We start from the raw sequence: 229,169 nt of genomic DNA on the forward strand, positions 1-229,169 counted from the left end.
GGGGCGGGGGGGGGGGGGGGGGGGGGGGGGGGGGGGGGGGGGGGGGGCCGGGGGGGGCCCCCGGGGGGGGGGGGGGGGCCCCCGGGCCCCCGGGGGGGGGGCCGCCGCGCCGGGGGCGGGGCTCCGGGCGCGGCGGGCTCGGCGCTACGGGATCTTGCGGTGGGCGTTCTCCTGGGTCGACGGCCCGGGCGTGGCGTCGGCGATCCAGGGGCCGTCGTCGCTCGGGTCCACGATCCCCGCCTCCAGCCACTCGTACCGGCCGGCCAGGACCCCGTCCACGACCCGGCGGTCGAGGTCGTCCGTGTTGGACCAGAGGCGGCCGAAGAGCTCCTCCACGCGCAGCCGCGCCTGGCGGCAGAACGCGTCCGCGAGCGCGTGGGCCTCGCGGCCGTGCGGGTCGCCCGAGGACCGCAGCCACTCCGCCCGTACGCAGGCCGCGCTCATCGCGAAGAGCTCCGCCCCGATGTCCACGATCCGGCCGAGGAACGCCTGCTTGAGCTCCATCCGGCCCTGCCACCGGGACATCGCGTAGAACGTCGAGCGGGCGAGCTTGCGCGAGGTCCGCTCCACGTACCGCAGGTGTGTCGCCAGGGCACCGAACTCCGCGTAGGAGGTCGGGAGTTGTCCGGGACCCGCGACCAGCTTGGGCAGCCAGCGGACGTAGAAGCCGCCCGCCCGCGCGCCCGCCTTCGCCTTGTCGCCCAGCGACTTGTCCGGGTCGATGATGTCGCCCGCCACGGCGAGGTGCGCGTCGACGGCCTCGCGGGCGATCAGCAGGTGCATGATCTCGGTCGAGCCCTCGAAGATGCGGTTGATCCGGAGGTCACGGAGCAGTTGCTCCGCCGGGACCGCCCGCTCGCCGCGGGCCGCGAGCGAGTCCGCCGTCTCGTAGCCGCGCCCGCCCCGGATCTGGACGAGTTCGTCGGCGATGAGGCAGCCCATCTCGGAGCCGTAGAGCTTCGCGAGCGCCGCCTCGATCCGGATGTCGTTGCGGTCCTCGTCGGCCATCTGGGAGGAGAGGTCCACGACGGCCTCCAGGGCGAAGGTGGTCGCCGCGATGAAGGAGATCTTCGTGCCGACCGCCTCGTGCCGGGCGACCGGCTTGCCCCACTGCTCCCGTACCGCCGACCACTCACGCGCGATCTTCAGCGCCCACTTCCCCGCGCCGACGCACATCGCGGGGAGCGAGAGCCGGCCGGTGTTCAGGGTGGTGAGGGCGATCTTGAGACCGGCGCCCTCGGGGCCGATGCGGTTCGCGGCCGGCACGCGGACGCCGTGGAAGCGGGTGACGCCGTTCTCCAGGCCGCGCAGCCCCATGAACGTGTTGCGGTGCTCGACGGTGACGCCGGGCGAGTCCGCCTCGACGACGAAGGCGGTGATGCCGCCCCGGTGGCCCTCGGACTTCGGCACCCGGGCCATGACGACGAGCAGGTCGGCGACGACCCCGTTGGTGGTCCAGAGCTTGACGCCGTCGATGACGTAGGCGTCGTCGCCGTCCGGTACGGCGGTGGTGGCGAGCCTGGCGGGGTCGGAGCCGACGTCCGGCTCGGTGAGGAGGAAGGCCGAGATGTCGGTGGTCGCGAGGCGCGGGAGGTAGGCGTCGCGCTGTTCCTGCGTACCGAAGATCTTCAGCGGCTGCGGTACGCCGATCGACTGATGCGCCGAGAGCAGGGCGCCGATCGCGGGGCTCGCGGAGCCCACGAGAGCGAGTGCCCGGTTGTAGTACACCTGGGTGAGGCCGAGGCCGCCGTACTTCGTGTCGATCTTCATCCCGAACGCGCCGATCTCCTTGAGACCGGTGACGACCTCGTCGGGGACGCGGGCCTCGCGTTCGATCAGCCGGCCGTCGATCCGCGTCTCGCAGAAGTCGCGCAGCTTGGCGAGAAAGGCCTCGCCACGCCGTACGTCCTCCTCGGTGGGGAGCGGGTGGGGATGGATGAGGTCCAGGCGGAAGCGGCCGAGGAACAGCTCCTTGGCGAAGCTGGGTTTGCGCCAGTCCTGCTCGCGCGCTGCCTCGGCGACCTGCCGGGCCTCGCGTTCCGTGACCTTGGGCCGCTGGGTGGGTGCGGACATGAGGAGCTCACCTCGCCGCTCGTCGGGTGCCTTTGTGGCTACTGTCCGTGGTACCCGATTCCGGGCGGTACGGAAAGACGAGCGGCGACCGGACGACAGGGCGCGGGGCGCTGCCGGCATGTTCCTGAGAGAATGCGGCGACCGTGTGGAGGGGAACATGATCTTTGCGGTGACTCTCGGCGCCCTCGTGCTCGCCGTCGGCGGGTGCGTGTGCGTGGTGTGGGCGGATCGCGGCGGGCCGCGCTGGGTGCGCGGCGTGGCGGCGGTGACCTTGGCGGCCGGGGAACTGGCGCGCCGTCCGGGCAAGGGCGGAGGCAGCCGGAACCAGGGAGACGCGGACTCCCCCGGCGACTGAGCGGGCCGGTGCGGGCGCGCCGGACGCGACGAGCCCGCCCATGACACACGAGGACGGCCGGAGCCCCCGCACAGTGGGCTCCGGCCGTCGGCTTGTGTGCCGTACGGGTTACAGCGCCAGGCCCGTGAGGACCAGGACGCGCTCGTACGTGTAGTCGTCCATCGCGTACTTGACGCCCTCGCGGCCGACGCCGGACTTCTTGGCGCCGCCGTACGGCATCTGGTCGGCGCGGTAGGACGGGACGTCGCCGATGATCACGCCGCCGACCTCGAGCGCGCGGTGGGCGCGGAACGCGGTCTGCAGGTCGTGGGTGAAGACGCCGGCCTGGAGGCCGAAGTCCGAGTCGTTGACGGCGGCGAAGGCCTCGGCCTCGCCGTCGACCCTGGCGACCGTGAGGACCGGGCCGAAGACCTCGGCGCGGGCCAGGGTGACGTCGGCCGGGAGGTCGGCGAGGACGGTCGGGGCGTAGGTCGCGCCCTCGCGGCCGCCGCCGGTGAGCAGCTTCGCGCCGCCCTTGACGGCCTCGTCCACCCAGGACTCGACGCGCTTGGCGGCGTCCTCGTTGACCAGCGGGCCGACGTCGGTGGCGTCGTCCGCCGGGTCGCCGGTGACCTGGGCCTCGACGGCCGCGACGATCTTCGGGAGGAGGCGGTCGTAGACGGCCGCGTCGGCGATCACGCGCTGCACGGAGATGCAGGACTGGCCGCCCTGGTAGTTGGAGAAGGTGGCGATACGGGTCGCCGCCCACTCCAGGTCCTGCTCGGACGCCCAGTCGCCGAGGACGACGGCGGCGGCGTTGCCGCCGAGCTCCAGGGTGCAGTGCTTGTGCGGCACGGACTCCTGGATGGCGTAGCCGACGGTGTCCGAACCGGTGAAGGAGATGACCGGGAGGCGCTCGTCCTTGACGAGGGCCGGCATGCGGTCGTTCGGCACGGTCAGGATGGACCAGGAACCGGCCGGGAGGTCGGTCTCGGCCAGCAGCTCGCCCAGGATCAGGGAGGAGATCGGGGTGGCCGGGGCCGGCTTGAGGATGATCGGGGCACCGACGGCGATGGCCGGGGCGACCTTGTGGGCGCTGAGGTTCAGCGGGAAGTTGAAGGGCGCGATGCCGAGGACGACACCCTTCGGGATACGGCGGGTGATCGCGAGACGACCGACGCCACCGGCCTCGGTGTCGAGGCGCTGGGCCTCGCCGCCGTTGAAGCGGCGGGCTTCCTCGGCCGCGAAGCGGAAGACGGAGACGGCACGGCCGACCTCGCCGCGGGCCCACTTGATGGGCTTGCCGTTCTCGGCGGAGATCAGCTGGGCGATCTCCTCGGTGCGCTCGGCGAGCCGCTTCGATACGTGGTCGAGGGCCGCGGCGCGGACGTGCGCCGGGGTGGCGGCGAACTCGTCGACGACGGCGTGCGCGGCGGCGACGGCCTCCTCGACCTGGGCCTCGGTGGGCACGCTGACCTTGCCGACCAGTCGTCCGTCATAGGAGTTCGTGACGTCGAAGGTGGCCTCGCCGGTGGCCTCGCGGCCGGCGAGCCAGAAGGCGTGGGTGGCAGTCATTGCGTCCCGGCCCTTTCGTATCGGGGGTGCGAGCGATTGCTCTCGTGCCACGTTAGGGCGAAGCGGGCGGGCGGTGGTTTGTGCGGTGTGGAGTGGTGGGGGCGGGCGACTCTTACGGATTGGCGCGCCGGGGGTGCGGGGTGGGCCCGACGCGCTCGACGAGGCCGCTGCCGCGGGGGCGGGGGTGGCAGCCGGCGCGGTGGCTCTCGGGCCTCGCGCCCTGCCGTGGTCAGCGGCGGCGTTCCGTCGACACGATCAGGCACACCCCCGCCACGACCACCGCGCCGCCCACGGCGATGGGCCAGCTCAGTGCCTCGCCCAGGACGAGGGCGCCGAGGAGGACGGCGACGACGGGGTTGACGTACGCGTAGGTGGCGACGAGCGAGAGCGGCGCGGTCTGGAGCAGCCAGGCGTACGCGGTGAAGGCGATCAGGGACCCGAAGACGACGAGGTACGCGAGGGCGACCCAGGAGCGGGTGGACACGTCGGCAGGGTCGAAGCCCTGGTGCTCGCCGCGGAGCAGGGCGACGGCAAGGCCGCCGAGACCGCCGGCGAGCATCTCGTACGCGCTGGCGGTGAAGGGGTTGGCGGGCATCGTGAGCCGCCCCGAGGCGAACGACCCGATCGACCACAGGAGCGCGGCGACCACGACGAGGGCGACGCCGCCGATCCTGACCTCGCCGCTGAGGCCGGGGAGGGTGAGGACCCCGAGGCCGACGAGACCGAGAGCCACTCCGGCGAAGGCACCACGGCCGGGGCGCTCGCCTGCGGCGGCGCGCAGGACGACGACCCAGGCGGGAACGCTCGCGACGAGCAGCGCGGCGAGACCGGAGGGGATCGAGGTCTCGGCGAGGACGACGAGCGCGTTCCCGCCGACGAGGAGCAGGACGCCGACGAGGGCGGCCGAGCCGAGCTGGCGCGGGGTCACCTTCAGCGCGGCAGGCCCCTGGCGCCAGGCGATGACGGCGGCGAGGAGCAGGCCCGCGACGACGTACCGGGCTCCGGCGGAGAGGAACGGCGGCATCGTCTCGACGACGACCCGGATCCCGAGGTACGTGGACCCCCAGACGACGTAGACGATCCCGAGGGCGGCCCACACGGCACCGGATATCCGCCGGGGGGTGGGAGCGGGAGCGGCCGGCGGGTGCGGGGTGTCGGATCGGACCTCGTGAGCCGGTTCGGCGGGGGTTGTCATGCGCAGGAGATTAGGGAATCCGGGAGCGAATCTCCAAGACAATTGCCCGAGTTCGGGCAGGGGGGCGGGGTTTTGGCGCGTAACTGGGGGGGGTGGGTGCGGGTGCGGGGCGCCTGCGGCGGGCCTCTTCCCCACCCCGCCCCTTCCCGAACCGGGGCTCCGCCCCGGACCCCGGCACGGCGCGGGCACGCGCCGCGGCCCAGCGTCCGGCCGCCCCGATGGCCCTGCGGGCCCGGGGACCGGGTTGTGGAGTGCGGACGCGCCGGACGTCCCCTTGGGGACCAGGCACGGGGCTCAGGGCTCGGCGCGCCAGGCTCCGGGGGTCTGGGAACCCACGCCCGGGCCTCAGGCCCTGCCGGTCAGTGGTCGTCCGGGGTTGCGTTCGTGGCCTTCAGGGCGAGCCAGAGTTCCATGCGGACGTCCGGGTCGTCGAGGGAGCGGCCGAGGATCTCCTCCACGCGGCGCATGCGGTAGCGCAGGGTGTGTCGGTGGACGCCGAGGTCGGCCGCGGCCGCGTCCCACTGGCCGTGCCGGGAGAGCCAGGCACGCAGGGAGGCGACCAGGTCGCCGCGGCCGGTCGCGTCGTGTTCGTACAGCGCGCGCAGCATGCCGTCCGCGAAGGCGCGTACCGCGTCGTCGGCAAGGAGCGGCAGGACCGAGCCCGCCGCCAGGTCCTCGTGCTCGACCAGGGCCTTGCCGCGCCGCCGCGCGACCGAGAGCGCCTGCTCGGCCTGCTTGTAGGCGGCGGCCGCGGCGATCGGGCCCGCGGGGGCGGAGAGCCCGACGACGACGCCGGCCTCCTCGGCGTCCCGTTCGGTGTACGCCTCGCAGGCCGAGACGACCGCCCCGCCGTCCCCGGCCAGGACCAGCAGGCGCTCCTCGCCCTCGGGGACCGTCAGGACCGTCTCGCCCGCGCGCGCCGCCGCCGACTCCAGAGCCTCGGCCAGCTCCGGAAGCGGCGGCTCGCCCTCCCGGTCCCCCGACGCCGGTTCGGCGATGAGGAGCCGGAAGGGGGCGTCGAGCAACCCGCCGTACAGATCGCCCGCCACCGCCCGCGCGTGGTCCGGCTGGCCGGACAGCATCATCCGCAGCACCGCGGCGCCGAGCCGCGCCTCCGCCGCCTGGAGCGAGCGCGAGCGCTCGGTGGTCAGCGTGAGCAGGGCGATGGCGGAGTGCACGGCGTACCGTTCCGCCGTCCCGAGCGGCGCGCCCGTGCCGACCGCGAGCGCTCCCCTGACGCGCCGCCCGGTACCCAGGGACTGGAGCTCGACCCGGTCCTCCGTGCCGCCGACGACCGCGCTCGCGGGCGCGGGCCGCTCCCGGAGCCGTTCGACGTCGGGGGTCAGCCGGGCGGCCCGGCGCGCCGCCCACTCGGGGGACACGGCGAGGACGCTTCCCGAGGTGTCGTACAGCGCCGCCCAGCCGTCCACGTGCGCCGCGAGCCGTGCGACGACGGCGTCCGGGCCTTCGGCGAGGGCAGCCCGGGTCATCTCCCGCTGGGCCTCGAAGCCCGCGGTGACCGCCCGGTACTGGTCGGCCGCGATGGCCGCCGACACCGCCTTGCTGATGGCCAGGAACGGGGTCCGGCGCGGTACTTCGAGCAGCGGCATCCCCTCCGCGCCCGCCGCCTCGACGAGCGCGGCCGGAATGTCGTCGTAGTTGACGCCGATGGCGAAGCCGAGCCCGACGACGCCCGCGCCGAGCAGTCGGCGGACGTAGCGGCGCATCGCCTCCGCGTCCTCGGCGTCCAGGGTGAGCCCGGTGGTGAGCAGCAGTTCGCCGCCCTCCATGTACGGGACGGGGTCGGCGAGCTCGCTGACGTGGGCCCAGCGCACGGGGGTGTCCAGGCGGTCCTCACCCGCGCGGACGGTGAGCTTGAGCGCCGAGTGCTGGGCGAGGGAGGCGAGGGTGGGCGGCATTGGGGACCGTCGGACCTTTGGGGAGGGGAGGTCGCCGCTCAGCCGAGCGGCGCCCTCGATTGTGCCAGGGCCCGCGCGCGACCGCTTCGGCTCGACTCGGCCACGCGGCGCGGCCCCGGGCGCCCCGTCAGCCCCGCAGATCCACCAGGAGCGGTGGCGTGTGCTCGCCACGCACATGGGTCAGGGAGAGCACGGCGTGGCCTGCGGGGACGGCGTGCGCGAGGTCCGAGGCCGACCAGCGCTCCCGCTCCACCTCGCGTACGGTCACGGCCTCCGCGGTCGCCGCCCGGCCGGTCACCAGGCGGCGCATGAAGTGCAGGGCCTTGGTCAGCGGCTCGTCGGAGATGATCTGGCGGTTGGTGACGTCCCGGGTCTGCACCCATTCGGTGCCCCAGGTCTCGGCGAACCGGCCGCCGTCCCAGGGCGCGATCCCGGCGAACGCCATCCGGCAGCCGACGGCCCCGAGCAGCGGACCGCGCAGCGACTCCGGCACGTCCTCCAGGCTGCGCAGCGCGAGCACCACGCCCGCGTTGGCCGAACGCAGCCGTTGCAGGGCCCGTACGGAGTCGCCGGTGACGGTGTACGTGGCGTCGTCGAGGACCAGGCAGGCGAAGAGGGAGCGGTCGCGGCGGGCGAGGGCGGCCTCCGCGAACTGGGCGAGGAGCAGCCGGGAGACGATCCGGGACGCCTCGGCGTGCCCGCGTTCGGGCAGGTCCACCCGGACCCGGAGCGGATGCTCGACGGCCCGGAGGGAGAACTGCGGCCGGTCGTCTTCCGTCGCCGGCTTCCCCTCCGTGCGGAAGAAGCCCGCGAAGGCAGGGCGGTCGAGGAAGGCGATGCGCTCGGCGAGCAGGACGCCGGCCTCGTCGCCGCGGTCCGCCTGGCGCTGCCGCGCGTCGAGTTCGCGCAGCTGGGCGGGGTCGTCGGCGACGGCGGCCCGGAGCGCGCCGAGGGACTCGGGCGTCCCGGCGAGCAGCTCGCGCAGCTCGGGCACACCCGGGAAGCGGCCGTACGCGGCCCGGAAGGGGCCGATCAGCTGGGCGAGCGCGGTGCCGGCCCGGCGGCTGTCGGTGGCGAGGTCCCCGACGAGCGCCTCGGCGAGGATCCGGGCGGCCTCGTCGGGGTCGTCGGAGCCGCCGTACAGGTCGAGGTCGTGGGTGGAGCCGGGCCGCCCGACGGAGACGACGACATCGAAGGAGTCGTCGGGGCCGATGCCGGCGCCCCGGTCGGTGACGGCGACGACGGCGGCCCGGTTGGCGAGGGCCTGCAGGCAGAGCGCCTCGACGACGGGCCGGACGAGCCGCACGGTCTTGCCGGTGCCCGCGGGCCCGACGGCGAGCAGCGAGGTCCCGAGCACGGCCGGCTCCAGGGCGACGCCCGTGGTGCGCCGGGCGTAGGGGTTGCGCGGGTGGTCGGCGGCGGTGCCGATGAGGACCTGGCCGGTGGCGAGGTCGTGGGTGGCGGTACGGACGGGCAGGTCGCGCAGGCCCGAGGGGTGGCCGCAGGCGGCGGCGCCCCGGGTGCGGACGGCCTCGGTGAACGCGGCGAGCCGCTCGGGCCGGGTCCGTACGCCCTGCCAGGCGCGCCGGATCCGGGCGTAGTCGACGTCCCCGAGCGTGCCCTGCCGGGTGGCCTCGGCGAGCCGGTCGGCGGCCTCGGGCAGCCCGGCCTCCCGCAGCTCGGGCCAGCCGGCGGGGTCGGCGGCCGGCGGGGGCGGCGCGGGGGCCTTCGTCCCGTCGGGGCCGCCGATCCTGCGGCGCACGGCGGGCCAGGCGCCGGCCCGGCCCACGGCGGCGACGAGGGCGGCGAAGAGGAGGACGTAGTAGAGGTTCGAGACCCAGGTCAGCCAGGTGACGGTGCGGGGCATGTCGCGCCAGACGCCCGGCAGGAGCACGAAGAGCGGCCAGATGGGCACGCCGAAGCGCTGCCAGATCTCGCGCCAGTTGCCGATGCGGCCGAAGCCGACGGCGAAGAGGGTCAGGAGGATCGCGTACCAGAGGTAGGTGGCGCCGACATAGACCTCGAAGTCGGGGCTGGCGGGGTTGCGCCACTCGTCGGGGACGAGCCAGAGCATGGGGAGCAGCCACCAGTCGTTCACGAAGATCCACCACCCCTCCAGATAGCCGTTCCAGAGGAGCGACCAGAGGAGCCAGCCGCAGAGGTACGCCACGAGCGCGCCGGTGATCAGCTGGCGGCCGGGGACGAGATCGGGCTCCGTCTCGGGCCGCTCGCGGTGGCCGAGCCGCCAGATGCCGGGGGCGGCGGCGGGGCGCGGGATCCGCAGCCACTCGGCGACCCCGAGCCGGCTGGGCGCGTGGGCGGGCGGCGGCGGTGCGGCGGCCCCGCGCGTGGGAGGCGCCTGGGGCGGGGGGCCGGCCGGTGCGGGCGGCCCGGACGGCCCCGCCGGGCGCGGAACCGCGCCTCCCCGGGGCTCGCGCGGCTCGCCGCTCCCCCGGGTGTCGCGTGACTCGTACGTGCCTTCGGTCTCCATGAAACCCCTGCCCCCTGACCAGCCAGGTCGCCGCATCTGTGCCACCGTCAATCTAGTGGGCGGGGCCGGGCGCGGAGCGGTTTCCCCGCCGCCATGTCCACACCGGACAACGACACACCCCGCAACACTCCCGATCGGCGCATGCCCGTGCCCCGCCGGCGCGCCTAGCCTGCGGAAGAAACCCACAAGAGCGTCCAGAACACCCCAGGAGCCCCGCATGAACGCTGTCCCGCAGGAGCGGCGCGTCGTCACCGCCATTCCCGGCCCGAAGTCGCAGGAGCTTCAGGCCCGCCGCCTCGACACCGTGGCCGGCGGCGTGGGCTCCGTGCTGCCCGTCTTCACCGCGAAGGCCGGCGGCGGCATCATCGAGGACGTCGACGGCAACCGCCTGATCGACTTCGGTTCCGGTATCGCCGTGACCTCCGTCGGCGCCTCCGCCGAGGCCGTCGTGCGCCGCGCCGCCGCGCAGCTCGCCGACTTCACGCACACCTGTTTCATGGTGACGCCGTACGAGGGTTACGTCGAGGTCTGCGAGGCCCTCGCCGAGCTGACCCCGGGCGACCACGCCAAGAAGTCCGCGCTCTTCAACTCGGGCGCCGAGGCCGTCGAGAACGCGGTCAAGATCGCCCGCTCGTACACCAAGCGCCAGGCCGTCGTCGTCTTCGACCACGGCTACCACGGCCGTACCAACCTCACGATGGCGCTGACGGCGAAGAACATGCCGTACAAGCAGGGCTTCGGTCCGTTCGCCCCCGAGGTCTACCGCGTGCCGGTCGCCTACGGCTACCGCTGGCCCACCGGCGCCGAGAACTGCGGCCCCGAGGCCGCCGCCCAGGCGATCGACAACATCACCAAGCAGATCGGCGCCGAGAACGTCGCCGCGATCATCATCGAGCCGGTGCTCGGCGAGGGCGGCTTCATCGAGCCGGCCAAGGGCTTCCTGCCGGCGATCGTGAAGTTCGCCAACGACAACGGCATCGTCTTCGTCGCCGACGAGATCCAGTCCGGCTTCTGCCGCACCGGCCAGTGGTTCGCGTGCGAGGACGAGGGCATCGTCCCGGACCTGATCACGACCGCCAAGGGCATCGCGGGCGGTCTGCCGCTCGCCGCCGTCACCGGCCGCGCCGAGATCATGGACTCCGTGCACGGCGGCGGCCTCGGCGGCACCTACGGCGGCAACCCGGTGGCCTGCGCCGGCGCGCTCGGCTCCATCGAGACCATGAAGGAGCTCGACCTCAACGCCAAGGCGAAGCACATCGAGTCCGTCATGAAGGCCCGTCTGTCGGCGATGGCGGAGAAGTTCGACGCCATCGGTGACATCCGCGGCCGCGGCGCGATGATCGCCATCGAGCTGGTCAAGGACCGCGCGACCAAGGAGCCGAACCCCGAGGCCGCGGGCGCGCTCGCGAAGGCCTGCCACGCCGAGGGTCTGCTGGTCCTGACCTGTGGCACCTACGGCAACGTGCTCCGCTTCCTGCCGCCGCTGGTCATCGGCGACGACCTCCTGAACGAGGGTCTCGACATCATCGAGAACGCGTTCGGCCAGATCTGATCCGATCAGACGCGGTGTGAAGAGAGTGTGGGGGGCCGATGGCGGGATGGAGATCCGGCTGTCGGTCCCCTGCCGTCTGCCGTACGGTTTCTGCAGATGAGAGAAACACCCCGCTCGCAGGAGACTGCGGGCGACAACAGGCCGGAGCCTCCCCAGCCCCGTCCTGCTCGCGCCCTGGCGCACACCACTGGAGCCTCGCGCTCCGGAACTCCTCACCGATCGGACGCCCGCCCGCCCCACACCCCCCGGGGCGCGCGGCAGTCCGGTCACCTCGGACGCCCCGGAACCACCCCCCCTGTTCCGGGGCGTCCGGCTGTCCTCCTCTCGGTCGTGGCGCTGGCGGTCCTCACCTGGCAGGTCCTGGTGGAGGGCCCGCTGGCGCGTCTGGACGAGCGCGTCTCGCGCTCCCTGGTCGACCTGGTCCCGCGCGGCCTCTCCGAACTCGGCGCGGACCTCGGCAACATGACGGTCGCCCTCCCGGTCCTGGCCTGCGCGATGGCGTACGCGGCCTGGCGCGGCCGGCGCGCCCAGGCCCTGTGCGCGGGCGCCACGATGGCCCTCGTCCCGCTCCTGGTGATCCCGCTGAAGGAGTGGACGGCCCGCCCCGGCCCGCTGGAGCCCTGGGCGGCCGGCTACTACCCCTCGGGCCACACGGCGACGGCGATGGTGGCGTACGTCGGCGCCGCCTTCCTCGTCTCGAACCGTCTGATCCCGCTCGCCGCCCTCCTGACGGCCCTGACGGGCGCGGGCCTGATCCTCCGCGGCTACCACTGGCCGCTGGACGTCCTGGCCTCGGTCGCCCTGTGCGTCCCCCTGCTGCGCTGGCCCGTCGTCGCCGCGCGATACGGTCGCCCCGCACGTTCGTGACCGACGTTCCGGAGCAGAGATGACGATTCAACGGCCCGGCCTCCCCGGAGACTTGCCCGACCCCGAGCTGCTGTGGGCGCGCTGGGCCCTGGTGGCCGTCCTGGAGGCGACCACCGAGGCGGAGGAGAGCACCCGCTACCGGACCGGGCACTGGATCGACGACGAGGGACTCCACCTCGACGACTGCGGCTGCACCTGGTGGACGTTCTCCCGGTTCGGCGAGGGCCGTTGGGTGCTCTTCGGCGAGGACGAGTCGAGCGGCTGCAAGTGGCACGAACCGCCTGTCGACATGTTGGCGGGCGGCCCCGAGTGGCTGCCGTACGAGGAGCTGCGCGACCGCCTCGCGGGGAACGAACTGGGCTGCGTCTACTGGTACGAGAACGGCGCCTGGGCCCGTGCGCCGTACCCGGAGGACCTGGACGACGACGGTCTCGACTGCGGCATGAGCCGGTTCGTGGAGCGCGGCAAGGCCCTGGGCCTGCTCGCCGACCACGTCCGGTACGACGAGGAGGCCGCCGAGACCCTGCTGGCGCACGCCGAGGCCCACCGCCTGACGCCGGAGCTGCTCGAAACCCACGCCGCCCCCGAGGACGGCAGCGCCCCGGACCTCCCGGCGATGGGCCGGGCCCTCGACCGTGCGGGCCTGGCCCCGCGCGCGGCGACCACGGGCTGAGGCACGGACGCGGCGGGGCCGGCCGCGCGAAGGGTCTCGCGCGGCCGGCCCGCCCTCCTGAGAGCCCGCGGGCTCAGCTCCAGTTATAGGCGTCGAAGTTACGGCTGAACTCGCCGCCGTTGAAGCGGTCCCAGTTGATCGACCAGGTCATCAGGCCGCGCAGGGCGGGCCAGGTGCCGTGGGTCTGGTAGGTGCCGCAGTTCGTCTTCTTGGTGAGGCAGTCGAGGGCCTTGTTGACCTCGGCCGGGGTGGTGTGGCCGTTGCCCGCGTTGGGGGAGGCCGGGAGGCCGATGGCGACCTGGTCGGGGCGGAGTGCCGGGAAGACCCGGTCGGTGTTGCCTGCGACCGGGAAGCCGGTGAGGAGCATGTCGGTCATGGCGATGTGGAAGTCCGCGCCGCCCATGGAGTGGTACTGGTTGTCGAGGCCCATGATCGGGCCCGAGTTGTAGTCCTGGACGTGGAGCAGGGTGAGGTCGTCGCGCAGGGCGTGGATGACCGGGAGGTACGCGCCGGCGCGCGGGTCCTGGCCGCCCCACTGGCCGGAGCCGTAGAACTGGTAGCCGAGCTGGACGAAGAAGGTCTCCGGGGCCATCGTCAGGACGAAGTCGGCGCCGTACTTGGCCTTCAGGGACTTGATCGCCGAGATCAGGTTGACGATCACCGGGCTGGTCGGGCTGCGGAAGTCGGTGTCGCCGGTCTGGAGCGACAGGGAGTGGCCCTCGAAGTCGATGTCCAGGCCGTCGAGGCCGTACTCGTCGATGATCTTCGAGACGGAGGTGACGAAGGCGTCGCGCGCGGCCGTGGTGGAGAGCTGGACCTGGCCGTTCTGGCCGCCGATGGAGATCAGGACCTTCTTGCCCGCGGCCTGCTTGGCCTTGATGGCCGCCTTGAAGTCGGCGACCGACTCGACGTTCGGGCACTCGGTGGCCGGGCAGAGGGAGAAGCGGATGTCGCCCGAGGTCACCGAGGTCGGCTCGCCGAAGGCGAGGTTGATGACGTCCCAGGAGTCGGGGACGTCGGCCATCCGGGTGTAGCCGGAGCCGTTGGCGAAGCTGGCGTGGAGGTAGCCGACGAGGGCGTGGGCGGGCAGGCCCGGGTTCCCGCCGCCGCCGGACGTCGTGGTCGCCGAGACCGCCGCGGACTTCGCCGACTCGCCCGCGCTGTTCACGGCCGAGACCTGGAAGCTGTACGAGGTCGAGGGCGTCAGGCCGGTCGCGGTGTAGGAGGTGCCGGAGGCGGTCCCGGCGAGGGCGCCGCCCCGGTAGACCTTGTAGGAGGTGGCTCCGGAGACCGCGGGCCAGGACAGCGGTACGGAGGTGGAGGTCGGGGAGCCCGCCGTGAGGCCGGTGGGGACGGCCGGTATCTGGACGGGGTCGCCGCCGGGGCCGAAGAGGGAGACGTCGTCGGCGTGGTAGGCGCCGGTGCCGTACCAGCCGTGCGTGTAGATCGTCACGGAGGTGGTCGAGGCGCCGGTGGTGAAGGTGGTGCTGAGCTTCTGCCAGTCGGGGGCGGACTGGGTCCAGGTGGAGACGTCGGTGGTGCCGGTGCCGGACGCGCCGAGGTAGACGTAGCTGCCGCGCACCCAACCGCTGAGCGTGTAGGCGGAGTTCGGCTTCACGGTGACGGTCTGGGAGCAGCGGGCCTGGTCGCTGCCCGCCGGGGTCGCCAGCAGGGCCTTCGTACCGCCGTGCACGGGAGAGGAGACGACGGCTCCGCTGCCCGCCGTGCAACTCCAGCCGTCCAGGCCGGATTCGAAGCCGCCGTTGCGGGCCAGCTCGGAGTCGGCGGCCTGGGCGACGGGGGTGAGGGCGACGAGCCCGCCGGCGGCGAGCACTCCGGCCAGGGCGAGGACGAGGGGCCTGGTGCGCCTGGTACGTCTGGCGCGCGGGGCGCCTCGGGATGTGGTGCGGTCCACAACTGCCTCCGGGGGTGGGGGAATCGAGGTGGAGCGAGCGCGCCACAGCATGGTCCAGACCAATCAAGTGGTCAAGACCTCTGCCCGTCCGCCCAGGACCTCTCTCCGTCCGGCCGGGGCCCCTCTCCGTCCACCCAGGACCTCTCTCCGTCCGGCCGAGGCCCCTCTCCGTCCGACCGGGGCCTCCGCCCCACCGGTCAGGGCCTCCGCCCGTCCTCCCCGCGCGCGAGCCCGCCCGCCGCCTCGTGCATCGCCAGCTCCAGGAGCGCCGCGTCGTTGAGGGTGCCACTGCCGTCCGGGGTCACCAGCCAGCGCACCCCGCCGGTCGTCCGGCCGGGGTACGGGACGACGATCCAGGTGCCGCGGCCCGCGCTGCGCACGCCCGTGCCGAGCCAGCGGGAGGCCGTGCCCGGGGGCACGAAGAAGCCCATCCGCGCCTCCCCGAAGTCGGCGAGGACCGGGCCGGGCCGGTCCACCAGCCGGGTCAGCACATCGAGCGTGGGATAGCCCAGCTCCCCCGGCAGGATCAGCACGTCCCACCGCCTGCCGGCCGGCAGCAGCGCGATCCCGAGCGGGTTGCGCTCCCACTCCCACCGGCAGGCGTCGGGATCCGGTGCCACCGACGCCAGCCACTCCACCGCGGTCTTGGCCGCCCCCGAACCCGTCATGGCCTACGGCCTCCCTTCCCTGTGCGGACACGGTGTCCACACGCAGAGAGCGGGGTCCGGGACGATCATTACGCGGGTTCACCCCGCGAGTGGGTAGTGATCTGGGTCACAGAGAGAGCGAGTGGAGTGCGCCAGGGGCGCGCACCGTCCCGGCCGCGCCCCCTCCCGTCCCTCAGCCGGACGCACCGCCACGCCCCGTCCAGCGTCACCCGGACACACCGTCACGCCTCCTCCGGCGCGCGCCCGTTCGGGTGGAGAGCGGTCGGCCGGGTCGGCGGCCTCCCGGTCCCGCCCGCCGACGCGTGTTCGTATGGCTCTCCCCCGTCCGTACGCGTGCCGCACTCGCCCCGGGAGTACCCATGTCGAATCCCACCTCGCCGGGCAAGGGACTGCTGCGGCGGATGGGCGAATGGTCCGCCCGGCACTTCGTCGTCGTCCTGGTCGCCTGGCTCGTGGCGCTCGGCGCCCTGATCGGGCTGAACAACGCGTTCGGCGGCGAGTACTCCGACAACTACTCGCTGCCCGGCACCCAGTCCCAGGAGGGGCTCGACGTGCTCCGGGAGCACGAGCCCGCCGCCGGCGGCTACAGCGCCCAGGTGGTGCTGTACGACGGCGCCAAGCCGCTCACCGAGGTGAGCGACCAGATCTCGTCCACCGTGGACGCCCTGAAGAAGCTCCCCGACGTCCTCAACGCCACGAGCCCGCTGCCGGCGCCCGGCAGCCAGCCGCCCACCCCGCCCCCGGGCACGCCCAACGTCGGGCCGCTGTCCACGGACGGGAAGACCGGGTACATCACCATCCGCTTCAGCGTGCAGCCCAGCACCCTCGGCGACTCCTACCTGACCGGTGTCGACAGCGCCGTGCAGCCCCTGCGCGATGCCGGGGTCGAGGTCGAGTACGGCGGTTCGCTGGGCGAGCTGGCCCGGCCGGAGGCGGACGACCGGGTGAGCGAGGCGATCGGCTTCGGCGTCGCGATCGTCGTCCTGATCATCGGCTTCGGCAGCCTGATCGCCGCCGTGCTCCCCCTGGTCACCGCCCTGGTGGCGGCCCTCTGCGGGCTCTCGGCGCTCGGCCTCCTCGCCTCCGTGTGGACCTTCGCGACCGTCTCCCCCACCCTGGCCACGATGATCGGCATCGGCGTCGGCATCGACTACGCCCTCTTCCTGATCACCCGGCACCGGCAGCTCCTGATGAACGGTCAGGATCCGGTCACCGCGGCCGGGCTCGCCACGGCGACCAGCGGCCGGGCCGTCCTCGTCTCGGGCTGCACCGTCATCATCGCCCTCTGCGGGCTGTGGGTCTCCGGGCTGAGCTTCATCGGACTGCTCGGCCTGGCCGCGACCTCCACCGTGGTCACCGCTGTCATCGGCGCCCTCACCCTCGTACCGGCCATGCTCGGACTCATCGGGCGCCGCATCGACCGCTACCACCTGGGAACCCCGGTGGCCGAGGCCGACGAGACCGCCGGTGAGGCGCACGGCACCTGGCACCGCTACGCCCTGCGCGTGGAGCGCCGCCCCTGGTGGTTCCTGACCTCCGGCGTCGTCATCCTCGCCGTGCTCGCCATCCCGCTGTTCTCCATCCAGCTCGGGCACATCGGCGACGGCGCGGACCCGAAGTCCTTCACCGACCGGCGCGCCTACGACCTGATGTCCGCGGCCTTCGGGCCCGGCTCCAACGGGCCGCTGACGCTGGTCATCGACCAGACCACGGTCCCCGACGCCGACCGTTCCTCGCTGGCGAGCCAGGCGCAGAAGGCGCTCACCGGCGTTCCCGACGCCCTCCTGATCACCCCGCTCACGCCGACCTCGGACGGCGACGTCCTGCTCGCCACGGCCTATTCGGTGGCCGCCCCGCAGGACGAGAAGACCACGTCCCTGACCAACCACCTCTCCGACGACGTGCTCCCGCAGGCGGTCAGCGGCACCACCGCGCAGACCTACGTCACCGGCACCACCGCCGCCCAGGTCGACTTCCTCGACATCGTCTCCAGCCGGCTGCCGCTCATCATCGCGGTGGTCGTGGCCCTGGCGTTCCTCGTCATCCTGGTCGTCTTCCGGGGCCCGCTCGTCGCCCTCAAGGCGGCGCTGCTCAACCTGCTCTCGATCGCCGCCTCGTACGGCGTGGTCGTCGCCGTCTTCCAGTGGGGCTGGGGCGGTCCGGCCCTCGGCGTCTCCGGCGACGTGCCGATCGAGAGCTATGTGCCGATGATGATGTTCGCCATCGTCTTCGGCCTCTCCATGGACTACGAGATCTTCCTGCTGTCCCGAGTCCACGAGGCGTGGCTGCGCACCGGAGACGCGAAGGCGAGCGTGGCCCACGCCCTGGAGATCACGGCCCGGGTCATCACCTGCGCGGCGCTCATCATGGTGAGCGTCTTCGCGGCCTTCATCCTCAACGACAACATCGTCATCAAGATGATGGGCCTCGGTCTCGCGGCGAGCGTGCTCATCGACGCGACGGTCGCGCGGCTACTGCTCGTGCCCGCCGTGATGACGCTGCTCGGCAAGTCGGCCTGGTGGACCCCGCGCTGGCTGGACCGGATCCTGCCGCACATCGACACCGAGGGCGAGGGCCAGCTGCCCCCGCCGTCGGGCGGGGGCAGCTCCAAGCCACGTGTCTAGCTGTCGAAGCCGAGGCCCACGCGGTCCATGGCCTTCAGCCACAGGTTGCGCCGGCCGCCGTTCTCGTCGGCGCGCGCCAGCGACCACTTGGTGATGCCGATGCCGGCCCAGGCGATGGGCTCCGGGGGGAACGGCAGCGGCTTGGAGCGGACCATCTCCAGTTCGGTGCGCTCGGTGCGCTCACCGGCGAGCAGGTCGAGCATCACGTCTCCGCCGAAGCGGGTGGCGCCCACACCGAGGCCCGTGAACCCCGCCGCGTACGCGACCTTGCCCTGGTACGCCGTACCGAAGAAGGCCGAGAAGCGCGAGCAGGTGTCGATCGCGCCGCCCCAGGCGTGGCTGAAGCGGAGCCCCTCCAGCTGCGGGAAGCAGCGGAAGAAGTGCTCGGCGAGCTTCAGGTACGTCTCGGGGCGGTGGTCCATCTCGGCGGTGACCTTGCCGCCGAAGCGGTAGATCGCGTCGTAGCCGCCCCACAGGATCCGGTTGTCGGCGGTGATCCGGAAGTAGTGGAACTGGTTGGCGCTGTCGCCGAGTCCCTGGCGGTTCTTCCAGCCGATGGCGGCGAGCTGCTCGGCCGAGAGCGGCTCGGTCATCAGGGCGTAGTCGTAGACCGGGACGGTGTAGTGCCGGACCCGCTTGACCAGCGACGGGAAGACGTTGGTGCCGAGGGCGACCCGGCGGGCGAGGATCCTGCCGTACGGGGTGCGCACGCCCATGCCCGCGCCGACGGAGGTCAGGTCGAGGCCCGGGGTGTTCTCGTAGATCCGCACGCCCAGGTCCTGGCAGGCCTGCTTGAGGCCCCAGGCCAGCTTCGCCGGGTTGAGCATGGCGACGCCGCGCCGGTCCCACAGGCCGCCGAGGAAGGTCGGGGAGTCGACCTCCGCGCGGACGGCGTCGCCGTCGAGGAGGTCGAGGCCGTCGGCGAGGCCGAGCCGCTCGATCTCCTCGTACACCTCGTGGAGTTCCTCCACCTGGTACGGCTCGGTGGCGACGTCGATCTCGCCGGTGCGCTCGAAGTCACAGTCCAGGCCGTAGCGGGCGACCGCCGCCTCGATGGCGTCGAGGTTGCGCTCGCCGAGCTCCTCCAGCTTCGGCAGCTCGCCCGGCCAGCGGGCGAGCCCGTTGCCGAAGCCGTGGGTGAGGGAGGCGGCGCAGAAGCCTCCGTTGCGGCCCGAGGCGGCCCAGCCCACCTCGCGGCCTTCGATCAGCACGACGTCCCGGGAGGGGTCGCGCTCCTTGGCGAGGAGCGCGGTCCACAGTCCGCTGTAGCCGCCGCCGACGACGAGGAGATCGCACTTCTCGGTGCCGGTGAGGGCGGGCAGGGCTCCGGGCTTGCCGGGGTCTTCCAGCCAGAAGGGGACGGGCTGGGCGTCGGAGAGAGATTGTGCAGCGAGACGCATGGCGGCTGGGGCCATGGTTTCCAACTCCTTCAGGTGTTGCTCGGGGTACTCAGCTTGTCGCTGTTTTCTTGCGCCGGTTGGTGATGGTCTGTCCGGCTACGACCACCAGTACAGCAAGGGCGAACATCGCCGTGCCGATGACGTTGATCTGGACGGGCGTACCGCGCTGTGCCGAGCCCCAGACGAACATGGGGAAGGTGACGGTCGAGCCCGCGTTGAAGTTGGTGATGATGAAGTCGTCGAAGGAGAGCGCGAAGGCGAGCAGCGCGCCGGCCGCGATGCCGGGGGCGGCGATCGGCAGCGTCACGCGGAGGAAGGTCTGCACCGGCCCCGCGTAGAGGTCGCGGGCGGCTTCTTCCAGGCGCGGGTCCATCGACATCACGCGCGCCTTGACCGCGGTCACCACGAACGACAGACAGAACATGATGTGGGCGATCAGGACCGTCCAGAAGCCCAGCTCGGCGCCCATGTTGAGGAAGAGCGTGAGCAGGGAGGCGGCCATGACGACCTCGGGCATGGCCATCGGCAGGAAGATCAGCGAGTTGATCGCGCCGCGCGCCCGGAAGCGGTAGCGGACCAGCGCGAAGGCGATCATCGTGCCGAGGATCGTGGCGCCGAGGGTGGCCCAGGCCGCGATCTGCAGGGACAGGGTCAGCGAGCCGCACAGGTCGGCGACGCCGCAGGGGTCCTTCCAGGCGTCCAGCGAGAAGCGCTGCCAGGCGTAGTTGAACCGCCCGTTCGGCTTGTTGAACGAGAACACCATCACGACGATGTTCGGCAGGATCATGTACGCGAGCGTCAGCAGGCCCGCGATGACGACAAGGTTCCGACGGATCCAACGCATCAGACCAGGTCCTCCGTTCCCGCGCGGCGGATGTAGACGGTGACCATGAGCAGCACGATCGCCATGAGGATGAAGGACAGCGCGGCGGCCGTCGGGTAGTCGAGCACGCGCAGGAACTGCGACTGGATGACGTTGCCGACCATCTTGGTGTCGGTCGAGCCCAGCAGCTCCGCGTTGACGTAGTCGCCGCTCGCCGGGATGAAGGTGAGCAGGGTGCCGGAGACGACGCCGGGCATCGACAGCGGGAACGTCACCTTGCGGAAGGTGGTGGCGGGCGAGGCGTAGAGGTCCTGCGCCGCCTCGTGCAGCCGGCCGTCGATCCGCTCCAGGGAGGTGTAGAGCGGCAGGATCATGAAGGGCAGGAAGTTGTACGTGAGACCGCAGACCACCGCCATCGGGGTGGCGAGCACGCGGTCGCCCTCGGTCCAGCCGAGCCAGCTGGTGACGTCCAGGACGTGCAGCGCGTTCAGCGCGTCGACCACCAGGCTGTCGTCCGCGAGGATCGTCTTCCAGGCCAGGGTCCGGATGAGGAAGCTGGTGAAGAACGGCGCGATGACGAGGACGAGCACCAGGTTGCGCCAGCGGCCGGCCTTGAAGGCGATCAGATACGCCAGCGGGTAGCCGAGCAGCAGGCACAGGAGCGTGGCGGTGCCCGCGTAGAGCAGGGACCGGACGAACTGCGGCCAGTACTCCTGGAAGGCGTCCCAGTACGTCTGGAAGTGCCAGGTGACCTCGAAGCCCTTCTCCAGGGAGCCGGTCTGCACCGAGGTCGAGGCCTGGTAGACCATCGGCAGCGCGAAGAAGACGAGCAGCCAGATGATGCCGGGCAGCAGCAGCCAGTACGGGACGAGCCGCTTACGGGTGGAGGGCTTGCGCAGCACCGGTTCCTCGACCGGCGCCGTGTCCTCCTTCGTCAGGGTGGGGGCGCTCACGCGGCGTCCTCCACCGTCTCCACGCCCGCGTCGATGTCCTGATCGGCGTCCAGGCCGAAGGTGTGCGCCGGGTTCCAGTGCAGGACGACCTGGGCCCCGGGGACCAGGCGGGAGTCGCGCTCGATGTTCTGCTCGTAGACCTGGAGCTCCGCGCCCGCCGGGCTGTTCACCACGTACTGCGTGGAGACGCCGATGAAGGACGAGTCGGCGATCCGGCCGGTCACCTTGTTGCGGCCGTCGGCGATCGAGGCCGCGTCGTCGGCGTGGGTGAGGGAGATCTTCTCGGGGCGTACGCCGACCAGGACCTTGCCGCCCGTGCGGACGTTCGCGGAACATCGGTCGGTCGGCAGCCGGAGCTTGCCGCCGCCGGCCGTCACGACCAGGTCGGCGCCGCCGGTCTCGGCGACCTCGGCCTCGATGAGGTTGGAGGTGCCGAGGAAGTTGGCGACGAAGGTGGTGCGCGGGTTCTCGTAGAGGTCGGCGGGGGCGCCGAGCTGCTCGACCCGGCCGCCGTTCATCACCGCGACCTGGTCGGCCATGGTCATGGCCTCCTCCTGGTCGTGGGTGACGTGCACGAAGGTGATGCCGACCTCGGTCTGTATCCGCTTGAGCTCCAGCTGCATCTGGCGGCGCAGCTTGAGGTCGAGCGCGCCGAGCGGCTCGTCGAGGAGCAGGACCTGCGGGTGGTTGATGAGGGCGCGGGCCACCGCGACGCGCTGCTGCTGGCCGCCGGAGAGCTGGTGCGGCTTGTGCCGCGCCTTGTCGCCGAGCTGGACCAGCTCCAGCATCTCGTCGACCTGCTTCTTCACCGACTTGATGCCCCGGCGGCGCAGGCCGAAGGCGATGTTCTCGGTGATGTCCATGTGCGGGAAGAGCGCGTAGGACTGGAAGACGGTGTTGACCGGCCGCTTGTACGGCGGGAGGTCGGTGACGTCCGTGTCGCCGAGGAAGACCGAGCCCGTGCTGGGGTCCTCAAGGCCCGCGATCATCCGCAGGGTGGTCGTCTTGCCGCAGCCCGAGGCGCCGAGGAGTGCGAAGAACGAGCCCTGCGGGACGGTCAGGTCGAGCGGGTGGACGGCGGTGAAGGAGCCGTACGTCTTGCTGATGCCGGTGAGACGGACGTCGCCGCCGGTGTTCTTGTCAGTCATGGGTAGCGATCCCAGCGTTCGTGAGTTCGGAAGTTCGTACGTTCGCGAGAGGGGCGGCGGAGGCTCAGGCGCCGATGAGCTTGGCGAACTTCTCCTCGTACGCCGTCTCCTCCTGGCTGCTCAGGGAGCGGAAGGCGTGCGACTTCGCGGCCATGGCCTTGTCCGGGAGGATCAGCGTGTTGGAGGCGAGCTCGGGGTCGATCTTGCCGAGTTCGTCCTTCACCCCGTCGACCGGGCAGACGTAGTTGATGTACGCGGCGAGCTGGGCGGCGACCGGGAGCTCGTAGTAGTAGTCGATGAGCTTCTCGGCGTTGGCCTTGTGCCGGGCCTTGGCGGGGACCAGCAGGTTGTCGCTGGAGGTGATGTAGCCGGCCGAGGGGATCGCGTACTGGATGTCCGGGTTGTCGGCCTGGAGCTGGATGACGTCACCGGCCCAGGCGAGACAGGCGGCGAGGTCGCCCTTGTCCAGGTCGGAGGTGTAGTCGTTGCCGGTGAAGCGCCGGATCTGCTTCTTGTCGACGCCCTTCTGGAGCCGGCCTATCGCCGCGTCGTAGTCGGCGTCGGTGAACGCACCGGGGTCCTTGCCCATGTCGAGCAGGGTCATGCCGACGGAGTCGCGCATCTCCGTGAGGAAGCCGACCCGGCCCTTGAGGGCGGGGTCGTCCAGGAGCTGGGTGACGGAGTCGATCCGCTTCCCGCCGGTCGCCTTGGTGTTGTAGGCGATGACGGTGGAGATGCCGGTCCACGGGTAGGAGTAGGCGCGGCCCGGGTCCCAGTCGGGGCGGCGGAACTGCGCGGAGAGGTTGGCGTACGCGTTCGGGAGGTTCGACGGGTCGAGCTTCTGCGCCCAGCCGAGCCGGATGAGGCGGGCGGCGAGCCAGTCGGTGACACAGATCAGGTCGCGGCCGGTGTCCTGGCCGGCCGCGAGCTGCGGCTTGATCTTGCCGAAGAACTCGACGTTGTCGTTGATGTCCTCGGTGTACTTGACCTTGATCCCGGTGCGCTTGGTGAACGCCTCCAGGGTCGGGCGGGACTTCTCGTCCTCGCTGACGTCCATGTACTCGGTCCAGTTGGAGAAGCTGAGCTGCTTCTCCTTGGCCGAGAAGTCGGTGGACGCGGGGCCCCCGCCCTCGCGCTTGGCCGGCGGGATGCCGCACGCGCTCAGGGACGCGAGGCCGCCGATCGTGAGCGCGCCGACGCCTCCGGCGCGCAGCATCGAACGGCGGGTGAGGGCACCCCGGCCGCTCGTCAGACTGCGTCGCATCGCCGCGCGTTGTGCGGCGGAGAGGCTGTCGGGCTCGTACTGGTCCATGCGCTGTGCCTTCCGGGGGTTGGGGAGGACTACCGGTCTCCGAAGATCGTGCGGTGCCAGTCCTTCCTGACCACCGCGGTGTTTTCGTACATCACATGCTTGACCTGCGTGTACTCCTCGAAGGAATACGCCGACATGTCCTTTCCGAACCCCGAGGCCTTGTAGCCGCCGTGGGGCATCTCGCTGATGATCGGAATGTGGTCGTTCACCCACACGCAGCCCGCCTTGATCTCGCGGGTGGCGCGATTGGCGCGGAAGACGTCGCGGGTCCAGGCGGAGGCGGCAAGCCCGTAGGGGGTGTCGTTGGCGAGCCGGAGGCCCTCGTCGTCGCTGTCGAAGGGCAGGGCGACGAGGACGGGCCCGAAGATCTCGGACTGGACGATCTCGCTGTCCTGGGCGGCCCCGGTGATCAGGGTGGGCCGGTAGTACGCGCCCTTGGCCAGCTCCCCGCCGGGCGCCTCGCCGCCGGTGACGACGGTGGCGTAGCCGCGGGCGCGGTCGATGAAGCCGGCGACGCGGTCGCGCTGGACGTGGCTGATGAGCGGGCCCAGGTCGGTGGAGGGGTCGAAGGGGTCGCCGAGGCGGACGGACTCCATCAGCTCGGCGACGCGGGCGACGAAGGCGTCGAAGAGCGGGCGCTGGACGTAGGCACGGGTGGCGGCGGTGCAGTCCTGGCCGGTGTTGATGAGGGAGGCGGCGACGGCGCCGTGCGCGGCGGCCTCCAGGTCGGCGTCGTCGAAGACGACGAAGGGGGCCTTGCCGCCGAGTTCGAGGTGGAGCCGCTTCACGGTGGAGGTGGCGATCTCGGCGACCCGCTTGCCGACCGGGGTGGAGCCGGTGAAGGAGGTCATGGCGACGCCGGGGTGGCCGACGAGGTGCTCGCCCGCGACGCGCCCCGCGCCGTTGACGACGTTGACGACGCCGTCGGGGATGCCGGCGTCGGTGGCGGCCTGGGCGAACAGGAGGGAGGTGAGCGGGGTGAGTTCGGCCGGCTTCAGGACGATCGTGTTGCCGGCGGCGATGGCCGGGAGGATCTTCCAGGCGGCCATCTGGAGCGGGTAGTTCCAGGGGGCGATGGAGCCGACGACGCCGATCGGTTCCCGGCGGACGTACGAGGTGTGGTCGCCGCTGTACTCGCCGGCGGACTGGCCCTGGAGGTGGCGGGCGGCGCCCGCGAAGAAGGCCGTGTTGTCGACGGTGCCCGGGACGTCGAACTCGGTGGACAGCTTGATGGGCTTGCCGCACTGCAGGGACTCGACGCGGGCGAAGTCCTCGGCGCGCTCGGCGAGGACCCCGGCGAAGCGGTGCAGCGCGTCGGAGCGCTCGCCGGGGGTCGCGCCCGCCCACCCGGGGAAGGCCTCGGTGGCGGCGGCGACGGCGTCGTCCACGTCGGCGGTGGACGCGAGCGTGTAGGTGTACACGCTCTCGCCCGTGGCCGGATCGACGACACTGTGCTCGTCACCCGAGGTACCGGGGCGCAGTCGCCCGCCGATGTACTGTGCGCCGTCCGCGAAGCGGTCCGTCACCTGGAAGCGGTTGCCCATGACGCTCTCCGTTGTTCCAGCTCGAATTGAGTGCCGATCCTGACAGAGGGATATCGGGCCAACAAGTGATTCCGTTGTTGCCTTTTGGTTACGCGACGGAATCGGTCGACCATGTGTCGAGGACCATGGAAAATCTCCATACGGAATGTCCGTGGCGGCTGCCAGACTGCCATGCATGGGGCAGATCGAGACATTGACGCAGCAGGTCAGACGGGGTGAGAAGGTCAAGTTCCTGCCCTTCTGGGGCCACCGGCCGAGGCCGGACGGGCAGCTCTCGGCGAGCTGTCTCAGCCAGTGGTGGCCCTCACCCTTCGAAGTCGACGGCGTGCGGTACGCGACGGCCGAGCACTGGATGATGGCGGCGAAGGCCCGGCTCTTCGGCGACCCGGAGGCGGAGCGGGCCGCGCTCTCGTCCCGTACGCCCGCGGGGGCGAAGAAGGCCGGACGCCTGGTGCGCGGCTTCGACGATTCGGTCTGGGAGCGGGAGCGCTTCGGGATCGTCGTGGAGGGCAGCGTCCACAAGTTCGGCTCGGACGAGGCGCTGCGCGCGTTCCTGCTCGGCACGGGTGGCCGGGTCCTGGTGGAGGCGAGCCCGCTGGACCGCGTGTGGGGCATCGGGCTCGCCGCCGAGGACCCGCGCGCGACGGACCCGTCCCGCTGGCGCGGGCTGAACCTGCTGGGCTTCGCGCTGATGGAGGCCAGGGAGCGGCTGCGCGGCGGCTGACGGGATCGACAGCCACCTGGAAGGGCCCCCGCACGTGCGCGTGCGGGGCCCTTCGGCGCAACGGCTAGGGCCTGTCCGGCGGATCAGGGCCGGATAGGACGCGGCGTCTGGTGCGGTGCATCGCAAGGCGCCGGAGCGTCTCGATAGCGGAGCTATCGGGGCGTTTCGGCAACGCGGCGGGGCGCCGTGCCAGGCGTCGCGGCCCCGGTCATGATCCGCCGGACAGGCCCTAGCGGTTCTCGATCACCAGGCTGGTCGCGAACGGGTCGTCGGACTCGTTGCCGTACTCCTCGCCCTGCGCGATGGCCCAGATGATGAAGCCCAGGAAGACCGAGCTGACCACGATGCCGATCGAGCCGAGCACGATGCCCGCCGTCGCCATGCCGCCGTTGGTGGCCTCGCCCCGGGTGACCTTCTTGCGGGCGATGACGCCGAAGATCAGCGCCAGGATGCCGAGGATCACGCCGAGCCCGTACAGACAGAAACCGGCCACCGCGATGATGCCGAGGACCATCGCCGCCGTGCCCATGCCGTTGGACGGCTGCTGCTGCCAGCCGCCGGGCTGGCCGTAGCCGCCGCCCGTCCCGTAGCCCGGGTAGCCGGGGTAGCCGTACGACGGCGCCGGCGCGACGGGGGTGACCGGCGGCGCGGTCGGATAGCCGTACGAGCCCATCGGCGCGGGCCCGCCGGGGGCCACCGGCGGCGGCGGTACCTCGCCGGTCGGCATCGCGGTCATCGTGGGCTGGTCGTGCACCGGCGGACGGTCCTGCGGCGTGGGCGCGGGCGTCGCCGGCTTGCTCAGTTCCACCCCGTCGCGGTTCGGCGGAGCCCACGGGTCCGCCGGGTCGTACCCGCCCCGCGGCTGGTCGCTGTTCTCAGACATGGGCCTCCCCCATCGTGGTCACGCCATGCTACGACCTACCCCTGGCCGGGGTCCCGCCCGGCCTACGATGATCGGATGACCGATCTGCACACCTTCATCGCGGGGCTGCCCAAGGCCGAGCTGCACGTCCACCACGTCGGCTCCGCCTCCCCCCGGATCGTCGCCGAACTCGCCGCCCGGCACCCGGACTCCAAGGTCCCCACCGACCCCGAGGCGCTCGCCGCCTACTTCACCTTCACCGACTTCGCCCACTTCATCGAGGTCTACCTCTCGGTCGTGGACCTCGTCCGCACCCCCGAGGACGTCCGGCTGCTGACCTTCGAGGTCGCCCGGGACATGGCCCGGCAGAACATCCGGTACGCCGAGCTGACGATCACCCCCTACAGCTCGACCCGCCGGGGCATCGACGAGCGCGCCTTCATGGACGCGATCGAGGACGCCCGCAAGGCCGCCGAGGACGAGCTCGGCGTCATCCTGCGCTGGTGCTTCGACATCCCCGGCGAGGCCGGTCTCGAGGCCGCGGAGGAGACCGCCCGGCTCGCGGTCGAGCTGCGCCCCGAGGGCCTGGTCTCGTTCGGGCTCGGCGGCCCGGAGATCGGTGTGCCGCGGCCCCAGTTCAAGCCGTACTTCGACCGGGCCATCGAGGCCGGTCTGCGCTCCGTCCCGCACGCGGGCGAGACGACAGGGCCGGAGACGGTCTGGGACGCCCTGAAGGACCTGCGCGCCGAGCGCATCGGCCACGGCACCAGCTCCGTCAAGGACCCGGAGCTGCTCGCCTACCTCGCGGAGCACCGGATCGCCCTTGAGGTCTGCCCGACGTCCAACATCGCCACCCGCGCGGTCGCCGACCTGGACCGGCACCCCATCAAGGAGATGGTGGCGGCCGGGGTCCTGGTGACCATCAACAGCGACGACCCGCCGATGTTCGGCACGGACCTCAACAACGAGTACGCGGTCGCCGCCCGCCTCCTGGAGCTCGACGAGCGCGGTGTCGCCGCCCTCGCCAAGAACGCCGTCGAGGCCTCCTTCCTCGACCCGGCCGGCAAGGCCCGTATCGCGGCCGAGATCGACACCTACACGGAGAAGTGGCTGGCGGGCCGGTAGCCGAGACAATGGCACCATGGACCACGTCACTGTCGTAGGCCACCGCGGGAACCCGTACCGCGTCCGGGAGAACACCGTCCCCTCGATCGTCTCGGCGATCGAGGGCCGCGCGGACGCCGTCGAGATCGATGTACGGCTCACCCGCGACGGCGTCCCCGTCCTCCTCCACGACGACACGCTGAAGCGGCTGTGGGGCCACGACCGGCCGCTCTCCGCGCTCACCCTCGCGCAGCTGCGGGAGCTGACGTACGACGGCGTCCCCACCCTGCGCGAGGCGCTGATCGCGGCCGGACCGCACCGGCTGATGCTCGATCTGCCCGGCGGGAACGCGGACTCGGTCCGCACGATCGTCGGTACGGTCCGTGAGTGCGGCGCCGCCGAGCGCGTCTACTACTGCGCGGGCGGTGTCGCGATGCTCCAGGTACGGGCCGCCGATCCGGCCGCCGAGATCGCGCTGACCTGGAACTCGCTCGCCCCGCCGCGGGCCGCGCTGCTCGACGCGGTCCGGCCCCGCTGGCTCAACTACCGCTTCGGGGTGCTGAGTCGGGCTCTCGTGGAGCGGGTGCACCGGGACGGCTACCTCGTCTCGGCCTGGACCGCGGACACCCGGCGCACCATGCGTAAGCTCCTGTCCCACGGGGTGGATTCGATCACCACCAACCGTGTGGAGGCGCTCGCCGCCGAACTGCGAAGGGGTACGCCGAGGTGACTGGGGACGACCGGATCAGGACCGACATCGCGCACAACGCCCGTGTCTGGAACTACTGGTTGGGCGGCAAGGACTACTACCCGGTGGACCGCGAGGTCGGCGACCAGGTCACCGGCTTCTACCCGAGCATCGGCGAAGTGGCGCGCGCGGACCGGGCGTTCCTCGGCCGGGTGGTGACGCATCTGGCGGCGGAGGCCGGGGTGCGGCAGTTCCTGGACATCGGGACGGGCCTGCCGACCGCCGACAACACGCACGAGGTCGCCCAGCGCGTCGCCCCCGAGGCGCGGATCGTCTACGTCGACAACGACCCGATCGTGCTGACCCACGCCCGCGCGCTGCTGACCAGCGCCCCGGAGGGCGTCACCGAGTACGTCGACGCGGACGCGCGGGACCCGCGGCGGATCCTGGAGGCGGCGACCCGCACGCTCGACCTGTCGCGGCCGGTCGCGGTGATGATGCTCGGCATCCTCAACTTCGTGCTCGACACGGCCGAGGCGCGGGAGATCGTCCGGACGCTGATGGCCGCCGTCCCCTCCGGTTCGTATCTGGTGCTGACGCATCCGACGCTCGAACCGGAGCTGGGCGGTGAGGGGAACGTGGCGGCGATGGCGTTCTGGAACGAGAACGCGACCCCGCCGATCACGGCCCGCACGCGCGCCGAGTTCTCCTCCCTCCTGGACGGTCTCGACGTCCTGGAGCCGGGGATCGTCTCGTGCGCGAGCTGGCGGTTCGCCCCGGCGAGCGTGGTGGCGCAGTTCGGCGCGGTGGGCCGGAAGCCGTAGTGGGCATATCAGGGGACGCGCGGGCCTGGGCGCGGGGCGCGGGCGAGCGGGCCCGGCGGTTCGGGGAGGCGCATCCGCTCGCCGTGGACATCGGGCTCGCCCTGCTCGTACAGGCCGCGATGACGATGCCGTTCGTGGTGCCGCGCGCCCCCGAGCTGCCGCCGGCGACATGGACGGCGTACGGGCTGACGACGCTCACCGTGCTCCCGCTGGTCTGGCGGCGGCGCGCGCCGCTCGCCGTCCTGTTCGCGATCCTGGCGACCAGCACGCTCTACGAACTGGCGGTCGAGGGTCCCGGGCAGCCGCTGCCCTACACCGGGCTCGTCATCGTCCACACGATCGCCGCGCTCGCGCCGCCCTGGCAACGGCGCGCGACCGTGCTGCTGCTCGCGGTCGCGGTCCCGGTGTCGGTGTGGCTCAACACCGGCTCGGCGCGCGAACTGACCTTCTCTCTCTTCGTGTTCGGGGCGGCGTACGTCTTCGGCCGGCTCACCGACGCCCGGCAGCGGGCCCATCGCGTCGAGGCGGAACAGGCGGCGGCGCGCGAACGGGCCCGGATCGCACGGGAGATGCACGACATCCTCTCCCACGCGGTGAGCCTGATGGTCGTGCAGGCGGAGGCGGGTCCGGTGGCGGTGCGGACGGCTCCGGAGCGGGCGGAGGCGGCCTTCGACGCGATCTCCGCGACGGGCCGGGACGCGATGGAGCAGCTGCGCCGGATGCTCGGGGTGCTGCGGGACGGCACGGACGGCGCCGCGCCGCCCCGGGAGCCGCAGCCGGACCTCGGCGGGCTGCCCGCGCTGGTGGAGCGGGTGCGGGCGAGCGGCCTGGACGTGACGTACCGGACGACCGGTGGGGTCCGGGCCCTTCCGGTGGCCGTGGGCGCGACGGTCCACCGGATCGTGCAGGAGGCGCTGACGAACGTGGTGAAGCACGCGGGGGCGCGGACGGCCGCCGTACGGCTGGTGTACGAGGACGGGGTGTTGGAGGTCGTGGTGACGGACGACGGTCGGGGCGGGCGCCCCGGGAGCACCGGCCACGGGCTCGTCGGGATCCGCGAGCGGGCCGCGGCCCACGGCGGTACGGCGGTGACGGGCCCGGGACCGGACGGCCGGGGCTTCGAGGTACGGGTGGAGCTGCCCGTCCAGGACTCCGTGACGGTGGCGCGGTGACGATCCGGGTGGTGGTGGCCGACGACCAGGAGCTGGTCAGGAGCGGTTTCTCGATGATCCTCGACGTGCAGCCGGACATCGAGGTGGTCGCGGAGGCGGGCGACGGCGCGGAGGCGGTGGAGGCGGTGCGCCGCCTCTCCCCCGACGTGGCGCTGCTCGACATCCGGATGCCGCGCCTGGACGGCATCGAGGCGTGCCGGGCGATCAGCGCGGAGAGCGGGTGCCGGTCCGTGATGCTGACGACCTTCGACTCGGACGCGTACGTCTACGAGGCGCTGCACGCGGGCGCGAGCGGGTTCCTCCTGAAGGACGTGCGCCGGGACGATCTGGTGCACGCGGTACGGGTGGTGGCGCGCGGCGACTCGCTGCTGGCCCCGTCCGTGGCGCGCCGCCTGGTGGAGGAGTACACCCGCCCGGCGCGGCGCGAGGCTCCCCGGCGGCCCGATCCGCGACTCGACGCGCTGACGGCCCGCGAGCGCGAGACGCTGCTGCTCCTCGCGCGGGGGCTTTCGAACGCGGAGATCGCGGCGGAGCTGGTCGTCAGCGACCACACGGTGAAGACCCATGTGGGCAACGTGCTGGCGAAGTTGGGACTGCGGGACCGGATCCAGGCCGTCATCTGCGCGTACGAGAGCGGTCTTGTCACGGCGGGCTCTCCCCCGCTCGGGGGATGAGCGGGGCGGGGGAAGATCCCCCGCTCCGGCGATCCGTGGATCGCCGCAGGTCGGCAGGGTGTGTGTCGTACCGGAACGACGGATCGCACCAACGGAGTTGACCATGAACGCACGTACCCGCGCCCTGCTCGCCACGGCCCTCGTCCTGGGTGTCGCGGCCGGCCCGGGGATCCTGTCCGCGACGGCCGCCCAGGCCCCGGTCGTCGCGCCCGCCTCGGACCCCGCCCTCGAAGCGGCGATCGCGGGCCTTCCCTCGAAGGACGCGACGGCGGCGCTGGTGCGGATCGGGGGCCGCGAGGGAATCTGGCGGGGCACCTCCGGCGTGCACGATCTGGAGTCGACGCGCCCGGCCGATCCGGACGCCCGCTTCCGCGCCGGTTCGGTGACCAAGGTGTTCACGGCGGCGGTCGCCCTCCAGTTGGCGGGCGAGGGGCGGCTCGACCTGGACCGTACGGCCCGCTCGTACCTGCCGGAGCTGATCCCGGCGCGGTACGGGACGGTGACCGTCCGCCAGCTGCTGAACCACACGCACGGGATCCCGGCACCGGACTTCGCCGGTTCGACGGTCGAGGAGTGGTACGCGAACCGCTTCGAGGTGCACGACCCGCGCGCGATGGTCCGCTCGGCGACGGCGAAGGAGCCGGAGTTCGCTCCCGGGACCCGGCAGCACTACCTCAACATCGGCTACACGATCGCGGGGCTGCTGATCGAGCGGGTGACGGGCGACTCGTACGAGCGCCAGGTCGGGGCGCGTGTCCTGGCCCCGCTCGGGCTGCGCGGCACGTACCTGCCCGGGAGCGACCCGCGGATCAGGGGCCCGCACAACCACGGCTACCAGTCGATGCGGCTCGCGGACGGCACGACCGGGCTGCGGGACGTGTCGGTGTGGGGTGCCTCGGACGGCTGGGCGGCGGGCGACCTGATCTCCACGACGGCCGATCTGGAGCGGTTCACCCGGGCGCTGTTCCAGGGCCGGGTGGTGCGCGGGCCGCTCCTGGAGGAGATGTTCACGCTGCCCCGGGTGCCGGACTTCAAGACCGGCAAGGACGCCGCGTTCTCCGCGGGGCTCTCGATGAAGAAGCTCGGCGGGCGGGAGGTGTGGGGGAAGACCGGTGGCCGCTGGGGCTACAACGCGGCGATCGCCTCGACCCGCGGCGGCGAGCGCACGCTGGTCTACAGCGTCAACTCCACCGACGCGAAGGGCCAGGACATGAACAGCGTCGCCCTGGCCCTGATGGTCGCGGCCTACGGGCCGCCGACGGCCTGAGGAGCTGGGGCGTCCACCGGCGCCTGAGCGTTCCCGAGCCCCTGCGCCGCCTCGAGGCGCTTGATCATCCGCCGTACGACGAGCAGCGGGACGATCCCGAAGACCCCGAACGACATGTCGATGACCGACCACCAGAAGGGGATGTCGCGGATCGGCCCGCAGATCAGGGCGAGCGGGACGATCCCGACGCAGGCGATCATCCCGAACTCGATCACCCAGATGTTGCGGACGGGGTCGCGGTAGGGCCCGTAGAAGGCGACGGCGATGACGAGGTGCGCGAAGGCGAGCCAGTCGGTGCCGTACAGCAGGAACGGGTACTGCGCGTCGGCGACGTCGAGGCCGGCGCGCACCCGCGCGATCCACTCCAGGAGGCCGGGGAACAGGTCCCCGAGGGGCGCGGCCCAGGACGTCAACGCGTCCTCGAGGAGGTGGAGTTCGGTGACGAGCGGGAAGGCGGTGAGGCCGCTCAGCACCAGACAGACGATGAAGAAGACCAGCCAGACACGGATACGCCGAAGAAGGGCCACGGGCCCGTTCGCCTCGTTCATGACAGCAGAGTACGCCCCTCATGAACGTGTTCAAAAACAGGGTCGGGCGGTTCCGCGTCTCACAGCCCGACGATCGAGTCCCACCTCTTCGCGAACTCCGTGCGCTCCTCCGACGTGATGTCGCGGGCGATCGCGAGCCGCCCGCGCATCGCGTCGTCGGGGAAGATCAGCGGGTCCTCGGCCAGGGCGGCCAGCTCCTCGTCGTCGGAGTCGGCGAGGACGTCGCGGGCGGCCGGGACCGGGCAGACGTAGTTGACCCAGGCGGCCAGCTCGGCGGCCACCTCGGGCTCGTAGTAGTAGTCGACCAGCTTCTCGGCGTTCGTCTTGTGCTGCGCCAGGTTGGGGATCATCAGCGACTCGGCCCACAGCTCGGCGCCCTCCTCGGGGACGACGAACTCGATGTCGGGGTTGTCGGCCTGGAGCTGGATGACGTCGCCCGAGTACGCCTGACAGGCCAGCACGTCGCCGGTCGACAGGTCCTTGATGTAGTCGTTGCCCGTGAAGCGGCGGATGTGCCGCTCGGCGACCAGCGCCTCGATCTGCTCGCACACCGCGTGGAAGTCGTCGGCGGTCCACCGCGTCACGTCCACCCCGTTGCCCTGCATGAGCAGGGCGAAGGACTCGTCGAGACCGGAGAGCAGGGTGACCTTGCCGCGCAGGTCGGCGTCCCACAGCTGCTCGACCGACCGGATCTCCCGGCCGAGCTTCCTGCGGTTGTACGCGATGCCGGTGATCCCGGACTGCCAGGGCACGGTGTGGAGCCGGCCCTCGTCGAAGGCGGGCGAGCGCAGCTGCGGATCGAGGTACCGGCTGATGTTCGGCTGCGCGGCGCGGTCCATCTCCTGCACCCAGCCGAGCCGGACGAACCGGGCGGCCATCCAGTCGCTCATCACGATGAGGTCCCGGCCGGTCTCCTGGTGGTTCATCAGCGCCGGGCTGATCTTGCCGAAGAACTCGTCGTTGTCGTTGATCTCCTCGGTGTACCGCACGGAGATCCCGGAGCGCTCCGCGAAGGCGTCCAGGGTGGGCCGCTTCGAGGTGTCCTCGTCGTCGGTGTCGATGTAGAGCGGCCAGTTGGCGAAGTCGAGCACGCGGTCGCGCGCGGACAGGTCCCGGCCGGCGCGTCGCCCCGGCTCCACGTAGGCGGCCGGCACGCCGCAGCCGGCGAGCAGCGCCACGGCTCCGGCGCCCCCGATCCCGCGCAGCACGGACCGGCGGGACATGTTCTTCCTCGCTGTCGCTCTCATCCGAGCAGCATCCCGGCCGCGCCGGGACGGAGCAATGGACGGTCCGTGCGCCGGAGGGACCACGCCCACGACACCTTGTCGATCACCCGACACCTTCGGGCACAGGATGTCGGGTCCGGCACCCTGGGTGCTCCCTAGCGTGGTGGTCGTCAAGAGGAAGGAACCGGGCGTGCTGGAGAGGCTCAACCAGGCGATGGAGCACATCGAGCTCCACCTGGCCGACGACGACCGGCCCGTCGACGTGGCGGAGCTGGCACGGATCGCGGCCACGTCGGAGTACCACCTGCGCCGGATGTTCTCCGCGCTCGCGGGCATGCCGCTGTCGGAGTACGTACGGCGCCGGCGGCTCACCCTCGCGGGCGCGGAGGTGCTCGCGGGACGGGAGACCCTGCTGGCGATCGCCGTGCGGTACGGGTACGGCTCGGGCGAGGCGTTCGCCCGGGCGTTCCGCGCCATGCACGGGGTCGGTCCCGGCGAGGCCCGGCGGACCGGCGCGGCGCTCAGCTCGCAGCCCCGGATGGCCTTCCGACTCGTCGTCGAAGGGAGCAGTGCGATGCGTCACCGCATCAAGGAGAAGCCGGCGTTCACGGTCGTCGGCCCGAAGGCCCGGGTCCCGCTGGTGCACCTGGGGCCGAACCAGGCGATCATGGAGTTCGTCCGGGGTATCGACAAACCGACCCTGGAGCGCCTGGAGGCGCTGTCGGACCAGGAGCCGCAGGGCATCGTCGCGGTCTGCGACGACCTGGACCCGAGCCGGGCCGAGGGCACGGAACTCGACTACTACCACGGGGTGATCACGGACGCGGCGCCGCCGGAGGGCGTGCCCGTGCTCGCCGTCCCCGCCGGCACCTGGGCGGTCTTCACCACCTCGGGACCGGCCCCGCAGGCGATCCAGGAGCTGTGGCGGGACATCTACACGCAGTGGTTCCCGTCCAACCCGTACCGCGGTCGCCCCGGGCCCGAGATCGCCCGGATCCGGCTCTCGGCGGACGGCACCGAGGCCGACGCCGAGCTGTGGCTGCCGGTGGAGGAGGAGGGGCCCAAGGAGTAGAAGGGGCCCGGAACACGACGATCGCGGTCCCCTCGCCCTGAGGCGAGGGGACCGCGATCGTCGGTCGGATCGGCGCGCGGGGACTAGCCCAGCGAGGTCATGACGTGCTTGATGCGGGTGTAGTCGTCGAAGCCGTAGGCCGAGAGGTCCTTGCCGTAGCCGGACTTCTTGAAGCCGCCGTGGGGCATCTCCGCGACCAGCGGGATGTGGGTGTTGATCCACACGCAGCCGAAGTCCAGGGTCTTCGACATGCGCATCGCGCGGGCGTGGTCCTTCGTCCAGACCGAGGAGGCGAGCGCGAACTCGACGCCGTTGGCGTACTCCAGGGCCTGGTCCTCGTCACGGAACGACTGGACCGTGATGACCGGGCCGAAGACCTCGTTCTGGATGATCTCGTCGTCCTGCTTGAGGCCGGAGACGACGGTCGGGGCGTAGAAGAAGCCCTTGTCGCCGACGCGGTGGCCGCCCGCCTCGACCTTGGCGTGGGCCGGGAGGCGCTCGATGAAGCCGGAGACCTGCTTCAGCTGGTTGGCGTTGTTCAGCGGGCCGAAGAGCACGTCCTCGTCGTCCGGCAGGCCGGTCTTGGTGTCGGTGGCGGCCTTGGCCAGCTGCGCGACGAACTCGTCGTGGATGGACTCGTGCACGAGGACACGGGTCGCGGCCGTACAGTCCTGGCCCGCGTTGAAGAAGCCCGCCACGGAGATGTCCTCGACGGCCTTGGCGATGTCGGTGTCCTCGAAGACGACGACCGGGGCCTTGCCGCCCAGCTCCAGGTGGACGCGCTTGACGTCCTTGGCCGCCGACTCGGCGACCTGCATGCCGGCGCGGACCGAACCGGTGATGGAGGCCATCGCCGGGGTCGGGTGCTCGACCATGGCGCGGCCGGTCTCGCGGTCGCCGCAGATGACGTTGAAGACGCCCTTGGGAACGATCGCACCGATGATCTCGGCCATCAGGACGGTCGACGCGGGGGTCGTGTCCGAGGGCTTGAGGACGACGGTGTTGCCCGCGGCGAGCGCCGGGGCGAACTTCCACACGGCCATCATCATCGGGTAGTTCCACGGCGCGACCTGGGCGCAGACACCCACGGGCTCGCGGCGGATGATGGAGGTCATGCCCTCCATGTACTCGCCGGCCGAGCGGCCCTCGAGCATCCGGGCGGCACCCGCGAAGAAGCGGATCTGGTCCACCATCGGGGGGATCTCTTCGCTGGCGGTGAGGGCGATCGGCTTGCCGGTGTTCTCGACCTCGGCGGCGATCAGCTCCTCCGCGCGCTCCTCGAAGGCGTCCGCGATCTTCAGCAGGACCTTCTGGCGCTCGGCCGGCGTGGTGTCGCGCCAGGCGGGGAAGGCGGCCGCGGCCGCGTCCATGGCGGCGTCGACGTCCGCCTGACCGGAGAGCGGAGACGTGGCGAAGACCTCGCCCGTGGCCGGGTTGACCACATCGATGGTCCGTCCGTCCGTGGCGTCCCGGAACTCCCCGTTGATGTAGTTACGCAGCCGGCGCAGCTCGGTGGTCACTTTGCCACCCCTCCTGTCACGTTCGGTCGCACGTCCTCGTGCGGTGTCCCATTTGCCGAGACACCCCAAGCGTAGTCGCTTCCCTGACGCTTTCGACAGGTCCAGCACGCGCCAACTTCGGATTCAGTGAGATTCGCGCATCCAAACAACGAATTTCATCGCTCTGGGGTTGCGAGACCGACGAGTCTCGGTGCAGAGTGAGTGCGTGGCCAGTCAAAGCACGAACTCCAGAACCGGTTCCGGTTCGTCCCCGACGATCGATGCCGTCTCCCTGGCGATCATCGAGCAGCTCCAGGAGGACGGCCGCCGTCCGTACGCCGCGATCGGCAAGGCCGTCGGCCTGTCCGAGGCAGCCGTACGGCAGCGCGTCCAGAAGCTGCTCGACCAGGGCGTCATGCAGATCGTCGCCGTCACCGACCCGCTCACCGTGGGACTCCGGCGCCAGGCGATGGTCGGCATCAACGTCGAGGGTGACCTGGATCCGGTGGCGGACGCGCTGACGGCCATGTCGGAATGTGAGTACGTGGTGATGACCGCGGGCTCGTTCGACCTGATGGTGGAGGTCGTCTGCGAGGACGACGACCACCTGCTGGATGTGATCAACAAGCGCATCCGCACCCTCCCCGGCGTGCGCTCCACCGAGAGCTTCGTCTACCTCAAGCTCAAGAAGCAGACCTATATGTGGGGAACTCGATAATCGTGACCCAGGACCTGTCCAAGACCGCGTACGACCACCTGTGGATGCACTTCACGCGCATGTCGTCGTACGAGAACTCTCCCGTGCCCACCATCGTGCGTGGCGAGGGCACCTACATCTTCGACGACAAGGGCAAGCGGTACCTCGACGGACTCGCCGGTCTCTTCGTGGTCAACGCCGGTCACGGCCGCAAGGAGCTGGCCGAGGTCGCGTACAAGCAGGCCCAGGAGCTCGCGTTCTTCCCCGTGTGGTCGTACGCGCACCCCAAGGCCGTCGAGCTCGCCGAGCGTCTTGCCGACTACGCCCCGGGCGACCTGAACAAGGTCTTCTTCACCACCGGTGGCGGCGAGGCCGTCGAGACCGCCTGGAAGCTCGCCAAGCAGTACTTCAAGCTGCAGGGCAAGCACACCAAGTACAAGGTCATCTCGCGTGCGGTCGCCTACCACGGCACCCCGCAGGGCGCCCTGTCCATCACCGGTCTGCCGGCCCTGAAGGCCCCCTTCGAGCCGCTGGTCCCCGGCGCGCACAAGGTGCCGAACACGAACATCTACCGCGCCCCGATCCACGGCGACGACCCCGAGGCCTTCGGCCGCTGGGCCGCCGACCAGATCGAGCAGCAGATCCTCTTCGAGGGCCCCGAGACCGTCGCGGCCGTCTTCCTGGAGCCGGTGCAGAACGCCGGTGGCTGCTTCCCGCCGCCGCCCGGGTACTTCCAGCGGGTCCGCGAGATCTGCGACCAGTACGACGTGCTGCTCGTCTCCGACGAGACGATCTGCGCCTTCGGCCGCCTCGGCACGATGTTCGCCTGTGACAAGTTCGGCTACGTGCCGGACATGATCACCTGCGCCAAGGGCATGACCTCGGGCTACTCCCCGATCGGTGCCTGCATCGTCTCGGACCGCATCGCCGAGCCGTTCTACAAGGGCGACAACACCTTCCTGCACGGCTACACCTTCGGTGGCCACCCGGTGTCGTCGGCGGTCGCCATCGCCAACCTCGACATCTTCGACAAGGAGGGCCTCAACCAGCACGTGCTGGACAACGAGGGCGCCTTCTTCTCGACGCTGCAGAAGCTGCACGACCTGCCGATCGTCGGCGACGTCCGCGGCAACGGCTACTTCTACGGCATCGAGCTCGTCAAGGACAAGGTCACCAAGGAGTCCTTCACGGACGAGGAGACCGAGCGCGTGCTCTACGGCTTCCTCTCGAAGGCGCTCTTCGAGAACGGCCTGTACTGCCGTGCCGACGACCGTGGCGACCCGGTCATCCAGCTGGCCCCGCCGCTGATCGCCGACCAGGGCACCTTCGACGAGATCGAAGGCATCCTGCGCTCGGTGCTGACCGAGGCGTGGACCAAGCTCTGACGGTTCCGCCCCGGGGAGGCACGGCCCTCCCCGGCACAGGACCTCACGCCGCCCTCACGGCGTGACCCCGGCCCGGGTGTGCGGCCATCCGAGTGGATGGCGGCCGCCCGGGCCGTGTGCTGTCCGTACAAACGGATCTGAATCCTTACGGTGCGATCTGAATCCTTACGGTGCCCAGTGACCGACAGGCCCGTCCCTTCGTTCCCTCGGACGGGGGAACGCAAGTATCGGATCCGACATCGAGGTGTACGCGATGGCCCCACCGGACAACGACGTGCTCTGGGCGCGTTCCCTGCACTGCACCCTGGAGGGCTCCGACGTCCTGACCGGCGTCTCCCTCGGCGTGCGCGAGGGAGAGATCCTCGCCCTGGTCGGCCCGCGGGGCAGCGGCAAGACCACGCTGATGCGCTGTCTGTCCGGCCAGACCGTGGCCCAGCAGGGCGAGGTCTGGTTCAACAGCAGCCCCGTCCACACCCTCAGCCTCGCCCAGCGCGAGCGGCTGCGCCGGGACCGGTTCGGCTGGATCGACCCGGAGCCCGGACTCGTACCGGAGCTGACCGCCTGGGAGAACGCGGCCCTGCCCCTCCTGCTGCGCGGGGTCTCGCACCGGGCCGCCAAGGCCTCCGCCCTGGAGTGGCTGGAGCGCCTGGACATCGGGGTGTGCTCCCGCAAGCGTCCGCACGCGCTGACCCAGTCGCAGCGGCAGCGGATCGCCATCGCCCGGGCCCTGGTCACCACCCCGTCCGTGCTCTTCGCCGACGAGCCGACGGCCTCCCTCCATCGCGCCGACGGCGCCCAGGTCCTGCGGACCCTGACCGCAGCCGCCCGCTCGCACCGGATCACCGTGCTGCTCGCCACCCACGACACGGAGGTCGCCGCCCTCGCCGACCGCTCGGTCGCCCTGCTCGACGGACGCCGGGTGGGCGCCGGGGCACCGACCAACGGGGCGGAGGGCGTCGCCGCGTGCTCGCTCTCCGTCTAGTCCGCGGGACCCACCCCCTCGTCCTGCTGCGGCGCCTCCTGGTCGCCGCGGCGGCCGCGGGGGTCGGCTTTCTGCTGCTGTGCACGCTGGGGTACGCCGTGGGCCACCCGGACCGCTCCTCCGCCGCGACCCTGCGGCTGCTGTGGTGCCTGATCCCGATGGCCGCCACCGTGCACTTCGCGGTGGCCGTGGCCCGGACGGACCCCAGCACCCGGCCGCGGCCCGGGCTCTCGGCGATCGGGCTCGGCCCGGCCCGGCTCACCGCGATCGCCGCGGCCTCGACGGCCGTCGCCTGCACGCTCGGCTCGATGGTCGCGCTGCTGTTCTACCTGCACCTGCGCGGCGACATCACGGGCCTGCCGTTCGACGGAGCGGCCGCCGAACTGCTCGCGGCCGGCCGGCCGATCCCGCTGGCGGGCGCGCTCACCCTCCTCGCGATCCTCCCGGTGGCCGCCTCCACGGCCGCCGCCCTCGCCCTGCGCCCCCGCAAGGCTCCGGCGCCCCCCGAGGGCGCGGAGCGGACGGCCCCCTCGGGCCTGCCCTGGGGCGTGGCGCTCCTCGCGGTCGGCCTCGCCGTCGAGACGTACGCGGGCCAGGGCGGCGCGGGCGGCGGCCTGCCGCTCCCCGGCCGCTTCGACGGCAGCCCGGGCGGGGTGCTCGCCGGCTGGATCCTCACCGCGATCGGCCTCGCGATGGCGGGTCCCGGCATCACCCACTGGTGCGGCCGGCTGCTCCAGGCCGTCCGGCCCGGCGCGACCAGGCTCCTCGCGGGCCGTGTCCTGATGGACGAGTCCCGCCGCATCGGCCGCCCGCTCGGCGTGGTGTGCGCGGTGGCGTCGGGCGCGGTCGCGGCGGCCACCCTGTACGACGCGGGGAACGGCGACTTCGGCCCGCTGACCGGCCTGGGCGCCGCCCTGGTGATGGCCTGCACGACGGCGACGCTCCTGACGGCGGCCCTGGAGTCCAAGCAGTGCCGGGCCCACACCACGGAGGCCCTCGTCCGGCTCGGCGCTCCGCCCACGGTCCTGCGCACGGCCGCGCTGATGCGCGCGGGCGCCCTGCTGTCCGTCTTCCTCCCCCTGACCTGGCTGGTGGGCACGCTGGCGGCGGTCCCGCTCGGCGGCTGACCCACCCGCCTGTCGCCCCCTCGCCGCACCCGGACGGCCGCCGGGCGAGGCCGCTCCGGCCGCCGCGCCGGGGTACCGGACGTGGTGCGCGGTGGGGACGGGGGTCACGGGCCCTACGCTGGCCCCATGACCCGCCGCGACGCACGCGAGATCCACACCCCCGCCGAGTTCGACGAGGTCATCGCCCGCGGCGCCCTCCACGGCTTCCGCATCCAGTCCGTGGACCTCACCGACCGGACCTTCGCCCTGCTCGCCACCTCCACCGCGGGCGCCGTCTTCCTCGGCTGCGAGCTCCAGCCCGAGGCCGCCGCCAAGGTCCGCGCGGACGGGGCGCTGGTCTTCCCACCCGTACCGGAGCTGCCGTTCGACCCGTACCGCGCGCACCTCTACTCCCCCGAGGAACTGTTCGAGGGCGTCGGGGACGCGGGGTACGAGGCGACGCCCGACTTCCTCGCGTACGACTGGTTCCAGCGGACGAAGGCCGACGGGGACGTCTTCGCGTCCATGCTCCGGTCGATCCACGACGACGCCATCTCCGACGCCCTCGACGAACTCCTCGCCGGCGCCCGGGTCGTCGGCGTCATGGGCGGGCACGCGATGGGCCGCGGCACGGACGCGTACGCCGGGGCGGCCCGGCTCGGCCGCGCGCTGGCCCGCGACGGGCTGACCGTGGCGACCGGCGGCGGCCCCGGCGCGATGGAGGCGGCGAACCTCGGCGCGTACATCGCGCCCCTCGCCGACGACGTCCTCGACGAGGCGCTCGCACTCCTCGCCAAGGCGCCCTCCTTCACCCCGTCGGTGACGGACTGGGCCCGGGCCGCCTTCGAGGTGTGCGCCCGTTGGCCGAAGGGCGGCGACTCGGTGGGCATCCCCACCTGGTTCTACGGCCACGAGCCGCCGAACGCCTTCGCGGGACACCTCGCCAAGTACTTCGCGAACGCCACCCGGGAGGACGGTCTGCTCGCCCGGTGCGACGCGGGCGTGATCTTCCTGCCGGGCGCGGCCGGCACGGTCCAGGAGATCTTCGACAACGCGACGCCGAACTACTACGGGTCGCGGGGAGAGCCCACCCCCATGGTCCTCGTCGACCGGGCCCACTGGACGGACCGCCTCCCCGCCTGGCCGCTGCTCCGGTCCCTCGCCGCCGAGCGCCCGATGGCGGCGAGGATCGCGCTGGTCGACTCCGTCGACGAGGCCCCGGAAGCCCTCCGCCGACTGGCGACCTAGGGCCGGTTGAGGGGCCCGGGCAGGGTGAGGGTGGCGACGGCGCCGCCCTCGACGGCGCCGCCCGCGTCGGCGTCGGCGAAGGTCAGGCGGGCTCCGATCACCTGAGCCTGGCCGAGGGCGATCGTCAGGCCCAGACCGTGTCCGTGGCCTCGTTCGGCGGCCCCGGTGCGGAAGCGCTGCGGGCCTTCGGCGAGCAGGTCCGCCGGGAAGCCGGGGCCGTGGTCGCGGACGACGACGGTGGCGCCGTCGACCGTGACCTCCACGGGCGGTGCGCCGTGGCGGTGGGCGTTGACGACGAGGTTGGTGACGATCCGGTCGACGCGGCGCGGGTCGGTCTCGACCACCGCGCGTGCGGTGACGGTGATGACCGTGTCGAGCCCGGTGCGCCGTACGGACTCCTCGACCAGTTCGTCCAGCGGCACCGGCTGCGGGTCGGCCCGCTCCGCGCCCGCGTCGAGGCGGGAGATCTCCAGCAGGTCGTCGACCAGGGCGTGCAGCACCTTCACCCGGTCGCGTACGAGATCGGTGGCCTCGCCCTCCGGAAGCAGCGAGGCGGAGGCGACCAGGCCGGCGAGCGGGGTGCGCAGTTCGTGGGCGACGTCGGCGGTGAAGCGCTGCTCCGCGTGGAGCCGGTTCTGCAGCGCGTCGGCCATGTGGTCGACGGCCGAGGAGATCTCGCCGATCTCGTCGTGTCCCCGGCCCGCGGTGCGCGCGTCGAGGTCGCCGTGGCGGATACGGCGGGCGGTCCCGGCGACCCGGCGCAGCCGGCGCACCACGAGTTCGGCGGCGAGCAGGGTGACGGGGACGACGACGGCGAGGGTGGCGAGGGCCGCGTACCGCATGTGCCGGTCGAGGGCCTCGCGGCCGTACTGGTCGGCGATCATGTTGACGCTCACGGCCAGCGGGGTGCCGTCGACCTCCGTGGCCGCCCACATGGACGGGCCCTGGGCCGGTTTGCTGGTGTCGTACCAGGTGACCGGCGCCGGTCCGGCGGCGAGCAGGTCCAGGAGCCGGTCCGGCACCTCGCCACCGGTCCGGTAGGCCGGCCTCGGGTCCCCGTCCTGCCGGGCGCGGCCTTGCTGTACGGCGCGGAACTCGGCCTGGGCCGCGTCCAGTTCGCGCAGGGCGTCGGCGCGCCCGATGTTCATCGAGCGGGTCTCGGTGGTGCGGTGGACCAGGACGCCGATGCCCAGGGCCATGGCGCAGGCCGCCGCGGCGACCCCGGCGGCGATCTTCCAGCGCAGGGACCTCGGGTCGGCCAGGCGCCACAGGGACCGGCGGGTGTCGCCGGGCGGGGTCGCGGGATCCATCACTCGCCCTTGCGGAACTTGTAGCCGAAGCCGCGCACGGTCTCGATGTGGTCGGCGCCGATCTTCTTGCGCAGCCGCTGCACGGCGAGGTCGACGACCCGGATGTCGCCGTCCCAGCCGTAGTCCCACACCTCGCGCAGCAGGGTCGCGCGCTGCAGGGCGACACCGGGTGCGGCCACGAACTCCAGGAGCAGGCGCAGTTCGGTGGGGGTCAGGGCGAGTGGCGTGCCGTCCTTGTGGACCTCGAGGCCCCGGGTGTCGACGGTCAGGTCCCGGAAGGAGAGCACCCCCGTGTCGTCGTCGGCGGGCATCGGAGCGGTGAAGGTGGCGCGCCGCAGCAGGGTGCGGATCCGGGCGAGGAGCACGGTGGTGTCGACCGGTTTGACGACGTAGTCGTCGGCACCCGCCTCGAGGCCCGCGACGACGTCCAGGGCGTCGCCGCGGGCCGACATCATCAGGACGGGCGCCTGGCTGGTCTCGCGGATCCTGCGGCAGAGCCCGATCCCGTCGAGCTGCGGCAGCATGACGTCGAGGAGCAGCAGGTCGTGCTCCGTCGCCCGGAACATCTCCAGACCGGTCAGTCCGTCGGGCGCGGACGAGACCCGGTAGCCGTAGCGCTCCAGGGACAGGGCCACGGATCTGCGGATCGTGTCGTCGTCCTCGACGAGGAGGATGTGGACGGAGGAGGGCTGGTCGCGCATGTGGTCGCCTGGGGGCCGTTTCGTCGGAGCGTGTCGTGGGTGTGCGTCTGGTGTGCGGTCCCGACGGTAGCCGCCGGCCCGGCCGGGCGGGGGCCGCCGCCCTTCACAGCCGTAGGGACGCCGCGACCGGCAGATGATCGCTCGCCGTGCGGGGCAGCGTCCAGGCGGAGACGGCGGTGACTCCCTTGACCAGGATCTGGTCGATCCTGGCCACCGGGAACGACGCGGGCCAGCTGAACCCGAACCCCGCCCCGGCCTCCTCCTGCGCCGAGCGCAGCCCGGCGGTGGCCGGGGCGAGGGCGCTGTCGTCGGTGGTGCCGTTGAAGTCGCCGACCACGACGACCCGGCGCAGTGGCTCGGCCCGTACGGCGGCGGCGAGGGCGGCCGCCGCCTCGTTGCGGCGCGCGGTGTTGAACCCCTTGGCGAGGCTGACCCGCACCGAGGCGAGATGGGCGGTGTACACGGCGAGCGGTCCCTTCGGGGTGTCGGCGGTGGCGCGCAGGGCGCGGGTCCACGGCATGATCGCCAGGGGCCGGACGTCGCGCAGCGGGTAGGTGCTCCAGAGCCCGACCGTGCCCTGCACGGAGTGGTACGGGTGGGATTCCGCGAGCGCCTGTTCGTAGGCGGGGGCGGTGCGGGGCGAGAGTTCCTCCAGGGCGATCACGTGGGCGCCGGAGGCGGCGAGGGAGCGGGCGGTGCCCGCCGGGTCGGGGTTCCCGTCGTGCACGTTGTGGCTGACGACGGTGAGGTCCCCGCCGGCCTCGCGCTTGTCGACGAGAACGCCACCGAACAGGGAGCACCACACCACGGCAGGGACCAGCACGGCCACGCCGGCGACCACCGAGCGCCGCAGCGCGGCGAGGGCGAGCAGCACGAGCACGCCGAGCCCCGACCAGGGCAGGAAGGTCTGCAGCAGGCTCCCGAAACTGCCCAGGACGCCGGGCGGGCGGGCGGCGCCCAGCATGCCGACGCCGCCGAGGACGGCCACGACGACCGCCGGACGACCGCCCCGGAGCACCCGGAGACGGCTGCGCCGCGTCGGCTGCCCGCCGGGGCCGGGGTCATCGCCACGGAAGTCGGCGCGGGAGTCGGCAGCGCGGTCGTTCCCCGGGTCGGTGGCCTCCGGGCAGGCGGCCGGCCGGTCCGCGGGCTTCTTCGGGCCCACGGGGCCCGTTGCGGTCGTCACGAGCGGTCCCTCCGCTCGCCGAGCGCCGCAGGCAGATCCTTCTGCACGGCCTCGATCAGCGCACCGCTCTTCTCGAAGGCCTCTTCGAGCCCCTCGGCGGGCGAGGTGCCGGCCCGCTGGCCGAGCACCACACCGAGGACGAGACGCCGGTCACCGTCGGCGTCCACCTCGGCGGCCCACATCAGAGCCCCGCCCGCCGGGGTGCTCGATCCGGTCTTGAGCCCGACGACACCCGGGCGGTCCAGGAGCCGGTTGGTGTTGAGGACCGGTGCGGGTGCGCCGGGGACGGTCGTGCTCCGCATGGCGACGACCGTGCGCAGCACGGGTTCCTTCATGGCGTGCCGGGCCAGCTTGAGCTGGTCGTCGGCGGTGCTCCGGGTGGTGGGTTCGATGCCGCTCGCGCCGGTGTACGAGGTGTTGTTCATCCCGAGATCGCGCGCTGCCCGGTTCATCTTGGCCACGAACTCCTGCTGGCCGCCCGCGTCCCAACGAGCCAGGAGCCGGGCCACGTTGTTGCCGGACGGGAGCAGGAGCAGTTCGAGGAGCCGGCGTTGGGTGAGGTGCTGTCCCTCGCGCAGCGGTGCGGTCGACTCGCTCAGCGAGTGCGCCTCCTGCGCGGCCGTCGCGTCGACGGTCACGGCGGGGCCCTCCTCGCCGTCGGCCAGCGGGTGCTCCTTGAGGATCACGTACGCCGTCATCACTTTGGTGAGGCTCGCGATCGGCAGCGGGCGCTGCCCGGCCGTGCCGCCCAGCCTGCCGAGCCCGTCCACCTCTGCGCTTGCCTGCCCCTCTTCGGGCCACGGCAGGTCGAGCAGGTCGGCGACCGCCGCCCGCCCGTCCGCCGAGGCGACGGTGCCACCACCCGCGCGGCCGTCCTCACCCGTGCCGTCGCCCAGCGGGCCGAGCCACCCGCCGACGGCGATGCCGCCCAGCGCCAGGGCGGGCGCGCCCACCAGCCAGATCCGTACCGGACCGGGCCGGGCCGCGTGTGTCCGTAGGTCCGTCACCGTCACATCTCCTCGTCCGGTCGAGCCGCACGCGAGTTCCGCGCACGGCTCCACCCTGGGTGAGGAGCACATCCACGCGATCATGACGGTGCGTCCGGGAACGCGCGGAATTGTGTCGACGACGTATCGGCCGCTCGCCTCCGGCCAGGCGGCACGGCCCGTCGGTCAGAGCCTCCGGACCGCCTGGGCCTCCGCCCGCTCCACCGACGCCCGGCCGTGCACATGGACGAGGGCCAGGTGGAACAGCGCCGGCGCGAGCGGTGCCCAGCGGTGGATCCGGTCGGGCCGCAGCAGGTACCGGGTCACGTCGGCCGAGCGGAACGGCACGTACTCGACGGTCTGGTGCTCCCAGCGGTCGGCGACTCCCCTGCTCATCCGCGACTGGAGCTGATCGCCCGTCATGTCCTTGAGCCGGGCGTAGAAGTGGGCGCTCCACTGCCGCCGCTCGACGTCCAGGACGAAGGCGAGCAGCGCGAGGGTGTACTCGTGCGGCTCCAGGGCCATCTCCTCACGCATCCCGCGTCGGGCGACGGCGTGCAGGTCGGGGGCGCCGAGGGCGGTCGCGTCGATGTTCCGGGCCAGGCCCTCGTTGACCGAGGAGTTCCACAGTCCGGGCGCCGAGCGGACCCGGTCGCCGCGCCGGCTGACGGCGAGCAGATGGTCGGCGGTGACGACGGCGATGTTGACGGCGAAGCTGCACTGGAGGAACGCGGGTGCCTCCAGGGGCCGTTCGGTGTCGAGGTACCGGCTCCGGGGCGTCGCTCCGTCCGGCATCCTGCGGTCGAGCTGCTGGGCGGCGAGGAAGGTGTAGTAGTCCGTGGGCCGCAGCCGCAGATGTACCTCGGGCTGTTCGTCCAGCGGGGTACGGGTGGTGTCCAGGCCCTCGACGGCGTACCGGGGCCCGTTCCAGACGGGCATGCGGTCACCCGTGGTCTCCGCGCGGCTCTCCTCCGCCTCGATCTCGGCGCGCCAGCCCGCCATTTCGGCGGGCAGTTCGATCTCCTCGGCGCCGACCCGGACGTGGACGGACTCCGGCGCGATGGCACGGTCGCCGTCGCCCTCCACGACGAGTGCGCTGGTGTGCAGGGGGCCGAGGGAGAAGGTGGACCAGGCGCTCCCCTCCCGCTCCCGGTAGGTGAGGCTGCGGACCGCCCCCGCCGAGCGGCGCCTGATCCTGAACCACACGTCCTGTGTCCACTGCTGGAAGAGGGTCGCGAACACCACTCCGAGGACGGCGCCGAGCACTCCGTTGCCCACGTCTATTCCACTCACTCGCAGCAGCGTAGGCGAGTTGATCACGATTGACGATCCGTCACCCGGCGACGGGAGCGTCCCCCGCGAGCACGACGACCTCGTCGGCGGCGAAGCTCACGCCCACCTCCGCGCCCACCTCCGGGGCGTCACGGAGGGCGCACTCGGCCTCCAGGGGTGGACCTTCGGCCGGGTGGAGGAGGACGGCGACATGCGTCCCCCGGAAGGTACGGGAGGCGACGGCGCAGCGCATGCCGTCCGCGGGCGCGACGAGCCGGACGCCCGCCGGGCGCACCAGGACCTCCCGCGCGCCCTGGGGTGAGCCGTCGGGCACCGGGACCTTGCCCCAGGGGGTCTCGGCGGCGGCGCCGCTCACCGTGCCGGGCACGATGTTGTCGAAGCCGAGGAACCGGGCCACGAACGCGGAGGCGGGGTGGCGCCAGACGTCCAGGGGCGTCCCGGACTGGGCGATCCGGCCGTCGCGCATCACCACGACCCGGTCGGCGAGCGCGAAGGCCTCGCCCTGGTCGTGCGTGACGGCGAGCACGGTCGTACCCAACTGCCGGAAGAGGGAGCGCAGTTCGACCACGAGCCGTTCCCGCAGGCCCCGGTCGAGCTGGCCGAGGGGTTCGTCCAGCATCAGCAGCCGGGGCCGCGGCGCGAGGGCGCGGGCGAGCGCCACGCGCTGCTGCTCGCCGCCGGAGAGCGCGGCGACGGCCCGGCGCTCGGCCCCGGGGAGCCCGACGAGGTCCAGCAACTCCCGTACCCGTGCGTCCCGTTCAGCCCTCGCCACCCCGCGCATCCGCAGCCCGAAGGCGACGTTGGCGCCGACGTCCCGCTGCGGGAAGAGCTGGTGGTCCTGGAACATCAGACCGACCCCGCGCCGGTGCGCGGGCACTCCCGCCTGGTCGGCGCCGTCCAGCCGGACCCGCCCGCCGTGGAGCGACTGGAGTCCGGCGACCGCCCGCAGCAGCGTGGACTTGCCGCTGCCGCTCGGGCCGAGCACACACACGATCTCGTGGTCGGCGACCTCCAGGTCCACGGAGTCGAGCGCGGCCCGTTCCCCGAACCGTACGGTCACGTCCTCGAAGCGCAGCATCAGAACTCCCCGGAACCGGAGGTGGCCCGGTCGACGCGGAGCCGTTCGAGGAGCAGCAGGGACACCGCGCACACCACCATCAGAATCGTCGAAAGGGCCATGGCCTGGCCGTAGTTGAGCTCGCCCGGCCGGCCGAGGAGCCGGGCGACGGCGACCGGCAGCGTCGGGTTGTCGGGCCGGGCGATGAAAACGGTCGCGCCGAACTCGCCGAGCGAGACGGCGAAGGCGAACCCGGCCGCGATCAGTAGCGCCCGCCGCACCAGCGGCAGGTCGACCTCGCGCCAGGCCCGCAGCGGCGAGGCCCCGAGGACGGCCGCCGCCTCCCGCAGCCGCTCGTCCACGGCACGGAGGACGGGCAGCATGGTCCGTACGACGAAGGGGACACCGACCAGGGCCTGCGCGAGCGGCACGAGGATCCAGCTGGCCCGCAGGTCGAACGGCGGCTCGTCCAGGGTGATCAGGAAGCCGAAGCCGACCGTCACCGCCGACACCCCGAGCGGCAGCATGAGCAGCGCGTCGAAGCCACGCACGAGCCGGCCGGCCCTCCGGGTGAGCGCGGCGGCGGCGAGTCCCCCGATCACCAGGGCGATCAGGGTGGCGACGACGGCGTACCGCAGCGAGTTCCCGATGGTGTCGACCAGGGGCACGAGGAAGGTGCCGGACGGGTCGGTGGCCTGGAGGGCCCGGTAGTAGTCGAGCCCGTACCCGTCGGGGGTGGCGAAGGAGCGCTCGATCAGCACGGCGAGCGGAAGCACGAGCAGCAGGACGATCGAGACGAGGACGCCCCCGAACAGGGCCCACTGGCCGATCCCCGTGATCCGGCGGGCGGTCTGCTCGGGCGGGACGAGCTTCAGGGCCGTCTCCCGCCGCCGTACCGTCCGCGCGTGCACGGCGAGGACGACGCCGACGGCGACGAACTGGACGATCGTGAGCACGGCGGCCGTCGTCAGGTCGAACCGGTCGACCGTCTGCCGGTAGATCTCGGTCTCCAGAGTGGAGTACGCCGGTCCGCCGAGGATCTGGACGACGGCGAAGGAGCCGGCGGTGAAGAGGAACACCATCAGCGCCGCCGCGCCCACGGCGGGCGCGAGCGCCGGCAGCGTCACCGTCCGCCAGGCGGTGAACCGGGAGGCGCCGAGGACACGGGCGGCCTCCTCCTGGCGGGGGTCGAGCTGCGCCCACAGTCCGCCGACGGTCCTGACGACCACGGCGTAGTTGAAGAAGACATGGGCGAGGAGGATGGCCCAGACGGTGGTGTCGAGGCGGACGCCCCACAACTCGTCGAGCAGCCCGCCGCGGCCGACGAGGGCGAGGAAGGCCGTACCGACCATGACGGTCGGCATCACGAAGGGGACGGTGACGACGGCGCGCAGCAGCCCCTTGCCGGGGAAGTCGAAGCGCGCGAAGACGTACGCCCCCGGCAGGGCGATCAGCAGGGTCAGCGCGGTGGAGGCGAGCGCCTGCCAGAGGGTGAACCAGAGGACGTCGAGGATCTCCGGCCGGGTCAGCGTCTCGCCGAACCGGCCGAACTCCCACGCCCCGTCGACGCGCAGCCCGCGCTCGACGATCGAGGCGACGGGCCACGCGAAGAAGAGCGCGAAGAAGGCGACGGGCACGGCCATCAGGCCGAGCCGCGCCGCGCTTCCCCGGCGGTCGGGGACTACTTCAGAACGGTCGAGGACCACGACTGGATCCACTGGTCACGCTTCTCGGCGATCTTCTCGGGCGCCATGGTCTGCGGCTTGTCGATCACCACACCGTGCTTCGTGAACAGCTCGGGCAGCTGGGCGCCCTTCGTCACCGGGTTGACGAACATCTGCAGCGGCATGTCCTCCTGGAACTTCTTGGAGATCAGGAAGTCGATCAGCGCCTTGCCGCCCTCGGGGTTCTTCGCCCCGTTCAGCAGTCCGGCGAACTCGATCTGCCGGAAGCAGGTGCCGGTGGAGACCCCGGTGGGGGCGTCCTTCGGCTGCGGGTCGGCGTAGAGGACCTCGACCGGCGGGCTGGAGGCGTAGCTGACGACCAGCGGCCGGTCGCCCTTGGCCTGCTTGCCGCCGGCGGAGCCGGAGAACTCCTGGTTGTAGGCGAGCTCCCAGCTGTCGACGACCTTCACGCCGTTGGCCTTGAGCTTCGTCCAGTAGTCCTGCCAGCCCTCGTCGCCGTACTGGGCCGCGGTACCGAGCAGGAAGCCGAGGCCCGGGGAGGACTTCTCGGGGTTCTCGACCACGAGCAGGTTCTTGTACTCCGGCTTGGCCAGGTCGTCGAAGGTCTGCGGGGGCGCGAGCTTCTTGTCGGCGAAGTACTTCTTGTCGTAGTTGACGCAGATGTCACCGGTGTCGATCGGGGTGACGCGGTGCTCCTTGTCGAGCTGCGTCTCGGGGGCCACCGCGTCCAGACCCTTCGCCTCGTACGGGACGAAGATCCCGTTGTCGAGCGCGCGGGAGAGCAGGGTGTTGTCGACGCCGAAGAAGACGTCTCCCTGCGGGGAGCCCTTGGTGAGGATCTCCTTGTTGACGGCGACGCCCGCGTCACCGCTCTTGAGGACCTTGACGGTGAAGCCGGTCTGCTTCGTGAACTCCGCCAGGACCTCCTTGGAGGCGTTGAAGGAGTCGTGACTGACGAGGGTCACGGTCTTCGGCGTGGGCTCACCGCTCTTGCCGGCCGCGTCCCTGATGTCCTCGGTGCCGCAGGCGGCGAGGGTGGTGACGCCCAGCGCCGCGGCGATCGCGGCGGCGGCCATCTTCTTGGTGCTCACGGAAATTCCTCCTGGGTGTGACCAGGAAGAGACGCGGCCCTGCCCACCGGAGGGTGGGCAGGGCGCAACAGCTTGAGTTGCGACCGAACTTCCTACCCAGAATGACCTGGGCGAGGTTCAGAGGGTCTGCGGTCCGTGACCGCACTCTCAGCGCTGTGGCGCTCCCCTGTCGGAATATGGAGATGTGTTCGAGCACAGACTACAAGGTCAGCGCTCCGAGGCCGCCAGCTGTCCACAGGCACCGTCGATCTCCTGCCCACGGGTGTCACGGACCGTGACGGGCACGCCGTGGGACGCGATGGCCTCGACGAAGGCCTTCTCGTCCTCGGGCCGGGAGGCCGTCCACTTCGACCCGGGTGTCGGGTTCAGCGGAATCAGGTTCACATGGACCCGCTTGCCCTTGAGCAGCCGCCCGAGCAGGTCGCCCCGCCAGGCCTGGTCGTTGATGTCCCGGATGAGCGCGTACTCGATGGAGATCCGGCGGCCGGACTTCTCGGCGTACTCCCACGCGGCGTCGAGGACCTCACGGACCTTCCAGCGCGTGTTGACGGGCACGAGGGTGTCCCGCAGCTCGTCGTCGGGAGCGTGCAGCGAGACGGCGAGCCGGCACTTGAAGCCCTCGTCGGCGAAGCGCAGCATCGCGGGCACGAGGCCCACGGTGGAGACGGTGATCCCGCGCTGCGAGAGCCCGAGCCCGTCCGGCTCGGGGTCGGTGAGCCGGCGGATGGCGCCGACGACCCGCTTGTAGTTGGCGAGCGGCTCGCCCATGCCCATGAAGACGATGTTGCTGAGCCGCGCCGGCCCACCGGGCACCTCACCGTCACGCAGGGCGCGCATGCCGTCGACGATCTGGTGCACGATCTCGGCGGTCGACAGGTTCCGGTCGAGCCCGGCCTGCCCGGTGGCGCAGAACGGACAGTTCATCCCGCAGCCGGCCTGCGAGGAGATGCACATGGTGACCCGGTCCGGGTACCGCATCAGCACGGACTCGACGAGCGTGCCGTCGTGCAGCTTCCACAGGGTCTTACGGGTGGTGTCGTCGTCGCACGAGATGTGCCGGACCACCGACATCAGGTCGGGCAGCAGCTCCCCCTGCAGCTTCTCGCGCGAGGCGGCGGGGATGTCGGTCCACTCGGCGGGGTCGTGGGCGTACCGCGCGAAGTAGTGCGTGGACAGCTGCTTGGCGCGGAACGGCTTCTCGCCGATCGCGGCGACGGCCTCCTTGCGCTCGGCGGGCGTGAGGTCGGCAAGGTGCCGCGGCGGCTTCTTGGCTCCGCGGGGCGCGACGAAAGTGAGTTCTCCGGGCTTCGGCATGGTCCTACCAGTGTCGCAGAGGAAACGCGAAGGGCCCGCCGTCCGGGGACGGCGGGCCCTTCGAGCACGAACACGCAGGTCAGGTGGTGCCGACGAAGACCACGAGGAGCAGCCAGACCACCGGCGCCGTCGGCAGCAGGGAGTCCAGGCGGTCCATGCTGTATCGATTCGCGGCTCCGCCGCGCGGCGCCGTGGCCTGATCACGCCGAGCCGACGAACACCACCAACAACAGCCAGACCACCGGGGCCGTCGGCAGCAGGGAGTCCAGGCGGTCCATGATGCCGCCGTGGCCGGGCAGCAGCGTGCCCATGTCCTTGATGCCGAGATCGCGCTTGATCATCGACTCGCCGAGGTCGCCGAGCGTCGCGCTCGCCGCCACCGCGAGGCCGAGCAGCAGGCCCTGCCACCACGTGCCGTCGTCGATCAGGAACTCCATGCACAGCGCGCCCGCCGCCATCGCGAACGCCACCGCTCCGAGCAGGCCCTCGCGGGTCTTGCCGGGGCTGATGCGCGGCGCCAGCTTGTGCTTGCCGAAGCGCCAGCCGATCGCGTACGCGCCGGTGTCGCTGACGACCGTGAGCAGCAGGAACGTGAGGACCCGCTCGGGGCCGTCGTCGGCCGTGAGCATCAGCGCCACGAACGTGGCAAGGAACGGCACGTAGAACGCGGCGAAGACGCCCGCCGTGACGTCCTTCAGATAGCCCTCGGGCGGCTCCGTCATGCGCCACACCAGGACCGCGAGGGCGGTCAGGGCCATGGCGACCCAGGCCCCCTCCGCGCCGCGGACATAGCCGGCCACGACCATCGCCGCGCCACCGACCGCCAGCGGGACGAGCGGGGCCTTGATGCCCTTGCGTTCCTGGAGGCGGGAGGTGAGCTCCCAGAGACCGACCACGACGGCGACCGCGATGACGCCGACGAACGCGGCCTTCCAGATGAAGAGGGACGCGATGATGACGGCGCCGAGCCCGACCCCGACCCCTATGGCCGCGCCCAGGTCGCGCCCCGCGCTCTTCTTCTGCGGGGTCGCGGGCCGGTTCGGGCTGGACATGGGCTCCTGCGGGTGCTCGTTCGGCGTCTCGTCACGGAACAGGGGACCGCTCGGCTGAGCGGCCCCCCGGCCGTGTTCGTCCTGGTGATCGCCGGCGGGGACGTCGGGCACGATGGGCATGGGCCGAGTCTGCGCCGCCTGCAGCCCATCGTATGCGGGACCCGCCGGGGCAGGCCCCTGGTCGGGCCCCCAGTAGCCGGAACCGGCCGGGGCCCCCCAGGAAGAGTCGTTCATCAGACCTCGAGCAGCTCGGCTTCCTTGTGCTTGAGCAGCTCGTCCACCTGCGCGACGTACTTCGCGGTGGTGTCGTCGAGCTCCTTCTCGCCGCGGCGGCCCTCGTCCTCGCCGACCTCGCCGTCCTTGACCAGCTTGTCGATGGTCTCCTTGGCCTTGCGGCGGACGGAACGGATGGAGATCTTGGAGTCCTCGGCCTTGCCCTTGGCCACCTTGATGTACTCGCGGCGGCGCTCCTCGGTGAGCTCGGGGAACACCACACGGATGATGTTGCCGTCGTTGCTCGGGTTGACGCCGAGGTCCGAGTCACGGATGGCCTGCTCGATGTTGCGCAGCGCGCTCTTGTCGAACGGGGTCACGACCGCCATGCGCGGCTCGGGAACCGAGAACGAGGCCAGCTGATTGATCGGCGTGATCGCACCGTAGTAGTCGGCCACGATCTTGTTGAACATCGCCGGGTGCGCACGCCCGGTGCGGATCGCGGCGAAGTCCTCCTTGGCGACCACGACGGCCTTCTCCATCTTCTCCTCGGCCTCGAGGAGGGTCTCTTCGATCACCACTTGCTCCTGCGTGTCGTCGCGTCTTGTCCTGCACGGTGATACGACCGGCAGGGCTCTGGTCCGTCCCCTCGAGGGGAGGTACCCGGTTCGAGCCGAGGCTCAGGCCCGGGTGCCCTGGTCGCTCACGAGAGTGCCGATCTTCTCACCCTTCACCGCGCGCGCGATATTGCCCTCGGCGAGCAGTTCGAAGACGAGGATCGGGAGCGTGTTGTCGCGGCACAGGGTGATGGCGGTGGCGTCGGCGACCTTGAGGTCGCGGGAGAGCACCTCGCCGTACTCCAGCGCGTCGAACTTGACCGCGTCGGGGTTGGTCTTCGGGTCGGAGTCGTAGACCCCGTCCACGCCGTTCTTGCCCATGAGCAGGGCCTCGGCGTCGATCTCCAGGGCGCGCTGCGCGGCCGTGGTGTCGGTGGAGAAGTACGGCATGCCCATACCGGCGCCGAAGATGACCACGCGGCCCTTCTCCAGGTGGCGCACGGCCCGCAGCGGGATGTACGGCTCCGCGACCTGGCCCATGGTGATGGCGGTCTGGACGCGGGAGTCGATGCCCTCCTTCTCCAGGAAGTCCTGGAGGGCGAGGCAGTTCATGACGGTGCCGAGCATGCCCATGTAGTCGGAGCGGGCCCGGTCCATGCCGCGTACCTGCAGTTCGGCGCCGCGGAAGAAGTTGCCGCCGCCGATGACGACGGCGATCTCCGCGCCGTCGCGGACGACTGCGGCGATCTCGCGTGCGATCTTGTGCACGACGTCGGGGTCGACGCCGAGACCGCCGCCTCCGGCGAATGCCTCGCCGGACAGCTTCAGCATGAAGCGGCCGGCCTTTTTGCCGTGGTTGTCGTCGCCCTGTACGGCGCTCTGGTTCATGGAGATCTCCTCGTGCACATACGACGAAGGCCATTGCCGGTGGGTCCTTGCGGTTTCCCGTACGGCAATGGCCTCCTCGTCAGATCTGCGGTCGTCCTGCGCGAGCGCGGACGACTGCTTCAGACCCTACCGGGGTCCGGTGTCCGTCGCGTACGGACTCAGATGCCGACCTTGATGCGCGTGAAGCGCTTCAGGGTGACACCGGCTTCCTTCAGGATCTGCTCGACGGACTTCTTGTTGTCGAGCGCGTACGGCTGACCGAGCAGCGTGGCGTCCTTGAAGAAGCCGTTGACGCGACCCTCGACGATCTTCGGGAGCGCGGCCTCGGGCTTGCCCTCGGCGCGGGTGGTCTCCTCGGCGACGCGACGCTCGGTCTCGACGACCTCGGCCGGGACGTCCTCACGGGTGAGGTACTTCGGCGCGAAGGCGGCGATGTGCTGCGCGACGCCCTTGGCGACCTCGGCGTTCGGCTTGTCCAGCTCGACGAGGACACCGATCTGCGGGGGCAGGTCGGGCATCGTGCGGTGCATGTAGGCGTAGACGGAGCCGTCGGCGTACTGCGCGAAGCGGTCGAGGACGATCTTCTCGCCGAGGTTGGCGTTGGCCTCGTCCACGAAGGCCTGCACGGTCTTGCCGGCCTCGATCTCGGAGGCGAGCAGCGCCTCCAGGTCGGCCGGGGAGGTGGCGGCGACGTGGGCGGCCAGCTGGGCGGCGACGGCCTGGAACTTGTCACCCTTGGCGACGAAGTCGGTCTCGCACTTCAGCTCGACGAGGACACCGGAGGTGTTGTCGTCGGCGATGAGGGAGACGACGGCGCCGTTCTCGGCAGAGCGGCCCTCGCGCTTGGCGACGCCCTTCTGGCCCTTGATGCGGAGCGCCTCGACGGCCTTGTCGACGTTGCCCTCGGCCTCGTCCAGTGCCTTCTTGCAGTCCATCATGCCGGCGCCGGTGAGCTCACGGAGCTTCTTGACGTCAGCGGCGGTGTAGTTCGCCATGAGTCTGAGTTTCTCTCTCGAAGTCTGAAAGATCTACGGGTGGACGGCGGGGGCTTTGTGGGCCCCCGCCGTCGACATCCGAAACAACCAACCGGACCTGACCTGTGCGGTCAGGACGTGGGTCAGGCCTGCTCGGCCTCGGCGGCCGGAGCCTCGGCGACCGGAGCCTCGGCGACCTCGGCGGCCTCCGCGTCGGCGACCTTCTCGGTCTCGGCAGAGGTCTGGACCTCGGCCTCGTCAGCCTTCTTCTCACCCTCGAGGAGGTCGCGCTCCCACTCGGCGAGGGGCTCGCCGGCGGCCTTCTCGCCCGGCTTCGAGTCGCCGGTCGCGGCGCCGGAGCGGGCGATGAGGCCCTCGGCTACGGCGTCGGCGATCACACGGGTCAGCAGCGTGACGGAGCGGATCGCGTCGTCGTTGCCGGGGATCTTGTAGTCGACCTCGTCGGGGTCGCAGTTGGTGTCGAGGATCGCGACGACCGGGATGTGGAGCTTGCGCGCCTCACCGACGGCGATGTGCTCCTTCTTGGTGTCGACGATCCAGACGGCGCTCGGCACCTTCTGCATCTCGCGGATACCACCGAGGGTCTTCTCCAGCTTGGCCTTCTCGCGGGAGAGGACCAGGAGCTCCTTCTTGGTGAGGCCGGAGGCGGCCACGTCCTCGAAGTCGATCTGCTCGAGCTCCTTGAGGCGCTGCAGACGCTTGTAGACGGTGGAGAAGTTGGTGAGCATGCCACCGAGCCAACGCTGGTTGACGTACGGCATGCCGACACGCGTCGCCTGCTCGGCGATGGCCTCCTGGGCCTGCTTCTTCGTACCGACGAACATGATGGAGCCGCCGTGCGCGACGGTCTCCTTGACGAACTCGTAGGCGCGGTCGATGTACGACAGCGACTGGAGCAGGTCGATGATGTAGATGCCGTTGCGCTCCGTGAAGATGAAGCGCTTCATCTTCGGGTTCCAACGACGGGTCTGGTGACCGAAGTGGACGCCGCTCTCCAGCAGCTCCCGCATCGTGACGACGGCCATGGCCGTATCTCCTTGTGTTTCTCGGTTATGTCCTGACGCCCCGACGCGCCGTGCCACGAGGGACCGAAAGGCGCTGCCACGGCCGGTGAGGGCTGTGTGGCGGGGCGTGCGAAGTCGACCCGGTGACCCGGATCGCCATAGGAAGTGTACGGGACCCCAGGGGTGCCGGGTGACGGCGCTGTCCACAACCAGCGGGTTGTCCACAGATACCGGCCATGATCGGCACGAATCGGGCGGGTGCGGGACGGTGACGCCATGCGACTGACGATTCTGCTTCTCGCCCTGGCCCTGATGTGGCCCGTGGGTGCGCCCATGGGGTCCCCGAGCGTGCCGCCCACGGCTCTGACCTGGCCCCTCGGCCCGCCGCGCCCGGAGATCGTGCGCGGCTGGGAGCCTCCGGCCGGTCCGTACGCGGCCGGTCACCGCGGTCTCGACCTGGCGGCCCCGGTGGGCGCCCCGGTGCGCGCGGCGGCGTCCGGCGTGGTCACCTTCGCGGGCCGGGTGGCCGGCCGGGGCGTCCTCACGCTCACCCTTCCGGACACCGGGGACCCGCCCCTGCGCATCACCTACGAACCGGTGGAACCGCTGGTCACCGCCGGGACGAGGGTCGACAGGGGCGACCCGGTCGCCACGCTGGCTCCCCCACCGGACGGTGCCCGCGGGGCGGCGGCGCACTGCCCGGACTCCTGCCTGCACTGGGGCCTGCTGCGGGGCGACACGTATCTGAACCCCTTGTCGCTCCTGCGCCAGGGCCCGTCGAGACTGCTGCCGGTGGCGCCGGAGGCTGGGGCGGGCGTCAGCCGCTGACGCCGCGGAGGGCCATGGAGACGGCGGCCTCGGCGACGGTGGCCGGGTCCTCGGCGGCGCCGAGCTCGATCCGGCGGACGGCGGCGTCCACGACGCCCTGGAGCAGCATGGCGCCGAGGCGGGGCTGGGGCTGGCCGAGGTCGACGAGGGCCTCGACGATCATGGTGACGAGGCCGCCGTGCGCGGCGCGGATCTTCTCGCGGGCACCGTCGTCGAGCTCGCTCGCGGAGATCGCGACGACCGCCCGGTGGCGCCGGTCCCCCACCAGCTCCAGCTGCGTGCGGACGTACGCCTCCACCTTGCCCTCGGCCGTGTCGGCCCGGGCCATCGCCGTCTCGACCTCGGCCGCCCAGACGGGGAAGTCGACGGCGCACAGCTCCTCGACCACGGCCGCCCGCGAGCGGAAGTACTCGTAGACCGAGGAACGGGCCAGGCCCGTGCGCTCGGCGAGGGCGGGGAAGGTCAGCGCCTCCGTACCGCCCTCGGACAGCAGGGAGCGCGCGGCGTCCAGCAGGGCGCCGCGCTGCATCGTCCGGTGCTCGGCCACGGAGGCCGCTCGAATCCTGGGCACGGCTCCACCATACGACCGGCCGCCCGCCGTCAGCGCCCTACATCGGCCAGCTTCGCGCGCAGCTGCAGGACGGACTTGGTGTGGATCTGGCTGACCCGGCTCTCGGTGACCCCCAGGACATGGCCGATCTCGGCCAGGGTGAGGCCCTCGTAGTAGTAGAGCGTGACGACGGTCTTCTCCCGCTCGGGGAGGGTGTTGATGGCGCGCGCGAGCAGCCTGCGCAGCTCGCGGTCCTCGGCGACCTCGACCGGATTGTCGGCGGCGGTGTCCTCCAGGGTGTCCATCAGCGACAGCCGGTCGCCGCCCTCGCCGCCGACGTGCAGCAGCTCCTCGAGGGCGACGACGTTCGCCAGGGACAACTGGCTGAAAACAGCGTGCAGTTCCTCCAGCGCGATGCCCATCTCCGCCGCGACCTCGCTCTCGCTCGGGGTGCGGCGGAGCTTGGCCTCCAGAGTGGCGTACGCGCGCTCGACGTTGCGGGCCTTCTGGCGCACGGAGCGGGGGATCCAGTCGAGGGCACGGAGTTCGTCGATCATCGCGCCCCTGATCCGGGTGATCGCGTACGTCTCGAACTTGATCGACCGCTCGACGTCGAACTTCTCGATGGCGTCGATCAGGCCGAAGACCCCGGAGGAGACGAAGTCGGCCTGTTCCACATTGGACGGCAGGCCGACGCTGACGCGGCCCGCGACGTACTTCACGAGCGGGGAGTAGTGCAGGATCAGCTGCTCGCGCAGGCGCTCGTCGCCCGTGTCCTTGTAGGACCGCCACAGCTCGTCGAGCGAGGTCGGTGCGGGTGGTCGCACGGCGCCCCGGGCTGCTGGGGGCACCGCAGCGCGGTCAGACCCGGAGGTGTGCTGGGGCATGCGTTGCCTTGAGCCGTTCTGCTGGCGGGTTGGTCGGGACGGATGTCCTTCGGGGAACCCTGGCGAGCGTAGCGTGACTGGACGGTCGCGGTCTGCGAACCTCTGCGGATCGCACCACTCCGAGTGGACGGCCTCGGCCACATCTTCGAACCCGGGCCGTGGCGCGTGCCGGCCCCTCGGGTGCGGCCGAGACAGCTGGGGTGTTCATCACCCTCACCATTTCACCCGAATGCTCCAGGTCAAGTACCGCCTCGCCGCGTATTCGCCCCTTCCGTGGGGGTCTTCGTCAACCGCCAGTCGTCGCCTTGCCGTTCGACGAACCCCAGGGAGTGCAGTTCGTACAGTCTGACGAGGGTGTCGTCGGTTGTGGTGCCCGACCGGTCGGCGATCTCGGTCACGGGCGTGGGGCGGCCCGCGGGCATTGCTTCGAGGACGCGGGCGGTGTCGGGGGCGAGCAGGTCTCTCGCCAGGACCGGGCCGCGCCGCTCGGGGGCGAGCCGGCCCATGTCCCCGACGAGTTCGATCACTTCGGCGGCCTCGGTGACGAGGGTCGCCTCGCCGCGCAGGAGTTCGTGGACGCCCGCGGAGAGCCCGCTGGTGACGGGTCCTGGCACGCCCATGGTGTGGCGGCCGAGGCGGGCGGCGGCGCGGGCGGTGACGAGGGAGCCGCTGCGGTACTCGGCCTCGACGACGACCGTGCCTCGGGTGAGCGCGGCGATGACCCGGTTCCGGAGGATGAACCTGCTCGGCGTGGGGTGGCTGCCGGGCGGCAACTCCCCGATGACGAGCCCCTGTTCCGCGACGCGCCCGATGAGCTCGGCGTGGCCGCGCGGGTACGGCATGTCGACGCCGCAGGCGAGGACCGCGACGGTGGCGCCGCGGGCGGCGAGGGCTCCTCGGTGGGCGGCGCCGTCGATCCCGAACGCGGCTCCGGAGACGACGACCCAGCCCTCCTCGGCAAGCCCCGAGGCCAGCGCGGTGGCCATGTGCGCGCCGTACGGGGTGCAGGCGCGGGCGCCGACGACCGCGACCGAGCGCAGCGCCCAGGTCCGCAGGTCGGCGGGGCCGCGCGCCCAGAGGCCCACCGGGCGGGTGTCGCCGAGGTCGTCGAGCTGCCGGGGCCACTCGGCGTCGCCGGGGACGACGAACCGGCCGCCGTCCCGGCCGATGGCATCGAGGTCCCGCCGCGGCTCGGCGGTCTCGGCCCGCCGACGCCACCCGGCGACCCGTTTCGGACCGGTGCCGTCGAACGCGCCGGGGTCGCCCGCGGGGTCTCCCAGGCGCCGGAGGAAGCCCTCGGCTCCGTACCGCCGCAGCACGCGGCCCGCGTGGACGTCACCGGGTTCGACGACCCGGGTGAGCGCGGCGCGCGCGAGCCGTTCCTCGTACGTGATCATGCGCGCTCCCCCGCTCCCACCGGCACGCCCCGGGCGATGCCGGTCCGCAGTTCGAGGGCGAGGTCGACGTCCTGGGCGTCGGGGCGGTCGTGGCCGGCGAGGTCGGCGACGGTCCAGGCGACGCGAAGGACCCGGTCGAGACCGCGCGCGGTCAGCATGCCGCGCTCGATGTCCCGCTCCGCCGCGGCGAGGGCTCCGGGGGCGACGACGAAGCGGGTCCGCAGCTCATGGCCGGGGACCTCGCTGTTGACGGTCCAGGGGGTGCCGGTCAGGCGGGCGGCCGCGCGGGCCCGGGCCTGGCGGACACGGTCGGCGACGGCGGCCGTGGACTCCCCGCGCCTGCCCTGGCCGAGCAGGTCGGAGCGGGTGACGGGCTCGGCCTCGACGCGCAGGTCGACGCGGTCGAGGAGCGGCCCGGAGAGCCGCGCCTGGTAACGGCGGATGAGCGAGGCGGGGCACTCGCATCCCGCGCCGTGCAGCGTGTGCCGCCCGCACGGGCAGGGGTTGGCGGCGAGGGCCAGCAGGAACCGCGCGGGGAGCCGGACGACCCCGGCGGCGCGGGCGATGACCACGTGCCCGGATTCCAGCGGCTGGCGCAGGGCGTCGAGCGCCTTGCCCGAGAACTCGGGCGCCTCGTCGAGGAAGAGAATGCCGCGGTGCGCCAGGGAGACCGCACCGGGGCGCGGGAGTCCGTTGCCGCCTCCGACGAGGGACTGCATGGTCGCGGAGTGGTGGGGCGCGCAGTAGGGGGCGCGGCGCACGAGGGGTTCGCCGGGCGGGAGGATGCCGGCCACCGAGTGGATGGCGGTGACTTCGAGGGACTCCTGCCGGGTGAGCGGGGGCAGGATGCCCGGAAGGCGTTCGGCGAGCATGGTCTTGCCCGCTCCGGGTGGCCCGGAGAGCAGGAGGTGGTGGCTGCCGGCGGCGGCGACCTCCAGGGCGCGGCGGGCTCCGTGCTGGCCGGCGACGTCGGCGAGGTCCGGCCCGTCGAGGGGGTCGGCGGTGAGGCCGGTGCCGACGCCCGCGCCGGGGACGAGGAGCCCGGCGAGCATGGCGTCCGGGCGGCCCTCCTCGGCGGGCTCCTCCGCGGGGACCGGTTCGTCGGAGAGCACGGCGATGAGCTGGCGCAGGCTGCGGACGCCGAGGACGGAGACGCCGGGCACGAGCGCGGCCTCACCGGCCGTCTGCTCGGGGACGACGACCTGGCGGTAGCCGGCCTCGGCGGCGGCGAGGACGGCGGGCAGGACGCCCCGCACGGGCCGGACGCGCCCGTCGAGCCCGAGTTCGCCGATCAGGACGAGGTCGGCGATGCCCCGGGGGTCGATCCGCTCGGCGGCCCCGAGGACCGCGGCGGCGACGGCCAGGTCGAATCCGGAGCCGCCTTTGGGGACCGAGGCCGGACTGAGCCCGACGGTGAGCTTCTTCTGGGGCCACTCGGCGTCCGAGTTGACGATGGCGGCGCGGACCCGGTCGCGGCTCTCGCTGAGGCTCTTGTCCGGGAGCCCGACGAGGGTGAAGGCGGCGACGCCGGCCTCCAGGTCGGCCTGGACCTCGACGACGACGCCCTCCACGCCGACGAGGGCGACGGAGCAGGTGCGGGCGAACCCCATCTCAGGCCACCCCCTGCACGTGGGTGACGACGGGGGCGCCCCGGCGGGGCAGGACGACGCCGACGAGGTCGATCCGGACACCGCCGTCGGGCGGTGGTCCGCCGTGGCGGTCGAGCCAGCAGGCCGCGAGTCGTTTGAGCCGGTCGGCCTTGGCCGGGGTGACGGCGGCCATGGGGTGCTCGAAGGCACCGGCGCGCCGGGTCTTCACCTCGCAGACCACGACGGCGTCCCCGTCCCGGGCGACGATGTCGATCTCTCCGGTCCGCCCGCAGCGCCAGTTCCGTGCGAGGACGACCATCCCGGCCGCCGTGAGCCTGCGGACCGCCAGCTGTTCTCCGTACTGTCCGAGAGCGCTCGTTGCGTTCATTCGGCACCACCTCCGGCACCGACTGTGACGCGTCGCGACGTTCCGTGTGCGGGCCGGTGGACAAGCTCCGACCTGTGGAGAACCTCGTCACCCGTGGGGGTGGTTTCAGCTGCCGGGGAGCTCCAGGTCGCTCTTGTTGAGCTCCTCGATGTTCACGTCCTTGAACGTGAGCACCCGGACCTGCTTGACGAACCTGGCCGGCCGATACATGTCCCAGACCCAGGCGTCGGCCATGGACACCTCGAAGAACACCTCGCCCTGGACCGAGTGCACCTGCATCTCGTAGTCGTTGGTGAGGTAGAACCGACGCTCGGTCTCGATCACGTATTTGAACAGCCCGACGACATCGCGGTACTCCCGGTAGAGCTTCAGCTCCATCTCGGTCTCGTACTTCTCGAGGTCCTCGGCGCTCATGGCATGTTCCCCTTCAGCCGTGCGTCCACCTATTGTGCGCCAGTCGCTCGCACCGTTAAGCGATTTCCGTGGCGAGCACCAGCGGCGCACTCGGCGGTCCCTCGTCGAGCAGCCTGTGCAGCAGCTCGGCGAGTCTGGTCGGGTACACCGTCTCACGCGCCGCCGACAGTTCGGCGGAGGTCCACCACCTCAGCCCCGCGACACTGCGTTCCTCCAGCTCCGTGAGGCCCCCGGGGGCGGTCACGGTCTGGCTGGTTCGTGCCAGGTAGTACCACTCGTCCTGGTCCCAGCGCCGCCCGTCGAACGGGAACGAGCAGATCCGCTGCCACAGAACAGGTCCGAGTTCGACGTCCGTGATCCCGGTCTCCTCGGCCAGCTCGCGCAGAGCCGCCTGCTCCCGGGTCTCGTCGCCCTCCAGGCCACCACCGGGCGTGAACCACCAGGTCTGGCCCGGGTCGTCGGGCTCGTAGCCGTGCATGAGGAGGATGCGGTCGTCCGGGTCGAGCAGGACGACCCGGGCCACCCGCCGAAGCGCGGTCCCGCCGTCCCCGGCCTCGGCCCCGGCCCCGGTCGCGTCCGCGTTCGCGGAGCCCGTCGTACCCGTCACGCGTCCACCGTCTCTCTGCCGTTCGCCCGGGCGCCCCGGCGGCGGCCCGCGAGCCGCGCGAGCGGCCCGTACGCCGCCCCGCCCAGGATCAGTACACACCCGCCGACGATGGCGTAGAAGAGCGGCTCCACGGGCCCGGGTACGGAGATGCCGCCCGGCAGCGCCGCGAAGGCGGCGGGACGCTCCACGATCTGCGCGTCGGGCCAGGCGACCGCGTCGACCCGGGCGGTGACCGCGGAGCGCGGCACCGAGCCCTGACCGGCCTCTTCCAGGTGCGTACGGGAGTCCAGCGAGTTGTGCCGCTCGTCGCCGAGGAGGAAGAGCTTCCCCTCGGGGACGGTCGCCGAGAACTCCTGCCCGGAGGCGGGGGCACCGGGCCGTGTGTAGGGCTCCACGACGGCCTTGCCGTCGATCGTCAGGCGGCCGTCCTTGTCGCAGCAGGCGACCGTGTCGCCGCCGACGCCGACGACCCGCTTCACCATGGTCGAGCCGCCCCAGAGCGGGTCCTCGAAGATCACGATGTCGCCGCGCCGCACCTCGTCCCCGTCGATCCGCTCGGCGAGGACTTTGGAGCCGACGGCCAGGGCCGGGGTCATCGAGTCGGTGGGCACGCTGTACGGCTGGTACAGCACCGCCCCCCAGGCGAAGCCGCCGAGGAAGAGCACACAGCCGACGGCCACGGCCAGCCCCGACAGCACACTGCCGAGGCGGCCGCGGCCGCCTTCCGTACGTATGGTCCCGCTCATCCCAGCGCTCCCCACCTCGAAGGTCGGTACGACGATCTGGGACGGCACCCTACCCGCGCGCCACTACTCGGCGGTATGCCGAGCGGCGACCCTCTTCCTGCGCCAGAGGACCAGCGGCACCGCGCCGACCAGGCCGATGCCGGCGAGACCGGCCGCGCCCGGGGCGACGGCGAGGGCCTTGTTCAGCCCCGGCTGCTCGAAGGTCTCCGGGACGGGCAGCGTCGCCCAGCGGGTGACCGGCCAGGCCACGAAGACCGCGCGGCCGACGACCTGGTCGTTCGGGACGGTGCCGCCGCCCGCCAGGTTCATGTGGTAGCGGGAGTCCAGCGAGTTCTGCCGGTTGTCGCCCATGACCCAGATGCTGCCCTTGGGGACGGTGAGCGGCCCGAACGGCTTGTCACCGCAGGGCGAGGAGCCGGGGTAGATGTACGAGGTCTCGTCCAGCGCCTTGCCGTTGAGGATGACCTTGCCGCCCTCCTTGCAGGAGACCGTGTCGCCACCCACCGCGATGACCCGCTTGATCAGGTCCTTCTCCTCGGCCGACGGCATCAGGCCGATGAAGGAGAGGAACTCCTGGAGCACGTTCGGGTCCGGGGTGGGCTCGCCCTCCAGCCAGCCGCCCGGGTCGTGGAAGACGACGACCTCGCCGCGCTCCGGCTCCGAGCCGAACCACGGGGTGAGCTTGTCGACGAGGACGCGGTCGCCGCGCTGCAGCGTGTTCATCATCGAGTCGGAGGGGATCGAGAACGCCTGCACCAGGAACGTCTTGATCACCAGGGCGAGCACCAGGGCGATGCCGATCAGCAGCGGCAGTTCCTTCCAGAAGGAACGCGGCCTCCTCGCGGCGCCGTCGCCCTCGGCGCCCTCGCCGCCCTGCCCGCCGTCACCGGTGCCGTCCGGGTCGTCGGAGCGGTCCGCGGGGTCGGCGTCCCGCCCGCCGGCGGAGTCATCCCTCATGGCCACCGACGACTCGGCGAGCTGCTCGGGCCGCTCCTCGGGCTCGTCGTGTCCGGATCGTGCGCCGACGGCCACATCCCCCACATCCACTCCTCAGTCCGTGCACATGCCCGCCCCAGAACAGGGACAGGCCCATCACTCCCATAACGAGCGGGAGTTCCGCAGGAGTCGGGAGCCAGGGCAATCCGTTCAGATTCCGCGAGGACACACTATGCGACACGCCGCTCGCGGACACAGCGCCCGAACGACCGTCCGGTACGGCGGCGAAGGTGTCCGGTTCCTCGAGGCGGCGCCAGTGGCCCACCGGCCAGATGATGCCGACCGCCCGGCCGACGACGTCGTCCACGGAGATCGTCCCCTGATCCTTCTCGTCCAGGTGGTAGCGCGAGTCTGCGGAGTCCGAGCGGTGGTCGCCCAGCACGAAGATCCGGCCTTCGGGCACCTTCACCTTGAACTTGATCTTCGAGGGCTCGTTCCCGGGGTGCAGATACGGTTCCTCCAACGGTACGCCGTTGACCGTGATCTTCCCGTCCGTGCCGCAGCAGGCGACGGTGTCGCCGCCGACCGCCACCACCCGCTTGATCAGGTCCTGGTCGTCGGCCGACGGCAGCAGGCCGATGAAGGTCAGGGCCTGCTTGACCTGCTTGACGCCGATGGGGTCCTCGGCCGCCGGCGGGGCGTCCTGGAGCCAGTTTCCGGGGTCCTTGAAGACGACGACGTCGCCCCGCGCGGGGGTGGCGCCGAACCAGGGCGTCAGCTTGTCGACCGCGACCCGGTCGTCGATCCGGATCGTCTGCTCCATCGAGCCGGAGGGGATGACGAAGGCCTGGACGAGGAAGGTCTTCAGGACGAGCGCGATCAGCACGGCGACGGTGATCAGGAGCGGGATCTCCTTGATCGCCGAGCGCTGCCGCCGCCGCTTGACCTTGCGGGCGAGCCTGCGCCGGTCCGCCCGGCCCGGCAGCTGACGCGTGCCGTCGGCGGTCCGTGTGCCGGTGGGCAACCGGTGGTCGGCGGCCCGGTGTCCGCCGGGCCTGCCCCGGTTACCCATGGCCGCCCGCCGAGGGGGCCGGTACGGCGTCGAAGGCGTCGGTCTCCCGCACGGCCGACCAGCGCCCGAAGGGCCAGCCGATCCAGTCCGCGCGCCCGATCACCCGCTCGACGGGCACCATGCCGCCGCCCGGCTGTCCGAGGTGGTCGCGGGAGTCGCTCGACTGACTGCGGTGGTCGCCCATCACCCACAGAGTGCCCTGCGGCACCACGATGTCGAAAGGAACCTTGGAGGGCGCGTCACCCAACTGGACGTACCACTCCTCGACCGGGACTCCGTTGACGGTCAGCCGGCCGTTCCTGTCGCAGCAGACGACCCGGTCGCCGCCGACGCCCACGACCCGCTTCACGAAGTCCGTCTCGGCGGGCTCGGCGAGCCCGAGGGCCGCCGCGGCGCCGTGCAGGAGCCCGGTGACCGGGTTCTCCTCGGGGGGCTCCTGGACGAAGGACCCGGTGCCGTCGAAGACCACGACGTCGCCTCTGCGGGGCTCGTCGCCGAACCGGTACGCGAGCTTGTTCACCAGGATCCGGTCCCCGATCCGGAGCGTCGGCTCCATGGAACCGCTGGGGATCAGGAAGGGCTGCAGCACGAAGTGGCTCAGGAGCAGCACGAAGACCACGCAGACGGCGCCGATGACCCCGGTGCGCCGCCAGGACCAGCCGAAGCCGTCGTCGGCGGGTCCCGCGGGCTCGTCCGGATCCGCGGGCTCGTCCGGGTCGGCGGGCCCGTCGGCCGGCTCGGCCGGGGGCCGACCGTCCGGGCCGGATATACGCACGGAGCGCGACCGCTCCTCCGTGGCGGAGGAGCGGTCGCGCTCCGTGTGCTGTGCTTCGGTGTCCATCGGGGGCAGAGCCTATCCGGCCGCCCTGTGAGTCAGTGCTCCGAAGCCCCGCGCGATCGGTGAGCCGGAGCTCACTTGTCGCGCTTCTCCTTGATCTTGGCAGCCTTGCCGCGCAGCTCACGCAGGTAGTAGAGCTTGGCGCGACGGACGTCACCGCGGCTGACGAGCTCGATCTTCTCGAAGATCGGGCTGTTCACCGGGAAGGTGCGCTCGACGCCGACGGAGAACGAGACCTTGCGGACCGTGAAGGTCTCGCTGACGCCCGAACCCTGGCGGCGGATGACGACACCCTTGAACTGCTGGATACGGGAGCGGTTGCCCTCGATGACGCGCACGTGGACGTTCACGGTGTCGCCGGGACGGAAGGCGGGGAGGTCGGAGCGGAGCGAAGCCGCGTTGACCGAGTCGAGCAGGGAGGCCATGGTGGTCTCTTTCCTCGCTGATGCCACAGGTCATCAGCGGAACATCGAAAAAGGTGATGGAGCGTCGTGGGCACCGGGCGGGCGTCGTCCCCCTGTGGCAGGGGCGCTCGTCGGGCACACAACAGCGGCCTATTCTTCCACGGCCTCCGGCCTGCGCCAAAATCGGCCGCCGGGCTCGGGGGCCCAGCCGAGCAGGGAGAGGATCTCGCGGTCCTTCTTGTCGAAGGCGGCCGGGTCGCAGCGCTCGATCAGGTCCGGCCGGTTCTGCGCGGTGCGCCGGAAGGCCTCGTCGCGGCGCCAGCGCGCGATCTTCCCGTGGTGCCCGCTGACGAGGACGTCGGGGATGGCGCGGCCGCGCCACTCGGGGGGCTTGGTGTAGACGGGGCCCTCGAGCAGGTTGGCCATGGCGCCGGGGGCGAAGGAGTCGTCGCGGTGGGACTCGGCGTTGCCGAGGACGCCGGGCAGCAGCCGGGCCACGGCCTCGGTGACCACGAGGACGGCGGCCTCCCCGCCGGCCAGGACGTAGTCGCCGATGGAGACCTCGTAGACCGGCACGCGGGTCGCGTACTCGTCCATGACGCGGCGGTCGATGCCCTCGTAGCGGGCGGGCGTGAAGATCAGCCAGGGGCGCTCGGAGAGTTCGACGGCGAGCTCCTGGGTGAACGGGCGTCCGCTGGGGGTGGGCACGACGAGGACCGGGCCGTGGGCGCCCGCCTCGAAGCCGTCGGCGAGGGTCTGGTCGAGGGCCTCGCCCCAGGGCTCGGTCTTCATGACCATGCCGGGGCCGCCGCCGTACGGGGTGTCGTCGACCGTGTTGTGCCGGTCGTACGTCCAGCCGCGCAGGTCGTGGACGTGCACGTCGAGCTGTCCACGCGCGCGTGCCTTGCCGACCAGGGAGACGTTCAGCGGCTCCAGGTACTCGGGGAAGATCGTGACGACGTCGAGCCGCATCAGGACGCGCCCTCGCGGGACTCGCCGGACACGTCGGAATCGTCGGACGCGTCCGAGTCGTCGGACGCGTCGGACCCTTCCTCGTCCCGGGCGGAGGCGATCTCGGCCCGGTCGTCGATGAGCCCGGGCGGCGGGTCGATGACCGCGCGCTGCTCCTCCAGGTCGATCTCGGTGACGATGTCCTCGACGAACGGGATCATCAGCTCGGTGCCGTCGGGCCGCTCGACGATGAAGAGGTCCTGGGACGGCAGGTGCGAGATCTCGGTGATCCGGCCGATCTCGGTGCCGTCGGCGAGCACGACGTCCAGGTCCATGAGCTGGTGGTCGTAGTACTCGTCCTCCTCCGCCGGCAGCTCGTCGGGGTCGACGTCGGCGATGAGCAGGGTGTTGCGGAGGGCCTCGGCCGCGGTGCGGTCGCGCACGCCCTCGAAGCGGAGCAGGAGGCGGCCGCTGTGCACGCGCCCGGCCTCGATGGTCAGGGGGCCCGTGCCGGCCGGATCGGTGAGCAGGACCGCTCCGGGACTGAGCCTCAGCTCGGGTTCGTCCGTCCGTACCTCGACGGTGACCTCGCCCTTGATGCCGTGGGCGCGGCCGACCCGCGCGACTACCAGCTGCACGTCTTCATTCTCTCCTGATCCGACGACGACGGGCCGGGGCGGACCCGAAGGCCCTCCCCGGCCCGTGCCGGTGTGTCCAACTTGCTCAGCGGACCTGGTCCACGTCGACGAGGTCGACCCGGATGCCACGGCCGCCGATGGCGCCCACGACGGTACGCAGCGCACGCGCGGTGCGGCCGTTGCGGCCGATCACCTTGCCGAGGTCGTCGGGGTGGACCCGGACCTCAAGCACGCGACCGCGACGCAGGTTGCGCGAGGCGACCTGCACGTCGTCGGGGTTGTCGACGATGCCCTTCACGAGGTGCTCGAGAGCCTCCTCGAGCATGCTCAGGCCTCGGTCGACTCGGTGGACGCGGCCGCCTCGGCCTCGTCCGCCTTCTTGTCGGCCTTCTTCGCCTTCGGGGTGATGGCCTCACCCTTGGCGTCGTCGCCCTCGAGGGCCTTGGCGAACGCGTCGAAGGAGGCGCGCTTGTCCTCCTTGGTCGCCGGCTGCAGCAGCGGCGCCGGGGCCGGCAGGCCCTTGTGCTTCTGCCAGTCGCCGGTGAGCTTCAGGATGGCGAGGACCGGCTCGGTCGGCTGGGCGCCGACGGACAGCCAGTACTGCGCGCGGTCCGAGTCGACCTCGATCTTCGACGGGTTGTACGTCGGGTGGTACAGACCGATCTCCTCGATCGCACGACCGTCCCGGCGGGTGCGGGAGTCGGCGACGACGATGCGGTAGTGCGGCTGGCGAATCTTGCCGAGGCGCTTGAGCTTGATCTTGACTGCCACTGGAGTGGTGTCTCCTGGTCTTGACGTGGTTGGGCACATGAGATGCCACGTGGGGTTGCGGTACTCGGGTGCCCGATGGACGCGTCAGCCGGAGGAGAGAGGGGTCCTATGCGACTGTCGAGTACAGCTAGCCATTGTGCCACACGACCGCGGCACCCCCGACCCGGGCCGGGTGGGGGTCAGCCCGCCACGCCCGCCGTTTCCGGGATGCGGAAGGGCTTGCCGCAGCCGCCGCAGACGATGGGCGCCTGGGCGAGCACCGAGGGGACCACGCGCACGTTCCGGCCGCAGTCGCAGACGGCCTTCACGCGCACGCCGCCGCCGGAGGAGCCGTGGCGGGCGGCGGGGCCGCGGAAGGAGCGCTTGGTGTCCGCGGCCGTCGCGACGGTGTGGGCCTTCAGGGCGCGCTGCAGCCGCTCCATCGTGGGCCGGTACCGCCGCTTCGCCTCGGGGTTGAGCGTGACCAGGGAGAAGCCGCTGCTGGCGTGCGGCTCCTCGGGGTGGTCCAGGCCCATCTCCTCGGCGATCGCCAGGAATCTGCGGTTGTGATAGCGGCCGGCGCGTGAGGTGTCGCGGACTCCTCGGGCGGCGGCGATGCCGTGGACTGCCTCGTGGAGCAGTCGCTCGAAGGAGAGCTCGGCGCCGCAGGCGGACGAGGACTCTCCGATCAGGGACTCGGGCGCGGCAAGATCCGGCAGTTCGGGGTGGTGCCGCTGAATGTCGGCCCACGCCTGCGCCAGCTCTGCGGCGAGAACAGGGGGTGTCGTGCTCACGTCGCGTACAACGAGCCGACGCGCCGCCGGGTTCCATTCCGGGGCATCCCAAATAATTTGCACGTACCCGTCAGTTGCCCTTGATGCGTCCGGACGAGGGTCAGTGCGCAGATCTGTGGAGAAGTCGCGACAGCCCGCGCCAAGCTGGTGCGTAGCGGCGCATACGCCCCGGCGCGCGGAGAGACCTCGTACGCGCCCCTGGGTTCGACGCACGGACAGTACCGGGTCGCGGGTCAAGACGGCGCACCGGCCCCACCCGGACGGGGGAAGTGGTCCGGCGCGAGCACTGGACGCGGGCACGGATCGGCAGTTCCCTGACATACGGGGGGATGCGGGCGCACGTACACGGGGGCTGTCGACCAGGCACTGATTGGGGCGCTTTCCATGACACCTACGCTCGTCCCGTACCACCCCGCACGCGACTGGGCCGAGATCCAGGAGCGCATGCTCGTACCGCTCTACGAGGCGGTGTACGACCGTCTCGACGTGGGCCCCGGCACCCGGGTCCTGGGGCTCGGCTGCGGCTCGGGGCTCGCGCTGCTGATGGCGGCCTCGCGGGGCGCGCGGGTGACCGGCGTGGACCGGGACCACGCGCGCGTGGAGCTGGCCCGGGAGCGGATTCCGCAGGGGGCTGGGCACGCGCTGGTGGAGGGCGGCCCCGAGGCCGCGGGCGATCCCTCGCGCACTCCGTACGACCTCGTCACGGCGTTCCACACCCCGACCGGTCTGGGGCGGGCGCTCGCGGCCGTCACTCCGTTGGCCCAACCGGGCGCGGCGGTCGTGCTGGCGGGCTGGGGGCCGCCGGAGCGGTGCGCGACCTCGTCCGTCCTGCGGGTCGCCGCGCGTCTCGCGGGGAGCCGGCCCGGTTTCGGGGAGGACCTGGAGGACGTGGTGGCGCGGGCCGGCCTGAAGCCGGACGGCTCGGGGCGGGTGTCGTGCCCGTTCGGGTACGCGGACCAGGACAGCGCGGTGCGGGGGCTGATGTCGACGGGCGACTTCGACGCGGCGGTCCGGGCGACGGACCCGTCCCAGGTCGAGAAGGAGATCGCGGAGGCCCTGCACCCGTACGTGCGCCACGACGGCACCGTGTGGATGCCGAACGTCTTCCGGTACCAGATCGCCCGGGTGCCGTAGCGGCGTGGCCGTGACGTCCGGTGACGGACGATGCGGCGACGGGGCGCGCGGCCCGTGGGGGGCTCCCGGTCTACCGTCGCCGGGCGAGTGGGGCGGCTCAGCCCTCCTTCGTGAGGCGGGTGATGCCCGCCGCGCGGTACGCGGCGTCCTCCTCCAGGGTCTCCTCGGCCAGCAGGGCGGTCGCGAGGGCGTCGAGCCTCTCGCGGTTCTCGCGGAGCTGGCGGACCGCGCTCTCGTAGCACTCGTCGACGATGCGGCGCATCTCCTCCGCGACCGTGTCGAGGGTCGCGGGGGCCGCGGAGAGGCCGTAGGCCTGCTGGGCGTCGCCGGGGATGGCGGTGAGGCGGCCGACGCGTTCGCTCATGCCCCAGCGGCCGGCCATGCCGCGGGCGATGTTGGTGACCTGCTCCAGGTCGCTCTCGGAGCCGGTGGTGACGACCCCGTAGACGACCTGTTCGGCGGCCATCCCGCCGAGCGCGCCGATGATCCGGCCGCGCAGGTACTCCTCGGTGTACGCGTACTTGTCGGCGTCGGGCGTCGAGAGGGTGACGCCGAGGGCCCGGCCGCGCGGGACGATGGTGATCTTGCGGACCGGGTCGGCGCCTGGCTGGAGCATGCCGAGCAGGGCGTGGCCGCTCTCGTGATAGGCGGTGCGGCGCCGCTCCTCCTCCGGCATCACCAGCGGCCGTTCCGCGCCCAGCTGGACCTTCTCCAGGGCGTCGGAGAGGTCGGAGCGGGTCACCTCCTTCTGCCGCCGCTTGACGGCGAGGAGGGCGGCCTCGTTGGCGAGGTTGGCCAGTTCGGCGCCGGTCATCCCCGGGGTGGTCCGGGCGACCTGGACCAGGTCGACGTCCTGGGCGAGCGGGATGTCCCGGGTGTGGATGCGGAGGATCGCCTCGCGGCCCCCGCGGTCGGGCGGGTTGACGTGCACGATCCGGTCGAAGCGGCCGGGCCTGGTCAGCGCCGGGTCGAGGACGTCGGCGCGGTTGGTGGCGGCGAGGACGATGACGCCTTCGGATCCGGTGAAGCCGTCCATCTCGGTCAGGATCTGGTTGAGCGTCTGCTCGCGCTCGTCGTGGCCGCCCATGCCCGAGCCGCCGCCGCGCGCCCGGCCGATGGTGTCGATCTCGTCGATGAAGATGATCGCCGGGGCCACCTTGCGGGCCTCGGCGAAGAGTTCCCGGACCCGTGAGGCGCCGACGCCGACGATCATCTCGATGAACTCCGAGGCCGAGGCGGAGAAGAACGGCACCCCCGCCTCACCGGCGACCGCCCGCGCGAGCAGGGTCTTGCCGGTGCCGGGCGGGCCGGCGAGGAGCACGCCGCGCGGCATCCTGGCGCCCATGTCGCGGTAGGCGGAGGGGTTCTTCAGGAAGTCGACGACGTCGTTGAGTTCGCCCTCGACCTCGTCGATGCCTGCCACGTCCTCGAAGGTGGTGCGCTGCTCCCCCGCCACCAGCTCCACCGGCTTGGGCGGGGCCTTGCGGCCGAGCATGCCGCCCCCGCCGCCCATTCCTGCGCTCATCCGGCGGGCGATGAAGATCCACAGCACGACGAGGAGCAGCATCGGGGCGAGCGAGATGAGCAGGTTGGCGAGGAAGCTGCGCTCCTGGACGACCGGTTCCGCGGTGACCGTGACGCCCTTCGCGGTCAGCTCGGCCCAGAGGTTGTCGTCGGCGAAGGCGGGCCGCTGGGTGACGAACTTGCTGTAGTCGCCCTTGTCGCCGTTGGGCAGTGGCTGTTTGTTCTTCAGCTCGCCCTGGATGGCGTCGCCCTTGGAGTAGATCTTGGTGACGTTGCCGGCGTTCACCTGCTTGCTGAACTCGGTGTACGAGATCGTCGGCTCGTCGCCCCGGTTGAAGAAGGACAGCACGAGGTTGGCCAGCAGGTAGACGACGAGGGCGGTGAGGATGAGCCCGCCCCAGCCGCCGGGCATCTTCTTCTTGGCGGGCGGAGGCGGCGGGGCACCCTCCGAGCGCCAGGGCTGGTCGGTCCGGTCGCGCGGGGGTACGGAGTTGGGCACGCTGCTCTCCTCATACCGACAAACCGACATACCGACGTCAGGCCCGGTGGCCCGGCCCTCAGTATCGAGAGGGCCACCGATACCGGCATTTCGGGCGACGCGGAGGAGTGAGAAGGGGCCCGGGGCGGTTTCGCACCGCCCCGGGCCCCTTCACGTACCACTCGAAGGGCGTCAGCCCATGAACTTCTTGAACTCGTCCGGCAGCTCGAAGTCGCCCGGGCCCTGCCCGGCGGCCGGGAGGCCGAACGCGCCGCCCTGCTGCGCCTGCTCGCGGCGGGCCTGGGCGGCCTCCTCCTCGGCCTTGCGCTTCATCGGGTTGCCGCTCTTGCGCTTGCCCTTGGCCTGCTTGACCTGCTTCTTCTGCCGGCCGGGCCCGCCGCCCATGCCGGGGATCCCGGGCATGCCCGGCATGCCGCCGCCCTGGGCCATGCGGGACATCATCTTGCGGGCCTCGAAGAACCGCTCGACGAGCCCCTTGACGGCGCTGACCTCACTGCCCGAACCCTTGGCGATACGGGCACGGCGCGAGCCGTTGATGATCGTCGGGTCCTGGCGCTCGGCCGGGGTCATCGACTTGATGATCGCGGCCGTGCGGTCGACGTCCCGCTCGTCGATGTTGTTGATCTGCTCCTTCATCTGCGCCATGCCGGGGAGCATCCCGAGCAGCTTGGAGATGGAGCCCATCTTGCGGACCTGTTCCATCTGGGCGAGGAAGTCGTCGAGCGTGAACTCCTGGCCCTTCTTGGACGCCAGCTTGGAGGCCATCTTGGCGGCCTCTTCCTGGCTGAAGGTCTGCTCCGCCTTCTCGATGAGCGAGAGCATGTCGCCCATGCCGAGGATGCGGGACGCCATGCGGTCCGGGTGGAACGCGTCGAAGTCGTCCAGCTTCTCGCCGTTGGAGGCGAACATGATCTGGCGGCCGGTGACGTGCGCGATGGAGAGCGCGGCACCGCCTCGGGCGTCGCCGTCGAGCTTGGAGAGCACGACGCCGTCGAAGCCGACGCCGTCCCGGAAGGCCTCGGCGGTGTTGACCGCGTCCTGACCGATCATGGCGTCGACGACGAAAAGGACCTCGTCGGGGCTGACGGCGTCGCGGATGTCCGCGGCCTGCTGCATCAGCTCCTGGTCGATGCCGAGGCGGCCGGCGGTGTCGACGATCACGACGTCGTACATCTTGGTCCGCGCGTACTCGATCGAGTCCTTCGCGACCTGGACCGGGTCACCGACGCCGTTGCCCGGCTGGGGGCCGTAGAAGGCCACGCCCGCGCGCTCGGCGACGACGCCGAGCTGGGTGACGGCGTTGGGGCGCTGGAGGTCGCAGGCGACGAGCAGCGGGGAGTGGCCCTGGCCCTTGAGCCAGAGGCCGAGCTTTCCGGCGAGGGTGGTCTTACCGGCGCCCTGGAGACCGGCCAGCATGATCACGGTCGGGGCGGTCTTGGCGAAGCGGAGCCGCCGGGTCTCGCCGCCGAGGATGCCGATGAGCTCCTCGTTGACGATCTTGATGACCTGCTGGGCCGGGTTCAGCGCCTGGGAGACCTCGGCGCCGGTCGCCCGCTCCTTGACCTGCTTGATGAACGCCCGGACGACGGGCAGGGCGACATCGGCCTCGAGCAGGGCGATACGGATCTCGCGCGCGGTGGCGTCGATGTCCGCCTCGGACAGGCGGCCCTTGCCCCGGAGGTTCTTGAATGTCGCTGCGAGGCGGTCGGAGAGGGTATCGAACACGGCGGTCGCGGATCCTCGGTGTCGGGGGCGGGCGGACGGATTGCCCTCAAGGGTATCTGCCCGGTCGAAGTACGTGCCCCCGCCCGTCGAAACGGGCGGGAACCCGGTCCTCCGCGAGGGGCCTCACCGCAACGCGCCCTCCAGCGCCTTCGCCAGGTCCGCGGCCTCCTCGTCGGAGAGCAGGGAGCCGTCCGGACGGGTCACGTACAGCGTGTCCACGGCGTTCGCACCGAGCGTCGAGACGTGCGCGCTCCTGACCCGTACGTCGGCGCCCTCCAGGGCCCGGCCGATCCGGTGCAGCAGGCCGGGGGCGTCCTGGGCGCGGACCTCGATGACGGTGGCGAGCCGGGAGCCGGCCGGGGCGACGGTGACCCGGGGCGGCGGGGCCGTGACGCCGCGCCGCCTGGGGTGGGCGGCGTCGCGCTCGGCGAGGCGGGCCGGGACGTCCAGGCTGCCGTCGAGGGCCCGGACGAGGTCGGCGCGGAGCCGGGTGGCCTGCGGCAGGGAGCCGTAGGCGGCGGCCACGCGCCAGTTCAGGACCAGGACGGCGGCGGGGCCCGCCCCGAGCCCGCTGGGCAGCTCGACGGCCCGCAGGTCGGCGGCGCGGACGGTCAGCCGGTGCAGGGCGAGCACGCCGGCCGCGGCGGGCAGCACGCCGGGCTGGTCGGGCAGGGCGATGAGGAGCTCGACGCCGACCGGTTCCGGCGTGCCGTCCTCGGGGGCGGTCTCCGGCTGCGTGCGCAGGGCGAGGACCGGCTCGCCGGTGCGCAGCGCCTCGACCGCGAGGCGTTCCTGTTCCGCGCTGGGCGCGGCGGGCTCCGGTTCGGGCGCGGGTTCCCCGGCGAGGACGGCGCCGACGCGCTTGACGAGGTCGGCGACGAGCGAGGCGCGCCAGGTGGACCAGGCGGCGGGCCCGGTGGCGAGCGCGTCGGCCTCGGTGAGGGCGTGGAGCAGTTCGAGGGCGCCCTGCGTTCCGACGGCGGAGGCCACGGACCGCAACGTCGCGGGGTCGTCCAGGTCGCGCCGGGTGGCGGTCTCGACCAGCAGCAGATGGTGGCGTACGACGGTGGCGAGGACGGCCGCGTCCGCGCGGTCGAAGCCGATCCGGGCGGCGACGTCACGGGCGATGGTCTCCCCGGCCACCGAGTGGTCTCCGGGCCAGCCCTTGCCGATGTCGTGCAGCAGGGCGGCGACGAGCAGCAGGTCGGGCCGGCCGACCCGGCGGGTGAGCGAGGAGGCCCGGACGGCGGTCTCCACGAGGTGCCGGTCGACGGTCCAGGTGTGGACGGGGTTGCGCTGCGGGCGGCAGCGGACCCGCTCCCAGTCGGGCAGGAGCCGGGAGACGAGACCCTCGGCCTCCAGGGCCTCCCAGACGGGCACGGTGGACTCGCCCGCGCCGAGCAGGGTGACCAGTTCCTCGCGCGCCTCGGCGGGCCAGGGCACGGGCAGCGGGGCGGCGTCGGCGGCAAGCCGGCGTACGGCGTGCAGGGAGAGCGGGAGGCCGGACTGGGCGGCCGCGGCGGCGGCGCGCAGCGGGAGCACCGGGTCGCGGTCGGGTTTGGCGCTGAGGGCGAGGACGACCTCGCCGTCCATCTCCACGACGCCCTCGGCGAGCGGGGTGCGCTCGATGGGCGGCTTGGCGCCGCCCGTACGGCCGGAGCGGCCGCCGAGGAGGCTGCGGAGCCGGGGGCGGGAGGAGCGGGCCTTGAGGACCCGGTTGACCTCGCGCCAGGTGACGTCGCCCGCGTACGAGATGACCCGGGCCGCTTCGTAGACCTCGCGGAGCAGGGTGTCGGCGTCCAGGAGGCCCAGCTCCTCGGCGACGGCGTCCTGTTCCTGGAGGGCGAGCCGGTCGGTGGCCCGTCCGGTCGCGAGGTGCAGCGCGTCGCGGGTGTCGAGGAGGCGGCGGCGGGCGGCGTCCAGGCCCTCACGGGGCGCGTCGGCGAGCCAGGAGGCGGCCACGGCGCGCAGCACCTGGGCGTCGCGGAGCCCTCCCCTGGCCTCCTTCAGATCGGGTTCCAGGAGGAACTGGAGCTCGCCCATCCGCTCGGCCCGTTCGCGGCACAGGGCGTCGAGTTCGGGGAGCCGCCTGGGGGCCTGGTTCCGCCAGTCCGCGAGGACGGCGGTGCGCAGGGCGGAGACGAGTCCGAGGTCGCCCGCGACCGGCCGGGCGTCGAGCAGGCCGAGGTGGACCTTGAGGTCGTCCGCGGCCGTCTTCAGGGCCTCGGCGGGGGTGCGCACGGAGTGGTCGAGGGCGAGGCCCAGGTCCCAGACCGGGTACCAGATGCGGTCGGCGAGCGTGGCCACGGCGCCCGCGTCGGCGCTGCCGTCGTGCAGCAGGACCAGATCGAGGTCGCTGCGCGGGGAGAGCTCGCCGCGCCCGTAGCCGCCGACGGCGACGAGCGCCACCCCTCGTGGCGGCTTGGCGGCGGTGAAGAGGCCGGTCAGCCAGTCGTCGGTGAGCCGGGCCAGGGCGGCACGGCGCGGCGGCCCGGACCGGTCCTTCTCGGTGAGAAGGACCAGCCGGGCCGCCGCGTAACCGCTGGGTCCCGAGTCTTCCGCTCGCGTACTCGTGTCGACGGTCGTCACCCAGCAGCTCCTTAAGTGCCCCGTGCCTACAGTGCGTCCGGACCGCGTTCGCCGGTGCGGACCCGTACGGCCGTCTCGACCGGCACGCTCCACACCTTGCCGTCCCCGATCTTGCCGGTTCGGGCGGCCTTGACCACGACATCGATGAGCTGTTCGGCGTCGTCGTCCTCCACCAGGACCTCGATACGGATCTTGGGGACGAGGTCGACGGTGTACTCGGCACCGCGGTAGACCTCGGTGTGGCCGCGCTGGCGGCCGTATCCGCTGGCCTCGGTGACCGTGAGCCCCTGGACGCCGAAGGCCTGGAGGGCCTCCTTGATCTCGTCCAGCCGGTGCGGCTTCACGACTGCGGTGATGAGCTTCATGCGTCCACCTTCTTGTTCTCCGTGACGGCGGGGGCGGGGGCGGCGGTCGAGCGCGAGGACGCGCCGCCGCCGGCTCCGCTGAAGTCGTACGCGGTCTCGGCGTGCTCGACCTGGTCGATGCCGGAGATCTCGTCGTCCTCGCTGACCCGCATGCCCATCGTCTTGTCGATGAGGAGCGCGAGGATCGCGGAGGCGATCAGAGAGTAGGCGAGGACCGCGAAGACACCCACGGCCTGCTTGCCGAGCTGCTCCAGGCCGCCGCCGTAGAAGAGGCCCTTGGCGTCGGACTGGACGCCGCCGGTGGCGAAGAAGCCGACGAGCAGGGAGCCGACGACACCGCCGACGAGGTGGACGCCGATGACGTCGAGGGAGTCGTCGTAGCCGAACTTGTACTTCAGGCCGACGGCCATGGCGCAGAGCAGACCGGCGATGGCGCCGATGGCGATCGCGCCGAGCGGCGAGCAGGAGCCGCCGGACGGGGTGATGGCCACGAGGCCCGCGACGGCGCCGGAGGCGGCGCCCAGGGTGGTGAAGGAGCCGTGGCGGAGCTTCTCGTAGCCGAGCCAGGCGAGCATGGCGGCGGCGGTGGCGACCTGGGTGTTGACGAACATGACCGCGCCGACGCCGTCGTCGTTGCCGAGCCACGAGCCGGCGTTGAAGCCGAACCAGCCGAACCAGAGCAGACCGGCGCCGAGCATCACCAGCGGGAGGCTGTGCGGGCGCATCGGGTCCTTCTTGAAGCCGACCCGCTTGCCGATGACGAGGATGACACCGAGGGCCGCGGCACCGGCGTTGATGTGGACGGCCGTACCGCCGGCGAAGTCGATGACGCCCATCTCGAAGAGCCAGCCGCCGGCGCCCCAGACCCAGTGCGCGACCGGGAAGTAGACGACGGTGACCCACAGGGCGATGAACAGGGCCCAGGCGGTGAACTTGACGCGGTCGGCGAGCGCGCCGCTGATCAGGGCGGGCGTGAGGATCGCGAACATCAGCTGGAAGACGGCGAAGACGTACACCGGGATGGTGTAGCCGTCCCACAGCTCGGTGACGCCGATGCCGCTGAGGCCGACGTACTCGGAGGACCAGCCGATGATCGATCCGGAGTCGGCGCCGAAGGCGATGGAGAAGCCGTAGAGCACCCAGAGGATCGTGACGATCCCGAGGCTGATGAAGCTCATCATCAGCATGTTCAGGGTGGACTTGACGCGGACCATGCCTCCGTAGAAGAAGGCGAGTGCCGGGGTCATCAGCATGACCAGGGCGGAGCAGATGAGCATGAACCCGGTGTTGGCGGCAGACAGCTCGGGGGCGTCTGCTGCCAGGGTCGTGATGGCTGGTGCCATCGGCGTCTCCTCGTCGTCGGTACGGCCTGTGCGGGGCGGGGCCGGAGAGCGGCTTTGGCCATGAGGGGTGGCCGGTTATGCGCCAGAGATTCGCGCAGGGCCGTTTCCGCCGATGCCGCACGATGTTTCGCCGCAGTGACGAAGGGGTGGGACGTGTTACGCGACTGTGAACGTCCGGGTCACGGACGTGTAACGCGCCTACCGCCCCAAGACCGCAACCATCGCTTGAGTTACCACTGCGGAGATCAGCCACATCCGCGAGAGCGGCGCCGGTTTAGGCGCAAGAAGGGGACCGGCCGCGACAGCCGTCCCTGGTGTCCTGGCGGCGGGGGAGCCGAGTCGGGCAGTACGGGAACGGTGTCGCGGCCGGAGTGTGCGGGGCCCTGGTACGGGCCGGCGGGCGGGACGGGCTCGGCCGTCCGTCGGGTCAGACGGCCTCGGCCGTCTCGGGGAGCAGGGCCGTGAGCCGGTCGGTGAGCTGGACGACCTCGGCGACGTCGCGGAAGTCGCGGGCTGCGGTGTCGACGGTCTTGCGCAGCCTGGTGTTGACCCGCTCGGAGCGGACGCTCCTGGCGACGCCGAGCGCCTTCTCCACCAGGACGGCCGACTGCTCGGGCTCGCGCTTGAGGAGGTGGACGGTGGCCATGCCGATGAGGTTGAGCGCGTACGACCGCTGGTGCTCGGTGTCCTTCTCGAAGAGCTGGACGGCCCGCTCCATGACGGGCTCGGCGAGCGAGGCGTAGGTCGGGGAGCGTCCGGCGACATAGGCCAGGTCGCGGTAGGAGTGCGAGTTCTCGCCGTTGAGTTCGGCCTCGGAGAAGAAGCGGATCCAGTCGGGCTCGGGCTCGCCGTCGAGGCCGACGTCGGCGAAGGTGTCCTCGGCCATCCGGACGGCTCGCTTGCACTTGGAGGGCTGGCCCATGTTGGCGTAGGCGCGGGCCTCCATCGCATACAGCATGGCCTGGGTGCGCGGGGTGGCGCAGTCGCGACTGCCGTACTGGGCGAGGTGGATGAGTTCGAGGGCGTCGTCGGGCCGGCCGAGGTGGATCATCTGCCGGCTCATGGAGGAGAGGATGTACGAGCCGAGCGGCTTGTCCCCGGCCTCCTTCGCGGCGTGCAGGGCGAGCACGAAGTACTTCTGGGCGGTGGGCTGCAGGCCCACGTCGTAGCTCATCCACCCGGCCAGTTCGGCCAGTTCGGCCGCGCACCGGAAGAGGCGCCGGCTGGTGGCGGCCGGCTGCGGTTCCTGGAGGAGGTCGGTGACCTCGTGGAGCTGGCCGACGACTGCCTTGCGGCGCAGCCCGCCGCCGCACTGGGCGTCCCACTGGCGGAACATCGCCGTGGTGGATTCGAGGAGGTCGAGCTCCATCGCGGAGAGCTTGCCGGGGCGGTGGCCGGTGGGGATCGGCTCGGGCGGTCCCGGCTCGCCGGGCGGGGTCGGGACGAGCCAGCGCTGCATCGGCTCGATGAGGGAGGGTCCGGCGGCGAGCGCGAGAGAGGTGCCGAGGAAGCCGCGGCGGGCGAGCATGAGGTCGCTGCGGGAGAACTCGCTGAGCAGGGCGACGGTCTGGGGACCGGCCCAGGGCAGGTCGACCCCGGAGACGGACGGCGCCTGGTGCGCGGTGCGCAGCCCGATGTCCTCGACGGCGACGACCGAGCCGAACCGCTCGGAGAACAGCTCGGAGAGGATCCGGGGGATCGGCTCGCGCGGCTGCTCGCCGTCGAGCCAGCGGCGCACGCGCGAGGTGTCCGTGGAGATGTGGTGCGCGCCCATCTGGCGCGCCCTGCGGTTCACTTGGCGCGCCAGTTCGCCCTTCGACCAGCCGCTCCGCACGAACCACGAGCTCAGCTGCTCGTTCGGGCGCTTGCCGGCAGTCGTACCGTCTGCGCCGTTGCCGCCCACAGGAACGCCCCCATCCAGGTCGAGACTCTGTTGCGCGAACCCCTAACAGAATGCCGTGTCTTGCGGCGTCCGTCCGGAGCTTCTACTCCTTCGAACGGGAAAGCGGGTTGCCTCCGGCATACCCGCGTGCGCAAGGACTCAGGGGTTCGAGCACCGAAAGTAATCCTACGATCACCCCTCTCGCGAGGCGGTTTCAAGAAACGCCACCATTCGCCACCCCTTCGAATGAACTCGCTCGGCACGGAACGCGATTCACTTGACATGCGACGAACCAGGGTCGGCGGACCGGAGCGCCAGCAGGCGCGCGCCACGGACCGCACCACCTCGCCCGCCTCCGCACGCCACCCCCGGCGACGGAGCGTGACGGTGGCGATCCGGGTCGTAACCACCGGCGCGTCCGACCCGTTGGAGGGGGCATGGGCTTCACGATCGGCGGCATTCGTGAGATGCGGACGGGCTCACGCCGCCGCGTCCGCACCACTGAGTGCACAGCGGTGGCCGAGTACACCGGACTGTGGGGCTGGGACGTCGTTCCCGGCGCGCGGGCCGTCTCCGGCCAGTGTTCCTGCGGGGACGCGTCCTGTACGGCCCCGGGGGCGCATCCCCTCTCCTTCGCCGAGCCGGTCCCGGCCGGCGCGGGCCTCGACGACGCGACCAAGGCGTGGGCCCGCTACCCGGGCGCGGCGCTGCTGCTGCCGGTGGGCCGGTCGTTCGACGTGATCGAGGTCGCCGAGCCGGCGGGGCGGCGGGCGCTGATCCGCCTGGAGCGCATGGGCCTGCCGCTGGGCCCGGTCTGCGCGACGCCCACGGGACGGGCCCAGTTCTTCGTGGCGCCCGGCGCGGCGGCGGAGCTGCCGCAGCTGCTCTACCGGATGGGCTGGGACGACGCGGACCTGGACCTGCGGGGCCTGGGTCCTGGCGAGCACCTGACGGCGCCGCCCTCGGACCTCGGCGGCCTCGGCCCGGTCCGCTGGCTGCGCCCGCCGACGCTGGACACGGCGGGAGCGCCGCCGCAGGCGCGGCTGCTGCTCGGCACGCTGGCGTACATCTGCCACCGCACACACTTCTAGTCGGGCCCGCAGTCGCGAAGGGGCCCCGGGGTGCTGAACACCCCGGGGCCCCGACGCGTACCGCGGGCCGCTCTAGGCCCCGTCCCCGATGAGGGCGTCGACGAAGGCGCCCGGCTCGAAGGGGGCCAGGTCGTCCGGGCCCTCGCCCAGGCCGACGAGCTTGACCGGGACACCCAGCTCGCGCTGGACGGCGATGACGATGCCGCCCTTGGCGGTGCCGTCGAGCTTGGTGAGCACGATGCCGGTGATGTCCACGACCTCGGCGAAGACACGCGCCTGGACCAGGCCGTTCTGGCCGGTGGTGGCGTCGAGGACGAGCAGGACCTCGTCGAGCGGGCCGTGCTTCTCGACGACCCGCTTGACCTTGCCCAGCTCGTCCATCAGACCGGTCTTGGTGTGCAGTCGGCCGGCGGTGTCGATGAGGACGACGTCGGCTCCCTCCGCGATGCCCTCCTTGACGGCGTCGAAGGCGATCGACGCCGGGTCGCCGCCCTCGGGGCCGCGGACAGTGCGGGCGCCGACGCGCTCGCCCCAGGTCTGGAGCTGGTCGGCGGCGGCGGCACGGAAGGTGTCGGCGGCGCCGAGGACGACGGAGCGGCCGTCGGCGACCAGGACGCGGGCGAGCTTGCCCGTGGTCGTGGTCTTGCCGGTGCCGTTGACGCCGACGACCATGACGACGCCCGGGGTGCCGGGGTCGCTCTCGGTCTTCACGGAGCGGTCGAAGTCGGGGCCGAGGAGGGTGACGAGCTCCTCGCGCAGCAGGCCGCGCAGCTCGTCGGGGGTACGGGTGCCGAGCACCCGGACGCGCTCGCGCAGCCGCTCGACCAGTTCCTGGGTCGGGGCGACGCCGACGTCGGCGGTGAGCAGGGTCTCCTCGATCTCCTCCCAGGTGTCCTCGTCGAGGTTGTCCCGCGACAGCAGCGCGAGGAGCCCCTTGCCGAGGGAGTTCTGGGAGCGGGCGAGGCGGGCGCGGAGCCGGACGAGACGGCCCGCGGTCGGCTCGGGGATCTCGATCTCGGGCGCGGGCGCCTCGGCGACGACCGGGTCCTCGACGGCGGCGGGGGCCTCGACGGCCTCCTCCGCGGTCGGGAGGTCGACCTCCTCGATGGTGCGGCGTGGTTCTTCCCGCGGTGTCTCCGCCTCCTCGCCGACGTGCGGCTCGGCGGGCGGAGCGGTGATGGTCGGCGTGGTGGACGGTGCCTCGGGCGGTGGCAGCTGCTTCTTCTTGCGGCCGCTGATCACGAGCCCGCTGGTCACGGCGACGGCGACGACCAGGGCGATGACTACAGCAAGAATGAGTTCCATAACGGGTCCAGTATCGGCCACGAACGGACCGTAGGAGGAGCACGTACGCTGTGTGGGTCCCCCACACCCCGCACGGAGTACCGCCATGCCCCCTGCCCCCGAAACCGCCGCGGATTCCCCCGTGGAAGCCGAAAGCGCAGTCGAGACGCGCGGTCTCGAACCCGTCCCCGACGCCGAGCGCTCCGGCCGCGTCCGCGAGCTGTTCCCGACCTGGGTGGCCGCCAACATCAGTGTGCTTCTTCTCACGATGGGCGCCGGGCTGATCGTCTTCAACGGCCTGAACTTCTGGCAGGTGCTCGTCGTCGCGACGGCCGCGCCGATCCTCTCGTACGGGATCGTCGGCCTGATATCGATCGCGGGGAAGCGCGGCGGCTCCCCCGGCATGGCGCTGTCGCGGGCCGTGTTCGGCCAGCGCGGCAACCTCTTCCCCGGCTCGCTGATCTGGGTGGCCCGCTGGGGCTGGGAGACGATCAACGCGGTCACCGGCGCGTACGCCGTCCTCACCGTGCTCGACCTGCTCTTCGGGATCGAGTCGAACACCGCGCTGATCGTCATCACGCTGCTGCTCTTCGTCGCCTGTACCTTCCTGGTGTCCGGGCTCGGCATCAACGCGCTGCGGGTGTGCAGCACGTGGTCGACGTATCTCTTCGGCGCGTTCTCGGTGCTCGTGCTCGTCTATCTGGTCGCGAACACCGACTGGTCGGCGGTCTTCGACAAGCCGGCCGGTTCGACGGCGATGATGATCGCGGGCATCGGCACGATCGCGGCGGGCGGCATCAGCTGGGTGCCCTCCGGCCCGGACTTCACCCGCTATCTGCCGCGCACCGCCTCCTCGAAGGCGATGGTCGGCACCACGGTCGGCGGTGCCGGGATCGTCGTGCTGCCGATGGTCCTGATGGGCGCGGTGATGGCGGTGGCGACCCCGGACCTGGCCTCGGCGCAGGACCCGGTCTCGTTCATCGGCGAGCTGCTGCCTGCCTGGATCTCGGTGCCGTACCTGCTGATCGCGCTGATCGGGATGCTGCTGATCAACTCGATGTCGATGTACTCGGCGGGGTTCACCGCGCAGACGCTCGGCATCAAGGTCTCGCGTGCGGCGGCGGTCAGTGTGAACGCCGTGATCAGCCTGGTCTTCGGCTTCCTGCTGATGGTGGTGGCGACCAGCTTCATCGGCTCGTTCATCTCCTTCCTGACGCTGCTCGCGGTGGCGTTCTCGGCGTGGATCGGAGTCTTCGGCGTCGACATGCTGCGCCGCCGCTCGTACGACGGCGAGGCGCTCATGGACACGGGCCGGACCAGCGCGTACTGGTACCGGGGCGGTTACGCCTGGCAGGCCATGACCGCGTGGGCGGTGGCGCTCGTCGTGGGGCTGCTGTTCACGAAGGTCGACTGGTTCTCCGGTCCGCTCGCCGCGTCCTGGGTCGGCGAGAACGGACTCGGCTGGGCGGCGACGATCGTGGTCGCGGGCGTGCTGTACGCGGTGCTGCCGAGGGACCGGCGCGACCGGGCGCGGGTCGCCGCGGAGCCGGCCGAGGCGCCCGCCGAGGCCAGCGCGTCGGTTTCCGTCTGACCCGGACCGTTCTCATCTGACGCCACGTCAGATACCGTCCCCCTTCGCCGGCATCCCACGCGCGGAGGGGGACTTCCCATGCCCTTCACAGTCGTACGGTTCAACCTCGTCGATCCGCACGCGACCCCCACGTCCCTCTCGGAGCGCTACCGGGCCGCCCTCGCCATGGCCGCCTACGCCGACGAGCACGGCGTGGACACCGTCCAGACCGAGGAGCACCACGGCGCGGCCAACAACTGGCTGCCCTCCCCCTTCGCCTTCGCGGGCGCGGTCTTCGGCGCAACGAGGAGGATCGCGGTCACCGTCTCAGCGATCATCGGGCCGCTGCACGACCCGCTGCGGCTCGCGGAGGAGATCGCCGTCCTCGACCTGCTGAGCGGCGGCCGTCTGGTGACGGTCGCGGGCATCGGCTACCGGCCGGAGGAGTACGAGGAGCGCGGGGTCGACTGGGGCCGCCGGGGCAAGCTCCAGGACCTGCTCCTGGAGACCCTGCTCAAGGCGTGGTCCGGCGAGCCCTTCACGTACGAGGGCCGTACGGTACGGGTCACCCCGCGGCCCTTCACCCAGCCGCATCCGCTGCTGCTCGTGGGCGGCTCGTCGAAGGCGGCGGCGCGGCGCGCGGCCCGCCTCGGACTGCCGCTCTTCCCCAGCGCGCACCTGCCGGAGCTGGAGACGTACTACCGGGAGCGGTGCACGGAGTACGGCACGGAGGGCTGGACGATGATGCCGGCCGAGAAGACCCCGCTGCTGCACGTCGCGGAGGACCCGGACCGGACGTGGGAGCTGTACGGGGAGCACTTCCTGCACGAGGCGCGGACGTACGCGTCCTGGCAGTCGAAGGACATCACCTCCGCGGTGCGCTCGGCGGCGACGACGGTGGCCGAGCTGCGCGCCGAGGGGGTCTACCGGATCGTCACGCCCGAGGAGTGCGTGGCGCTCGGGCAGGAGCTGGAGAGCCTGGTGCTCCATCCGCTCTGCGGCGGGATGCCGGTCGAGGAGGGGTGGCGGTCACTGCGGCTGCTCGGGGAGACGGTGCTGCCCCGGCTCAAGGCATAGGGCCCTGGCCGGGGCAGTCCCGGTGCGAGGAGGGGGGCAGCGGGGTTTAGCCCATCTCCTCCAACGCCTTGCCCTTGGTCTCCTTCACGTACCTGAGCACGAAGGGGATGGAGAGCACGGCGAAGACCGTGTAGATGACGTACGTGCCCGAGAGGTTCCAGTCCGCCAGGGACGGGAAGCTCGCGGTGATGGCCCAGTTGGCGATCCACTGCGCGGAGGCGGCGACGCCGAGGGCGGCGGCTCGGATCCGGTTGGGGAACATCTCGCCGAGGAAGACCCAGACCACCACGCCCCAGGAGAGGGCGAAGAAGAGCACGAAGACATGGGCGGCGACGAGCGCCACGACGCCCTGGGTGTTGGGGAGCTTGCCGTCGACGAGGTCGGCGGAGAAGGCCCAGGCCTCGAAGGCGAGGGCGATCGCCATGCCGACGGAGCCGACGAGCGCGAGCGGCTTGCGGCCCACCCGGTCGACCAGGACCATCGCGATGACCGTGCCGATGATGTTGATGATCGACGTCGTGAACGAGTAGAAGAACGAGCTGGTGGGGTCGATGCCGACCGACTGCCAGAGCGTCGAGGAGTAGTAGAACGCGACGTTGATGCCGACGAGCTGCTGAAAGACCGAGAGTCCGATGCCGACCCAGACGATGGGCAGCAGCTTGAACCGGGTGCCGGCCTGGAGCAGGTCCTTGAAGGTGGACTTGTGCTCGCTGCGCATCGCCTGCTCGATCTCGGCGACGCGGTGGTCGAGGTTCACCCCGTGGCCCTCGACCTCGGAGAGCACCTCCTTCGCCCGGTCGGTCTTGCCGACCGAGATGAGGAAGCGGGGCGATTCCGGGATCGCGAAGGAGAGCAGGCCGTAGAGCAGGGCGGGGACGACCATCACGCCGAGCATCCACTGCCAGGCTTCGAGGCCGCCGATCTCGCCGCGCTGGTCGCCGTCGGCGAGCTGCAGGATGCCGTAGTTGACCAGCTGGGAGATGGCGATGCCGATGACGATGGCGGCCTGCTGGAAGGAGCCGAGGCGACCGCGGTAGGCGGCGGGGGCGACCTCGGCGATGTACGCCGGGCCGATGACGGAGGCCATGCCGATGGCGAAGCCGCCGACGATCCGCCAGAGGGCGAGGTCCCAGAGGGCGAAGGGCAGGGCGGAACCCACGGCGCTGACGGCGAAGAGCACGGCGGCGATCTGCATGCAGCGGATGCGGCCGATGCGGTCGGCGATCCGGCCCGCGGTCGCGGCGCCGATGGCGCAGCCGATCAGGGCGATGGCGATGACCTGGGCCAGGGTGCCGGAGCCGATGTCGTAGCGGTCCCGGATGGCCTCGACGGCACCGTTGATGACGGCGCTGTCGTAGCCGAAGAGGAATCCGCCCATCGCGGCCGAGGCCGTGATGAAGATGACGTGGCCGAGGTGGTCCGGGTGGGCGGCCCGGCCTTCGGACGGCGGCGGCGTGGGCGCCTGCGCGGTGTGGGGCACATGGACTCCTAGGCTCCGGCGGCGTCGCCGGGGCGTGGGGGGCGAGCCCTTCCAGTGGCGCACAACATCACGCCGCCCACCACGTGAAGGTAAAAGCAACGTTGCAGAGACTATGCCTTCAAGTTTCGAAGTCAATACCTGATGTCGTATGACTTAAAACAAACCCTCTGGTCCGATGCGTTCAAGACTTGAAGTTGATGGGGTGGGTCTGTGGGGATCACCGCAGCCGCTGGCTGATGACCTTCGAGACGCCGTCGCCCTGCATGGAGACGCCGTACAGCGCGTCCGCGACCTCCATCGTCCGCTTCTGGTGCGTGATCACGATCAGCTGCGAGGACTCCTGGAGCTCCTGCATGATCCGGATCAGCCGCTGGAGGTTGGTGTCGTCGAGCGCAGCCTCGACCTCGTCCATCACGTAGAACGGGCTGGGGCGGGCCTTGAAGATGGAGACCAGCATCGCCACGGCGGTCAGCGAACGCTCACCGCCGGAGAGCAGCGAGAGCCGCTTGACCTTCTTGCCCGGCGGGCGGGCCTCCACGTCGACTCCGGTGGTGAGCATGTTGTCGGGGTCGGTCAGGATCAGCCGGCCCTCGCCGCCGGGGAAGAGGCGGGAGAACACGCCCTCGAACTCGCGGGCGGTGTCCCGGTACGCCTCGGTGAAGACCTGCTCGACCCGGATGTCGACCTCCTTCACGACCTGAAGGAGGTCGGCCCGGGTCTTCTTGAGGTCCTCCAGCTGCTCGGAGAGGAACTGGTGCCGCTCCTCGAGCGCCGCGAACTCCTCGAGGGCCAGCGGGTTCACCTTTCCGAGCTGCTGGTACGCCCGCTCGGCGGCCTTGAGCCGCTTCTCCTGCTCCGAACGGACGAACGGCCGCGGCTGGTTGCGCGGGTGCTCGGGGTCCTCCGGCAGCTCCTCGCCCTCGGCGGGCGGCGACGGCGGTACCGGCTGGTGGGGGCCGTACTCGGAGACGAGACCGGCCGGCTCGACGCCCAGCTCCTCCAGGGCCTTGGTCTCCAACTGCTCGATCCGCATCCGCTTCTCGGCACCGAGGACCTCGCCCCGGTGCACCGAGTCGGTGAGCTTGTCCAGCTCGGCCTTCAGGTCGCGTCCCCGGGTGCGGGCGGCGGACAGGCCCCGCTCGCGCGCGCCCTTCGCGGCGTCGGCGAGGGCGCGCTCCTGCTCGGCCCGGACGAGGGAGACCTCGACATGGGCGAGGAGCTGGCGCGCACCGGCGGCCACGGCCCCGGCGACCGCCGCCTCGTGCCGCATCCGGGCCCGCCGCTGCTCGGCACGCGCGCGTGCCTCGCGTTCGGCGCGGGCTCCCCGGTCGAGGGAGTCGGCCCGCCCCGCGAGCCCCTTGACGCGTTCCTCGTGGGTACGGAGCTGGAGCCGGGCCTCCATCTCCGTCTGGCGGGCGTTGGCGCCGTCGGCGGCGAGCCGGTCGCGCACGGAGGTGTCGGGCTCCTCCTCGGCCGGGGTCTCCTCGACGACGAACAGCCGCTCGGTGAGCTCCTCGGCCTCGTACAGCGCCTTCTCCAGCGCCTCCTCGGCGCGGGCGGCGGCGGCCGCGGTCCGCTCGGCCTCGCCCGCGGCGCCCCTGGCCTGACCGGCGAGCCGGCCGAGCTGCTGGGCGACCTGTGACTTCTCGCGGTCGGCGGCCCGCCGGCGCTCGGCCAGCTCCTCGACGAGCGCGGCGGCGGTGCGGCGCGCCTCGGTGGCGTCCCGTTGCCCGGTGGCGAGCGCCTCGCAGCGCGCTTCCAGCTCCTCCAGTTCGGCGGCCGCCTCGTCCACGGACGCCTGCACTTCGAGGAGGCTGGGCGCCCCTGCGGAGCCGCCCTGCGCGTAGTGCGCGCCGAGCAGGTCGCCCTCGGCGGTGACGGCGGTGAGCCCGGGGTGGGCCCGCACCAGCTCGACGGCCTCGTCGAGCCCGTCGACCACGACGACGTCCCGGAGCAACCGGCGGACGGCGCCGATGAGTTCGGCGGGTCCGTCGACGAGCCGGGTGGCGGGGACGGCCGAGGACGTGGCGCCGGAGTCGGGCGAACCGCTCTCCTCGGTGACCCCGGTGAGCAGCAGCGCCGCGCGGCCCGCGTCCTGCTTGCGGAGCAGGCGGAGGGCCTCGGCCGCCGCGGCAGGTCCTGTGACGGCGACCGCGTCCGCAGCCGCGCCGAGCGCGGCGGCGAGCGGGACCTCGTATCCGGGGGTGACGGTGAGGAGTTCGGCGGCCGGGCCGAGCAGCCCGGTCAGGCTCTCGCGGGCGTCGAGCAGCGCCCCGGTGCCGTCCTTCCGGCGCAGGCCGAGGGAGAGTGCCTCGTGGCGGGCCCGGGTCGCGGCGCGGCTGCGGTCGGCGGCGGTGGCGGCCTCGCGGGCGGCGGTCAGCGCGGCCTCCGCCTCGGCGAGGTCGCGGCGGGCCGTCTCGTACCGCTCCCCCCGTTCGCTGTCGTCCGCGTCGAGTCCGTCGACCTCGGCCTTGAGCTGCTCGTACTCCTCCTGCGCGGCGACGGCCCTGTCCTGCGCCTCGTCCCGGGCGGCGGCGAGCCGGTCGATCTCGGCCTGGGCGGACGCGGCGCGCGAGCGGGCGGCGTTGACCTGGCCGTGCAGCCGGGCGAGCCCCTCGCGCCGGTCGGCGATGGCGCGGGCCACGTCCTTGAGCCGCCGCTCCTCGACCGCGAGTTCCCGCTCCAGGTCCGCGCGGTGGGCGACGGTGTCCTCCAGGGCGCGTTCGGCCGCTTCGAGGGCGGCCTCCAGCTCGGCCTCCTGCTCGCGGATGCGGGCGGCCTCGCGCTCCATGTCCTCCGGGTCGCGGCCCCTGCGCTCCTCCGGCGGCTGGGCGGTGGCGCTCTTCACGCGCGCGTCGGCGAGCGAGATCGTGCCCCGTACCCGCTCGGCGAGCTGGGAGAGTTCGTACCAGGTCTGCTGGGCGCGCTGGAGGCGCGGGGCGAGCCTGCGGACCTCGTCCTCCAGGTCGGCCTCCTTGGCGAGGGCGGCCTTCAGCTCGTTCTCGGCGCTCTCCTTGCGCTCCTTCAGCGCGGCCTCGTCGGCGACCTCGGTCCTCAGCGCCTCCTGGAGGCGTACGAGGTCGTCGGAGAGCAGCCGCAGGCGGGCGTCGCGCAGGTCGGCCTGGATGACGGCGGCGCGGCGGGCGACGGCCGCCTGGCGGCCGAGCGGCTTGAGCTGGCGGCGCAGTTCGTCGGTGAGGTCCTGCACGCGCGCGAGGTTGGCCTGCATCGCGTCCAGCTTCCGCAGCGCCTTCTCCTTGCGCTTGCGGTGCTTGAGGACGCCGGCGGCCTCCTCGATGAAGGCTCGGCGTCCCATCGGGTCGGCGTGCAGGACGGAGTCGAGCTGGCCCTGGCCGACGATGACGTGCATCTCGCGGCCGATGCCGGAGTCGGAGAGCAGGTCCTGGATGTCGAGCAGCCGGCAGGTGTCGCCGTTGATCTGGTACTCGCTGCTGCCGCCCCGGAACATGATCCGCGTGATGGTGACTTCGGCGTAGTCGATGGGCAGGGCGCCGTCGGAGTTGTCGATCGTCAGCGACACCTCGGCACGGCCGAGCGGCGGCCGGCCGGTCGTGCCGGCGAAGATGACGTCCTCCATCTTGCCGCCGCGCAGCGACTTGGCGCCCTGCTCGCCCATGACCCAGGACAGCGCGTCCACGACGTTGGACTTGCCGGACCCGTTCGGCCCGACGACACACGTGATTCCCGGTTCGAACCGCAGCGTGGTGGCGGAGGCGAACGACTTGAAACCGCGGAGCGTCAGGGCCTTGAGATGCACGCCCCGGGACTCTACCTGGGGTTGCGCGTTTCACCCATGAAGGTGCAGGGCACACCCTCCGGTAAGAACCGGGGGTGGGACCTGGGGGACGGACGAGAGACTCAAGAAAGAAGGGACGCCTGAGCGTCCCTTGCATATCTAGCTGTGCCAGCGAGAGTGTTTCTCACCTTGCCCCGGCACGGGGCTGACCGTCGGGGCTGACTGTCCGATGGTGCCGACCGTCAGGTGAGCGCAGGCTCCGCCTTGGGAACGTCGAGGTCGATGCTGTCGAGCAGCGACTCGCCATGCTGTGCGGCGGCAGCGTTGAGCGCGTCGTTCTCGGACTGAATCCGTACAAGCTCGGACTCGAGGTCCTGGACGCGCTGCTGAAGCCGTCGCATCTCGGCGAGGAGTCGCGGGTCGGAGCCGCCGACGTAACCGAGAAGCGCCTTTGCCATGATGGATGGTCCTCCACACTGAGTGACCGACCGAAGCGGTGTGGGTCGTGAGGGATTTCGCACCCGCGGTGCTCGGCAGTGCTTCATGTCGTGCCGGTTCGTACTGCCAAACAGCTAAGGTGCGCGGGGCTTCCAGAGTCTCACCAAAAAGTTTGACGGTCAACACGATCACGCCCTGTATCAAGGGGCGACCGGGGGGCCGCGGCCGCACAGCAGGCGGCGGCGCCTCGCAACTCGGTACCTCAGGGGCGTCGCGATCATCCTTCCGCGCGCGACTGCGCACCGCAAGCCCTTCTCGGCAACCAGCAGGTCATTTCCCCTTCGGCGACCCTTCTCCGAACGTCCGCCCGAGGGCCGCGCAGGCCATCGGACGGAGCCGTTTCGAGGGGGTCGTCAGCGGATCGCGAAACCGTCGTAGCCGCCGCGCGGAGTGCCCCATATCTCGGTGACGCCGTCGACGCGCCCGGGAGTGTCGGCGGAGCGCAGCCAGTCGAGGAGGCGGTGGCAATTCTCACTCGGCCCCTCGGCCACCACCTGGACACGGCCGTCGTCGAGGTTGAGGGCGAAGCCGACCAGACCGCCGATCTCCAGTGCGTTTGCCCTGGTGAACCAGCGGAAGCCCACTCCCTGTACTCGGCCGCGCACCCAGGCGGTCAGCCGGACGTCTTCGTTCATGACTGAACGCTAGCTGGCCAATTAATCACAGAGCACACCACCCCCTCGTGTCATGGCGTACAGTCCCGACCGAATGCGACTCACCCGTTCGGGCGCATCGCATTCGACAAGCCCGCAGAAGCAAAGATCAGCAAAGACAGCACCGCAGAAATGTCAGGGAGGAAGCGGGATGGGACGCCATCGCAGGAGGCACGGCACGCCTTTGCGCACCGGACTGCTCGGCGCCTCCGCCGCGGTCGCCGTCGGCACGGTCGCCTTCACCTCGGGCCTGCTGCCCGGCGGGGACACCCTCACCGTGGGCAGCGCGGGTTCCGGTACGGAGCAGACGCAGTCCCGGCAGGCCCCGGAGCTGACGACGCAGGGCGGCTCGTCCGCCTCTCCGACGAGCCCGTCGTCCGCGGCCGCCTCCGCGTACAAGAAGCCGGCCGCCCCGAGCACCGCCCCTTCGTCCCCCTCCGCGACCCCGTCGCCGAAGCCGAAGCCGTCGAAGACGACCGCCGCCCCGAAGCCGTCGAAGCCGGCCGCCGCGCCGTCGAAGCCGGCGAAGCCGAAGCCGGCCCCGACGACCGTGAAGCCCGCCCCGCGCACCGAGGCGCCCGCAGCGCCGGCCGCCCCGGCCCTGAGCCGCGCCGCTGCCGCCGAGGCCGAGGTCGTCCGGCTGGTCAACGACGAGCGGGCCAAGGTCGGCTGCAGCGCGGTGCGCCCGGACGCGGCGCTCGCGAAGCTCGCGGGCGACTTCAGTGCCGACATGGCCGCGCGCGGCTTCTTCGACCACACGGACCCCGACGGCGACACCCCGTGGGAGCGGGCTCGCCAGGCGGGCGTGACCGGCATGGCCGGCGAGAACATCGCCCGCGGCCAGGCCGACGCGGCGGCCGTGATGGAGTCGTGGATGAACAGCGACGGCCACCGCGCGAACATCCTGAACTGCGACTACACGACGCTCGGCGTCGGCGTGCACTTCGCCGACGGCGGCCCGTGGTGGACGCAGGACTTCGGCTTCTGAGATTTCCGCAGGTGCGTCAGGCGACCGCGCCACCAGGATGGGGCGGGCGGGGAGCCGCCGCTGAGACACTTGGTGGGGGAAGGTCGATTCGCGCAAGGTGTCCTTGGGATCGCGGAGGAGATCAGCCATGTACGCGGTGATGCGGCGTTACGAAGGGGTGACCGACTCTGCCGAGGCGGGACGTCGAGTGGACGAGGGATTCGTCCCTCTCCTCCGCCGGGTCCCCGGCTTCGTGGCCTACTACTGGGTGGATGCCGGAGAGGGAGTGATGGTCTCCACCAGCGTCTTCGAAGACCGATCCGGGGCCGAGGAGTCGATCGAGCGGGCGGCGGACTTCGTGAAGGACAACCTCGCGCCCCTGCTCCCCAACCCTCCTCAGGTCACGGCCGGCACGGTCGTGGCCGCCGGGTAGCGACCCGGGAGCGCTTTCTCCTGGTGAGCGCTGTGCGGACATACGGTGCCGGAGTACGGTGAAGCCATGACTGACGACCTCGCTGCCGACTTCGCCTTCGACGTGTTCGCCCGGGCCTGCCAGTCGCGGGGCACGCTGGAGCACGTGACCGGGCGGTGGGGCATCCTCACCCTCGGCGCGCTCCATGAGGGGTCGTTCCGCTTCAACGAGCTGCGCCGCCGGGTCGACGGGGTCAGCGAGAAGATGCTGTCGCAGACCCTGCAAGCCCTGGAGCGCGACGGGCTCGTGCACCGCGAGGCCCAGCCGACGAACCCTCCCCGGGTGGACTACACACTCACGCCGCTGGGCCAGGAGGTCGCGGAGCGCCTCGTCGGCCTCATCGAGCTGGTCGAGGGCCGGATGCCGCAGGTGATCTCGGCGCGCGAGCGGTACGACGCGGCCCGGGAGGCCGCCCGCGTCACGCCGTAGCGCGCGGCGGGCGCTGACAGCGCGGGCAGAAGTAGCTCGACCGGTTCATCCAGGGCCGTCGGCGCATCGGGGTCCCGCAGCGGCGGCACGGCTCGTCCTCGCGGCCGTAGGCGTCGAGCGAGCGGTCGAAGTAGCCCGACTCGCCGTTCACGTTCACGTACAGGCTGTCGAAGCTGGTTCCGCCCGCGGCGAGGGCCGCGTTCATGACGTCGCGGACGTGCTGGAGCAGCTCGGCCGAGCGGGGGCGGGTGAGCCCGGCGGTCGGGCGTTCGTAGTGCAGCTTGGCGCGCCAGAGCGCCTCGTCCGCGTAGATGTTGCCTACGCCGCTGATCAGGGTCTGGTCGAGCAGCGCCCGCTTGATCGTCGTACGGCGCAGGCGCAGCGCGGCCTGGAAGGCGGCGTCGTCGAACTCCGGGTCCAGCGGGTCGCGGGCGATGTGCGCGATGACGTCGGGCAGTCCGTCCGGCGTGTTCTCGTGGAGCGAGAGCCCGCCGAAGGTGCGCTGGTCGACGAAGCGCAGCTCGGTGCCGAGACCGTCCTGGAAGCGGACGCGGATGCGCAGGTGCTTCTCGTCAGGAGCGGCCTCGGGCTGGACGAGCAGCTGACCGCTCATCCCGAGGTGGCCGAGGACGGAGGCGTCGGAGTCCGCCAGCGGAATCCAGAGGTACTTGCCGCGCCGGCGCGCGGTCCCGAAGCGGTGGCCCTTGAGGCGGGCCGCGAAGTCCGCGCCGCCGGCCGGGTGCCTGCGCACGGCCCTCGGGTGCAGGACCTCGACCTCGCCCACGGTCCGCCCGTCGACCCAGCGCTCAAGACCGCGCCGTACGACCTCGACCTCGGGCAACTCGGGCACGGGACTCCTCCGGAGGGGATACGGGAACGGTGCCCGAAAAGCCTACCGCCGGGCACTGACACGAAAGCGCCCCGGGCCGGGACCCTTGTGGGGGTCCCGGCCCGGGGCGTCGAAGACGAAGGGTCAGGCGGAAGCCTCGTCGGCGGGCGTCGGCACCCCGCCGTTCTCCGGCTGCTCCGACCGCTCGGCGGCCGGAACGGCGTCGCCGGCCTCGGCCGCGGCCTTCGCCGCCGCCGCACGCTCGTCCGCCGCCGCGCGAATCGCGCGCCAGGCGGACTCCGCCGCCTGCTGTTCCGCTTCCTTCTTGCTGCGGCCGGTGCCGGTGCCGTACGAGACACCACCGACGCGGGCGGCAGCAGTGAAGGTCTTCTCGTGGTCCGGCCCCGTCTCGGTGACGAGGTACTCCGGAACACCAAGGCCCTCGGCCGCGGTGAGCTCCTGGAGACTGGTCTTCCAGTCCAGGCCGGCACCGAGGTTCGAGGACTTCTCGATCAGCGGGTCGAAGAGCCGGTGGACCAGCTCCGAGGCCGCGTCGAGGCCCTGGTCGAGATAGACCGCGCCGATCACCGCTTCAAGGGTGTCGGCGAGGATGGAGGCCTTGTCCCGGCCACCCGTGCCCTCTTCGCCCCGGCCGAGCCGGATGAAGGAGCCGAGTTCGAGGCCGCGACCGACATCCGCCAGCGCACGCGAGTTGACCACCGCGGCCCGCAGCTTGGCCAGCTGGCCTTCGGGCAGGTCGGGGTGGGTGCGGTACAGCGTGTCCGTGACCACCAGTCCGAGCACCGAGTCCCCGAGGAACTCCAGACGCTCGTTGGTGGGCAGGCCGCCGTTCTCGTACGCGTACGAGCGGTGCGTCAGCGCACGCACCAGAAGGGCGGACTCGAGCTGATACCCGAGCCGCCCTTCCAGAAGCGTGTGGGACGAGGCATTGTCCGTCTTGATGGACTCAGACATCGCGCCTCTCACCAGCCACTCAGACCGAGAGGACCTGGCGCTTGTTGTAGGTGCCGCAGCTCGGGCACGCGATGTGCTGCAGCTTCGGCTCCTGGCAACGCTCACACGAAACCAGGGTGGGGACCGCAGCCTTCCACTGCGACCGGCGGTGGCGCGTGTTGCTGCGCGACATCTTCCGCTTCGGAACAGCCACGGCTACTTCTCCTGCTTCTCGTCGACGCCAGCTTCGGCGCCGCTCATGTTGTCCTTCTCATCGGTTCCCAGCGAACCGGCGAGTCCTTGCAGTGCCGCCCAACGCATGTCGACGGCATCGTGGTGGTGGTCCGGGTTGTCGTTCAGGTTGGTTCCGCACGCGGAACACAGACCTTCGCAGTCCTCCCGGCACACCGGCTGCATCGGCAGTGCGAGCACCACCGCGTCACGCAGCACGGGTTCGAGGTCGAACATGCCGTCCTCGAGGGGGATCATGTCCTCGTCGTCCTCGGCTTCGTCGTCCGCGACCGCCTTCGAGCGGCCCCGGTCGTCGGAGTCGGGGTACGAGAACATCTCCTGGAAGTCCACGTCGAGATCAAGCTCGACGGGCTCCAGACACCTTACGCACTCCCCCTCGGCCGACGCACGGGCGGTGCCTGTGACAAGCACCCCTTCCATGACCGACTCAAGACGGAGATCGATTTCCACGGTCGCGCCTTCCGGCACGCCGACGACCCCTTCGACACCGAAGTCCTTGGGGGCCGCCACCGAACGGGAGAGCCGCTGAAGGGCACCAGGACGCCGCCCCAGCTCGTGTGTGTCGAACACGAGGGGGTTGCGGTGGTCGAGGCGCGTGCTCAGGGCTCTTCCTGCTTTCGGTTCGTGAGGGGGCTGCCGTGTTCGAATCGAGAGACGAAGCGGGCAGCAAGGATCGCGGGCATACGCGCGACCGAAGAGCCAGGATACTGGACGCTTCGCTCAGGGCCCAATCCGGACCCCGCGGCCCGCTCGCTCAGTGGCCCTGACCGTGGCCGTGGCCCTGCTCGTACTGCCGCAGCTGCTCCAGGTCGATCATGCTCGTGTCGAAGAAGCTGGTCTCGTCGAGCGCGGCGGCCTGCGGCTGGTGCTGCGGCTGCTGGTACGCGTAGGGGTCCTGGTGCTGCGCCTGCTGCTGGTACGCGTACGGGTCCTGGTGCTGCTGGTAACCGTACGGATCCGCCTGCTGCTGGTACGCGTACGGGTCCTGGTGCTGCGCCTGCTGCTGGTACGCGTACGGGTCCGGCTGCTGGGCCGGGATCTGCGGGGTCTGCTGGTGGACGGGCTGCTGCACCGGCTCCGGGTCGGCCAGCTCCGCGAGTCCGGCCAGGTAGTCCGCGTCGCTGGTGTGCACGCCGCCGCCCGCCGCGTCCTGGGCCGCCATGTGCGCGCCGAGGTCGTCCGTGGCGATCCGCCCGTGCAGCTTCTGCCGGCCGCGGCCGACGGCCTCCAGGGTCTTGGAGAGAACGGCCTCGAAGGCGCCGAGCTTGGCGTCGACGTACTCGTCGGCCCGGCTGATCAGGGTCTGCGGGTCGGCGCTGTACTCGGGGGCGTCCTCTTCGGCGTAGCCGTTCTCGTCCAGACCCGGGCCACGACCGAGGAGCTTCTCGCGGCCCCGGTCGACGGAGCCGATGGTCTTGTTGAGGACGACCTCGAAGTTGGCGAGCTTGGAGTCGACGTAGTCGTCCGCCTCCGCGCGGATCTCCTCGGCCTCCCGGCGGGCCTCGGAGAGGATCCGGTCGGCCTCGTCCTGGGACTGGCGGGCGACCTGGGTGTCGGAGATCAGGGTGCCGCGCTCGGCGTGGGCGGCCGAGATGATCCGCTCGGCCTCCTGCCGGGCCTGCTCGACCATCTGCTCGCGACCGCCGATCAGCTCCTGCGCCTGGGCCAGGGAGCCCGGCAGGGCCTCCCGTACCTCTTCGAGCATGTCGAGCAGTTCGGCGCGGTTGACCACGCAGGACGCCGACATGGGCATGGAGCGGGCGCTGGTGATCGTCGCAACGATCTCGTCGAGCTTCTTCTGCACGTCCACCGGGTGCTCGCCACTCTCTACAGCTGGATGGAGACGGACGGGACGACTGTAAGGGCAGTCGTCCCCCGTCCGACACCAGGTGACGGACCGTCAGTGACGGTCGCGCGGGGTCACTGCTGAGCGCGCCGCTCGGCCAGCCGCTGGGTGAGCCGGCCGAGGACGGCCTGCGGGACCAGGTGGGAGACGTCGCCGCCCCAGGCCGCGACCTCCTTGACCAGGGAGGACGACAGGAAGCTGTAGGTGGGGTTGGTGGGGACGAACAGGGTCTCGACGCCCGAGAGCCCGTTGTTCATCTGCGCCATCTGCAGCTCGTAGTCGAAGTCGCTGACCGCGCGCAGGCCCTTGACGATCGCGGGGATGTCGCGCTGCTTGCAGAAGTCGACCAGGAGGCCGTGGAAGGACTCGACCTCGACGTTGCCGAAGTCGGCGGTGACCTCGCGGATCAGCTCGATCCGCTCGTCGACCGTGAACAGTCCCTGCTTGGACTGGTTGATCATCACCGCGACATGTACGACGTCGTACAGCTTGGAGGCGCGGGCGATGATGTCGAGATGTCCGTTGGTGATGGGGTCGAATGACCCCGGACAGACGGCGCGGCGCAACTTGGGTCCCTCGCTCTCCGGTCCGGTCATCGTGCGTCTTCGCACGTAGAGGCGGCGCGACCGTACCAAAACGTTCCCTCGCCGTAGCGACGGGACCGCAGCGGTTCGAAACCGTCCGGCCAGCCGAATTCGCCGCCTCTGGTGCTGCGCTCCACGGTGACGACGGCATCCTCCGCGATCCAGCCCCCGGAGCGGAGTGTGAGGAGGATCTCCCGAAGATCGTCGTCCGAGACGGCGTAGGGAGGGTCGAGGAAGAGCAGGTCGTACGGCTCGGCGGGGGCCGGTCCCGTCACGATCTGCTCGGCCCTGCCGGTGCGCAGCTCGGCGCCGGGCAGGGCGAGGGCGCGGATGTTCTCCCGTACGGTCCTCGCCGCGCGCTGGTCCGCCTCGACGAGCAGGGCGTGGGAGGCGCCCCGCGAGAGGGCCTCCAGGCCGACGGCGCCCGAGCCCGCGTACAGGTCGGCGACGCGGGTCCCGGTGAGGGTGCCGAGGAGCGCCTCCCAGGTGGAGAAGAGGCCCTCGCGCGCCCTGTCGGAGGTCGGACGGGTGCCGTTGCCGGGCGGCACGGCCAGTCGGCGTCCGCCGGCGGTGCCGGCGATCACGCGGGTCATGGGAGGTCCCTGTTCCTTCTGCGGTTCTCTGGTCAGTGCCTCCACGATATGGCCGGTCGGCGCGGTGTGACGTCACCCCTTCTCCAGGAACTCCTCCCGCTCCTTGTCCAGGAGGGCGTCGAGCGCGGTGCGCAGCTCGGGGTGGTCGGAAAGGTCGGGGTCGGCGAGGACGACGGCGGTGGCCTCCTCGCGGGCGGCGGCGATGACCTCCTCGTCGTCGATGACGGTGAGCATCCGCAGCGAGGAGCGGACGCCGGACTGGGCCTGGCCGAGGACGTCGCCCTCGCGGCGCTGTTCGAGGTCGATCCGGGAGAGTTCGAAGCCGTCGAGGGTGGAGGCGACGGCGGTCAGGCGCTGACGGGCGGGGCTGGCCTCGGGCATCTCGCTGACGAGGAGGCAGAGGCCGGGGGCGGAGCCTCGGCCGACGCGGCCGCGGAGCTGGTGGAGCTGGGAGACGCCGAACCGGTCGGCGTCCATGATCACCATGGCTGTGGCGTTGGGGACGTTGACGCCGACCTCGATGACGGTGGTGGCGACCAGGACGTCGACCTCGCCGGCCGCGAAGCGGCGCATGACGTCGTCCTTGTCGTCCGGGTGCATCCGGCCGTGCAGGACCTCGACGCGCAGCCCGGTGAGCGGGCCGGAGCGGAGCTTCTCGGCGACCTCCAGGACGGCGAGCGGCGGCCGCTTCTCCGCCTCGTCCTCGGGGGACGCCTTCTGCTTCGCCTTCTTCTTCTCGTCCTCGTCGTCGCCGATGCGCGGGCAGACGACGTACGCCTGGTGGCCGTTCTCCACCTCCTCGCGCACGCGTTCCCACGCGCGCGTGAGGAAGTGCGGCTTGTCGGCGGCGGGGACGACATGGCTGGCGATCGGGGAGCGCCCGGCGGGGAGCTGGTCCAGGACGGAGGTCTCCAGGTCACCGAAGACGGTCATGGCGACCGTGCGCGGGATCGGCGTGGCGGTCATGACCAGGAGGTGCGGCGGCTGCTTCCCCTTGCCGCGCAGGGCGTCGCGCTGCTCCACGCCGAAGCGGTGCTGCTCGTCGACGACGACCAGGCCGAGGTCGTGGAACTGCACCTTGTCCTCGATCAGGGCGTGCGTGCCGATGACGATCCCGGCCTCGCCGGTGACCAGGTCGAGCAGCGCCTGGCGGCGCGCGGCGGTCCCCATGGAGCCGGTGAGCAGCACGACCTTGGTGGCGTGCTCGGCGCCGCCCAGCATCCCGCCCTCGGCCAGCTCGCCCATCATCTCGGTCACCGAACGGTGGTGCTGCTGGGCGAGGACCTCCGTCGGGGCGAGCATCGCGGCCTGTCCCCCGGCGTCGACGACGGCGAGCATGGCCCGCAGGGCCACCATCGTCTTGCCCGATCCGACCTCGCCCTGGAGGAGGCGGTGCATGGGGTGCTCGGTGGCGAGGTCGTCGAAGATCTCCTTGGAGACCTTCTTCTGGCCGTCGGTGAGGGTGAACGGCAGCTTCGCGTCGAAGGCGCCGAGAAGCCCGCCGGGGGTGGGCCTGCGGGCGACGGCGGGCAGTTGGGTGTCGGCGTACCGGCGGCGGGCGAGGGCGACCTGGAGGACGAACGCCTCGTCCCACTTGAGCCGCTCCCGGGCGTCCTCGATGTCGGCCTTCGTCCGCGGCCGGTGGACCTTCTGGAGCGCCTCGGGCAGTTCGGTGAGGCCGCGGCCCTCGCGCAGGGCGGGCGGCAGCGGATCGGCGAGACCGGCCCAGCCGGTGGCGGCGAGGGAGTCGAGCGCGATGGAGACGGACTGCTCGATGGTCCAGGACTCCAGCTGCTTGCAGGCCGGGTAGATCGGCAGCAGTTCGTTCGCGAAGGCCTTGACCGTCTCGTCGCTGCTCTCGGCGTCCAGGAGTTTGTACTCGGGGTGGGTGAGCTGGAGCTTGCGGTTGAAGACCCCGACCTTGCCGGCGAACATCCCGCGCCGGCCCGGCAGCAGCTCCTTCTGGTGGAAGTGGACGCCCCGGCCGAAGAAGACCAGCTGCATCCGGCCGCTGCCGTCGGTGATCGTGACCTCCAGGCGCTGGCCCTTGCCCCGGCCGCCCTTGTTGAAGGTCAGCACGCGGGCGTCGGCCACCTGCGCGACGACCGTGACGTGCTCGTCGAGGGGCAGGTCGGCGAGGGCGGTGAGCTCGCCGCGCTCGGCGTACCGCCGGGGGTAGTGGTGCAGGAGGTCCCCGACCGTCCGCAGGTCGAGGTGCTCGGCCATCACCTTCGCGGTGGCGGCGCCGAGCAGGTTCTTCAGGGGTTCGTCGAGCACTGGCACGCGTTCCATTGCACACCACCGCACTGACATGCGTCCCGCAGGCTGTGGAAATCTCCTGGTCACGTCGGCGCCGTGACGCCTAGGATGACGCGGCACCCTCCCCGCTCCGCGATCACCGCCCGCCGGGATCGCCCGACCCGCGCCGTCGCTCGTCCCCCCACCGGCGCAGCGACGATGACTGCTGATCAGACACCGCACACCTTCCAGGTCGATCTGCGCGGACTCGTGGATCTCCTCTCCCACCACCTCTATTCGAGCCCGCGGGTCTACCTCCGCGAACTGCTGCAGAACGCCGTGGACGCCATCACCGCGCGCCGCGCCGAGCAGCCGGACGCCCCGGCGCGGGTCCGGTTGTACGCGGACGGCACGGTCCTGCGGATCGAGGACAGCGGCATCGGTCTGACCGAGCGGGACGTGCACAGCCTGCTGGCCACGATCGGCCGCAGCTCGAAGCGGGCGGACGCGGCCGGCATCGCGAGCGCGCGGGCCGAGTTCCTCGGCCAGTTCGGCATCGGTCTGCTCGCCTGTTTCGTCGTCGCCGCCGAGATCCGGGTGGTCAGCCGCAGCGCCCGCACGCCGGACGAGCCGCCGGTCGAGTGGACGGCCCGCGACGACGGTTCGTACACCGTCCGCACGCTCCCGGAGAGCGCGCGGCCGGAGCCGGGCACCACCGTGCACCTCACCGCGCGCCCCGGTTCCGGGGAATGGCTGGCCGAGGAGCGGGTGCTCGCGCTCGCCCGGGTGTACGGCTCCCTCCTCCCGTACGAAGTACGGGTCGGGGACGAGCAGATCACCGCCCTTCCGGCGCCCTGGGACCGGGCCTACCCGAGCCCGGCGGCGCGGCGGGTGGCGCTGGCCGGCCACTGCCAGGAGACCTTCGGTTTCACCCCGCTCGACTCGATCGACCTCGATCTGCCGCTGGCCGGTGTCCGGGGCGTGGCGTACGTCCTGCCGTCGGCCGTCAGTCCGGCCCAGCGCGCGGGGCACCGGGTGCACCTGAAGGGCATGCTGCTCACCGAGCGGGCCGACGGGCTGCTGCCCGACTGGGCGTTCTTCGTGCGCTGTGTCCTGGACACCGACAGCCTGCGTCCGACGGCCTCGCGCGAGGCGTTGTACGAGGACGAGACGCTGGCCGGCGTACGGGACGCGCTGGGCGCGGCCGTCCGGGACTGGCTCGGCGGCCTCGCCGCGGGCTCCCCCGAGCGTCTCGAGGAGTTCCTGGCCGTGCACCACCTCGGGGTGAAGTCGCTGGCCCGGCACGACGCCGAGATGTTGCGGACGATGCTGCCGTGGCTGCCGTTCGAGACGACGGACGGCAGGCTGTCGCTGGAGGAGTTCGCCCGCCGTCACCCGGTCGTGCACTACACCCGGACCGTCGAGGAGTACCGGCAGGTCGCCGCGATCGCGACCGCGCAGGGCATCGGTGTGGTCAACGGCGGCTACACCTACGACACGGAGCTGGTGGAGCGCCTTCCCGAGGTCCGTCCCGGCACCGCCGTCGCCGAGTTGGACGCCGACACCGTCACCGCTCATCTGGACTCCGTCGACCCGGCCCAGGAGCTGGCCCTCTCGGCGTTCCTGTCGGTGGCCCGCGCCACCCTCGACCCGCTCGGCTGCGACGTGTCGCTGCGCTCCTTCCACCCGCTGACCGTGCCCGCGCTGCACCTGGACGACCGGGCGGCCCGCCACGAGCAGGCCCGGGCGGAGGCCGAGGAGCAGGCGGACGACCTGTGGGCCGGGATCCTCGGCTCGCTGCGCGGCAGCGCGCCGAGGGCGCGGCTTGTCCTCAACCATCTGAATCCGACGATCCGCAGGATCGGCGCGCTGGACGACCGGGAGCTGGCGGGGACGGCCGTCGAGGCGCTCTACGGGCAGGCGCTGCTGATGGCGCAGCGGCCGCTGCGGCCGGCCGACTCCGCGCTGCTCAACCGGGCCTTCGCGGGGCTCCTCACCTGGGCCGCCCATCACGGGGAGAACGACGCATGACCCTGACCTTCGAGGCCCTGCGCGAGGCCCTGCGGGAGAACGCGCGTCAGCCGGAGGGACCCGCCCGCAACGCGCGCGCCGAGCGGCTCCTCGTGGAGGCCGAGCAGCTCGGCGAGCCGCTGGCCGTCATCGAGGCGCTCGGGCACCAGCTCCAGGCGTACAACTACAGCTCCGAGAAGGCGAAGATGTTCGTGCCCTTCTCGCGGCTGCTGCGGATGTGGGACGAGAACCCCGGGGACTTCGACGCGTACGAGACGCACACCCTGCACTGGGTCTTCAAGTGGGTCTCCAGCGGCATGCTCGACCAGCCGCACATCCCGCTGGCCTCGATCGAGAAGTGGCTCGGCGAGATGGAGCACCGCTACCGGCTGGCCGGCCACTCCGAACGGGCCGTACGGCAGGGCGAGTTCCGGGTCGCGCGGCACATCGGCGACCTGGCGCGGGCGGACCGGGCCTACGGGGCGTGGCTGGCGGCCGACCGGGACCCTATGGCCGACTGCCACGCCTGCGAGCTGCACGGGCAGGGCGGGTGGTCGGCGGAGCGCGGCGACGACGAGCAGGCACTGCGGACCTGGGAGCCGGTGCTCTCCGGCGAGCACGTCTGCGCGCACGAGCCGCACGCGGTGCTCGCCTCCTCGCTGCTGCCGCTGGTGCGGCTCGGCAGGACCGACGAGGCCCGGGTGAACCATCTGCGCGGCTACCGCCTGGTGCGGCCGTTGGAGAGCATGCGCGGGGCGGTGGCGGACCACATCGAGTTCTGCGCGCTGACCGGCAACGAGGCGCGGGGCCTGGAGATCCTGGCCGAGCGTCCGGCGTACCTCACCGACGGCGGCGACCCGGACAGCCTGCTGTGCTTCCTGTCCGTGACGGCGCTGCTCATGGACCGCCTGGTCGCGCGGGGTCTCGGCGGGCAGCCGGTGCCGGGGCCCACGCGGGCGGCGGGCGGCTCGTGGACGGCCGCCGAACTGGGCGCCCACGCGCGCGTGGAGGCGCTGGCGATCGCGCGGCGCTTCGACGAGCGCAACGGCACGGCGCGGGTGAGCGAGCGGGCGCGGGCCCGGATGGACGCAGCGCCGCTCCTGGACCGGCTGCCGCTGGGGGTACGGGCGGTGGGACCGGTCCCGGTGGCGGTACCGGCCGCGGTGCGCACGCCGGAGCCCGCGCCGGAGCCGCGCGAGCTGCTCGCGGAGGCGCGCCGTCTGTCGGCGGAGCGGAACCCTGCCGCGCGCGCCGCGTGGGAGGCCGTGGCGGCGGCGGTCGCCGCCGCTGACCTCGAACTGGACGCCCTCGGCCGGGCCGAGCTGGACGACCACCGGGCCATCGCCATGGAGGCGGGCCCGGCGGAGTCGGTCGGCCTGTTCCTCCGCGCCGCCGAGGGCTACGAAGCGGCGGGCGACCCCGGCGAGGCCCAGGCAGCCCGCGCCAGGGCCGCGTTCGCCCTCGCCCTCGCCCTCGACGACCGGCTGCCGGAGGCGGGCGCGGCGGTCGCGGAGGCGGTCACCCGCGTCCAGGCCCTCCACGCCGAGGGCACGGCGACGCCCCGCCAGGTGGCGGGGGCGTTGCTGTCGCGGGTACGGGTGGGCTTGCTGCGGCTGCACGGGGAGGACGAGCCGACGGGCGAGGACCTCGCGGCGGGCGGGCTGCCCGAGGCCGGCGAGGAGCCCGCAGCCGACCAGGAGCCCGTGGCGGTCGACGCTCTTTCCTCCGCGCTCGACGACCTGATCGCGTTCGCCTCCGCGCACACCGGCGATCCGCTGGTCGCGGACCGGGCCGCCGAGGCCGAGTCCGTACGGGGTGATCTGGCCGCGCACGCCGGGGACGCGGAGGCGGCGGCGCGCCAGTACGCGTACGCCGCCGAGCTGTACCACCGGGCCGGGCTGCCGTGGTTCGCCGTCGAGCCCGAGGCCCGGCTCTCCCGGGTCGCCCTGCACACGGGCGACCTGGAGACCGCCGAGCGCGCGGCCCTGGCGGCGCTCGACCACGGCGCGGAGCACGCGGGGGCGGCCGGGCAGAGCCGGCTCCGGCTCCAGCTCGCCGAAGTCCTCGGCGCGTCGGAACGGTTCGGCGAGGCGGCCGCGCACGCCCTGGAGGCCGCGCACTGGGCCGACGAGGCGGGCGAGAGCCGGGGCATCGGCGCGTACGCCCGGCACCAGCTGGGCGGTTGGCTGCTGCGGGAGTCCCGGGTCGAGGAGTCTGCGGCGGTCCTGGAATCCGTGCTGCCCGACCTTTCCGAGGACGAGCACGGCTCAGGCATGGTCGTCCAGACGCTGTGGTGGCTCGGCGAGTGCCTCGTGACACTGAACGAGCCCCGGGCAGCGGCGGAACACTGGCTGCGGGCGGCGGAGCTGGCGAAGGAGTGGCCGGAGCAGCAGGACCACGCGATGCTCGCGAACCTGGCCGGGCAGGCCCTGCTCCAGGCGGAGCTGCGGCCGGAGGCCGCGGCGGCGTACGAGCGGGCGGGCGAGCTGTGGCGCGCGCTGGGCGACGCCTCCGCGTACGTGCGGACCCTGCGGGTACGGGCCTGGATCGCCGGCGCCGCCGGGGACGGGCGGGCGCTCATGGACGCGGCGGCGGAGGCGTGCGGCGCCGACGTGGTGGCGCGCGGCGACACGTACGTGCAGGCGGCGGAGCTGCTCGGCGACGGTGACAGTGACGGCGACGTGGACGTGGACTCCGGGGGCCCGGGCGTCGCGCTGTCGTACGCGACACGGGCGGTGGCGGAGTTCGCCGCGGCGGGACCGGAGTTCCGCGACCGCCGTACGGCGGCGGAGCTGCTGGCGGCGTGGCTCCACCTCCGGCTGGACGACGGCGCGTCGGCGGCGGCGTTGGCGCGGGGGGTGCTGGCGGAGTACGAGGCCGTGGTGTCGGGGGCGGTGGCCGGACCGGAGGGCGAGGCCGCTGCGGAGCGGCGGGCCGAGGCGGAGGCGGTGCTGGAGCGGGCGGGGTCGTGACGGGTGGGTCGGGGCCGGGGCCGGGGAGGATTCCCCCACCCCGCCCCTTCCCGAAACTCTGACGAGACCGGGGCTCCGCCCCGAGCGGCCCCACGGACACAAGGCACCCGCCAGCGCACCGACCCCCCGCTCGTGCCCACCCGTTCCGCCACGCGGAACGCCTGCCCACAAGCGGAGGGCAAGGCGGGGGTGGGCACCGCCGCGCGGCGCAGCCGGCCGGAAGCGGAGGGGGCGGGTTCTACTCCACGCCGATCAGCAGCACCGGCGCTCCGCGGCCCGCGTGGTAGGTCGTCGTGTCGACGGCCAAGTACGTCTCACGGACGTGGCGTTCCAGGGTGGCGGCCAGGGACGGCGGGGTCTCGTCCGAGACGATCAGGGTGACCAGCTCGCCGCCCGCCGAGAGCATCCGGTCCAGGACCGTGCGGGCCGTCGTCGTCGAGTCCTGGCCGATGACCGCGACATCGCCCTCGATGAGACCGAGGATGTCCCCGGCCTGGCAGACGCCGGCCGAGGTGAAGGACTGGTGCTCGGCGACGGCCAGTTCGGCGTACCGGGTCGCGCCCGCGGCCGCCGTCATCGCCACCACGTCCTCGTCGAAGCGCCGGTCCGGCTCGTGGACCGCGAGCGCCGCGATGCCCTGGACCGCCGCCCGGGTCGGGATGAGGGCGACGCGGACGCCCTCGGCGCGGGCCTGCTCGGCAGCCGCGCCCGCCGTGTGGCGCAGGTCGGTGTCGTTGGGCAGCAGCACGACCTCGCAGGCGTGGGCCCGCCGGATCGCGTCGACGAGCTCCCCGCTGGCCGGCGGCTCGCCCGGCCTGGCCAGCACGGTCGTCGCGCCCGCCTCCGCGCAGAGGCCCGCGAGCCCCTCCCCCGGGACGACCGCCACGACCGCCCGCCGCAGCCGTTCCCGTACCTCGGGGGCGCCGCCGAAGTGCGTGATCCGGATCCGGTGCGGGCGGCCGGCCTCCACGCCCGCCTCGACCGCCGCGCCCGCGTCGTCGACATGGACGTGCACGTTCCACAGCCCGTCTCCGCCGACGACCACCAGGGAGTCGCCGAGGGCGTCGAGGCGGGCGCGCAGCCGCTCCACGGCGGCGTCCTCCGCCTCCAGGAGGTAGATCACCTCGAAGGCCGGGCCGTCCTCCGGGGCGCAGTCGTCGACCGGGAGCAGGGGTACGACGGACCCGGCGGACGGGCGCACCTGTGCTTCACCCGACACCGCCTCCACCAGCGCCCCGAGGACGGCCACCAGACCCCGTCCGCCGGCGTCCACGACCCCGGCGCGCTCCAGGACGGCCAGTTGCCCGGGGGTCGCCTCCAGGGCCGTCCTGGCCCCCTCGTACGCCCCCCTGGCCACCGTCACCAGGCTGCCGCCGCCCGCGCAGGCGCCGGCCGCCGCCGTGGCGACGCTCAGGATCGTTCCTTCGACCGGGTGCGCCACGGCGTCCCTGGCCGCGCCGGCCGCCGCCGCGAGCGATCGGGCCAGGTGATCCCCGTCACGTCCCTCGGCGAGCACCGACGCCATGCCGCGCAGCAGCTGCGAGAGGATGGTCCCGGAGTTGCCCCGGGCGCCGATGAGGGCCCCGTGCGCCATGGCCCGCACGGCGTCCACCGCGTCGGGGTCGTCGGCGGCGAAGACCGCCTCGACGGCCTGGGCCGCGGACTCGACCGTCAGGTACAGGTTGGTGCCGGTGTCCCCGTCGGCGATCGGATAGACGTTGATCGCGTCGATCTCCTCCCGCTCCCGGCCGAGCGTCTCCAGCGCCCGTGCGCACCAGGATCTGACCGCTTCGGCGTCGAGGGTCTGCGGGGCTTGGGGCAACGGGTGGTCCTCCTGCCGGGAGCGGCATCTGCGTCGGGCTCACCGCAGGGTAGACCCGGTCGTGACCTGGGGCCGGGGCGGGGGCCGGGACGATCGTGGTAGTTTCGTTCCACGGGAGCAGCCGTTGTATGCTGCTTCGGTTGCCCGGCGAGAGTCGGGCCATTCCCCCGGCAAGCCACTTCAGAACTCTGATTCCGGTGCGCCGGATTTCACTGTAAATCTGAAGTCTTTGGAGTGACCCGTGGCTGCCAACTGCGACGTCTGCGGCAAGGGGCCGGGCTTCGGCAACAACATTTCGCACTCGCACCGCCGTACGTCTCGTCGCTGGAACCCGAACATCCAGCGCGTGCGTGCCGTGGTCGGTCGGACGCCGAAGCGGCTCAACGTCTGCACCTCGTGCATCAAGGCCGGCAAGGTCTCGCGCTAACGCCGACGTTTCGTCGTAGCGCAGCCCCTGCGGTTGCCTTGAAGGCCGGTTCACCTCGGTGAACCGGCCTTTCGCCATGCCCTGGAACGCCCTGCCCTGGAACGCTAGGGCCTGAACTGCCAGGCGTGGTCCACCGGGCCGATCCCCGCGCCGAGCGCGAACCCGGCCGCGATGGCTCCGGTCACGTACTCCTTGGCCGCCCGCACCGCCTCCGGCACCGACAGGCCCTTCGCCAGGCCCGAGGCCACCGCGGACGCGAGCGTGCAGCCCGTGCCGTGCGTGTGCCGGTTGTCGTGGCGCGGCGCGCGCAGCCACAGCTCCTCGGAGCCGTCGGTGAGCAGGTCGACCGCTTCCCCGCCCGCCAGGTGCCCGCCCTTGATGAGCGCCCAGCGCGGGCCGTACGACAGGATCGCCGCCGCCGCCTCGCGCAGATCCGCCTCCGAGCCGACCCGAACGCCCGTGAGCTGCGTCACTTCGTCCAGGTTCGGTGTGGCCACCGTGGCGACCGGCAGCAGTTTCGTCCGTACGGAGTCCAGCGCCGAGGCCGCGAGCAGCGGGTCGCCGTGCTTGGAGACCCCGACCGGGTCCACGACGACGGGCGCGTCCGTCCCGGCCAGCAGCTCCGCCACCGTTTCCACCAGCGCGGCCGACGCCAGCATGCCGGTCTTCACGGCCTGGACGCCGATGTCGTCGACGACCGCGCGGTACTGGGCTCGTACCGCCTCCTCGGGCAGTTCCCAGGCGCCGCGCACGCCCAGCGAGTTCTGCGCGGTCACGGCGGTGATCACGCTCATGCCGTGCACGCCGAGCGCGAGCATCGTCTTCAGGTCGGCCTGGATGCCCGCGCCGCCGCCGGAGTCGGATCCGGCGACGGTCAGGACCAGCGGCGGCCGGCTCACTCGTGGCCGCCGAAGTGGTCCCAGCCGCCCTTGGCGTGCCAGGGCGCGCCGTCCACGGTCACCTGGGGCATCGCGGACGGGTTGAGCACCTCGCCGATGACCTTCCAGCGGGCCGGGAGCTTCACGTCCGGCGGGAAGGTGGCCACGATGGCGTGGTCCTCTCCCCCGGTGAGCACCCACTGCAGCGGGTCCACGCCGACGGCCTGGCCGATGTCGTTCATCTGGCTCGGGATGTCGATGAGCCCGGACCGCAGGTCGATCCGGACCTTGCTCGCCTCCGCGATGTGCCCGAGGTCGGCGATGAGTCCGTCGCTGACGTCGCACATGGCGGTGGCGCCGAGCCCGGCGGCCGCGGGGCCCGCGTGGTACGGCGGCTCGGGCCTGCGGTGCGCCTCGACGAAGGCGCGCGGAGAGCGGAAGCCGCGCGAGAGCACCGCGTAGCCGGCGGCGGACCAGCCGAGCCAGCCGGTGTACGCGACGACGTCGCCGGGCTGCGCGCCGCCCCGGGTCACCGGGTCGTGGTTGCGCAGGTCGCCGAGGGCGGTGATGGCGACCGTGATGGTGTCGCCGCGCACCACGTCGCCGCCGACCACGGCCGCGCCGGCGACCTGGCACTCGTCCCGCAGCCCGTCCATCAGCTCGGTCGGCCAGGTGACCGGGAGTTCGGCCGGGACGACCAGGCCGAGGAGGAGCGCGGTGGGGACGGCGCCCATGGCGGCGATGTCGGCCAGGTTCTGCGCGGCGGCCTTGCGGCCCACGTCGTACGCCGTCGACCAGTCGCGGCGGAAGTGACGTCCTTCGAGGAGGACGTCCGTACTGGCCACCACCCGCCGGTCGGGCGCGGAGACGACCGCGGCGTCGTCGCCGGGTCCGATCCGAACCGCCGGGGTGGAGGTGAGCCGGGAGGTGAGCTCCCTGATGAGCCCGAACTCCCCCAGCTCTCCTACTGTGCCCTTCACCGCGTCTCACCTCGTGTTGTCGTGCGGTACCGTCGATGAGGAACCGTCTGGAACGTCAACTGCTGTCGTACCCAAGCCACCCTGCGGGCGCCTCGGGACGCGCAGGTCTCCCCGCGGCCCGCGGCGACGCGGTACCGTGGCGTCTCTTTCTCCCACAAGATCCTCGTGGCCGCCCTGGAGGTTCCGTGGTACAGGCGTACATCCTCATCCAGACCGAGGTGGGCAAGGCGTCGACCGTCGCCGAGACCATCTCCAAGATCCCGGGAGTCATCCAGGCGGAAGACGTGACGGGTCCTTACGACGTCATCGTCCGCGCCCAAGCCGACACGGTCGACGAACTGGGCCGCATGGTGGTCGCCAAGGTCCAGCAAGTGGACGGCATCACGCGGACCCTCACCTGCCCGGTCGTGCATCTCTAGCCCCCGTCTACCCTTGGCCGGTGAAGTCTTCCCACCGGCCCTTCGGCCTGCCCGTCGCGGCCGCTTGCTTCCTGGTGCTGCTCACCGCCGCGGGCTGTTCCTCCACGGACGCCGGGGCCTCGGTCCCGGTTCCCAGCCCGCCGGCCGCGGAAGCCGCCCTCTGCCAGGCTCTGGCGAAGGAGCTTCCCGACACCGTGGCGGGGCTCGACCGGAAGGACCCGGAGCCCGACTCCGACCTGACCGCCGGGTGGGGGGACGGGGCGATCGTACTGCGCTGCGGAGTCCCCCGGCCCGAAAAGATGAGCGATCCCCAGTCGCAGGGCCTCTCGGTGGGCGGTGTGCGCTGGATGCTGGAGCCGCGGGAGGGCGACGGACCCCGGTTCACCTCGGTGTACCGCGAGACGTACGTCGAGGTGAGTCTGGCCGAGCGGTACGCGCACGACGCCGGCCCGCTGGCGGATTTCGCCGCCCCCGTGAAGAAGACCGTGCCGTGCGCGCTCGATCCGGAGTGCGACTGACACGGGACCGCTGGGACGCGAGCGCCGAGCCGCGATGGCTGAGCCGGAACGCGCCCAGGGGCGGCCTCGACGGGCCGCCCCTGGCGCTTGCGTCCGGGGCCTGTCGTCAGCGCAGGCCCGTGGAGCGGGTCAGCGCGGCCTGGATCAGCCGGTCGACCAGCTCGGGGTAGCTGACGCCGCTCTCCTGCCACATCCGCGGGTACATCGAGATCGGGGTGAAGCCCGGCATGGTGTTGATCTCGTTGATCACGAACTCGCCTTCCTCGGTGAGGAAGAAGTCGGCGCGGACCAGGCCCTCGCAGGAGACGGCCTCGTAGGCGGCGACGGCGAGGCGCTGGACCTCGGCGGTGGCCTCGTCGCCGATCGGCGCGGGGACGATCCCGGAGGCCGAGTCGATGTACTTGGCCTCGAAGTCGTAGAAGTCGTGGTCGGTGACCGGCGGGATCTCGGCCGGCACGCTGGCGCGCGGGCCGTCCTCGAACTCCAGGACGCCGCACTCGATCTCACGGCCGCGCAGCAGCGACTCGACGAGGATCTTCGGGTCGTGGCGGCGGGCCTCCTCGATGGCCTCGTCGAGGCCGGAGAGGTCGTCGACCTTGGTGATCCCCATGGAGGAACCGCCTCGGGCCGGCTTCACGAAGAGCGGCCAGCCGTGGTCGGCGGCGAACTCGACGATCTTCTTGCGGGCGGCCGCGGGGTTCTGCTCCCACTCGCGCGGCCGGATGACCTCGTACGGGCCGACCGGGAGCCCGAAGGAGGTGAACACCCGCTTCATGTACTCCTTGTCCTGCCCGACGGCGGAGGCGAGCACGCCCGCGCCGACGTAGGGGACGCCGGAGAGCTCCAGGAGGCCCTGGAGGGTGCCGTCCTCGCCGTACGGGCCGTGCAGCATCGGGAAGACGACGTCGACCTCGCCGAGCGCCTTCGGCACGGAGCCGGGCTCGGCGTAGACGACCTCGCGGTTGGCCGGGTCGACGGAGAGGACGACGCCGCCCGTCTCGGACTCGGTGAGGTCGGTGACGTTCGGCAGGGCGCGGTCGGCGATCGCCATCCGCTCCGGGGCGTCGGCGGTCAGCGCCCAGCGCCCGTCCGTGGTGATGCCGATGGGCAGCACGTCGTACTTGGTCCGGTCGATGGCCCGGAGGACGGCGCCGGCCGTGACGACGGAGATGGCGTGCTCGGAGCTGCGTCCGCCGAAGACGACGGCCACGCGCGGCTTGCGGGGGCTCTGGGTGTTCTCGCTCATAACGCGTTGAGCGTACCTTGCGTGTTCGACGCGTTTAAGAGCCCTGGCCGCCGCGCGCGCGTCCGGCGTAGTGCGCGTGCGGCGGGCCCCTCGGCGGGCGGCCTCGGGCGGGTGTGTCAGCGGCGCTCGGACTTGGCGCTGCGCGACATCAGCTCCTTGAGGGCGACGATCGGCGGCTTGCCCTCGTGGACGATCGAGACGACCGTCTCGGTGATCGGCATGTCGACACCGTGGCGGCGGGCCAGATCGAGCACGGACTCGCAGGACTTGACGCCCTCGGCGGTCTGCTTGGTCGCCGCGATGGTCTCCTCCAGGGTCATGCCCCGGCCCAGGTTGGTGCCGAAGGTGTTGTTCCTGGAGAGCGGCGAGGAGCAGGTGGCGACCAGGTCGCCGAGGCCGGCGAGGCCGGCGAAGGTGAGCGGGTCGGCGCCCATGGCGAGGCCGAGCCGGGTGGTCTCGGCGAGACCGCGGGTGATGAGCGTGGCCTTGGAGTTGTCGCCGAGTCCCATGCCGTTGGCGATGCCGACGGCGAGCCCGATGACGTTCTTGACCGCGCCACCCAGCTCGCAGCCCACGACGTCGGTGCTGGTGTACGGGCGGAAGTACGGGGTCATGCAGGCGGTCTGGAGCCGCCGGGCGACCGATTCGTCGGCGCAGGCGACGACGGCGCCTGCGGGCTGCCGGGCGGCGATCTCCTTGGCCAGGTTGGGGCCGGTCAGGACGGCGACGCGCTCGGCGGGCACGTCGGCGACCTCCATGATGACCTCGCTCATCCGCTCGGCGGTGCCGAGTTCGACGCCCTTCATCAGGGAGACGAGGACGGTGTCGGGGGCCAGCTTGGGGGCCCACTCGGCGAGGTTGGCGCGCAGTGTCTGCGAGGGCACGACCAGGACGGTGAAGTCGGCGTCGTGGGCGGCCTCGGCGGGGTCGGTGGTGGCCCGCACGGTGGCGGGGAGTTCGACGCCCGGGAGGTAGTCCGGGTTGGTACGGGTGGTGTTGATCGTCTCGGCGAGTTCGGCGCGGCGGCCCCACAGGGTCACGTCGCAGCCCGCGTCGGCGAGCACCATGCCGAAGGCCGTGCCCCAGGACCCGGTTCCGAATACGGCAGCCTTGGTCACTTCTTGCCTTCCCCGGCGGCCTTGCGCCGCTGCTCGAGACGGGCCTTGCGGTGGTCGTACGGCTCGGCCGGCGCCTTCTCGCCGCGGACGTCCTCCAGGAGCGCGGTGATCGAGGCCATGATGACCTCGGTCGCCTCGCGCAGCACCTCGGGCGTGGGCTCCTGGCCGTAGAAGCGCGAGAGGTCGACGGGCGGACCGGCCTGCACGATCAGCGTCTTGCGGGGGAACAGGCTGAGCTTGTTCTCCTTGGCGTACGGCGGCATCGCGAGGTTGGCGCCCCACTGGGCGACCGGGATGACCGGGGCCTTGGTGAGCAGCGCGACGCGAGCGGCGCCGGTCTTGCCCGCCATGGGCCACATCTCGGGGTCGCGGGTGAGGGTGCCCTCGGGATAGAAGGCGACGCACTCGCCGCGCTCGATGGCGTCGACGGCGGCCCGGAAGGCGTCCAGGGCGTTGGTCGTCTCGCGGTAGACGGGGATCTGTCCGGTGCCGCGCAGCATGGTGCCGACGAACGAGCCCTTGAAGAGGCCGGCCTTGGCGAGAAAGCGCGGGACGCGTCCGGTGTTGTACTGGAAATGCGCGTACGACAGCGGGTCCAGATACGAGTTGTGATTGACGGCGGTGATGAATCCGCCGTCGGCCGGAATGTGTTCCGTTCCGCGCCAGTCCCGCTTGAACAGAACCACCAGGGGGGGTTTGGCGATGACCGCCGCCAGGCGGTACCAGAAGCCGATTCTGCGGCGGGACACTCGTGCACCTTCCTGTGGGACTGGCGTGCAGGGGTCAAGTCTCGCCCCATGCTCCTGGTCTGTCGAGGACACGGTACGCCCCGGCCCGGTGGCGCCGTCGGGCAGCGGGCGTTTCGTTCCTCCGGACGCGGGGGCGCGGTGTCGGGTCACAATGGGCCGCGATGAACATCGATCCGGACGACGGCTGGTCCCTGGTCGTGCCCCTGAAGCCCCTTGCGCGGGCGAAGAGCAGGCTCGGCGCGGCCGCGGGGGCGCTGTTGCGGCCGCGGCTCGCGCTGGCGTTCGCGCAGGACACGGTGGCGGCGGCGCTGGAGTGCGGGCGGGTGCGGGATGTGGTGGTCGTCACGGACGATCAGTCGGCCGCGGCGGCGCTCGCGGCGCTCGGGGCGCGGATCGTGCCCGACTCCCCGGCGGCCGGGCTCAACGCGGCGCTGGCGCACGGGGCCCGGACGGTGCGGGAGGCCCGGCCGCACGCGCGCGTGGCGGCGCTCAACGCGGACCTCCCGGCGCTGCGGCCCGCCGAGCTGGCCCGGGTCCTCGAAGCCGCCGGGGAATTCCCCCGGACATTTCTCGCGGATGCCGCCGAAATAGGTACGACATTCCTCTCGGCGGGGCCGGGGGTGGAATTGGCACCTGCATTCGGAGGCGCTTCACGCTGCCGCCATTTGTCGTCGGGCGCGGTGGAAATACGACTGGCGGGGGTGGATTCCGTACGCCGGGACGTGGACACCGGCGAGGATCTGGCGGCGGCGCTCGCGCTGGGCGTCGGGCCGCGCACGGCCGCCCATTGGGACGGGGCGGCCGGTGATCGCGCGGCCGGATAGGCTGCGGGCCATGCAGGCGACCGCGTACACGTACGATCCCGAGACCCGCAGCGGCAGTGTGCTGCTCGACGACGGCACCCCGGTGGAGTTCGGGGCCGAGGCGTTCGACGCGGGCGGGCTGCGACTGCTGCGTCCGGGGCAGCGGGTGCGGATCGAGACGGAGCCGGGCACCGCCGGTGCGGGGCTGCGGATCACGCTGGTCACGCTGCAGACGCTCTGAACGGGACGGCTTCGCGGCCGAACCGACCGATCGCTCCGGCCCGACTGGGCCGAACAGGGTGGGGACGCGCCGCGGGCCAGCCTCCCCGAGGGGAGCCCGGCCCGGCGTGTGAGTGGCTCTTGGTCCGTGTGCCGCTTACCTCTACTTCTTGGCGGCGGCCTTCTTGGCGGTGGTCTTGCGCGCCGTCGTCTTCTTGGCGGGCGCCTTCTTCGCTGTGGCCTTCTTCGCCGGCGCGGTCTTCTTGGCGACGGTCTTCTTGGCCGCGGCCGTCGTCTTCTTCGCCGGGGCCGCCTTCTTGGCCGCCGCCGTGGTCTTCTTCGCCGCGGCGGTGGTCTTCTTGACCGCGGTCTTCTTGGCGGCGGTGGTCTTCTTGACCGCGGCCTTCTTCGCCGGCGTGGCCTTCTTGGCCGCCGCCTTCTTGGCGGTCGTGGCCTTCTTGGCCGCGGCCTTCTTCACGGTCGCGGACGCGCCACCCGTGAGGCTGCCCTTGGGCGCCTTCTTGACGGCGACCTCGCCTCCCTTGGGGAGCTTCTTCGAGCCGCTGACCAGGTCCTTGAAGCCCTGACCGGCACGGAAGCGCGGCACCGAGGTCTTCTTGACCCGGACGCGCTCACCCGTCTGCGGGTTGCGGGCGTACCGGGCGGGGCGGTCGACCTTCTCGAACGAGCCGAAGCCGGTGACCGAGACCCGGTCTCCGCCGACCACGGCTCGCACGATCGCGTCCAGGACCGCGTCGACGGCGTCCGCGGCCTGCTGACGGCCGCCGAGCTTGTCGGCAATCGCTTCTACGAGCTGCGCCTTGTTCACGTCTTCCCCTTCGGAGACATTGCCAGAACGAAAGTGTTCAAGCTTTTTCGCACGTTAGGCATGTATATACCGCAAATCAAACACGAAACGGGCTAATCACCCTAGTGCCGCAACGCGGAAGTGCCGTCGCGGAGTTCCTGGTGTCAGTCGTCTTCAGGGAATCGGCCCTCGTCGAGGTCCTTCATCAACCGGTCCAGACGCGTTGCCGCGTCCGCTAGATCGTGCTTCGCCGCTGCCGTGACGACCAGCAGCTTCCGGGACAGCGCCATCCTTACGCCCTCCGGGACTTGCAGTTCGCGCACCCTTGTGTGCGCTTCCTTCAATCGGGCGGCGACTGCCTCGTAGAGCTCGAGTTGGCTGTCGCGTTCCATGCACCGATTGTGCCATCTAGGGCGAGTTGTCGCCCGACGGGGTCTCAACAAGCGACTGCGCCCCCCACCGGAGGGTGGGGGGCGCAGTCGTGGAAAAGCGCTGCTCAGACCGTAATTGTACGGGGCTTGAAGGCCGGCCTGGCCGCCTCGTAGGCGGCGATGTCGGCTTCGTTCTGAAGGGTGAGGCTGATGTCGTCCAGGCCGTTCAGGAGCCGCCAGCGGGCGTTCTCGTCGAGCTCGAAGTCGGCGTCGATCCCGGCGGCGAGCACCTTGCGGCGCTCCAAGTCAACGGTGATTTCGGCCGTCGGGTCGGCCTCGGTCAGCTCCCAGAGGGCGTCCACGGTCGGCTGGTCGAGGACGACGGTCAGCAGACCGTTCTTCAGTGAGTTGCCGCGGAAGATGTCGGCGAACCGGGAGGAGATGACGGTCTGGAAGCCGTAGTTCTGGAGGGCCCAGACGGCGTGCTCGCGGGAGGAGCCCGTACCGAAGTCGGGACCGGCGACCAGGACCGTGGCGCCCTGCCGCTCGGGGCGGTTGAGCACGAACTCGGAGTCCTTGCGCCAGGCCTCGAAGAGCCCGTCCTCGAAGCCGTCGCGGGTGACCTTCTTCAGCCAGTGCGCGGGGATGATCTGGTCGGTGTCGACGTTGCTGCGGCGCAGCGGGACGGCCCGGCCGGTGTGCGTGGTGAAAGCTTCCATGGTTCCTCAGACCCCCGCGGGCGTAGCGACGTCGGACAGATCGGCCGGGGAGGCCAGATGGCCCAGTACGGCGGTGGCGGCGGCGACCTGGGGCGAGACCAGGTGGGTCCGGCCGCCCTTGCCCTGCCGGCCCTCGAAGTTGCGGTTGGAGGTGGACGCGGAGCGCTCACCGGGCGCCAGTTGGTCGGGGTTCATGCCCAGACACATCGAGCAGCCCGCGTGCCGCCATTCGGCGCCGGACTCCTTGAAGACCTTGTCCAGGCCCTCCTCCACGGCCTGCAGGGCGACCCGGACCGAGCCGGGAACGACCAGCATCCGCACCCCGTCGGCGACCTTGCGGCCCTCCAGCAGGGCGGCGGCGTTGCGCAGGTCCTCGATGCGGCCGTTGGTGCAGGAGCCTACGAAGACGGTGTCGACCTTGATGTCGCGCAGCGGCTGCCCGGCGGTCAACCCCATGTACTCCAGGGCCTTTTCGGCGGCCAGGCGCTCCGAAGCGTCTTCGTACGAAGCCGGGTCGGGGACGTTCGCCGAAAGCGGCGCGCCCTGGCCGGGGTTGGTGCCCCAGGTGACGAACGGCGCCAGGGAGGCGGCGTCGATGACGACCTCGGCGTCGAAGACCGCGTCCTCGTCGGACTTCAGGGTCTTCCAGTACGCGACGGCGGCGTCCCAGTCCTCGCCCTCGGGGGCGTGGGCGCGGCCCTTCAGGTACGCGAAGGTGGTCTCGTCGGGGGCGATCATGCCCGCGCGGGCGCCGGCCTCGATCGACATGTTGCAGATGGTCATCCGGGCCTCCATCGAGAGCTTCTCGATGGCGGAGCCGCGGTACTCCAGGATGTAGCCCTGGCCGCCGCCGGTACCGATCTTGGCGATGATCGCCAGGATCAGGTCCTTGGCGGTGACGTCCGCCGGCAGGTCGCCGTCGACCGTGATGGCCATGGTCTTCGGGCGGGCCAGCGGCAGCGTCTGGGTGGCGAGCACGTGCTCGACCTGGCTGGTGCCGATGCCGAACGCCAGCGCGCCGAAGGCGCCGTGCGTGGAGGTGTGCGAGTCGCCGCAGACCACGGTGGTGCCGGGCTGGGTCAGGCCCAGCTGGGGTCCCACGACGTGGACGACGCCCTGCTCGACGTCGCCCAGCGGGTGCAGGCGGACGCCGAACTCGGCACAGTTCTTGCGCAGGGTCTCCAACTGCGCGCGGGAGACCGGGTCGGCGATCGGCTTGTCGATGTCGAGGGTCGGGGTGTTGTGGTCCTCGGTGGCGATGGTGAGGTCGAGGCGCCGTACCTGCCGGCCGTTCTGACGCAGACCGTCGAACGCCTGGGGGCTGGTCACCTCGTGCAGCAGGTGAAGATCGATGAAGAGGAGGTCGGGCTCGCCCTCGGCGCGCCGGACGACGTGGTCGTCCCAGACCTTCTCCGCGAGTGTCCTACCCATCGCTTTCCCTCCGGCCGACGTGATCGCCGGCACAACTAGAGACCCGTTTCGCGAGCCGTTGTGCGGCCGCCCCACCAGAGTGACAAGTTCCCAGGAAAATTGAACTTGCGTTTCACAGAGTGAGACGTGAATATCGTTGCATGGACAACTCTAGCGGCGTGGGTGTTCTCGACAAGGCAGCCCTTGTCCTGAGCGCCCTGGAGTCCGGTCCGGCCACCCTCGCAGGTCTGGTCGCGGCGACGGGACTCGCACGACCCACGGCACATCGCCTCGCCGTGGCACTGGAACACCACCGGATGGTGGCGCGCGACATGCAGGGCCGGTTCATCCTCGGACCGCGCCTGGCGGAGCTCGCCGCCGCGGCCGGTGAGGACCGCCTGCTCGCCACGGCGGGCCCGGTACTGACGCATCTGCGCGATGTCACCGGCGAGAGCGCGCAGCTCTACCGGCGTCAGGGCGACATGCGCATCTGTGTCGCGGCCGCCGAGCGCCTGTCCGGCCTTCGGGACACCGTCCCGGTCGGCTCGACGCTGACGATGAAGGCCGGCTCCTCGGCGCAGATCCTGATGGCCTGGGAGGAGCCCGAGCGGCTGCACCGCGGCCTGCAGGGCGCCCGCTTCACGGCGACGGCCCTCTCGGGCGTACGGCGCCGCGGCTGGGCCCAGTCGATCGGCGAGCGCGAGCCGGGCGTGGCATCCGTCTCCGCGCCCGTACGCGGCCCGTCGAACCGCGTGGTGGCCGCCGTGTCGGTCTCCGGTCCGATCGAGCGCCTGACGCGCCACCCGGGCCGTATGCACGCCCAGGCGGTCATCGACGCGGCCGCCCGCCTCTCCGAGGCGCTCCGCCGCAACGGCTGACGCGCTTCCTGTCCCTCCCGCCCGTACGTACATCCCGGCCCACCGCTTCAACGCCGCAGCGGTGGGCCGGAGTTGTGTGCGCGGAGCGGAACAGCGAAGAAGCCCTCCCCCGAAGGGAAGGGCTTCTTCGTCTGGTACCCCCGACCGGATTCGAACCGGCGCTACCGCCTTGAGAGGGCGGCGTGCTAGGCCGCTACACAACGGGGGCAAGATCTTGTACCACGCGACGGAGTCGCATGATGTTACTGCGCTGGCCTACCAGGACTCGAACCTAGACTAACTGAACCAGAATCAGTCGTGCTGCCAATTACACCATAGGCCACTGGTGGTGTAGACCATTTTCGTACCCCCGACCGGATTCGAACCGGCGCTACCGCCTTGAGAGGGCGGCGTGCTAGGCCGCTACACAACGGGGGCCCTAGCGATCCTGCATCGGGTTCACCGGGTGCGACCCAGGTGATCCCGCGGGAAGGATCTGTACCCCCGACCGGATTCGAACCGGCGCTACTGCCTTGAGAGGGCAGCGTGCTAGGCCGCTACACAACGGGGGCTTTGCGGATGAGATCCGCGTACGATGCAGATGAGCTCTGCGAGCTGGCCTACCAGGACTCGAACCTAGACTAACTGAACCAGAATCAGTCGTGCTGCCAATTACACCATAGGCCACCAAAACGCGATCCCCGGCGAGGGGGATCTTGTTCGGGTTGTGCTCCGGTGGGTTTCTGCCTTTCGGCTTGCTCCCCTCGGCGCAGGAAGAACATTACCTGAAGGTGTCCGGCGCTCCAAAACGGGTATCCCCGCGCAGCAGTCCGGGCAGCTGGGCGAGGCCGGTGATGCGGGTCAGCTCGGGCCGCCCGCCGGTGTCGGCCCGGTCCAGCCAGATGCCCCGGAGCCCCGCGCCGTCCGCCCCCGAGGCGTCGATGTCCGGCTGGTCACCGACGTACGCCACCTCGGCCGGGGCCAGGCCGAGGGCGTCGCAGGCCGCGTGGAAGGCCTCGGCTGCGGGCTTGGCCACCCCGAGCTCCGCGGCGCAGACGACGGCCTCGAAGCGGTCCCGTACGCCGAGCACGCGCAGCTTGCGGTCCTGGTTGTGGATCGAGGAGTTCGACAGGACCGCGTGACGGTAGTCACCCGCGAGCAGGTCGAGCACGGGCAGCGCGTCGGGGAAGAGCTCCCAGGCCGCCTCGTAGTGCGCGACGTACCGGGCGAACCAGGCGTCGGCCTCGGCGGCGGTCAGCCCGGGGGCCGCGAGGAACTCCCGCACGCGCTCGCGCCGCTGGTCCTGGAAGTCCACCCCGCCGGCCTCGAAGCGCCGCCAGTGGACGACCGTGAGCTCCTGCCAACGACGAAGGGCCTGGTCGACGGAGTCGAACCCGTCCACCAGGCCCTCGGCCACGAGATGGTCGCGCATGCCGGCCAGGTCCGCGCGCGAGTAGTCGAAGAGGGTGTCGTCGATGTCCCAGAGGACCGCGCGGATGGCCATGGGACCGAATCTACTCGGGAACGTTCACCAGCGGACCAGGTCCATCGAGTGCCGACCGATCCACTCGGCGAAGGTCAGGGGCCGGTCCTCCAGGGTGAGGGGGAGGATCAGGTCGCAGGTGGCCCGGCCGTCGAACCACATCGTTCCCCGGTACGGGCCGGTGACGGCGAGCAGGGTGGCGAATCCGCAGCCGTGCTCCGCGATGCACACGGCGCCCGAGGTCTTGTGGTCCTGCAGGACCCCGTACTCGTCGTCCCAGGCCTTCCAGGCGGCCTGGCGACTCGCGATGTCGGGGAAGTCCTCCTCCCGCGGCTCACGGTCGTCCAGCTCGTTCTCGCGCTCCACGTAGGAGTCCGGGTGGGGGAAGGGCGTGCTCAGGAGGTGGAGATCGGTGCTGGTGTCGCCCTCCCAGCCCCAGCCGGCCGCCGAGCGGTGGAGGCGGTTCGGCTGACCGCCCGCGCTGTGGAACAGGAGGTGGTGCCGGTACTCCTCGGGGAACGTGATCCCCAGCTGCTCCTCCGCCTCGCGGACCTCGGCCTCGGACAGCGGCGGCGGGGCGTCCGGGGACCCGAACCGCTGCCACCTGGGGCAGCACTTCGCCTTGGCCCGGTCCGCCCGGATCAGGCGCTTCGAGATCTCCAGCCAGTCGATCGTCATGCGCAGGAGCGTAGGCATGGGCCCCGGCGGAGGACGCCGGAGGGGCGACGACCGTCCTGGTCGTCGCCCCTCCGTTCCGTGCGGGCAGCCGTTACGCCGCGAGCTTCGCGAGCGTCGCGTCGATGCGGGACAGGGTCTTCTCCTTGCCCAGGATCTCCAGGGACTCGAAGAGCGGCAGGCCGACGGTGCGGCCGGTGACCGCGACGCGGACCGGGGCCTGGGCCTTTCCGAGCTTCAGGCCGTGCTCCTCGCCGGCGGCCAGGACGGCGTTCTTGAGCGACTCGGGGTCGTTCCAGTCGGCCGACTCCAGCTTGGCGCGGGCGGTGGTCAGGAGGGCCGCCGGCTCGCCCTTCATGGCCTTGTCCCACGAGGGCTGGTCGAAGACCGGCTCGGGCAGGAAGAGGAAGTCCACGTTGGCCGTGATGTCCGAGAGGACCGTGAGGCGGGTCTGGGCGTGCGGGGCGATCCGGTTCCAGGCCTCCGCGTCGAAGTCCTCCGGGGCCCAGTTGGCGTGCGGGGCCTGGAGCCAGGGCTCGCAGGCCTCGGCGAAGGCCTTCACGTCCAGCATGCGGATGTGGTCGGCGTTGATCGACTCGGCCTTCTTCAGGTCGAAGCGCGCCGGGTTCGCGTTGACGTCGGCGATGTCGAACTTCTCGACCATCTGCTCGATGGTGAAGATGTCCTGGTCCGCCGAGAACGACCAGCCCAGGAGGGAGAGGTAGTTCAGGAGGCCCTCGCGCAGGAAGCCGCGCTCCCGGTAGAGGTTGAGGGAGGCCTGCGGGTCGCGCTTGGAGAGCTTCTTGTTGCCCTCGCCCATCACGTACGGCAGGTGGCCGAAGGAGGGGATCTCCTTGGCGACGCCCAGCTCGATGAGCGCCTTGTAGAGCGCGATCTGGCGCGGGGTGGAGGAGAGCAGGTCCTCGCCGCGCAGGACGTGGGTGATCTCCATCAGGGCGTCGTCGACCGGGTTGACCAGGGTGTACAGCGGGGCGCCGTTGGCGCGCACGATGCCGTAGTCCGGGACGTTGTCCGGGGTGAAGGTGAGCTCGCCGCGGACCAGGTCGGTGAAGGTGATCGGCTCGTCGGGCATCCGGAAGCGGACGATCGACTCGCGGCCCTCGGCCCGGTAGCGCTCGATGCGCTCGGCGCTCAGGTTGCGGCAGGTGCCGTCGTAGCCGGAGGGCTTGCCTGCCAGGCGGGCGGCGTCGCGGCGGGCCTCGAGCTCCACGGCGGTGCAGAAGCAGTGGTACGCGTACCCGCCGGCGAGCAGCTTCTCCGCGACGTCCTTGTAGATGTCCATCCGCTGCGACTGGCGGTACGGCTCGTGCGGGCCGCCGCCCGTGCCGGAGGCACTGTCGAACGCTGTCGGGCCCTCGTCCCAGTCGAGACCGAGCCAGCGCATCGAGTCGAGCAGCTGCTGGTACGACTCCTCGGAGTCGCGGGCCGCGTCGGTGTCCTCGATGCGGAAGACCATGGTGCCCTGGTTGTGCCGGGCGAAGGCCCAGTTGAACAGGGCGGTGCGGACCAGGCCCACGTGGGGGTTGCCGGTCGGGGACGGACAGAAACGGACGCGGATCGCGTTAGCCACGCTTGATCACCTTGTTGGTGAGAGTGCCGATGCCTTCGATGGTGACGGCGACCTCGTCGCCGACGTTGAGGGGGCCGACCCCGGCGGGGGTGCCGGTGAGGATGACGTCGCCCGGGAGCAGCGTCATGGCCTCGGTGATGTGGACGACCAGATCCTCGATGGAGCGGACCATGTCGCTCGTACGACCCAGCTGGCGCTGTTCGCCGTTGACCGTGGCCTGGATGGTGAGGTCGCTCGGGTCGAGCTCCGTCTCCACCCAGGGACCGAGCGGGCAGCTGGTGTCGAAGCCCTTGGCCCGGGCCCACTGCTTCTCGCGCTGCTGTGCGTCGCGCGCGGTGACGTCGTTGGCGCAGGTGTAGCCGAAGATGACGTCCTTGACCCGCTCGCGCGGCACCTCTCGGCACATGCGGCCGATGACGACGGCCAGCTCGGCCTCGTGGTGCAGCTCGTTCGAGAAGGAGGGGTACTCGATGGCGTCGCCGGATCCGATGACGGACGTGGTCGGCTTGAAGAAGGCGACGGGTACGTCCGGGACCTCGTTGCCGAGTTCGGCGGCGTGCTCCGCGTAGTTGCGGCCGATGGCCACGACCTTGTTGGGGAGCACGGGCGGCAGGAGCCGTACCTTGCTGAGCGGGACCTTGGTGCCGCTCAGCTCGAAGTCGGTGTACGGGATGCCCTTGATGATGTCGAGGACGAGGCCGCCGGACTCGACGGTTCCCTCGCCCTCGACGGCGCCGAAGGCGACATTGCCGTCGATGGAGAATCTGGCGATGCGCACGAGTGCTGTCGCCCCTCACTTGGTACTGGCTGGAGTCTGACGCTCCAGGCTAACGCGGCAAGGGGCGGCCGCCCGCGTATTACTGTGCGGGCTGAGCGGCCTCGGGGGCGGTCATGAGGACCGTGCGGCGGGGGTTGGCCGTCTGCGTCGGGAGATCGAGCGCGTGCTCCGGCTGCGCGCCCCGGCCGAGCAGCTCGGCGTCCTCGAGGTGGGCGAGGGTGGTGCGGCGGGGGTTGGCCGTGGAGCGGAGCAGCATCGTCGTCTTCATCGGGCGCCTTTACAGAGCGGTCGGTTTGTAAAGCGTCAGGCTAAACGCCTCATTCCCTTCGAATACATGGAGGAGACATCCACTCGGGTGTGAGTTTGCTCACCAATCCGATGACAAACCAGGCATTACGGACCGTCATCCGGGGTCACGGAAACGGACAATGCACCACTGAATGCTCCATTCCGCTCCTGATCATGGCGACTGGGACACCACCGCCGCATGACTCTTTGGAGCTAATACGTCCGATTCCTCCGTGATCATCTTCTACATGGGGTGACATGGTGTGCACGAATTGTCATGCGACCCGTGCCCTGACACGCGGCCCTTGTTGGAGATCCGGCACTGTGCTGGAATTCCACGCACCGCCGCGGTTTGGAGCCGGCGCGCAGGGGGCGCAACGCAGCGCCGGGTGAGCGGCGGGAAAGGGGGAGTTGCGCCGGTCATCGACGACCACCACGGGGGCGCATTCGCGCCCCGAGACGCCGACACCGTCCACTCCGTTCACGCGGAAGGACGCCTGGTCCAGAGGTTGCGACGCTAGTGCAGGGACGATTCAAGAGGGACAGCGCTGCTGCCGAGCAGGAGCCCCGCGCCGGAACCGACCGCGCCCAGAACCCGGGCCAGGGTCCGGCCGGCGAGGGTGGTGACGGCGCCGCGCGCAGCGGCGCCGCGAACGCCTCCTCCGAGTCCAACGCCTCGGCCGCCAAGAAGCCCCGGGCCGAGAACGAGGTCGGGCCTCGAATAGCCCTGCGCAACTGGCGCATCTCGACGCGCCTGGTGGCGCTGCTGACCCTCCCCGTGGTCGCGGCCACCAGCCTCGGCGGCATCCGCATCAGCGAGTCGCTCCAGGACATGGAGCAGCTCGACCACATGCAGCTGCTCACCAAGCTCACCGAAGAGGCGACCGACCTCGCCAAGGCCCTCCAGGCCGAGCGCGACCTGTCCGCCGGTCCGCTCGCCAACGGCAAGTCGGCCAACGACTACCAGGTCGCCAACCCGCGCAAGAACACCGACCGGGCCCAGAAGGCGTTCATGGACGCCACCGCGGAGATCCCGGCCACCGAGGGCGACGAGGCGCTGCAGAGCATCCGCCAGAACGTCTCCCAGATCGCCTCCCAGGTCGTCCAGATCGGCGGCATCCGGCAGGAGGCGTACAAGAGCGGCGTCGCCAAGTCGGTGACGGTCGAGGCGTACAGCCGGCTCATCCGCTCGCTGCTCAGCCTCTCCCAGGACATGGCGCAGGCGACCAGCAACCCCGAGATGATCAAGCGGACCCGTGCCCTCGCGGCGTTCTCGTCCGCCAAGGAGTACGCCTCCGTCCAGCAGGCGATCATCGCCTCCGCGCTCCCGTCGAGCGACAGCCGGAAGGGCAACCTGGAGCAGGGTGACCGTCTCTACGGTTACGCCGCCCAGCAGGGCGAGAAGGTCGAACTCAAGCAGTTCCAGACCATCTACGAGTCCGCCGGCGGCGACGCCGACCAGCTCACCAGCTCGCTGACCACCGGCAACCCGTCCATCGACGCCGCCGACAAGTACGCGGACCGCGTGCTGTCCATCGACTCCGGCATGGCCGGCCGCGCCCCCCGCGGTCACCTGAACTTCACCGACGAGTACGGCACCAAGATCCAGGCCATGACCGTCATCGAGGCCGACCTCCTCGACAAGATGGAGACCAAGGCCCGTGAACTGCGCGCCGAGTCGCAGCGCGAAGCGATCATCAACGGTGCGCTGATCCTGCTCGTCCTCGGTGTCTCCCTCGTCGGCGCCTTCGTCGTGGCCCGGTCCATGATCCGCTCGCTGCGCCGGCTCCAGGACACCGCCACCAAGGTCGCCCAGGACCGGCTGCCCGAGCTCGTCAAGCAGCTCTCCGAGTCGGACCCGCAGGACGTCGACACCTCCGTCGAGTCCGTCGGTGTGCACTCCCGGGACGAGATCGGCCAGGTGGCCGCGGCCTTCGACGACGTGCACCGCGAGGCGGTCCGCCTCGCCGCCGAGCAGGCCCTTCTGCGGGGCAACGTCAACGCGATGTTCACCAACCTCTCGCGCCGCTCCCAGGGCCTCATCCAGCGTCAGCTCTCGCTCATCTCCGAGCTGGAGTCCCGCGAGGCCGACCCGGACCAGCTCTCCTCGCTCTTCAAGCTCGACCACCTCGCGACCCGCATGCGCCGTAACGGCGAGAACCTCCTCGTCCTCGCCGGTGAGGAGCCGGGCCGCCGGTGGACCCGACCGGTCCCGCTGGTCGACGTGCTCCGTGCCGCCGCCTCCGAGGTGGAGCAGTACGAGCGCATCGAACTGGCCGCCGTGCCCGCGACCGAGGTCGCCGGCCGCGTGGTCAACGACCTCGTGCACCTTCTGGCCGAGCTGCTCGAGAACGCCACCTCGTTCTCCTCGCCGCAGACCAAGGTCCGGGTCACCGGTCACGCGCTGCCCGACGGCCGGGTGCTCGTCGAGATCCACGACACCGGCATCGGCCTCTCCCCCGAGGACCTCGCCGCGATCAACGAGCGGCTCGCCTCGCCGCCCACCGTGGACGTCTCCGTCTCCCGGCGCATGGGTCTGTTCGTGGTCGGCCGCCTGTCCCTGCGACACGGCATCCGCATCCAGCTCCGCCCCTCGGACTCCGGCGGCACCACCGCGCTCGTCATGCTCCCGGTCGACGTCGCCCACGGCGGCAAGAAGCCCGCGCCCAAGGCAGGCCCGGGTGGCCAGGGCGCCATGGGACAGGCTCCGTCCGCTCCCGGCGGCCGGCTTGCCGGTGGCCCCGGCGCGGCCGGCGGTGCCGGGGCCGGTGCCCGCCCGGGTCTCGGCGGCGCTCCGAACGGTTCGGCCGCGGGCCGGCTCGCCGCCGGAGCCGGTGCCGCCCGTGGTCAGGTCGGCGCGGGCAGCGGTCCGCGTGCGGCGCTGCCCGGCCGGGACGGTGTGCCGCGCCAGAACGGTCCGCAGGACCGGCCGCAGGGCCAGGCCCCGCAGCAGCAGCCCCAGAACACGCAGAACGCCCACACCGCGCAGATGCCGCAGATCCCCGCGGACCCGCAGCAGCAGCGGCCGGGGCTCGGCGCCGGCGGCTTCGGCGGTGCGCAGAGCGCCATCCCGTCCCGTACGGACGTCTGGGGCGGCCAGGGCAACCAGAGCCAGGGCAACCAGGGCAACCAGGGCCAGAACGGCCCGGGCCAGGGCCGGCCGAACCAGGGCCAGCAGGGCCAGCAGGGTCCGGGCAACCAGGCCCCGCAGGGCGGTTACCCGCGCGCCGAGCTTCCCGGTGGCGGCCAGCAGCAGCGTCAGCAGTCCACGAGCTGGGGCAACGACCAGGCGCAGCCGGTCCGCCGCCCGCAGCAGGACATGACGCCGCTGGACGCCCCGCGCGGCCACGAGGAGCCGGAGACCACGGGCCAGTTCGCCCGTCCTGGGGCCCCTCAGGGCCCGGGCTCCACGGGTCAGTTCCCGCGCCCCGACTTCGGTCAGCAGCAGCCCCCGCAGGCGTACCAGCCCGCAGCGCAGGACCCGGCGTCCACCGCCCAGTTCGCGCGCCCGGACTTCGGTCAGCAGCAGGCGCCCCAGCAGCAGGCTCCGCAGGGGTACCAGCAGCAGGCCCCGCGTCAGCGCGGCGGCAACGACTACGGCGCGCCGCGCCCGGCCGGCAACCTGCCCCAGCAGCCGCAGCAGCCCCAGCTCCAGCAGCCCCGTCAGCCCGAGGCGCTGCCGCCGGCCGGTAACTCGGCCGAGGCGCGGACCCCGCTGTACGACACGCTGGAGACCAACTGGTTCAACCAGAGCCAGGGTCAGGGCGGGCACGGTCAGCAGGCTCCGCAGGCCCCGGCCGCACCTCAGCAGCCCCAGCAGCCCCAGCAGCCCGCTCCCCCGCGTCGCCCCGCCCCGCAGCAGCAGGGCGGCGGCACCGGTGGCGGCCAGCAGCAGCCGGCCGGGCCCGCCTCCTGGCGGACCTCGCCCAACGACGAGTTGGTGCGCCAGGCCGAGCGGGTCCGTAAGCCGGCGGCCGGGGGGATCACCACCTCCGGGCTGCCCAAGCGCGTTCCGCGCGCCAACCTCGTACCCGGGACCGCCCAGGAGCAGGCCCACACGGCCGGCCCCCAGGTCTCGCGTGCACCCGATGACGTCCGCGGCCGGCTCACCAATCTGCGCCGCGGCATCCAGCAGGGCCGCCAGGCGGGCAACTCCACCACGGGCACCTTCCACACCGGCCCCACCCACCAGCAGGAGCGTTAGTTGAGCGCGATGAGCCAGGCGGCGCAGAATCTGAACTGGTTGATCACCAACTTCGTGGACAACACCCCCGGGGTGTCCCACACGGTGGTGGTCTCCGCCGACGGTCTGCTCCTTGCCATGTCCGAAGGATTCCCCCGCGACCGCGCCGACCAGCTGGCGGCGGTCGCGTCCGGACTGACCTCGCTGACCGCGGGGGCGTCCCGGATCTTCGAGGGCGGACCCGTGGCGCAGACGGTCGTGGAGATGGAGCGCGGCTTCCTCTTCCTGATGTCCGTCTCCGACGGTTCGTCGCTGGCCGTGCTCGCGCACCCGGAGTGCGACATCGGCCTGGTGGGCTACGAGATGACGCTGCTGGTCGACCGGGCCGGCAGTGTCCTCACCCCGGATCTCCGTGCGGAGCTCCAGGGCAGCCTGCTGCACTAGCCCCGTACCGTTGCACGTAGCGACAGAGCGGTACGCCCCTCCGTACCGCTCTGGGCACCAGAAACCGTCCGGCCGCCCCATCCGGCCCCCCACCGGCCCCATCAGACGGCATGACCTCGTGCCGTCACGCCCGGAGGATTCATGACCCCGCCCCCCGCCTCTCACGATCCGTACGGCGCCTCCCTCGACGAGTCGTACGGACATGAGGGCGACCAGCCGCTGGTCCGGCCCTACGCCATGACCGGCGGCCGGACCCGGCCGAGGTATCAACTCGCCATAGAGGCCTTGGTCAGCACCACGGCCGACCCGGCGCATCTCGCCACCCTGCTTCCCGAGCACCAGCGCATCTGCCACCTGTGCCGTGAGGTCAAGTCGGTGGCCGAGGTGTCGGCGCTTCTGTCGATGCCGCTCGGCGTGGCCCGGATCCTCGTCGCCGACCTGGCGGAGGCGGGCATGGTGGCGATCCACCAGCCGGGCAACGGAGAGGCCGGCGGCACGCCGGACGTGACACTGCTCGAAAGGGTGCTCAGTGGACTTCGCAAGCTCTAGCGGCGGTGCCGCCCGGTCGACCACCAGCGCGAAGATCGTGGTGGCGGGTGGCTTCGGCGTGGGCAAGACCACGTTCGTCGGCGCCGTCTCGGAGATCAACCCGCTGCGTACCGAGGCCGTGATGACCTCGGCCTCGGCCGGGATCGACGACCTGACGCACACGGGCGACAAGACCACCACGACGGTGGCGATGGACTTCGGCCGTATCACCCTGGACCAGGACCTGATCCTGTACCTCTTCGGTACGCCGGGCCAGGACCGCTTCTGGTTCATGTGGGACGACCTGGTGCGCGGTGCCATCGGCGCCGTGGTCCTGGTCGACACGCGCCGTCTCGCCGACTGCTTCCCCGCGGTCGACTACTTCGAGAACAGCGGCCTGCCGTTCGTCATCGCCCTCAACGGCTTCGACGGCCACCAGCCGTACAACCCTGAGGAGGTCCGCGAGGCCCTCCAGATCGGCCCGGACGCTCCGATCATCACCACCGACGCCCGTCACCGCGCGGACGCGAAGAGTGCTCTGATCACGCTGGTGGAGCACGCGTTGATGGCACGACTCAAGTAGGAGAACGCGTACGGAAGTTGTCGTACGCCCTTCGGGAGGCGGTCTGTGTCCTTTGCCACGGTCCGCCTCCCCCTTCATAACGTTTCGAATGAGAATTGCGGCGCCTCGGACACCCGACGCATCCGATCGGTACCACTGCGCTCACATGAGCCCCGCCTTTTGGCGGGGCTCGTTCTTTATGCCCGTTTTATCTGGGCCGTGGGCGGCGGAAAACGGAAGCTCAGGGCTGTTTGGAAGGGAGCCCTTTCACGTGCTGCAATTCATGAACTCCCGAGTAGTACGGCCCTGAACGAAACACCGGCACAACGTAGGTGCCGACGCCGAGAGGTTGTTGGTCGAGTGAGGCGAAGCAAGGAAAGCTCCGCGGAGCAGCAGGCGCGCGGCAACTTCACGCCGCCGGCACGCACGGTGGCGCCCGCCGCCGACATCGCGGTGCCCGCGACGCCCCCTGCCTCGAGCGGCAAGGGGAGCTCCAGCAAGCTGTCCCCGCGCAACTGGCGGGTACCGACCAGGCTGAACGCGATCCTCCTCATACCCGTGCTCGTCGGCCTCGTCATGGGCGGCTTCCAGGTCAACGGGGCCATCAACACGTGGCAGGAGGCCCAGAACGCCGAGAAGACGGCGCTGATCGTGCGCGCCGCCTCGGAGTACAGCCAGGCCCTGCTTGACGAGCGTGACCTCACCGCCGTCCCCCTGCTGACGGCCAAGTCCGCCGAGGACCGCAAGAGCGACGAGGTGACGAAGGCCTACGCCGCCACCGACGCCGCCAAGGTCAAGTTCGACGAGGCCGTCAAGGACATGCCGGAGGGCGAGGGCCTGGAGCGCCGCCTGCGGCTGTTCCAGGACGAGGAGCCCAAGCTCGAGAAGCTCCGCCAGGCCGCGTACACCACCGCTCTCGACCCGGTGAACACGCAGCTCGGCTACACCGGCGTGCAGCACTACCTGATGGAGTTCTCCAACGAGCTCGGTCTCGGCACGACCAACGTGACCGCCTACGGCCGTACGCTCTACGCCGTCCAGCTCGCCAAGGGCGCCGAGTCGCTCCAGCGCTCGATCGGCACCCAGCTCCTGGTCCGGCCCAGCAAGACGGACGCCGTCTTCGCGCAGCAGTCGGTGGCACTGAACTCGTACAACTACCTGGAGCAGATCGCCCTCGGCGAGTACAACTCCGGTGGCACCCAGGCGGACGTGGACCGGCTGAAGCAGGTCATGTCCGGCAAGGCCGCCGAGGGTGAGAAGAAGATGCAGGCGGCCGGCATCACCCTGCCCAAGGGCGCCGACGGCTCGGTCTTCACCGGGATGGCCAAGGAGATCGGCTCCGCCAAGGACGCCGACGCGATCAAGGACCTCCAGAAGAAGGGCATCACGCCCGAGACCTGGATGGCCGTGGCCACCGGCAAGTTCGACGGCTACACCGAGATCGAGAAGGAACTCGTCGACAAGGCCGTGGCCGAGGCCGCCGAGATCTCCTCGGACGCCCAGACCGACGCCTACGTCACCGGTGGCATCACCGTCATCGCGCTCCTCGCCGCCTTCATCCTCGCCGGAATGATGGCCCGGCAGATGAGCCGCTCGATGCGCGAGCTGCGCACCGCCGCCTTCGCCATCGCCGAGCAGCGCCTGCCGATGCTCGTCGACCAGCTCTCCCGGACCGAGCCGGGCCGGGTGGACACCCGCGTGCAGCCCATCCCGATCGACTCCCAGGACGAGATCGGCGAGGTCGCCCGCGCCTTCGACCAGGTCCACCGCGAGGCCGTCCGGCTCGCCGCCGAGCAGGCCATGCTGCGGGGCAACGTCAACGCGATCTTCACCAACCTCTCGCGCCGCAACCAGTCGCTGATCGAGGGCCAGCTGACCCTCATCACGGACCTGGAGAACAACGAGGCCGACCCGGACCAGCTGGAGAACCTCTTCAAGCTGGACCACCTGGCCACCCGTATGCGCCGCAACGGCGAGAACCTCCTCGTCCTCGCCGGCGAGGAGCCGGGCCGCCGCTGGGACCAGCCGGTGCCGCTGGTCGACGTGATGCGCGCCGCCTCCTCCGAGGTGGAGCAGTACGAGCGCATCGAGCTGGCCGGAGTCCCGGAGGCCGAGATCCACGGCCAGGCCGTGACCGACCTCGTGCACCTGCTCGCCGAGCTCCTGGAGAACGCCACCACGTTCTCCTCCCCGCAGACCAAGGTCCGCGTCACCGCGACCCGCCTGCCCGACGGCCGCGTGATGGTCGAGATCCACGACAAGGGCATCGGCCTCACGGCCGAGGACTTCGCGGACATCAACCACAAGCTGGCCAACCCGCCGACCGTGGACGCCGCCGTCTCGCAGCGCATGGGCCTGTTCGTGGTCGGCCGTCTGGCCGACCGGCACGGCATCCGGGTCCAGCTGCGCCCCTCGGGCGAGCAGGCCGGTACGACCTCGCTCGTCATGCTGCCCGACGCGATCACCCACGGTGGTGGTGGCGAGCAGCTGCCCGAGAACGACTTCACGGTCTCGCAGATCATCCCGCAGCAGGCGGGCCACGCCTTCGAGCCGGTCCACCCGCAGATGCGGACCGCGGCGGAGCTCGGCTTCGACGACTCCCGCTACGAGCAGCCGGCGGACGACCGCCAGCTCGACCCGGTGAACCGTTCGCTCCAGCGCGAGGAGCGCCGGGCGGCCCTGGAGTCGCAGACGCACGGCGACCGTCCGATGTTCCGGGACGAGGTCGACCCCGCGCACCAGGGCTACGCGCCCCAGGAGCAGGAGTACGCCGGGCAGGAGTACGGGCAGCAGGGGCAGGAGTACGCCCAGGAGTACGCGGGCGACTACGGCCAGCCCCAGCAGGCTCAGCAGCACGACGGTTACGACTACGCGCAGCAGGGCTACGACGGCTACGACCAGTCGGCCGGCGGCTACTCCGAGAACGGCTATGCGGAAGCCGGCTATCCGGTCCACGAGGCCGACCAGGGGTCGTACCAGCACGGCTACGAGCCCCAGGGCCAGCAGGCAGAGTGGCCGGGGCAGGCCGGGTACCAGGGCGGCTACGAGCAGAGCTACGGAGCGGAAGCGGAATCTGTTCCCAGCGCTCCCGAACCGGCCGCCGACCGCGTAGGCTTCGACCGTCCGGGTTCGACTCCGAACCCCACCCCGGACGCCGGCCACGCGCTGACCGACGCAGGTCTGCCGCGTCGCGGCAGCAGCGCCGCGCAGGGCCCGCAGCCCACGCGGCAGGCGGCCCAGCCGGCGCAGGCTCCGGTCACGCAGCCGGTGCCGGTCCACCAGAACGAAGCCGACGGCTCCGACGAATGGCGCTCGACGAACGACGAGCGCTGGCAGCGGGCCGAGAAGCTCCGCGACCCGAAGGCCGGCGGGGTCACCTCCTCCGGACTGCCGAAGCGGGTCCCCAAGGCCAACCTGGTCGAGGGCACGGCGGAGCAGACCCCGCAGGGCGGCCCCCAGGTCTCCCGCGCCCCTGAGGACGTTCGGGGCAGGTTGAGCAACCTGCGCCGGGGTGTCCAGCAGGGACGCACCGCGGGAACGGACACGAACGGATCGGGCCTCGGCCCGGGCAGTACCTACAACCAGGAGCGTTAGTGTGAGCATGAGCCAGGCGGCGCAGAATCTGAACTGGTTGATCACCAACTTCGTGGACAACACCCCCGGGGTGTCCCACACGGTGGTGGTCTCCGCCGACGGTCTGCTCCTTGCCATGTCCGAAGGATTCCCCCGCGACCGCGCCGACCAGCTGGCGGCCGTCGCCTCCGGACTGACCTCGCTGACCGCGGGCGCGTCCCGGATCTTCGAGGGCGGTGCGGTCAACCAGACCGTCGTGGAGATGGAGCGCGGCTTCCTCTTCATCATGTCGATCTCGGACGGATCCTCGCTGGCCGTGCTCGCGCACCCGGAGGCCGACATCGGTCTCGTGGGCTACGAGATGGCTCTGCTGGTCGACCGTGCGGGCAGTGTCCTGACGCCTGACCTCCGGGCGGAACTTCAGGGAAGTCTTCTCAACTAACAGACAGACAGTGCGTTTCACGCCACCGCACCGTAAGGTGCGGTGGCGCGGCTCCACAGGGACATGGACCGCGAGGCAGTCGGAGGAGGAGACGTGGGGACACCCCCGGGCGGACACCCGTACAACGGTTTTGACGCGCACGCGCAGGCAGACACCGCGCAGAACCGGTTCAACTTCCCCTCTGCCCCGAGCAGACAGGGCGTGCAGCAGCCCTACCAGCACCCGCAGGCGCAGCAGCCGCAGGTGGGTGCGCCCGCCGCCCAGCGGAATCCGGGCGGCGCGCGAGGTACGGGCGGCAGCCAGAGCGGGAACAACAACCCGCTCGTGCGCCCGTACGCCATGACCGGCGGCCGGACCCGGCCGCGGTACCAGCTCGCCATCGAGGCGCTGGTCAGTACGACGGCCGATCCGTCCCGGCTGCAGGGGCAGTTGCCCGAGCACCAGCGGATCTGCCGACTGTGCTTCGAGATCAAGTCGGTCGCCGAGATCTCGGCACTTCTCTCCATCCCCCTCGGCGTTGCCCGGATCCTCGTCGCCGACCTGGCGGAGGCCGGACTTGTCGCCATCCACCAGCCCGGCGGCGACGAGGCCGCCGGCGGTCAGCCAGACGTGACACTGCTCGAAAGGGTGCTCAGTGGACTTCGCAAGCTCTAGCGGCGGCGCGGCCCGTTCAACCACCAGCGCGAAGATCGTGGTGGCGGGTGGCTTCGGCGTGGGCAAGACCACGTTCGTCGGCGCCGTCTCGGAGATCAACCCGCTGCGTACCGAGGCCGTCATGACGTCTGCGTCCGCGGGCATCGACGACCTCACGCACACCGGCGACAAGACGACGACGACTGTCGCGATGGACTTCGGCCGTATCACCCTGGACCAGGACCTGATCCTGTACCTCTTCGGTACGCCGGGCCAGGACCGCTTCTGGTTCATGTGGGACGACCTGGTGCGCGGTGCCATCGGCGCCGTGGTCCTGGTCGACACGCGCCGTCTCGCCGACTGCTTCCCCGCGGTCGACTACTTCGAGAACAGCGGCCTGCCGTTCGTCATCGCCCTCAACGGCTTCGACGGCCACCAGCCGTACAACCCTGAGGAGGTCCGCGAGGCCCTCCAGATCGGCCCGGACACGCCGATCATCACCACCGACGCCCGCCACCGCGCGGACGCCAAGAGCGCGCTCATCACGCTCGTCGAGCACGCGCTGATGGCCCGCCTGCGGTAGCACTCCGCCGGTTCGGCCTACGAAAGGGCCCGCCCCACCGTTCGACGGTGCGGCGGGCCCTTCGTCGTACAGGTGCGCGTCGGTGGTACGGCGAAGGCCCCGTCTCCGGGTGGAGACGGGGCCTTCGGTGCGCGGGGTCAGCGCCAGCTGTGCGGGGCGCGGAAGCCGTTCTCGCGCTCCAGGCGGCGCCAGCCGGCCGTGGAGCGGCCGGACGGCGTCGTGTCGTCACCGGTCGTGGAGGCGGCGCGGGCGAGCAGGACGGCGGTGATGGCGGCCAGCTCCTCGGGGTCGGCGTTGCCCTTCTCGACGCGGAGAAGGTTGGCTGTGGCAGGCGTGGTCACGTCTGTGGCTCCTCTTACTGAGGCGGGTTGCCGTGCTTGCGGGACGGCAGGTCGGCGTGCTTGGTGCGGAGCATCGCGAGGGACCGGATGAGGACCTCCCGGGTCTCGACGGGGTCGATCACGTCGTCGACCAGACCCCGCTCCGCGGCGTAGTACGGGTGCATCAGCTCGGCCTTGTACTCCTTGACCATGCGGGCCCGCATGGCGTCCGAGTCCTCGGCCTCCGCGATCTGCTTGCGGAAGATGACGTTGGCGGCCCCTTCGGCGCCCATCACCGCGATCTCGTTGGTCGGCCAGGCGTACGTCAGGTCGGCGCCGATGGACTGGGAGTCCATGACGATGTACGCGCCGCCGTACGCCTTGCGCAGGATCAGGCTGATCCGGGGCACGGTCGCGTTGCAGTACGCGTACAGCAGCTTCGCGCCGTGGCGGATGATTCCACCGTGCTCCTGGTCGACGCCCGGGAGGAAGCCGGGCACGTCCAAAAGGGTGACGATCGGAATATTGAAAGCATCGCACATCTGGACGAAACGGGCGGCCTTCTCCGAGGCCTCGATGTCCAGGACGCCCGCGAGGGACTGCGGCTGGTTGGCGACGATGCCGACGACCTGGCCGTCGAGACGGGCCAGGGCGCAGATGATGTTGCGGGCCCAGCGCTCGTGGATCTCGAGGTGGTCGCCGTCGTCGACGAGCTCCTCGATCACCTTGTGCATGTCGTACGGGCGGTTGCCGTCGGCCGGGACCAGGTCGAGCAGGACGTCCGAGCGGCGGTCCGCCGGGTCCTCCGAGGCCACGGTCGGCGGGTTCTCGCGGTTGTTCTGCGGCAGCATCGACAGGAGGTAGCGCACCTCGGCGATGCAGGTCTCCTCGTCGTCGTAGGCGAAGTGCGCGACGCCGCTGGTCTCGGCGTGCACGTCGGCGCCGCCGAGGCCGTTCTGGGTGATCTCCTCGCCGGTGACGGCCTTGACGACGTCGGGTCCGGTGATGAACATCTGCGAGGTCTCGCGGACCATGAACACGAAGTCCGTGAGGGCCGGGGAGTAGGCGGCGCCGCCGGCGCAGGGGCCGAGCATCACCGAGATCTGCGGGATGACACCCGAGGCGCGGGTGTTGCGCTGGAAGATCCCGCCGTAGCCGGCGAGGGCGGAGACGCCCTCCTGGATCCGGGCGCCGGCGCCGTCGTTGAGGGAGACCAGCGGCGCACCGGCCGCGATGGCCATGTCCATGATCTTGTGGATCTTGGTGGCGTGGGCCTCGCCCAGCGCGCCGCCGAAGATCCGGAAGTCGTGCGCGTAGACGAAGACCGTACGGCCCTCGACCGTGCCCCAGCCGGTGATGACACCGTCGGTGTACGGCTTCCTGGCCTCCAGGCCGAAGCCCTGCGCACGGTGCCGGCGCAGCTGCTCGACCTCGTTGAAGGAACCCGCGTCCAGCAGGAGCGCGATGCGCTCGCGAGCGGTGAGCTTGCCCTTGGCGTGCTGGGCCTCGGTCGCCCGGTCGCTCGGCCCGCGCCGGGCCTCCTCGCGCAGGGCGTGCAGCTCGGCCACACGGCCTCGGGCGTCGGTCGGCTCGCTCGGGATCTGGTCCACAACGGTCATGTACCGACCCTACGAAGTCGACCAAGGAAATCCCGCCGTCGACTCCGTACAGTCTCCCGAGCCGAATCCTGGTGGAGTAAGACAGAACCGGGGCTGATGCCGACCGAGTCGACAGCCCGGGGGCCCCCGCCTTTGTGGGTTCTCCACAGAGCCACCTGAGGCCGCCCGTGGGCGACGCACCGGCGCCCCACCGTACCGGGAAGGTGCGGTGGGGCGCCGGTGCGGTCGGGCTCGGGTCAGCCGGAGCAGTGGAACCGGGCGTTCCCCCAGTCCGCGTGGTCGTTGCCGTTGCCGTCGCCGCCGTCCCCCACCACCAGCTCGACGTAGTCGGCTCCGGTGACGTCGGCCGTGAGCGACCAGGCCGGGTCCGCCGCCTTCAGGACCGGGGACGCGACCTTCTCCGTACCGTCGGCGAGGACGCTGAACGCGACCGTGCCGCGGGTGGTCTGGACGTCGTCCACGCCCACCTCCGCGGTGAAGGAGGTGCACTTCCCGCCCAGGTAGTAGCGGACCTTGGCCGGGGCGTGGGTGCCCAGGCCCTTCGGGTACGTCACGCCCCCGACCTTGAGCGGGCCGCCGTCGCCGGTGCCCGTCTCGCCGTTGGAGCCGTCGCGTTCGACCGGCCCCCAGCCGTTGGTGGCCGAGGTCCACTCCAGGTCGCTCGCCCAGCTGTCGGCGGTCGGCGCCGGGGGCAGCGTACGGACCGTGGAGCGGGCGGTCAGCTTCCGGGCCTCTCCCCCGACGGTGTACGTGAGCGCCGCCCCGAGGGCGTACGGCTGGTGGGCGGCGTCCGCCGGGGGTGTCACCTGCCAGGTCGCGGTCGCCCTCGCGCCCGCCGCGACCGTGCCGAGGGCCACCGGGGCGGCCGGTTCTGCGGTCCAGCCCGCGGGCAGCTCCAGGGCGGCCGCGGCACCGGAGACGGCGCCGCTCTCGTCGTTGGTGAAGGTGGCCGTGACCTGGTTCGGGCGGCCCGGCTCCAGGGTCTCCGGGGCGGCCAGCGCGAGGGTGCCGCAGGCGGCCTTCTCGGGCGCGGGGCCGAGGTCGGTCACGGTGAAGCCGTCCAGGACGAAGTCGGCGCCGTCGGGGGCGTCGGCGCGCTTGCGCAGCCCGGTCCAGGTGTCGCCGCAGCCTGCCGTCACGGTCTCGGAGAAGTGCCCGGTGCCACGCTGCTGTCCAAGCGGCGTACGGCGGGTCTCCACCGAGGTCCCGTCGGCGCGGTCGTAGCCGGTGACCCACTCGTAGGCGCCCGCGTGGCTGGACTGGTGGTCGAACTCGACGCGGTAGAGGTGCCCGTCCTTCATCGGGACCGTCCAGGGGGCGGTGCGGTAGACCAGGCCGCTGTTCTCGTCGTGGGACTTCAGCGACTCGGCGCCGCCGATGACGTCGTCGATCGGCTTCCCGTTCCAGCCGGCCTGGGTGTACGGGGCGTGGAGCTGGGCGATGTGGGTGCGGGGGTCGGTCGTCCCGCCGGAGTCGCCCTTGAGGAAGGGGCCCCAGCCCTGGTCGACGGCCTCGAAGTCCTCGTACACGAGGGTGCCGGCCCTGGTCGCGGGGTTGTTGGCGACGATCCGGACGTCGTCGACCCGGACGGTGGCGGTGGAGCCGCCCGCCGCCTGGAGCTTCAGGATGGTGGCGCCGCCCGCGGGTGCGGTGAAGGTGACCTTGGCGCGCTGGAGGTGGGTGCCGTTCCAGTCGGAGGCGGCGACCTTGTCCTCGATCGCCGAGCGCTCCACGGTGACGGACCTCCCGCCTGCGGAGAGCGTGGTCGGGCGGGTCCTGCCGGGCTCCACCTCGATCAGGGCCGAGGCGGTGTAGCGGGTGCCGGGGGTGAGTCCGGTGATCCGCTGCTGGACGGACGCGGACGCGGATCCGGTGAGTGCCGCGCTGTTGCGGCCGTGGTCGTCCGTGTGGCGGGCGACCGTGCCGGTCTTCGACCAGGCCCGCAGCCGCGTGTCGTTGAAGCCGGGGTCGTCGACCGGGGTGCCCTGGCCCCAGCGCGGGTCCCGGGGCGCGGGGGCGCGGTCGGGGTAGAGGACGTAGGGCTGACCGGCGACGGCGTCGAGCGTGACGCGGCCGTCGACCGGCCGGACGGTCGCGGTCTGGACGCGGCCGTTGTCGGTGAGCTTGTGGACGGTGTACGAACGGATGCCCGCGGGCACGGCCCACGTGGTCGTCCCGCCGCTCTTGTTGTAGTGGTACAGCTTCTTCCCGCCGTTCCAGGGCAGCAGGTAGTTCTCGCCGTCGAGGACCTTGCGGCCGTTCTCGTAGAACGTGCGGCGGCCGTCCTCGACGGTGCCGCGCACTCCGCCGGTGAAGGTGAGGTCGTTGCCGTTCCAGCGGGTGATCCGCTGCTGCTGGAGGTACTTGGCGGGCAGGTTCTTCTGCCAGATGTTGGCGTAGAAGTGGTTCCAGTCGGTCTCGCCGGTCCACCCCTCGAAGTCCTCCAGGGCGGTCTGGCCGAGGACCGGGTGGCTGTTCCAGACGTCCTTCTCGCCGTTGCGGATGAAGCGGACGATCTGGGAGTTGAGGCCCTTGTTGGTGGCGCCGCCGTAGTTCAGGTCGTTGGCCCAGTGGGACCAGAGCGAGGCCCGCTCGAACTTCTCGGACCACTCGGTGGCGACGTTCCAGCCCTGCCCCTGGACGGCCTGCATCGTCTTGTCGGCGATCCAGCCGTGCGTGTAATAGACGTCGATGTAGAGCATCGACAGGTTCGGGTCGGTCTCGTCGCGGAGCTGCTGGAAGCGGCGGGCGAGGTCGCCGCTGTTGATGTCGCGGCGCTGGTCGATGTAGTAGCTCTGGTTGAGCCAGTTCCAGCCGGGCTTGGTCTTGTCGACGAGCGTCTCGCTGAAGTTCTTCGCCTCGGGGTACGACTCGGTGGCGTTGACGTGGACGCCGAAGCCCGCGCCCCACTTCCTGCCCTCCTTCAGGAGGGTGTTGAGGTCGGTGAGGCCGCCGGCGCGCTTGTTGTAGTTGCCGCCGTAGTCGGGGTGCGCGGAGTCGTGGCCCTCGGAGCCGTACCCCTTGAGCAGGGCGAACTGGCCGAGTCCGTCGGTGGCCAGCGAGATGCGCTTGACGTCGTCGAGGGTGCGCAGGAAGGGGTGGGTGGCGTTGGAGGCGAAGTTGAACGGGATGTGGGCGATCACCCGGTCGGGGGTCTCGTCGCTGCCGGGGGCCTTGATCCCGATGGCGGGGAAGGCGAGCGCCCCGTCCTGCCAGTCCGTCTTCCCGTCGGCGTTGGCGTCGGAGGTGACGACGACCTTGGCCCAGGGCAGGTTGTCGCCGCTCTCGGGGGCGGACGCGCCCGCGCCCCGGTAGGTCCACTGTCCCGACCAGACGCCGACGCGGGTCTCGGCGCCGTTCTTGCGGGCCTGGTGCCAGAAGCGGGCGCCGTCGCGGGCGCTCTGGCCGGAGGGCTTGTCGTACGAGGAGTTGGACTCGACGGCGGCGGCGAGGGAGCCGGTGTTGACGATCGCGTAGCTCGCGCCCGTGGGGGCGGCCTCCGCCGGGGTGGCGTCGGTGATGTCGGCGAAGACGTCGGCGGTACGGGTGGAGTCGGGGTCGAGCCGGGTGAAGGCGGTCTCGGCGCCGGTGTCCGAGGAGCCGACGGAGACGAGGTCGTGGCCGGGTATGTCGATCGTGCCGACGCGGAAGGCCTCGGTGTCGCGGACGGCGGTGACCTTGAAGGTGGTGGCCCGGCCGCTGACGCTCAGGCGCGCGTCGATCTCGACGCCGGGCAGGTCGGGGAAGGACAGGGTGTACGCGGCGGAGCCGGCGGTCAGGACGGGGGCGCCGGTGACGCGGACGGCGTGGGCGGTGCCGTTGAGGACGACCTGGGTGACCGGGGCCGTACTGCCGAGGAGGCGGGCGCCGGTGGCGCGGTCCGTGTACGAGAGGACGCGCGGGAAGTCCTGGGCGACGGCGACGGAGAGCCGGTCGGAGCGGATGAGGCTCTCGGCGGTGGCGCCCACCGCGCTCTCCTCCTGCGCGAGGGCAGGTCCTGACAGGGCGAACACGGCGGACGACGCTGCGGCGAGCGCGCAGGCGGCACGGATTCTTCGCGACTTGGGGAGGGGCATGGGGACTAGTTGGGCCCGCGCGGCGGGCACCGTCAACGAGATCGCGGCCCGGCGGCTCCGGCAGTCCAAGAACCGCCTCCGGTTAGTCCAAGCGGGTGGACATCGGGGCCGATCGAGGGAACCTCGGCCAGAGATGTTGAATGTTGAACGGAATAGCGCTACGGTGGTTCTCGTTGAAGGTTCAACGAGCTGGAAACCGGGTCCGGACCCCCTCCGGCACCCCTCCGGAACTCCGTCCCCCAAGGAGCACGTCATGGGCATCTTCGGCCGCAAGAACACCGACGCCACCACCGCCGTCGCCACCCTCCCCGTCGACCCGGCGCTGGCCGCGCTGACCGGCACGTACGCGATCGACCCGGCGCACAGCAGCATCGGCTTCACCGTCCGTCACGCGATGGTCACCAACGTGCGCGGATCCTTCGCCGAGCACGAGGGCACCCTGAACCTGGACGGCACGAACCCGGGCGCCTCCTCCGCCTCGATCGACGTCAAGATCGCCTCGATCGACACCGGCATCGGCGACCGTGACGGCCACCTGCGCAGCGGCGACTTCTTCGACGCCGAGCAGTTCCCGCTGATGACCTTCCGCTCGACCGAGGCCGCGCAGCTGGGCGGCGACAGGTACCGCGTCACCGGCGAACTGACGATCAAGGACGTCACGAAGCCGCTCTCGATCGACCTGGAATTCAACGGCACCGCCACGGACCCCTACGGCAACGAGCGCGTCGGCTTCGAGGGCTCGGCCGAGATCCTGCGCTCCGACTGGGGCCTGACCTGGAACGCCGCGCTGGAGACCGGCGGTGTGATGGTCAGCGACAAGGTGAAGCTGAACTTCGACATCTCCGCGATCAAGGCCGCCGCCTGATCCGTCGCGGCGCACAGCCGCACCACAACGAGCGCGCCCGCCTCTCCGCTGCGACGGAGGGCGGGCGCTCGGCGTTGCGGCGGGGGCGGGCGCTCGGCGCTCCGGCGGCGCCAGGGCGTTGTCAGTGGGGGCCGTTAGCGTCGGCGGCATGGAATTCCGTATCGACGGCAGTGAGTTGACCGACGCCGTGGCCTGGGCCGCGCGCGTTCTCCCCGCACGGTCCCCCGTTCCCGTGCTCGGCGGGTTGCTCCTGGAGGCGAGAGACGGGCGGCTGCGGGTCTCCGGGCTCGACTACGAGGCGTCGGCGCGCATCGAGGTCGAGGCGGAGACCGTACGGGAGGGCCGGGCGCTGGTGCTCGGGCGGCGGCTGCTCGACATCTGCAAGGTGCTGCCCAAGGGGCCGGTGGAGAGCGCGATCGAGGGGGCGCGGCTCTCGGTGACGGGCGGCGACGCCCGGTTCGGGCTCTCGCTGTTGCCGCTGGACGACTATCCGGCGCAGCCGGAACTGCCCGCGTTCCGGGGCGTGGTGGAGGCGGACGCCTTCGCCGCGGCGGTCGCGCAGGTCGCCGTTGCGGCCGGCCGGGACGACTCGCTGCCGGTGCTCACGGGGATCCGGCTGGCCCTGGACGGTACGACGATGACACTGGCCGCGACCGACCGGTACCGGTACGCGGTGCGGACGCTGGAGTGGAAGCCGGCGGGCGACGGCGAGACGGGCGCGGACGAGGCCGGCGCGGACGTGGTCGTGCCCGCGCGGCGGCTGACCGAGATCGCCCGCTCGCTGACCTCGGCCGCGGGACCGGTCCGGCTCGCCCTCGACGGCGGCTCGATCGGCTTCGAGAGCACGGGCACCCGGACGACGACCCGGCTGCTCGACGGCCGGCTCCCCCGCCACGACAAGCTGTTCTCGCTCGGCGAGCACGCCGTCGCCGTGACGGAGCGTGCCCCGCTGGTCGAGGCCGTGAAGCGGGTCGCGGTGGTCGCGGAGGGCGACAGCCCGGTCCAGCTCGCCTTCGCCGGAGACGCCGTGCACCTCCAGGCGGGCTACGAGGACGACGTGGCCTCGCAGCGGCTCGCGGCGGCCCTGGAGGGTGCGGAGGCGATGACGGTCGCCTTCAACCCGGGGTATCTGCTCGACGCGCTCGGCTCCTTCGACACCGACACGGTCCGCCTCCATCTGCTCGGCCCCGGGCAGCGCGCCCTGATCACGGACCGGGCGGACGGGCGCCACCAGCACCTGCTGATGTCGGTGAAGCCCCTGGTGTGAGCCCGCCGGTCCCTGGCGGGCCTGGCGTGCCTTGGGGTGACGGCCACTGCCCCGACTGGAGTCCACGAGTGGTGGACGTCTCCCCGCGCGCCCAGGCTGGCGTACGCAGTGCCCGCCCCGGCGACAGGGGGCGGGCCCAGGACGTCAGGGAGACGGGTTCACATGACGGCACAAGGAGACGGTCCGGGCTGCCCGCCCTCCGTTCACGCGAGCGGCGGGAGCGGGCGCGGGAGCCGGACCGGACGAAGGCGGGCGCGCACCACGACGGCGCTCGTCGCGGCGGGTTTGGCCTTGCTCGGCACGGCCGGCATGACACCCGGGGGCGCCGGCACCGCGCCACCGACCGCCCGTGAGGCCCCGTCAGGGCCGCCCGGCCGGTTCGTGCCCGGCCCCTGCCCCGCCACGCCCGAGCCGATCCCCGGGCGGTGCGGCGTCCTGGAGGTGCCCGAGAACCGCACCCACCGGAGTGGGCGGACCGTCCGGCTGGCCGTCGCGATCATCCCGGCCGCCTCGGCGAAACCGGCCAAGGACCCCGTGGTCTTCATGACCGGCGGCCCCGGAGGCGACGCGATCGGGGACATCCCCTTCCTGATCGACGCCGGCGTGAACCGGGACCGCGAGCTGATCGTCATGGCTCAGCGCGGAACGCTCCACACACAGCCGAACCTCGCCTGCCCGGAGGTCGACCGGTTCTACGCCGACGCCGTCGGGCTGCGCTACGACGCGCCGTCGACCGGGCGCCTCCTGGTCCGCGCGACGAAGGAGTGTCGGGACCGTCTGACGGCCGACGGAGTCGACCTCCGCGCCTACAACACCACCGAGAACGCCGCCGACTTCGCCGCCCTGCGCAAGGCGCTCGACATCCCCCGATGGAACGTCTACGGCTACTCCTACGGCACCGACCTGGCCCTCACCTTCCTGCGCCGGCACCCCCAGGGCATCCGCTCGGTGGCCATCGACTCCGTCGTGCCCCCGCAGATCGTGAGCCTGCCCTGGACTTGGGACAGCGCCCGGGAGGGGATCGGCGCGATCCTCGACGCGTGCGCGGCCCAGCCCCGCTGCAAGAGCCGCTACCCGGACCTCCCCCTCACCCTCACGGAGCAGGTCAGGCGCCTGGAGGCGCGGCCCCTCACGCTGACCGTGCCGCCGCCGGGCGGCGGCGACCCGGTGAAGGTCGTTCTCGACGGGGGCGCCCTGGTGAACCTGCTCGTCGCCAACGCCGTCCCGGCCGTCGACGTCCCCGCCGCCCTCGACGAGCTCGCCCACGGACGCCCGGAGCGCTTCGCGCGGGCCCGCGCCGCCGGCGCGACACCCGTCATCGGCGAGTTCGCCCACGGGCTGACCCAGTCGGTGGCCTGCGCCGAGTGGGTACCCGGGTACTCACGGTCCGACCTCCTGAGGGCGGGCCGCAGAGCCTTCCCCGGGTGGCCGGACTCGGTCCTCGCGCAGGCCCCCCAGCTCCCCTTCGAGCACGAGGTCTGCCGCGCCTGGAACGTCCCGGACCGCACCGCCGTCCAGCGCGTGACGACCTCCAGCAAGGTGCCCGCGCTCATCGTCAACGGCACCTTCGACGCCAAGACCGGCGCGAAGTGGGGTCCGTACGCGGGCCGCACGCTGCCCCGCTCGACCGCCGTACGGATCCCGGGCATCGGCCACTGGGTGGTGCCCCAGTCGCCCTGCGCGCAGAGCGTCCTGGGCTCCTTCCTCACACGGCCCACCTCGCCCGACACCGGCTGCGTGGCGGGTCTCGAACCGAAGCCGTTCACCATCACCCCTGAACCGGAGCGCACATGAAGTCCCTCGGACCACTCCGACACCGGCGGCGCGCGGCGCGCCGGTTCCCGGCCGCGCTGGCCGGAGCCACAGCCGGTGCCCTCGTCGTCGGCCTGGCCGCGATGCCCGCCCGAGCCGGAACCGGCGACGGAGCACCGATCGGCACGGTCGCCCGGAAGGCGGGCGACGCCCACTTCAAGCCGGGCCCCTGCCCGAGGACGGCGGACCCGATCCCCGAACTGGAGCGGGCCCGCTGCGGAACGCTCACCGTGCCCGAGAAGCGATCACACCACAAGGGGCGAAAAATCACCCTCGGGGTCGCGATCATTCCCGCGGTCACCCGCACACCGAAGCCCGACCCGATCGTGTGGTTCGCCGGCGGCCCCGGCGACGACGCGGTCTCCGAGATCCCGATGGCGCTCGCCGGCGACCTCAACCGCGACCGCGACGTGATCTTCATGTCCCAGCGCGGGACCTACTCTGCCGACCCGGCGCTCCTCTGCCCGAACATCGACGAGTTCAACGCCCGCGCCGTCGGCCTCGTCTACGGCGCGCGCTCCACGGGACGCCTCCACGTCGAGGCGACTCGGGACTGCCGCGAGCGCTCCGCGCGCACCGGGGCCGACCTCGGCGCGTACAACAGCACCGAGAGCGCCGCCGACTACGCGGCCCTGCGCGAGGCCCTGGGCATCCGGCAGTGGAACGTCTTCGGTATCTCGTACGGCACCGACCTGGCGCTCACGTACATGCGGGAGCATCCGAAGGGCATCCGCTCGGTCGGCATCGACGGCGTCCTGCCGCCGTCCCTGGCGGGGGCGAGCCTGACCTGGAGCGCGGCGCGCCAGGGCTTCGACGGTCTGTTCAAGGCCTGCGAGCAGCAGCCCACGTGCAACACCCGCTATCCGAACCTGTCGGACACCTTCGAACGGCTCGTCCGTGAGCTCGAAGCCCGACCGCTCACCACAACCGTCTCGGTCCCCGACCGCCCGGCGCCGGTGAAGGTCGTGATCGACGGCGGAGTCCTGGTGAACTGGCTGACCTCCGCGACCCACCTGGCGGCCGGGGTCCCCCGCTCGATCGACGAGCTGGCCCACGGCAACCCGGAGCGGATCGCCGAGCAGTGGGCCGGGGGCAAGCTCAGCCCGCAGGCCGTCGGCCGCCTGGCCCACGGGCTCGCGTACGGCGTCTTCTGCAGCGAGTGGACCCCGTTCGAGAGCGAGGCCGACGTGATCCGGGCCGGGCGCCGCGCCTTCCCGTCGTTCCCCCGCTCGGTGCTCGCCAACGCTCCACAGCTCCCGTTCCTCCACGCGGACTGCCGCGCCTGGGACGTCCCGGCGGCACCGCGCTCGGTACGGGAGGTGACACGGAGCGACATCCCGACCCTCGTCATGTCGGCCGGGTTCGACGCCCAGACCGGCGCGAGCAACGGCGCCTACGCCGCCCGTACGCTGAGCCGCTCCACCACCGTCACGGTCCCGTACGTCGCCCACGTCGCCTTCGCCGAGTCGCCGTGCGCGCAATCGATCACCACGTCGTTCTTCGAACGCCCGACGGCGCCGGACACGGGCTGCCTGGCGGGCCTGCAGCCGCCCGTGTTCGAGGTCGGAAGGTAAGGGGAGGGAGGTTCGCGGCCCCCGACGGGTCAGAACCCTCCGCCGCCGAAGTCGCCGCCTCCGCCGAAGTCCCCGAAGCCGCCGCCGCCTCCGCCGAAGTCGCTCGACCCGAAGTCGCCGGAGCTGAAGTCGGCCCCGGAGAAGTCGCCGCCCTGGAACTCGCCGCCGCCGTACTCACCGGCGTAGGCCGGGGTGGCGAGCATCGAGCCGAGCATGGTGCCGACGAGGAGGCCGGGGAGCATGCCGCCGCCGAAGTAGCCGCCGGCCCAGGGGCCGTACGCCGGTCCCGCCTCCCAGTACGGGCGGCGGCCGTCGTAGGTGTCGACGGTACGGGCCAGGGGCTCCTGGCCGTCGTCGAGGCGGGCGGCGTCGGCGGCGCAGACCGGGACCTCACGGGCGGAGCCGCCCGCCGGGGTCCAGGTCCTGTCCTCCAGGGACGGGCCGTGGCGCGGGTCGAAGAAGCAGGGCGGACGGCGCTCGGGCAGCGGCCGGGACTCACGGCGCGCGGCAAGGACGGCGAGCGAGAAGCGGCCGTCCTCGAGGGCCTGGGTCACCGGCTTGACGTCGTGCGGGCGGGTGGCCGAACCCATCAGGGACTTGGCCTTGTCGTACGAGTCGAGCGCGCGTTCGTAGTCGCCGCGCTTGGCGTCGTCGGCGCCGGGCTCGGCGGGGTGGAAGTCGAGGCGTTCCAGCTCCTCGCCGAAGGCGGTGATGTCCTCGTCCACGACGACCCGCAGCTTGTCGAGGGCCTCGCGCTCCTCGGCCTCCTTGCGGAGCCGGTTGCGCCGGACGATCGCGTACGCGCCCGCGCCGCCGGCGGCGACGACCGCGCCGAGCGTGATCAGGCCGCCCACCGGGACCCCGTCGTCCGCGCCGACCGAGCCCCAGGAGGCAGGGGCGGTGCCGCGCAGGGTCGGCAGGGCCTGGTCCACGAAGTTGTTCAGCTCGGTGGCCGCGTCGACCCCGGGCTGGCGTACGGCGGTGACCAGGTTGTCCACGGCGTTCGCCGACATCACCGTACGGTCGGCGGCCGCGTCGAAGCCGTCCCCGAGCCGGACCGCGTAGAGGCCCGTCACGCCGGTCTCGGTGCGCAGATTGCGCAGCAGGTTCTCGGGGGGATACTCGCTGGTCGCGGGCAGCACGGCGACGAAGAGCGGCTTGTCCGCGTCCTTGATCTTCTGGGCCAGGGCGTCCGCCTCGGCCGTCGAGAGCTGGTCACGAGCGCCCGGATCGACGTACACCGGCCCCTGTTTCAGGGCCGCGCCGGCGTCCGGGATCCCCATGATCCCGGTGGTCCCGGCCCCCGCGGAGGGGGCCAGGACCAGGAGCAGCAGCAACGCCAGCCCCGCGAGGGCCGACAGAAGGTGGAACGGCCTGGTCCTCATGCCTTGAAAGTACCCGAAAGGAGGCAAACCAGGCCATAGTCGTCGGACTATCTCCGCACGGCCCGCTCCACGGCCCGCTGCGCCGACCTCAGCTCCGTGAGCGCGCCCGCCCGGTCACCCCGTGCGAACTTCCGCTCGGCCTCGGCGAAGGGCTTCGCCACGGCCGGGCTCATGCCGCGCGCGCCACCGCTCTGGACCTGCTCCTGGACGGTCCTGCGGAGCCAGGGGAAGCCGCCCTGCGCGACGTGGTCCGTGGTGATGCCCCAGCCGTAGGGGAACTGCGGGTCGTAGGCGGCGTCGCCCACGTTGATCGGCACCTGCGCCGCGCTCCTCGGCCAGGTCAGCGGGAGCCTGCCGGTGAAGGGCCGCTTGCCGTAGAGGACGTCGGCCACGCCCGCTCCCTCGGTGCCCGGCAGCCAGGAGGCGACCAGGGCGTCCATCCGCGCCAGCCGGTCGCCGACCAGCTGCGGACGCCCGGAGACGACAAGGACCACGCACTTCATCGCGGAGCACACCGCGTCCACGGCCTTGCCGTCGGCCGCGGAGAGCTCCAGGTCGTGGCCGTTCACCCCGACGTCCCCGACGCCTTCCGCGTACGGGGTCTCGCCGACCACCACCACGCCCACGTCGTGTCCGGCGAAGGGCGCCGAGGCGTCCCAGGAGTGCGTGACGCGGCCGCTGCCGGCGGCCGCCCGGATGCCTTCGAGGATCGTCGTGCCGGGAATGATCCGGCCGGAGGTGCCCTGCCAGGTGACGGTCCAGCCGCCCGTCTGGCGGCCGAGATCGTCGGCGTTGGACCCGGCGACGTAGACCCGCTGTCCGGCGCTGAGCGGCAGCACGCCCGAGGTGTTCTTCAGCAGCACCTGCGACTTGGCGACAGCCTCGCGCGCCACGGTGCGGTGCGCGGCGGAGCCGATCGTGCCGGCCTGGGCGGTCTCGGCGTACGGGCGCTCGAAGAGTCCGAGGCGGAACTTCTGCTCCAGGATCCGGCGGACGGCGTCGTCGACCCGGGACTGGGACACGCGACCGGCGCGGACCTCGTCGGAGATGGTCCGCACGGAGTCCCGGTAGGTGAGCGGAGCCATGTTCATGTCGACGCCGGCGTTGACCGCGTCCCGCAGGTTGGCGACGGCGTCGCCCGGCATCTGCTCCACGGCCTCCCAGTCGCTGACGACGATCCCGGGGAAGCCGAGCTGCCGCTTGAGCAGCCCGTCGAGCATCTCCGGGTAGCCGTGCATCTTCACCTCACCCTTGCGGTCGCCGTCGAGCGCGAGGGAGGAGAACGAGGGCATGACCGAGCCCGCGCCGAGTCGCAACGCCTCACGGAACGGGGGCAGGTGGACCTTCTCCAGCTCGTCGCGGCCGATGCGCGCGACGCCCTGGTCGATCGTGTAGGGCGCCCGGCCCGTGCCGTAGGCGGTGCCGCCGTCCGCGATGAAGTGCTTGGCGGTGGCCAGGACCTTGTCGTCGCGGCCCAGGTCCCGTCCGTCGGGGGCGCCCTGCAGGCCGCGGACGACGGTCGCCATGGAGGCGACCAGCTCGGGGTCCTCGCCGAAGGACTCGTACGTACGGCCCCAGCGCTCGTCGCGGACCACGCAGAGACAGGGCGCGAAGTTCCAGCTGACGCCGGTGGCACGGGCCTCACGGGCGGTAACGGCCGCGATCCGCTCGGTGAGCGCGGGGTCACGGGCGGCGCCGAGTCCGATGTTGTGCGGCATGACGGTGGCGCCCTTGACGAAGGCGTGGCCATGGACGGCGTCCGACGCCAGCAGCAGCGGGATCTGCAGCCGGGTGGCGCGGGCGCGGGCCTGCTGCGCGTCACCCGTCCGCCGCCACTCCTCGGGGGTGCGGCCGACGGGGTTGGCCTCGCCCTCGAAGACGAAGGAGCCGAGGGCGTACGTGGTGATGTCCTCGGGCGAGGCCAGCGAGTTGGAGCCGGCCTGCGTCATCTGGCCGGCCTTCTCGGCGAGGGTCATCCGGCCGAGCAGGTCGGCGGCCCGCTCGCGCACCGGGCGCGTGGCGTCGAGGAAGGGCAGGCCATGGGCGTCGACGACGACCCTGGGCGGGGCCTCCGGCCCCCGGGCGCCCTGGACGGTGAGGCGGAGCGGGATGGTCTCGGCCGCTTCCGCGACGCGGTCGCGGGAGGTGGGGACGGCGATGGTCCGGGTGGCGCCGGGGGCGGTGCCCCGCGGGAAGGTGAGGCGACCCCTGACGCCCGGGTGGTCGGTGCCCGCCCGGGCGGTTCCGGCGCCGGTCTCGTACGCCACGGTCACCGGCCCGGCGAGGGCCCTGGCCGACTGGAGGATGACACGGACCCGGGCCGTGGCGCCCTCGGCCACGGTCGTGACCGGCGCGACGACGATCCGGACCGGGTCGGTGCGCGCGTGGTCGGCGGCGGCCGGGTCGGCGGCGGCCCGGCCCGCGGTAGCGCGGCCCGCGGCGGTCGGCGCGGTGGCGGCCTGATCCGTGGCGGTCTGCGCGGTGGCGGCGGAGCCGGCCGCCGGAGCCGAGGCGGCCGTGAGGCATCCGGTCAGAACGGCGGCGGCCACCAGGGCCGCCGTCGTTCGCGTGCGGGTACTGCGGAGCGTCCTTGCCATGCCGCCCATGCTGCGGCGTACCGGGACGTATCGGACGGCGCGACGCGCCTATTCGGCCGGGTCGATCCCCACCCGCAGCAGCCCGTACGTGAAGGCGTCCTCCAGCGCCTGCCAGGAGGCGGCGATCACGTTCTCGCCGACGCCGACCGTGGACCACTCGGCGTGGCCGTCGCTGGTGGTGATCAGGACGCGGGTCGTGGACTCCGTGCCGTGACGCCCCTCCAGGATGCGGACCTTGTAGTCGACCAGCTCGAACTTGGCGAGCTGCGGGTAGATCCGCTCAAGACCGACCCGCATCGCCCGGTCGAGGGCGTTGACCGGGCCGTTGCCCTCGGCGGTGGCGACGATCCGCTCGCCCTTGGCCCAGAGCTTCACGGTGGCCTCGTTGGCGTGCGTGCCGTCGGGCCGGTCCTCGACGATCGCCCGCCAGGACTCCGTACGGAAGTAGCGGCGGGCGCGGCCCTCGGCCTCCTCCCGCAGGAGCAGTTCGAAGGAGGCGTCGGCGGCCTCGTACGTGTAGCCCTGGAGCTCGCGCTCCTTGACCCGCGCGACGACCCGGGCGATGAGCTCGCGGTCGTCGCCGAGGTCGACGCCCAGCTCCTTGCCCTTCAGCTCGATGGAGGCGCGGCCGGCCATGTCGGAGACCAGCATCCGCATGGTGTTGCCGACCAGTTCGGGGTCGATGTGCTGGTACAGGTCCGGGTCGACCTTGATCGCGGAGGCGTGCAGCCCGGCCTTGTGGGCGAAGGCCGAGACGCCCACGTACGGCTGGTGGGTGGAGGGCGTGAGGTTGACGACCTCGGCGATGGCGTGCGAGATCCGGGTCATCTCGGCGAGGGCGCCCTCGGGCAGCACCCGCTTGTCGTACTTGAGCTCCAGGGCGGCGACCACCGGGAAGAGGTTGGCGTTGCCGACCCGCTCGCCGTAGCCGTTGGCGGTGCACTGGACGTGCGTCGCGCCCGCGTCGACGGCGGCGAGGGTGTTGGCGACGGCGCAGCCGGTGTCGTCCTGGGCGTGGATGCCGAGGCGCGCGCCGGTGTCGGCGAGGACGGTGGCGACGACGGCCTGGACCTGGGCGGGGAGCATGCCGCCGTTGGTGTCGCAGAGGATCACGACGTCGGCGCCGGCCTCGGAGGCGGCGCGGACGACGTCCTTGGCGTACTGCGGGTTGGCCTTGTACCCGTCGAAGAAGTGCTCGCAGTCGACGAAGACACGGCGGCCCTGGGAGCGCAGGTACGAGACGGTGTCGCGGACCATCTCCACGTTCTCGTCCAGGGTGGTGCGCAGGGCGAGTTCGACGTGCCGGTCGTGCGACTTGGCGACCAGGGTGATCACGGGGGCGCCGGAGTCGAGGAGCGCCTTGACCTGCGGGTCTTCGGCGGCGCGGCCCCCGGCCCTGCGGGTCGCACCGAACGCGACGAGCTGCGCGTTCTTGAAGGTGATCTCCTGCTGGGCGCGGGCGAAGAACTCCGTGTCGCGCGGGTTGGCGCCGGGCCAGCCGCCCTCGATGAAGCCGACGCCGAAGTCGTCGAGGTGCCGCGCGATGGTCAGCTTGTCCGCGACGGTGAGGTTGATGCCTTCACGCTGGGCTCCGTCGCGCAGCGTCGTGTCGAAGACGTGGAAGCTGTCGTCGAGACGCGAGCTCTCGTCGTTCTCCGTGGTCATGGCTCTGATGGCTCCTGTCGGATGTGGCTCCGGAAGTCTGGATCCACTTGCCCCCATTCTCACGCGCTGTCCGTTTCGGGCCGATGGTGGGGCCGTAAAACGAAAAAACCCCTCGCGGGTGCGAGAGGTCTGCGCGCGGGTCTGGGGCACGGTGTCCACTGCCGCGGGGGTGGAATCGCGGTTCAGTGTCCACTGCGGACCGGCGCGCTGCTGCCGATAATCATGGTGGTAGCGAGCACGCGGGCAGTCTGCCACATCTGTACGGGTGACGGGATCGCGGTCTCAGGATGCGGGCGGGGGCGGGGTGGTACGGGTCCCTGTATGAGTACTCAGCCTCCTTCCGGCCAGCCAGAGGGACCACCACCCGGGCCACTGGGCCCGAGCTCGGGCGGCGGGAACGTCCCGCCGGGCTCTGGTGGCGGCAGCATCCCCCCTGGCTCGGGCGGCCGAAGCGTCCCCCCTCCCCCCGACTCCGGCGGCGGCAACGTCCCACCACCTCCCCCTGACGGCTCGGCGCCCCCGCCCCCACCCCCGGACGGCCGACGCCGCCGCACCCTCCTGATCGCCGGCGCGGGTGTACTCGTCGCCCTCGGCCTGGCGGTGGCGCTGGTGGCGGTGTTGCAGGGGGGTGACGACGGGGGCGGATCGGCGGCGAGCACATCGCCGCCCGTATCAGCCTTGGTTACCGACGAAGCCACCATCACCAAGGCCCATACGCTCGCGGCCGCCGTGGCCATGGACGCGGCCGACTGGGGTCCGGGCTACACACGTGGGAACCCGTACGAGACTGATCCCGCACCCGAATGGGAGGTGAAGACCACCTGCGAAGGACTCACCCAAGGAAAGCGTCACGGCACCCTGGCCGCGATCAACCGCGTCGTCAAGCAACCGCAGACGGAGAACATCGCCAGCACGGAGGTGCGGGTCTTCGCGGACGTGGCGACGGCCGAGTCCTTCCTCACCGACGTCGAGAGCGCCACCCGGCGCTGCCCTGAGCAGTACACCGGCAAGACGCGGTGGGCCGGGGTGCGGCAAGCCACGGCGCCCACGGTCGCCGGGTTCGACGAGATCGTCGCCGAGGAGGGCCGACAGGTCACGGACGACGCCGGTGAGAAGACGGACTTCCCGTACGTGGTGTACGTGGGCCGCTCGGGCGACACCACGCTCCACGTCCTCATGTACGACGACGCCGGCAACCCCCCCGCCCGGCTCGCCGAGCGCGCGGCGGGCGCGATGAAGAAGCTCCAGCAACGCCTGGTGGCGAACTCCTCCCAGTGAGCGGGGCCCGGGGCCGGTACCGGCCCCGGGCGTGCCCTCACCCCTGCCCCGCGCCCTCCTTGACGAGCGGCCCCCGCTCCGGGGCGGGGCGCCCCACCCTCCCCAGGTCGATGTCCCGCGTCTCCCGCATCGTCAGGTACACCACCAGCGACACCGCCGCGCACCCCGCCACGTACCAGTAGTAGCCGGACTCGATGCCCTCGTCCTTGAACCACAGGGCCACGTACTCCGCCGTGCCGCCGAAGAGGGCGTTGGCGATGGCGTACGGGAGGGCGACGCCGAGCGCGCGGATGCCGGTCGGGAACAGCTCCGCCTTCACGCACGCGTTGATGGAGGTGTAGCCGGTGATGACGACCAGCGCAAGCAGCGAGAGGCCGAACGCCGGCCAGAAGGAGCCCGCGTGCCGCAGCATCGTCATGATCGGCACGGTCAGGAACGTCGAGCCCAGCGCGAAGGTGATCAGCAGCGGCCGGCGGCCGATCCGGTCCGAGAGCCGGCCGGCCAGCGGCTGCAGGCAGGCGAAGACGATCAGCGCGCAGAAGGAGACCAGGGTCGCGGTCTGCTTCGGCAGCCCCGCCGAGTTGGAGAGGTACTTCGTCAGGTAGGTGGTGTACGTGTAGTAGGCCACCGTCCCGCCCATGGTGAGGGCGATGACGAGGAACGCCTCCCGCTTGTGCGCCCACAGCGCCTTGAGCGTGCCCTTCTCGCCGCGCGCGACGCCGTCGTCGGCGGTCTCCTCGTACACCTCCGTCTCCAGCATGTTCCGCCGCAGGTAGAAGACGACCGCGGCGCCGAGCGCGCCGATGATGAACGGGATGCGCCAGCCCCAGCTGTGCAGCGCCTCCGCCGACATCGCGCGCTGGAGGACGATCTGGAGGCCGAGGCCGAGGATCTGGCCCGCGGTCATCGAGACGTACTGGAAGCTGGAGGCGAAGCCCCGGTGCTGCGGGGCCGATGCCTCCGTCAGGTAGGTCGCGCTGGCCGCGTACTCGCCGCCGACCGAGAGCCCCTGGAGGAGGCGGGCGATCAGCAGGACCGCCGCGCCGCCGTACCCGGCAACGGAGTACGTCGGGGCGACGGCGATCAGCACGGCGGAGGCGGACATCAGCGTCACGGTCAGGGTGAGCGCCGCCTTGCGGCCCTTGCGGTCGCCGACCCGGCCGAGGAGCCAGCCGCCGACGGGGCGCATGAAGAAGCCGACGGCGAAGATGCCGGCGGTGTTCATGAGCTTGGCGGTGTCGTTGCCCTCGGGGAAGAACGCCCCCGCGAAGTACGTGGCGAAGCTCGCGTACACGAACCAGTCGAACCACTCGACCATGTTGCCGGCCGACCCGACCCAGATCTTCTTCCAGTGCTCTCGTCCCATGATCCGGAACCGTGCCGGACGCGAAGCGGGCGCAACAAGGGTGCACGCGGCAACGATCGGGTCTACTTGCGTGCGTTACGGTCGCAGCAGCAGGGTTTCGGCCACGAACTCCCGTACGTGGGCGAGGACTTGTTCGCGACTCGTGCCGGGGATGCCGACCGCGACATGGACGCTGAAGCCGTCGAGCAGGGCACGCATCCGGGTGGCGTACCGGTCGGGGTCGACGGGCCGGAACTCGCCGCGCGAGACGCCCTCGGCGATGAGCGCGACGAGGTCGCGGTGCCAGGCGCCCTCGATGGCGGCCTGCCGGGCGCGGGCGTCGTCGTCGGCGTTCTGGGAGCGGTTCCAGACCTCCAGCCAGAGGGTCCAGTGCGGGTCGCGGGGCCCCTTCGGCACGTAGACGTCGACGTAGCCGTCGAGCCGCTCGGCACAGCTCCCGGGCCGGGACAGCAGCGCGCTGCGCTCGGCGCCGAGCCGTCCCTCGCTCCACTCCAGGGTCTGCAGCAGCAGCTCGTCCTTGGTGCGGAAGTAGTAGAGCAGGTGCCCGCTGCTCATCCCGACCTCGCGCCCGAGCCCGGCCATGGTCAGCCCGTCGAGCCCGCGCTCGGCGACGGTGGCCATGGCGGCGGCGAGGACGTCCTCCCGGGGCGGCGCCGCCTGGTTGCGGCGGCGGCGCGAGGAGGCGCCCGCGGACGGCGCCGAGGCGGCGGGGACCTCGACGGAGGCCCCGGCGGGAGCCTCGGAGGAAGCGGGGGAATTCGGGCTGGTGCTGCTCACTCGTACGTTCTACCCGATCGTCTCGGCCGCGGTGTCGCGGACCCATTCCTCCATGCGCTCCCGCACCGCGCGGACCTGGGCGGGACTCGGCTCGCCGGCGGCCGCTTCGGCGAAGCCGTCGCCGTCGCCGAACACCCCGCCGATCACGAGCGGCAGGTCGGCCGCCGGGAGGTCCTCCGCGAGCACCGCCGCGAGCGCCTGGAGGTCGCCTTCGTACACCCCGTCGCGCTCCATGAGGCGCAGGCGGTGGATCGTCCGGACGAGGTCGGGGCGCAGCGTCATCCACCCGCGCGACGTGGCGATCTCGCGGTCCAGGTGCTCCATGAACCAGCGCATGACCTCGTACGGGACGTGGTGGTGCCCGGACGGCGGGGTCACGCACACGGTCGGCTCCCGGTCGGGGTCCTCGTCGGGGACGATCCCGATCAGGAGCGTGCTTCCGTCGGCGACCCGGTCGAGCTCCAGGTACCAGGCGTCGTCCGGGAGGGCGTACATGATCTGGAGCGCGTAGTCACCGCTCGGGTGGTCGATCAGGGGCATGGCCGCAGGCTGACACGCAGCCCGCGGCCCGCGCCGAGGGAATTCAGACCTTCGGCTGCTGCTGCGTGATGCAGTGGATGCCGCCGCCGCCCGCGAAGATCGCGCGCGCGTCGACCAGCGTGACGATCCGCTCGGGGAAGAGGCGGCGGAAGATGCCCGCCGCGATCTCGTCGTTCGGGTCGTCGAAGCCGCACAGGACCACGCCGCCGTTGCAGAGGTAGTGGTTGATGTAGGAGTAGTCGACCCAGTCGCCCTCCTCGTCCTTGAGGACGGTCGGGGCCGGGATCTCCACGACCTCCAGCTGCCGGCCCTTGGCGTCCGTCGAGCGGCTGAGGATGTCGACGTACATCCGCGAGCGCTCGAAGTCGGGGTGGGCCGGGTCCTGCTGGCTGTGCACGACCACGACGCCGGGGCGGGCGAAGGCGGCGACGATGTCGACATGGCCCTGGGTGCCGTAGAGGCCGTAGTCGCCGGTCAGGCCGTGCGGGAGCCAGATCGCCTTCGTCGTGCCGAGCCTGGCGTGGATCTCCGCCTCGACCTCGGCGCGGCTCCACTCGGGGTTGCGGCCCGCGCCGAGCTGGACGGTGTCGGTCAGCAGGACCGTCCCCTCACCGTCGACGTGGATCGCGCCGCCCTCGTTGACCAGCGCGCTGTCGTGCACCGGGACGCCCGCGAGGTCGGCGACATGGCAGGCGATCTTGGAGTCGTGCTCCCAGCGGGCCCAGTCCTGGGCGCCCCAGCCGTTGAACACCCAGTTCACGGCCGCGAGGGCGGTGCCGTCGCTGACGAAGGTGGGGCCGATGTCGCGCATCCAGGCGTCGTCGAGGTCGCGCTCGACCAGGTCGATCGCGTCGCCGAGCAGGGCGCGCGCGGAGTCCAGCTGGCCGGGGCCGACCACCACGGTGACCGGCTCGAAGCGACGGACGGCACGGGCGACGGAGGCCCACGCGGAGCGGGCCTGCGCCAGCTCCTCGTCGTTGGTGAAGGTCGGGTTGGGGCCCGGCCAGGCCATCCAGGTGCGCTCGTGCGGGGCCCACTCGGGCGGCATACGGAAGGTCGCGGAGGTCATGACAGGGATCCTCAGAGGAAGTAGAGACGGTTCAGGGACATGGATTCGACCGGTTCGGAGCGGATCGGGGCGCCGTCCAGGGACATGGCGAAGGTCCGGCGTACGGTCTCGCCGGCCCTTCCCATCCCCCGCGCGAGGAGGTGATCCCGATCGCGCCGAGGTCGTACAGGACGTCCTCCCGAGGTCATGCCGACCGGCACCGTGGCGGTGTCGCGCGCCGCACGCGGCAGCACGTCGTCGGGGCCCAGGACGGACCGGGCCGCGTCGATCGCGGGGGTCAGACGCACGTCCACTCACCTCCTGTTTGAGCGACACTCTAAACGGTGAACGCGAGGTATCCAAGGATTGACGTACGCGACGGTAGTGCGTCACATTGAGCGCCACTCTAAAACGAGAACCGACCCTCTTTCCGCCCGCTTGCCCCCGCAGGAGCGCCCATGCCGATCGAACAGCGCGGAGTCGACACCATCCCCGAAGCGGAACGCACCAGCGGCCCGCGCGACCTCCTGGCCATCCTCCTCGGCTCGAACCTCTGCCTCGGAGTGATCGTCTTCGGCTGGCTCCCGGTCTCCTTCGGCCTCGGCCTGTGGGCCTCGGTCTCCGCCGTGGTCACCGGCACGCTCGTCGGCGTCGCCGTGACCGCCCCGCTCGCCCTCGTCTCGCTGCGTACCGCGACGAACCTCTCGACCTCCAGCGGCGCCTTCTTCGGCGTGCGCGGCCGGCTCGTCGGCTCGGTGGTGGGGCTGCTGCTCTCCCTCGGCTACACGGCCCTGACACTGTGGATCGGCGGGGACGTCGTCGTCGGCACGCTCGCGCGGCTGACCGGCCTGCCCACCGGCGGCGCCACGCACGCGGCCGTGTACGCGGTGCTCGCCGCCTGCACGGTGGTCGGCGCGGTGTACGGCTACGGCCTGCTGCTCCGGCTCAGCAAGGCGCTCGCGATCGGCATGACCTTGCTCCTCGGCCTCGGCCTGGTCGCGTACGCGGGCGACCTCACCACGGCCCCGGTGGCCGACACCCCGTATCTGCTCGGCTCGTTCTGGCCGACCTGGGTGCTCGCGGCGGTGGCGGCCGGACTCAGCGGCCCGGTCGCCTTCATCACCCTGCTGGGCGACTACACCCGCTACATATCCCCCGCGCGGTACAGCTCCAGGACCGTCTGGCGGACCACCTGTATCGGCCTGGTCGCCGGCCTGCTGATCCCTCAGCTCTTCGGTACGTACACGGCGTTGGCGGCGCGCGGCGCCCTGGACTACGCGGGCCCGCTGGTCGCGGCCTCCCCCGCCTGGTACGTGGTGCCGCTGCTGCTCGCGGCGACCGCGGGCACGGTCGGCAACGCCGGCCTGATGCTGTACTCGATGGGCCTGGACCTGGACGCGATCCTGCCCCGGGCGACCAGGGCACGGGCGACGCTGGTGGTGGCGGCGGTGGCGACGGCCTTCGTCTTCCTCGGCCACTTCGCCTCGGACGCGCAGTCGGCGATGACCTCGTTCGTCCTGCTCCTGACGGCGATCGGCACGCCGTGGGCGGTCATCACGCTGATCGGTCACGCGCGCTGCAAGGGCGAGTACGACCCGGAGGCGCTCCAGGTCTACAACCGCCGGGCGCGGGGCGGCGCGTACTGGTACACGGCCGGCTGGCACCCGCGGGCGACGGTGAGCTGGGCGCTGGGCGCGGGCGTGGGCCTCGCGGCGGTGTCGACGCCGCTGTACGAAGGGCCCTTGCTGGCCCTGACGGGCGGCATCGACTGCAGTTTCGTGCTGTCGGGGCTCGTGGGCGGCGCGCTGTACGCCGCCCTGACGCCCGCCTCCGAGGCCGCGCGCACCGCGCGGCCGGCCCCGGAGGCGCTGGTCGACTAGTCGACCCGTAGACCCTTGGTCCCTGAAGTCCGTAGTCCCGCCGACGGGGCTGCGGACTTCCGGCCACTGGCTACTGACTACTGACTACTGGCCCAGCTGGTGCGTCCAGCCGTGCACGTCCTCGGACTTGCCCGTCTGGATGGCCAGCAGCGCGTCGCGCAGCTTCATCGTGACCTCGCCGGGCTGCCCGCCCGACTGCTGCCACTCGCCACGCGCCGACTTCACCGTGCCGACGGGCGTGATGACCGCGGCCGTGCCGCAGGCGAAGACCTCGGTGAGGGTGCCGTTCGCGGAGTCGGCCTGCCACTGGTCGATGGAGACCCGGCCCTCCTCGGAGGTGTAGCCGAGGTCCTTGGCGAGCTGGAGGAGCGAGTCACGGGTGATGCCCGCGAGCAGGGAGCCGGTGAGGGTCGGCGTGATGATCTTGTCCCCGTACACGAAGTACAGGTTCATCCCGCCGAGTTCCTCGACCCACTTGTGTTCCACGGCGTCGAGGTAGGCGACCTGGTCGCAGCCCTTCGCGGCGGCCTCGGCCTGGGCCAGCAGGGAGGCCGCGTAGTTGCCGCCGGTCTTGGCGTCGCCCACGCCGCCCGGGACGGCGCGGACGCGGTCCTCGGAGAGCCAGATCGAGACGGGCTTCACGCCACCGGGGAAGTACGGTCCGGCCGGCGAGGCGATGACGACGAACAGGTACTCGTTCGCCGGCCGCACACCGAGGCCGATCTCGGTCGCGATCATGAACGGGCGCAGGTAGAGCGACTCCTCGCCGCCGTGCGCCGGGACCCACGCCTTGTCCTGCTGGACGAGGACGTCGCAGGCCTCGATGAAGGTCTCGACCGGCAGCTCCGGCATGGCGAGGCGGTGCGCGGAGGCCTGGAAGCGCCGGGCGTTGGCGTCCGGGCGGAAGGTCGCGACGGAGCCGTCGGGGCGGCGGTAGGCCTTCAGACCCTCGAAGATCTCCTGGGCGTAGTGCAGGACGTTCGTCGCCGGGTCGAGGGCGAGCGGGCCGTACGGCACGAGCTGGCCGTCGTGCCAGCCGCGGCCCTCGGTCCAGCGGATGGTCACCATGTGGTCGGTGAAGTGGCGGCCGAACCCGGGGTTGGCCAGGATCGTCTCGCGCTCCGCGTCGGACAGCGGGCTGGAGGAGGGCTTGAGCTCGATCGTGGGCGTCGTCGTCATCAGTGCTAGTCCTTCACCGGTTGTGTGTGACGGACCGCGCTCACGCCGCTATCAGTGCTCTGCTAGGACGTCCGAGCTTTACCGCATGCCGCGGCCCCACGTTCGATTATCGCCCGTGGAGGGCCCTGCGGAAAACGGTGTGACGCGGTCCAGGGTTCGATGGTGGCACCCTGCGACCGCATAGGTACAGCCGCCGGGTGCTCGGTGGCGACCCGGCGGCTGTGTGGCGTTCAGTCGGCGGGTCAGCTCGCTACGCGTACCGCGAGCGCGTCGCCGATCTCGTCCGTCGTACGGACGGAGTCGCCGCGCTCGGTCAGGTCGGCGGCGACGGCGGCCTCGATGCGGCCGGCCTCGGTCTCGTAGCCGAGGTGGCGCAGGAGGAGAGCGACGGAGAGCACGGTGGCCGTCGGGTCGGCCTTGCCCTGGCCCGCGATGTCGGGCGCGGAGCCGTGGACGGGCTCGAACATGGACGGGAACTCGCCGCTCGGGTTGATGTTGCCGGAGGCGGCGACGCCGATGCCGCCGGAGACGGCCGCGGCGAGGTCCGTGATGATGTCGCCGAAGAGGTTGTCGGTGACGATCACGTCGAACCGCTCGGGCTGCGTGACGAGGAAGATCGTCGCCGCGTCCACGTGCAGGTAGTCGGTGGTGACCTCGGGGAACTCCTCGGCCACCTTGTTGAAGATGTTGGTCCAGAGGTGACCGGCGTACGCCAGGACGTTGTTCTTGTGGACCAGCGTCAGCTTCTTGCGCGGGCGGGCCTGGGCGCGGGCGAAGGCGTCACGGACGACGCGCTCGACGCCGAAGGCCGTGTTGACGGAGACCTCGGTGGCGACCTCGTGCGGGGTACCGGTGCGGATCGAGCCGCCGTTGCCGGTGTACGGGCCCTCGGTGCCCTCACGGACCACGATGAAGTCGATCTCGGGCGCGCCCTTGAGCGGGGTCGAGACGCCCGGGAGCAGCTTCGACGGCCGCAGGTTGACGTGGTGGTCGAAGAGGAAGCGGAGCTTCAGCAGGAAGCCGCGCTCCAGCACGCCGGACGGGACCGACGGGTCGCCGATCGCGCCGAGCAGGATGGCGTCGTGCTTCTTGAGGGCCTCGACGTCGGCGTCGGTGAGGGTCTCACCGGTCGCGTGGTAGCGCTTGGCGCCGAAGTCGTACTCCTCCGTCTCCAGCTTCACATCCTGCGGAAGCGCGGCAGCGAGGACCTTGAGGCCCTGGGCCACGACCTCCTGGCCGATGCCGTCGCCGGGAATGACTGCGAGATTGATGCTGTGAGACATGTCGGCACCCTACTCCTCGTCCCATCGTCTGACACTCATCGTCCACGATGCGGACGGCCGTGGCGCGTTGCGCCCGCCGGTGACGCCGGGCGGACGCGACGGCGCGCGGGCAGGTCGGGTCAGGTCGGGCAGCTCCGGTCAGTGGCCCGTGGACCCGCCGTTGTCACGGCGGTCGAGGGCGCGCTGGAGGGCGGCGGCGGCGTTCTTGCGGGCGTCGTCGGCGCCCGGACGGGCGACGGAGTGACGGACTCGGCGGGCGGTCTCAGCGGCCATGGGGGATCGACTCCTCGAGATCAGTGGTGCTCCGAGAGCGGAGCTCAGTGGTGATCGAAGGCGCCGGAAGAGGCGGGGAGCGGGCCCGCAGGGGTTGCCTGCACAAGGGGCAGCGCGCTCACGACCGCCATTCGCTGATGGAGCGAGACGTTCGGCTCCTACAAAGCTAGGACAGCCACCCTCATCTGTCTCCACAATTACTCGGACTTCCTACTATCTGAGACGGCTCCGCGGCTCCGATCAGCCCGCGCCGGCGCGCAGTTCCCGGATGAGCGCCCGCACCGCGAGGGATTTCGCCAGCTCAGGGGTGGTGACGTAGCCGACGGACCGGGTCGGGCGGGCCGGACCGAGATCGGCGATCTCCACCGAGGGCGGTGCTCCGATCAGGGAGAGTTCCGGCATCACGGCCATGCCGAAGCCACTGCTGACCATCGCGAGCACGGCTCCGTCGTCCTCGGCCTCGACGGTCGCCGCGGGCAGCCAGTCCTGCTCGGTCCACCACCGGCGGGTGTAGGACGTGCAGTTCTCCACCCAGTCGACCAGCGGCAGCGTGCGCGGCGCCGCGTGCCCGGCCGGGTGCACCAGCGCGTACCCCTCCTCGACCAGCACGCCGCCCACCAGCTCCGGCGGTACGGGAGAGGTCGTCCCGATCGTCGCGATGCCCAGGTCGGCCCGCCCGTCGAGGACTTCGCCGGCCGTCCCGCGCCCCACCTCCCGGACGATCCGCACCTCCGGGACGATGCCCGGGTGCCGGGCCGCGAGCCGTTCCAGGGCGGGCGGGAGCAGCCGTAGCGCGGCGCTGCGGAAGGCGGCGATCCGCAGGGGCCCGGCGACCGTGCCCGTTCCGGACCCGGCGGCGCCACCCGCCGCCGCGCGCACCTCGGCGCCCATCACCTCCAGGAGCCGCAGCACCCGCCGCGCGTGGGCGATGGCCCGCTCCCCGGCGGGGGTGGGCGTGGCTCCGGTGCGCCCCCGCTCGAAGAGGACCGCGCCGAGCTTCCGCTCGCTGGTCCGCACCGAGTGCGAGACGGCGGACTGGGTCATGCCGAGCGCCGCGGCCGCCGCGGAGAAGCCGCGCTCGCTCCCGACGGCGACGAGAATGCGCAGTTCGTGCGGCGCAAGGTCGGTCATGACAGCTCTCACCTCGGACTATGAGCGACATCGATGGATCGGGCGGACCCATCGAAGCAACCTACTGCCCGGCCTCCGGATTCCTTCCTACGGTCTCCCCCATGACGCACGACGCCACCATGATCACCGTCCACCAGACCGCCCGCCCCGAGGGCTTCCCCACGCCCGGCCACTTCGCCTTCGTCGAGTCCCCCGTGCCCGATCCGGCGCCCGGTACCGCGCTGATCGAGAACCTCCTGTGGTCCGTCGACCCGTACCACCGCGAGGCGATGGACGGGGACTTCCTGTGGACGCTCGGCTCCCCCATGGAGGGCCGCACCCTCGGCCGGGTCGTCGACTCCCGCACCCCCGCGCTCTCCCCGGGCGACCTGGTCCTGCACCGCAAGGGCTGGCGCACACACTCCGTCCTCGCCCCGGACGAGGTGCGCGCGGTCCCGGACTTCGACGGCGTTCCGCTCGCCGCGCACCTGAGTGTCCTGGGCGGTACGGGCCTGTCGGCGTACGTCGGCCTGACCCGGATCGCGCGCCTGAAGCCGGGCGAGGACCTGTTCGTCTCGGCCGCCGCGGGTGGCGTCGGCACGGCCGCGGGGCGGTTCGCGCGACTGCTCGGCGCGGGGCGGCTGGTCGGCAGCGCGGGTTCGGCGCGGAAGGTCGCGTACCTGACGGAGGAGGTGGGCTTCGACGCCGCCTTCGACTACCACGACGGACCGGTGACGGAGCTGCTCGCGAAGGCGGCCCCGGGCGGGGTCGACGCCGTGCTCGACGGGGTGGGCGGGGACCACCTGGAGGCCGCGATCGCCGCGCTGCGCGAGCACGGCCGGATCGCCTGGGTCGGCGCCGTCGCCCAGTACCACTCGCTCGCCACTCCCCCGCCGGCCCCGCGCAACCTCTTCGACCTGGTCGAGAAGAGCCTCCGACTCGAAGGCTTCCTGGTGCGCGACCACGCGGACGCGCAGGAGGAGTTGTACGCGTTCGCTGTCCCGCATCTGCGCAGCGGACGGCTGCCGCTGGACGTCACGGTCACCGACGGCTTCGAGCACATCGTCGAGGCCTTCCTGGGGATGCTGCGCGGCGAGAACACCGGCAAGATGCTGGTGGCCCGATCCAGCTAGCCGCCCCACCTAGATTGCATTCCTACCTAGGTGGTGATGGAATGCAGCCATGGCCGCAGACCGCAGATCCAGCTGGCTCAAGGGAGTCCTCGACCTGCTCGTCCTCTCCTGTCTGACCGACGGCGAGAGTTACGGGTACGAGATCGCCAAGGCGCTCGGCCGGGCCGGGCTCGGCGAGATCAAGGGCGGCACGCTCTATCCGGTACTGAACCGGCTGGAGGAGGCCGGCTTCGTCGAGGCCGAGTTCCGTGCCGCCGAGCGCGGACCGGGGCGCCGCTACTACCGGCTCACCGAGCGGGGCCGCGAGGAGCTCGCGGCCGAGAGCGGGGCCTGGCTGGACTTCCACCACGCCGTACAGACCATGCTGCACCCAGGGGGAACGACATCATGACGACCGACACCTACTTCGAGGAGCTGGCCGAGGCCCTGCGCACGGCCGGGGTCCCGGCGGAGCAGATCGCCTCGACCGTGGCCGATCTGCGCGCGCACCTGGCGGAGACGGGGACGGCCGCCGTGGAGGAGTTCGGCCCCGCGGCCGAGTTCGCGGCGCAGCTCGGCGGTGTCGTACCGCCGCCCGGAGCGCCCGAGGAGGCGGCGGAGAACTGGACGTGGACGGCGGACCTCTTCAACGACCGGCGGATGCTGGCGATCCACGGCGACCAGGGGTGGGAGGTCGAGTCGCTGGACTCCGTCGGCCGCTTCGTCTGCCGCCGCGCTCCGGGACAGGCGCTGCGCTGGGAGTACCGGCGCGAGGTGATCAGGGGTCGACGCAAGGACCAGGTGCTCGCCGAACTCTCGCCGGAGGGCTGGGAGTTGTGCGGCGAGTGGATGGTGTACGGCTACTTCAAGCGACCCAAGGCCGCCAGCGCGGGCCCGGCGGGCGCCCTGGACACCCTGCCCGCCACGCCCACCCAGTGGCTCTTCCTGAGCCGCCGCGGCAAGGCGCTGCTCGGCTGCTGGATGCTGCTCTCGGCCGCCGCCGCCCTGACCCTCGGCCTGCCGGGGTACGTCATGCTGTGCATGGGCCTGGGCGCCCTGGTGTCCTCCGTGGTCACGTCGAGGCTGGAGACGGCACGGGGCGAGGTCGCCGCGGCGGCGGCAGCCCGGGCCGCGGACGCCGCGCCCACCGCACCGCCGAAGCCCTGACCGCACCGCCGAAACCCTGACCCGCGCCTAGGGCCTGTCCGGCCCTGATCCGCCGGACAGGCCCCAGCCCCTCAGAGCACGTCGCCGTCGCGCCAGTCGAAGACGAGCGCGGCGGCGGGGCCCGGCAGCCGCCGGCCGCCCGCCGACCGCACGTAGGTCGAGTCCTCCTCCTCGGGCAGGTGGACGATCCCCTCGGGCCCGAGCGCCTCGATCCGGCCCTCCCAGAGCCGCCAGCCCCGCGCCGCGTAGAGCGCGGCCCCGTCGTCGGAGGCGGACAGCGCGCCGAACGCGTACGCCCCGTCGATCACCCGCTCCAGCTCGGCCATCACCCGCCCGCCGAGCCCCTCCCTGCGCCGGTCTCCCCGCACCCCGACCCCCTCCACGTAGCCGACGCGGTACGACCGGCCGTCGTGGAGCACGCGCCGCATGATGACGCTGCCGTGCGCGGCGACCCCGCGCTCGTCCTCGACCCAGGCGTGGACGCCGCCGAGGGCGTGGTCCCAGTCCTCGTCCGAGAATCCCCCGCCGAACGCGGCGTCGAGCATCTCCCGTACGGCATGGAGCCGTTGGGGCCCGAGTTCGTCGGTGGGGGCGGTGTGGAGAGAGTCCGTCATGCCCCCAGTGTGCCCACCACCCTGACTAACCGTTAAAGATTTATTGACAGGTTAGATCAACCCCTGCTTGACTCCTCTCGTAACCACTCACGTCACTCCAGGGGGTTAGAAATGGCGAGCGCGGAGCAGCAGGTGCAGCAGGTCCACCACCGCACGGTCACCGTCCGGGGCCACGAGGTCTTCTACCGGGAGGCGGGGCCCGCCGACGCGCCCGTACTGCTCCTGCTGCACGGCTTCCCGACCAGTTCGCACATGTTCCGCGACCTGATCCCGCGCCTCGCCGACGTCCCCCAAGCTCTCGGCTCCGCTCGAGCAGGGAGGGGCCCCCTCCGTCTCATCGCCCCCGACCACCTGGGCTTCGGCCGCAGCGCGGCGCCCTCGGCGGCCGAGTTCGACTACACCTTCGCCGAACTCGCCGCCGTCACCGAGGAGTTCACCGAGGCCATCGGCCTGGACCGGTTCGCGATCTACATCCAGGACTACGGCGCCCCGATCGGCCTCCGCCTCGCCCTCGCCCACCCCGAGCGCGTCACCGCGATCGTCACCCAGAACGGCAACGCGTACGAGGAGGGCCTCGGCGCCGACGCCTGGGCGCCCGTCCTCGCGCTGATCGCCGAGCGCACCCCCGAGACCGAGGAGCCGGTCCGCGCGATCCGCTCCCTCGACGGGATCAGGTGGCAGTACGAGACCGGCGTCCCGGCCGACTTCCGCGACCTGCTCAGCCCCGACGCCTGGTACCACGACGCCGCTCTCATGGCACGGGACGGCCAGGACGAGATCCAGCTCGGCCTGATCGCGGACTACGGCTCCAATTTCGCGCTCTACCCGGCCTTCCACGACTACTTCCGCTCCACCGGGGTCCCGCTGCTCGCCGTCTGGGGCGAGGGCGACGAGGTCTTCGTCCCCGCGGGCGCGAAGGCCTTCCTCCGCGACCTCCCGGACGCGGAGGTCCACCTCCTCCCGACCGGGCACTTCGCCCTGGAGACCCACGCGCCGGCGATCGCCTCGCTGATCGGGGACTTCCTCGCACGGCGTGTCCCCGTCAGGCCGTAGCCTTCTCCAGGTCACGGGTCATGCGCTCCACCCAGTCGGTGAAGCCCTCACGATGGAGACCGTCACCCGCACGCAGGGCCGCGACCTGCGCGTCCGTGAGCCGGTCGGATCCCGGCTCGGTCATCAGCCGGTACAGCTCCTTCATCAGGGCTGCCATCCGCACCGCGTCTTGGTGCTCGATCGCGTCGACCCCGTGCCCGGGGCCGAGTGTCGTCGAACCAGGCATGGCCTACCTCCTCACCGAGCCCCCTCCCAGCAGCGTAAGCCCGCCGAATGAGAACCGCCCCCGTCCTCAGTTGGGGGACCGAGGAGGGGGGCGGTGTTCGGGGGGAGCTACGGCATCAGCCCATGTGCGGGTAGCCGTACTCGGTCGGCGGGACCAGGGTCTCCTTGATCGCGCGGGTCAGCGTCCAGCGCATCAGGTTCTGCGGGGCGCCGGCCTTGTCGTTCGTACCGGAGGCGCGGCCGCCGCCGAAGGGCTGCTGGCCGACGACGGCGCCGGTCGACTTGTCGTTGATGTAGAAGTTGCCCGCGGCGAAGCGGAGCTTCTCCATCGCGTCGGCCGCGGCCGCCCGGTCACCGGCGATGATCGAGCCGGTCAGCGCGTACGCCGACACCGACTCCATCTGCGCCAGCATCTCCTCGTACTTCTCGTCCTCGTAGACGTGGACGGCGAGGATCGGGCCGAAGTACTCGGTCGTGAAGACCTCGTTCTCCGGGTCGGTGCACTCGATGACGGTCGGACGGACGAAGTAGCCATCCGAGTCGTCGTAGGTGCCACCGGCGACGATCGTGCAGGACGCGTCGGCCTTCGCACGGTCGATCGCGGCCTTGTTCTTGGCGAACGAACGCTCGTCGATGACGGCGCCGATGAAGTTCGACAGGTCGGTGACGTCACCCATGGTGATGCCGTCGACCTCGGCCGCGAACTGCTCCTTGAAGCCCGAGTTCCAGATCGAGGCCGGGACGTACGCACGCGAGGACGCGGAGCACTTCTGGCCCTGGAACTCGAAGGAGCCGCGGGTCAGCGCGGTCTTCAGGATCGCGCGGTCGGCGCTCGGGTGGGCGACGACGAAGTCCTTGCCGCCGGTCTCGCCGACGATCCGCGGGTAGGAGCGGTACTTCTCGATGTTGGTGCCGACCGTCTTCCACAGGTGCTGGAAGGTCTTGGTGGAACCGGTGAAGTGGATGCCGGCCAGGTCGGGGTGGTTCAGCGCCACCTCGGAGACGGCGATGCCGTCGCCCGTGACCAGGTTGATGACGCCCTTCGGCAGACCGGCCTCCTCCAGGAGCTCCATCAGGAGCACGGCGGAGTGGGTCTGGGTCGGGGACGGCTTCCAGATCACCACGTTGCCCATGAGGGCGGGGGCGGTGGGCAGGTTGCCCGCGATGGCCGTGAAGTTGAACGGCGTGATCGCGTAGACGAAGCCCTCCAGCGGGCGGTGGTCGAGGCGGTTCCACACACCCGGGGAGTTCGCCGGCGGCTGCTCGGCGAGGATCTGACGGGCGTACGCCACGTTGAAGCGCCAGAAGTCGACGAGCTCGCAGGGGGTGTCGATCTCGGCCTGCTGCGCGGTCTTGGACTGGCCCAGCATCGTGGAGGCGGCCAGCGTCTCGCGCCAGGGGCCTGCGAGCAGCTCGGCGGCGCGCAGGATGATCGCGGCGCGGTCGTCGAAGGACATCGCGCGCCAGGCCGGGGCGGCGGCCAGGGCGGCGTCGATGGCGTCCTGGGCGTCGGCCTCGGTGGCGCCGGCGAAGGTGCCGATGACGGACTTGTGGTTGTGCGGCTGCACGACGTCGACGCGCTCGCCGCCGCCCATGCGCTTGACGCCGCCGATGGTCATCGGCAGCTCGCGCGGGTTCTCGGCCAGCTCCTTGAGCTTGACCTCGAGACGGGCGCGCTCGGGGGAACCGGGGGCGTAGCTGTGCACCGGCTCGTTGACCGGAGCGGGGACCTGGGTCACAGCGTCCATGAGTCTCGTAACTCCTTTTGAGTGGTGGGCTCAGCCCTTGGTGAGGATGGAGCGGACGAAGAAGAGGAGGTTGGCCGGCTTCTCCGCGAGGCGGCGCATGAAGTAGCCGTACCAGTCGGTGCCGTACGCGGTGTAGACACGCATGCGGTGTCCTTCGGCGGCGAGACGGTTCTGCTCCTCGCTGCGGATGCCGTACAGCATCTGGAACTCGTACTCGTCCAGCTTGCGCCCCGCACGGCGGGCGAGCTCCTGGCCGATCGAGATCAGGCGCGGGTCGTGCGAGCCGATCATCGGGTAGCCCTCGCCCTCCATCAGGATCTTCATGATCCGGACGTAGGCCTTGTCGATCCCCGACTTGTCCTGGAGGGCGACGGAGGCGGGCTCCTTGTAGGCGCCCTTGACGATCCGGACGCGGGAGCCGTTGGCGGCGAGGCGGTGGGCGTCCTCCTCGGTGCGGAAGAGGTATGCCTGGATGACGCATCCGGTCTGCGGGAAGTCCTTCCGCAGCTCCTCGTGGATGGCGAACATCGAGTCGAGGGTGGTGTGGTCCTCGGCGTCCAGGGTGACCGTGGTGCCGATCTCGGCGGCGGCCGCGACGACCGGGCGGACGTTGGCGAGCGCCAGCTCGTGGCCGCCCTCAAGCGCTTGTCCGAACATCGAGAGCTTCACGGACATCTCGGCACGCTCGCCGAGGCCCAGCTCCTTCAGGCGGCCGATGAGCTCCAGGTACGCGTCACGGGCGGCGTACGACTGCTCGACGGTGGTGATGTCCTCGCCGACGACGTCGAGGGTGACCTCAAGGCCGCGGCCGGTGATGTCCTGGACGATCGGGATGACGTGGTCGACCGTCTCGCCGGCGATGAACCGGTCGACGACCTGCTTGGTCCCGGGCGCGGCCGACACGAAACGGCGCATCTTGTCGCTGCGGGACGCGGCGAGGATCACGGGACCCAGCACGGGGACCTCCAGAAAGCAGGGTGACGAAGAGTGCCGTAACCGATCTTCCGTAAGGAATCGGGAACAGCACGGAGAACCACCGTGAAACCTAAGGATCGCTCCGATCCTCTGCCATCGACAGCTGTCACGCATCCGTGGGCGGCATCTCATACATATGTCTGAAGGGGTGCGAGAATGGCGCCGTGAAGGGCGATTACCAAGAACTGGTGGACGAGATCTCCGCGCTGCTCGGGGCCCCCGCGACGCTGGAGAACCGAGACTTCGGGCTGATCGCCTTCGGCGCCCACGACAGCGACGACGACACGGCGATGGACCCCGTCCGAACGCGGTCGATCCTGACCCGGAAGTCGACCCCGGCGGTCCGCGCCTGGTTCGAGGGCTTCGGCATCACCCGGGCGACCGGTCCCGTCCGCATCCCGGCCGCCCCCGACGCGGGCGTGTTCCGGGACCGCATCTGCCTGCCGGTACGCCATCGGGGCGTCGTCCTCGGCTACGTCTGGCTCCTCGACGCCGAGCCCGGCCCCACCCACGACCGGCTGACCGCCGCCATGGAGGTCGCCACCCGGATCGGCGGCCTGCTCGCCGACGAGGAGCGCGCGGGCGCCGACCTCTCGCGCGAGCTGCGGGCCGCCCTGACGGCCGAGCGCGGCTGGCAGTACGACATGGCCCTCACCGCCCTGCGGTCGGCCCTGGGCGCGGACGCGGAGGGCCTGCACGCCCTGGTGTGCCTCGCGCCGTGGTCCGACGAGGACAGCCCCTCCTCCCGTACGGTCCCGGGGGCCGCGGTCCTGTGCGCGCTGCCGTGGCGCGCTCCGGCGGGCGCGGCGGCGCCGCCTCCGGGCGCCGGCGCGGGGACCCCCGCCGGCGGCCGCGCCCTCGCCGTGCTCGTCCGCCTCCGGGCCGCCGACAACTTCGCGCCCGCGGTGGCCGCCGCCGAGCGGCTCCGGGGCGCGGCGGGCGAGGGCGCCGTCACCGGGATCGCCGCGCCCCGCCGCGGGCTCGCGGACCTGGACGTCTCATGGCGCGAGGCCACCGCGGCCGCCCGCACCGCGAGCGCCCAGCCGCACCTGGGGCCGGTCGCCGAGTGGGCCGCCCTCGGCCCGTACCGCCTCCTCACCGCCCTCCCGCCGGCCGAGCCCGACCCCGCGGTGCGCGCCCTGCTGGCCCCCGCGCACCACGAACTGGCGCGCACCGCCGAGGTGTTCCTGGACAACGCGGGCCAGGCGGGCCGCACGGCGACCGCCCTCGGCATCCACCGGCAGACCCTCTACTACCGCCTCTCCCGGGTGGAACAGCTGACGGGCCTCGACCTGGACGCGGGCGAGGACCGCCTGTTGCTGCACATGGCCCTCAAGGCCGCCAGGCTCTGAGAGCGGGCCGCGTCGGACCGGTACATAGGATCTCCCCATGGACACGGGGAGTTGGACGGCACCGACGTACACCGAGCAGCTGCTGTACGAGGCCGGTGAGCGCGGGGACCGGGAGGCAGCCCTGGACGCCCTCGCGCGGACCCGCCTCTATGTGCTCCTCCCCCGGCTGCAGGCCGACGTGCCCGGCCACAGCCCGCCGCTCCCCCACCAGCGCGACAGGGCAGGCCTGCGCACCGTGGTGCCGGTCCTCACGGAGGGCATGCTGCCGCCCTGGCACCCGGAGTGGGTGTTCAAGCAGACCACCCTCGGCCGGCTCGCCGCGGCCTGGCCGAACGACCGTTGGCGGCTCGTGGTCAACCCGGACACCCCGTTCGCGACCGTCCTGCCGGCCAGGTCCGGCGACCGGCGGGCCTGGCGGGAGGCCGAGGCCCACGCCGGCGGGCCCGCTCGGCTGCGGCTGCTCACCCACGCCGGCGAGCATCTGCGCGGGTCGGTCGCGCACGCCCTCGCCCTCGGCGCGCACCTCGCCGTCCTCAACGGCCTGGTGTGGAACCGGCTCGGCGCCCAGTACGAGGACTACCCCTCCGACGTCTCCCGGCTGCGGCACCCCTGGGCCGTCCACCGGCGCTCGGACGTCCGGGACAAGGTGCGGACGCTGATCGCGACCCGGCTCGTCGGCCGGGTCCCCGAGTCCGTCCTCGCGGTCCGGCGCCGGCTCACCGCCCGTCTCGGCGGCCCGCCCACGGCCGCGCAGTGGGCCTCCGCGGTCACCGAGACGGCCGAGCGGGACGACCGCTACGGCGAGGACCCGGCGGAGGCCGCCGAGTTCCTGCGCCGGATCACCCACTACGAGCACCGGTTCCGGGTCGACGGCCTGCTCCCGCCGGACGGCCGGGTCGACACCCTCGCCGCCTTCGACCACGGCCGGGCCGTGAACGTCGTACGGCTCGCACTCGGCGCCCGCTACCTCGATCCGGAGGAGGCCGAGAGGTCCGTGCTCCAGGTCCTCGAAGCGGCCCGGCCCGTCTACCGCTCCTGGACGGAGTTCTCGCTCGGCTATCTGCTGGCCCGGCTGATCCACTTCGACGAGGGCGACCCGGAGCCGATGTACCAGGAGTCCCTGGCCGTCCACCACGCCCTCGTCCAGGACCCGTCGAGCCCCTACCGGAACATCCCATGGTCATGAACTTCCGCCGCTCCCGCACCGACCACGCCGCCCCGTGGATCCCGCCGTCCGAGACCGAACAGCTGCTGCACGAGGCGGTCCTGAGCGGCGACCTCAGGGCGCAGCTCCGGGCCCTCGCCGGTGCCGAACTCTTCATCGGCGCTCCCAAGGCGGAGGTCGACGCCGACCCGGACAGCATCTGGTGGCGCAGCCAGCCGGCGCCGAAGGGGCTCCGCGTCCGGCCGGTGCTCACCCGCGGCATGCTGCCGCCCTGGCACCCGGAGTGGGTGTTCCACCAGGTGACCCTGCGCAGGATCGCCGAGTTCGAGTGGCGCGACCCGCGGGTCCTGCTCGCCGTCAACGGCGGCACCCCCGGCGAGCTTCTGCTGTCCGCGACCCCGGACCGCCGCGCCTGGTGGCTGCGCGCGTACGCCGAGGAGGAGCGGAGCACGAAGGACCGGTTCGTCGCCCTGCGCAACGGCCCGCTGCACGGGCCGCTCGCCTTCGGTCTGGCCTGCGGCACCCATCTGGCGTTCGGCAACGGAGTCCCGTGGAACGACGTGGGCACGGCCTACATGGGGTACACGATCATTCTCGACACCCTCCGCGAGGGGTGGGGCGTCACCGAACGGGCCGGTTGGCGCACGCAGTTGGACGCGCTGCTCGACGGGCGCAACAGCCCGCCGGAGCCGGACTTCGTCCTCCGGGTCCGCGAGGAGCTGCGGGTCGCCCGCGGCGCGGTCCCCTCCCCGGACGAGTGGCGCGAGACGGCCGCGGGACACGCCCAGGACCTGGGCGCGAGCCCGGTGACGGTGCGGGCGATCGAGGAGCTGGTGCGCCGCGTCCTGCGCTACGAGGCCCGGTTCCGCGCCGACGGGCTGCTGCCGCCGGACGGGCGGGTGCGCAAGACGGTCGCCTACGACTACGGGCGCGCGGTGAACGTGGCCCGGTGGGGCCTGACGGCCCGCTTCTGCGCGCCCCCGGAGGCCGAGCAGGCGATCGTGCACGCGGGGGCGCTCGCCCGCTCGGCCTACGGGTCGTGGGAGGAGTACTCGGCGGGGTACGCGCTGGGCCGTGTCCTGCGCTTCGACGGCGAGGAGTACGGCCCGTACCACGAGGACAACGTGGCCGCCCACCGCGCCCTCACGGAGCACGAGGGCAGCCCGTGGCGGAACATCCCGTGGCGCTGAGCCGGGTCGGCGCTACTGGTCCCCCATCAGCACCTTGAGCCCGGCGGTCAGGTCCTCCGCCGTGGGGGCCGTCTCGGGGTCGACCATCCACTGGATCATCACACCGGTGGCGAGCGCCTGACAGAGGAGACCCGCGACCCGGGCCTTCTCCGGGTCCGCCTCGGGGTCGAGGCCGAGGAAGACCTCCGCCATGCCCAACCGGCCCTCGCGCTGGGGGTCCTTGATGGCCTCGCGGAGCTTCTCGTCGTCGTCGAGGCGGGTGACGACCTCCGTCTGGAGCTTCCAGACCGGCCGGCTGGCCTCGGCGGCGCCGATCACCTGCTCCCAGACCGCGTGGAAGCGGGCGTACGGGTCGGCCGGCAGCGTCTTCCTGTCCTCACCGCTCCCCGCGGGGCCGACCCGGTTGCCCCACTCCTCGGTCAGCGCCAGGAAGGCCTGCTGGAGCAGGGCGTCCTTGGAGCCGTAGTGGTAGCCGATGGAGGCGAGGTTGGTGCCCGAGGCGGCGACGATGTCGCGGGCCGTGGTCCGGGCGTACCCCTTCTCCAGGAGGCAGCGTTTGGCGCCTTCGAGCAGGTCTTCCTTGTGTCCCATGACAGCACTGTACCCGGCCGCTAGACAGTCGTGTAAGACGCTTGTCTAGCGGCCGGGTACGGGTGTCGCTACGAGCCCTGGAACCCGATCAGACCAGGTTGACCGAACGGGCCGACGCCGCGCCGATCTCGGCCGCGATCTCCGCGAGCACCGCCGCCGGGACCGTGTCGTCGACGGTGAGCACGACGAGCGCCTCGCCGCCCTCCTCCGCGCGCGCCACCTGCATGCCCGCGATGTTCAGACCGGCCTCGCCGAGGATCCGGCCGACGGTGCCGACGACACCCGGGCGGTCCTCGTAGCGCAGCACCACCATGTGGTCGGCGAGCGCCACGTCCACGTCGTAGTCGCCGACGGCGACGATCTTCTGGAGGTGCTTGGGGCCGGCCAGCGTGCCGGAGACCGCGACCTCCTCGCCGTTGGCCAGGGTGCCGCGCACGGTGACCACGTTGCGGTGGTCGGGGGACTCGCTGGAGGTCGTGAGCCGGACCTCGACACCGCGCTCCTGGGCGAAGAGCGGGGCGTTGACGTACGACACGGTCTCGTCGACCACGTCCTCGAACACGCCCTTGAGCGCGGAGAGTTCGAGCACCTTCACGTCGTGCTGGGTGATCTCGCCGTACACCTCGACGTCGAGCCGCGCCGCGACCTCGCCCGCGAGCGCGGTGAAGATCCGGCCGAGCTTCTCGGCGAGCGGCAGACCGGGCTTGACGTCCTCGGCGATGACACCGCCCTGGACGTTGACCGCGTCCGGGACCAGCTCACCGGCGAGCGCGAGCCGCACCGAACGGGCGACCGCGATACCGGCCTTCTCCTGCGCCTCGTCCGTGGACGCGCCGAGGTGCGGGGTGCAGACGACCTGGTCGAGCTCGAAGAGCGGGGAGTCCGTGCAGGGCTCCTTGGCGTACACGTCGAGACCCGCGCCCGCGACCCGGCCCTCCTTGAGCGCCGAGTACAGCGCCTCCTCGTCCACGATCCCGCCGCGCGCGGCGTTGACGATCCGGACGGACGGCTTGACCTTGTGCAGCGCCTCGTCGCCGATGAGACCGAGGGTCTCCGGGGTCTTCGGGAGGTGCACGGTGATGAAGTCGGCGACCTCCAGGAGCTCGTCCAGGGTCAGCAGCTTCACCCCCATCTGGGCGGCGCGGGCCGGCTGCACGTAGGGGTCGTACGCGACGATCTTCATGCCGAACGCGGACATCCGCTGGGCGACCAGGACGCCGATGCGGCCGAGGCCGACGACGCCGAGGGTCTTCTCGCTGAGCTCGACGCCCGTGTACTTGGAGCGCTTCCACTCGCCGTTCTTCAGCGCGGTGTTGGCCTGCGGGATGTTGCGCGCGGTGGCGACGAGCAGGCCGCAGGCGAGCTCGGCGGCGGTGACGATGTTGGAGGTCGGGGCGTTCACGACCATCACGCCGGCCTTGGTGGCGGCGGAGACGTCGACGTTGTCCAGGCCGACACCGGCGCGGGCGACGACGCGGAGCTTGCCGGCGGCGGCGATGGCCTCGGCGTCGACCTTGGTCGCGGAGCGGACCAGGATCGCGTCCACGTCGGCGATGGCGGGGATCAGCTCGGCGCGGTCCGCGCCGTTGCAGTGCCGGATCTCGAAGTCCGGGCCCAGGGCGTCGACGGTGGCGGGCGACAGCTCTTCAGCGATGAGTACGACGGGTTTCGAGCTCACGTGAGTCCTCACAGATCCAGTGCGGACGGCCGTCCCGACGGCCGCAGGCGGTGGAGGGGGCTTGCCGCGTGAAAGCGCACGACGCTGTGGGCCTGAACGCGAATGTTGTTGAGCAGTGTAGTGGTGCGTTGGCGCGATTCTTGCGCCTCGTTGGCAGGATCACCCGTCCGTGGTTGGACGGCCTGTCCAAGCAAGTGGAGCGGGCCGGACACAGTGTCCGGCCCGCCCCGAGAAGGCTTACGCCTCCTCGTCGTTCACCCAGCTCATGAGCTTGCGCAGCTCCTTGCCGGTGGTCTCCAGGAGGTGCTTCTCGTCCTGGGTCTTGTACTCGTTGTACTTCTTCAGACCGCCGTGGTACTCGTCCATCCAGTTCTGGGCGAAGGTGCCGTCCTGGATCTCCGCGAGGACCTGCTTCATCTCGGCCTTGGTGGCGTCCGTGATGATGCGCGGGCCGGTGATGTAGTCGCCCCACTCGGCGGTCTCGGAGACGGACCAGCGCATCTTCTCCAGGCCGCCCTCGTACATGAGGTCGACGATGAGCTTCAGCTCGTGCAGGCACTCGAAGTAGGCGATCTCCGGCTGGTAGCCGGCCTCGACCAGGGTCTCGAAGCCCGCCTTCACCAGCGCGCTGGCGCCACCGCAGAGGACGGCCTGCTCGCCGAAGAGGTCGGTCTCGGTCTCCTCGGTGAAGGTCGTCTTGATGACACCGGCACGGGTGCCGCCGATGGCCTTGGCGTAGGAGAGCGCCAGGGCGAAGGCGTTGCCGGTCGCGTCCTTCTCGACGGCCGCGATCGCGGGGACGCCGCGCCCCTCCTCGTACTGACGGCGGACGAGGTGGCCCGGGCCCTTGGGGGCGACGAGCGCGACGTCGACGCCGGCCGGGGGCTTGATGAAGCCGAAGCGGACGTTGAAGCCGTGCGCGAAGAAGAGGGCCTTGCCTTCGGTCAGGTGCGGGGCGATCGACTCCTCGTAGACCTTGGCCTGGATCGGGTCCGGGATCAGGATCATGATGACGTCGGCCTCGGCCGCGGCCTCGGCGGGCGTCACGACGCGCAGGCCCTGCTCCTCGGCCTTCGCCTTGGACTTGGAGCCCTCGTGCAGGCCGACGCGGACGTCGACACCCGAGTCACGGAGCGACAGCGCGTGGGCGTGCCCCTGGCTGCCGTAACCGATCACCGCGACCTTGCGGCCCTGGATGATGGACAGGTCGGCGTCGGCGTCGTAGAACAGCTCGGCCACTGGGAATCTCCTTGATGTGCTGGTGTTGCGTCCCACCGTACGGCGGGGAGCGGGAGGAAGGTTTTTGGGTCTCGCCTGGCGGACCGCCGCGGTGGACGGCGGCCGGCCGGGGTTGACGGTCAGGCGCTGCGGTCGAGCGCCCGCAGGGAGCGGTCGGTGATGGACCGCGCACCACGCCCTATGGCGATCGTGCCGGACTGCACGAGTTCCTTGATGCCGAACTGCTCCAGCATCTTGAGCATCGCGTCGAGCTTGTCACTCGAACCGGTGGCCTCGATGGTGACCGCCTCGGGCGAGACGTCCACGGTCTTGGCGCGGAACAGCTGGACGATCTCGACGATCTGGGAGCGGGTCTCGTTGTCTGCGCGGACCTTCACCAGCACGAGTTCGCGCTGGATCGCAGCGCTGGGCTCGAGTTCGACGATCTTCAGGACGTTCACCAGCTTGTTGAGCTGCTTGGTGACCTGCTCCAGGGGCAGGTCCTCGACATTCACCACGATGGTGATGCGGGAGATGTCGGGGTGTTCGGTGACACCGACGGCGAGCGAGTCGATGTTGAACCCGCGCCGGGAGAAGAGCGCGGCGATCCGGGCGAGGATGCCGGGGGTGTTCTCCACCAGGACGGAGAGCGTGTGCCTAGTCATGTGCGTCGTACCTCTTCCTACGGCTCTCGGTCTCAGTCGTCTTCGTTGTCGCCGAAGTCGGGGCGGACGCCCCGGGCGGCCATGACCTCGTCGTTGGAGGTGCCGGCGGCGACCATCGGCCAGACCTGGGCGTCCTCGTGGACGATGAAGTCGATCACGACCGGGCGGTCGTTGATGGCGTTGGCCTCTTCGATGACCTTGTCCAGGTCGGCCGGGTCCTCGCAGCGCAGCGCGACACAGCCCATGGCCTCGGACAGCTTCACGAAGTCCGGGATACGGGTGCCCTTGCGGGGCGCCGTGCTGGCGCCGACCTGGGAACCGGTCGCCTCGTGGCCCGTCTCGTCGGCGTGCAGGACCGTCGAGGAGTAGCGCTGGTTGTAGAAGAGGGTCTGCCACTGGCGGACCATCCCGAGGGCGCCGTTGTTGATGATGGCGACCTTGATCGGGATGTTGTTGAGCGCGCAGGTGACCAGTTCCTGGTTGGTCATCTGGAAGCAGCCGTCGCCGTCGATCGCCCAGACCGGGCGGTCCGGCAGGCCGGCCTTGGCGCCCATGGCGGCGGGGACGGCGTAGCCCATCGTTCCGGCGCCGCCGGAGTTCAGCCAGGTGGCCGGCTTCTCGTAGTCGATGAAGTGGGCGGCCCACATCTGGTGCTGGCCGACGCCGGCCGCGTAGATGGTGTCGGCCGGGGCGAGCTGGCCGATGCGCTGGATGACCTGCTGCGGCGAGAGGCTGCCGTCCTCCGGCAGGTCGTAGCCGAGCGGGTAGGTCTCGCGCCAGCGGTTCAGGTCGCTCCACCAGGCGGTGTAGTCGCCCTTGTTGCCCTCGGCGGCCTCGGCCTGGACGGCCTGGACCAGGTCGGCGATGACCTCGCGGGCGTCACCGACGATCGGAACGTCGGCGGCGCGGTTCTTGCCGATCTCGGCCGGGTCGATGTCGGCGTGGACGATCTTGGCGAACGGGGCGAAGCTGTCCAGCTTGCCGGTGACGCGGTCGTCGAAGCGGGCTCCGAGGGCGACGATCAGGTCGGCCTTCTGCAGCGCGGTGACGGCGGTGACCGCACCGTGCATGCCCGGCATTCCCACGTGCAGCGGGTGGCTGTCGGGGAACGCGCCCAGCGCCATCAGGGTGGTGGTGACGGGGGCGCCGGTGAGCTCGGCGAGGACCTTCAGCTCGGCGGTGGCGCCGGCCTTCAGGACACCGCCGCCGACGTACAGGACCGGCCGCTTGGCGGCGGCGATCAGCTTGGCGGCCTCGCGGATCTGCTTGGCGTGCGGCTTGGTCACCGGGCGGTAGCCGGGCAGGTCGGTCTGCGGCGGCCAGCTGAAGACCGTCTTGGCCTGCAGGGCGTCCTTGGCGATGTCGACCAGGACCGGGCCCGGACGGCCGGTGGAGGCGATGTGGAAGGCCTCGGCGATCGTCCGCGGGATGTCCTCGGCCTTGGTGACCAGGAAGTTGTGCTTGGTGATCGGCATCGTGATGCCGCAGATGTCCGCCTCCTGGAAGGCGTCCGTGCCGATGGCCTTCGAGGCGACCTGACCGGTGATCGCGACCAGCGGGACGGAGTCCATGTGGGCGTCGGCGATCGGGGTGACCAGGTTGGTGGCCCCCGGGCCCGAAGTGGCCATGCACACGCCGACCTTGCCGGTGGCCTGGGCGTAGCCGGTGGCCGCGTGGCCCGCGCCCTGCTCGTGCCGGACCAGGATGTGGCGGACCTTCTGCGAGTCCATCATCGGGTCGTACGCGGGCAGGATGGCGCCGCCCGGAATGCCGAAGACGGTGTCGGCCCCTACTTCCTCGAGAGAACGGATGAGGGACTGCGCACCCGTGACGTGCTCGACGATGGTGGCGGACTGTCCGCCGTTACGGGTCCGCGGCTGCGGATGGTGCCCGGTGGCCTGCTCGGTCATCAGCATTCTCTTCTCGAAGCAGAGGGTCTTTGCGGGGGTTTTGCCAGAGTTTGGGGTGAGCCGGTGCAACAAAAAACCCCTCGTGCCGTCAGGCAAGCGAGGGGAGCGCGTCGGGTGCGTTCAAGCCGGGCCTTCAGGCCCTGCTTCAGCCGACGCGCTTTCCAAGTACGAGAATTCGGGTGCGCATGGCACTGACCCTCCCCCCGACCCACTACCAGTGTCAAGTGGGTGGGACGGGCGTCTCATTATTTGAGCGGATCGGGGGACGCGGGGAGCCTCTCCCCGACCGGAACGGCCGCCCCACCAGGGAGCGGGTACTCGTCCCTGACGAGCGCGCGGCGCAGCCGGTACTCGTCGAGCGGGCCCGAGAAGGCCATGCCCTGGCCATGGGTGCACCCCATGGTGCGCAGGGCGAGGACCTGCTCGGGGACGTCCACGCCGTCGGCCACGGACTGGAGCCCGAGGTCCGAGGCGATGCGGAGCAGTCCGCTCGTGATCTTACGGAGACGGGCGGATTCGACCACCCCCTCGACGAGCCCTCTGTCCAGTTTCAGTACGTCGACGGGGAGGCGGCGGAGCGCGTTGATCGCCGCGTAGCCGCTGCCGAAGCCGTCGAGGGCGATCCGTACGCCGAGCCTGCGCAGGGCCACCAGACGCTGCTCCAGGTCGTCGAAGGAGACCCGGGGGTCGCTGTCGGCCAGTTCGATCATCAGGGAGCCCGAGGGGAGCCCGTGGCGGGTCAGCAGCGCCTCGACGGAGCCGAGCGGCAGGGAGCGGTCGAGCAGCCTGCGGGCGGGGAGCCGGACGGAGACCGGGGTCGGGTGGCCGAGCTCGGCGCGCTCGGCGGCCTGCTCGACGGCGTGCTCCAGGAGCCAGCGCCCGAGCTCGGCGATCCGCTCGCCGTCGTCGGCGACCCGCAGGAACTCGGCGGGGGTGAAGAGGATGCCCTGCGCGGAGCGCCAGCGGGCCTGGGCGGCGACGGCGGTGATCCGGCCGGTGGCGAGGTCCACGACGGGCTGGTGGAGCAGGGCGAACTCGCCGTCGTCGAGCGCGGTGCGCAGCCGGGTGGCCAGTTCGGTGCGGCGTACGACCTCCGCCTGCATCTGCGGGGCGTACATCTCGACCCGGTCCTTGCCCGCGGCCTTGGCCCGGTACATGGCCAGGTCGGCGTTGCGCAGCAGCTCCCCGGCGCTGATGCCGGGCTCGGCGAAGGCGACGCCGATGGAGGCGGCGACCCGCACCTCGTTCCCGCCGTCGACGCGGTACGGCTGGGAGAGCGTGAGGCGCAGCCGGTCGGCGATCTCGTGGACCTGGCACTCGCGGGCCACGCGATCCCCTGAGCCGTCGCCGAGGATGAGCGCGGCGAACTCGTCGCCGCCGAGCCGGGCGGCGGTGTCGCCGGCGCGTACGGAGTCCTGGAGGCGGCGGGCGGCCTGGACGAGCAGCTCGTCCCCGGCCTGGTGGCCGAGGCGGTCGTTGACGCCCTTGAAGCCGTCGAGGTCGATGAAGAGCACGGCGGTGCCGGGGTCGGAGGCGCGGCGGCCCGCGAGCGCCTTGCGGACGCGCCGGGTGAACAGCGCGCGGTTGGGCAGGTCGGTGAGCGGGTCGTGCTCCGCGTTGTGCTGCAACTGGGCCTGGAGGCGTACTCGTTCGGTGACGTCCCGGCTGTTGAAGATCAGCCCGCCCTGGTGGCGGTTGACCGTCGACTCGACGTTGAGCCAGTCGCCGCGGCCGGAGCGGAAGCGGCACTCGATCCGGGTGGTCGGCTCCTCGGAGGGAGAAGTGGCGAGAAATCGCCGGACCTCGTGGACGACCCCGCCGAGGTCCTCGGGGTGGATGAGCGAGGCGAGTTCCTCGCCGATCAGGTCCTCGGCCTCCCGGCCGTAGACCCCGGACGCGGCGGGGCTCACGTACCGGAGTATGCCGGTCGGCGCGGCGATCATGATCACGTCGCTCGAACCCTGCACGAGGGACCTGAAGTGGTTCTCCTGCTGGGCCAGTTCATGGGTGAGGGCGATGTTGTCGAGGAGCATGATGCCCTGGCGGACGACCAGGGCGAGCACGACCGTGCAGCCGGTGAGGACGACCACGCGGTCCACTCTGCGTCCCTCGACGACGTTGTACAGGATGCCGAGCGTGCAGACGGCGGCGGCGAGATACGGGGTGAGGGCGGCCAGCGAGCCCGCGATCGGGCGGCTGTGGTGGCGGCTTGCGCGCGCCGCGGCGGAGCCCGGGGCGGGCGAGGTGCGGCTCGCTCCCCAGGGGGCGTACGCGAGCAGCAGCGAGCCCGCGAACCAGCCGGCGTCGAGGAGTTGGCCGGAGGTGTAGTTCTCGCGGAGCAGCGGGGAGGTGAAGAGCGCGTCGCACAGGACGGTCAGCGCGAGGGCGGCGATGGCGGTGTTGATGGCCGACCGGTTCAGCTGCGAGCGGCGGAAGTGCAGGGCCAGGACCATGCTGACGAGAACGATGTCGAGCAGCGGGTAGGCGAGGGTGAGCGCGGCCCTGGCGACGCTCTCGCCCTCGAAGTGCGCGGTGTGCGCGAGGGCGAGGCTCCAGGAGAGGGTGAGCAGCGAGCCGCCGATGAGCCAGGCGTCGAGGGCGAGGCAGACCCAACCGGCGCGGGTGACGGGCTTCTTGGCGAGGACGAGCAGGCCGACGATCGCGGGCGGCGCGAAGAGCAGGAAGAAGACGTCGGCGAGCGAGGGGCTCGGTACCTCCTGGCGGAGCACGACTTCGTACCACCCCCAGACCGCGTTCCCCGCGGCGGCCATCCCCGAGGAGAAGGCGAAGAGCAGCCAGGCGGGGCGGAAGCGGCTCTCGTGTACGCGCGCGTAGAGGAGGCAGGAGACGGCCGCGGCCAGGGCGGCGGCGCTGAGCCCGAAGTCGCCCATGATCAGGGCGAGTCGCTCGGAGCCCCAGCCGAGTGCGGCGCCGGTCGCGTACCCCGCGCAGATGAGCCCGAGGACGACCTGGGTGACGATCACGGGGAACCCGGAGCGCGCGGGTCCCGGCCGGGCCGGGCCCGGTCCGGCGGCGGCCCTGCCCGGGCCCGCGACACGCCCGCGTTCGATCAGGGCACCGGGGGCGGTCATCGCCCCCGCCGGCCTTCCGTGGGCGTCGGTACGCGAGGGGACGGTAACGCGATCGGTGCCCGGGGCCGCGTCGGCGCTGCGCCGGTCGGTCTGGGCGGGCAGGGCGGTGGTCCCGCCCGGCCCTCGGAGGTGGCCGCCGTGCGAGGGCTGCCCGGTGCCGTCGTCGCGGGCGAGGGTCGTCGACGGCGGCCCCGCCGCGTCGGATCGTCGGTCCATCGGCCGTACATCACCCGTCGCCCCCCTCGGAATCTGATGACCCGTCACTTCGCTCCCCGGCGTCAGCTCGTACTCGACGCAGCCCCCCACTTCGGGACGATACACCAGGACCGTCACTCAGGGACAGGGTTGCTGTACTCTCCGTGACGGCCCAGGGGCTCGCGAGAGGCGCACCGAGGGGGCGCGCGGGCCCGGGCGCCTGGTCAGGTGGTCAGCACCACGTTGGCCGGCCGCTCCCCCGCCACGAAACGGGTGAGCTGGGCGGCGATCAGCCGCTTGGCCCGCGGCATGAACGCCGATGTGGAACCGCCGACGTGGGGGCTCACCAGAACACCGGGAGCGTGCCACAACGGGTGACCCGGCGGCAGGGGTTCGGGGTCGGTCACGTCGAGCGCGGCGGTGATCCGGCCGGTCTCGACCTCCTTGAGCAGCGCGGCGGTGTCCACCACGGGACCCCGGGCGACGTTCACCAGAAGGGCGTCGTCCTTCATCCGGGCGAGGAAGCCCGCGTCGGCGAGATGCCTGGTCTCCGGCGTGAGCGGAGTGGAGAGCACCACCACGTCGGCCTGCGGCAGGAGGGCCGGCAGCTCCGTCAGAGGGTGGACGGGACCGCGCTCCGTGGTGCGGGCGGAGCGCGCGACGCGCACCACCCGCGCGCACTCGAACGGAGCGAGCCGGTCCTCGATGGCGGCGCCGATGGATCCGTACCCCACGATCAGCACGGACTTGTCCGCGAGCGCGGGGTAGAAACCGGCCCGCCACTCCTCCTTCTCCTGGCCGCGCACGAACCCGGGGATGCCGCGCAGCGAGGCGAGGATCAGGGCGAGGGTGAGTTCGGCGGTGCTGGCCTCGTGGACGCCCTTGGCGTTGCACAGGTCGACCCCCGGGCCCAGCGCGCCGATTCCGGGCGTCACATGGTCGGTTCCCGCCGACAGCGTCTGGACGACGCGGACCGAGCTCATCGCGGCGAGCGGCCGGACGGCGATCTCCATGCCCTTCATGTACGGCACCACGTAGAAGGCGCACCGCGCCGGATCGGCCGGGAAGTCGGGACCACCGTCCCAGAAGCGGTAGTTCAGGCCCGACGCGCCCGGGTCGGGAAGCCCTTCGATCTCGTCCGCGGGAATCGGAAGCCACACGTCAGCGGTCGTCTCATCGAGTGTCATGACCGGGAGGCTATGCGAAGAATCCCGGCCGCCATTGGTTACTTTGGGGGAGGCACAGGGAGGGGTACCGGCAGGTGGAGCGCAGGACTATCGGGGCGACGGCGCTCGACGTGGGCGCGGTCGGCCTGGGCTGTATGCCGATGAGCTGGGCCTACAGCTGCTCGCAGCAGCGCGGGGACCGCTCGCTGCGCACGGTGCACGCGGCGCTGGACGCCGGGGTGAGCCTGCTCGACACCGCCGACATGTACGGGCCGTTCACCAACGAGCTGCTGGTGGGGCGGGCGTTGAAGGAGCGCCGGGCCGAGGCGTTCGTCTCGACCAAGTGCGGCCTGCTGGTGGGCGATCAGCACATCGTGGCCAACGGGCGGCCCGGGTACGTGCGCCGGGCCTGCGACGCCTCGCTGCGCCGGCTGCAGACGGACGTGATCGATCTCTACCAGCTGCACCGGGCGGACCCCGAGGTGCCGGTCGAGGAGACCTGGGGCGCGATGGCCGAGCTGGTGTCCGCGGGCAAGGTGCGGGCACTGGGGTTCTGCGCCGTCGGGGCGCGTGCGGCGCGGCGCGGGACGGCGGCCGACGTGTTCGAGGGAACGATCCGGCAGCTGGAGCGGGTCCAGCAGGTGTTCCCGGTGAGCGCGGTGGAGGCCGAGCTGTCCGTGTGGTCGCGGGAGGCCCTGGCGCGGCTCCTGCCGTGGTGCGAGGCGCGCGGGGTCGGGTTCCTGGCCGCGATGCCGCTGGGGAACGGGTTCCTGACCGGGACGCTGACGCCGGGCGGCGGTTTCGAGCCGGACGACCCGCGGGCCCGGCACCCTCGGTTCACGGCCGAGATGATGGCCGCGAACCAGCCGCTGGTGGCGGGGTTGCGTCGGGTGGCGGCACGGCACGGGGAGGACGTCACTCCGGCGCAGGTCGCGCTGGCCTGGGCGCTGGCGCAGGGGCCGCACGTGGTGCCGATCCCGGGCGCCAAGCGGGAGCGCTGGGCGGTGGAGAACGCGGGGGCGGCGGAGCTGGTCCTCACGGCCGCGGACCTGGCCGAGATCGCGGGACTGCCGCGACCGCGCGGTTCGTGGGACTGACGGATCGGGGGCTTGCGCGACCGCGCGGTTCGTGGGACGGACGGGATCGCGGGAGTGGCGTCGTCCGCGGGATCGGCGGGATCCCGCGCGGGTGACCGGATCGCGGGCGTGACCGGATCGCGGGCTGAGGGCGGGCCCGCGCGGGGCGGAATCCGGCGGGTGGGAACCTGATCGGGCCGAGCGGTGTATCAAGGGTAGTGATCGCCGTTCGAAGGGATCGGGACCGTGGGCCGAGCTTCTGTGAGTGCTGTGGGGGTCGTGGGAGTCGCCGCCGTGCTGGGGCTGCTGACCGGGTGCGGGTCGGGCGGGGAAGGGGACGGGGCCGCCTCCCCCGGCTCCCCTTCCGTGTCCGCGACCGCGTCCGTGGCCCCGTCCGGGACCGCGTCGGGGTCGTCGGCCGCGCCGGGCTCCGTGCGCGTCGCCGGGACGCTGACCGAGGACCTGGAGTCGCCGTGGGGCGTGGCCGCGCTGCCGGACGGTGACCTGCTCGTCGCCTCGCGCGACGAGCGCACGATCACCCGGGTCGACGCGGAGACCGGGAGAAAGACGCCGCTCGGAGAGGTGCCGGGAGTGGTCCCGGGCGGAGAGGGCGGACTGCTCGGCCTCGCCGTGCGCGACGGCATGGTGTACGCGTACTTCACGGCCGAGTCGGACAACCGCATCGTCCGCATGCCGTACGGAGGCGGGGCCGGGGACCGGCTCGGCTCCCCCGAGGTGGTCCTGTCGGGCATCCCGAAGGGGACCGTGCACAACGGCGGCCGGATCGCGTTCGGCCCGGACGGGATGCTGTACGCGGGGACCGGTGAGCGCGGGGAGACGGGGCTCGCGCAGAGCCCCGGTTCGCTGGGCGGCAAGATCCTGCGCATGACACCGGAGGGCAGGCCCGCGCCGGGCAATCCGATCCCCGGCTCGGTGGTCTACTCGCTCGGTCACCGCAATGTGCAGGGCCTGGCCTGGGACGGGGACGGGCGGCTGTGGGCGGCGGAATTCGGCCAGAACACCTGGGACGAGCTGAACCTCATCGAGGCCGGGAAGAACTACGGCTGGCCGAAGGTTGAGGGCGTGGCGAACGTGGCCGATTTCGTGGACCCGGTCGCCCAGTGGAGAACGGACGAGGCTTCGCCGAGCGGGATCGCGTACGCCGAGGGCGCGATCTGGATGGCGGGGCTGCGCGGCGAGCGCCTGTGGCGGATCCCGGTGTCCGGAGCGGAACGCTCCGGGGACCCCCAGGCGTTCCTCGTGGAGGAGTACGGCCGGCTGCGCACGGTCCTGGCGGCGGGCGACGGTCGGCTCTGGCTGACGACGAGCGAGACGGACACCCGGGGGACGCCCGGGTCCGGCGACGACAAGATCCTCCGGTTGGAGGTGAGGTAGGAGGCGGAGACGATGTTCAACATGATGGAAGAGCTGTTCGCGCCCGGCCGTCAGCACACCGAGGACGAGCGGCAGCGGCTGGAGCTGACCCGGGAGGACCCGGGGGACGCCGACCCCGCGCGAGGACCGATCGACCTCAACTCCGGCGCCGTGCTGATACGGCTGCCGAACCCCGTGACCGTCCGCGACGAGGACGGCGACGGGGGCGGCAGTGGTGACGGGGGCGACGACGAGACCCCCTAGCGGGGGCTCCGTGACCGTGGCTCTCTAGGGAGCGGGCTCCAGGAGGCGGAGGCGGTGGGCGAGCGCGGCGGCCTCGCCCCGGCCGGAGACGCCGAGTTTGGCCAGGATGTTGGAGACGTGGACGCTCGCGGTCTTCGGGGAGATGAAGAGTTCCTCGGCGATCTGGCGGTTGGTGCGGCCGGCGGCGACCAGGCGCAGGACGTCCTGCTCCCGGGGGGTCAGGCCGAAGGCGTCGTCGCCCGGCTCCGGCTCCGGGGCGTTGTCCGGGGCGGTCAGCGGGAGGCGGGCGCGGGCGGCCAGGAGTTCGACGTCCTCGCGGAGTGGCTGCGCGCCGAGGCGGACGGCCGTGGTGTGGGCCTCGCGGAGCAGTGCGGCGGCCTCCTCGCGCCGGCCGCCCTCGGCCAGGAGGGCGTCGGCGAGGCGGTGCCGGGCCAGGGCCAGGACGTAGGGGCGCTCCAGGGGCTCGTAGCCGGCGACGGTCTCGGTCCAGCGGTCGACCGGGTGGCGGCCCTCGGCGCGGTCCAGCTCGGCCGAGGTGTGACGGGCGTACGCCTCCCAGATCGGCGCGGGGGTCGGCAGCTGCCGGGCGGAGCGGCGGAGCAGGGCGAGGGACTCCGCACGGCCCTCCTCGGCGGCGGGCAGGCCGAGGGCGTCCGCCTCGGCGGTGGCGGCGCTCAGGAGCAGCGGCCAGGCCTCGCGGTGGGTGCCGGGCGGGAAGCCTGTCTCGACGGCGTCGGCGAGCACGGTCCGTACGTCCTGGATCCGGCCGCCGGCGGCGGCCAGGCTCAGCTCGACCTGGCGGCTCGGGATGACGTACTGGGGCATGGGGTCGGCCTCGCCGAAGTGGTCCCGGGCCCGTGCCAGGTGGGTGGCGGCCGTGGCGAGTTCGCCACGGGAGACGGCCAGTTGGGCGAGGCGGAGGGCGGTGGAGCCGAGCGGCTTGGAGCTGGTCCCGGAGTGCTCCAGCCACTCGCAGTTGCGCTGCGCCTCGTCCCAGAGGCCGAGGGAGAGCTGGGACTCGGCCTGGTTGGCACGGATCCAGCCCTGGCTGTCGAGGAGCCCGTGGGCGCGGGCCATGCGAAGGCCCTCCTCGGCGACGTCGACGGCCTCACGGGAGCGGCCGAGGTTCTCCAGGACGTGGGAGAGGTTGACGTGGGCGCGGGAGCACTCGTGGTAAAGGCCGAGGGCGCGGCAGCGGGCGAGGGTCTCGTACATGCTGGCCAGACCGGCCTCGCGGTCGCCCGCGCTGACCTGGAGGGTGCCGAGGGTGAGCCGGGCACCGAGTTCGATGGGCTCGTTGTTCACGAGGCGGGCGTACTCGACGGCCCGTTCGGCGGCGGCGAGGCTCTCCGGTCCCGGCTTGTGCAGCATGCCCCAGCCGGCGGCCACGACGAGCACGCGGGCGTGGACGGCGGACGGCGGGAGGCCCTTGACGAGTTCCTGGGCCTTCGCGATCTCGGCCCAGCCGTCGGAGCGGCCGAGTCCGGAGACGATGCGGGACCGCTCGCACCAGAACCAGGCGGCCCGGAGCGGGTCGGTCTCGCCGCCCTCCTCGGCGGAGTCGAGCAGCCGCAGCGCCATCTTGCCGATCTTCAGGGCGCGTTCGCGTTCCCCGGCGAACCGGGCGGCGATGGCGGCCTCCGCGAGCAGGTCGAGATAGCGCAGCGGGGTGGTCGCCGGGTCGCAGCCGCACGCGGGGTAGGCCTCGACGTAGTCGATGGGCCGCAGGGCGTCACGGACCGCGGCGGGGACCTCGTCCCACAGCTCCATGGCCCGTTCGAGGAGGCTCAGTTGCTCGGCGTGGGCATAGCGCTTGCGGGTCTCCACGGAGGCGCGGAGCACCGCGGGCAGCGCCTTGGCGGGGTCGTGGGCGTGGTACCAGTAGGTGGCGGTCCTGGTCACGCGCTCGTCGGCGCGGACGAGCGTGGGGTCGGCCTCCAGGGCCTCGGCGTAGCGCCGGTTGAGCCGGGAGCGTTCGCCGGGCAGCAGGTCGTCGCTGACGGCCTCGCGGACCAGGGAGTGCCGGAAGCGGTAGCCGTCGCCGTCGGGGACGGCGAGCAGGATGTTGGCGCCGACGGCGGCCCTGAGCGCCTCGATCAGGTCGTCCTCGGAGAGCCGGGCGACGGCGGCGAGCAGCGCGTACTCGACGGTGGAGCCGCCCTCGGCGACGATCCGGACCACCCGCTGGGCGTCCTCGGGCAGCGCCTCGACGCGGACGAGCAGCAGGTCGCGCAGGGAGTCGCTGAGGGAGCCCACGGCGCAGCCGGCCTCGTGCGAGACGACGAGTTCCTCGACGAAGAAGGCGTTGCCGTCGGAGCGGTCGAAGACCTCGTCGACGAGCCCCGCGTCCGGTTCTGCGGCGAGGATGCCGGTGAGCTGGCGGCGCACCTCGGCGCGGGTGAAGCGGGCGAGTTCGATCCGGCGGATCGTCCGCAGCCGGTCCAGCTCGGCCAGCAGGGGGCGCATCGGGTGGCGGCGGTGGATGTCGTCGGAGCGGTAGGTGGCGACGACGACGATCCGGCCCCGGCGCAGGGTGCGCAGGAGGTAGGAGAGGAGGTGCCGGGTGGACGCGTCGGCCCAGTGCAGGTCCTCCAGGACGAGCACGATCGTCCGGTCGTCGGCGAGGCGCTCCAGGAGCCGTACGGTCAGCTCGAAGAGGCGGGCGGTGGAGTCCTCGTGCGAGGGCTCGTGGCTGCCGACGTCGCCCAGTTCGGGCAGGAGCCGGGCGAGTTCGCCCTCCTGGCCTGCCGCCGCGGCGGCCAGTTCGTCCGGGAGCCGGCGGCTGAGCGACCGCAGGGCCGTGGAGAAGGGCGCGAACGGCAGCCCGTCCGCGCCGACTTCGACGCAGCCTCCGACGGCGACGTACGCACCGCGGTCGCAGGCCGCCGCCACGAACTCCTCGATGAGCCGCGTCTTGCCGACGCCCGCCTCGCCGCCGACGAGCAGGGCCTGGGGCTCGCCGTCGGTGGCGCGGACGAGGGCGTCGGTGAGGGCGGCGATCTCACCGGCCCTGCCGACGAACACGGGACTGACTGACCTGGTCTCCACGGCGCCGAGCATCGCACAGCCGTCCGGAGTTGCGCCCACAAGGGTCACGCGGCCCGGGCGAAGCGGTCCCGCGCCTCTCCCACCCGCCCCTCGGTTTCTTGGTCGCCGGACCGGGCAGCGGCCTTCGCGGCCCGCCGCGCCGTGACGGCCTGGCGGACCAGGCGCTGGGCGGCGGCCTCACGGACGAGTTCGGCGTGGTGCTGGCGGTTCAGTTCGTACGCGAACATCTCGTTCTCCCCTGGCGTCGGTATCGCTCCTTGCGATGCCTCTACTCTCGCGGCCCAGGGGGTACGGCCACATCGGGCGAGTGCCGCATGTTCGGGGTACGGGCGGCCTTAGACGGGCCTCAGGGTGCCTTAGGGCGTCCGAGGCGGGTGCCTAGGGCGCGGTCGGGAGGCTCAGGAACAGGTCGAAGTACATCCCCGCCGACAGGAACATGCCCAGGGCGCCCAGGACGGCGCCGGCGACGGCCACCGCGCCGACCCACGCGGGCCGCCGGGGGCGGGTGAGGACGAGCACGGCGACGACGAGGGCGAGGAAGGCGAAGACGCCGTTGACGAAGGCGGTGGTGTGCCAGGCGTCGGCGTAGATCTCGTTGATCTGCTGGGCGGCGGTGCCGCCCTGGGCCTTGATCTGGCCGATCAGCGTCTCGCGCTCGCTGCTGACCTTCCCCACCCAGGTGCCGGTGAGGGCGGCGAGACCGAGCCCGGCGGACACGACGGCGGCGGCACCCGCACCGACCCCGGCCCCGTCACCGGCGGGGGCGGCCGGAGCCTCCTCGGTCTCGTCGAGGTCGTCGTCGAGGTCGTCGTCGGCCTCGACGAGCCGGTCGAGCTTCTCCTCCGGCTCCTCGACCGGCTCGACCGCGTCGGCGGCCTCAGTGGCCTCTGGGGGCGTCTTCTCCGTCTTGATAGTCATGCGTCGCACGCTAGGCGCCGCGTATGAGAAGCGTCTTAACGACCTGGTGCCCCCTTGCCTCGCGGCGTCCTACGACGCCTTCTCGTCCACCGTCACGCGCTGCGCGGGTATCCCGGCACCGGCGGCACCGGCGGCCGCGGCCGCGGCCGCGTCGGTCTCCGCGTCCCGGGCGTCGGCGGCGGCCCTGGACTCGGGCGGTTCGATGCTGATGCGGGGCATGCGGCGATCGAGCCAGCGCGGGAGCCACCAGTTGGCACCGCCGAGCATGTGCATGAGAGCCGGTACGAGCAGGGTCCGCAGGACGAAGGCGTCCAGGGCCACGGCCGCCGCGAGCGCGATGCCGAACATCGCGACGACCCGGTCTCCGGAGAGCACGAAGGCGAGGAAGACGGAGATCATGATGACCGCCGCCGAGTTGATCACGCGGCTGGTCTCGGCGAGCCCGACCCGGACCGCCCGTCGGTTGTCGCCGGTCTCCAGCCATTCCTCGTACATCCGGCTGACCAGGAAGACCTGGTAGTCCATGGAGAGCCCGAAGAGCACCGACACCATGATCACCGGCAGGAAGGGCTCGATCGGGCCCGCGCTGCCGAGGCCGAGGAGTTCGCTCCCCCAGCCCCACTGGAAGATCGCGACGACGATCCCGAAGGCCGAGGCGACGGCCATCACGTTCATCAGGGCGGCCTTCAGCGGGATGCCGATCGACCGGAAGGCGACGAGCAGCAGCAGACAGCCGAGCGCGATGACGACGCCCACGAAGAGCGGCAGCTTGCCGACGATGATCTCGGCGAAGTCGTCGTACGAGGCGGTGACGCCTCCTACGTGCACATCGAGCGACGTGCCGTGCTCGGCCGTGGGCAGCACGTCCGCCCGAAGCCGGTCGACCAGCTCGCTGGTGGCCTTCGACTGCGGCGAGGATTCCGGTACGACGGTGAGGACGGCGGTGTCGCCCGCGCTGTTGTACGTGACCGGGGAGACCGACTCGACGCCCTTGGTGGCGTCGAGGGCGGCCGGCAGCTCGCCGAGGGCGACGCGGTCGTCGGCGCCGTCGATCTGGGCGACGAGCGTGAGCGGCCCGTTGACGCCGGGCCCGAAACCGTCGGCGAGCAGGTCGTAGGCCTGCCGGGTGGTGGCCGTGGCCGGGCCGTTGCCCTGGTCTGAGGTGCCGAGGTGGAGCGAGAGCGTCGGCAGCGCGAGGACGGCCATGACGACGGCGGCGACCGCACCGAGCAGCTTGGGGTGGCGCTCCACGAAGGCGGACCAGCGGGCGGCGAAGCCCGTCGGCAGCTCCGGCTGCGGCCCGTGCTCGGCCAGGTGCCGGCGCTCGCGGCGGGACAGCGCCCGCATGCCGATCAGGGAGAGCAGCGCGGGCAGCAGGGTGATCGAGGCGGCGACCGTCAGGACGACGGTCAGGGAGGCGGCGATGGCGACGCCGTTGAGGAAGCTGAGGCGCAGGATCAGCATGCCGAGGAGGGCGATGCAGACGGTCGCCCCGGCGAAGACCACGGCGCGGCCCGTCGTGGCGACGGCGATCTCGGCGGATTCGGGGACCGAGAGCCCGCGTTTGAGGCCCTTGCGGTGGCGGGTCACGATGAAGAGCGCGTAGTCGATGCCGACGCCCAGGCCGATGAGCATGCCCAGCATCGGGGCGAAGTCGGCGACGGTCATCACATGGCCGAGGAGCACGATCCCGGAGTACGCGATGCCCACGCTGACGAGCGCGGTGGCGATGGGGAGGGCGGAGGCCGCGAGCGAGCCGAAGGCCAGGAAGAGGACGACGGCCGCGACGACGACGCCGACGGCCTCGGCGACATGGCCGCCCGAGGCCTCCGTGAGGGCGACGGCGCTGCCGCCGAGCTCGACCTGGACGTCCTGGCCCCCGGCGGAGCGGGCCGTGTCGACCAGGGCCTTGGCCTGGGACTTCGGGATGTCGTCGGCCTGCTCGTGGAAGGTGACGGCCGCGTAGGCGGTGTGCCCGTCCTCGCTGATCTGCGCCTGGGCGGCGGGCCCGGGGCCGTACGGGGAGGTCACGGAGGCGATGCCGGGAAGTTCGGCGACCTCGTCGAGCATCTCGGTCATGCGCTGCTCGACGCCGGCGGCCCGGACGGTGCCCTTGTCGGTGTGCCACACGATGGTGTTGCTGTCGCCGCCGCTGCCGGGGAAGCCCTTTTCGAGCAGGGCGGTGGCGCGGCCGGACTCGGTGCCGGGTACCTCGTAGTCGTTGGAGTACGCGGTGCCCGCGACCGACGCTCCGGCGACGACGCCGCCGAGCGCGACGAGCCAGAGCAGGACGGCGACGAGGCGGTGCTTGATGCACCACCGTGCGATGGCTGCCAAAGGACGTGCTCCCTGGTGGTGGTTCGTGGATCTTTACCGGGGAACAGCCCGAAAAAGAACGCATGACCTACTTGAGCCCACTCTCGCAGCCCAAAGAGATCAATTGCCCCATTCGTGTCGATACTCACAGCGCCGCGCGGAAGCTCGGGCCTTTCGGCCCGGGCCCCCCGCGCGGACGCCGTGCGGACGCCGTGGAGGGAGGGGTCTCCGCCGGAGACATCGGCCGGGGGCCTCAGCCGGAGACGCTGGCCCGCCCGTTCTCGATGTGCCCCATGAGCCGTCGACGGAAGCCGCCCGGGGCGGTCACCTCGACGTCGTACCAGCCGTGCGCGTCGGCGGCCGAGTGCACGACCGTACGGCTGCGGCCGGGCTTCACCGTGACCGTGCGGGTCCAGTCCCGCAGGTCGCCGAGGTCTTCGCGGTCCACGTAGCCGAGCGGGCGGACCGTGAAGGAGACGGGCGCGGTGCCCGTGTTCCGTACGGTGAGATGCAGGTCACGGTCGTGATGATCGATGTGCGAGGCCAGCTCGGCGCCGCCCGCCGCCGGGCCCTCGAACTCGCGGCGGAAGCCGTTCGGGCCGGTGATCGTGAACCGGTAATGATCACGCGTAAGGGGTACCGCCCACTGTGCCGTGCCCCTGACATCGCGGTGCTGGGGGGCGGTGAACTCACCCGCGTAGGGGTACAGCGCGAAGTGCGCGGAGCCCTTGCCGGTGTTCGTGAGGTCGACGGTGATCCCGCTCGCGCCGACCCGCGCCTCGGCGTCCGGCTGGTACGGCAGCGGTCGCGCGGGGCGGCTGCCCGGCTCCTGGACCGGCATCTTCTGGACCGCCGGGGGCTGCGGGCGCCAGCGGCCGGAGAACGGCGGGATCGGGCCGGGCTCGGTGACGTCGGGCTGCCGGTGGGCGCGCCGGAAGTCCAAGGCGGAGGTCAGATCGCCGACTGCGGCCCGCCGCCACGGGGTGATGTTGGGCTCCTTGATACCGGTGAGCTTCTCGAGGAAGCGGATCACCGAGGTGTGGTCGAAGGTCTCGGAGCAGACATAGCCGCCGAGCGACCAGGGCGAGACGACGAGCATCGGGACGCGGATGCCGAGGCCGGTGGGCAGGCCCTTCCACCGCTCGTCGGTGTTGTCGGCCGGCGGGACGGGCGGCGGGACGTGGTCGAAGAAACCGTCGTTCTCGTCGTAGTTGATCAGCAGGACGGTGTGGCGCCAGACGTCCGGGTGCGAGCCGAGGGCGTCGAGCACCTTGTAGACGAGCGAGGCGGAGGCGATCGGCGAGGAGGAGCCGGGGTGCTCGGAGTCGATCGCGGACGGCACGAGGTACGAGACCTCCGGCAGCGTCCCGGCGGCGACGTCGGCGCGGAAGGCGTCGGCGAGCGTCCCGCTCTCGACCCGGCGGAGCCCGCGCTCGAAGAGCGAGCGCTCGGGGGCGGTGAGCGTGGCGACACCGTCCTCCAGGGCGGCGAGCAGCCTGGCCCGCTCGGCCATGTCCGCCGTGTCCCGCACGGCGGCGTAGAAGGACTCCATGAAGGTGTGCCCGCCGGTGGGGGCGAGGGCCTTGCGGGCGATCTTCTTGAAGGAGGTGAAGAACTCGATGTTGTTGTCGGTGAAGTTCTCCCACTCCGTGTACGTCTTCCAGCTCCGCCCGGCCGCTTCGAGGCGCTCGGCGTAGGTGGGCCAGGAGTAGCCGGGGTGGGTGCCCTCGGCGTACGCGGCGTTGGTGACGGCTCGGCTGCCGTCGGCCTCGTAACCGGTCCAGCCGGACCACAGGTGGTTGCGGTTGGGGCTGGTGGAGGTGTGGGTGGACGAGTGGTACGCGTCGCAGATGGTGAAGGTGTCGGCCAGCTCGTAGTGGAGCGGGATGTCCTGGCGGTCGTAGTACGCCATGGTCGCGGCGGTCTTGGCGGAGACCCAGCCGTCCATCCAGCCCTCGCGCCAGGCCTTGGCGCCGCCGCTCCAGGAGTGGTCGAGGTCGCCGATGTACTGGAGGTCCTTGGCCTGCGTCTCGGCGGCGCCGCGGATCGGGAACGGCAGCACGGTCCGGCCGAGGGCGGCGGGCTGCTCGAAGACGGGCTTGCCGGAGGGCAGTTCGATCGCGTTGCGGTCACCGAAGCCCCGGACACCGCGGAGGGTGCCGAAGTAGTGATCGAAGGAACGGTTCTCCTGCATGAGGATCACCACGTGCCGCACGGCGGACATGCCCCCGGCCGGCGGCCCCGCGGCGATCGCCTGCTGGAGCGACGGCGGGAGCAGCGAGCCCGCCGCAGCGGCGCCGAGCGCGCCTCCGCCCAGGGCGAGCACCTTACGGCGGGACATCCGGGACTTCTCGGGGGACAAGACCGACCTCCAGTCGACGGCGCCCAATGGTTCGCCTTCGAGCCATTGGGTGGTACCCCGGGGACGGTAGTGAGGCCGGGTGACGGAGAGAAGTCCCGATTCGGACGCGGTGGTGAACGTCCGTCAGGCGAACACCACCGCCGGGACACCGGACGCGCCCTTCCGGGCACGCTCTAGGATCCCCGGATGAGCGAAGAGCTGCACCTGACGGTCCTGGGCTCCGCGACGCCGTACCCGAGCGTCGACAACCCCTGCTCGGGCTATCTGGTGACGAGCGGCTCCAGCCGGATCTGGATGGATGCGGGCACGGGGACGCTCGGCCCGCTCCAGCGATACGTACGGCTGGACGAACTCGACGCCATCTGGATCTCCCACCTGCACGCCGACCACTGCGCGGACCTGCTCACCGCCTACTACGGCGCCCTGTACGCGGACATCCGCCTGGCAGCGCCGATCCCGCTGTACGGCCCGCCCGGCATCGCCGACCGACTGGCCGGCTTCCTCACGAACTCGTCCGACCGCAGTCCCGTCGAATCCGCCTTCGCGGTGGCCGAATTGCATGACGGCCATCGGGCGACAGTCGGCTCGCTGCGGCTGACCAGTCGGGCGGTGGCGCACGGCATGCCGGCGTTCGCCCTCCGGGTCGAGGGCGCGGGCGGGTCGCTGGTGTACTCCGGAGACACCGCGCCCTGCCCGAGCCTGACGGAGCTGGCCGAGGGCTGCGATGCGCTGCTGTGCGAGGCGGAGAGCGCGGAGGCGCCGGAAGAGGGCGGCGCGCGGGTCCATCACACCCCCGAGGACACCGGCGACACGGCCCGCGCGGCGCGGGCGGGGCGGCTGATCGTCACACACGTCGGCCGCCACCTCACTCCGCGGGAGGCGGTCACCCGCGCCGCCACCCGCTACGACGGCCCGGTCGACCACGCGACGCCGGGCACGACGTTCACGGTCCGACCGCTCCGACCCCCTTCCGACGACTCGTTCCCCGCCGCGCCGTGAGCATCCGTCATATCGCCTGGTGCGTCTTCCTCGCGTGCAGCAGGTCCTGCGAGCGCCGCAGCAGCTGATCGGGAGAGGTCCCGCACGTCGCCCAGGAGTGGACTCCCGTCACATCGAGGGAGACCCCGCCGAAGGCACCGCCTTCGACGGGTCGGCGCACGCACTCCCGCAACCGGGCCGCAAGCGCGTCGGCCCCGCTGTCGTCGAGGTCGTGGGCGACGACAAGGAACTCGTCGCCACGGACGCGGGCCAGATCACCATCCTCGTCCCACGTGCCGAGCTCCTCCCGGAGCCGGTGCGCGATCTCGGTCAGGGCGACATCTCCGGCCGCGAGCCCGTGCCGGGTGTTGAAGGCCTTGAAGGCGTCCACACCGAAGTGGAGAAGAGCGAGTGTGGAGCGTCCGCCGGCCGGCAGCCCCTTGTGCCGGTGAGGGTCGTACGTCGGCGTCTCCGGCTCCGTGTCGTTCCTCGCGGCCGTAGCCATCCCCTCCTGCTTGTCGCACAGGCGACGCCCGAGCCGGAGCCGTAGCTCCGACTCGGTCAGCAGACCGGTGAGCTCGTCCCGGCTCGCCCGGTCCTCCAGCACCTGTTCGTGCCGCTTGCGCTCCTCGATGTCATCGACGTGGGTCATGAGGAAGCGCGGCCCGTCGGCCGTGTCGGCGACGACGGAGTTGGACACCGCCACCCAGACGTAGCTGCCGTCTCGGCGGGCGAGCCTCAGATCCGCGCGCCCGCCCTCGGCGGAGGTGCGCAGCAGCGTCCCGATGTCCTCGGGGTGGACGAGGTCGGAGAAGGAGTAGCGGCGCATCACGGAGGCGGGCCGGCCGAGGAGACGGCACAGGGCGTCGTTGGTACGCAGCAGGCGGCCGTGCTGGTCGCCGCCCATCTCCGCGATGGCCATGCCGGAGGGCGCGTACTCGAAGGCCTGCCGGAACGACTCTTCACTGGCGCGCAGGGCCTGCTGCTCACGCTCCAGCCGGACAAGCGCCCGTTGCATATTGGCGCGGAGACGCGCGTTGCTGATCGCGATGGCGGCGTGGAAGGCGTAAGCCCTCAGGGCTTCTCGGTTCGCGGCTCCCGGGCGACGGCCGTCACCCGGCCGGTCCACGGAGATCACGCCGATCAGCTCACCCAAGGGTGAGTACATCGGCGCGAAGAGGCGATCCTCCGGGTGCCACCCGTCCCCCGCCTCCGGCGCGGGGCCCTCGGTGTGCCATTGGGGCACGTCGTCGTCGTTGAGGACCCAGCCTTCCGTGTGCGGGATGAATCGCACACCCTCCCAGTCCTCGCCCATCGCCAGACGCCGTTCCCAGGCGGCGCGGGAGCCGACCCGTCCTGTGAGGAGTGCCTCGGCGGAGGGGCTGCCGGCCAGCGCGGCGACGACGAGATCGCCGTCGGGCCGCACCAGGTTGACGGCCGCCAGCTCGTAGCCGAACCCGGAGACGGCAGCGTCCGCGATCGCCTGGAGCGTGTCGGCCAGGCTGCGGGCCGTGTAGATCTCGGCGACCGCCTGGTCGGTCCTCAGGGGATCCGGTGCGTACGGTGAGCCGATACCGGAGGACGGCTGGGGCGGTGGGGTGTAGGCGACGTTACGGATGAAGGGCGCCTGCCCCAGCTGGTTGCGGCAGAGCCGGTGCGGCTCGGGACGGTCGCGGGTGACCAGTCGCGTGCGCAGCCGGGTGAAGAGGGTGTCGAGGTCCAGCAGTTCTGGCCCGCCCGGTACGCCCTCCTTCATCACCGTCACGAGTTCGCCCGTGAAGGCGGTGAGCGGCTCACCGGGCGGAGAGAGCGCCACGGCCGTCTCCGCTGCGGCGGCCAGGAGGTAGGTGCCGTCCACCTCCAGGGCCGCCGCGGCCGACTGCGCGCCGAAGGCCCGTGCGCTGTAGCAGCAGTCGAGGATGACGATCCTCCGCATGGCCGGACTCTTCTCGACCGGCCAGCGCATCCACTCGTACGGCGTGGCGGTGTCGTGGACCGACGCGGGATCGCTGGTCTCGGTGGCGAGGTGCAGCTTTCCCGTTCGGGGATCGATCAGTCCGTGCCCCGCGTAGTACACGAGCAGCGTGTCCGTCGCCGCGTCGACCGCCTCCTGAACGGCCCTCGACATGTCACGCGGGATCGAGGGGTTCGCGACGACGGTGACGTGGCCGGGCGGCAGGTTCCACGCCTCCGTGAACAGGTCCCGCAGAAGCGTGAGGTTGGCGGCCACGGCCGGCAGCCCGTCGAGGGAGGTGAACTCGCTGGCTCCGATGAGCAGGACGCGCGTCCCGGCGGGATCCGGCAGCTCGGTCAAGACGCGGCGTCGTTCTGGGGGACGCCACTCGGCGTGGCGCCGGACTGCTCCCCGTCGCCCAGGATCCTGCGGGCCAGTGCCTCCGCCTCCGCGCGGCTCTCTCCCGTGATCTCGACGGACACACCGTCCGGCCGTCGCACGACGAGCGTCGGCGTCTTGGGGCGAGTAGCGCGCCACGACACGATCGTGACGAGCAGCGACGCCATACTCAGGCCGCTGCTCAGGACAAGGGAGAGGATGTCGATGCCGTCGCCTTGTTGTCCGGGTACTGCGGGAACCGCGCTGCCCAGCTCGGCTCGTACGTGACGGCGCGCGGCCCGATCCGCCTCCAACCATGCGTGGAGGGACCTCAGTTCGTCCTCCGCCGCAGCGCCCTCACAGGACAGGGTGATCTTCATACCGTCAGCATAGGAGCCCCGCGCACGCCGCGTGCGAACTCGCACCGGACGACCGGAATACCCTCGCCGCTGTCGCGGCAGCGAAGGCGGCACTCGCGTAGGAACTCGCCGCCCACCCCGCCGCCGCCCGGGATCTGCCATCATGGGCGATACGGAACGTCATTCCGCTTCGTACGGACCGGTCCACGGAAGGGGCTCGCGGTGAGCGACAACGGCCAAGGCCTGGCGCCGGGGAGTTCGGCCAGGTCTCAGCGCAAGGACGCGCGGCGCAACCAGCAGACGCTGCTGGAGGCGGCGGCCGCGGCCTTCGTCGCCTCGGGGGTGGACGCGCCCGTGCGGGACATCGCGGCCCGGGCCGGGGTCGGCATGGGGACCATCTACCGGCACTTCCCCACCCGCGCCGACCTCGTCATCGCCGTCTACCGCCACCAGGTCGACGCCTGCGCCGAGGCCGGGCCCGGGCTGCTCGCGAGCAGCCCGACGCCGTACGCCGCGCTGGCGCGGTGGGTCGAGCTGTTCGTGGACTTCCTGGTCACCAAGCACGGCCTGGCCGCCGCCATGCAGGGCGACGGGCCCGGCTTCGAGGCCCTGCACGCGTACTTCCTGGAGCGGCTCGTGCCGGTGTGCACCCAGCTCCTCGACGCCGCCGTCACCGCCGGCGAGATCCGTACCGACCTCGACGCGTACCAGCTCATGCGCGGCATCGGGAACCTCTGCATCGGCGCCGAGAGCGACCCCCGCTACGACGCCCGCCGCCTCGTCGCCCTCCTCGTCGCCGGGCTGCGGCAGCCGCACTGAAACGCTCCGCCCCCGCTACACCCAGGCCGTCGCCGTCCCCGAGCAGCTGGCACTCCCGTCGTAGCGGTCCACCGAGCAGACGGAGAGCTTGATCCTGTCGCCGGACCGCCATGTCGAAGGTATCCGGACGTCCTTCCGGTTGTTGAACGTCGGCGATCCGTCATGGGTGTAGAGCCTCGCGTCGTTCCGCGTCTCGTTGGTGACCCGCAGCCGCACGAAGACGTTGTCGATCTCGGAGTTGTCCCACATCGACAACGTGTCCGTCGAACTCTCGTAGCGCCCCCCGGCCAGGTTGCCCGGGCTCTGCACATTCGTCGGTACCGCCTGTGCCGACGCCACGGGGACCATCGTCAGGACGGCCGTCGCGGCGATGACGCCCAGCGCGTAGGACTTCCGCATGTCGCTTCCTCTCCTCGGAACCAGCAGACGCTGCAGATCCTCGCCCAACAGCCGCCGCCCACAAGGAGAATCCGCCGTCCCGGACATGTCCCGGACGGCCCCACCAGGAGCCCTCCACGCAACAGGGCGGCGCCCCGGGTCGCGTGACCCGGGGCGCCGCCCTCGTGCGCGTGCGGAGGAGTCGGCGGTCAGCCCTCGCTGACGCCCAGCTTCTCCAGGATCAGGTCCTTCACGCGGGCCGCGTCCGCCTGGCCGCGGGTGGCCTTCATGACCGCGCCGACCAGGGCGCCGACCGCCGCGACCTTGCCGCCGCGGATCTTGTCGGCGATGCCCGCGTTGGCCGCGATGGCCTCGTCGACGGCCGTGCCGAGCGCGCCCTCGTCGGAGACGACCTTCAGGCCGCGCTTCTCGACGACCTCGTCCGGGCCACCCTCGCCGGCGAGCACGCCCTCGATGACCTGGCGGGCCAGCTTGTCGGTGAGGTCGCCGGAGGCCACCAGCTCGGTCACCCGGGCGACCTGCGCCGGGGTGATCGGCAGCTCGTCCAGGGCCGTGCCCGACTCGTTGGCGGAGCGGGCCAGCTCGCCCATCCACCACTTGCGCGCCTGGTCCGACGGAGCGCCCGCGTCCGTGGTCGCGACGATCAGGTCGACCGCGCCCGCGTTGAGGATCGACTGCATGTCGTGCTCCGAGACGCCCCACTCCTCGCGGAGCCGGTTGCGGCGCACACGCGGCAGCTCGGGCAGCTCGGCGCGCAGCTCCTCGACCCACGCACGGGCCGGGGCGACGGGGACGAGGTCGGGCTCCGGGAAGTACCGGTAGTCCTCGGCGTTGTCCTTGATCCGGCCGGAGGTGGTGGAGCCGTCGTCCTCGTGGAAGTGACGGGTCTCCTGCACGATCGAGCCGCCGGAGGCGAGCACGGCCGCGTGGCGCTGGATCTCGAAGCGCGCCGCGCGCTCCACGGAGCGGAGCGAGTTGACGTTCTTCGTCTCCGAGCGGGTGCCGAAGGTCTGGGTGCCGTTGGGGCGCAGCGACAGGTTCACGTCGCAGCGCATCTGGCCCTTGTCCATCCGCGCCTCGGAGACACCGAGGGCGCGGATCAGCTCGCGCAGCTCGGCGACGTACGCCTTGGCGACCTCGGGAGCCCGCTCGCCCGCGCCCTCGATGGGCTTGGTGACGATCTCGATGAGCGGGATGCCGGCCCGGTTGTAGTCGAGCAGCGAGTGCGAGGCGCCGTGGATACGGCCCGTCGCGCCGCCGATGTGCGTCGACTTGCCGGTGTCCTCCTCCATGTGGGCGCGCTCGATCTCCACGCGGAAGATCTCCCCGTCCTCCAGCTGGACGTCCAGGTAGCCGTTGAAGGCGATCGGCTCGTCGTACTGCGAGGTCTGGAAGTTCTTCGGCATGTCCGGATAGAAGTAGTTCTTCCGGGCGAAGCGGCACCACTCGGCGATCTCGCAGTTCAGCGCGAGACCGATCTTCACGGCCGACTCGACGCCGATCGCGTTGACGACCGGGAGCGAGCCGGGCAGACCGAGACAGGTGGGGCAGGTCTGCGAGTTGGGCTCGGCGCCCAGCTCGGTCGAGCAGCCGCAGAACATCTTGGTCTTCGTACCGAGTTCGACATGGACCTCCAGGCCCATGACGGGGTCGTACGCGGCCAGCGCCGCTTCGTACGACAGCAGTTCAGTGACAGTCACGGTGGAACTTCCCTCTCAGCCCAGCAGGACGTCGTCGTCGCCGAGGCGCTTCAGCTCGCGGTACAGGATCGCGAGGCCGGTGACGATGGCGGCGGCGGACACGACGGCGTCGACGAGCTTGAGCGTGTCGTGCTCGGCGCGGGCCTTCTTGACCTGCTTCATCACGGTGACGGCGCCGAAAGCGGTGGTGCCCATGGACAGGTACGTACCGGCCTTGGACTTCTTGAAGCCCTTGGCCTTCTGCAGTGCACTGGTACTCACAGCGACGGAGCCTCCTCGAGCAGCGGGTGACCCCACTTTTCCACGAAGGCGGCCTCGACGGCGGCTCCGACCTTGTACAGCCGGTCGTCCTTCATGGCGGGGGCGATGATCTGCAGGCCGACCGGCAGGCCGTCCTCCGGCGCGAGGCCGCAGGGCAGCGACATGGCGGCGTTGCCCGCCAGGTTGGTCGGGATGGTGCACAGGTCCGCGAGGTACATCGCCATCGGGTCGTCGGCGCGCTCGCCGATCGGGAAGGCGGTGGTGGGGGTCGTCGGGGAGACGATCACGTCCACCTGCTCGAAGGCCTGCTCGAACTCGCGGGTGATAAGCGTACGGACCTTCTGCGCCGAGCCGTAGTACGCGTCGTAGTAGCCGGAGCTGAGCGCGTACGTGCCGAGGATGACGCGGCGCTTGACCTCGTCGCCGAAGCCGGCCTCACGGGTGAGGGCGGTGACGTCCTCGGCCGACTTCGTGCCGTCGTCGCCGACCCGCAGGCCGTAGCGCATGGCGTCGAAGCGGGCCAGGTTGGAGGAGCACTCGGACGGCGCGATCAGGTAGTACGCCGACAGGGCGAGGTCGAAGGTCGGGCAGTCCAGCTCGACGATCTCGGCGCCCAGCGACTTCAGCAGCTCGACCGACTCGTCGAAGCGCTGCACGACACCGGCCTGGTAGCCCTCGCCGCGGAACTGCTTGACGACACCGACGCGCATGCCGGCGACGGAGCCGTTGCGGGCGGCCTCGACGACCGGCGGGACCGGGGCGTCGATGGAGGTCGAGTCGAGCGGGTCGTGCCCGGCGATGGCCTCGTGCAGCAGGGCCGCGTCCAGGACCGTACGGGCACAGGGGCCGCCCTGGTCCAGGGAGGAGGAGAAGGCGACCATGCCGAAGCGGGAGACGCCGCCGTAGGTCGGCTTGACGCCGACGGTGCCGGTGACGGCGGCGGGCTGGCGGATCGAGCCGCCGGTGTCCGTGCCGATGGCGAGCGGGGCCTCGTACGCGGCGAGGGCGGCCGAGGAGCCGCCGCCGGAGCCGCCGGGGATCCGGGTGAGGTCCCAGGGGTTGCCGGTGGGGCCGTAGGCGCTGTTCTCGGTGGAGGACCCCATGGCGAACTCGTCCATGTTGGTCTTGCCGAGGATGACGACGTCGGCGGCCTTCAGGTTCTTGACCAGGGTCGCGTCGTACGGCGGGATCCAGCCTTCGAGGATCTTCGAGCCCACGGTCGTCGGCATGCCGGACGTGGTGAAGATGTCCTTGAGCGCGAGCGGGACGCCGGCCAGCGGGCCGAGCTTCTCGCCCTTGGCGCGCTTCTCGTCCACGGCGCGGGCCTGCGCGAGGGCGCCCTCGCGGTCGACGTGCAGGAAGGCATGGACCTTCTCGTCGACGGCCTCGATACGGGCCAGGTGGGCCTCGGTCACCTCGACGGCGGTCAGCTCGCCGGAGGCGATCTTCGCGGCGATCTCGGCGGCCGTGAGCTTGATGATGGTGCTGTCCGTCATGTGATTAGTCCTCCCCCAGGATCTGCGGCACCTTGAAACGCTGCTGCTCCTGGGCCGGGGCGCCGGAGAGCGCCTGCTCGGGGGTGAGCGACGGACGGACCTCGTCCGCGCGCATGACGTTGGTCAGCGGCAGCGGGTGGGAGGTCGGCGGTACGTCTTGGTCGGCGACCTCGGAGACGCGGGCGACCGCGCCGATGATGTCGTCGAGCTGACCGGCGAAGTGATCGAGCTCTTCGCCCTTCAGCTCCAGACGCGCCAGCCGTGCGAGGTGGGCGACCTCCTCGCGCGTGATGCCAGGCATGCGATCCTCACGGGGTGAGTTTGATGGTGTTGGCCCAATCCTATGGGGCCCGCACCGCCACCCGTGAAACGGTTCGTCCGCGGCACTCGCGCGGGGCTACTGCACCACCTGGCCCGAGGGGTGGTCGAGGTCCACGGCCGCGGCCGTCTCGGCGGCCTGCAGCGCGGCCTCCTCGGAGGGGCGGCGCCAGCCGTGCTCACCCCGGGCGCGCAGCCAGGCGGTGGTCTCGGCGGGCGGCATCGCGGCGGCGACCAGCCAGCCCTGGACGGCGTCGCAGCCCAGGTCGCGCAGCCGCTCCCAGGTCTCGTCGTCCTCGACGCCCTCGGCGACGACGAGCAGGCCGAGGGAGTGGGCCAGGTCGAGGGTGCAGCGGACGATCTCGGCGTCCTCCGCGTCGACCGCGAGCCGGGCGACGAAGGAGCGGTCGATCTTCAGCTCGCTCACCGGGAGGCGGCGCAGGTGGACGAGGGAGGAGTAGCCGGTGCCGAAGTCGTCCAGGGACATCTTCACGCCGTGGCCGGTCAGGCCGGCCATGGTGTCGGCGGCCCGCTGCGGGTCCTCCAGGAGCACGTGCTCCGTTATCTCCAGCTGGAGCGCTCCGGCCGGGACGCCGTGCCGGGCGAGCCGGGCGGCGACGGCGCCCGCGAAGCCGGGGGTGTGGACGTCGCGGGGCGAGACGTTGACGGCCACAGGAACGTTCAACCCCTGGGCCCGCCACCGGGCCACCTGCGCGAGCGCGGTCTCCAGGACGTACTCGGTGAGGTGCGGCATGAGCCCCGAGGACTCGGCGATGGCGATGAACTCGTCCGGCGGCACCTTGCCGCGCTCCGGGTGCACCCAGCGGACCAGGGCCTCAAGACCTGCCACCTGGCCGTCGAAGCGGACCTTCGGCTGGTAGTGCAGTTCGACCTCGCCGGCGTCCAGGGCGCGGCGCAGGTCGCCGAGGAGCCCGAGCCGGTCGGGGGTGTTGGAGTCGCGCTTGGACTCGTACACCTCCACGCCCGTACGGTCCCGCTTCGCCTGGTACATCGCGACGTCGGCGCGGCGGAGGAGACCCTCGGCGTCGAGCGCGTGGTCGGGGAAGACGGCGACGCCCGCGCTGGCTTCGAGAACGAGGGTGAGGCCGTCGAGGTCGAGCGGCGAGGAGAGCTCGGCGACCAGGTGGCGGGCGACGCGCTGGGCGCTGGTGGTGGAGTCGGCGGCGGGGAGCAGGACGGCGAACTCGTCGCCGCCGAGGCGGGCGGCCTCCGCTCCGCGCGGCAGGGCGAGCTTGAGCCGCTCGGCGATCTGCAGGAGCAGCCGGTCCCCTGCGAGGTGCCCGAGGGTGTCGTTGACCGATCGGAACCGGTCGAGGTCGATCAGGACGAGCGCGGAGCGGACGCCCTCGCCCTCGGCCTGCTCCAGGGCGGCCCAGGCCCGCTCCAGGAGCCACTGCCGGTTCGGCAGTCCGGTGAGCGGGTCCTTCAGCTGCTCCTCGGCGCGGGCGCGGGCTATCCAGAGCGTGGAGTCCAGGGCGATGAGCGGGACGGCGAAGAGCGGCAGCAGCAGCGGTTGGGAGACGGCGACGACACAGATCAGCGGGGCGATGCCGAGCAGCGCCACGGCGACGAGGCCCTGTCGGAGCAGGGCGGTGCGGGCGACGGTCGGCAGCCCGCCGCCCTGCGGCGAGAGGACGTACCAGAGGAGCAGCCGGGTCACGACGAGGTAGGTGCCGGCGGCCAGCGCGACCTCCGGGATGTCGGAGACCCCCCAGTCCGGGGGCTGCCAGGGGTCCTCGACGGTCGGTACGTCTCCGAAGGCGGCGAGGACCAGGGCGGCGGCACCGACACCGAGGACGTCCACGGAGCCGTGCAGGAGGCCCTGGCGCCAGCGGTGGCGGCGGGCGGCGCCGACGAGCACGACGACGGCCATGGAGACGAGCCCGGCGGGCACCCAGCCGTAGAGGAGCAGGACGGCGAGGGTGAGGGCGGCGCCGGAGCCGGTGCCGCCCCACCAGCGGTCCCGGCCGAGGGCGACCAGGTGTCCGACGATGAGCCCGGTGAGGACGGCGAGGGACCAGCCCTCGGCTCCCCCGGGGAAGAGTCCGTGTCCCGTGCTCACGGCCCGGTAGATCCCGGTGGCGAGCACGACGGCGGCGAGGCCGACCACGGCGCCGGGAAGCCCGGAGGTGATCGCCACGCAGGCGGCGCGGCCGCGCGCCCGCGAGTGCGGGGCGGCGGCACTCTCGGTCGGTTTCATTCCGTCCCTCTCACAGCCGGCGGTGCCGTCGCAACGCGGTGGGCCGTTGTCATGCCGCCGCGACCGGCTGAGCCCACTCGGCCGCGCGCGACAGACGCACGGTCTCAACACTAGGCCGCGGAGGGCTCCGACGGGCAGCGCTCTCCATCTCTTGCCCGAATGCGACCTGCCCACCCGTAACGATCTGGTATGCGCCGAACGGGTGACACTCGTATGACTGGCCTGCGGCTCCGCACGGGCTGCCGCGCGCCCCCGCACGCGGCTCTCACCGACCCTCCCCGTCCCCCCGGTCGGGCTACTCCTCGACCGGGACGGCCGCCTCCCGAGCGGCTTCGGGCCCCTGTTCGAGCAGGACCGCGAAGCCCGCCTCGTCCAGAACCGGAACCTTCAGTTGCATCGCCTTGTCGTACTTCGATCCGGGGTTCTCGCCCACGACGACGAAGTCGGTCTTCTTCGAAACGGAACCGGTCACCTTGGCGCCACGGCTCTGCAGGGACTCTTTTGCGCCATCCCTGGTGAAGTTCTGCAGGGTGCCGGTGACGACGACCGTGAGCCCTTCCAGCGGTCGCGGCCCCTCGTCCTCGCCCGCGCCCTCCTCCTCCAGCGCGACCCCGGCGGCGCGCCACTTGCGCACGATCTCGCGGTGCCACTCCTCGGCGAACCAGTCCTTCACGGCGGTCGCGATGATCCCGCCGACGCCGTCGACGGCGGCCAGCTCCTCCTCGCTCGCCTGCTCGATCCGGTCCAGCGAGCGGAACTCACGGGCGAGCGCCTGGGCGGCGACCGGGCCCACGTGCCGGATGGAGAGACCGTTGATGAACCGGGCCAGCGGGCGGGTCTTGGCGGCCTCGATGTTGGCCAGCATGGCAAGCGCGTTCTTCTTCGGCTCGCCCTTCTGGTTGGCGAAGACCGTGACGACCTTCTCCTCGCCGGTCTTCGGGTCCCGCTTGGGCAGCCCGCTGTCCGGGTCGAGGACGTACGCCTTGATCGGCAGGAGCTGCTCGATGGTGAGGTCGAAGAGATCGCCCTCGTCGACGAGCGGCGGCTCGGCAGGCTCCAGCGGGCGGGTGAGCGCGGCGGCGGCCACCGAGCCGAAGTTCTCGATGTCCAGGCACTCGCGGCCGGCCAGGTAGAAGAGCCGCTCCCGCAGCTGGGCGGGGCACGTCCGCGCGTTCGGGCAGCGCAGATCGATGTCGCCCTCCTTCATGGCGCGCAGCGGCGTCCCGCACTCGGGGCACTCGGCGGGCATCACGAACTCCCGCTCGGTGCCGTCCCGCAGGTCGGCGACCGGGCCGAGGATCTCCGGGATGACATCACCGGCCTTGCGCAGCACCACGGTGTCGCCGATGAGCACGCCCTTGGCCTTCACCACCTCCTGGTTGTGGAGGGTGGCGAACTCGACCTCGGAGCCGGCCACCGTGACCGGCTCGACCTGCGCGTACGGAGTGACGCGGCCGGTCCTGCCGACGCCGACCTTGATGTCGACGAGCTTGGTGTTGACCTCCTCCGGCGCGTACTTCCAGGCGATGGCCCAGCGCGGGGCGCGCGCGGTGGAGCCGAGACGGCCCTGGAGCGGGATCTCGTCGAGCTTGACGACGACGCCGTCGATCTCGTGCTCCACGGAGTGCCGGTTCTCACCGAAGTACGCGATGAACTCCCGCACCTTCTCCAGGGAGTCGACCACCCTGTTGTGCCGGGCGGTCGGCAGGCCCCACTCGCGCAGCAGCTCGTACGCCTCGCTGAGCCTATCGATGGCGAAGCCGTCACGGGCGCCGATGCCGTGGACGACCATGCGGAGCGGACGGGTCGCGGTGACCTTCGGGTCCTTCTGGCGCAGTGAACCGGCGGCCGCGTTGCGCGGGTTGGCGAAGGGCTTGTCGCCCGCCTCGACCAGCCGGGCGTTGAGCCCCTCGAAGGCCTCCATCGGGAAGTAGACCTCGCCGCGGATCTCGACCAGGGCGGGGACGCGGTCCCCGTGCAGCCGGTCCGGGATGTCGGCGATCGTACGGACGTTGGGCGTGATGTCCTCGCCGGTCCGGCCGTCGCCCCGGGTGGCGGCGCGGGTCAGCCGGCCGTGCTCGTACGTGAGGTTGACCGCGAGGCCGTCGACCTTCAGCTCGCACAGCAGGTGGTAGTCGGGGGTGCCGACGTCGCGGGCGATCCGCTCGGCCCAGGCGGCCAGTTCGAGATCGTCGAAGGCGTTGTCGAGGGAGAGCATGCGCTCCCGGTGCTCGACGGAGGTGAACTCCGTTGCGTACTGCCCCGCGACCTTCTGCGTCGGCGAGTCCGGCGTGCGCAGCTCGGGGTACTCGTCCTCCAGCGCCTCCAGGGCACGCAGGAGCTTGTCGAACTCGCCGTCGCTGATGACCGGCTGGTCCTTCACGTAGTACCGGAAGCGGTGCTCCTCGACCTGCTCGGCCAGCTGCCCGTGCTTCTCCCGTGCCTCGGCGGGCAGGGCCCCCTGTTCGACTGCCACCGTTACTCGTCCTCCCGTTGCCTCTGACCCCATCACTCAGGGTTGTCCGCGAGCGATCTCACCGCCCGGACGCAGTGGGCGAGGGCCGCGCGGGCGTAGCCGGGCGAAGCGCCCGCGAGCCCGCACGTCGGGGTGACCACGACGGACTCGGCGAGAGTCCCCGGATTCAGCCCCAGCCTGCGCCACAGCGTCCTGACACCCATGACGCTACCGCCCGGGTCGGACAATGCCGTGTCGGTGGACGGCACCACGCCCACGAACAGCTTGGTGCCGGACTCGACGGCCTCACCGATCGACTCCTCGTCACGCTCGGTGAGCAGCCCGAAGTCGAACGAGACCGCGTCGACGCCGGCCCGCCGCAGCAGCGCGAACGGTACGTCGGGGGCGCAGGAGTGGACGGTGACCGGGCCGTCGTGGACCGCGATCACCTCGCGCAGGGCGCTCTCGACGACCTGCCGGTCGACGGCCCGGTGCGTGCGGTAGCCGCTGGCGGTACGGATCTGCCCGCGCAGGACCGCCGTGAGGGAGGGCTCGTCGAGCTGGAGGACGAGCCGCGCGCCGGGGACCCGCTTGCGGAGTTCGGCGAGGTGGGCCGAGAGGCCCTCGGCGAGCGAGCCCGCGAGGTCCCGGCAGGCGCCGGGGTCGCCGAGGGCGGCCTCGCCGCCGCGCAGTTCGAGCGCCGCCGCGAGCGTCCAGGGGCCGACGGCCTGGACCTTGAGCGGGCCCTCGTAGCCCTGGGTGAACTCCTCCAGGGCGTCGAGGTCCTCACCCAGCCAGGAGCGGGCGCGCCGGGTGTCGCGGCCGGGCCGGTCGCTGATCCGCCAGCCGCTGGGCTCCACGTGCGCGTAGAGGTCGACGAGCAGCCCGAGGGTCCGGCCGATCATGTCGGCGCCGGGGCCGCGCGCGGGCAGTTCGGCGAGGAACGGGAAGTCCTCGAAGGTGCCGGTGACGGTCTTGGCGGCCTCCCGGGCGTCGCCGCCGGGCAGGGAGCCGACGCCGGTGGCGGGCCCCCAGGCGAACGTCTCGGTCTCGCTGGTCTCGCTGGTATCGGTCACTGTTCTCGCGTCCCTAGCGTCCCGGACGGACCGTCAGGTCGTTGATCTCCGCGTCGCGCGGGAGGTCCACTGCCGTCAGGATCGTGGTCGCCACCGACTCGGGGTCGATCCACCGGGAGGGGTCGTACTCCTTGCCCTCCTGGGCGTGGACCTTCGCCTGCATCGGGCTCGCGGTGCGGCCGGGGTAGACCGAGGTGACCCGCACCCCGTGGGCGTGCTCCTCGTGGCGCAGGGAGTCGGCGAGCGCCTTCAGGCCGTGCTTGGAGGCGGCGTAGGCGCTCCACTCGGCGTGGGCGTTGAGTCCGGCGCCGGAGTTCACGAAGACGACGTGGCCCTGGGAGACCCGCAGCTGGGGCAGGAAGTGCCGGGTCAGCTCGGCGGGGGCGATCAGGTTGACGTTGAGCTGGTGGCGCCAGGTCTTGGGGGTGAGGTCGCCGACCGGCCCGAGGTCGACGACGCCCGCGATGTGCAGGAGCGTGTCGACGCGCTCGGGCAGGCTCTGGTGCGAGAAGGCCCAGGAGAGCCGGTCGGGGTCGGCGAGGTCGCCGACGAGCGTCCGGGCGCCGGGGAACTCGGCGGCGAGCTCCTTGGCCCGCCCGGCGTCGCGCGCGTGGAGCACGAGCTCGTCCCCGCGCGCGTGGAGCCTGCGGGCGACCGCCGCGCCGATGCCGGAACCCGCCCCGGTGATCACATGAGTAGCCATGGGGACCATGGTCCCATCACCGTGCGGCTGTGGACTCCTCAAGGTAGGCGAGAGCGGACACGCCGTCCTCGGCGAAGAAGACCAGGTCGGCGAGGGGGATCGGAAGGAAGCCCTCCTCCTCCATGCGGTGGAACTGGGCCTTCAGACCGTCGTAGAACCCGGCCGTGTTCAGCAGGACCACGGGCTTCGTGTGCTTGCCGTGCTTGCGCAGCTCCAGGACCTCGGTGGCCTCGTCGAGGGTGCCGGTGCCGCCGACCATGATCACGACCGCGTCGGACCGGGCCAGGAGCAGGGCCTTGCGCTCGGCGAGGTCCTTGGCGAAGAGCATCTCGTCCGCTCCCGGGCGGGCCTTGGCGGCGAGGAAGTCGACGGAGACGCCGACGAGCCGGCCGCCCGCGTCCTGCACCCCGTCCGCGACGACCTTCATCAGGCCGGAGTCGGAGCCGCCCCACACCAGGGTGTGGCCCGCCTTGCCGAGCCGCTCGGCGAAGTCGCGGGCGGGGGCGGTGTAGCGCTCGTCGAGGTCGGCGGCGGAGAGGAAGACGCAGATGTTCATGGCGCCCACCGTAACGCCGGCCTCCTCGCCCCCTCCGGAGGCCGGTTCCAAGATTCTCGCGCAATTTCCGCGCCCCACCGATGAGTTCGGTGCGCGTGGCCGGTCAGCACTGCCATGGAAGAGACGAGCGGCACATCGGGCAGGGTCCGGGGGCGGGTCAGGTCCGCCGACGGGACACCGATCGCGTACGAGCGGCGGGGCGAGGGGACGCCGGTGATCGTGGTGGGCGGCGCCTCGGGCACGGCCGACACCGAGCGGGCGCTGGCCGATCTGCTGGCCCCGCGCCACGCGGTCGTGACGTACGAGCGGCGGGGGCGCGGGGTGGAGCGGGAGGAGATCGACGATCTGGCGGCCCTGCTGCGCGAGGTGGGCGGTCGTGCCTTCGTGCACGGGATCGCGTCGGGCGGTGAACTCGCGCTCGCGGCGGTGGCCGCCGGGCTCCCCGTGGAGCGGCTCTCGGTCTTCGAGCCGCCGTTCCCCGCGGAGGCGGGTTCGGAGGGGGGTTCGGAGACGGGGTCGGAGGCGGCCGCGCGCCTCGGACGGGTCCACGCGCGCGTGCTGGTCGTGGACGGCGGCGCGAGCCCGGCGCCGACGCGCCGGGCTGCCATGGGCCTCTCGGCGGCGCTCCCCCGGGCCCGCCACCGCACGCTGACGGGCCAGACGCACGAGGTGGCGCCGCACGTGCTCGCGCCGGTCCTGGAGGACTTCTACGAGGAGGAGTGAGCGGTCGGGTCGCCCGACCGCCTCAGGCCTTCGCCCGGGTCACGCGCTCGCGGGCGTCGCCGTGCGCCGTACCGTCGTGGCGATCGTCGCCGAGCCCACCACGCGCGTGCCGTCGTAGAGCACGATCGCCTGCCCCGGGGCCACGCCCCGGACCGGCTCGTCGAAGGTGACCGTCAGCTCGCCGTCCGCGAGGGCCGCCGTGACCTGCGTCTCGCCGCCGTGGGCGCGCAGCTGGGCGGTGTAGCGGCCGGAGCCCTCGGGGGCCGTGCCGCACCAGCGGGGCTTGATCGCGGTCAGGCCGGTGACGTCGAGCGCCTCGACCGGGCCGACCGTGACCGTGTTGTTCACGGGCGAGATGTCGAGGACGTAGCGCGGCTTGCCGTCCGCCGCCGGGTGGCCGATCCGCAGGCCCTTGCGCTGGCCGATGGTGAAGCCGTACGCGCCCTCGTGGGTGCCGACCTTCTCCCCCGACTCGTCGACGATGTCGCCCTCGGCCTTGCCGAGCCGGGAGGCCAGGAAGCCCTGGGTGTCGCCGTCGGCGATGAAGCAGATGTCGTGGCTGTCGGGCTTCTTCGCGACCGCGAGCCCGCGCCGCTCCGCCTCCGCCCGGATCTCGTCCTTGGTGGTGAGGGTGTCGCCCAGCGGGAACATCGCGTGGGCGAGCTGCTTCTCGTCCAGGACACCGAGGACGTACGACTGGTCCTTGGCCATGTCGGAGGCCCGGTGCAGCTCGCGCGTGCCGTCCTCGTTGAGCAGGACCGTGGCGTAGTGGCCGGTGCAGACCGCGTCGAAGCCGAGCGCGAGCGCCTTGTCGAGCAGCGCCGCGAACTTGATCTTCTCGTTGCAGCGCAGGCAGGGGTTGGGGGTGCGGCCCGCTTCGTACTCCGCGACGAAGTCGTCCACCACGTCCTCGCGGAAGCGCTCGGCGAGGTCCCAGACGTAGAACGGGATGCCGATGACGTCGGCGGCCCGGCGGGCGTCCCGGGAGTCCTCGATGGTGCAGCAGCCGCGCGCACCGGTACGGAAGGACTGCGGGTTCGCGGAGAGCGCGAGGTGGACGCCGGTGACGTCGTGCCCGGCTTCGGCCGCCCTGGCGGCGGCGACGGCGGAGTCGACCCCGCCGGACATGGCGGCGAGGACACGGAGGCGGCGCGCGGGGGTCTCGGTCTGCTGGGAGGTCTCAGTCATAGCCCTACCAGGGTACGGGGCCCGGGAACCGCGGTCGCCTGAGTAAGCGTTGTTCCGGACATGGGGAGCGAGAACAAGAAGCGGGGGGTGGGGCGGCGGGCCGTCCTGCTCGGCGGCGGCGCGGCCGTCCTCGGCACGGCGGCGCTGGCGCGCGACGAGCTGGCGCGCCTGTGGTGGCAGCTGCCGGGCACGGAGAAGCCGCGGGTCGAGGGCGAGCTGGACCACAAGGGCGCGGACTGGACGGCGGCGTCCCGGGCGAACTGGCGGCGGGCCGACCGGCCGGCCGACTTCACGATCGACCGGGTCGTGATCCATGTCGTCCAGGGCAGTTACGCGACCGCCCTGAAGGTCTTCAAGAACCCGGGGCACGGCGCCGCCACGCACTACGTGGTCCGGAAGGACGGCCATGTGGCGCAGATGATCCGCGAGCTCGACGTGGCCTTCCACGCCGGCAGCCGGGACATGAACGAGCGGAGCGTCGGCATCGAGCACGAGGGCTTCGTCCACCGCCCGCAGGACTTCACGCCCGCGATGTACGCCTCCTCGGCGCGGCTCACCGCCGGGATCTGCGCGCGGTACGGCATACCCGTCGACCGGGAGCACATCATCGGGCACGTCGAGGTGCCCGGGACCGACCACACGGACCCCGGCCCGCACTGGGACTGGGACCGGTACATGAAGCTGGTCCGGGAGGCCTCCCGGACGGTGTCCCAGGAGGCTTCGAAGAAGCCCGCCTGACCCGGAACGGTCCGGAACCGGCCCGGAGGGTTCCGGACCAGACCCGGAACGGTCCGGACCGATCCGGACCCGATCCGGACGGACCGGACCTGACCTGACCCGGACGGTCCGGGTGGCCTCAGACCAGGCCGGCCGTGCGGGCACGTTCCACCGCGGGGCCGATGGCCTCGGCGACGGCGGCCACGTCGGCCTCGGTGGAGGTGTGGCCGAGGGTGAAGCGCAGGGTGCCGCGGGCGAGGTCCGGGTCGGTGCCGGTGGCGAGCAGGACGTGGCTGGGCTGGGCGACGCCCGCGGTGCAGGCGGAGCCGGTCGAGCACTCGATGCCCTGGGCGTCGAGGAGCAGGAGCAAGGAGTCGCCCTCGCAGCCGGGGAAGGTGAAGTGCGCGTTGGCGGGGAGCCGGTCGACCGGGTCGCCGCCGAGGATCGCGTCGGGGACGGCGGCGCGGACGGCCGCCACCAGCTTGTCGCGGAGGGCGCCGACCTCGCGCGCGTACTCCTCACGGCGCTCGGCGGCGAGCCGGCCGGCGACGGCGAACGCGGCGATGGCGGGGGCGTCCAGGGTGCCGGACCGGACGTGGCGCTCCTGGCCGCCGCCGTGCAGCACGGGCACGGGGCTGTACTCACGGCCGAGGAGCAGCGCGCCGATGCCGTAGGGGCCGCCGATCTTGTGGCCGGAGACGGTCAGGGCGGCGAGCCCCGACTCGGCGAAGTCGACCGGGACCTGGCCGAAGGCCTGGACCGCGTCGGAGTGCAGGGGGACGTCGAACTCGCGGGCGACGTCGGCGAGTTCGCGGATCGGCATGATCGTGCCGATCTCGTTGTTCGCCCACATGACGGTGGCCAGGGCGACGGTCTCCGGTGCGCGGGCGATGGCCTCGCGCAGCGCGTCGGGGTGGACGCGGCCGTACCGGTCGACCGGGAGGTACTCGACGATGGCGCCCTCGTGCGTGGCGAGCCAGTCGACGGCGTCGAGGACGGCGTGGTGCTCGACGGGGCTCGCGAGGACGCGGGTGCGGGCCGGGTCGGCGTCGCGGCGGGCCCAGTACAGGCCCTTGACGGCGAGGTTGTCGGCCTCGGTGCCGCCCGAGGTGAAGACGACCTCGCTGGGCCGCGCGCCGAGGGCGGCGGCGAGGGTCTCGCGGGCCTCCTCGACGGTCCGCCGGGCGCGCCGCCCGGCCGCGTGCAGGGAGGAGGCGTTGCCCGTGACGGCGAGCTGGGCGGTCATCGCCTCGATCGCCTCGGGGAGCATCGGCGTGGTCGCGGCGTGGTCGAGGTAAGCCATGGTTTCTCGATTCTACGAGGGCGATCGCGCGCCTCCGCCGCCCGGCCCGTCCACGCCACCGCGGCGCGGCTCCGGGATCCCCTCCGGGGTCACTTCCTGGATCGCCGTCGCCCGTGTCTGCGCGCGTGCTGCCACCTGTGGCTCCGGCCCCTCGGCCCGTCCCGCGTCCGCGTCCGTGTCCGCGTCGCGCGCCTCCGGGTAGAGGGCGACGATCTCCGCCGCCGCCCGGGCCAGGAGCGTCCGGATCTCCGGGGGGTCCAGGACCTCCAGGCTGCCGCCCATGGCCAGCAGGGGGCGGGCGTCGCCCGCCTGGTGGAAGGCGAGTTCGACCTCGGTCCACTCCTCGTCCGGGTCCGAGCGCTCGGGCGCGACGGTCAGGCGGTCGCCGTGCAGGCGGACGAAGCGGTCGAGTCGTTCGCGGTGGACCCGGGCCCGGACCAGGATCTCGTCGGGCCGGGTCTCGACGCGGCGGCGGAGCACCTCCCCGACGTCCGCCAGCTCGATCCCGCCCCTGCGGCGGACGGGGTCGTCGAGGAGTTCGGCCCGGTGGACGCGGTCGGCGCGGAAGAGCCGGGGCTCGGCGTCCCGGTCGGCGACCAGGTACCAGACGCCCGCCTTCACGACGAGTCCGTACGGGTCGACCGTGTACGTCTTCGGGGCGGGCGCCCCGCCGCTGCGGTACTGGAGCCGTACCCGCCGGTCGGCGAAGACGGCCCGGTCGAGGACGTCGAGGTCCACGGCCGGCCGGGGTGTGCGCATCCAGCGGTCGGGGTCGACGAGGATCCGTCGGCTCGTCAGTTCGGCGGCGGGTCGGTGGGGTTCGGGGAGGGCGGCCATGACCTTGCGGAGCGCGGAGCCGAGCGCCCGGTCGAGGCCGAGGGCCGCGTGCGCGCCCTGGGCGGCGAGGACGAACAGGGCGCGGGACTCGTCGGCCGTCAGACCCGTGACGTCGGTGCGGAAGCCGGGGAGCAGGGTGATGCCGCCGTGCCGGCCGCGTTCGGCGTAGACGGGCACGCCGGACGCGGAGAGCGCCTCGACGTCCCGGTAGATGGTGCGTACGGAGACTTCGAGCCTCCCCCACTGCCTTAAGGGCGTGGGAGGTGCCCCCAGGCGAGCTCGGTGGCAGGGACAAGGCCCCGGGTCTGGAGGAGCAGGAGGAGGGAGAGGAGCCGGTCGGACTTCACCGGCTCACGGTAGCCGCCTGGCGGACGCCCCCCGATGCGCCCTAGCCGCGCGGGGCGCGGGCGAGTTGACGGGACTGGGCGACCAGGCGGTCGGCGCTGTCCCAGACCTCGGCGTCCTCCTCCAGGAAACCGCCGGCGAGGTTGCGGGTGGTGATGGAGACCCGCAGCGGGCCGGGGGCGGGGCGGCTGCGGACGTGGGTGGTCAACTCGACGGTCGGGGTCCAGCCCTTGAGGCCCAGCTCGAAGGAGGTCGGCGGGAGCGCGTCGACGGTGAGGAGCAGCGAGAGGGCGTCGGGCTCGCGGCCGTCGGCGAGTGCGAACCAGGCGCGCATCTCACCCTTCCCCGACGGGGCGCCGATGGCCCAGCCGACGGTGGCGGGGTCGAGCTTGAGCGCGAGGCGGTCGGTGATGGCGCTGGAGCCGGGGATCGGCGGCCGGGGGCCGTCGCCGGTGCCGAAGCACTGCTCGATGGGGGCGAAGGCGGGCGGCGTGGCGGAGGTGCGGACCTCGTCGGTGAGCGCGTCGAGGTCGCCGTAGGAGGCGAGGACCCGGATGCGCTCGACCTCGGTGCCGTCCTCCGCGTACTGGAAGAGGGAGGCCGTGCCCGTGGAGAGGGTGCGGCCGGTCCGGACGGTCTCGGTGCGGATCACGGCGGGGCCGGGCACGGACGGCGTGAGGTAGTGCGCCGAGATCGTGAACGGGTCCGGGTGCGGGAGGTGGTCGCCGAGGGCGCGGCCGAGCAGGGCGAGGAGGTAGCCGCCGTTGACGGCGTTGATGATCGTCCAGCCGGCGGAGAGGTCGGCGTCGTAGACGCCGGGGGCGCGGAGGGTGACGGCGGTGTCGCGGTCGAACTCGCTGACCGTCGTCGTCTCCGCGATCGTCTCGGTGCTCGTGCTCATGGTTCCGACGGTACAGCAGGAGACTACTAAGCGGTAGCTTTTTCAGGCTCCTCCTCGCGGGCTGCCGACCGCCGGTTCCAGGCGCGGGGCGCGCGCCAGTGGTAGCGCATGGCGAGCAGCCGCAGCACGAAGGCCATGAGGACGGCGGCGGCGCTGGTGAACGCGTTGAGGGCGTCGAAGCGGATGCAGAGCACGACGGTCGTGGCGCCGACGATCGCGGGCACGGCGTAGAGGTCGCGGTCCCAGCGGAGCAGGGAGGGGACCTCGTTGGCGAGCACGTCGCGCAGGACACCGCCGCCGACGGCGGTGGCGAGACCGAGGGCGGCCGAGGAGGTGAGGCCGAGGCCGTACTCGTACGCCTTGATCGTGCCGGTGACGGCGAAGAGGCCGAGGCCGGCGGCGTCGAAGACGTTGACCGCGGTCTGGGTGCGTTCGACCTCGGGGTGGAGGAAGAAGACCAGGACGGTGGCGAGGAGCGGCGTGAGGAAGTAGCCGAGATCGGTGAAGGCGGCGGGGGGAACGGCACCGATGATCAGGTCGCGGAGGAGACCGCCACCGAGGGCGGTGACCTCGGCGAGGACGGCGATGCCGAAGACGTCGAAGTTCTTGCGGACGGCGAGGAGGGCGCCGGAGATCGCGAAGACGAAGATGCCGACGAGATCCAGGGCGTGCTGGACGTCGGGACTGAACAGATCGTGAACCACGGCGACCATTGTGACGGGTGAGGCGGGGGTGGGTGCCGGGCGCGGGTGGGTGACGGCATGCGCGAGGCCCGCGCCGCCCAGGGGCGGCGCGGGCCTCGTCGTGCGGCACGCCTACTTGTCGTCGCCCTCGGGGGCTTCCGACGGAAGCTCCGTCTCCGGCTCCGCAGCCGGCTCCGGCTCCGGGTCCTGGGGCTTCTTGGTGATCGTGACCTCCACCGACTCACGCGCCGACGGGACCGTGAGGCCCTCGGCGTTCTCCGGGTGGTGGCAGGCGACGCGCTGGCCCGGGCGGAGCTCCACGAGCGGGGGCTCGGCCGTCTTGCACAGGTCCGTCGCCTTCCAGCACCGGGTGTGGAAGCGGCAGCCCGGCGGCGGGGCGATCGGGGACGGGACGTCGCCGGTGAGCAGGATGCGCTCGCTCTTCGCGCCCTTGCGGCGGGGGTCCGGGATCGGGACCGCCGACATCAGGGCGCGGGTGTACGGGTGCATCGGGGACTCGTACAGCGACTTGCGGTCCGCGAGCTCCACGATCTTGCCGAGGTACATGACCGCGATCCGGTCCGAGACGTGCCGGATCACCGACAGGTCGTGGGCGATGATCACGTACGTCAGGCCCAGCTCCTCCTGGAGGTCGTCCAGGAGGTTCACCACCTGCGCCTGGATCGAGACGTCGAGCGCCGAGACCGGCTCGTCCGCCACGACCAGCTTGGGCTTGAGGGCGAGCGCCCGCGCGATGCCGATGCGCTGGCGCTGGCCGCCCGAGAACTCGTGCGGGTAGCGGTTGTAGTGCTCGGGGTTCAGGCCGACCAGGCCCAGGAGGCGCTGGACCTCCTTCTTGATCCCGCCCTCGTGCTCGACGCCCTGGAGCTTGAAGGGCGCCGAGACGATCGAGCCGACGGTGTGCCGCGGGTTCAGCGAACCGTACGGGTCCTGGAAGATCATCTGGATGTCGCGGCGCAGCGGACGCATCTTGGCCACACCGAGGTGCGAGACGTCCACGCCCTCGAACTCGACCGTGCCGCCCGTCGGTTCGAGCAGCCGGGTGATCAGCCGGCCCATCGTCGACTTGCCGCAGCCCGACTCGCCGACGACACCCAGCGTCTCACCGGGGTAGACCTCGAAGTCGATGCCGTCGACCGCCTTGACCGCCCCGACCTGGCGCTGCAGCAGCCCCTTCTTGATCGGGAAGTGCTTCACCAGGCCGTTGACCCTCAGCAGGGGTTCCGTCTTGTCGCTCACAGCTTCGGCGCAATCTCTTCGGTCCAGATCCGGGTCCGCTCCCCACGCTCCATGTGGCACGCGGAGTAGTGGCGGCTGCCCGTCTCCTTCAGCTCGGGGCGCTCGGTGCGCGTGATGCCGCCCTTGGGCACGTCCGCGTACGGGCAGCGCGGGTTGAAGGCGCAGCCGCTCGGGACGTTGATCAGGCTGGGCGGGTTGCCCTTGACCGGGATCAGGCGTTCGGTCTGCTCGCGGTCGATCCGCGGCATCGAGCCGAGCAGGCCCCAGGTGTAGGGGTGCTGCGGCTCGTAGAAGACCGCCTCGGCCGGTCCGCGCTCCACGCAGCGGCCGCCGTACATCACGAGGATGTCGTCGGCGACCTCGGCGACGACGCCGAGGTCGTGCGTGATGATGACGACCGCCGAGCCGAACTCCTTCTGCAGGTCCCGGATCAGGTCCAGGATCTGCGCCTGGACGGTGACGTCGAGCGCCGTCGTCGGCTCGTCGGCGATGAGCAGCTCGGGGTTGTTGACCAGCGCCATCGCGATCATCGCGCGCTGGCGCATACCGCCGGAGAACTCGTGCGGGTAGTTCGAGAAGCGCTTGGCCGGCTCGGGGATGCCGACCCGGTCGAGGAGTTCGACGGCCCGCTTCTTCGCGGTCTTCTTGTCGACCGGGTGGTGGACCCGGTACGCCTCCGAGATCTGCGCGCCGACCGTGTAGTACGGGTGCATCGCGGACAGCGGGTCCTGGAAGATCATCGCCATCTCGCGGCCGCGCAGCTTGCGGACCTCTTCGGGGTCGGCCGAGAGCAGCTCGCGGCCGTTCAGCCAGATCTCGCCGGAGATCCGGGCCTTCTGCCGGCCGTACTGGCCGACGGTGTGCAGGCCCATGATGCCGAGCGAGGTGACCGACTTGCCGGAGCCGGACTCGCCCACGATGCCGAGGGTCTTGCCCTTCTCCAGCTGGAAGCTGAGCCCGTCGACGGACTTGACCAGGCCGTCGTCGGTCGGGAAGTGGATCTTCAGGTCGCGGACGTCGAGGAAGACGTCGGACGGTGCGTTCGAGGCCGCGACCGGTTCGCCCAGGGCCGCGCCGGTCGTGGTCAGCTTGTCCGTCATGCGAGCCTCACTCGGGGGTCGATCACCGCGTACAGAAGGTCCACCACGAGGTTGGCGATGACGACGGCGGCCGCGGTGATGAGCGTGACCGCCATGATCAGCGGGAGGTCGCGCTCGGTGACGCCCTTGATCGCCATCTGGCCGAGGCCCTGGAGGTTGAACGCGGTCTCGGTGAGGACCGCGCCGCCGACGAGGGCTCCGAGGTCCATGCCGAAGATGGTCAGGATCGGGGTCATCGTGGAGCGCATGGCGTGCTTGCCGAGCACGACCCGCTCCGGCAGACCCTTGGCCCGCGCCGTACGGATGTAGTCCTCGCCGAGGACCTCCAGCATGGTGGCGCGGGTGAGCCGCGCGTACATCGCCGCGTACAGGAACGCGAGGGTGATCCACGGCAGCAGCAGGCCGCCGAACCAGCCGCCGAAGGACTCGCCGATCGGCGTGTACGAGGCGTTCACCCAGCCCAGCTGGGTGCGGAAGACCAGCATCGCCAGCATGGCGGTGAAGAAGATGGGGAGCGAGACACCGGCGAGTGCGGTGACCATCGCGGCGCGGTCGACGAGGGTGCCCCGCTTGAGCGCGGAGACCACACCGGTCGTGACGCCCATGAGCAGCCACAGCACGGCGGCGCCGAGCACCATGGAGAGCGTCACGGGGAACGCGTCGACCAGCATCGTCGAGACGTCCTGCTCGGTACGGAACGAGTATCCGAAGCAGGGTGCCTCGCAGTGGATGGTGCTGCCGCCGCCGGTGTAGTCGCGGCCGACGAAGATTCCGGAGACGAAGTGCCAGAACTGCACCAGGATCGGCTCGTCCAGGCCCAGCTTCTGCCGGACACCTTCGATGGCAGCCGGATCCGCCTGCTTGCCGACGAACATCACGGCAGGGTCGCTGCCGGTCATCTTGGGGATGAGGAAGAAGATGCTGAGCGTCGTCAGGGTGACGACCATCAGCATCATGACGACGGCGAACAGCCGTCGGACGAGATATGCAAGCATGCGGTCGGCCGACCGGCGGCCGGGGATCCCGATCAGGTTCCCCGGCCGCCGGGAGCGGCCATCACCTGCCCTTCGGACCTAGCGGCGGGTGGTGCGCCGTTGGAGCGGGTGGATGGGACTCTCGGTTACTTCATGACGCCGAGCGACGCGTAGTCGTAGCGGCCGTTGTAGGCGTCGGCCGTGTAGACGTTGGTCAGTCGCGAGGAGCGCCAGATGATGTTCTTCTCGTGCGTGAAGGGCAGGTACACCGCGGCGTCGGAGACCTTGGTGTTGATCTGCTTGTAGAGCTCGCCGGCCTTGACCGGGTCGGTCTCCTTCAGCGCCTGGTCGAACAGGCCGTTGACGGCCGGGTCGTTCAGCTCGGAGAAGTTGTTGTTACCGCTCTGGAGGATGAAGCGGCCGTCGACCAGCGGCTGCAGGAAGCCCTGGCCGGACGGGAAGTCGGCGCCCCAGCCCATGATGATGATGCCGTAGCCCTTGTCCTTGACCACCTTCGGCGAACCGATGATGCCGGAGGTCTGGGCGCCGTCGAACTGGTCGATCTGGGCGTCGATGCCGACGGCCTTCAGCGACTGCTGGAGGGACTCGGCGGTCGCGATCTCGATCTTCTTGTTGTTGCGGACCGCGATCGTGGTCTTGAAGCCGTTCGGCTTGCCGCACTTGGCCAGGGCCTCCTTGGCCTTGGCGACGTCGGCCTTGCCGGCCAGCTTGCCGTAGGGGTCGGCCTTGGGGTCGGCACCCTTGATCGCCGGCGGCAGCATGTTGGTGGCGATGTCGCCACCGGCCTGCGGGCCACCACGGGCGGTCTGCAGCGACTTGGAGTCGGCCGCGTAGATGATCGCCTTGCGGCACTCGACGTTGTCGATGACCGTCTGCGGGAAGACCGCGTAGCGGATGAAGCCGGTCTGCGGGTTGTCCGCGTTCTCCTTGTGCTGCTGGAGCACCTTGGCGCGGGCAGCGGCGCCGACACCGGTGGCGTTGAGGTCGAGGTCGTACTCGCCCTCGATCAGCCGGTTGTCCATGTCGTCGGCGTTGGTGGTGAACTTGACGCTGATCTTGTCCGGCAGGGCCTTGCGGACGGTGTCCGTCTTGGCGTCCCACTTGTCGTTGCGGACGAGCAGCATCGACTTGTTCGGGGTGTACGACTGCCACTTGTACGGGCCGGAGGAGAAGGGCTTCAGGCCGTACTGGGCCTTGGTGTCCTTGTCCTGGCGGACCGGGGAGGCGGCGGGCATGGCCAGCATCTGCAGGAAGTCACCGTTGGCGACCGGCAGCTTGAAGATGATGGTCTTGTCGTCCGGGGTCTCGATCGCCTTCAGGCCGAGCTTGTCCGGGGTGGTGTCCTTGTAGGGACCCTTGTACTCGCCCTTGGGGTCGAGGACCTGCTGCAGGTAGATCGGGCCGCCGGAGATGACGTCCTGCGCCCAGATGCGCTCGATGCCGTACTTGATGTCCTTGGAGGTGATCGGCTTGCCGTCCTCCCAGGCGACCCCGTCCTTCAGCGTGAAGGTGTAGGTCAGACCGTCTTCCGAGACCTTGCCGGCGTCGGTGGCGAGGTCGGGGACCAGCTCGGTGGAGGCGGCGCCCGGCTCGGCCTTGAAGGTGACCAGCTGACGCGTGTAGTAGCGGGCGAAGTCCCACACGAAGCCGTAGTAGCCGCGCTGCGGGTCCCACGAGTCGGCCTCCTGCGAGCCGATGAACTTCAGCTCGCCGCCCTTCTTGTCGGAGGCGTTGGCGACCTTGTTCACCGCGGCGTTGAAGCCGGGGGCGCCGGTCTTGCCCTTGCCGTTGTCGCCGGTGCTGCCGCCACACGCCGTGGTGACGACCATCGTGGCGGCGGCGAGCAGCGCGCCGGCGGCGATTCTGCGCCGCGAAGAGCTGTTCAGAGTCATGGTCACGCAACCTCCGGAATAGTGGCGGCCGCTACGGCGGTCCGCCGGGTGGTGATTGCCTCCTGTCAACAGCGGCAGGGGCGGGTCTGTACGGGCGTGCGGGCGGTTCGGCGGGCGGTCAGCGCGCTGCCTTCGGGTCGAGCGCGTCCCGCACGCCGTCGCCGAAGAGGTTGAACGCCAGAACGGTGATGAAGATCGCGAGGCCGGGGATCACCATGAACAGGGGGTCCGATTCATAGGTGGAGATGGCCGTCGAGAGCATCTGGCCCCAGGAGGCGGTGGGCGGCTTGACGCCGGCGCCGAGGAAGCTGAGGGCCGCTTCGGTGAGGATGTTCGTGGGGATCATGAGGGTCGCGTAGACCATGATCGGGGCGATCAGGTTGGGCAGCAGCTCGCGGCGGAGGATGTAGAGCCGGCCGGCGCCCAGCGAGCGGGCGGCCTCCACGTACTCGCGGTTGCGCAGCGAGAGGGTCTGGCCGCGGACGATCCGGCCGACGTACGGCCAGCCGAAGAAGCCGATCACGACCACCAGCGCGCCGATGCGCACCCCCGAACCGGAGAAGCCGAGCAGCTCGTTGGGGAGCACGGAGACCAGGGCGATGGTGAAGAGCAGCTGCGGGAAGGCCAGCATGACGTCCATGACCCGGCTGAGGGCCGCGTCGACCCAGCCGCCGAAGTAGCCGGCGACGACGCCGAGGACGGTGCCGAGGACGACCGCGAACATCGCCGCGAGGAAGGCGACGAGCAGCGAGATCCGGGCCCCGTAGACGATCCGGCTGAAGACGTCACGGCCGTTGACCGGCTCGACACCGAGCAGGAAGTCGGCGCTGATGCCGCCGTAGGGGCCGATCGGGGTGCCGAAGAGCGGGTCGATCTGGTCCTCGTGGAACTCGTCCGGCGGGTGGCCGAGCAGCCCCACGATGAGGGGCGCGAAGATCGCGACGAAGACCAGGAAGATCACGATCGCGCCGCCGGCCAGCGCGAGCTTGTCGCGCTTGAGCCTGGTCCAGGCGATCTGCCAGGGGGAACGACCCTCGATCGCCTTGCCCGCAGGCGCGGGGGGCACGGCATCGACGGCGGCGGTCGACTCGGCCGCACTCGTCTCGTGCAGTGGTGCCGTCATCGTGGTGAGGACCCCTCTCGGCCGCCGGTAGCCGGCCCTTGCCCGCCGCGGGTAGCGGCTTGGTGGAACAACTGCGGGGCACCGGCCAGGAGGCCGAACGCCCGGTGTTCCGGGGAGTCTTCAATGTGGTCGCGATCACCCGCCAGACCTCACGGTGAATGTTTGCTCAACCGTGATGCGGTTCGTTGCCTTCCGTTATCCGGACTCTGTGATCGCGTCAGCGGACCATCTCGGCCACTATTCGGCCCAAACGGACATCCACCCCAACACCCCTGTGACGGGTGTCAATTGGGGTGACGAAGGGGGCGGCGAATCGGGTGAATCACCACGCGCGGGGCACGGCTCAGGAGATACGGGGCAGGGCTCAGTAGGTGCGGGGCACGGCCGGGGGGTAGCCGTAGCCGGAGGCGGGCGGCGCGGGCGCCGCGTGCGCGTCGCGGTCGTAGAACGGCCGGGCGTTGGCACGCAGCCACATCGCGACGGGGTCGTACGAGTCCGACATCGCGACCGTCGAGACGGGCAGGCCGTCGGGCACGGCGGAGACCGACTGCCGCATCATGGCGCGCACCGACTCCACGGCGGCGGCGGAGGTGTCGTACAGGTCGAGACCGATGGCGAGGTACGGGGAGCCGAGCGCGGGCTGCACCCAGGCCCTGCGCAGCGACCGTACGGACGGGGTGCGATGGGCGTTCTGCGTCAATTGGGCGTAGAACTGCGGAATCTCAAGGGCGGGTTCGGAGAGCCTGAGCGGTCCGGCCGGCATCCGGTCGAGACCGGTGGCGATCCGGCGCAGATCCGCCCAGGGGATGCCGACGCCGCCGTTCGGGTCGTGCGGGTTGAGCCAGATGCCCACCCGGTCCGGGTAGAGCGCGCCGGCGATCTCGCGTCCCGTGACCACCTCGTGCGCGCGGTTCCAGCCGGAGGCGGCCAGCTCCTGGGCGGAGGTGACGCACGGGGCGTACCCGAAGCCTTCGACCTCCATGTGTCCGTACTGGGCGTCGGGCGAGCCGGGGGTGCCCTGCCAGAGCAGCATCCAGACGCCGCCGTCGGCGAGGGCGCGCAGCAGGTCCTCGTACGCCTCGTAGCGTCCGGGTGCCACCTGGCGCAGCCTGTGCTCGACCATTCCGGTCGCAGCGGTGCCTGACGCGCTCACGCTGTTCTCCGCCCCTCTTCCGTCCACCGCTTCAGCTTAGTTACCGGGACGCCCGCTGGTAGAAGGGGCGCACCCGCTCCAGCAGCCAGTCGCCGACCGGGTCCTGCGCCACGTCGAGCAGGATGAGGTTGACCGGCCAGGCCACCTCGACCCGGCCGAGCGCGCGGCCGAGGGCGTCCAGCGGGGCGTTCCGGTCGACGCCGTCCCAGGTGACGAGCTCGACGCCGACGAAGAGGGCCGGTTCGGTGCCCTCGACGCTGGCCAGGGCGCGGCGGGCGGAGAGGACGACTCCGGTGGCCTCGAACTCGGCGGAGGCGGCGGAGAGGAAGTCGACGGGGTCGTCCTGCCAGTCGGGCTCGAAGAGCCGGACCCGGCCGCCGCTCGCGGGGCCGTCCAGCGGGGTGCGGCCGGTCCGGCAGAGTTCGGCCACGGCGGGCGGGGGCAGCGGGGCGCCGACGGTGCCACCGGGGTTCACGGCGATGCCGAGCTGCGGGGGCAGACCGCGGGCGAAGTCACGGGCGGGGGCGACGGTGAAGGACATGTGGGTGCCGACGCAGGCGAGGAACTGCTGCTCGGAGCTGAAGACGGGGACGTACGGGAGTCCGTCGATCTCCAGCGTGGGCAGGTCGAGGTCCCGGCTCTCCTGACTGCCTCCGTTGGGCAGCGGCACCCAGACGGGGCTCCGGCCGAGGACCTCGACGAGACGGCCTCCGGCGGAGGGGTTGCCGAGCGAGGCCGCGAGGACCTCTTCGAGCTCGTTGCCCGGCCACGTAACGTCCACGGTTCCCGCTTCCCCTGTCTGGCACGCCCTGATCGCGTGTCTCACGCGCCCTGGTCGTGACGCCCTCGGGGCAGAACCCTAACGCCGCCCTGGCACCCCCGTGGCCAAAAGCGCTCAGTGCGCGGAGCGGAAGGCGATGGTCCGCAGGGCTCCCGCGGCGTCCCGGTCGAGCAGGGTCGCCGAGGCGCAGCCGCGGGGCAGCCGGCCCGACTCGACCGAGCCGAGGAGCCGGCCGACGGCCCGGCGGTGCCGGGCGAAGGCGTAGCCGGAGACGCCCCGGCCGCGCTCGCGCTGGCCGGCCCGGGCGGTGGCGGGCGTGACGTCGAGCAGGATGAGGTGGAGGGCGCTGCCCCGGCGGCGGGCCTCGCGGGCCAGCCAGTTCCGCACCCAGGACTGGGTGCCGCAGTCGTGGACGACGACGCTCCGCCCGGCCCGCAGCGCGCGCCACAGGCCGGCGTAGTGGGCGATCCGCGCCAGGGGGCGGTAGACCGCGTACGGCAGGAAGGCGGGCAGCCGGGCCTCCCAGCGCTCGCGGGCGTCCTGGGAGTCGATGCCGAGGCCGTCCGCGGCGCGCCGCATCAGCGTGGACTTGCCGCTGCCGGGCAGCCCGGAGACCACCACGAGGTCGCCCGCGGTGAAGGCGAGCGTGCGGGGGCCGCGGCCGCCGCGCTCGCGCAGATCGCGCAGCAGGGGCGCGGCGCGGCTGGGGGTCCCCCCTGGACGCAGTCCTCGGGGGAGGGTCCGGGCGCGGGCGCGGGCACGTGGAGCCGGTATCCCCGTACTCGTGGCGTAGGCGCCGGAGCGCTGGATCGTCATCGTCTCTCCCCCAGTCGGGTCCCGAGAACCCCTTCCCCACAAAGTGTAAAGAAGGGGTAATCAGTCACAAGCGATTTGCCGATCCGACACCGCGTGCAATGATGGCCGCGCCAAGCGCACACAACCGCATACCGGCCGCTCGAATCCGCGCGGGAGAGTCCCGGAACCACCACGACGGTGGGACCCGGGCGCCGAAGGAGCAAGACCCTCCCTTGAATCTCTCAGGCCCCGTACCGCGTGGATGAGGCAGATCTGAAAAGCGGGACGCTTCACGCGTCCCCACCCAAGGTGCAAGCCGATCT

General features: G+C 71.8%; 198 protein-coding genes, 5 tRNA genes, 3 pseudogenes and 2 riboswitches. Of the genes and pseudogenes, 62 read left to right on the forward strand and 144 right to left on the reverse strand.

Going from position 1 to position 229,169, the window contains the following annotated elements:
* Positions 1-144 precede the first annotated feature (144 nt).
* On the reverse strand, positions 145-2,073 hold the full coding sequence (locus ACF09C_RS15925; protein WP_392092064.1) for an acyl-CoA dehydrogenase family protein: 1,929 nt from the start codon (positions 2,071-2,073) through the stop codon (positions 145-147).
* A 157-nt stretch (positions 2,074-2,230) separates the two neighbouring features.
* Between ACF09C_RS15925 and ACF09C_RS15930 the strand changes: the two genes are divergently transcribed.
* A complete protein-coding gene (locus ACF09C_RS15930; protein WP_392092065.1) occupies positions 2,231-2,428 on the forward strand; it encodes a hypothetical protein in 198 nt (65 codons plus the stop codon).
* A 108-nt stretch (positions 2,429-2,536) separates the two neighbouring features.
* On the opposite strand, the gene ACF09C_RS15935 is transcribed toward ACF09C_RS15930, so the two are convergent.
* The 4 genes from ACF09C_RS15935 to ACF09C_RS15950 form a co-directional block, all read right to left on the reverse strand.
* Positions 2,537-3,982 (reverse strand): aldehyde dehydrogenase family protein, encoded by a 1,446-nt coding sequence (locus ACF09C_RS15935; RefSeq protein WP_392092066.1) that lies wholly within the window; start codon positions 3,980-3,982, stop codon positions 2,537-2,539.
* Between the two features lie 229 nt (positions 3,983-4,211).
* Positions 4,212-5,177, reverse strand: a complete 966-nt coding sequence (locus tag ACF09C_RS15940; protein ID WP_392092067.1) for an EamA family transporter — start codon at positions 5,175-5,177, stop codon at positions 4,212-4,214.
* Positions 5,178-5,536: 359 nt separating this feature from the next.
* Positions 5,537-7,096 carry a PucR family transcriptional regulator gene (locus tag ACF09C_RS15945; RefSeq protein WP_392092068.1) on the reverse strand — a complete coding sequence of 520 codons (1,560 nt, stop codon included), beginning with the start codon at positions 7,094-7,096 and terminating at the stop codon, positions 5,537-5,539.
* A gap of 127 nt (positions 7,097-7,223) precedes the next feature.
* On the reverse strand, positions 7,224-9,587 hold the full coding sequence (locus ACF09C_RS15950; RefSeq protein WP_392092069.1) for an ATP/GTP-binding protein: 2,364 nt from the start codon (positions 9,585-9,587) through the stop codon (positions 7,224-7,226).
* A gap of 217 nt (positions 9,588-9,804) precedes the next feature.
* Between ACF09C_RS15950 and gabT the strand changes: the two genes are divergently transcribed.
* From gabT to ACF09C_RS15965, 3 genes are all read left to right on the forward strand, one after another.
* Positions 9,805-11,139: a 4-aminobutyrate--2-oxoglutarate transaminase gene (gabT, locus tag ACF09C_RS15955; protein WP_392092070.1), complete on the forward strand. Its 1,335-nt coding sequence runs from the start codon at positions 9,805-9,807 to the stop codon at positions 11,137-11,139.
* Positions 11,140-11,235: 96 nt separating this feature from the next.
* Entirely contained in the window at positions 11,236-12,006 is a 771-nt protein-coding gene (locus tag ACF09C_RS15960; RefSeq protein WP_392092071.1) for a phosphatase PAP2 family protein, read from the forward strand.
* Between the two features lie 19 nt (positions 12,007-12,025).
* Positions 12,026-12,679 (forward strand): hypothetical protein, encoded by a 654-nt coding sequence (locus ACF09C_RS15965; RefSeq protein ID WP_392092072.1) that lies wholly within the window; start codon positions 12,026-12,028, stop codon positions 12,677-12,679.
* A gap of 73 nt (positions 12,680-12,752) precedes the next feature.
* On the opposite strand, the gene ACF09C_RS15970 is transcribed toward ACF09C_RS15965, so the two are convergent.
* Both ACF09C_RS15970 and ACF09C_RS15975 read right to left on the reverse strand, forming a co-directional pair.
* Complete coding sequence (locus ACF09C_RS15970) at positions 12,753-14,594, reverse strand: chitinase (protein WP_392092073.1); 1,842 nt, start codon at positions 14,592-14,594, stop codon at positions 12,753-12,755.
* A 197-nt stretch (positions 14,595-14,791) separates the two neighbouring features.
* Positions 14,792-15,262 carry a hypothetical protein gene (locus ACF09C_RS15975; RefSeq protein ID WP_392092074.1) on the reverse strand — a complete coding sequence of 157 codons (471 nt, stop codon included), beginning with the start codon at positions 15,260-15,262 and terminating at the stop codon, positions 14,792-14,794.
* Positions 15,263-15,621: 359 nt separating this feature from the next.
* On the opposite strand from ACF09C_RS15975, the gene ACF09C_RS15980 reads away from it, so the two are divergent.
* Entirely contained in the window at positions 15,622-17,886 is a 2,265-nt protein-coding gene (locus ACF09C_RS15980; RefSeq protein ID WP_392092075.1) for an MMPL family transporter, read from the forward strand.
* On the opposite strand, the gene ACF09C_RS15985 is transcribed toward ACF09C_RS15980, so the two are convergent.
* From ACF09C_RS15985 to ACF09C_RS16010, 6 genes are all read right to left on the reverse strand, one after another.
* Entirely contained in the window at positions 17,883-19,301 is a 1,419-nt protein-coding gene (locus tag ACF09C_RS15985) for an NAD(P)/FAD-dependent oxidoreductase (protein ID WP_392092076.1), read from the reverse strand. The two genes, ACF09C_RS15980 and ACF09C_RS15985, sit on opposite strands and share 4 nt — an antisense overlap.
* 34 nt (positions 19,302-19,335) lie before the next feature.
* On the reverse strand, positions 19,336-20,130 hold the full coding sequence (locus ACF09C_RS15990; protein WP_392092077.1) for an ABC transporter permease: 795 nt from the start codon (positions 20,128-20,130) through the stop codon (positions 19,336-19,338).
* The gene (locus ACF09C_RS15995; RefSeq protein WP_392092078.1) at positions 20,130-21,062 is read right to left on the reverse strand and encodes an ABC transporter permease; all 933 of its coding nucleotides are present in this window, start codon (positions 21,060-21,062) and stop codon (positions 20,130-20,132) included. Before ACF09C_RS15995 ends, ACF09C_RS15990 begins: the two co-directional genes overlap by 1 nt.
* A complete protein-coding gene (locus ACF09C_RS16000; RefSeq protein ID WP_392092079.1) occupies positions 21,059-22,210 on the reverse strand; it encodes an ABC transporter ATP-binding protein in 1,152 nt (383 codons plus the stop codon). The genes ACF09C_RS15995 and ACF09C_RS16000 overlap by 4 nt, the downstream gene beginning before the upstream one ends.
* Positions 22,211-22,274: 64 nt before the next feature.
* Positions 22,275-23,522, reverse strand: a complete 1,248-nt coding sequence (locus ACF09C_RS16005) for a PotD/PotF family extracellular solute-binding protein (RefSeq protein WP_392092080.1) — start codon at positions 23,520-23,522, stop codon at positions 22,275-22,277.
* Between the two features lie 29 nt (positions 23,523-23,551).
* The gene (locus tag ACF09C_RS16010) at positions 23,552-25,066 is read right to left on the reverse strand and encodes a gamma-aminobutyraldehyde dehydrogenase (protein WP_392092081.1); all 1,515 of its coding nucleotides are present in this window, start codon (positions 25,064-25,066) and stop codon (positions 23,552-23,554) included.
* A 175-nt stretch (positions 25,067-25,241) separates the two neighbouring features.
* Here ACF09C_RS16010 and ACF09C_RS16015 point away from each other — a divergent pair, with 175 nt between their 5' ends.
* Positions 25,242-25,790: an NADAR family protein gene (locus ACF09C_RS16015; protein WP_392092082.1), complete on the forward strand. Its 549-nt coding sequence runs from the start codon at positions 25,242-25,244 to the stop codon at positions 25,788-25,790.
* 229 nt (positions 25,791-26,019) lie between these two features.
* Here the strand turns inward: ACF09C_RS16015 and ACF09C_RS16020 are convergent, their stop codons facing one another.
* The gene (locus ACF09C_RS16020; protein ID WP_392092083.1) at positions 26,020-26,673 is read right to left on the reverse strand and encodes a DUF4190 domain-containing protein; all 654 of its coding nucleotides are present in this window, start codon (positions 26,671-26,673) and stop codon (positions 26,020-26,022) included.
* A gap of 75 nt (positions 26,674-26,748) precedes the next feature.
* Here ACF09C_RS16020 and ACF09C_RS16025 point away from each other — a divergent pair, with 75 nt between their 5' ends.
* The 6 genes from ACF09C_RS16025 (at position 26,749) to ACF09C_RS16050 (ending at position 32,381) form a co-directional block, all read left to right on the forward strand.
* Complete coding sequence (locus tag ACF09C_RS16025) at positions 26,749-27,777, forward strand: adenosine deaminase (protein ID WP_392092084.1); 1,029 nt, start codon at positions 26,749-26,751, stop codon at positions 27,775-27,777.
* Positions 27,778-27,793: 16 nt separating this feature from the next.
* Complete coding sequence (locus ACF09C_RS16030) at positions 27,794-28,486, forward strand: glycerophosphodiester phosphodiesterase (RefSeq protein ID WP_392092085.1); 693 nt, start codon at positions 27,794-27,796, stop codon at positions 28,484-28,486.
* Positions 28,483-29,268 carry an SAM-dependent methyltransferase gene (locus ACF09C_RS16035; protein WP_392092086.1) on the forward strand — a complete coding sequence of 262 codons (786 nt, stop codon included), beginning with the start codon at positions 28,483-28,485 and terminating at the stop codon, positions 29,266-29,268. The genes ACF09C_RS16030 and ACF09C_RS16035 overlap by 4 nt, the downstream gene beginning before the upstream one ends.
* 119 nt (positions 29,269-29,387) lie before the next feature.
* The gene (locus ACF09C_RS16040; RefSeq protein ID WP_392092392.1) at positions 29,388-30,440 is read left to right on the forward strand and encodes a sensor histidine kinase; all 1,053 of its coding nucleotides are present in this window, start codon (positions 29,388-29,390) and stop codon (positions 30,438-30,440) included.
* Positions 30,437-31,114 (forward strand): response regulator, encoded by a 678-nt coding sequence (locus ACF09C_RS16045; RefSeq protein ID WP_392092087.1) that lies wholly within the window; start codon positions 30,437-30,439, stop codon positions 31,112-31,114. The genes ACF09C_RS16040 and ACF09C_RS16045 overlap by 4 nt, the downstream gene beginning before the upstream one ends.
* Before the next feature lie 103 nt (positions 31,115-31,217).
* Positions 31,218-32,381 carry a serine hydrolase domain-containing protein gene (locus ACF09C_RS16050; RefSeq protein WP_392092088.1) on the forward strand — a complete coding sequence of 388 codons (1,164 nt, stop codon included), beginning with the start codon at positions 31,218-31,220 and terminating at the stop codon, positions 32,379-32,381.
* Here the strand turns inward: ACF09C_RS16050 and ACF09C_RS16055 are convergent.
* A complete protein-coding gene (locus ACF09C_RS16055; protein ID WP_392092089.1) occupies positions 32,360-32,929 on the reverse strand; it encodes a hypothetical protein in 570 nt (189 codons plus the stop codon). The genes ACF09C_RS16050 and ACF09C_RS16055 overlap by 22 nt on opposite strands.
* A gap of 59 nt (positions 32,930-32,988) precedes the next feature.
* Positions 32,989-34,152: a PotD/PotF family extracellular solute-binding protein gene (locus ACF09C_RS16060; protein ID WP_392092393.1), complete on the reverse strand. Its 1,164-nt coding sequence runs from the start codon at positions 34,150-34,152 to the stop codon at positions 32,989-32,991.
* 193 nt (positions 34,153-34,345) lie between these two features.
* Here ACF09C_RS16060 and ACF09C_RS16065 point away from each other — a divergent pair, with 193 nt between their 5' ends.
* On the forward strand, positions 34,346-35,227 hold the full coding sequence (locus ACF09C_RS16065; RefSeq protein ID WP_392092090.1) for a GyrI-like domain-containing protein: 882 nt from the start codon (positions 34,346-34,348) through the stop codon (positions 35,225-35,227).
* Positions 35,228-35,310: 83 nt separating this feature from the next.
* Here ACF09C_RS16065 and ACF09C_RS16070 read toward each other — a convergent pair whose 3' ends face one another.
* Complete coding sequence (locus tag ACF09C_RS16070; protein ID WP_392092091.1) at positions 35,311-36,747, reverse strand: gamma-aminobutyraldehyde dehydrogenase; 1,437 nt, start codon at positions 36,745-36,747, stop codon at positions 35,311-35,313.
* Between the two features lie 205 nt (positions 36,748-36,952).
* On the opposite strand from ACF09C_RS16070, the gene ACF09C_RS16075 reads away from it, so the two are divergent.
* The 5 genes from ACF09C_RS16075 (at position 36,953) to ACF09C_RS16095 (ending at position 42,144) form a co-directional block, all read left to right on the forward strand.
* Positions 36,953-37,444, forward strand: a complete 492-nt coding sequence (locus ACF09C_RS16075) for an Lrp/AsnC family transcriptional regulator (RefSeq protein WP_362368194.1) — start codon at positions 36,953-36,955, stop codon at positions 37,442-37,444.
* Complete coding sequence (locus ACF09C_RS16080) at positions 37,429-38,808, forward strand: aspartate aminotransferase family protein (RefSeq protein ID WP_352191864.1); 1,380 nt, start codon at positions 37,429-37,431, stop codon at positions 38,806-38,808. The genes ACF09C_RS16075 and ACF09C_RS16080 overlap by 16 nt, the downstream gene beginning before the upstream one ends.
* A 253-nt stretch (positions 38,809-39,061) precedes the next feature.
* On the forward strand, positions 39,062-39,790 hold the full coding sequence (locus ACF09C_RS16085; RefSeq protein WP_392092092.1) for an ABC transporter ATP-binding protein: 729 nt from the start codon (positions 39,062-39,064) through the stop codon (positions 39,788-39,790).
* On the forward strand, positions 39,772-40,917 hold the full coding sequence (locus tag ACF09C_RS16090; protein ID WP_392092093.1) for a hypothetical protein: 1,146 nt from the start codon (positions 39,772-39,774) through the stop codon (positions 40,915-40,917). The genes ACF09C_RS16085 and ACF09C_RS16090 overlap by 19 nt, the downstream gene beginning before the upstream one ends.
* Before the next feature lie 126 nt (positions 40,918-41,043).
* Positions 41,044-42,144, forward strand: coding sequence for an LOG family protein (locus ACF09C_RS16095; protein WP_392092094.1), 1,101 nt, complete (start codon positions 41,044-41,046; stop codon positions 42,142-42,144).
* On the opposite strand, the gene ACF09C_RS16100 is transcribed toward ACF09C_RS16095, so the two are convergent.
* The 14 genes from ACF09C_RS16100 to rpsB form a co-directional block, all read right to left on the reverse strand.
* Complete coding sequence (locus ACF09C_RS16100; RefSeq protein ID WP_392092095.1) at positions 42,141-43,454, reverse strand: ATP-binding protein; 1,314 nt, start codon at positions 43,452-43,454, stop codon at positions 42,141-42,143. The genes ACF09C_RS16095 and ACF09C_RS16100 overlap by 4 nt on opposite strands.
* Positions 43,454-44,155 carry a two-component system response regulator CseB gene (gene cseB, locus ACF09C_RS16105; protein WP_392092096.1) on the reverse strand — a complete coding sequence of 234 codons (702 nt, stop codon included), beginning with the start codon at positions 44,153-44,155 and terminating at the stop codon, positions 43,454-43,456. The genes ACF09C_RS16100 and cseB overlap by 1 nt, the downstream gene beginning before the upstream one ends.
* A gap of 103 nt (positions 44,156-44,258) precedes the next feature.
* A complete protein-coding gene (locus ACF09C_RS16110; RefSeq protein WP_392092394.1) occupies positions 44,259-45,119 on the reverse strand; it encodes an endonuclease/exonuclease/phosphatase family protein in 861 nt (286 codons plus the stop codon).
* 218 nt (positions 45,120-45,337) lie between these two features.
* Complete coding sequence (locus ACF09C_RS16115) at positions 45,338-46,348, reverse strand: D-alanyl-D-alanine carboxypeptidase family protein (protein ID WP_392092097.1); 1,011 nt, start codon at positions 46,346-46,348, stop codon at positions 45,338-45,340.
* 165 nt (positions 46,349-46,513) lie between these two features.
* Positions 46,514-47,620 (reverse strand): hypothetical protein, encoded by a 1,107-nt coding sequence (locus ACF09C_RS16120; RefSeq protein WP_392092098.1) that lies wholly within the window; start codon positions 47,618-47,620, stop codon positions 46,514-46,516.
* Positions 47,621-47,660: 40 nt separating this feature from the next.
* A complete protein-coding gene (locus tag ACF09C_RS16125) occupies positions 47,661-48,698 on the reverse strand; it encodes an ABC transporter ATP-binding protein (protein ID WP_392092099.1) in 1,038 nt (345 codons plus the stop codon).
* Complete coding sequence (locus ACF09C_RS16130; RefSeq protein WP_392092395.1) at positions 48,698-50,320, reverse strand: ABC transporter permease; 1,623 nt, start codon at positions 50,318-50,320, stop codon at positions 48,698-48,700. Before ACF09C_RS16130 ends, ACF09C_RS16125 begins: the two co-directional genes overlap by 1 nt.
* Before the next feature lie 38 nt (positions 50,321-50,358).
* The gene (locus ACF09C_RS16135; protein WP_392092396.1) at positions 50,359-51,438 is read right to left on the reverse strand and encodes a thiamine ABC transporter substrate binding subunit; all 1,080 of its coding nucleotides are present in this window, start codon (positions 51,436-51,438) and stop codon (positions 50,359-50,361) included.
* A gap of 86 nt (positions 51,439-51,524) precedes the next feature.
* Positions 51,525-51,631: riboswitch (TPP riboswitch) on the reverse strand.
* 29 nt (positions 51,632-51,660) lie between these two features.
* Positions 51,661-52,767: a 23S rRNA (adenine(2503)-C(2))-methyltransferase RlmN gene (gene rlmN, locus ACF09C_RS16140; protein WP_362415685.1), complete on the reverse strand. Its 1,107-nt coding sequence runs from the start codon at positions 52,765-52,767 to the stop codon at positions 51,661-51,663.
* A gap of 200 nt (positions 52,768-52,967) precedes the next feature.
* Positions 52,968-54,053, reverse strand: a complete 1,086-nt coding sequence (locus ACF09C_RS16145; RefSeq protein ID WP_392092100.1) for a phosphatidate cytidylyltransferase — start codon at positions 54,051-54,053, stop codon at positions 52,968-52,970.
* Entirely contained in the window at positions 54,053-54,610 is a 558-nt protein-coding gene (gene frr / locus ACF09C_RS16150) for a ribosome recycling factor (RefSeq protein WP_158990977.1), read from the reverse strand. The genes ACF09C_RS16145 and frr overlap by 1 nt, the downstream gene beginning before the upstream one ends.
* Before the next feature lie 102 nt (positions 54,611-54,712).
* Positions 54,713-55,477, reverse strand: a complete 765-nt coding sequence (gene pyrH / locus ACF09C_RS16155; protein ID WP_392092101.1) for a UMP kinase — start codon at positions 55,475-55,477, stop codon at positions 54,713-54,715.
* Between the two features lie 158 nt (positions 55,478-55,635).
* A complete protein-coding gene (tsf, locus tag ACF09C_RS16160; protein WP_392092102.1) occupies positions 55,636-56,472 on the reverse strand; it encodes a translation elongation factor Ts in 837 nt (278 codons plus the stop codon).
* 122 nt (positions 56,473-56,594) lie between these two features.
* The gene (rpsB, locus tag ACF09C_RS16165; protein WP_392092103.1) at positions 56,595-57,497 is read right to left on the reverse strand and encodes a 30S ribosomal protein S2; all 903 of its coding nucleotides are present in this window, start codon (positions 57,495-57,497) and stop codon (positions 56,595-56,597) included.
* A 255-nt stretch (positions 57,498-57,752) separates the two neighbouring features.
* Here rpsB and ACF09C_RS16170 point away from each other — a divergent pair, with 255 nt between their 5' ends.
* Positions 57,753-58,304, forward strand: a complete 552-nt coding sequence (locus ACF09C_RS16170; protein ID WP_392092104.1) for a M23 family metallopeptidase — start codon at positions 57,753-57,755, stop codon at positions 58,302-58,304.
* Here the strand turns inward: ACF09C_RS16170 and ACF09C_RS16175 are convergent.
* The 17 genes from ACF09C_RS16175 to ACF09C_RS16255 form a co-directional block, all read right to left on the reverse strand.
* A complete protein-coding gene (locus ACF09C_RS16175) occupies positions 58,294-58,851 on the reverse strand; it encodes a TetR/AcrR family transcriptional regulator (RefSeq protein WP_392092397.1) in 558 nt (185 codons plus the stop codon). The genes ACF09C_RS16170 and ACF09C_RS16175 overlap by 11 nt on opposite strands.
* A 53-nt stretch (positions 58,852-58,904) precedes the next feature.
* Positions 58,905-59,741, reverse strand: a complete 837-nt coding sequence (gene whiG, locus ACF09C_RS16180; protein WP_392092105.1) for an RNA polymerase sigma factor WhiG — start codon at positions 59,739-59,741, stop codon at positions 58,905-58,907.
* A 239-nt stretch (positions 59,742-59,980) separates the two neighbouring features.
* Entirely contained in the window at positions 59,981-61,138 is a 1,158-nt protein-coding gene (gene dprA, locus ACF09C_RS16185; RefSeq protein WP_392092106.1) for a DNA-processing protein DprA, read from the reverse strand.
* Positions 61,135-62,748 carry a YifB family Mg chelatase-like AAA ATPase gene (locus ACF09C_RS16190; protein WP_392092107.1) on the reverse strand — a complete coding sequence of 538 codons (1,614 nt, stop codon included), beginning with the start codon at positions 62,746-62,748 and terminating at the stop codon, positions 61,135-61,137. The genes dprA and ACF09C_RS16190 overlap by 4 nt, the downstream gene beginning before the upstream one ends.
* A gap of 1 nt (position 62,749) precedes the next feature.
* The gene (locus ACF09C_RS16195) at positions 62,750-63,115 is read right to left on the reverse strand and encodes a YraN family protein (RefSeq protein WP_392092108.1); all 366 of its coding nucleotides are present in this window, start codon (positions 63,113-63,115) and stop codon (positions 62,750-62,752) included.
* A gap of 105 nt (positions 63,116-63,220) precedes the next feature.
* Entirely contained in the window at positions 63,221-63,529 is a 309-nt protein-coding gene (locus tag ACF09C_RS16200; protein WP_005311352.1) for a DUF2469 domain-containing protein, read from the reverse strand.
* Between the two features lie 55 nt (positions 63,530-63,584).
* Complete coding sequence (locus ACF09C_RS16205; RefSeq protein ID WP_392092398.1) at positions 63,585-64,052, reverse strand: NUDIX hydrolase; 468 nt, start codon at positions 64,050-64,052, stop codon at positions 63,585-63,587.
* An 80-nt stretch (positions 64,053-64,132) separates the two neighbouring features.
* Positions 64,133-64,882, reverse strand: coding sequence for a signal peptidase I (gene lepB, locus ACF09C_RS16210; RefSeq protein WP_392092109.1), 750 nt, complete (start codon positions 64,880-64,882; stop codon positions 64,133-64,135).
* 63 nt (positions 64,883-64,945) lie between these two features.
* On the reverse strand, positions 64,946-65,914 hold the full coding sequence (lepB, locus tag ACF09C_RS16215) for a signal peptidase I (protein WP_392092399.1): 969 nt from the start codon (positions 65,912-65,914) through the stop codon (positions 64,946-64,948).
* A complete protein-coding gene (lepB, locus tag ACF09C_RS16220) occupies positions 65,829-66,890 on the reverse strand; it encodes a signal peptidase I (RefSeq protein WP_392092110.1) in 1,062 nt (353 codons plus the stop codon). Before lepB (ACF09C_RS16220) ends, lepB (ACF09C_RS16215) begins: the two co-directional genes overlap by 86 nt.
* Positions 66,883-67,731, reverse strand: coding sequence for a signal peptidase I (gene lepB, locus ACF09C_RS16225; RefSeq protein WP_392092111.1), 849 nt, complete (start codon positions 67,729-67,731; stop codon positions 66,883-66,885). Before lepB (ACF09C_RS16225) ends, lepB (ACF09C_RS16220) begins: the two co-directional genes overlap by 8 nt.
* A 71-nt stretch (positions 67,732-67,802) precedes the next feature.
* Entirely contained in the window at positions 67,803-68,153 is a 351-nt protein-coding gene (gene rplS, locus ACF09C_RS16230; protein ID WP_362415710.1) for a 50S ribosomal protein L19, read from the reverse strand.
* 129 nt (positions 68,154-68,282) lie between these two features.
* On the reverse strand, positions 68,283-69,104 hold the full coding sequence (trmD, locus tag ACF09C_RS16235) for a tRNA (guanosine(37)-N1)-methyltransferase TrmD (protein ID WP_392092112.1): 822 nt from the start codon (positions 69,102-69,104) through the stop codon (positions 68,283-68,285).
* Positions 69,104-69,721, reverse strand: a complete 618-nt coding sequence (rimM, locus tag ACF09C_RS16240) for a ribosome maturation factor RimM (RefSeq protein ID WP_392092113.1) — start codon at positions 69,719-69,721, stop codon at positions 69,104-69,106. Before rimM ends, trmD begins: the two co-directional genes overlap by 1 nt.
* Positions 69,722-69,806: 85 nt before the next feature.
* Positions 69,807-70,046, reverse strand: coding sequence for an RNA-binding protein (locus ACF09C_RS16245; protein ID WP_005311361.1), 240 nt, complete (start codon positions 70,044-70,046; stop codon positions 69,807-69,809).
* Between the two features lie 2 nt (positions 70,047-70,048).
* The gene (rpsP, locus tag ACF09C_RS16250) at positions 70,049-70,492 is read right to left on the reverse strand and encodes a 30S ribosomal protein S16 (protein ID WP_362415716.1); all 444 of its coding nucleotides are present in this window, start codon (positions 70,490-70,492) and stop codon (positions 70,049-70,051) included.
* A gap of 179 nt (positions 70,493-70,671) precedes the next feature.
* On the reverse strand, positions 70,672-71,265 hold the full coding sequence (locus tag ACF09C_RS16255) for a hypothetical protein (protein WP_362415718.1): 594 nt from the start codon (positions 71,263-71,265) through the stop codon (positions 70,672-70,674).
* Between the two features lie 384 nt (positions 71,266-71,649).
* Here ACF09C_RS16255 and ACF09C_RS16260 point away from each other — a divergent pair, with 384 nt between their 5' ends.
* Positions 71,650-72,399 carry a class I SAM-dependent methyltransferase gene (locus ACF09C_RS16260; RefSeq protein WP_392092114.1) on the forward strand — a complete coding sequence of 250 codons (750 nt, stop codon included), beginning with the start codon at positions 71,650-71,652 and terminating at the stop codon, positions 72,397-72,399.
* A gap of 97 nt (positions 72,400-72,496) precedes the next feature.
* Here ACF09C_RS16260 and ftsH read toward each other — a convergent pair whose 3' ends face one another.
* The 6 genes from ftsH to ACF09C_RS16290 form a co-directional block, all read right to left on the reverse strand.
* Entirely contained in the window at positions 72,497-74,422 is a 1,926-nt protein-coding gene (gene ftsH, locus ACF09C_RS16265) for an ATP-dependent zinc metalloprotease FtsH (protein ID WP_392092115.1), read from the reverse strand.
* Between the two features lie 171 nt (positions 74,423-74,593).
* Complete coding sequence (gene ffh / locus ACF09C_RS16270; RefSeq protein WP_362415724.1) at positions 74,594-76,147, reverse strand: signal recognition particle protein; 1,554 nt, start codon at positions 76,145-76,147, stop codon at positions 74,594-74,596.
* A 123-nt stretch (positions 76,148-76,270) separates the two neighbouring features.
* Positions 76,271-78,736 carry a [protein-PII] uridylyltransferase gene (locus ACF09C_RS16275; RefSeq protein ID WP_392092116.1) on the reverse strand — a complete coding sequence of 822 codons (2,466 nt, stop codon included), beginning with the start codon at positions 78,734-78,736 and terminating at the stop codon, positions 76,271-76,273.
* 26 nt (positions 78,737-78,762) lie between these two features.
* Entirely contained in the window at positions 78,763-79,101 is a 339-nt protein-coding gene (locus ACF09C_RS16280; RefSeq protein ID WP_101390346.1) for a P-II family nitrogen regulator, read from the reverse strand.
* Positions 79,098-80,444, reverse strand: coding sequence for an ammonium transporter (locus tag ACF09C_RS16285; RefSeq protein WP_392092117.1), 1,347 nt, complete (start codon positions 80,442-80,444; stop codon positions 79,098-79,100). Before ACF09C_RS16285 ends, ACF09C_RS16280 begins: the two co-directional genes overlap by 4 nt.
* A 427-nt stretch (positions 80,445-80,871) precedes the next feature.
* Positions 80,872-82,347, reverse strand: a complete 1,476-nt coding sequence (locus tag ACF09C_RS16290) for a hypothetical protein (protein WP_392092118.1) — start codon at positions 82,345-82,347, stop codon at positions 80,872-80,874.
* A gap of 416 nt (positions 82,348-82,763) precedes the next feature.
* Between ACF09C_RS16290 and ACF09C_RS16295 the strand changes: the two genes are divergently transcribed.
* Complete coding sequence (locus ACF09C_RS16295) at positions 82,764-83,417, forward strand: bifunctional DNA primase/polymerase (RefSeq protein WP_392092119.1); 654 nt, start codon at positions 82,764-82,766, stop codon at positions 83,415-83,417.
* 72 nt (positions 83,418-83,489) lie between these two features.
* Here the strand turns inward: ACF09C_RS16295 and ftsY are convergent, their stop codons facing one another.
* Positions 83,490-84,722, reverse strand: a complete 1,233-nt coding sequence (ftsY, locus tag ACF09C_RS16300; RefSeq protein WP_392092120.1) for a signal recognition particle-docking protein FtsY — start codon at positions 84,720-84,722, stop codon at positions 83,490-83,492.
* Between the two features lie 85 nt (positions 84,723-84,807).
* On the opposite strand from ftsY, the gene ACF09C_RS16305 reads away from it, so the two are divergent.
* Both ACF09C_RS16305 and ACF09C_RS16310 read left to right on the forward strand, forming a co-directional pair.
* The gene (locus tag ACF09C_RS16305) at positions 84,808-86,292 is read left to right on the forward strand and encodes a cytosine permease (RefSeq protein ID WP_392092121.1); all 1,485 of its coding nucleotides are present in this window, start codon (positions 84,808-84,810) and stop codon (positions 86,290-86,292) included.
* A 78-nt stretch (positions 86,293-86,370) separates the two neighbouring features.
* Positions 86,371-87,348: an LLM class flavin-dependent oxidoreductase gene (locus tag ACF09C_RS16310; protein WP_392092122.1), complete on the forward strand. Its 978-nt coding sequence runs from the start codon at positions 86,371-86,373 to the stop codon at positions 87,346-87,348.
* A 46-nt stretch (positions 87,349-87,394) separates the two neighbouring features.
* On the opposite strand, the gene ACF09C_RS16315 is transcribed toward ACF09C_RS16310, so the two are convergent.
* The 4 genes from ACF09C_RS16315 to ACF09C_RS16330 all read right to left on the reverse strand — a co-directional run bounded on the left by ACF09C_RS16315 (position 87,395) and on the right by ACF09C_RS16330 (position 93,718).
* Positions 87,395-88,828 (reverse strand): sugar porter family MFS transporter, encoded by a 1,434-nt coding sequence (locus ACF09C_RS16315; RefSeq protein WP_392092123.1) that lies wholly within the window; start codon positions 88,826-88,828, stop codon positions 87,395-87,397.
* Between the two features lie 217 nt (positions 88,829-89,045).
* Entirely contained in the window at positions 89,046-92,606 is a 3,561-nt protein-coding gene (gene smc / locus ACF09C_RS16320) for a chromosome segregation protein SMC (RefSeq protein ID WP_392092124.1), read from the reverse strand.
* Positions 92,607-92,827: 221 nt separating this feature from the next.
* Positions 92,828-93,043, reverse strand: coding sequence for a hypothetical protein (locus tag ACF09C_RS16325; RefSeq protein ID WP_352190317.1), 216 nt, complete (start codon positions 93,041-93,043; stop codon positions 92,828-92,830).
* Between the two features lie 393 nt (positions 93,044-93,436).
* Positions 93,437-93,718, reverse strand: coding sequence for an acylphosphatase (locus ACF09C_RS16330; RefSeq protein WP_392092125.1), 282 nt, complete (start codon positions 93,716-93,718; stop codon positions 93,437-93,439).
* A 169-nt stretch (positions 93,719-93,887) separates the two neighbouring features.
* Here ACF09C_RS16330 and ACF09C_RS16335 point away from each other — a divergent pair, with 169 nt between their 5' ends.
* The 3 genes from ACF09C_RS16335 (at position 93,888) to ACF09C_RS16345 (ending at position 95,604) form a co-directional block, all read left to right on the forward strand.
* Complete coding sequence (locus ACF09C_RS16335; protein ID WP_392092126.1) at positions 93,888-94,724, forward strand: CAP domain-containing protein; 837 nt, start codon at positions 93,888-93,890, stop codon at positions 94,722-94,724.
* Between the two features lie 127 nt (positions 94,725-94,851).
* A complete protein-coding gene (locus ACF09C_RS16340; protein ID WP_392092127.1) occupies positions 94,852-95,136 on the forward strand; it encodes a hypothetical protein in 285 nt (94 codons plus the stop codon).
* A gap of 66 nt (positions 95,137-95,202) precedes the next feature.
* Complete coding sequence (locus ACF09C_RS16345) at positions 95,203-95,604, forward strand: winged helix-turn-helix transcriptional regulator (protein ID WP_392092128.1); 402 nt, start codon at positions 95,203-95,205, stop codon at positions 95,602-95,604.
* Here ACF09C_RS16345 and mutM read toward each other — a convergent pair.
* The 8 genes from mutM to recG form a co-directional block, all read right to left on the reverse strand.
* Positions 95,594-96,454 carry a bifunctional DNA-formamidopyrimidine glycosylase/DNA-(apurinic or apyrimidinic site) lyase gene (mutM, locus tag ACF09C_RS16350; protein WP_392092129.1) on the reverse strand — a complete coding sequence of 287 codons (861 nt, stop codon included), beginning with the start codon at positions 96,452-96,454 and terminating at the stop codon, positions 95,594-95,596. The two genes, ACF09C_RS16345 and mutM, sit on opposite strands and share 11 nt — an antisense overlap.
* 123 nt (positions 96,455-96,577) lie before the next feature.
* Positions 96,578-97,408, reverse strand: coding sequence for a ribonuclease III (rnc, locus tag ACF09C_RS16355; RefSeq protein WP_392092130.1), 831 nt, complete (start codon positions 97,406-97,408; stop codon positions 96,578-96,580).
* Positions 97,409-97,427: 19 nt separating this feature from the next.
* Positions 97,428-97,601: a 50S ribosomal protein L32 gene (gene rpmF, locus ACF09C_RS16360; RefSeq protein WP_015036448.1), complete on the reverse strand. Its 174-nt coding sequence runs from the start codon at positions 97,599-97,601 to the stop codon at positions 97,428-97,430.
* 2 nt (positions 97,602-97,603) lie between these two features.
* Positions 97,604-98,209, reverse strand: coding sequence for a YceD family protein (locus ACF09C_RS16365; protein WP_392092131.1), 606 nt, complete (start codon positions 98,207-98,209; stop codon positions 97,604-97,606).
* Between the two features lie 184 nt (positions 98,210-98,393).
* Positions 98,394-99,449, reverse strand: coding sequence for an ATP synthase F0 subunit B (locus ACF09C_RS16370; RefSeq protein WP_392092132.1), 1,056 nt, complete (start codon positions 99,447-99,449; stop codon positions 98,394-98,396).
* A gap of 110 nt (positions 99,450-99,559) precedes the next feature.
* A complete protein-coding gene (gene coaD / locus ACF09C_RS16375) occupies positions 99,560-100,051 on the reverse strand; it encodes a pantetheine-phosphate adenylyltransferase (protein ID WP_392092400.1) in 492 nt (163 codons plus the stop codon).
* Between the two features lie 26 nt (positions 100,052-100,077).
* Positions 100,078-100,662: a 16S rRNA (guanine(966)-N(2))-methyltransferase RsmD gene (rsmD, locus tag ACF09C_RS16380; RefSeq protein WP_392092133.1), complete on the reverse strand. Its 585-nt coding sequence runs from the start codon at positions 100,660-100,662 to the stop codon at positions 100,078-100,080.
* 72 nt (positions 100,663-100,734) lie between these two features.
* On the reverse strand, positions 100,735-102,954 hold the full coding sequence (gene recG / locus ACF09C_RS16385; RefSeq protein ID WP_392092134.1) for an ATP-dependent DNA helicase RecG: 2,220 nt from the start codon (positions 102,952-102,954) through the stop codon (positions 100,735-100,737).
* 165 nt (positions 102,955-103,119) lie between these two features.
* On the opposite strand from recG, the gene ACF09C_RS16390 reads away from it, so the two are divergent.
* Both ACF09C_RS16390 and ACF09C_RS16395 read left to right on the forward strand, forming a co-directional pair.
* A complete protein-coding gene (locus ACF09C_RS16390) occupies positions 103,120-104,931 on the forward strand; it encodes an HSP90 family protein (RefSeq protein WP_392092135.1) in 1,812 nt (603 codons plus the stop codon).
* Entirely contained in the window at positions 104,928-107,882 is a 2,955-nt protein-coding gene (locus ACF09C_RS16395; RefSeq protein ID WP_392092136.1) for a tetratricopeptide repeat protein, read from the forward strand. The genes ACF09C_RS16390 and ACF09C_RS16395 overlap by 4 nt, the downstream gene beginning before the upstream one ends.
* A gap of 238 nt (positions 107,883-108,120) precedes the next feature.
* Here ACF09C_RS16395 and ACF09C_RS16400 read toward each other — a convergent pair whose 3' ends face one another.
* Entirely contained in the window at positions 108,121-109,704 is a 1,584-nt protein-coding gene (locus ACF09C_RS16400) for a DAK2 domain-containing protein (protein ID WP_392092137.1), read from the reverse strand.
* A gap of 241 nt (positions 109,705-109,945) precedes the next feature.
* On the opposite strand from ACF09C_RS16400, the gene rpmB reads away from it, so the two are divergent.
* A complete protein-coding gene (rpmB, locus tag ACF09C_RS16405) occupies positions 109,946-110,131 on the forward strand; it encodes a 50S ribosomal protein L28 (protein ID WP_003957616.1) in 186 nt (61 codons plus the stop codon).
* Positions 110,132-110,235: 104 nt separating this feature from the next.
* Here rpmB and thiD read toward each other — a convergent pair whose 3' ends face one another.
* Positions 110,236-111,030: a bifunctional hydroxymethylpyrimidine kinase/phosphomethylpyrimidine kinase gene (gene thiD, locus ACF09C_RS16410; protein WP_392092138.1), complete on the reverse strand. Its 795-nt coding sequence runs from the start codon at positions 111,028-111,030 to the stop codon at positions 110,236-110,238.
* A complete protein-coding gene (locus ACF09C_RS16415; RefSeq protein WP_362410371.1) occupies positions 111,027-111,989 on the reverse strand; it encodes a thiamine-phosphate kinase in 963 nt (320 codons plus the stop codon). Before ACF09C_RS16415 ends, thiD begins: the two co-directional genes overlap by 4 nt.
* Before the next feature lie 185 nt (positions 111,990-112,174).
* On the opposite strand from ACF09C_RS16415, the gene ACF09C_RS16420 reads away from it, so the two are divergent.
* Positions 112,175-112,408: an Lrp/AsnC family transcriptional regulator gene (locus tag ACF09C_RS16420; protein WP_028802415.1), complete on the forward strand. Its 234-nt coding sequence runs from the start codon at positions 112,175-112,177 to the stop codon at positions 112,406-112,408.
* A gap of 20 nt (positions 112,409-112,428) precedes the next feature.
* Complete coding sequence (locus ACF09C_RS16425) at positions 112,429-112,926, forward strand: DUF3515 domain-containing protein (RefSeq protein WP_392092139.1); 498 nt, start codon at positions 112,429-112,431, stop codon at positions 112,924-112,926.
* 106 nt (positions 112,927-113,032) lie between these two features.
* Here ACF09C_RS16425 and ACF09C_RS16430 read toward each other — a convergent pair whose 3' ends face one another.
* The 3 genes from ACF09C_RS16430 to ACF09C_RS16440 form a co-directional block, all read right to left on the reverse strand.
* A complete protein-coding gene (locus ACF09C_RS16430) occupies positions 113,033-114,172 on the reverse strand; it encodes a D-alanine--D-alanine ligase family protein (RefSeq protein ID WP_392092140.1) in 1,140 nt (379 codons plus the stop codon).
* 116 nt (positions 114,173-114,288) lie between these two features.
* Complete coding sequence (locus ACF09C_RS16435) at positions 114,289-115,290, reverse strand: NAD(P)H-dependent glycerol-3-phosphate dehydrogenase (protein ID WP_392092141.1); 1,002 nt, start codon at positions 115,288-115,290, stop codon at positions 114,289-114,291.
* A complete protein-coding gene (locus ACF09C_RS16440; RefSeq protein ID WP_392092142.1) occupies positions 115,287-116,039 on the reverse strand; it encodes a lysophospholipid acyltransferase family protein in 753 nt (250 codons plus the stop codon). Before ACF09C_RS16440 ends, ACF09C_RS16435 begins: the two co-directional genes overlap by 4 nt.
* 161 nt (positions 116,040-116,200) lie before the next feature.
* Between ACF09C_RS16440 and cofC the strand changes: the two genes are divergently transcribed.
* Together cofC and ACF09C_RS16450 are read left to right on the forward strand one after the other, a co-directional pair.
* Complete coding sequence (gene cofC / locus ACF09C_RS16445) at positions 116,201-116,863, forward strand: 2-phospho-L-lactate guanylyltransferase (protein ID WP_392092143.1); 663 nt, start codon at positions 116,201-116,203, stop codon at positions 116,861-116,863.
* 10 nt (positions 116,864-116,873) lie between these two features.
* Positions 116,874-117,083: a hypothetical protein gene (locus ACF09C_RS16450; protein WP_392092144.1), complete on the forward strand. Its 210-nt coding sequence runs from the start codon at positions 116,874-116,876 to the stop codon at positions 117,081-117,083.
* 141 nt (positions 117,084-117,224) lie between these two features.
* On the opposite strand, the gene ACF09C_RS16455 is transcribed toward ACF09C_RS16450, so the two are convergent.
* From ACF09C_RS16455 to leuC, 4 genes are all read right to left on the reverse strand, one after another.
* On the reverse strand, positions 117,225-117,890 hold the full coding sequence (locus ACF09C_RS16455; RefSeq protein ID WP_362410392.1) for an HU family DNA-binding protein: 666 nt from the start codon (positions 117,888-117,890) through the stop codon (positions 117,225-117,227).
* 143 nt (positions 117,891-118,033) lie between these two features.
* Positions 118,034-118,261, reverse strand: a complete 228-nt coding sequence (locus ACF09C_RS16460; protein ID WP_260227783.1) for a hypothetical protein — start codon at positions 118,259-118,261, stop codon at positions 118,034-118,036.
* 104 nt (positions 118,262-118,365) lie between these two features.
* Positions 118,366-118,959 (reverse strand): 3-isopropylmalate dehydratase small subunit, encoded by a 594-nt coding sequence (gene leuD / locus ACF09C_RS16465; RefSeq protein WP_392092145.1) that lies wholly within the window; start codon positions 118,957-118,959, stop codon positions 118,366-118,368.
* Positions 118,960-118,965: 6 nt separating this feature from the next.
* Positions 118,966-120,390, reverse strand: coding sequence for a 3-isopropylmalate dehydratase large subunit (gene leuC / locus ACF09C_RS16470; protein ID WP_392092146.1), 1,425 nt, complete (start codon positions 120,388-120,390; stop codon positions 118,966-118,968).
* 140 nt (positions 120,391-120,530) lie between these two features.
* On the opposite strand from leuC, the gene ndgR reads away from it, so the two are divergent.
* A complete protein-coding gene (gene ndgR / locus ACF09C_RS16475) occupies positions 120,531-121,247 on the forward strand; it encodes an IclR family transcriptional regulator NdgR (protein ID WP_005311436.1) in 717 nt (238 codons plus the stop codon).
* 132 nt (positions 121,248-121,379) lie between these two features.
* Here ndgR and ACF09C_RS16480 read toward each other — a convergent pair.
* The 10 genes from ACF09C_RS16480 to ACF09C_RS16525 all read right to left on the reverse strand — a co-directional run bounded on the left by ACF09C_RS16480 (position 121,380) and on the right by ACF09C_RS16525 (position 126,021).
* Positions 121,380-121,455: transfer RNA gene (locus tag ACF09C_RS16480), tRNA-Glu, on the reverse strand.
* 42 nt (positions 121,456-121,497) lie between these two features.
* Positions 121,498-121,569 (reverse strand) — tRNA-Gln (locus ACF09C_RS16485).
* 22 nt (positions 121,570-121,591) lie between these two features.
* A tRNA-Glu gene (locus tag ACF09C_RS16490) sits at positions 121,592-121,664 on the reverse strand.
* Positions 121,665-121,725: 61 nt separating this feature from the next.
* Positions 121,726-121,798 (reverse strand) — tRNA-Glu (locus ACF09C_RS16495).
* Positions 121,799-121,841: 43 nt separating this feature from the next.
* Positions 121,842-121,913 (reverse strand) — tRNA-Gln (locus ACF09C_RS16500).
* A gap of 94 nt (positions 121,914-122,007) precedes the next feature.
* Positions 122,008-122,730 carry an HAD family hydrolase gene (locus tag ACF09C_RS16505; RefSeq protein WP_392092147.1) on the reverse strand — a complete coding sequence of 241 codons (723 nt, stop codon included), beginning with the start codon at positions 122,728-122,730 and terminating at the stop codon, positions 122,008-122,010.
* A 24-nt stretch (positions 122,731-122,754) separates the two neighbouring features.
* Positions 122,755-123,387 (reverse strand): SMI1/KNR4 family protein, encoded by a 633-nt coding sequence (locus ACF09C_RS16510; RefSeq protein ID WP_392092148.1) that lies wholly within the window; start codon positions 123,385-123,387, stop codon positions 122,755-122,757.
* Between the two features lie 91 nt (positions 123,388-123,478).
* On the reverse strand, positions 123,479-124,975 hold the full coding sequence (gene gltX, locus ACF09C_RS16515) for a glutamate--tRNA ligase (protein WP_392092149.1): 1,497 nt from the start codon (positions 124,973-124,975) through the stop codon (positions 123,479-123,481).
* Positions 124,968-125,753: a fumarylacetoacetate hydrolase family protein gene (locus ACF09C_RS16520; protein WP_392092150.1), complete on the reverse strand. Its 786-nt coding sequence runs from the start codon at positions 125,751-125,753 to the stop codon at positions 124,968-124,970. Before ACF09C_RS16520 ends, gltX begins: the two co-directional genes overlap by 8 nt.
* A 79-nt stretch (positions 125,754-125,832) precedes the next feature.
* Positions 125,833-126,021, reverse strand: a complete 189-nt coding sequence (locus tag ACF09C_RS16525; protein WP_392092151.1) for a hypothetical protein — start codon at positions 126,019-126,021, stop codon at positions 125,833-125,835.
* A 540-nt stretch (positions 126,022-126,561) separates the two neighbouring features.
* Here ACF09C_RS16525 and ACF09C_RS16530 point away from each other — a divergent pair.
* The 8 genes from ACF09C_RS16530 to ACF09C_RS16565 all read left to right on the forward strand — a co-directional run bounded on the left by ACF09C_RS16530 (position 126,562) and on the right by ACF09C_RS16565 (position 136,989).
* Complete coding sequence (locus ACF09C_RS16530) at positions 126,562-130,245, forward strand: nitrate- and nitrite sensing domain-containing protein (protein ID WP_392092152.1); 3,684 nt, start codon at positions 126,562-126,564, stop codon at positions 130,243-130,245.
* Positions 130,246-130,254: 9 nt separating this feature from the next.
* A complete protein-coding gene (locus ACF09C_RS16535) occupies positions 130,255-130,668 on the forward strand; it encodes a roadblock/LC7 domain-containing protein (RefSeq protein WP_030325548.1) in 414 nt (137 codons plus the stop codon).
* Positions 130,669-130,809: 141 nt separating this feature from the next.
* Positions 130,810-131,217, forward strand: coding sequence for a DUF742 domain-containing protein (locus tag ACF09C_RS16540; RefSeq protein WP_147979834.1), 408 nt, complete (start codon positions 130,810-130,812; stop codon positions 131,215-131,217).
* Complete coding sequence (locus ACF09C_RS16545; RefSeq protein WP_137993156.1) at positions 131,198-131,779, forward strand: ATP/GTP-binding protein; 582 nt, start codon at positions 131,198-131,200, stop codon at positions 131,777-131,779. Before ACF09C_RS16540 ends, ACF09C_RS16545 begins: the two co-directional genes overlap by 20 nt.
* Positions 131,780-132,118: 339 nt before the next feature.
* Complete coding sequence (locus ACF09C_RS16550; RefSeq protein ID WP_392092153.1) at positions 132,119-135,352, forward strand: nitrate- and nitrite sensing domain-containing protein; 3,234 nt, start codon at positions 132,119-132,121, stop codon at positions 135,350-135,352.
* Between the two features lie 7 nt (positions 135,353-135,359).
* Complete coding sequence (locus ACF09C_RS16555; protein ID WP_005311461.1) at positions 135,360-135,773, forward strand: roadblock/LC7 domain-containing protein; 414 nt, start codon at positions 135,360-135,362, stop codon at positions 135,771-135,773.
* Between the two features lie 93 nt (positions 135,774-135,866).
* The gene (locus ACF09C_RS16560) at positions 135,867-136,427 is read left to right on the forward strand and encodes a DUF742 domain-containing protein (RefSeq protein WP_362410422.1); all 561 of its coding nucleotides are present in this window, start codon (positions 135,867-135,869) and stop codon (positions 136,425-136,427) included.
* Positions 136,408-136,989, forward strand: a complete 582-nt coding sequence (locus tag ACF09C_RS16565) for an ATP/GTP-binding protein (RefSeq protein WP_050791473.1) — start codon at positions 136,408-136,410, stop codon at positions 136,987-136,989. The genes ACF09C_RS16560 and ACF09C_RS16565 overlap by 20 nt, the downstream gene beginning before the upstream one ends.
* 137 nt (positions 136,990-137,126) lie before the next feature.
* Here ACF09C_RS16565 and ACF09C_RS16570 read toward each other — a convergent pair whose 3' ends face one another.
* The 3 genes from ACF09C_RS16570 to ACF09C_RS16580 form a co-directional block, all read right to left on the reverse strand.
* A complete protein-coding gene (locus ACF09C_RS16570; RefSeq protein WP_392092154.1) occupies positions 137,127-137,330 on the reverse strand; it encodes an acyl-CoA carboxylase subunit epsilon in 204 nt (67 codons plus the stop codon).
* A gap of 14 nt (positions 137,331-137,344) precedes the next feature.
* Complete coding sequence (locus tag ACF09C_RS16575) at positions 137,345-138,928, reverse strand: acyl-CoA carboxylase subunit beta (protein WP_392092155.1); 1,584 nt, start codon at positions 138,926-138,928, stop codon at positions 137,345-137,347.
* A 236-nt stretch (positions 138,929-139,164) separates the two neighbouring features.
* On the reverse strand, positions 139,165-143,004 hold the full coding sequence (locus tag ACF09C_RS16580; protein WP_392092156.1) for an endo-alpha-N-acetylgalactosaminidase family protein: 3,840 nt from the start codon (positions 143,002-143,004) through the stop codon (positions 139,165-139,167).
* A 253-nt stretch (positions 143,005-143,257) separates the two neighbouring features.
* On the opposite strand from ACF09C_RS16580, the gene ACF09C_RS16585 reads away from it, so the two are divergent.
* The 4 genes from ACF09C_RS16585 to ACF09C_RS16600 all read left to right on the forward strand — a co-directional run bounded on the left by ACF09C_RS16585 (position 143,258) and on the right by ACF09C_RS16600 (position 148,522).
* The gene (locus ACF09C_RS16585) at positions 143,258-143,869 is read left to right on the forward strand and encodes a YceI family protein (protein ID WP_392092157.1); all 612 of its coding nucleotides are present in this window, start codon (positions 143,258-143,260) and stop codon (positions 143,867-143,869) included.
* Positions 143,870-144,017: 148 nt separating this feature from the next.
* Positions 144,018-145,136: a DNA polymerase III subunit beta gene (gene dnaN, locus ACF09C_RS16590; protein ID WP_392092158.1), complete on the forward strand. Its 1,119-nt coding sequence runs from the start codon at positions 144,018-144,020 to the stop codon at positions 145,134-145,136.
* A gap of 309 nt (positions 145,137-145,445) precedes the next feature.
* Entirely contained in the window at positions 145,446-146,930 is a 1,485-nt protein-coding gene (locus ACF09C_RS16595; protein WP_392092159.1) for an alpha/beta fold hydrolase, read from the forward strand.
* Positions 146,927-148,522 (forward strand): alpha/beta fold hydrolase, encoded by a 1,596-nt coding sequence (locus tag ACF09C_RS16600; RefSeq protein WP_392092160.1) that lies wholly within the window; start codon positions 146,927-146,929, stop codon positions 148,520-148,522. The genes ACF09C_RS16595 and ACF09C_RS16600 overlap by 4 nt, the downstream gene beginning before the upstream one ends.
* A gap of 29 nt (positions 148,523-148,551) precedes the next feature.
* Here ACF09C_RS16600 and ACF09C_RS16605 read toward each other — a convergent pair whose 3' ends face one another.
* From ACF09C_RS16605 to cimA, 3 genes are read right to left on the reverse strand one after another with little or no spacing between them, the layout of a single operon-like run.
* Positions 148,552-149,907, reverse strand: a complete 1,356-nt coding sequence (locus ACF09C_RS16605) for a hypothetical protein (RefSeq protein ID WP_392092161.1) — start codon at positions 149,905-149,907, stop codon at positions 148,552-148,554.
* A gap of 47 nt (positions 149,908-149,954) precedes the next feature.
* Entirely contained in the window at positions 149,955-152,504 is a 2,550-nt protein-coding gene (locus ACF09C_RS16610) for a glycoside hydrolase family 3 N-terminal domain-containing protein (protein WP_392092162.1), read from the reverse strand.
* 48 nt (positions 152,505-152,552) lie between these two features.
* Positions 152,553-154,169, reverse strand: a complete 1,617-nt coding sequence (gene cimA, locus ACF09C_RS16615; protein WP_392092163.1) for a citramalate synthase — start codon at positions 154,167-154,169, stop codon at positions 152,553-152,555.
* Positions 154,170-154,847: 678 nt separating this feature from the next.
* On the opposite strand from cimA, the gene ACF09C_RS16620 reads away from it, so the two are divergent.
* Positions 154,848-155,447, forward strand: coding sequence for a hypothetical protein (locus tag ACF09C_RS16620; RefSeq protein ID WP_392092164.1), 600 nt, complete (start codon positions 154,848-154,850; stop codon positions 155,445-155,447).
* Positions 155,448-155,484: 37 nt separating this feature from the next.
* Here ACF09C_RS16620 and ACF09C_RS16625 read toward each other — a convergent pair whose 3' ends face one another.
* The 5 genes from ACF09C_RS16625 to ACF09C_RS16645 all read right to left on the reverse strand — a co-directional run bounded on the left by ACF09C_RS16625 (position 155,485) and on the right by ACF09C_RS16645 (position 159,486).
* Positions 155,485-156,813 (reverse strand): MFS transporter, encoded by a 1,329-nt coding sequence (locus ACF09C_RS16625; RefSeq protein ID WP_392092165.1) that lies wholly within the window; start codon positions 156,811-156,813, stop codon positions 155,485-155,487.
* 75 nt (positions 156,814-156,888) lie between these two features.
* Positions 156,889-157,434 (reverse strand): TetR/AcrR family transcriptional regulator, encoded by a 546-nt coding sequence (locus tag ACF09C_RS16630; protein ID WP_392092401.1) that lies wholly within the window; start codon positions 157,432-157,434, stop codon positions 156,889-156,891.
* A 165-nt stretch (positions 157,435-157,599) separates the two neighbouring features.
* Positions 157,600-158,130: a hypothetical protein gene (locus ACF09C_RS16635; RefSeq protein WP_392092166.1), complete on the reverse strand. Its 531-nt coding sequence runs from the start codon at positions 158,128-158,130 to the stop codon at positions 157,600-157,602.
* A gap of 43 nt (positions 158,131-158,173) precedes the next feature.
* On the reverse strand, positions 158,174-159,199 hold the full coding sequence (locus ACF09C_RS16640; RefSeq protein WP_392092167.1) for an agmatine/peptidylarginine deiminase: 1,026 nt from the start codon (positions 159,197-159,199) through the stop codon (positions 158,174-158,176).
* Positions 159,200-159,210: 11 nt separating this feature from the next.
* On the reverse strand, positions 159,211-159,486 hold the full coding sequence (locus ACF09C_RS16645; RefSeq protein ID WP_392092415.1) for a hypothetical protein: 276 nt from the start codon (positions 159,484-159,486) through the stop codon (positions 159,211-159,213).
* Between the two features lie 150 nt (positions 159,487-159,636).
* Between ACF09C_RS16645 and ACF09C_RS16650 the strand changes: the two genes are divergently transcribed.
* Positions 159,637-161,058, forward strand: coding sequence for a cytosine permease (locus tag ACF09C_RS16650; protein WP_392092168.1), 1,422 nt, complete (start codon positions 159,637-159,639; stop codon positions 161,056-161,058).
* A gap of 84 nt (positions 161,059-161,142) precedes the next feature.
* On the opposite strand, the gene ACF09C_RS16655 is transcribed toward ACF09C_RS16650, so the two are convergent.
* From ACF09C_RS16655 to ACF09C_RS16670, 4 genes are all read right to left on the reverse strand, one after another.
* Entirely contained in the window at positions 161,143-162,237 is a 1,095-nt protein-coding gene (locus tag ACF09C_RS16655) for a branched-chain amino acid aminotransferase (protein WP_392092169.1), read from the reverse strand.
* A 242-nt stretch (positions 162,238-162,479) separates the two neighbouring features.
* Entirely contained in the window at positions 162,480-163,520 is a 1,041-nt protein-coding gene (locus tag ACF09C_RS16660; RefSeq protein ID WP_392092170.1) for a 3-isopropylmalate dehydrogenase, read from the reverse strand.
* Between the two features lie 138 nt (positions 163,521-163,658).
* A complete protein-coding gene (locus tag ACF09C_RS16665; protein ID WP_362410475.1) occupies positions 163,659-163,793 on the reverse strand; it encodes a hypothetical protein in 135 nt (44 codons plus the stop codon).
* A 240-nt stretch (positions 163,794-164,033) separates the two neighbouring features.
* Positions 164,034-164,924: a LysR family transcriptional regulator gene (locus ACF09C_RS16670; RefSeq protein WP_392092171.1), complete on the reverse strand. Its 891-nt coding sequence runs from the start codon at positions 164,922-164,924 to the stop codon at positions 164,034-164,036.
* Between the two features lie 101 nt (positions 164,925-165,025).
* On the opposite strand from ACF09C_RS16670, the gene ACF09C_RS16675 reads away from it, so the two are divergent.
* The 3 genes from ACF09C_RS16675 to ACF09C_RS16685 are packed head-to-tail and all read left to right on the forward strand — an operon-like array spanning position 165,026 to position 167,182.
* The gene (locus ACF09C_RS16675) at positions 165,026-166,036 is read left to right on the forward strand and encodes an NADP-dependent oxidoreductase (RefSeq protein ID WP_392092172.1); all 1,011 of its coding nucleotides are present in this window, start codon (positions 165,026-165,028) and stop codon (positions 166,034-166,036) included.
* Between the two features lie 49 nt (positions 166,037-166,085).
* Positions 166,086-166,427, forward strand: a complete 342-nt coding sequence (locus ACF09C_RS16680) for a PadR family transcriptional regulator (protein ID WP_392092173.1) — start codon at positions 166,086-166,088, stop codon at positions 166,425-166,427.
* Positions 166,424-167,182 (forward strand): hypothetical protein, encoded by a 759-nt coding sequence (locus ACF09C_RS16685; RefSeq protein WP_392092174.1) that lies wholly within the window; start codon positions 166,424-166,426, stop codon positions 167,180-167,182. The genes ACF09C_RS16680 and ACF09C_RS16685 overlap by 4 nt, the downstream gene beginning before the upstream one ends.
* A 71-nt stretch (positions 167,183-167,253) precedes the next feature.
* On the opposite strand, the gene ACF09C_RS16690 is transcribed toward ACF09C_RS16685, so the two are convergent.
* Positions 167,254-167,796, reverse strand: coding sequence for a GNAT family N-acetyltransferase (locus ACF09C_RS16690; protein WP_392092175.1), 543 nt, complete (start codon positions 167,794-167,796; stop codon positions 167,254-167,256).
* 111 nt (positions 167,797-167,907) lie between these two features.
* On the opposite strand from ACF09C_RS16690, the gene ACF09C_RS16695 reads away from it, so the two are divergent.
* The gene (locus tag ACF09C_RS16695; protein ID WP_392092176.1) at positions 167,908-168,849 is read left to right on the forward strand and encodes an alpha/beta fold hydrolase; all 942 of its coding nucleotides are present in this window, start codon (positions 167,908-167,910) and stop codon (positions 168,847-168,849) included.
* On the opposite strand, the gene ACF09C_RS16700 is transcribed toward ACF09C_RS16695, so the two are convergent.
* From ACF09C_RS16700 to ACF09C_RS16710, 3 genes are all read right to left on the reverse strand, one after another.
* Positions 168,839-169,075 carry a hypothetical protein gene (locus tag ACF09C_RS16700; protein ID WP_392092177.1) on the reverse strand — a complete coding sequence of 79 codons (237 nt, stop codon included), beginning with the start codon at positions 169,073-169,075 and terminating at the stop codon, positions 168,839-168,841. The genes ACF09C_RS16695 and ACF09C_RS16700 overlap by 11 nt on opposite strands.
* A 115-nt stretch (positions 169,076-169,190) precedes the next feature.
* A complete protein-coding gene (gene pruA / locus ACF09C_RS16705) occupies positions 169,191-170,822 on the reverse strand; it encodes an L-glutamate gamma-semialdehyde dehydrogenase (protein WP_392092178.1) in 1,632 nt (543 codons plus the stop codon).
* 30 nt (positions 170,823-170,852) lie between these two features.
* The gene (locus ACF09C_RS16710) at positions 170,853-171,779 is read right to left on the reverse strand and encodes a proline dehydrogenase family protein (RefSeq protein WP_392092179.1); all 927 of its coding nucleotides are present in this window, start codon (positions 171,777-171,779) and stop codon (positions 170,853-170,855) included.
* A 182-nt stretch (positions 171,780-171,961) separates the two neighbouring features.
* Here ACF09C_RS16710 and ACF09C_RS16715 point away from each other — a divergent pair, with 182 nt between their 5' ends.
* The 3 genes from ACF09C_RS16715 to ACF09C_RS16725 are packed head-to-tail and all read left to right on the forward strand — an operon-like array spanning position 171,962 to position 175,504.
* Positions 171,962-173,149: a PucR family transcriptional regulator gene (locus ACF09C_RS16715; RefSeq protein WP_392092180.1), complete on the forward strand. Its 1,188-nt coding sequence runs from the start codon at positions 171,962-171,964 to the stop codon at positions 173,147-173,149.
* A gap of 37 nt (positions 173,150-173,186) precedes the next feature.
* On the forward strand, positions 173,187-174,335 hold the full coding sequence (locus ACF09C_RS16720; RefSeq protein ID WP_392092181.1) for a DUF1266 domain-containing protein: 1,149 nt from the start codon (positions 173,187-173,189) through the stop codon (positions 174,333-174,335).
* Complete coding sequence (locus ACF09C_RS16725) at positions 174,326-175,504, forward strand: DUF1266 domain-containing protein (RefSeq protein ID WP_392092182.1); 1,179 nt, start codon at positions 174,326-174,328, stop codon at positions 175,502-175,504. The genes ACF09C_RS16720 and ACF09C_RS16725 overlap by 10 nt, the downstream gene beginning before the upstream one ends.
* Before the next feature lie 12 nt (positions 175,505-175,516).
* Here the strand turns inward: ACF09C_RS16725 and ACF09C_RS16730 are convergent, their stop codons facing one another.
* The 7 genes and pseudogenes from ACF09C_RS16730 to ACF09C_RS16760 form a co-directional block, all read right to left on the reverse strand.
* Positions 175,517-176,095: a TetR/AcrR family transcriptional regulator gene (locus ACF09C_RS16730; RefSeq protein ID WP_392092183.1), complete on the reverse strand. Its 579-nt coding sequence runs from the start codon at positions 176,093-176,095 to the stop codon at positions 175,517-175,519.
* Between the two features lie 88 nt (positions 176,096-176,183).
* Entirely contained in the window at positions 176,184-177,773 is a 1,590-nt protein-coding gene (serA, locus tag ACF09C_RS16735; protein ID WP_392092184.1) for a phosphoglycerate dehydrogenase, read from the reverse strand.
* Positions 177,774-178,010: 237 nt separating this feature from the next.
* Positions 178,011-179,012, reverse strand: coding sequence for a ketol-acid reductoisomerase (gene ilvC / locus ACF09C_RS16740; RefSeq protein WP_392092185.1), 1,002 nt, complete (start codon positions 179,010-179,012; stop codon positions 178,011-178,013).
* 119 nt (positions 179,013-179,131) lie between these two features.
* Positions 179,132-179,656 carry an acetolactate synthase small subunit gene (gene ilvN / locus ACF09C_RS16745; protein WP_215065241.1) on the reverse strand — a complete coding sequence of 175 codons (525 nt, stop codon included), beginning with the start codon at positions 179,654-179,656 and terminating at the stop codon, positions 179,132-179,134.
* A 32-nt stretch (positions 179,657-179,688) separates the two neighbouring features.
* Entirely contained in the window at positions 179,689-181,566 is a 1,878-nt protein-coding gene (locus ACF09C_RS16750; protein ID WP_362410521.1) for an acetolactate synthase large subunit, read from the reverse strand.
* 220 nt (positions 181,567-181,786) lie between these two features.
* Positions 181,787-184,658, reverse strand: a pseudogene (locus tag ACF09C_RS16755) (putative bifunctional diguanylate cyclase/phosphodiesterase).
* 419 nt (positions 184,659-185,077) lie between these two features.
* Positions 185,078-186,040 carry a 2-hydroxyacid dehydrogenase gene (locus ACF09C_RS16760; RefSeq protein ID WP_392092186.1) on the reverse strand — a complete coding sequence of 321 codons (963 nt, stop codon included), beginning with the start codon at positions 186,038-186,040 and terminating at the stop codon, positions 185,078-185,080.
* A 74-nt stretch (positions 186,041-186,114) separates the two neighbouring features.
* On the opposite strand from ACF09C_RS16760, the gene ACF09C_RS16765 reads away from it, so the two are divergent.
* From ACF09C_RS16765 to ACF09C_RS16775, 3 genes are all read left to right on the forward strand, one after another.
* On the forward strand, positions 186,115-187,116 hold the full coding sequence (locus ACF09C_RS16765) for an aldo/keto reductase (protein ID WP_392092187.1): 1,002 nt from the start codon (positions 186,115-186,117) through the stop codon (positions 187,114-187,116).
* A gap of 258 nt (positions 187,117-187,374) precedes the next feature.
* Positions 187,375-188,490 carry a PQQ-dependent sugar dehydrogenase gene (locus ACF09C_RS16770; RefSeq protein WP_392092402.1) on the forward strand — a complete coding sequence of 372 codons (1,116 nt, stop codon included), beginning with the start codon at positions 187,375-187,377 and terminating at the stop codon, positions 188,488-188,490.
* A 12-nt stretch (positions 188,491-188,502) separates the two neighbouring features.
* A complete protein-coding gene (locus ACF09C_RS16775) occupies positions 188,503-188,733 on the forward strand; it encodes a DUF6191 domain-containing protein (protein ID WP_392092188.1) in 231 nt (76 codons plus the stop codon).
* A 24-nt stretch (positions 188,734-188,757) separates the two neighbouring features.
* On the opposite strand, the gene ACF09C_RS16780 is transcribed toward ACF09C_RS16775, so the two are convergent.
* The 5 genes from ACF09C_RS16780 to ACF09C_RS16800 form a co-directional block, all read right to left on the reverse strand.
* Positions 188,758-191,793, reverse strand: coding sequence for an AAA family ATPase (locus ACF09C_RS16780; RefSeq protein WP_392092403.1), 3,036 nt, complete (start codon positions 191,791-191,793; stop codon positions 188,758-188,760).
* A 32-nt stretch (positions 191,794-191,825) separates the two neighbouring features.
* Entirely contained in the window at positions 191,826-192,008 is a 183-nt protein-coding gene (locus ACF09C_RS16785) for a hypothetical protein (RefSeq protein WP_392092189.1), read from the reverse strand.
* 151 nt (positions 192,009-192,159) lie between these two features.
* On the reverse strand, positions 192,160-192,699 hold the full coding sequence (locus tag ACF09C_RS16790) for a hypothetical protein (protein ID WP_392092190.1): 540 nt from the start codon (positions 192,697-192,699) through the stop codon (positions 192,160-192,162).
* A 69-nt stretch (positions 192,700-192,768) separates the two neighbouring features.
* Entirely contained in the window at positions 192,769-195,036 is a 2,268-nt protein-coding gene (locus tag ACF09C_RS16795; protein ID WP_392092191.1) for an MMPL family transporter, read from the reverse strand.
* 232 nt (positions 195,037-195,268) lie between these two features.
* On the reverse strand, positions 195,269-197,356 hold the full coding sequence (locus tag ACF09C_RS16800; protein WP_392092192.1) for a phosphocholine-specific phospholipase C: 2,088 nt from the start codon (positions 197,354-197,356) through the stop codon (positions 195,269-195,271).
* 207 nt (positions 197,357-197,563) lie between these two features.
* Between ACF09C_RS16800 and ACF09C_RS16805 the strand changes: the two genes are divergently transcribed.
* Positions 197,564-198,376, forward strand: a complete 813-nt coding sequence (locus tag ACF09C_RS16805; protein ID WP_392092193.1) for an MBL fold metallo-hydrolase — start codon at positions 197,564-197,566, stop codon at positions 198,374-198,376.
* A 7-nt stretch (positions 198,377-198,383) separates the two neighbouring features.
* On the opposite strand, the gene ACF09C_RS16810 is transcribed toward ACF09C_RS16805, so the two are convergent.
* The 3 genes and pseudogenes from ACF09C_RS16810 to ACF09C_RS16820 form a co-directional block, all read right to left on the reverse strand.
* A complete protein-coding gene (locus tag ACF09C_RS16810; RefSeq protein ID WP_392092404.1) occupies positions 198,384-199,928 on the reverse strand; it encodes a PAS domain S-box protein in 1,545 nt (514 codons plus the stop codon).
* Between the two features lie 111 nt (positions 199,929-200,039).
* Positions 200,040-200,669, reverse strand: a pseudogene (locus ACF09C_RS16815) (caspase family protein); the annotation flags it as partial.
* On the reverse strand, positions 200,666-201,067 hold the full coding sequence (locus ACF09C_RS16820; RefSeq protein WP_392092194.1) for a hypothetical protein: 402 nt from the start codon (positions 201,065-201,067) through the stop codon (positions 200,666-200,668). The pseudogene ACF09C_RS16815 and the gene ACF09C_RS16820, both read right to left, overlap by 4 nt.
* A 201-nt stretch (positions 201,068-201,268) precedes the next feature.
* Here ACF09C_RS16820 and ACF09C_RS16825 point away from each other — a divergent pair, with 201 nt between their 5' ends.
* Positions 201,269-201,865 carry a TetR/AcrR family transcriptional regulator gene (locus tag ACF09C_RS16825; RefSeq protein WP_392092195.1) on the forward strand — a complete coding sequence of 199 codons (597 nt, stop codon included), beginning with the start codon at positions 201,269-201,271 and terminating at the stop codon, positions 201,863-201,865.
* 15 nt (positions 201,866-201,880) lie between these two features.
* Here the strand turns inward: ACF09C_RS16825 and ACF09C_RS16830 are convergent, their stop codons facing one another.
* From ACF09C_RS16830 to ACF09C_RS16875, 10 genes are all read right to left on the reverse strand, one after another.
* On the reverse strand, positions 201,881-202,264 hold the full coding sequence (locus ACF09C_RS16830; RefSeq protein WP_392092196.1) for a hypothetical protein: 384 nt from the start codon (positions 202,262-202,264) through the stop codon (positions 201,881-201,883).
* 188 nt (positions 202,265-202,452) lie between these two features.
* A complete protein-coding gene (gene gatB, locus ACF09C_RS16835; protein ID WP_392092197.1) occupies positions 202,453-203,964 on the reverse strand; it encodes an Asp-tRNA(Asn)/Glu-tRNA(Gln) amidotransferase subunit GatB in 1,512 nt (503 codons plus the stop codon).
* Positions 203,965-203,979: 15 nt separating this feature from the next.
* Positions 203,980-204,225 (reverse strand): hypothetical protein, encoded by a 246-nt coding sequence (locus ACF09C_RS16840; protein WP_384507929.1) that lies wholly within the window; start codon positions 204,223-204,225, stop codon positions 203,980-203,982.
* Entirely contained in the window at positions 204,222-205,721 is a 1,500-nt protein-coding gene (gene gatA / locus ACF09C_RS16845) for an Asp-tRNA(Asn)/Glu-tRNA(Gln) amidotransferase subunit GatA (RefSeq protein ID WP_392092198.1), read from the reverse strand. Before gatA ends, ACF09C_RS16840 begins: the two co-directional genes overlap by 4 nt.
* 4 nt (positions 205,722-205,725) lie before the next feature.
* Positions 205,726-206,022 (reverse strand): Asp-tRNA(Asn)/Glu-tRNA(Gln) amidotransferase subunit GatC, encoded by a 297-nt coding sequence (gatC, locus tag ACF09C_RS16850; RefSeq protein WP_015036350.1) that lies wholly within the window; start codon positions 206,020-206,022, stop codon positions 205,726-205,728.
* 96 nt (positions 206,023-206,118) lie between these two features.
* Positions 206,119-208,260: a putative bifunctional diguanylate cyclase/phosphodiesterase gene (locus ACF09C_RS16855; protein WP_392092199.1), complete on the reverse strand. Its 2,142-nt coding sequence runs from the start codon at positions 208,258-208,260 to the stop codon at positions 206,119-206,121.
* Positions 208,261-208,555: 295 nt separating this feature from the next.
* The gene (ligA, locus tag ACF09C_RS16860) at positions 208,556-210,736 is read right to left on the reverse strand and encodes an NAD-dependent DNA ligase LigA (RefSeq protein WP_392092200.1); all 2,181 of its coding nucleotides are present in this window, start codon (positions 210,734-210,736) and stop codon (positions 208,556-208,558) included.
* 32 nt (positions 210,737-210,768) lie between these two features.
* Positions 210,769-211,791, reverse strand: a complete 1,023-nt coding sequence (locus ACF09C_RS16865) for a methionine synthase (RefSeq protein ID WP_392092201.1) — start codon at positions 211,789-211,791, stop codon at positions 210,769-210,771.
* 13 nt (positions 211,792-211,804) lie between these two features.
* Positions 211,805-212,503 carry an SDR family oxidoreductase gene (locus ACF09C_RS16870; protein ID WP_392092202.1) on the reverse strand — a complete coding sequence of 233 codons (699 nt, stop codon included), beginning with the start codon at positions 212,501-212,503 and terminating at the stop codon, positions 211,805-211,807.
* A 7-nt stretch (positions 212,504-212,510) separates the two neighbouring features.
* Positions 212,511-213,050 carry a TIGR00730 family Rossman fold protein gene (locus tag ACF09C_RS16875; protein ID WP_392092203.1) on the reverse strand — a complete coding sequence of 180 codons (540 nt, stop codon included), beginning with the start codon at positions 213,048-213,050 and terminating at the stop codon, positions 212,511-212,513.
* A 114-nt stretch (positions 213,051-213,164) separates the two neighbouring features.
* Here ACF09C_RS16875 and ACF09C_RS16880 point away from each other — a divergent pair, with 114 nt between their 5' ends.
* Entirely contained in the window at positions 213,165-213,773 is a 609-nt protein-coding gene (locus ACF09C_RS16880) for an alpha/beta fold hydrolase (RefSeq protein WP_392092204.1), read from the forward strand.
* A 39-nt stretch (positions 213,774-213,812) separates the two neighbouring features.
* Here the strand turns inward: ACF09C_RS16880 and mnmA are convergent, their stop codons facing one another.
* Positions 213,813-214,961 carry a tRNA 2-thiouridine(34) synthase MnmA gene (gene mnmA / locus ACF09C_RS16885; protein WP_392092205.1) on the reverse strand — a complete coding sequence of 383 codons (1,149 nt, stop codon included), beginning with the start codon at positions 214,959-214,961 and terminating at the stop codon, positions 213,813-213,815.
* A 60-nt stretch (positions 214,962-215,021) separates the two neighbouring features.
* Between mnmA and ACF09C_RS16890 the strand changes: the two genes are divergently transcribed.
* Positions 215,022-215,699, forward strand: coding sequence for an N-acetylmuramoyl-L-alanine amidase (locus ACF09C_RS16890; protein ID WP_392092206.1), 678 nt, complete (start codon positions 215,022-215,024; stop codon positions 215,697-215,699).
* A gap of 118 nt (positions 215,700-215,817) precedes the next feature.
* Here ACF09C_RS16890 and ACF09C_RS16895 read toward each other — a convergent pair whose 3' ends face one another.
* From ACF09C_RS16895 to ACF09C_RS16950, 12 genes and pseudogenes are all read right to left on the reverse strand, one after another.
* The gene (locus ACF09C_RS16895; protein ID WP_392092207.1) at positions 215,818-216,981 is read right to left on the reverse strand and encodes a cysteine desulfurase family protein; all 1,164 of its coding nucleotides are present in this window, start codon (positions 216,979-216,981) and stop codon (positions 215,818-215,820) included.
* 12 nt (positions 216,982-216,993) lie between these two features.
* Positions 216,994-218,165, reverse strand: a pseudogene (locus ACF09C_RS16900) (helix-turn-helix transcriptional regulator).
* 41 nt (positions 218,166-218,206) lie between these two features.
* A complete protein-coding gene (locus ACF09C_RS16905) occupies positions 218,207-219,064 on the reverse strand; it encodes a thioesterase family protein (protein WP_392092208.1) in 858 nt (285 codons plus the stop codon).
* Positions 219,065-219,090: 26 nt separating this feature from the next.
* On the reverse strand, positions 219,091-219,777 hold the full coding sequence (locus ACF09C_RS16910) for a trimeric intracellular cation channel family protein (RefSeq protein ID WP_392092209.1): 687 nt from the start codon (positions 219,775-219,777) through the stop codon (positions 219,091-219,093).
* Between the two features lie 102 nt (positions 219,778-219,879).
* Positions 219,880-221,007, reverse strand: a complete 1,128-nt coding sequence (locus ACF09C_RS16915) for an ABC transporter ATP-binding protein (protein WP_392092210.1) — start codon at positions 221,005-221,007, stop codon at positions 219,880-219,882.
* The gene (locus ACF09C_RS16920; protein WP_392092211.1) at positions 221,004-222,107 is read right to left on the reverse strand and encodes an ABC transporter ATP-binding protein; all 1,104 of its coding nucleotides are present in this window, start codon (positions 222,105-222,107) and stop codon (positions 221,004-221,006) included. Before ACF09C_RS16920 ends, ACF09C_RS16915 begins: the two co-directional genes overlap by 4 nt.
* On the reverse strand, positions 222,104-223,102 hold the full coding sequence (locus ACF09C_RS16925) for an ABC transporter permease (protein ID WP_392092212.1): 999 nt from the start codon (positions 223,100-223,102) through the stop codon (positions 222,104-222,106). The genes ACF09C_RS16920 and ACF09C_RS16925 overlap by 4 nt, the downstream gene beginning before the upstream one ends.
* Positions 223,103-223,227: 125 nt before the next feature.
* Positions 223,228-224,994, reverse strand: a complete 1,767-nt coding sequence (locus tag ACF09C_RS16930) for an ABC transporter substrate-binding protein (RefSeq protein ID WP_392092405.1) — start codon at positions 224,992-224,994, stop codon at positions 223,228-223,230.
* Positions 224,995-225,112: 118 nt separating this feature from the next.
* Positions 225,113-226,117: an ABC transporter permease gene (locus ACF09C_RS16935; protein ID WP_392092213.1), complete on the reverse strand. Its 1,005-nt coding sequence runs from the start codon at positions 226,115-226,117 to the stop codon at positions 225,113-225,115.
* A gap of 364 nt (positions 226,118-226,481) precedes the next feature.
* A complete protein-coding gene (locus tag ACF09C_RS16940; protein WP_392092214.1) occupies positions 226,482-227,270 on the reverse strand; it encodes an enhanced serine sensitivity protein SseB C-terminal domain-containing protein in 789 nt (262 codons plus the stop codon).
* A gap of 40 nt (positions 227,271-227,310) precedes the next feature.
* Entirely contained in the window at positions 227,311-228,051 is a 741-nt protein-coding gene (locus ACF09C_RS16945; protein WP_392092215.1) for an enhanced serine sensitivity protein SseB, read from the reverse strand.
* Positions 228,052-228,165: 114 nt separating this feature from the next.
* Positions 228,166-228,867 carry an AAA family ATPase gene (locus ACF09C_RS16950; protein WP_392092216.1) on the reverse strand — a complete coding sequence of 234 codons (702 nt, stop codon included), beginning with the start codon at positions 228,865-228,867 and terminating at the stop codon, positions 228,166-228,168.
* Positions 228,868-229,007: 140 nt separating this feature from the next.
* Positions 229,008-229,113: riboswitch (glycine riboswitch) on the forward strand.
* Positions 229,114-229,169 lie beyond the last annotated feature (56 nt).

The organism is Streptomyces sp. NPDC014870 (assembly GCF_043081505.1).
In the GTDB taxonomy this organism is placed as follows: domain Bacteria; phylum Actinomycetota; class Actinomycetes; order Streptomycetales; family Streptomycetaceae; genus Streptomyces.

Coding starts and splice junctions, on each gene's coding strand:
- ACF09C_RS15925 (WP_392092064.1), bottom strand. CDS start 2,073: ATGTCCGCACCCACCCAGCGGCCCAAGGTCACGGAACGCGAGGCCCGG.
- ACF09C_RS15930 (WP_392092065.1), top strand. CDS start 2,231: ATGATCTTTGCGGTGACTCTCGGCGCCCTCGTGCTCGCCGTCGGCGGG.
- ACF09C_RS15935 (WP_392092066.1), bottom strand. CDS start 3,982: ATGACTGCCACCCACGCCTTCTGGCTCGCCGGCCGCGAGGCCACCGGC.
- ACF09C_RS15940 (WP_392092067.1), bottom strand. CDS start 5,177: ATGACAACCCCCGCCGAACCGGCTCACGAGGTCCGATCCGACACCCCG.
- ACF09C_RS15945 (WP_392092068.1), bottom strand. CDS start 7,096: ATGCCGCCCACCCTCGCCTCCCTCGCCCAGCACTCGGCGCTCAAGCTC.
- ACF09C_RS15950 (WP_392092069.1), bottom strand. CDS start 9,587: ATGGAGACCGAAGGCACGTACGAGTCACGCGACACCCGGGGGAGCGGC.
- gabT (WP_392092070.1), top strand. CDS start 9,805: ATGAACGCTGTCCCGCAGGAGCGGCGCGTCGTCACCGCCATTCCCGGC.
- ACF09C_RS15960 (WP_392092071.1), top strand. CDS start 11,236: ATGAGAGAAACACCCCGCTCGCAGGAGACTGCGGGCGACAACAGGCCG.
- ACF09C_RS15965 (WP_392092072.1), top strand. CDS start 12,026: ATGACGATTCAACGGCCCGGCCTCCCCGGAGACTTGCCCGACCCCGAG.
- ACF09C_RS15975 (WP_392092074.1), bottom strand. CDS start 15,262: ATGACGGGTTCGGGGGCGGCCAAGACCGCGGTGGAGTGGCTGGCGTCG.
- ACF09C_RS15980 (WP_392092075.1), top strand. CDS start 15,622: ATGTCGAATCCCACCTCGCCGGGCAAGGGACTGCTGCGGCGGATGGGC.
- ACF09C_RS15985 (WP_392092076.1), bottom strand. CDS start 19,301: ATGGCCCCAGCCGCCATGCGTCTCGCTGCACAATCTCTCTCCGACGCC.
- ACF09C_RS15990 (WP_392092077.1), bottom strand. CDS start 20,130: ATGCGTTGGATCCGTCGGAACCTTGTCGTCATCGCGGGCCTGCTGACG.
- ACF09C_RS16000 (WP_392092079.1), bottom strand. CDS start 22,210: ATGACTGACAAGAACACCGGCGGCGACGTCCGTCTCACCGGCATCAGC.
- ACF09C_RS16005 (WP_392092080.1), bottom strand. CDS start 23,522: ATGGACCAGTACGAGCCCGACAGCCTCTCCGCCGCACAACGCGCGGCG.
- ACF09C_RS16010 (WP_392092081.1), bottom strand. CDS start 25,066: ATGGGCAACCGCTTCCAGGTGACGGACCGCTTCGCGGACGGCGCACAG.
- ACF09C_RS16015 (WP_392092082.1), top strand. CDS start 25,242: ATGGGGCAGATCGAGACATTGACGCAGCAGGTCAGACGGGGTGAGAAG.
- ACF09C_RS16020 (WP_392092083.1), bottom strand. CDS start 26,673: ATGTCTGAGAACAGCGACCAGCCGCGGGGCGGGTACGACCCGGCGGAC.
- ACF09C_RS16025 (WP_392092084.1), top strand. CDS start 26,749: ATGACCGATCTGCACACCTTCATCGCGGGGCTGCCCAAGGCCGAGCTG.
- ACF09C_RS16030 (WP_392092085.1), top strand. CDS start 27,794: ATGGACCACGTCACTGTCGTAGGCCACCGCGGGAACCCGTACCGCGTC.
- ACF09C_RS16040 (WP_392092392.1), top strand. CDS start 29,388: ATGACGATGCCGTTCGTGGTGCCGCGCGCCCCCGAGCTGCCGCCGGCG.
- ACF09C_RS16050 (WP_392092088.1), top strand. CDS start 31,218: ATGAACGCACGTACCCGCGCCCTGCTCGCCACGGCCCTCGTCCTGGGT.
- ACF09C_RS16055 (WP_392092089.1), bottom strand. CDS start 32,929: ATGAACGAGGCGAACGGGCCCGTGGCCCTTCTTCGGCGTATCCGTGTC.
- ACF09C_RS16060 (WP_392092393.1), bottom strand. CDS start 34,152: ATGTCCCGCCGGTCCGTGCTGCGCGGGATCGGGGGCGCCGGAGCCGTG.
- ACF09C_RS16085 (WP_392092092.1), top strand. CDS start 39,062: ATGGCCCCACCGGACAACGACGTGCTCTGGGCGCGTTCCCTGCACTGC.
- ACF09C_RS16095 (WP_392092094.1), top strand. CDS start 41,044: ATGACCCGCCGCGACGCACGCGAGATCCACACCCCCGCCGAGTTCGAC.
- ACF09C_RS16100 (WP_392092095.1), bottom strand. CDS start 43,454: ATGGATCCCGCGACCCCGCCCGGCGACACCCGCCGGTCCCTGTGGCGC.
- cseB (WP_392092096.1), bottom strand. CDS start 44,155: ATGCGCGACCAGCCCTCCTCCGTCCACATCCTCCTCGTCGAGGACGAC.
- ACF09C_RS16110 (WP_392092394.1), bottom strand. CDS start 45,119: ATGCTGGGCGCCGCCCGCCCGCCCGGCGTCCTGGGCAGTTTCGGGAGC.
- ACF09C_RS16125 (WP_392092099.1), bottom strand. CDS start 48,698: ATGCTGCGCTTCGAGGACGTGACCGTACGGTTCGGGGAACGGGCCGCG.
- ACF09C_RS16130 (WP_392092395.1), bottom strand. CDS start 50,320: ATGGCCGTGCCCGTCGCCTTCTTCGCGCTCTTCTTCGCGTGGCCCGTC.
- ACF09C_RS16135 (WP_392092396.1), bottom strand. CDS start 51,438: ATGGCCGCCGCCGCGATCGCCGCGGCGCTGGGCGTCACCACCCTCGCC.
- rlmN (WP_362415685.1), bottom strand. CDS start 52,767: ATGCCGAAGCCCGGAGAACTCACTTTCGTCGCGCCCCGCGGAGCCAAG.
- ACF09C_RS16145 (WP_392092100.1), bottom strand. CDS start 54,053: ATGAACGACTCTTCCTGGGGGGCCCCGGCCGGTTCCGGCTACTGGGGG.
- pyrH (WP_392092101.1), bottom strand. CDS start 55,477: ATGAACCAGAGCGCCGTACAGGGCGACGACAACCACGGCAAAAAGGCC.
- tsf (WP_392092102.1), bottom strand. CDS start 56,472: ATGGCGAACTACACCGCCGCTGACGTCAAGAAGCTCCGTGAGCTCACC.
- rpsB (WP_392092103.1), bottom strand. CDS start 57,497: ATGGCCGTCGTCACGATGCGGGAGCTGCTGGAGAGCGGCGTCCACTTC.
- ACF09C_RS16170 (WP_392092104.1), top strand. CDS start 57,753: ATGCGACTGACGATTCTGCTTCTCGCCCTGGCCCTGATGTGGCCCGTG.
- whiG (WP_392092105.1), bottom strand. CDS start 59,741: ATGCCCCAGCACACCTCCGGGTCTGACCGCGCTGCGGTGCCCCCAGCA.
- dprA (WP_392092106.1), bottom strand. CDS start 61,138: ATGATCACGTACGAGGAACGGCTCGCGCGCGCCGCGCTCACCCGGGTC.
- ACF09C_RS16190 (WP_392092107.1), bottom strand. CDS start 62,748: ATGGGGTTCGCCCGCACCTGCTCCGTCGCCCTCGTCGGCGTGGAGGGC.
- ACF09C_RS16195 (WP_392092108.1), bottom strand. CDS start 63,115: ATGAACGCAACGAGCGCTCTCGGACAGTACGGAGAACAGCTGGCGGTC.
- ACF09C_RS16200 (WP_005311352.1), bottom strand. CDS start 63,529: ATGAGCGCCGAGGACCTCGAGAAGTACGAGACCGAGATGGAGCTGAAG.
- lepB (WP_392092109.1), bottom strand. CDS start 64,882: ATGAGCGGGACCATACGTACGGAAGGCGGCCGCGGCCGCCTCGGCAGT.
- lepB (WP_392092110.1), bottom strand. CDS start 66,890: ATGGGTAACCGGGGCAGGCCCGGCGGACACCGGGCCGCCGACCACCGG.
- lepB (WP_392092111.1), bottom strand. CDS start 67,731: ATGGACACCGAAGCACAGCACACGGAGCGCGACCGCTCCTCCGCCACG.
- rplS (WP_362415710.1), bottom strand. CDS start 68,153: ATGGCCTCCCTGCTCGACTCGGTCAACGCGGCTTCGCTCCGCTCCGAC.
- trmD (WP_392092112.1), bottom strand. CDS start 69,104: ATGCGGCTCGACGTCGTCACGATCTTCCCCGAGTACCTGGAGCCGCTG.
- ACF09C_RS16245 (WP_005311361.1), bottom strand. CDS start 70,046: ATGCTCGAGGAGGCTCTCGAGCACCTCGTGAAGGGCATCGTCGACAAC.
- ACF09C_RS16260 (WP_392092114.1), top strand. CDS start 71,650: ATGACACCTACGCTCGTCCCGTACCACCCCGCACGCGACTGGGCCGAG.
- ACF09C_RS16280 (WP_101390346.1), bottom strand. CDS start 79,101: ATGAAGCTCATCACCGCAGTCGTGAAGCCGCACCGGCTGGACGAGATC.
- ACF09C_RS16285 (WP_392092117.1), bottom strand. CDS start 80,444: ATGGCACCAGCCATCACGACCCTGGCAGCAGACGCCCCCGAGCTGTCT.
- ACF09C_RS16295 (WP_392092119.1), top strand. CDS start 82,764: ATGGGCTTCACGATCGGCGGCATTCGTGAGATGCGGACGGGCTCACGC.
- ftsY (WP_392092120.1), bottom strand. CDS start 84,722: ATGGAACTCATTCTTGCTGTAGTCATCGCCCTGGTCGTCGCCGTCGCC.
- ACF09C_RS16305 (WP_392092121.1), top strand. CDS start 84,808: ATGCCCCCTGCCCCCGAAACCGCCGCGGATTCCCCCGTGGAAGCCGAA.
- ACF09C_RS16310 (WP_392092122.1), top strand. CDS start 86,371: ATGCCCTTCACAGTCGTACGGTTCAACCTCGTCGATCCGCACGCGACC.
- ACF09C_RS16325 (WP_352190317.1), bottom strand. CDS start 93,043: ATGGCAAAGGCGCTTCTCGGTTACGTCGGCGGCTCCGACCCGCGACTC.
- ACF09C_RS16330 (WP_392092125.1), bottom strand. CDS start 93,718: ATGAACGAAGACGTCCGGCTGACCGCCTGGGTGCGCGGCCGAGTACAG.
- ACF09C_RS16335 (WP_392092126.1), top strand. CDS start 93,888: ATGGGACGCCATCGCAGGAGGCACGGCACGCCTTTGCGCACCGGACTG.
- ACF09C_RS16340 (WP_392092127.1), top strand. CDS start 94,852: ATGTACGCGGTGATGCGGCGTTACGAAGGGGTGACCGACTCTGCCGAG.
- ACF09C_RS16345 (WP_392092128.1), top strand. CDS start 95,203: ATGACTGACGACCTCGCTGCCGACTTCGCCTTCGACGTGTTCGCCCGG.
- rnc (WP_392092130.1), bottom strand. CDS start 97,408: ATGTCTGAGTCCATCAAGACGGACAATGCCTCGTCCCACACGCTTCTG.
- rsmD (WP_392092133.1), bottom strand. CDS start 100,662: ATGACCCGCGTGATCGCCGGCACCGCCGGCGGACGCCGACTGGCCGTG.
- recG (WP_392092134.1), bottom strand. CDS start 102,954: ATGGAACGCGTGCCAGTGCTCGACGAACCCCTGAAGAACCTGCTCGGC.
- ACF09C_RS16390 (WP_392092135.1), top strand. CDS start 103,120: ATGACTGCTGATCAGACACCGCACACCTTCCAGGTCGATCTGCGCGGA.
- ACF09C_RS16395 (WP_392092136.1), top strand. CDS start 104,928: ATGACCCTGACCTTCGAGGCCCTGCGCGAGGCCCTGCGGGAGAACGCG.
- ACF09C_RS16430 (WP_392092140.1), bottom strand. CDS start 114,172: ATGAGCGAGAACACCCAGAGCCCCCGCAAGCCGCGCGTGGCCGTCGTC.
- cofC (WP_392092143.1), top strand. CDS start 116,201: ATGAACATCGATCCGGACGACGGCTGGTCCCTGGTCGTGCCCCTGAAG.
- ACF09C_RS16450 (WP_392092144.1), top strand. CDS start 116,874: ATGCAGGCGACCGCGTACACGTACGATCCCGAGACCCGCAGCGGCAGT.
- ACF09C_RS16460 (WP_260227783.1), bottom strand. CDS start 118,261: ATGGAACGCGACAGCCAACTCGAGCTCTACGAGGCAGTCGCCGCCCGA.
- leuD (WP_392092145.1), bottom strand. CDS start 118,959: ATGGAAGCTTTCACCACGCACACCGGCCGGGCCGTCCCGCTGCGCCGC.
- leuC (WP_392092146.1), bottom strand. CDS start 120,390: ATGGGTAGGACACTCGCGGAGAAGGTCTGGGACGACCACGTCGTCCGG.
- ndgR (WP_005311436.1), top strand. CDS start 120,531: ATGGACAACTCTAGCGGCGTGGGTGTTCTCGACAAGGCAGCCCTTGTC.
- ACF09C_RS16505 (WP_392092147.1), bottom strand. CDS start 122,730: ATGGCCATCCGCGCGGTCCTCTGGGACATCGACGACACCCTCTTCGAC.
- ACF09C_RS16510 (WP_392092148.1), bottom strand. CDS start 123,387: ATGACGATCGACTGGCTGGAGATCTCGAAGCGCCTGATCCGGGCGGAC.
- ACF09C_RS16525 (WP_392092151.1), bottom strand. CDS start 126,021: ATGAAGACGACGATGCTGCTCCGCTCCACGGCCAACCCCCGCCGCACC.
- ACF09C_RS16535 (WP_030325548.1), top strand. CDS start 130,255: ATGAGCCAGGCGGCGCAGAATCTGAACTGGTTGATCACCAACTTCGTG.
- ACF09C_RS16540 (WP_147979834.1), top strand. CDS start 130,810: ATGACCCCGCCCCCCGCCTCTCACGATCCGTACGGCGCCTCCCTCGAC.
- ACF09C_RS16555 (WP_005311461.1), top strand. CDS start 135,360: ATGAGCCAGGCGGCGCAGAATCTGAACTGGTTGATCACCAACTTCGTG.
- ACF09C_RS16575 (WP_392092155.1), bottom strand. CDS start 138,928: ATGACCGTTGTGGACCAGATCCCGAGCGAGCCGACCGACGCCCGAGGC.
- ACF09C_RS16580 (WP_392092156.1), bottom strand. CDS start 143,004: ATGCCCCTCCCCAAGTCGCGAAGAATCCGTGCCGCCTGCGCGCTCGCC.
- ACF09C_RS16585 (WP_392092157.1), top strand. CDS start 143,258: ATGGGCATCTTCGGCCGCAAGAACACCGACGCCACCACCGCCGTCGCC.
- dnaN (WP_392092158.1), top strand. CDS start 144,018: ATGGAATTCCGTATCGACGGCAGTGAGTTGACCGACGCCGTGGCCTGG.
- ACF09C_RS16595 (WP_392092159.1), top strand. CDS start 145,446: ATGACACCCGGGGGCGCCGGCACCGCGCCACCGACCGCCCGTGAGGCC.
- ACF09C_RS16600 (WP_392092160.1), top strand. CDS start 146,927: ATGAAGTCCCTCGGACCACTCCGACACCGGCGGCGCGCGGCGCGCCGG.
- ACF09C_RS16605 (WP_392092161.1), bottom strand. CDS start 149,907: ATGAGGACCAGGCCGTTCCACCTTCTGTCGGCCCTCGCGGGGCTGGCG.
- ACF09C_RS16610 (WP_392092162.1), bottom strand. CDS start 152,504: ATGGCAAGGACGCTCCGCAGTACCCGCACGCGAACGACGGCGGCCCTG.
- cimA (WP_392092163.1), bottom strand. CDS start 154,169: ATGACCACGGAGAACGACGAGAGCTCGCGTCTCGACGACAGCTTCCAC.
- ACF09C_RS16625 (WP_392092165.1), bottom strand. CDS start 156,813: ATGGGACGAGAGCACTGGAAGAAGATCTGGGTCGGGTCGGCCGGCAAC.
- ACF09C_RS16630 (WP_392092401.1), bottom strand. CDS start 157,434: ATGGCCACCGTCGCCGAGCGCGGGCTCGACGGGCTGACCATGGCCGGG.
- ACF09C_RS16635 (WP_392092166.1), bottom strand. CDS start 158,130: ATGCCCCTGATCGACCACCCGAGCGGTGACTACGCGCTCCAGATCATG.
- ACF09C_RS16640 (WP_392092167.1), bottom strand. CDS start 159,199: ATGACCTCCGCGACCTTCCGTATGCCGCCCGAGTGGGCCCCGCACGAG.
- ACF09C_RS16650 (WP_392092168.1), top strand. CDS start 159,637: ATGCCGATCGAACAGCGCGGAGTCGACACCATCCCCGAAGCGGAACGC.
- ACF09C_RS16655 (WP_392092169.1), bottom strand. CDS start 162,237: ATGACGACGACGCCCACGATCGAGCTCAAGCCCTCCTCCAGCCCGCTG.
- ACF09C_RS16660 (WP_392092170.1), bottom strand. CDS start 163,520: ATGTCTCACAGCATCAATCTCGCAGTCATTCCCGGCGACGGCATCGGC.
- ACF09C_RS16665 (WP_362410475.1), bottom strand. CDS start 163,793: ATGGCCGCTGAGACCGCCCGCCGAGTCCGTCACTCCGTCGCCCGTCCG.
- ACF09C_RS16670 (WP_392092171.1), bottom strand. CDS start 164,924: ATGACCGACCTTGCGCCGCACGAACTGCGCATTCTCGTCGCCGTCGGG.
- ACF09C_RS16675 (WP_392092172.1), top strand. CDS start 165,026: ATGACGCACGACGCCACCATGATCACCGTCCACCAGACCGCCCGCCCC.
- ACF09C_RS16680 (WP_392092173.1), top strand. CDS start 166,086: ATGGCCGCAGACCGCAGATCCAGCTGGCTCAAGGGAGTCCTCGACCTG.
- ACF09C_RS16685 (WP_392092174.1), top strand. CDS start 166,424: ATGACGACCGACACCTACTTCGAGGAGCTGGCCGAGGCCCTGCGCACG.
- ACF09C_RS16690 (WP_392092175.1), bottom strand. CDS start 167,796: ATGACGGACTCTCTCCACACCGCCCCCACCGACGAACTCGGGCCCCAA.
- ACF09C_RS16695 (WP_392092176.1), top strand. CDS start 167,908: ATGGCGAGCGCGGAGCAGCAGGTGCAGCAGGTCCACCACCGCACGGTC.
- ACF09C_RS16700 (WP_392092177.1), bottom strand. CDS start 169,075: ATGCCTGGTTCGACGACACTCGGCCCCGGGCACGGGGTCGACGCGATC.
- pruA (WP_392092178.1), bottom strand. CDS start 170,822: ATGGACGCTGTGACCCAGGTCCCCGCTCCGGTCAACGAGCCGGTGCAC.
- ACF09C_RS16720 (WP_392092181.1), top strand. CDS start 173,187: ATGGACACGGGGAGTTGGACGGCACCGACGTACACCGAGCAGCTGCTG.
- ACF09C_RS16725 (WP_392092182.1), top strand. CDS start 174,326: ATGGTCATGAACTTCCGCCGCTCCCGCACCGACCACGCCGCCCCGTGG.
- ACF09C_RS16730 (WP_392092183.1), bottom strand. CDS start 176,095: ATGGGACACAAGGAAGACCTGCTCGAAGGCGCCAAACGCTGCCTCCTG.
- ilvN (WP_215065241.1), bottom strand. CDS start 179,656: ATGACTAGGCACACGCTCTCCGTCCTGGTGGAGAACACCCCCGGCATC.
- ACF09C_RS16750 (WP_362410521.1), bottom strand. CDS start 181,566: ATGACCGAGCAGGCCACCGGGCACCATCCGCAGCCGCGGACCCGTAAC.
- ACF09C_RS16760 (WP_392092186.1), bottom strand. CDS start 186,040: ATGACACTCGATGAGACGACCGCTGACGTGTGGCTTCCGATTCCCGCG.
- ACF09C_RS16775 (WP_392092188.1), top strand. CDS start 188,503: ATGTTCAACATGATGGAAGAGCTGTTCGCGCCCGGCCGTCAGCACACC.
- ACF09C_RS16780 (WP_392092403.1), bottom strand. CDS start 191,793: ATGCTCGGCGCCGTGGAGACCAGGTCAGTCAGTCCCGTGTTCGTCGGC.
- ACF09C_RS16785 (WP_392092189.1), bottom strand. CDS start 192,008: ATGTTCGCGTACGAACTGAACCGCCAGCACCACGCCGAACTCGTCCGT.
- ACF09C_RS16790 (WP_392092190.1), bottom strand. CDS start 192,699: ATGACTATCAAGACGGAGAAGACGCCCCCAGAGGCCACTGAGGCCGCC.
- ACF09C_RS16800 (WP_392092192.1), bottom strand. CDS start 197,356: ATGTCCCGCCGTAAGGTGCTCGCCCTGGGCGGAGGCGCGCTCGGCGCC.
- ACF09C_RS16805 (WP_392092193.1), top strand. CDS start 197,564: ATGAGCGAAGAGCTGCACCTGACGGTCCTGGGCTCCGCGACGCCGTAC.
- ACF09C_RS16820 (WP_392092194.1), bottom strand. CDS start 201,067: ATGAAGATCACCCTGTCCTGTGAGGGCGCTGCGGCGGAGGACGAACTG.
- ACF09C_RS16830 (WP_392092196.1), bottom strand. CDS start 202,264: ATGCGGAAGTCCTACGCGCTGGGCGTCATCGCCGCGACGGCCGTCCTG.
- gatA (WP_392092198.1), bottom strand. CDS start 205,721: ATGACGGACAGCACCATCATCAAGCTCACGGCCGCCGAGATCGCCGCG.
- gatC (WP_015036350.1), bottom strand. CDS start 206,022: ATGCCTGGCATCACGCGCGAGGAGGTCGCCCACCTCGCACGGCTGGCG.
- ACF09C_RS16855 (WP_392092199.1), bottom strand. CDS start 208,260: ATGAAACCGACCGAGAGTGCCGCCGCCCCGCACTCGCGGGCGCGCGGC.
- ACF09C_RS16870 (WP_392092202.1), bottom strand. CDS start 212,503: ATGGTCCCCATGGCTACTCATGTGATCACCGGGGCGGGTTCCGGCATC.
- ACF09C_RS16875 (WP_392092203.1), bottom strand. CDS start 213,050: ATGAACATCTGCGTCTTCCTCTCCGCCGCCGACCTCGACGAGCGCTAC.
- ACF09C_RS16880 (WP_392092204.1), top strand. CDS start 213,165: ATGGAAGAGACGAGCGGCACATCGGGCAGGGTCCGGGGGCGGGTCAGG.
- mnmA (WP_392092205.1), bottom strand. CDS start 214,961: ATGACTGAGACCTCCCAGCAGACCGAGACCCCCGCGCGCCGCCTCCGT.
- ACF09C_RS16890 (WP_392092206.1), top strand. CDS start 215,022: ATGGGGAGCGAGAACAAGAAGCGGGGGGTGGGGCGGCGGGCCGTCCTG.
- ACF09C_RS16895 (WP_392092207.1), bottom strand. CDS start 216,981: ATGGCTTACCTCGACCACGCCGCGACCACGCCGATGCTCCCCGAGGCG.
- ACF09C_RS16905 (WP_392092208.1), bottom strand. CDS start 219,064: ATGAGCACGAGCACCGAGACGATCGCGGAGACGACGACGGTCAGCGAG.
- ACF09C_RS16910 (WP_392092209.1), bottom strand. CDS start 219,777: ATGGTCGCCGTGGTTCACGATCTGTTCAGTCCCGACGTCCAGCACGCC.
- ACF09C_RS16920 (WP_392092211.1), bottom strand. CDS start 222,107: ATGACGGACAAGCTGACCACGACCGGCGCGGCCCTGGGCGAACCGGTC.
- ACF09C_RS16925 (WP_392092212.1), bottom strand. CDS start 223,102: ATGCTTGCATATCTCGTCCGACGGCTGTTCGCCGTCGTCATGATGCTG.
- ACF09C_RS16930 (WP_392092405.1), bottom strand. CDS start 224,994: ATGACTCTGAACAGCTCTTCGCGGCGCAGAATCGCCGCCGGCGCGCTG.
- ACF09C_RS16935 (WP_392092213.1), bottom strand. CDS start 226,117: ATGACGGCACCACTGCACGAGACGAGTGCGGCCGAGTCGACCGCCGCC.
- ACF09C_RS16950 (WP_392092216.1), bottom strand. CDS start 228,867: ATGACGATCCAGCGCTCCGGCGCCTACGCCACGAGTACGGGGATACCG.